This window comes from Affinundibacterium fentianense (assembly GCF_018139545.1).
In the GTDB taxonomy this organism is placed as follows: domain Bacteria; phylum Pseudomonadota; class Gammaproteobacteria; order Burkholderiales; family Burkholderiaceae_D; genus Undibacterium; species Undibacterium fentianense.
Map to the genome: position 1 here is coordinate 1 of NZ_JAGSPJ010000004.1, position 230,686 is coordinate 230,686.

The 230,686-nt window shown below is 46.6% G+C and carries 167 protein-coding genes, 1 tRNA gene, 1 pseudogene, 1 CRISPR repeat array and 2 riboswitches (1 of these 172 cut by a window edge); of the genes and pseudogenes, 72 read left to right on the forward strand and 97 right to left on the reverse strand.

From position 1 onward, the window contains the following. Window positions 1-235: 235 nt before the first annotated feature. From KDM90_RS09970 to KDM90_RS09990, 5 genes are all read right to left on the reverse strand, one after another. Window positions 236-2,836 carry a DUF1631 family protein gene (locus KDM90_RS09970; RefSeq protein WP_212675466.1) on the reverse strand — a complete coding sequence of 867 codons (2,601 nt, stop codon included), beginning with the start codon at window positions 2,834-2,836 and terminating at the stop codon, window positions 236-238. A 32-nt stretch (window positions 2,837-2,868) separates the two neighbouring features. Continuing rightward, on the reverse strand, window positions 2,869-5,442 hold the full coding sequence (locus KDM90_RS09975) for a DNA topoisomerase III (protein ID WP_212675467.1): 2,574 nt from the start codon (window positions 5,440-5,442) through the stop codon (window positions 2,869-2,871). 184 nt (window positions 5,443-5,626) lie between these two features. After that, a complete protein-coding gene (locus tag KDM90_RS09980; protein WP_212675468.1) occupies window positions 5,627-6,121 on the reverse strand; it encodes a Smg family protein in 495 nt (164 codons plus the stop codon). A gap of 46 nt (window positions 6,122-6,167) precedes the next feature. After that, entirely contained in the window at window positions 6,168-7,277 is a 1,110-nt protein-coding gene (dprA, locus tag KDM90_RS09985) for a DNA-processing protein DprA (RefSeq protein WP_212675469.1), read from the reverse strand. Between the two features lie 29 nt (window positions 7,278-7,306). Then, window positions 7,307-8,401, reverse strand: a complete 1,095-nt coding sequence (locus tag KDM90_RS09990) for a LysM peptidoglycan-binding domain-containing protein (RefSeq protein ID WP_212675470.1) — start codon at window positions 8,399-8,401, stop codon at window positions 7,307-7,309. Window positions 8,402-8,595: 194 nt separating this feature from the next. On the opposite strand from KDM90_RS09990, the gene def reads away from it, so the two are divergent. From def to KDM90_RS18310, 5 genes are all read left to right on the forward strand, one after another. Continuing rightward, complete coding sequence (gene def, locus KDM90_RS09995) at window positions 8,596-9,117, forward strand: peptide deformylase (protein WP_212675471.1); 522 nt, start codon at window positions 8,596-8,598, stop codon at window positions 9,115-9,117. Continuing rightward, entirely contained in the window at window positions 9,117-10,088 is a 972-nt protein-coding gene (fmt, locus tag KDM90_RS10000) for a methionyl-tRNA formyltransferase (protein WP_212675472.1), read from the forward strand. The genes def and fmt overlap by 1 nt, the downstream gene beginning before the upstream one ends. A 95-nt stretch (window positions 10,089-10,183) precedes the next feature. Next, complete coding sequence (locus KDM90_RS10005) at window positions 10,184-11,203, forward strand: transporter (protein WP_212675473.1); 1,020 nt, start codon at window positions 10,184-10,186, stop codon at window positions 11,201-11,203. Between the two features lie 180 nt (window positions 11,204-11,383). Then, entirely contained in the window at window positions 11,384-11,659 is a 276-nt protein-coding gene (locus tag KDM90_RS18305; RefSeq protein WP_329605318.1) for an MFS transporter, read from the forward strand. 24 nt (window positions 11,660-11,683) lie between these two features. Continuing rightward, on the forward strand, window positions 11,684-11,992 hold the full coding sequence (locus tag KDM90_RS18310; RefSeq protein ID WP_329605319.1) for a hypothetical protein: 309 nt from the start codon (window positions 11,684-11,686) through the stop codon (window positions 11,990-11,992). Window positions 11,993-12,554: 562 nt separating this feature from the next. Here KDM90_RS18310 and KDM90_RS10015 read toward each other — a convergent pair. From KDM90_RS10015 to KDM90_RS10035, 5 genes are all read right to left on the reverse strand, one after another. Beyond that, window positions 12,555-13,220, reverse strand: a complete 666-nt coding sequence (locus KDM90_RS10015) for a riboflavin synthase subunit alpha (RefSeq protein WP_212675474.1) — start codon at window positions 13,218-13,220, stop codon at window positions 12,555-12,557. A gap of 30 nt (window positions 13,221-13,250) precedes the next feature. Further along, window positions 13,251-14,234 (reverse strand): LysR family transcriptional regulator, encoded by a 984-nt coding sequence (locus KDM90_RS10020; protein ID WP_212675475.1) that lies wholly within the window; start codon window positions 14,232-14,234, stop codon window positions 13,251-13,253. Window positions 14,235-14,309: 75 nt separating this feature from the next. Beyond that, complete coding sequence (locus KDM90_RS10025; RefSeq protein ID WP_212675476.1) at window positions 14,310-14,918, reverse strand: YdcF family protein; 609 nt, start codon at window positions 14,916-14,918, stop codon at window positions 14,310-14,312. Continuing rightward, complete coding sequence (locus KDM90_RS10030) at window positions 14,915-16,744, reverse strand: hypothetical protein (protein ID WP_212675477.1); 1,830 nt, start codon at window positions 16,742-16,744, stop codon at window positions 14,915-14,917. Before KDM90_RS10030 ends, KDM90_RS10025 begins: the two co-directional genes overlap by 4 nt. A 210-nt stretch (window positions 16,745-16,954) precedes the next feature. After that, the gene (locus tag KDM90_RS10035; protein ID WP_212675478.1) at window positions 16,955-18,802 is read right to left on the reverse strand and encodes a phosphoenolpyruvate carboxykinase (GTP); all 1,848 of its coding nucleotides are present in this window, start codon (window positions 18,800-18,802) and stop codon (window positions 16,955-16,957) included. A gap of 353 nt (window positions 18,803-19,155) precedes the next feature. Between KDM90_RS10035 and KDM90_RS10040 the strand changes: the two genes are divergently transcribed. Next, window positions 19,156-20,127, forward strand: a complete 972-nt coding sequence (locus KDM90_RS10040) for a D-2-hydroxyacid dehydrogenase family protein (protein WP_212675479.1) — start codon at window positions 19,156-19,158, stop codon at window positions 20,125-20,127. A gap of 124 nt (window positions 20,128-20,251) precedes the next feature. Then, the gene (locus KDM90_RS10045) at window positions 20,252-21,658 is read left to right on the forward strand and encodes an L-cystine transporter (protein ID WP_212675480.1); all 1,407 of its coding nucleotides are present in this window, start codon (window positions 20,252-20,254) and stop codon (window positions 21,656-21,658) included. A gap of 516 nt (window positions 21,659-22,174) precedes the next feature. On the opposite strand, the gene KDM90_RS10050 is transcribed toward KDM90_RS10045, so the two are convergent. After that, window positions 22,175-25,324, reverse strand: coding sequence for a TonB-dependent receptor (locus tag KDM90_RS10050; protein WP_212675481.1), 3,150 nt, complete (start codon window positions 25,322-25,324; stop codon window positions 22,175-22,177). Window positions 25,325-26,281: 957 nt separating this feature from the next. Here KDM90_RS10050 and KDM90_RS10055 point away from each other — a divergent pair. Then, the gene (locus KDM90_RS10055; protein ID WP_212675482.1) at window positions 26,282-29,158 is read left to right on the forward strand and encodes a TonB-dependent receptor; all 2,877 of its coding nucleotides are present in this window, start codon (window positions 26,282-26,284) and stop codon (window positions 29,156-29,158) included. A 168-nt stretch (window positions 29,159-29,326) separates the two neighbouring features. Further along, complete coding sequence (locus KDM90_RS10060; protein ID WP_212675483.1) at window positions 29,327-31,303, forward strand: S9 family peptidase; 1,977 nt, start codon at window positions 29,327-29,329, stop codon at window positions 31,301-31,303. A gap of 62 nt (window positions 31,304-31,365) precedes the next feature. Here KDM90_RS10060 and KDM90_RS10065 read toward each other — a convergent pair whose 3' ends face one another. Beyond that, window positions 31,366-33,294 (reverse strand): M64 family metallopeptidase, encoded by a 1,929-nt coding sequence (locus KDM90_RS10065; RefSeq protein ID WP_212675484.1) that lies wholly within the window; start codon window positions 33,292-33,294, stop codon window positions 31,366-31,368. A 238-nt stretch (window positions 33,295-33,532) separates the two neighbouring features. Here KDM90_RS10065 and KDM90_RS10070 point away from each other — a divergent pair, with 238 nt between their 5' ends. The 3 genes from KDM90_RS10070 (at window position 33,533) to KDM90_RS10080 (ending at window position 38,505) form a co-directional block, all read left to right on the forward strand. Continuing rightward, window positions 33,533-35,125, forward strand: coding sequence for an amidohydrolase family protein (locus KDM90_RS10070; RefSeq protein WP_212675485.1), 1,593 nt, complete (start codon window positions 33,533-33,535; stop codon window positions 35,123-35,125). Window positions 35,126-35,301: 176 nt separating this feature from the next. Beyond that, a complete protein-coding gene (locus tag KDM90_RS10075) occupies window positions 35,302-36,594 on the forward strand; it encodes an HD-GYP domain-containing protein (protein WP_212675486.1) in 1,293 nt (430 codons plus the stop codon). A 12-nt stretch (window positions 36,595-36,606) separates the two neighbouring features. After that, window positions 36,607-38,505 (forward strand): PAS domain-containing sensor histidine kinase, encoded by a 1,899-nt coding sequence (locus tag KDM90_RS10080; RefSeq protein ID WP_212675487.1) that lies wholly within the window; start codon window positions 36,607-36,609, stop codon window positions 38,503-38,505. An 18-nt stretch (window positions 38,506-38,523) separates the two neighbouring features. Here KDM90_RS10080 and KDM90_RS10085 read toward each other — a convergent pair whose 3' ends face one another. The 3 genes from KDM90_RS10085 to KDM90_RS10095 are packed head-to-tail and all read right to left on the reverse strand — an operon-like array spanning window position 38,524 to window position 40,029. Further along, entirely contained in the window at window positions 38,524-39,168 is a 645-nt protein-coding gene (locus KDM90_RS10085; protein WP_212675488.1) for a CAP domain-containing protein, read from the reverse strand. A gap of 18 nt (window positions 39,169-39,186) precedes the next feature. Beyond that, a complete protein-coding gene (locus tag KDM90_RS10090) occupies window positions 39,187-39,654 on the reverse strand; it encodes a nuclear transport factor 2 family protein (protein ID WP_212675825.1) in 468 nt (155 codons plus the stop codon). A gap of 27 nt (window positions 39,655-39,681) precedes the next feature. Further along, entirely contained in the window at window positions 39,682-40,029 is a 348-nt protein-coding gene (locus tag KDM90_RS10095; RefSeq protein ID WP_212675489.1) for a hypothetical protein, read from the reverse strand. A gap of 381 nt (window positions 40,030-40,410) precedes the next feature. Here KDM90_RS10095 and KDM90_RS10100 point away from each other — a divergent pair, with 381 nt between their 5' ends. Together KDM90_RS10100 and dinB are read left to right on the forward strand one after the other, a co-directional pair. Continuing rightward, window positions 40,411-41,175: a DUF481 domain-containing protein gene (locus KDM90_RS10100; RefSeq protein WP_212675490.1), complete on the forward strand. Its 765-nt coding sequence runs from the start codon at window positions 40,411-40,413 to the stop codon at window positions 41,173-41,175. A 54-nt stretch (window positions 41,176-41,229) separates the two neighbouring features. Then, entirely contained in the window at window positions 41,230-42,291 is a 1,062-nt protein-coding gene (gene dinB, locus KDM90_RS10105) for a DNA polymerase IV (RefSeq protein ID WP_212675491.1), read from the forward strand. 41 nt (window positions 42,292-42,332) lie between these two features. Here dinB and KDM90_RS10110 read toward each other — a convergent pair whose 3' ends face one another. From KDM90_RS10110 to KDM90_RS10125, 4 genes are all read right to left on the reverse strand, one after another. Beyond that, the gene (locus KDM90_RS10110) at window positions 42,333-43,571 is read right to left on the reverse strand and encodes an ATP-grasp domain-containing protein (RefSeq protein WP_212675492.1); all 1,239 of its coding nucleotides are present in this window, start codon (window positions 43,569-43,571) and stop codon (window positions 42,333-42,335) included. 14 nt (window positions 43,572-43,585) lie between these two features. After that, window positions 43,586-45,052 (reverse strand): pyridoxal phosphate-dependent decarboxylase family protein, encoded by a 1,467-nt coding sequence (locus KDM90_RS10115; protein WP_230409728.1) that lies wholly within the window; start codon window positions 45,050-45,052, stop codon window positions 43,586-43,588. A gap of 125 nt (window positions 45,053-45,177) precedes the next feature. Next, entirely contained in the window at window positions 45,178-46,134 is a 957-nt protein-coding gene (locus KDM90_RS10120; RefSeq protein WP_212675493.1) for a hypothetical protein, read from the reverse strand. A 12-nt stretch (window positions 46,135-46,146) separates the two neighbouring features. Next, window positions 46,147-46,521, reverse strand: coding sequence for a flagellar protein FlaG (locus tag KDM90_RS10125; RefSeq protein WP_212675494.1), 375 nt, complete (start codon window positions 46,519-46,521; stop codon window positions 46,147-46,149). Window positions 46,522-46,741: 220 nt separating this feature from the next. Between KDM90_RS10125 and KDM90_RS10130 the strand changes: the two genes are divergently transcribed. After that, window positions 46,742-47,551 (forward strand): FkbM family methyltransferase, encoded by an 810-nt coding sequence (locus tag KDM90_RS10130; RefSeq protein WP_212675495.1) that lies wholly within the window; start codon window positions 46,742-46,744, stop codon window positions 47,549-47,551. A 21-nt stretch (window positions 47,552-47,572) separates the two neighbouring features. On the opposite strand, the gene KDM90_RS10135 is transcribed toward KDM90_RS10130, so the two are convergent. Further along, window positions 47,573-47,649: transfer RNA gene (locus tag KDM90_RS10135), tRNA-Arg, on the reverse strand. A 227-nt stretch (window positions 47,650-47,876) separates the two neighbouring features. Between KDM90_RS10135 and KDM90_RS10140 the strand changes: the two genes are divergently transcribed. Continuing rightward, on the forward strand, window positions 47,877-48,416 hold the full coding sequence (locus tag KDM90_RS10140; protein WP_212675496.1) for a c-type cytochrome: 540 nt from the start codon (window positions 47,877-47,879) through the stop codon (window positions 48,414-48,416). Window positions 48,417-48,529: 113 nt separating this feature from the next. Here the strand turns inward: KDM90_RS10140 and KDM90_RS10145 are convergent, their stop codons facing one another. Continuing rightward, window positions 48,530-50,563: an NADPH-dependent 2,4-dienoyl-CoA reductase gene (locus KDM90_RS10145; protein ID WP_212675497.1), complete on the reverse strand. Its 2,034-nt coding sequence runs from the start codon at window positions 50,561-50,563 to the stop codon at window positions 48,530-48,532. 221 nt (window positions 50,564-50,784) lie between these two features. On the opposite strand from KDM90_RS10145, the gene KDM90_RS10150 reads away from it, so the two are divergent. Beyond that, window positions 50,785-51,405, forward strand: a complete 621-nt coding sequence (locus tag KDM90_RS10150; RefSeq protein WP_212675498.1) for a hypothetical protein — start codon at window positions 50,785-50,787, stop codon at window positions 51,403-51,405. Between the two features lie 10 nt (window positions 51,406-51,415). Here the strand turns inward: KDM90_RS10150 and KDM90_RS10155 are convergent, their stop codons facing one another. Together KDM90_RS10155 and KDM90_RS10160 are read right to left on the reverse strand one after the other, a co-directional pair. Next, window positions 51,416-51,820 (reverse strand): BLUF domain-containing protein, encoded by a 405-nt coding sequence (locus KDM90_RS10155; protein WP_212675499.1) that lies wholly within the window; start codon window positions 51,818-51,820, stop codon window positions 51,416-51,418. 63 nt (window positions 51,821-51,883) lie between these two features. After that, window positions 51,884-54,388 carry a zinc-dependent metalloprotease gene (locus KDM90_RS10160; RefSeq protein ID WP_230409729.1) on the reverse strand — a complete coding sequence of 835 codons (2,505 nt, stop codon included), beginning with the start codon at window positions 54,386-54,388 and terminating at the stop codon, window positions 51,884-51,886. Between the two features lie 276 nt (window positions 54,389-54,664). On the opposite strand from KDM90_RS10160, the gene KDM90_RS10165 reads away from it, so the two are divergent. Next, window positions 54,665-55,456: a substrate-binding periplasmic protein gene (locus tag KDM90_RS10165; protein WP_212675500.1), complete on the forward strand. Its 792-nt coding sequence runs from the start codon at window positions 54,665-54,667 to the stop codon at window positions 55,454-55,456. A gap of 44 nt (window positions 55,457-55,500) precedes the next feature. Beyond that, window positions 55,501-56,850: an MATE family efflux transporter gene (locus KDM90_RS10170; RefSeq protein WP_212675501.1), complete on the forward strand. Its 1,350-nt coding sequence runs from the start codon at window positions 55,501-55,503 to the stop codon at window positions 56,848-56,850. A 128-nt stretch (window positions 56,851-56,978) separates the two neighbouring features. Here the strand turns inward: KDM90_RS10170 and KDM90_RS10175 are convergent, their stop codons facing one another. Together KDM90_RS10175 and KDM90_RS10180 are read right to left on the reverse strand one after the other, a co-directional pair. Beyond that, window positions 56,979-58,898: a PKD domain-containing protein gene (locus tag KDM90_RS10175; RefSeq protein ID WP_212675502.1), complete on the reverse strand. Its 1,920-nt coding sequence runs from the start codon at window positions 58,896-58,898 to the stop codon at window positions 56,979-56,981. A 69-nt stretch (window positions 58,899-58,967) separates the two neighbouring features. Next, a riboswitch (cyclic di-GMP riboswitch) is annotated at window positions 58,968-59,051 on the reverse strand. Between the two features lie 237 nt (window positions 59,052-59,288). After that, complete coding sequence (locus tag KDM90_RS10180) at window positions 59,289-61,220, reverse strand: PKD domain-containing protein (RefSeq protein WP_212675503.1); 1,932 nt, start codon at window positions 61,218-61,220, stop codon at window positions 59,289-59,291. Between the two features lie 59 nt (window positions 61,221-61,279). Continuing rightward, window positions 61,280-61,384: riboswitch (cyclic di-GMP riboswitch) on the reverse strand. Between the two features lie 328 nt (window positions 61,385-61,712). Between KDM90_RS10180 and KDM90_RS10185 the strand changes: the two genes are divergently transcribed. Then, a complete protein-coding gene (locus tag KDM90_RS10185; protein ID WP_212675504.1) occupies window positions 61,713-62,138 on the forward strand; it encodes a hypothetical protein in 426 nt (141 codons plus the stop codon). A gap of 15 nt (window positions 62,139-62,153) precedes the next feature. Here the strand turns inward: KDM90_RS10185 and KDM90_RS10190 are convergent, their stop codons facing one another. The 4 genes and pseudogenes from KDM90_RS10190 to KDM90_RS10205 form a co-directional block, all read right to left on the reverse strand. Next, a complete protein-coding gene (locus tag KDM90_RS10190; RefSeq protein WP_212675505.1) occupies window positions 62,154-64,190 on the reverse strand; it encodes a UvrD-helicase domain-containing protein in 2,037 nt (678 codons plus the stop codon). Window positions 64,191-64,317: 127 nt separating this feature from the next. Beyond that, window positions 64,318-65,112 (reverse strand): substrate-binding periplasmic protein, encoded by a 795-nt coding sequence (locus KDM90_RS10195; protein WP_212675506.1) that lies wholly within the window; start codon window positions 65,110-65,112, stop codon window positions 64,318-64,320. A gap of 306 nt (window positions 65,113-65,418) precedes the next feature. Further along, the gene (locus tag KDM90_RS10200) at window positions 65,419-66,306 is read right to left on the reverse strand and encodes a pirin family protein (RefSeq protein ID WP_230409730.1); all 888 of its coding nucleotides are present in this window, start codon (window positions 66,304-66,306) and stop codon (window positions 65,419-65,421) included. 43 nt (window positions 66,307-66,349) lie between these two features. Beyond that, window positions 66,350-66,889 (reverse strand): annotated as a pseudogene (locus KDM90_RS10205) (FMN-dependent NADH-azoreductase); the annotation flags it as partial. Between the two features lie 300 nt (window positions 66,890-67,189). Here KDM90_RS10205 and KDM90_RS10210 point away from each other — a divergent pair. Both KDM90_RS10210 and KDM90_RS10215 read left to right on the forward strand, forming a co-directional pair. Beyond that, complete coding sequence (locus KDM90_RS10210) at window positions 67,190-68,107, forward strand: LysR family transcriptional regulator (protein ID WP_212675508.1); 918 nt, start codon at window positions 67,190-67,192, stop codon at window positions 68,105-68,107. Window positions 68,108-68,240: 133 nt separating this feature from the next. Beyond that, window positions 68,241-68,657, forward strand: coding sequence for a hypothetical protein (locus KDM90_RS10215; protein WP_212675509.1), 417 nt, complete (start codon window positions 68,241-68,243; stop codon window positions 68,655-68,657). Window positions 68,658-68,779: 122 nt separating this feature from the next. Here the strand turns inward: KDM90_RS10215 and KDM90_RS10220 are convergent, their stop codons facing one another. Further along, window positions 68,780-70,171, reverse strand: a complete 1,392-nt coding sequence (locus KDM90_RS10220; protein WP_212675510.1) for a Gfo/Idh/MocA family protein — start codon at window positions 70,169-70,171, stop codon at window positions 68,780-68,782. Between the two features lie 239 nt (window positions 70,172-70,410). Here KDM90_RS10220 and KDM90_RS10225 point away from each other — a divergent pair, with 239 nt between their 5' ends. From KDM90_RS10225 to KDM90_RS10235, 3 genes are all read left to right on the forward strand, one after another. After that, a complete protein-coding gene (locus KDM90_RS10225; protein ID WP_212675511.1) occupies window positions 70,411-70,821 on the forward strand; it encodes a PaaI family thioesterase in 411 nt (136 codons plus the stop codon). A 224-nt stretch (window positions 70,822-71,045) separates the two neighbouring features. Next, on the forward strand, window positions 71,046-71,744 hold the full coding sequence (locus KDM90_RS10230; protein ID WP_212675512.1) for a substrate-binding periplasmic protein: 699 nt from the start codon (window positions 71,046-71,048) through the stop codon (window positions 71,742-71,744). 17 nt (window positions 71,745-71,761) lie between these two features. After that, on the forward strand, window positions 71,762-72,148 hold the full coding sequence (locus KDM90_RS10235; RefSeq protein ID WP_212675513.1) for a RidA family protein: 387 nt from the start codon (window positions 71,762-71,764) through the stop codon (window positions 72,146-72,148). A 108-nt stretch (window positions 72,149-72,256) separates the two neighbouring features. On the opposite strand, the gene KDM90_RS10240 is transcribed toward KDM90_RS10235, so the two are convergent. Both KDM90_RS10240 and KDM90_RS10245 read right to left on the reverse strand, forming a co-directional pair. Further along, window positions 72,257-72,937: an ATP-dependent Clp protease proteolytic subunit gene (locus KDM90_RS10240; RefSeq protein WP_268977745.1), complete on the reverse strand. Its 681-nt coding sequence runs from the start codon at window positions 72,935-72,937 to the stop codon at window positions 72,257-72,259. A gap of 15 nt (window positions 72,938-72,952) precedes the next feature. After that, window positions 72,953-76,366: an EAL domain-containing protein gene (locus KDM90_RS10245; protein WP_212675514.1), complete on the reverse strand. Its 3,414-nt coding sequence runs from the start codon at window positions 76,364-76,366 to the stop codon at window positions 72,953-72,955. A 321-nt stretch (window positions 76,367-76,687) separates the two neighbouring features. Here KDM90_RS10245 and KDM90_RS10250 point away from each other — a divergent pair, with 321 nt between their 5' ends. From KDM90_RS10250 to ygiD, 4 genes are read left to right on the forward strand one after another with little or no spacing between them, the layout of a single operon-like run. Beyond that, the gene (locus tag KDM90_RS10250) at window positions 76,688-77,179 is read left to right on the forward strand and encodes a GNAT family N-acetyltransferase (RefSeq protein ID WP_212675515.1); all 492 of its coding nucleotides are present in this window, start codon (window positions 76,688-76,690) and stop codon (window positions 77,177-77,179) included. Between the two features lie 14 nt (window positions 77,180-77,193). After that, a complete protein-coding gene (locus KDM90_RS10255; RefSeq protein ID WP_212675516.1) occupies window positions 77,194-77,643 on the forward strand; it encodes a hypothetical protein in 450 nt (149 codons plus the stop codon). Between the two features lie 42 nt (window positions 77,644-77,685). Further along, window positions 77,686-78,384, forward strand: coding sequence for an aspartate/glutamate racemase family protein (locus KDM90_RS10260; protein WP_212675517.1), 699 nt, complete (start codon window positions 77,686-77,688; stop codon window positions 78,382-78,384). A 31-nt stretch (window positions 78,385-78,415) separates the two neighbouring features. Beyond that, window positions 78,416-79,198: a 4,5-DOPA-extradiol-dioxygenase gene (gene ygiD / locus KDM90_RS10265; protein WP_212675518.1), complete on the forward strand. Its 783-nt coding sequence runs from the start codon at window positions 78,416-78,418 to the stop codon at window positions 79,196-79,198. Window positions 79,199-79,254: 56 nt separating this feature from the next. Here ygiD and KDM90_RS10270 read toward each other — a convergent pair whose 3' ends face one another. Next, window positions 79,255-80,121, reverse strand: a complete 867-nt coding sequence (locus tag KDM90_RS10270; protein ID WP_212675519.1) for a hypothetical protein — start codon at window positions 80,119-80,121, stop codon at window positions 79,255-79,257. Window positions 80,122-80,379: 258 nt separating this feature from the next. After that, window positions 80,380-81,273, reverse strand: coding sequence for a hypothetical protein (locus KDM90_RS17950; protein ID WP_230409731.1), 894 nt, complete (start codon window positions 81,271-81,273; stop codon window positions 80,380-80,382). Window positions 81,274-81,673: 400 nt separating this feature from the next. Between KDM90_RS17950 and KDM90_RS10280 the strand changes: the two genes are divergently transcribed. From KDM90_RS10280 to KDM90_RS10295, 4 genes are all read left to right on the forward strand, one after another. Beyond that, window positions 81,674-83,458 carry a DUF1800 domain-containing protein gene (locus tag KDM90_RS10280; RefSeq protein ID WP_230409732.1) on the forward strand — a complete coding sequence of 595 codons (1,785 nt, stop codon included), beginning with the start codon at window positions 81,674-81,676 and terminating at the stop codon, window positions 83,456-83,458. Between the two features lie 69 nt (window positions 83,459-83,527). Then, window positions 83,528-84,922, forward strand: a complete 1,395-nt coding sequence (locus KDM90_RS10285; protein WP_212675520.1) for a DUF1501 domain-containing protein — start codon at window positions 83,528-83,530, stop codon at window positions 84,920-84,922. A gap of 128 nt (window positions 84,923-85,050) precedes the next feature. Continuing rightward, a complete protein-coding gene (locus KDM90_RS10290) occupies window positions 85,051-85,542 on the forward strand; it encodes a MarR family winged helix-turn-helix transcriptional regulator (RefSeq protein WP_212675521.1) in 492 nt (163 codons plus the stop codon). Window positions 85,543-85,643: 101 nt separating this feature from the next. Beyond that, window positions 85,644-86,834 (forward strand): MFS transporter, encoded by a 1,191-nt coding sequence (locus tag KDM90_RS10295; RefSeq protein WP_212675522.1) that lies wholly within the window; start codon window positions 85,644-85,646, stop codon window positions 86,832-86,834. Window positions 86,835-86,889: 55 nt separating this feature from the next. On the opposite strand, the gene KDM90_RS10300 is transcribed toward KDM90_RS10295, so the two are convergent. Then, entirely contained in the window at window positions 86,890-88,362 is a 1,473-nt protein-coding gene (locus KDM90_RS10300) for a protein kinase domain-containing protein (protein WP_212675523.1), read from the reverse strand. A 109-nt stretch (window positions 88,363-88,471) separates the two neighbouring features. Continuing rightward, window positions 88,472-90,679, reverse strand: coding sequence for a zinc ribbon domain-containing protein (locus KDM90_RS10305; RefSeq protein ID WP_212675524.1), 2,208 nt, complete (start codon window positions 90,677-90,679; stop codon window positions 88,472-88,474). Between the two features lie 429 nt (window positions 90,680-91,108). On the opposite strand from KDM90_RS10305, the gene KDM90_RS10310 reads away from it, so the two are divergent. Then, window positions 91,109-93,493, forward strand: coding sequence for a DEAD/DEAH box helicase (locus tag KDM90_RS10310; RefSeq protein ID WP_212675525.1), 2,385 nt, complete (start codon window positions 91,109-91,111; stop codon window positions 93,491-93,493). Between the two features lie 209 nt (window positions 93,494-93,702). After that, window positions 93,703-100,153: direct repeats of the CRISPR family, unit length 28 nt; unit sequence TTTCTAAGCTGCCTGTGCGGCAGTGAAC. A 363-nt stretch (window positions 100,154-100,516) separates the two neighbouring features. On the opposite strand, the gene cas6f is transcribed toward KDM90_RS10310, so the two are convergent. Genes cas6f through cas1f form a run of 6 tightly spaced genes read right to left on the reverse strand, consistent with a single transcriptional unit; the run spans window position 100,517 to window position 108,797 of the window. After that, entirely contained in the window at window positions 100,517-101,119 is a 603-nt protein-coding gene (cas6f, locus tag KDM90_RS10315) for a type I-F CRISPR-associated endoribonuclease Cas6/Csy4 (RefSeq protein WP_212675526.1), read from the reverse strand. A 2-nt stretch (window positions 101,120-101,121) separates the two neighbouring features. Continuing rightward, window positions 101,122-102,165 (reverse strand): type I-F CRISPR-associated protein Csy3, encoded by a 1,044-nt coding sequence (csy3, locus tag KDM90_RS10320; RefSeq protein WP_212675527.1) that lies wholly within the window; start codon window positions 102,163-102,165, stop codon window positions 101,122-101,124. A 14-nt stretch (window positions 102,166-102,179) separates the two neighbouring features. Next, window positions 102,180-103,106 carry a type I-F CRISPR-associated protein Csy2 gene (gene csy2, locus KDM90_RS10325; protein ID WP_212675528.1) on the reverse strand — a complete coding sequence of 309 codons (927 nt, stop codon included), beginning with the start codon at window positions 103,104-103,106 and terminating at the stop codon, window positions 102,180-102,182. Further along, window positions 103,103-104,413 (reverse strand): type I-F CRISPR-associated protein Csy1, encoded by a 1,311-nt coding sequence (locus KDM90_RS10330; protein WP_212675529.1) that lies wholly within the window; start codon window positions 104,411-104,413, stop codon window positions 103,103-103,105. Before KDM90_RS10330 ends, csy2 begins: the two co-directional genes overlap by 4 nt. After that, complete coding sequence (gene cas3f, locus KDM90_RS10335; RefSeq protein ID WP_212675530.1) at window positions 104,410-107,724, reverse strand: type I-F CRISPR-associated helicase Cas3f; 3,315 nt, start codon at window positions 107,722-107,724, stop codon at window positions 104,410-104,412. The genes KDM90_RS10330 and cas3f overlap by 4 nt, the downstream gene beginning before the upstream one ends. Continuing rightward, complete coding sequence (gene cas1f / locus KDM90_RS10340; protein ID WP_212675531.1) at window positions 107,721-108,797, reverse strand: type I-F CRISPR-associated endonuclease Cas1f; 1,077 nt, start codon at window positions 108,795-108,797, stop codon at window positions 107,721-107,723. The genes cas3f and cas1f overlap by 4 nt, the downstream gene beginning before the upstream one ends. A 162-nt stretch (window positions 108,798-108,959) precedes the next feature. Between cas1f and KDM90_RS10345 the strand changes: the two genes are divergently transcribed. After that, window positions 108,960-109,823, forward strand: a complete 864-nt coding sequence (locus tag KDM90_RS10345; protein WP_212675532.1) for a helix-turn-helix transcriptional regulator — start codon at window positions 108,960-108,962, stop codon at window positions 109,821-109,823. Window positions 109,824-109,912: 89 nt separating this feature from the next. On the opposite strand, the gene KDM90_RS10350 is transcribed toward KDM90_RS10345, so the two are convergent. Continuing rightward, window positions 109,913-110,833 (reverse strand): foldase protein PrsA, encoded by a 921-nt coding sequence (locus KDM90_RS10350; protein ID WP_212675533.1) that lies wholly within the window; start codon window positions 110,831-110,833, stop codon window positions 109,913-109,915. A 334-nt stretch (window positions 110,834-111,167) separates the two neighbouring features. On the opposite strand from KDM90_RS10350, the gene KDM90_RS10355 reads away from it, so the two are divergent. Both KDM90_RS10355 and KDM90_RS17955 read left to right on the forward strand, forming a co-directional pair. Continuing rightward, entirely contained in the window at window positions 111,168-111,656 is a 489-nt protein-coding gene (locus tag KDM90_RS10355) for a hypothetical protein (RefSeq protein WP_212675534.1), read from the forward strand. A 133-nt stretch (window positions 111,657-111,789) separates the two neighbouring features. Continuing rightward, window positions 111,790-113,862, forward strand: coding sequence for a methyl-accepting chemotaxis protein (locus KDM90_RS17955; RefSeq protein WP_230409734.1), 2,073 nt, complete (start codon window positions 111,790-111,792; stop codon window positions 113,860-113,862). A gap of 239 nt (window positions 113,863-114,101) precedes the next feature. Here KDM90_RS17955 and KDM90_RS18315 read toward each other — a convergent pair whose 3' ends face one another. Continuing rightward, a complete protein-coding gene (locus KDM90_RS18315) occupies window positions 114,102-114,560 on the reverse strand; it encodes a prepilin-type N-terminal cleavage/methylation domain-containing protein (protein WP_212675535.1) in 459 nt (152 codons plus the stop codon). 528 nt (window positions 114,561-115,088) lie between these two features. On the opposite strand from KDM90_RS18315, the gene KDM90_RS10370 reads away from it, so the two are divergent. Further along, entirely contained in the window at window positions 115,089-116,051 is a 963-nt protein-coding gene (locus tag KDM90_RS10370) for a cupin-like domain-containing protein (RefSeq protein WP_212675536.1), read from the forward strand. A 77-nt stretch (window positions 116,052-116,128) separates the two neighbouring features. Here the strand turns inward: KDM90_RS10370 and KDM90_RS10375 are convergent, their stop codons facing one another. Then, complete coding sequence (locus KDM90_RS10375; protein WP_212675537.1) at window positions 116,129-118,852, reverse strand: TonB-dependent receptor; 2,724 nt, start codon at window positions 118,850-118,852, stop codon at window positions 116,129-116,131. Between the two features lie 238 nt (window positions 118,853-119,090). After that, window positions 119,091-121,475 (reverse strand): GspE/PulE family protein, encoded by a 2,385-nt coding sequence (locus tag KDM90_RS10380; protein WP_230409735.1) that lies wholly within the window; start codon window positions 121,473-121,475, stop codon window positions 119,091-119,093. A 488-nt stretch (window positions 121,476-121,963) separates the two neighbouring features. On the opposite strand from KDM90_RS10380, the gene KDM90_RS10385 reads away from it, so the two are divergent. Beyond that, a complete protein-coding gene (locus KDM90_RS10385) occupies window positions 121,964-122,173 on the forward strand; it encodes a cold-shock protein (protein WP_212675538.1) in 210 nt (69 codons plus the stop codon). Window positions 122,174-122,919: 746 nt separating this feature from the next. Further along, a complete protein-coding gene (locus KDM90_RS10390) occupies window positions 122,920-124,209 on the forward strand; it encodes a Xaa-Pro dipeptidase (RefSeq protein WP_212675539.1) in 1,290 nt (429 codons plus the stop codon). 192 nt (window positions 124,210-124,401) lie between these two features. On the opposite strand, the gene KDM90_RS10395 is transcribed toward KDM90_RS10390, so the two are convergent. The 14 genes from KDM90_RS10395 to KDM90_RS10460 form a co-directional block, all read right to left on the reverse strand. After that, complete coding sequence (locus KDM90_RS10395; RefSeq protein ID WP_212675540.1) at window positions 124,402-125,196, reverse strand: hypothetical protein; 795 nt, start codon at window positions 125,194-125,196, stop codon at window positions 124,402-124,404. A gap of 129 nt (window positions 125,197-125,325) precedes the next feature. Beyond that, on the reverse strand, window positions 125,326-125,880 hold the full coding sequence (locus tag KDM90_RS10400; protein WP_212675541.1) for a neutral zinc metallopeptidase: 555 nt from the start codon (window positions 125,878-125,880) through the stop codon (window positions 125,326-125,328). Between the two features lie 341 nt (window positions 125,881-126,221). Beyond that, the gene (locus tag KDM90_RS10405) at window positions 126,222-127,907 is read right to left on the reverse strand and encodes a hypothetical protein (RefSeq protein ID WP_212675542.1); all 1,686 of its coding nucleotides are present in this window, start codon (window positions 127,905-127,907) and stop codon (window positions 126,222-126,224) included. Further along, window positions 127,904-130,051 (reverse strand): hypothetical protein, encoded by a 2,148-nt coding sequence (locus KDM90_RS10410; RefSeq protein ID WP_212675543.1) that lies wholly within the window; start codon window positions 130,049-130,051, stop codon window positions 127,904-127,906. Before KDM90_RS10410 ends, KDM90_RS10405 begins: the two co-directional genes overlap by 4 nt. Further along, a complete protein-coding gene (locus tag KDM90_RS10415; protein ID WP_212675544.1) occupies window positions 130,035-131,159 on the reverse strand; it encodes a BatA domain-containing protein in 1,125 nt (374 codons plus the stop codon). Before KDM90_RS10415 ends, KDM90_RS10410 begins: the two co-directional genes overlap by 17 nt. Before the next feature lie 70 nt (window positions 131,160-131,229). Beyond that, window positions 131,230-132,150: a DUF58 domain-containing protein gene (locus tag KDM90_RS10420; protein ID WP_230409736.1), complete on the reverse strand. Its 921-nt coding sequence runs from the start codon at window positions 132,148-132,150 to the stop codon at window positions 131,230-131,232. An 87-nt stretch (window positions 132,151-132,237) separates the two neighbouring features. Then, complete coding sequence (locus KDM90_RS10425; RefSeq protein WP_212675545.1) at window positions 132,238-133,230, reverse strand: AAA family ATPase; 993 nt, start codon at window positions 133,228-133,230, stop codon at window positions 132,238-132,240. Window position 133,231: 1 nt separating this feature from the next. Beyond that, window positions 133,232-133,852: a DUF4159 domain-containing protein gene (locus KDM90_RS10430; RefSeq protein WP_212675546.1), complete on the reverse strand. Its 621-nt coding sequence runs from the start codon at window positions 133,850-133,852 to the stop codon at window positions 133,232-133,234. Window positions 133,853-133,935: 83 nt separating this feature from the next. Further along, complete coding sequence (locus KDM90_RS10435; RefSeq protein WP_212675547.1) at window positions 133,936-135,264, reverse strand: TldD/PmbA family protein; 1,329 nt, start codon at window positions 135,262-135,264, stop codon at window positions 133,936-133,938. 12 nt (window positions 135,265-135,276) lie between these two features. Beyond that, the gene (locus KDM90_RS10440; RefSeq protein WP_212675548.1) at window positions 135,277-136,914 is read right to left on the reverse strand and encodes a TldD/PmbA family protein; all 1,638 of its coding nucleotides are present in this window, start codon (window positions 136,912-136,914) and stop codon (window positions 135,277-135,279) included. 32 nt (window positions 136,915-136,946) lie between these two features. Continuing rightward, entirely contained in the window at window positions 136,947-138,281 is a 1,335-nt protein-coding gene (locus KDM90_RS10445; RefSeq protein ID WP_212675549.1) for a TldD/PmbA family protein, read from the reverse strand. 12 nt (window positions 138,282-138,293) lie between these two features. Next, window positions 138,294-139,931, reverse strand: a complete 1,638-nt coding sequence (locus KDM90_RS10450) for a TldD/PmbA family protein (RefSeq protein WP_212675550.1) — start codon at window positions 139,929-139,931, stop codon at window positions 138,294-138,296. A 275-nt stretch (window positions 139,932-140,206) separates the two neighbouring features. Then, window positions 140,207-143,839, reverse strand: a complete 3,633-nt coding sequence (locus tag KDM90_RS18320) for an EAL domain-containing protein (protein WP_212675551.1) — start codon at window positions 143,837-143,839, stop codon at window positions 140,207-140,209. 28 nt (window positions 143,840-143,867) lie between these two features. Beyond that, a complete protein-coding gene (locus KDM90_RS10460) occupies window positions 143,868-144,872 on the reverse strand; it encodes an adenosine kinase (protein ID WP_212675552.1) in 1,005 nt (334 codons plus the stop codon). A gap of 343 nt (window positions 144,873-145,215) precedes the next feature. On the opposite strand from KDM90_RS10460, the gene KDM90_RS10465 reads away from it, so the two are divergent. Next, window positions 145,216-150,114: a PAS domain-containing protein gene (locus KDM90_RS10465; RefSeq protein ID WP_212675553.1), complete on the forward strand. Its 4,899-nt coding sequence runs from the start codon at window positions 145,216-145,218 to the stop codon at window positions 150,112-150,114. Continuing rightward, entirely contained in the window at window positions 150,081-151,076 is a 996-nt protein-coding gene (locus KDM90_RS10470; RefSeq protein ID WP_329605320.1) for a diguanylate cyclase, read from the forward strand. Before KDM90_RS10465 ends, KDM90_RS10470 begins: the two co-directional genes overlap by 34 nt. A gap of 275 nt (window positions 151,077-151,351) precedes the next feature. On the opposite strand, the gene KDM90_RS10475 is transcribed toward KDM90_RS10470, so the two are convergent. Then, window positions 151,352-151,666, reverse strand: coding sequence for a hypothetical protein (locus tag KDM90_RS10475; protein ID WP_212675554.1), 315 nt, complete (start codon window positions 151,664-151,666; stop codon window positions 151,352-151,354). Between the two features lie 357 nt (window positions 151,667-152,023). On the opposite strand from KDM90_RS10475, the gene KDM90_RS10480 reads away from it, so the two are divergent. Together KDM90_RS10480 and KDM90_RS10485 are read left to right on the forward strand one after the other, a co-directional pair. Beyond that, window positions 152,024-153,583, forward strand: a complete 1,560-nt coding sequence (locus KDM90_RS10480; protein ID WP_212675555.1) for a B12-binding domain-containing radical SAM protein — start codon at window positions 152,024-152,026, stop codon at window positions 153,581-153,583. Window positions 153,584-153,790: 207 nt separating this feature from the next. After that, window positions 153,791-156,790 carry a bifunctional diguanylate cyclase/phosphodiesterase gene (locus KDM90_RS10485; protein WP_212675556.1) on the forward strand — a complete coding sequence of 1,000 codons (3,000 nt, stop codon included), beginning with the start codon at window positions 153,791-153,793 and terminating at the stop codon, window positions 156,788-156,790. An 8-nt stretch (window positions 156,791-156,798) separates the two neighbouring features. On the opposite strand, the gene KDM90_RS10490 is transcribed toward KDM90_RS10485, so the two are convergent. The 5 genes from KDM90_RS10490 to KDM90_RS10510 all read right to left on the reverse strand — a co-directional run bounded on the left by KDM90_RS10490 (window position 156,799) and on the right by KDM90_RS10510 (window position 160,010). Next, window positions 156,799-158,103, reverse strand: coding sequence for a glycosyltransferase (locus KDM90_RS10490; protein WP_212675557.1), 1,305 nt, complete (start codon window positions 158,101-158,103; stop codon window positions 156,799-156,801). Window positions 158,104-158,120: 17 nt separating this feature from the next. Next, the gene (locus tag KDM90_RS10495; RefSeq protein WP_212675558.1) at window positions 158,121-158,630 is read right to left on the reverse strand and encodes a hypothetical protein; all 510 of its coding nucleotides are present in this window, start codon (window positions 158,628-158,630) and stop codon (window positions 158,121-158,123) included. A gap of 66 nt (window positions 158,631-158,696) precedes the next feature. Continuing rightward, the gene (locus KDM90_RS10500; RefSeq protein ID WP_212675559.1) at window positions 158,697-159,182 is read right to left on the reverse strand and encodes an asparaginase domain-containing protein; all 486 of its coding nucleotides are present in this window, start codon (window positions 159,180-159,182) and stop codon (window positions 158,697-158,699) included. Window positions 159,183-159,309: 127 nt separating this feature from the next. After that, complete coding sequence (locus KDM90_RS10505; RefSeq protein ID WP_212675560.1) at window positions 159,310-159,516, reverse strand: VF530 family protein; 207 nt, start codon at window positions 159,514-159,516, stop codon at window positions 159,310-159,312. Window positions 159,517-159,527: 11 nt separating this feature from the next. Then, window positions 159,528-160,010 carry an FKBP-type peptidyl-prolyl cis-trans isomerase gene (locus KDM90_RS10510; RefSeq protein WP_212675561.1) on the reverse strand — a complete coding sequence of 161 codons (483 nt, stop codon included), beginning with the start codon at window positions 160,008-160,010 and terminating at the stop codon, window positions 159,528-159,530. A gap of 386 nt (window positions 160,011-160,396) precedes the next feature. Between KDM90_RS10510 and KDM90_RS10515 the strand changes: the two genes are divergently transcribed. The 3 genes from KDM90_RS10515 to KDM90_RS10525 all read left to right on the forward strand — a co-directional run bounded on the left by KDM90_RS10515 (window position 160,397) and on the right by KDM90_RS10525 (window position 163,325). Next, entirely contained in the window at window positions 160,397-161,269 is an 873-nt protein-coding gene (locus tag KDM90_RS10515; RefSeq protein ID WP_212675562.1) for a PhzF family phenazine biosynthesis protein, read from the forward strand. Window positions 161,270-161,326: 57 nt separating this feature from the next. Next, window positions 161,327-161,713, forward strand: coding sequence for a SirB2 family protein (locus tag KDM90_RS10520; protein WP_230409756.1), 387 nt, complete (start codon window positions 161,327-161,329; stop codon window positions 161,711-161,713). Window positions 161,714-161,786: 73 nt separating this feature from the next. Then, entirely contained in the window at window positions 161,787-163,325 is a 1,539-nt protein-coding gene (locus KDM90_RS10525) for an amidase (RefSeq protein ID WP_212675563.1), read from the forward strand. Between the two features lie 83 nt (window positions 163,326-163,408). On the opposite strand, the gene putA is transcribed toward KDM90_RS10525, so the two are convergent. Further along, entirely contained in the window at window positions 163,409-167,053 is a 3,645-nt protein-coding gene (putA, locus tag KDM90_RS10530; protein ID WP_212675564.1) for a trifunctional transcriptional regulator/proline dehydrogenase/L-glutamate gamma-semialdehyde dehydrogenase, read from the reverse strand. A gap of 188 nt (window positions 167,054-167,241) precedes the next feature. Between putA and KDM90_RS10535 the strand changes: the two genes are divergently transcribed. After that, the gene (locus KDM90_RS10535) at window positions 167,242-167,700 is read left to right on the forward strand and encodes an Lrp/AsnC ligand binding domain-containing protein (RefSeq protein ID WP_212675565.1); all 459 of its coding nucleotides are present in this window, start codon (window positions 167,242-167,244) and stop codon (window positions 167,698-167,700) included. A 228-nt stretch (window positions 167,701-167,928) separates the two neighbouring features. Here KDM90_RS10535 and KDM90_RS10540 read toward each other — a convergent pair whose 3' ends face one another. Then, window positions 167,929-169,185 carry a hypothetical protein gene (locus KDM90_RS10540; RefSeq protein ID WP_212675566.1) on the reverse strand — a complete coding sequence of 419 codons (1,257 nt, stop codon included), beginning with the start codon at window positions 169,183-169,185 and terminating at the stop codon, window positions 167,929-167,931. 350 nt (window positions 169,186-169,535) lie between these two features. On the opposite strand from KDM90_RS10540, the gene pabB reads away from it, so the two are divergent. Further along, the gene (gene pabB / locus KDM90_RS10545; protein WP_212675567.1) at window positions 169,536-171,389 is read left to right on the forward strand and encodes an aminodeoxychorismate synthase component I; all 1,854 of its coding nucleotides are present in this window, start codon (window positions 169,536-169,538) and stop codon (window positions 171,387-171,389) included. Here pabB and KDM90_RS10550 read toward each other — a convergent pair. The 4 genes from KDM90_RS10550 to gpmA form a co-directional block, all read right to left on the reverse strand. Further along, on the reverse strand, window positions 171,386-172,141 hold the full coding sequence (locus KDM90_RS10550) for a HesA/MoeB/ThiF family protein (RefSeq protein ID WP_212675568.1): 756 nt from the start codon (window positions 172,139-172,141) through the stop codon (window positions 171,386-171,388). The two genes, pabB and KDM90_RS10550, sit on opposite strands and share 4 nt — an antisense overlap. A 63-nt stretch (window positions 172,142-172,204) precedes the next feature. Further along, on the reverse strand, window positions 172,205-173,698 hold the full coding sequence (locus tag KDM90_RS10555; protein ID WP_212675569.1) for a S41 family peptidase: 1,494 nt from the start codon (window positions 173,696-173,698) through the stop codon (window positions 172,205-172,207). Window positions 173,699-173,748: 50 nt separating this feature from the next. Further along, entirely contained in the window at window positions 173,749-175,146 is a 1,398-nt protein-coding gene (locus KDM90_RS10560; protein ID WP_230409737.1) for a murein hydrolase activator EnvC family protein, read from the reverse strand. Window positions 175,147-175,162: 16 nt separating this feature from the next. Then, window positions 175,163-175,909 (reverse strand): 2,3-diphosphoglycerate-dependent phosphoglycerate mutase, encoded by a 747-nt coding sequence (gene gpmA / locus KDM90_RS10565; protein WP_212675571.1) that lies wholly within the window; start codon window positions 175,907-175,909, stop codon window positions 175,163-175,165. A 254-nt stretch (window positions 175,910-176,163) separates the two neighbouring features. On the opposite strand from gpmA, the gene KDM90_RS10570 reads away from it, so the two are divergent. The 5 genes from KDM90_RS10570 to KDM90_RS10590 all read left to right on the forward strand — a co-directional run bounded on the left by KDM90_RS10570 (window position 176,164) and on the right by KDM90_RS10590 (window position 179,135). After that, a complete protein-coding gene (locus KDM90_RS10570; protein WP_212675572.1) occupies window positions 176,164-176,565 on the forward strand; it encodes a rhodanese-like domain-containing protein in 402 nt (133 codons plus the stop codon). 19 nt (window positions 176,566-176,584) lie between these two features. After that, a complete protein-coding gene (gene grxC, locus KDM90_RS10575) occupies window positions 176,585-176,848 on the forward strand; it encodes a glutaredoxin 3 (RefSeq protein ID WP_212675573.1) in 264 nt (87 codons plus the stop codon). A gap of 224 nt (window positions 176,849-177,072) precedes the next feature. Next, entirely contained in the window at window positions 177,073-177,564 is a 492-nt protein-coding gene (secB, locus tag KDM90_RS10580) for a protein-export chaperone SecB (RefSeq protein ID WP_212675574.1), read from the forward strand. A gap of 71 nt (window positions 177,565-177,635) precedes the next feature. Further along, window positions 177,636-178,088: an SH3 domain-containing protein gene (locus KDM90_RS10585; protein WP_212675575.1), complete on the forward strand. Its 453-nt coding sequence runs from the start codon at window positions 177,636-177,638 to the stop codon at window positions 178,086-178,088. A 51-nt stretch (window positions 178,089-178,139) separates the two neighbouring features. After that, a complete protein-coding gene (locus KDM90_RS10590; RefSeq protein ID WP_212675576.1) occupies window positions 178,140-179,135 on the forward strand; it encodes an NAD(P)H-dependent glycerol-3-phosphate dehydrogenase in 996 nt (331 codons plus the stop codon). Window positions 179,136-179,199: 64 nt separating this feature from the next. Here the strand turns inward: KDM90_RS10590 and KDM90_RS10595 are convergent, their stop codons facing one another. The 10 genes from KDM90_RS10595 to KDM90_RS10640 all read right to left on the reverse strand — a co-directional run bounded on the left by KDM90_RS10595 (window position 179,200) and on the right by KDM90_RS10640 (window position 188,503). Next, window positions 179,200-179,406, reverse strand: a complete 207-nt coding sequence (locus KDM90_RS10595) for a hypothetical protein (protein WP_212675577.1) — start codon at window positions 179,404-179,406, stop codon at window positions 179,200-179,202. 51 nt (window positions 179,407-179,457) lie between these two features. Beyond that, the gene (locus KDM90_RS10600; protein ID WP_212675578.1) at window positions 179,458-179,652 is read right to left on the reverse strand and encodes a hypothetical protein; all 195 of its coding nucleotides are present in this window, start codon (window positions 179,650-179,652) and stop codon (window positions 179,458-179,460) included. A 58-nt stretch (window positions 179,653-179,710) separates the two neighbouring features. After that, a complete protein-coding gene (gene hslU, locus KDM90_RS10605) occupies window positions 179,711-181,051 on the reverse strand; it encodes an ATP-dependent protease ATPase subunit HslU (RefSeq protein WP_212675837.1) in 1,341 nt (446 codons plus the stop codon). A 29-nt stretch (window positions 181,052-181,080) separates the two neighbouring features. Next, window positions 181,081-181,617 (reverse strand): ATP-dependent protease subunit HslV, encoded by a 537-nt coding sequence (gene hslV, locus KDM90_RS10610; protein ID WP_212675579.1) that lies wholly within the window; start codon window positions 181,615-181,617, stop codon window positions 181,081-181,083. 132 nt (window positions 181,618-181,749) lie between these two features. Next, window positions 181,750-183,069: an STAS domain-containing protein gene (locus KDM90_RS10615; protein WP_212675580.1), complete on the reverse strand. Its 1,320-nt coding sequence runs from the start codon at window positions 183,067-183,069 to the stop codon at window positions 181,750-181,752. A gap of 497 nt (window positions 183,070-183,566) precedes the next feature. Next, window positions 183,567-185,564: a TonB-dependent receptor gene (locus tag KDM90_RS10620; protein WP_212675581.1), complete on the reverse strand. Its 1,998-nt coding sequence runs from the start codon at window positions 185,562-185,564 to the stop codon at window positions 183,567-183,569. 115 nt (window positions 185,565-185,679) lie between these two features. Further along, entirely contained in the window at window positions 185,680-185,952 is a 273-nt protein-coding gene (locus KDM90_RS10625) for a hypothetical protein (RefSeq protein ID WP_212675582.1), read from the reverse strand. A gap of 291 nt (window positions 185,953-186,243) precedes the next feature. Next, a complete protein-coding gene (gene dksA, locus KDM90_RS10630) occupies window positions 186,244-186,699 on the reverse strand; it encodes an RNA polymerase-binding protein DksA (protein ID WP_212675583.1) in 456 nt (151 codons plus the stop codon). A gap of 177 nt (window positions 186,700-186,876) precedes the next feature. After that, entirely contained in the window at window positions 186,877-187,920 is a 1,044-nt protein-coding gene (locus KDM90_RS10635; protein WP_212675584.1) for a CobW family GTP-binding protein, read from the reverse strand. A 58-nt stretch (window positions 187,921-187,978) separates the two neighbouring features. Further along, a complete protein-coding gene (locus tag KDM90_RS10640; RefSeq protein WP_212675585.1) occupies window positions 187,979-188,503 on the reverse strand; it encodes a Fur family transcriptional regulator in 525 nt (174 codons plus the stop codon). A 279-nt stretch (window positions 188,504-188,782) separates the two neighbouring features. Between KDM90_RS10640 and KDM90_RS10645 the strand changes: the two genes are divergently transcribed. Both KDM90_RS10645 and KDM90_RS10650 read left to right on the forward strand, forming a co-directional pair. Next, window positions 188,783-189,334 carry a thymidine kinase gene (locus KDM90_RS10645; RefSeq protein ID WP_212675586.1) on the forward strand — a complete coding sequence of 184 codons (552 nt, stop codon included), beginning with the start codon at window positions 188,783-188,785 and terminating at the stop codon, window positions 189,332-189,334. A 179-nt stretch (window positions 189,335-189,513) separates the two neighbouring features. Continuing rightward, a complete protein-coding gene (locus tag KDM90_RS10650; RefSeq protein ID WP_212675587.1) occupies window positions 189,514-190,248 on the forward strand; it encodes a hypothetical protein in 735 nt (244 codons plus the stop codon). Window positions 190,249-190,339: 91 nt separating this feature from the next. Here the strand turns inward: KDM90_RS10650 and KDM90_RS10655 are convergent, their stop codons facing one another. Further along, on the reverse strand, window positions 190,340-192,310 hold the full coding sequence (locus KDM90_RS10655; RefSeq protein WP_212675588.1) for an alpha/beta hydrolase family protein: 1,971 nt from the start codon (window positions 192,308-192,310) through the stop codon (window positions 190,340-190,342). Window positions 192,311-192,787: 477 nt separating this feature from the next. Between KDM90_RS10655 and KDM90_RS10660 the strand changes: the two genes are divergently transcribed. Then, window positions 192,788-194,986 (forward strand): OsmC domain/YcaO domain-containing protein, encoded by a 2,199-nt coding sequence (locus KDM90_RS10660; RefSeq protein ID WP_212675589.1) that lies wholly within the window; start codon window positions 192,788-192,790, stop codon window positions 194,984-194,986. Window positions 194,987-195,366: 380 nt separating this feature from the next. Then, a complete protein-coding gene (locus KDM90_RS10665) occupies window positions 195,367-196,548 on the forward strand; it encodes a peroxidase, FMP-type (protein ID WP_212675590.1) in 1,182 nt (393 codons plus the stop codon). Window positions 196,549-196,683: 135 nt separating this feature from the next. Here the strand turns inward: KDM90_RS10665 and KDM90_RS18325 are convergent, their stop codons facing one another. From KDM90_RS18325 to KDM90_RS10680, 3 genes are all read right to left on the reverse strand, one after another. Then, complete coding sequence (locus KDM90_RS18325; protein ID WP_212675591.1) at window positions 196,684-197,793, reverse strand: GGDEF domain-containing protein; 1,110 nt, start codon at window positions 197,791-197,793, stop codon at window positions 196,684-196,686. Between the two features lie 165 nt (window positions 197,794-197,958). After that, on the reverse strand, window positions 197,959-198,315 hold the full coding sequence (locus KDM90_RS10675; RefSeq protein ID WP_212675592.1) for an iron chaperone: 357 nt from the start codon (window positions 198,313-198,315) through the stop codon (window positions 197,959-197,961). Between the two features lie 203 nt (window positions 198,316-198,518). Continuing rightward, window positions 198,519-199,118: a DUF7010 family protein gene (locus tag KDM90_RS10680; RefSeq protein WP_212675593.1), complete on the reverse strand. Its 600-nt coding sequence runs from the start codon at window positions 199,116-199,118 to the stop codon at window positions 198,519-198,521. 372 nt (window positions 199,119-199,490) lie between these two features. On the opposite strand from KDM90_RS10680, the gene KDM90_RS10685 reads away from it, so the two are divergent. Next, window positions 199,491-200,192, forward strand: a complete 702-nt coding sequence (locus KDM90_RS10685; protein WP_212675594.1) for a NosD domain-containing protein — start codon at window positions 199,491-199,493, stop codon at window positions 200,190-200,192. 109 nt (window positions 200,193-200,301) lie between these two features. Here KDM90_RS10685 and KDM90_RS10690 read toward each other — a convergent pair whose 3' ends face one another. The 3 genes from KDM90_RS10690 to KDM90_RS10700 form a co-directional block, all read right to left on the reverse strand. Then, window positions 200,302-201,054 carry an alpha/beta hydrolase gene (locus tag KDM90_RS10690; protein WP_212675595.1) on the reverse strand — a complete coding sequence of 251 codons (753 nt, stop codon included), beginning with the start codon at window positions 201,052-201,054 and terminating at the stop codon, window positions 200,302-200,304. 100 nt (window positions 201,055-201,154) lie between these two features. Next, window positions 201,155-202,048 (reverse strand): DUF6279 family lipoprotein, encoded by an 894-nt coding sequence (locus KDM90_RS10695; RefSeq protein WP_212675596.1) that lies wholly within the window; start codon window positions 202,046-202,048, stop codon window positions 201,155-201,157. A gap of 126 nt (window positions 202,049-202,174) precedes the next feature. Beyond that, the gene (locus tag KDM90_RS10700; protein ID WP_212675597.1) at window positions 202,175-205,000 is read right to left on the reverse strand and encodes a DUF4214 domain-containing protein; all 2,826 of its coding nucleotides are present in this window, start codon (window positions 204,998-205,000) and stop codon (window positions 202,175-202,177) included. A gap of 520 nt (window positions 205,001-205,520) precedes the next feature. On the opposite strand from KDM90_RS10700, the gene KDM90_RS10705 reads away from it, so the two are divergent. Together KDM90_RS10705 and KDM90_RS10710 are read left to right on the forward strand one after the other, a co-directional pair. Continuing rightward, window positions 205,521-206,780: a putative Na+/H+ antiporter gene (locus KDM90_RS10705; protein WP_212675598.1), complete on the forward strand. Its 1,260-nt coding sequence runs from the start codon at window positions 205,521-205,523 to the stop codon at window positions 206,778-206,780. Window positions 206,781-206,830: 50 nt separating this feature from the next. After that, the gene (locus tag KDM90_RS10710) at window positions 206,831-207,421 is read left to right on the forward strand and encodes a hypothetical protein (RefSeq protein WP_212675599.1); all 591 of its coding nucleotides are present in this window, start codon (window positions 206,831-206,833) and stop codon (window positions 207,419-207,421) included. 241 nt (window positions 207,422-207,662) lie between these two features. Here KDM90_RS10710 and KDM90_RS10715 read toward each other — a convergent pair whose 3' ends face one another. The 4 genes from KDM90_RS10715 to KDM90_RS10730 form a co-directional block, all read right to left on the reverse strand. Then, complete coding sequence (locus KDM90_RS10715; RefSeq protein ID WP_212675600.1) at window positions 207,663-207,962, reverse strand: addiction module antidote protein; 300 nt, start codon at window positions 207,960-207,962, stop codon at window positions 207,663-207,665. Continuing rightward, window positions 207,874-208,260 carry a type II toxin-antitoxin system RelE/ParE family toxin gene (locus tag KDM90_RS10720; protein WP_212675601.1) on the reverse strand — a complete coding sequence of 129 codons (387 nt, stop codon included), beginning with the start codon at window positions 208,258-208,260 and terminating at the stop codon, window positions 207,874-207,876. Before KDM90_RS10720 ends, KDM90_RS10715 begins: the two co-directional genes overlap by 89 nt. Before the next feature lie 137 nt (window positions 208,261-208,397). Next, complete coding sequence (locus KDM90_RS10725; RefSeq protein ID WP_212675602.1) at window positions 208,398-209,702, reverse strand: MFS transporter; 1,305 nt, start codon at window positions 209,700-209,702, stop codon at window positions 208,398-208,400. Window positions 209,703-209,777: 75 nt separating this feature from the next. Beyond that, on the reverse strand, window positions 209,778-210,905 hold the full coding sequence (locus KDM90_RS10730) for a MerR family transcriptional regulator (RefSeq protein WP_212675603.1): 1,128 nt from the start codon (window positions 210,903-210,905) through the stop codon (window positions 209,778-209,780). A 245-nt stretch (window positions 210,906-211,150) separates the two neighbouring features. Between KDM90_RS10730 and KDM90_RS10735 the strand changes: the two genes are divergently transcribed. Continuing rightward, on the forward strand, window positions 211,151-211,987 hold the full coding sequence (locus tag KDM90_RS10735; protein ID WP_212675604.1) for a helix-turn-helix transcriptional regulator: 837 nt from the start codon (window positions 211,151-211,153) through the stop codon (window positions 211,985-211,987). 82 nt (window positions 211,988-212,069) lie between these two features. Next, window positions 212,070-213,176 (forward strand): serine hydrolase domain-containing protein, encoded by a 1,107-nt coding sequence (locus KDM90_RS10740; protein ID WP_230409738.1) that lies wholly within the window; start codon window positions 212,070-212,072, stop codon window positions 213,174-213,176. Window positions 213,177-213,213: 37 nt separating this feature from the next. On the opposite strand, the gene KDM90_RS10745 is transcribed toward KDM90_RS10740, so the two are convergent. The 3 genes from KDM90_RS10745 to KDM90_RS10755 form a co-directional block, all read right to left on the reverse strand. Next, entirely contained in the window at window positions 213,214-213,795 is a 582-nt protein-coding gene (locus KDM90_RS10745) for a hypothetical protein (protein ID WP_212675605.1), read from the reverse strand. A 205-nt stretch (window positions 213,796-214,000) separates the two neighbouring features. Beyond that, window positions 214,001-215,086 carry a DUF5694 domain-containing protein gene (locus KDM90_RS10750; protein ID WP_212675606.1) on the reverse strand — a complete coding sequence of 362 codons (1,086 nt, stop codon included), beginning with the start codon at window positions 215,084-215,086 and terminating at the stop codon, window positions 214,001-214,003. A gap of 239 nt (window positions 215,087-215,325) precedes the next feature. Beyond that, on the reverse strand, window positions 215,326-217,500 hold the full coding sequence (locus tag KDM90_RS10755; RefSeq protein WP_212675607.1) for a TonB-dependent receptor plug domain-containing protein: 2,175 nt from the start codon (window positions 217,498-217,500) through the stop codon (window positions 215,326-215,328). Between the two features lie 442 nt (window positions 217,501-217,942). Here KDM90_RS10755 and KDM90_RS10760 point away from each other — a divergent pair, with 442 nt between their 5' ends. Further along, the gene (locus KDM90_RS10760; RefSeq protein WP_212675608.1) at window positions 217,943-219,406 is read left to right on the forward strand and encodes a serine hydrolase domain-containing protein; all 1,464 of its coding nucleotides are present in this window, start codon (window positions 217,943-217,945) and stop codon (window positions 219,404-219,406) included. A gap of 69 nt (window positions 219,407-219,475) precedes the next feature. Here KDM90_RS10760 and KDM90_RS10765 read toward each other — a convergent pair whose 3' ends face one another. Next, window positions 219,476-220,087 (reverse strand): SOUL family heme-binding protein, encoded by a 612-nt coding sequence (locus KDM90_RS10765; RefSeq protein WP_212675609.1) that lies wholly within the window; start codon window positions 220,085-220,087, stop codon window positions 219,476-219,478. A 473-nt stretch (window positions 220,088-220,560) separates the two neighbouring features. On the opposite strand from KDM90_RS10765, the gene KDM90_RS10770 reads away from it, so the two are divergent. The 8 genes from KDM90_RS10770 to KDM90_RS10805 form a co-directional block, all read left to right on the forward strand. Beyond that, a complete protein-coding gene (locus KDM90_RS10770; RefSeq protein WP_212675610.1) occupies window positions 220,561-220,977 on the forward strand; it encodes a BLUF domain-containing protein in 417 nt (138 codons plus the stop codon). 427 nt (window positions 220,978-221,404) lie between these two features. Beyond that, window positions 221,405-222,949, forward strand: coding sequence for a methyl-accepting chemotaxis protein (locus tag KDM90_RS18330; RefSeq protein ID WP_212675611.1), 1,545 nt, complete (start codon window positions 221,405-221,407; stop codon window positions 222,947-222,949). 488 nt (window positions 222,950-223,437) lie between these two features. After that, entirely contained in the window at window positions 223,438-225,138 is a 1,701-nt protein-coding gene (locus KDM90_RS10780; protein ID WP_212675612.1) for an MAC/perforin domain-containing protein, read from the forward strand. Between the two features lie 292 nt (window positions 225,139-225,430). Continuing rightward, window positions 225,431-225,949 carry a DUF3016 domain-containing protein gene (locus KDM90_RS10785; protein WP_212675613.1) on the forward strand — a complete coding sequence of 173 codons (519 nt, stop codon included), beginning with the start codon at window positions 225,431-225,433 and terminating at the stop codon, window positions 225,947-225,949. An 893-nt stretch (window positions 225,950-226,842) separates the two neighbouring features. Further along, entirely contained in the window at window positions 226,843-227,562 is a 720-nt protein-coding gene (locus KDM90_RS10790) for a hypothetical protein (RefSeq protein ID WP_212675614.1), read from the forward strand. Between the two features lie 358 nt (window positions 227,563-227,920). Continuing rightward, window positions 227,921-229,375 (forward strand): sensor domain-containing protein, encoded by a 1,455-nt coding sequence (locus KDM90_RS10795; protein WP_212675615.1) that lies wholly within the window; start codon window positions 227,921-227,923, stop codon window positions 229,373-229,375. 235 nt (window positions 229,376-229,610) lie between these two features. Beyond that, on the forward strand, window positions 229,611-230,663 hold the full coding sequence (locus KDM90_RS10800; RefSeq protein WP_212675616.1) for a sensor histidine kinase: 1,053 nt from the start codon (window positions 229,611-229,613) through the stop codon (window positions 230,661-230,663). Beyond that, a protein-coding gene (locus KDM90_RS10805; RefSeq protein WP_212675617.1) for a LytR/AlgR family response regulator transcription factor crosses the window boundary here: on the forward strand, window positions 230,651-230,686 show its start. The gene runs 705 nt beyond the window's last position; 36 of the gene's 741 nt are visible here — the first part of the coding sequence; it begins with the start codon at window positions 230,651-230,653; the stop codon falls past the right edge of the window. The genes KDM90_RS10800 and KDM90_RS10805 overlap by 13 nt, the downstream gene beginning before the upstream one ends.

Here is a 230,686-nt window from a genome sequence, read left to right on the forward strand (position 1 = left end):
TCGTCAGCAGCAGAGAAACGAGATTATGCAGCACTTCTAACTTCTCGTCAACCCCCTGTTTTCTTATTTCGCTTAAATCGTTTTAACTCACTCGATTCAAACCTCAGGAAAATCAACGCCTTACCGCTTGCACTTCTCTTATTTCAACCACGCTTTTCTGCGGGAGCCGAACTATAGCAAAACAAATACCAACTTGCAAGCAACTCGCAGGTTGGTATTTTGTTTTGTTACTTTATTAGGCTGCTCTTGGTAATTCAACAGCATCTGCTGACTTAAGAAGTGATTGCACCGCACGTTCAAACAACGGTTCTGTCTCTAAAAATTTTACCCGTCCATGTGCGATCATTCGCCGGAACATCCTAACGCTTAACATTGAAGGTTGCTCTTGCCCCTCCAGCGTGAGAATTAAATTAGTGAGTGCAGGATCAACCCAATTCAACTTACCTTGACTAGGTTCTCCACCCAAATTAATTTCAACTGCAACACCCGTTTTCAATTGCTCCATCACAATGTCAACACCTGCATCCTGGCTCTCTAAATTTTCATCCAGTTGATCAGTTGGGAGTGTCTGAACATATACCTGATCTAGCAACTGTACTTTCATATCCAATTCTTTAATCGCCTTGTCCAGAAATTGCGTCACTTCGGACGCACTTTCCGATCTTAAGACCTCAAAATTCTGAAGATCTGGATCGTCAAAGAATCGATTGAAATGATGATGAATAGCGGAGAGTGAAGGTAATTTCTGCTGCTGTGTTGTATGACTGATACGCATCGACTTAGTATGCGCATCGACCAACCAATTCATCAGCGCCTCTTGCACACTAGTATCACATTGGATACTCGCCATTCCTTCCTTTAGCGTACTCAAAATGATGGGCAATAGGGCAAGCAATTGCGCGCGTTCTTCTTCGTTCGCCTTTGGGATTATGCTCCAGAGGAGATCAGGCACTAACAAACGAAAACGATGAGCACGTTTGACATCATCTCGGTCAGCCAGCTCTAAGGCATAAACCCACACTGTTTCGAAAAAATTTTGTAGAAAGGGATCTATCGTTAAACCTAGCAGCGCTTCATGAAGTTGCACTGATGTATGGGCAAAGCGAATAGTGCGGTTCCTTGCTTGTTCCGCCCCCTCAATCGCATTAACTGTTTTATCACTACCAAGTCGCAACTCCCGCGCGATAAAAGCATCAAACTCATCCAGCATCCTCGAGAAAATTTGCGGATTTTCACTTTCATCCTGCAAAAGAGTCTCAACAATCCGACAAATTTCCTTTGTAATCTCCGCACCACTAGGATCAATTTGTTTCAAACCGAGTGAAATCGAACCAATTCGATTTACCAGTAATCGGGCAGGATGTCCTTTTTGCGTTAATAGGCTATGATCTTTTAATGCGAGTTTCAGCACCAAGAATTGCAATCGGCCAAGTTGCGCGCGAATTTCTGCTGGAACTTGCGTGTCTCGCAAGATAAATTCAAACAACATCGCAACGACGTCAATCGTCATTTGCTCGTCGACCGTCGAACTTAGGTCGTTCAGAGCACTTCTCTGCTCCAGAATCAGATTTCGTAATCCACCCACTCGATCAAACATCTGATCAACAGCCGGTGTAAAACTCCTTTGAAATTGGGGGATGGCGCTTGTCAAATTGCTCGATCCGCCAAGGGGCGAGCTTACATTACCGTCCGAGAACTCGACCCCACTGGGCATTTCATCAGATTCAAAGGACTGACTTCCCTGACCACCATGAGCGAGGTCTGATTCTTGAATCAACGGCGAATTGTGGGCATTTGATCGCCCTAATTGCATACTCGATTGCTTTTTCTCGAATATGTCCGAGCGGAAAAAATTCCGGATTGCATCCCCGACAGCCTCACCACTCTTTAACCACGAGAAAGCTTGGCTTTTTTCATAATTAACATCAGCCACCTGCGGAACGTGTTGATCAACATTTGACTGAAATTGTCCTGCAGCGTCTGAAGAAGACTGATTGCTGGACATTAAATTCGCAGCGCGACTTAAAGCAGCGCTAAAAAATTGTTCAATTTGACTGACTTTCTTTGAAGGCAAAGAAGAATTTGCGAGTCCGCTTGGTCCCGTTTGTTCAGATAGAACATTGTCATCCGATCCATCAATTTGATCGTCACCCCCAACAATTGGCGATGTCGCTACTGGCGATTTCTTAATCTTCAATTGCAATTGAGCAGCGATACCATTTTGCGCCAGATAACTATTCACTGCAGTGTAAATTGAAGGTACAAAGCTTAAAAAATTATTTGAAATCTGCTCGACGAGAATATCAGTCAAATTCGGACTAACGCCAAGCCCTTCAACGGTTGAAGATATGCAACGCGAAAAGAGATAGGGTCGAAATGGATTTTCTCGCTCATTCGTCACTTCCTGCTCAAAAATCAAGGCAATGCGAATATTGAGATCTCGTAACTGATCTTCCGCTTCAAGCCTAAAGCGACCTGTAATTTCTTCTTGACGCAAGCCGCCTTCAAAAGCGGTCGGATCAATTAAAGTCAAGCTCTCTGGATTAAAGTTTGCTGTTGGCCGATAAGTGCTATACGTCGTTTTAAAACTACGTACCAGCAATTGCTCCATTGAGGCAGTCAATTTCTGGATAATGCTAGCACCCTGTTCGACGAGCACGGTACGCGCATCGAGCAATCGGCCTTGTTCTAAAGAAGAATAGGTGTCGTCTGCTTTGATAAAGCAGTCTTCGATACAACGCGGAATTGTGCGCTGCATAGCCTCAGTAAAGCTGCGCATGAATTCAACACGAGCATTCGTGAGCAATACACTGTGATCCATACTTCCCTTATTCAAGCAGCCTCCTTCAGTCAACGCTTTGGCGTAAATCAGCTAACTTTCTTTTTTCGTGCAGCTGGCTTCTTTGCTGGCACGTCTGCCTCCACCGCGGCCTTCGACTTTGCAGTCGCCTTCGCTGGCGCTTTCGCGTTACGCTCCTCAAACTCAAAACTAGTTTTACCATCCTTGCCGCGGACTAAAAAAGCTTTAAATGGACGGCGTGTTCTCTGGGATATAAAGCCAGACAATAGATCTGTCTTTCCATCGACTAGAAGCTTGCGCATTTGCTCTGGCAGGATTTCCTGTTGGAGGATAATTCGACCGCTTCTGAAATCACAGGCCTTTGGCTTCGCTACACTTTTTTCGCAAACATATGCCAATCCCAATTCGTAGACATGGCTTCCACATTTTGGACAATCTCCCAGTGACTCCGCTTGAGAAAAATCTTGCTCCTCTCCGTCTTCGCTGTCATCTTGATTTTGTCCAAAATCAAACTCTAGCTTTAAATTTTTAATCTCTTCATCGCGAACAATCTTCAAAATTGCCGCAAACGGTCGCCCCATTTTCGAACGGAAGCCTTGCAATGGACCAATTTCACGCTTTTGCAGTAACTCTTCCACTTCCGCGATCTCAAACTGCCGACTACCGGGCGTCTTACTCATAGAGAACTCGCATTTTGTACAAGCAAAACGGCGATAATTTTCTTTGACTACGCCACCACAATTCGGGCAAGGCGTGCTCAAAGTCGCATAGTCTCCTGGGATCGTATCATTATTGAATTCTTTTGCACGTTTAACGATAATTTGAGTCATCTGCGCAATTTCTCGCATAAACTCATCGCGCGTAATTTTGCCACGCTCCATCTGCGCCAACTTATTTTCCCACTCACCTGTGAGCTCGGGAGAAGTCAGCTCATCAACACCTAACCCGCGCAACAGCGTCATTAATTGAAAAGCTTTTGCCGTTGGAATTAACTCACGACCTTCTCGAAGCAAATACTTTTCATACAACAAACCCTCAATAATTGCAGCGCGGGTAGCTGGCGTACCAAGTCCTTTCCCTGACATCGCTTCGCGAAGCTCTTCATCGTCAATCAGCTTACCGGCTCCCTCCATTGCAGAAAGCAACGTCGCCTCAGAGTAACGTGCGGGTGGTTTGGTCACCAATCCATTCGCAAGTACTTTCTCTGTCTTAACTTTTTCACCTTTTGCAACTGCCACTAAATTACCCTTGTTTTCAGGATCTGATTCGTCCTGTGCTTCTTTGCCATAAATTGCTAACCAACCCGGGTTAGTCATGACTTTACCTTCCGTTTTAAACTGATGCCCTGAGACCTCAGTAAAACGAGTAGTTACTTGATATTCCGCAGCAGGGAAAAATACCGCCATAAAACGACGCGTCACCAAATCATAAAGTTTTTGCTCTGGCTCAGATAAATTCTTTGGCAAGTGCCCCGTTGGAATGATTGCGAAGTGATCACTAATTTTCGCGTTGTCGAAAATGCGTCGGTTAGGCTTGACCCAACCATTGTTCAGAATTTTCGATGCAAATTGTTGAAAATTATTTATCTCACCTATTTTGCTCAAGATCTCTTTGACCGAGGCCAAATAATCCTCAGGAAGATGTCTAGAATCAGTACGTGGGTAAGTTAGGACTTTATGTTTTTCATACAGAGCTTGAGCCAAGCCCAAAGTGTTTTTCGCAGAAAAACCAAACTTAGAGTTCGCCTCTCTTTGTAGGCTTGTCAAATCAAATAATGCCGGCGCTATTTGTGTGGCAGGCTTCGACTCTTCCGTAACGGATCCTAGTTTTCCACGACATGCGGCAACAATCGACTCAGCGGCAGCTTTGCTCCATAGTCGCTCGGGTTTCTTTTCTAAATCACTTTCGTCTTTTTTAAATTGTTGATCTAACCAGCGTCCTTCATAAATTCCGGCAGCGCAAACAAATTCCGCTCGCACTTCCCAAAAATCTCTAGGAACGAAATTCTTGATCTTCTCTTCACGCTCCACAACAATAGATAAAGTCGGTGTTTGAACTCGACCAACCGTAGTCAAATAAAAACCACCTTCCTTGGAATTAAAGGCCGTCATTGCACGAGTTCCATTAATTCCAATCAGCCAATCCGCTTCAGAACGACAACGCGCGGCATCGGCCAACGGAAGCATCTCCTCATCGCTGCGCAACTTACCGAATCCACTACGGATTGCATCCGCGGTCATCGACTGCAACCAAAGCCGCTTCACCGGTTGCTTTGCTTTCGCGTGCTGTGCAATCAAACGAAAAATCAATTCACCTTCTCGTCCCGCGTCACATGCGTTAATAAGTGTCGATATATCTTTTCGTTTAATTAATTTACTCAAAACTTTTAAACGAGATTCGGTCTTAGCAATTGGGTTCAATGCAAAATGAGGCGGTATCATTGGCAAATGCGCAAACGTCCACTTACCTCGTTTCACGTCGTATTCTTCAGGAACCGCTATTTCCAACAAATGACCGACCGCAGACGAAAGTACATAATCATCTGATTCAAAATAATCGTCATGTTTGGTGAATCCGCCCAAGGTTTTCGCGATGTCATTCGCTACCGAGGGTTTCTCAGCAATGATGAGGGTTTTAGTCATGGTGGGTTGTTTTTTATAATTTTGCTATTTAATTTGATCTGGCGAAGACTCAGCCAAATGCCTTGAATCGCTGAGAAATTCAGCAAAACAGCTTCTATCAGCGAGGAATAATAAACGGAATGAATCAACTACGGCAATAGAAGCAATCTATTTGCCACAAATAAACAATCAAATTGATCCAAATTCAATGTAATTGAAACTGTGTCAGATTTTCGCCGGGTTTGAGAAATTCATCGAACATCTGCATTTCTGCTTCATGCCCTTGGCTCCAAAGCAACATTAGAACAATCACTTTGAATTTTGCAAGATTCAACGGCGACTCATCTACCGCCATTGCACATTCAATCAGAACCTCACGTTGTTGCTCGTTTAAAACGCATGATTGTTGCAAATAATAAAGAAAAGATATTACGTCTAAACCTAGAACGCTTTTTTCTTCTTCAGTGTAGACCCTAAAACCATTGCTACGAAAGCCATTTTTTAGGGGGGAGTCAATCAATTGCGTGCCAGTTGCCAACAGATTTGTTGTATCGGCCAATGCACTTAACCAATCAAGTGCAGCGACGATTTCATCTTCGTCAAATCCTTCTGAAGACAACTTCTTCGCCAACACGATCGAATCGGGACAAGTTTCCGGTCGATAATAGGTTTGATACAAATAAACTAAAATTTCAAACATACACTTCGAATATCTAATAATACCGTCTAGCCTATCAGGCCAAATCTCACGCCAATCGCTGTACGATCCCGCCAGGTAGCAATTCAATCAAGCCTTGTAACTCAAACTCCAACAGTTTGGCATTTAAGTCCATCACTTGATAAGGACTCCTCGCGAGCAGTACATCCAAATGGACAGGATCATACCCGATTAACGCAAGCAATTCATTTTCGCCTTCCATCGGTAAGCCCAGACTAACCGTGGTAGCACCCGTTGGCTTCGCGAAGTCGGCAAGCATTTCCTCCAAAATATCCTCAGCTGACTCGACCAATTTTGCGCCCTGTTTGATTAGTTGGTGGCATCCCTTCGCCAACGGTGTGTGAATCGAACCAGGGATGGCAAACACATCCCGCCCTTGTTCCAATGCCATTCTGGCAGTAATCAACGACCCCGACTGAGCTGCTGCTTCGACAACCAGAACACCTTGGGCAAGACCGGAAATGATTCGATTACGTCTAGGAAAGTTACTCGCGATTGCTGGCACCCCCAGCGGATACTCACTCAAAATACATCCCTTTTCAGCGATCTCGTGTGCAAGTTGGCGATTTCGAGCAGGATAGACGATATCCGCACCGGTACCGATTACCGCTATCGTCGAGCCTAAGTCACGAAGCGCCCCATAATGCGCGGCAGTATCGATACCTGCAGCTAGACCTGAACTGATACAGAAGCCAGCTCGGCTAAGAGATTCGGAAAAATTTTCTGCATTTTGAATACCTTGGGTGGTCGCGTTTCGACTTCCTACCACGGCAATCGTTGGTCTCGACAATAAATCGAGCCGTCCTTTTACATAGAGTAAGGTCGGTGGATCAGGAATAGAAAGCAAACTTTGCGGATAAGCGCCATCTCCCAAAGTCAACAAATAATTACCGCTTTGCAGAAGCCAATTCGAAGTCAATTCGATTTGACGCTTTAAAGCGTCTTCCACAGGCGCGAGTACCACCTCGACGATTTTTTTCGGAAAATGGCAGAGCAGCTCGGCACGACTAGCTTGAAAAATCTGAGAGGGCAACCCGAAAATCGTCAGCAATCGCCGTGCATTCTCATTGCCAACGCCCTTCAAAAGTGAAAGCCGCAGCCAATCTTGCCAATCAGTCTCAAAAGAATTTGAATGCAATTGTTGGCTCAAAATGGCTACGTCTCAATTTATCGTACTGGGGTTCGAACAATATCTCCGACACTCACCACATCGGTCACTTGCATCACAAGCCCATATGAGATATTTTTAAAAACTCGGAAAATAAACAGCTGTCCATACATCTCATCCGGCAGACGCACGGGCTTTTTGTCATTTGTACGATCCGGCACTATCTTGCCATATCGTCCCAACTCCAAGACGGTTCCAACATCGATCCCAGAACTCGATCCACGATTGATACTAATAATATTATTCTGCCCGGCAAAACTAACCCCACCGTACACTGCGACGACGCGCGCCATGACATCTTGCTCGGGTGCATGGGGAACATAATTAATAATTGGAGTTGGTGGAATTGGCACCAACCGATCACCAATTCCCATTTCCTCTTTCGAGGTCACAATTGTAAATGTATCGACGCCATCAGCCGTCTTTGCTACGCGCTCCAACTTCGCCGCACCGATATACACTGCCTCATATCCAATGACTTCTTTTGAGTCAGGGTCTTTTAAGGCAATACCAGGGCGAAATACTTGAAACGACGTCCCGTTTTTAAGATCACCCCTTACGTAAATTTTATCGTCCTTACCCATGTACACACGACCTTCGGGCGCAGCCACAATCCGCGGTGCGTTCGCAAACTCGTCCTTATCAATAATCAAGGGTTGCGACAAATACGGTTCAATCAAGTTGTTCGGAATCGCTGAAATTGCGTCGCCACTTGCGTAGGTTGCGCTGCGAGTCTGGGGGTTTAATTTGGTCACACCGGTCGGCCCCTCTTCAATTGGATTTGCCAAGCGCAAACGTCCATTTACCCGATCGAAATAAACAATTTGCTTAGGATAAATCCAATGCGGATTCCGAATTTCTTCACGATTCATGCCCCATACTTCGGGCCAACACCAAGGGTTTTGCAGAAACCGTCCAGAAATACCCCACAAAGTATCCCCCCTGACAACCACATGTTTGTCCGGTGCATCCGGCAAGAAGTTACACTTACTACTCAAGGATGGTGGTGTCTTTCCACTATCTTGGCTGTACACTGGCAGCGAAAACGCGAGTGGAAAGGCCATTGCGAGGACGATTGTGCTAAACTTTTTCATGAATTTTTCCGATGCAGGTAACTGATTCCGTTGTATGGCATGCTCAAAGCCTTCCCAAGCTGCAAACTTATTTTGCATTGGCGATAGGCTGGCACTTGCCAAACTTACCAAATTGAATCAAATTCTGCCCATAAATCCTTGAACTAGCAAGAAAAACCTCAATCTCAGGTCTCTCGCTTGTTGTGAATTGTCTTATGCCGATATTAAACATTCTCCGTTATCCTGATCCTCGCTTGCACAAAGTTGCTAAGCCCGTCACAGTTTTTGATGAACGCCTCAAGAAACTCGCCGCAGACATGGCAGAGACTATGTACGATGCGCCCGGAGTCGGTTTAGCCGCCTCGCAAGTCGATGTACATGAACAACTAGTCGTAATCGATACATCTGAATCCAACAATGAATTGCGCGTCTTTATCAATCCCGAAATTATCTGGGAAAGTCCAGAGCGTAAAATCTACGATGAAGGCTGTTTGTCTGTACCCGGAATTTATGATGGCGTTGAACGACCAGCAGAGGTGAAGGTTCGTGCATTCAATTTGGATGGACAGCCCTTCGAGTTACATGCTGATGGTTTACTGGCGGTTTGTATTCAACATGAGATGGATCATTTAAAAGGTAAAGTCTTCGTCGAGTATTTATCGCCATTAAAACGTAACCGAATCAAAACAAAATTACTCAAAGAAGAGCGGGAACAACTTAAGAAGGCTCAACGCTAATGAAGGTTATTTTTGCAGGGACGCCTGAATTTGCGGCAACCGCTTTGGATGCGATCTTGGCAGCGGGCTTCGAGGTTCCTCTCGTCTTGACACAACCGGATCGCCCAGCTGGGCGTGGACTACAATTACAGGCATCCGCAGTCAAGCAGCTAGCGATAAAGCACCATATTCCTGTTGCTCAACCGATTTCATTAAAATTGGATGGAAAACATCCGAATATCGCGGCCGAAGCGCATGAATTATTAAAGGCAACACCACATGATGTGATAGTTGTTGCCGCCTACGGCTTAATTCTACCGTCTTCAATACTAAGCATCCCACGCCTAGGCTGTCTAAACATTCATGGATCGTTACTCCCAAGATGGCGAGGCGCTGCACCGATACATCGTGCGATCGAAGCAGGTGATGCTGAGACAGGCATAACCATAATGCAAATGGAACTAGGCTTAGACACAGGACCTATGCTGTTAAAGCAAGCAATACCGATCCAAGAACGAGACAACACAGGCAGTTTACATGACAAATTGGCTAATCTCGGTGGAAAAATGATTGTGGAAGCCCTGCAGAAATTACGTCTGGGCCCACTACCAGCCACAGTACAGCCTGATCAAGGTGTCTGCTATGCAGCGAAAATCAGTAAAGACGAGGCCCTACTCAATTTTGACCTCAACGCTTCGGTGCTCGAACGTAAAATTCGCGCGTTTAATCCGTTTCCGGCGGCACACGCAAATATTGATGGCCTTTCAATCAAAATTTGGCGTGCGGACGTTCTTCCAATTGCACCATCATCGCATTCCATTCAAAATGGGCAAATACTTGAAGTCAATGCTGAAGGCATCTTGATCGCTTGCGACAATGGCAAATCCGTGTTGCGTGTCCTAGAGCTCCAAAAACCAGGTGGGAAGCGCTTACCTGTCAAAGATTTCTTACAAGGCTTTCCGCTGAGAGTAGGCCAGCATTTTACAGTCTAGCCCCCTGATTTAACAGTATCTCTGAGGCCTCGCTTCGTTTGTCATCAAGCGATCATTTTCATGATTTACATTGTTGACTTCAATTGAGGCAAACAATGGAAAACCAATATAGACACTATGGATCAGATCGTTCAGGGCTAATTTACGGCTTCATATTCAACGGCAAAGAGGCAGCCCAGGAACTGCACTCTGAACAGGCTTTTCGATTGATCAAAGATCCAAATCAACTCGCCACTGATCACTTCATCTGGTTGCATTTTAATTTAAGCAATGCATCTACCGAACGTTGGTTACGCGAACATAGTCAATGTCCAAATGAATTCTACGACATCTTACATCAAGGATCTCGATCGACAAGAATTGAGCACGCAGATCAACAATTGATCGCCGTGATCAACGACGTCGTGCATGACTTTAGTTTTGACCCATCTGAAATAGCGACACTTTGGCTCAGCATCTCGCCTCGTGTACTTATTAGCACACGCCGCAAGCCTTTGAAGTCTGTTGATCATTTACGCGATGCCGTCAATCGTGGCGAAATCTTCCAATCTAGCATGGTCTTGCTGACACACTTACTTCGAGACCAAGCGGATGTGCTAACCGAGATCGTACGCATCACAATTTCGCGTATAGATGAAGTAGAAGATCACTTATTGGCCGATCGACTGAGCAAGCGACGCGCCAATCTTGGAGAGCTACGACGTGTTTTAGTGCGGCTACAACGCCTGCTAGCACCTGAACCCGCTGCACTGTTTCGTCTGCTTCAAAAACCACCTAATTGGATGTCTGAAAATGACGTGCGCGAGCTCCGCCAATCGAGTGAAGAATTTGCAGTCGTACTTAGTGATATCGCCTCCCTACAAGAAAGGATCAAATTACTTCAAGAAGAAATTGCTGCGCACGTAAATGAGCAAAACAACCGCTCGCTATTTGTTCTTACCATTGTGACGGTGTTAGCTCTACCCATTAACATCACAACTGGATTATTTGGGATGAATGTCGGCGGTATTCCATACAGCCAACACGAATTCGGATTTTGGATAGTAATACTCATTGTCAGTCTTATTACCGGAATCGCTGGTTGGTTTGCATTTCGATCAAAAAATCACGATTAAAACTTAGCAATTTCTGAATTTGAGGGACAAAGCACCCATTGCTTGAAATGCTGATACTTTTAATTTGCTCTGCGCCTCTAATAAACGCAATCAGACAAAATCAAGACATTCTTACTGATTGCAACAGCCTGCCTACTCGCATTCCTTTCAACTGTTGGCGCAGCTTTACCTTGTCCCATTTTGCCGCCACTGTTTTCCGCTGATGCGGCAAACCCATTCAATCATTTTCTCGGTTTACCACCAAAGCTATTATTTGGATTCGCCCTAGCAATTAATCCACTTGGCCTATTAATTGGCTCCACACTTTTGCGGTCACTATCAGATCGTTTTGGTCGCAGACCCATTTTATTAGCTAACGCTATCGGAGCTGCGATCGGTCATGCGATAACGGCATGGTCTTACTACTCCATTCCGATCCCTTGTTCGTTTTTACACGTTATGTTACTGGCCTACTAGAGGGCAACGCACCAGTAGCGCGCAATGCTTGCGGATCGTTTAGATGGTAATTGGCGACTACGAGCCTTGTCTTGGCTAAATGGTACGATCTACACTGGATGGTTAGCGGGTCTTTTACTTGCTAGATTCACCCTTGGCTGGGGTTTAGCCATCCCGTTTTGGATCGCAGTCATTTCGTTATGTCTAACTGCGCTCATGGTTGCCTTTGTTTTGCCAATAGAAGAACCATCCAATCTCAACTCCTCTTGGTGGCATGTCGCTCGTTCTAACCATGCTTTCAATCTTTTAAAAATTCACGAATTACGCCAACTTTTTGTTATTCAATTTAGTTGAACCTGCGGTGTCGACTCGTTCTATGAATTTTATCCAAGATGGTTGGTCGAGATAGTAGGACACCATTTTCATGGAATCGCTTGGGTGACCGCCGGGCTATGCGCAATGATGACATTTTCGTCTCTATTAACTGGTCGCCCTAGCACAATCATGCCATTCGATCGGGCCAAGATTCATGCTTATTTCGCAGCAGGAATGATTGCATTAGTTGGAATTGGCAATGCTTGGTTAGGTTTCTTTGCCATCATCATTTTTGCTTTAACCAACGCGTTTTACAACGCTACTTCCAAGTTGGTGCGCCGAAGGTTTCGGTCATCACGGACAAGGTGCTGTCATGGGCCGAATCTCTACAAGTTCTTGTCTCGCGAACATTCTAATAGCAATTGTCGGCTCGCTTCTCACACTAATCGATACGCGCCTTATCCTACTTTTAGGTGGGATATTAAGCGCGTGGGCTGCTTGGAGAATCGGCCGGTGTAAATATGAATTGCCAATTGTCGCTCATTGAAGTGAGGTGAAGTTCAATATATCTATTGAATCCGGTATCGAGACTTCTCAGACTCTATTCTTTCTTAGCTTCGTCTATTAATCTCTGTATCGCTGGCATCAAAGGCCCCAGCATTTCGGACATCATGCTACGTACGCTATCAACAATGACCTGAGTCTGACGTTCAATTTCAATATTAACCGAGTCTCCAACTTGCTTTGTCGAAAACACAGTCATACGTAGTGTCTCCGGAATGAGCCAGACTTCAAACCATGCATCAGTTTGATTCACTTCTGCGATAGTTAGGCTAGCGCCATTTATCGCGACATAACCCTTAGCGAATAGGTAGCGGATCCAGAGCGTTGGAACGGCAAAGCGCATGACGTAGTTATTTTCAAATTGTCGGATTTCAGCTATTTCTGCAACAAAATCCACATGACCAGAGAGCGGATGCCCCCCTATCTCTGCCCCATCTCGAGCAGCGCGCTCAACATTCACCACCGAGTTTACTGAGTACGACCCAAGAGTCGTAATGGACAAAGTTTGTTGCATGATATCGAACTCTGCAGACTGCTCAAATAACTTTGTAACAGTCAAACAAACGCCATCCGTTGCGACACTTGCACCAATACTCAGTTCATGATCAAACCCTTTAGGAAAACCAAGTCGCAAGGTGCGCAAGCCTGGCTTATCTTCAATTTGTTGAACGGTAGCTATTCCTTGGACGATTCCGGTAAACATAACAGACCACTTTTCTAAATTGGATGCTGACTAACTAAAAGAGGAGGGTGCTGATTTTTTGAAGTCAGCTAGAGGAGCGAACATTTCGTGCGTCATGTTGACAAAGTGATCGCGCAACCATTTGTGAGCTGGATTTCGCGCATCACGTTCGTGCCACAACATGTCGACGTGTACATCTGGGGTTTCAAATGGCAATTCTTTCCAAACCAAGGCCTCACTCATACCCGTCGACGCAATGAAATGGAAAGGTAAAACCGTCAATAGATCTGAATTCGCCACCACTTTTCCGCCTGTAAAAAACTGATTGACCGTAAGCAAAATTCGCCGTTCACGTCCCATCTTTGCAAGTTCATCGTCGATCAATCCGTGTGCACGCCCTGAGAAGCTCACTAAACAATGATTCGCCTCGCAATATTTGTCGAGTGTCAACTCGTGACTAGCCAAAGGATGATTTTTACTCATCACACAAACATAGTGCCCCGAATACAAACGCTCGTGACGAATGGGGCTTCGTGCAGCACCTTGGCCACCCGACAGTTGCGCAACAACACCAGGAAAAAACCCCACGGCGATATCAATATCGCCTTGGACCAACAATGGACGAGGTTCGCGCGTTGTCAGGGGCACCATACGAGCATTCATATGAGGTGCTTCCTGTTCGAACGCGGTGATCAAGGTCGGCATCCATAATGCCGCTGTCGAATCAGCCATCGCCATACGAAAGGTCGCGACCGCCTTTGATGGATCAAAACTGGTGGGAGCGATTGCGGCTTCTAGCGTCGATAACGCCTCACGAATCGCCGGCCATAAAATTTCGGCGCGCGGAGTAGGTTTCACACCATAAGCGGTGCGGATCAACAGTTCGTCATTCAGCGAGTAACGCAAACGTTTAATGGCGTTTGATACGGCGGGCTGTGTCATCGCTAACTTATCTGCCGCACGCGTCAAATTCTGCTCGACCATTACCGTATCAAAGACACGCAATAAATTCAAATCAAGGGTCAAGAAATTCATAATAAGGCACCGGATGAGTCTATCTTCTTGCATTATCCCAGATCTGAGAAAAAAACCTTCAAAAACGCAAAAAACTCATATTTTCGATTGCTGCGCATATCGCAAAGCGATTTCCGCCAACATTTTTGGCAGGTCGCTTCGAACATATCGCCGTATTTTATTCAATTCGCCGAGCATATTCGCTTGTCCTTGTTCCGACACATGCCAGGTTTCGGGCGCGCAGTAAATACTAGGATAGCTCGCAATGCCTACGGAAATATCCCTCCCGAATTCTTCTTCAAGCGTCAGTAAGATACGTCGAACGTGAAAGTTAATTGCAACAATATTCAATATCAAATCACTCTTATACATCTCTGAGTCTTCTAATATACGCTTTGCATTTTGGATATTTTCACGCGTATTACGCGCCTCCAAGTCGAGCAAAATGTCCTGCTTGGGAACATCAGCAGCGAGCAATACTTGGTACATTGCATTCGCTTCATGCATGTCGATTTTGTGATTATAGCCGCCGCTTAAAACTAGCTTTCCAGAAGTAGATCGATGATATAAATTACTTGCCATTTGTGCGGGGCGCTGCCAAAGGGACATACCAAATACTATCGTGGCATCGGCATTCAATACCTGCGACGGCACAAACATAAATCGATTCACACACTCAATTTCCGCTGCATTCAAATTAATCATAGGGCGAATGCTCGTCTTGTTATTTCTTGAATTTCATTGAATTGCAAGGATTTTCCCGAATATTCGGTTTGCACTCCATCATTATCAAGTTGTATCAAAAGATCAAACGCATCAACGGGCAACCCCGCTTCGAGATCTTGCGCACCCAAAATTACGATCAGAAGATGTTCTAGGCCAGGGTACATTAGAATCGTTTGAACCTGCTCTACACAATTGAAATTGGTACTAAAAATAGGAAAATTGCCGTCCCTATTGAACAATCCATGTGGGGCACTGACCATTGCATTTATCCCCTTTAAACGCAATTCGACTACTCGTTTTTTGGCAAAGCTTAAGAGATCTCCTTTGCCGATGATCAATTCAACCGGTATGCGCCCTTTGGTCGGGAAACTCAGCGCAAGATAGCGAGCGACTCCTGCTCGCTGATAGGCGTGTGTACGTCCAAGCACCGGCGCAAAATTTAATTCATTGATCGCAGCGCCATTTTCATACCATGGGACACTGATATCCTCTGTCATCAAGTCAACACCTAATAAACTCAAACGAAAAAGCTGCGCAGCTCTAACCGCCAATTGCACGTTAGCTGGATGAATCAATTCTGTGACCGGCTCGGGCTCGCCACCCCACTCACTTGATTGGACCATTCTTAATGCGACCCTTTGTCCATCGCGAGGAACGCTATTCATAGTCAAGCCTTGCGCTTGAATGCAAGCTTTCGCAATCTCATCGAACGGATAGGGTGGGAGTCTTTTTTGAATCACTTTGCGATTCAAATCTTCGTTTGCTAAGGCAATCAATTCTATAATCGTATGAATCCCATCACCAACGACAGCTCGAGGTCTGCGTTTAACTGCAAACAATAATTCTCCATTCAGGACGGTGATCCGATGGCATACCCCCGGCAAATGCTGCTCAAGCAAAATAAGTTTAGAAAACTCGGCCGCCTTCTCATACGCCAACTTAAGCTCAGCCATATCTTTCAAGTTCGCCGTGACGCCCTCACCTCGGTCACGGTCTGCAGGTTTAATGACCAACGGAAAAGTCATTTTTTGCGCGAGCTCTTGGGCATGCTGCACGCTATGCAATAAATAATTATCGGGTGCTGGTAGTCCTGCTGACCGTAGCAACCTTGTCGTCAAGTGCTTGTAATTCGACACATTGGCACCGATTAAGGAGTCGTCTTGGTTAGCACTACGGTCAAATAGGGTCGCATATTTTCCCCAGCCTAATTGGTATAAGCCATTGCCTAAATGGCGAAATGGTATTTCTTGCTGAAATGCGCATTCCAGAATGGGGATGGTTGATTTTGCGCCAGGAACTTGACGTTGAACTGGTAGAACAAATTCCCTTTGCAGCGGCTCAAATAGATGTGTAATCGCTCCACTCCTTTGGATGGACTGCACGATCTTTCGTATCAAAGTGAGCGCGTTAAGGTATGCCAACTCAATTACTCTCTGGGATATACGCTCAACTCGAGGGACTAATATTTCTGCATAAAACCAATCTGGCCCGGAATTACTTTCCTTAATATCAAGAACGTAGGGAATTTCAAAACTCGGAACTTTGACATCCTGAAGTAATACATGCGCAAGTTGGCATGCTTTAGAAATCAATTCGGCAATTGCGTAAATGCGCGCTGTTTGCCGAACATGTGCACCACACCTCAACGGTTGCGGCTTAAGCTCGAACGAATGTAACAGATGCCAATCAATCTTTTCCAAATCAAGGACATCACAAACCTGCACGTTTAAACCAACCAACATACCAAGCTGCCGCTGGTTGTTAGAATAGGCATGTTGTCGAATAAACTGAAATTGGTCTTGCATAATCACTCATAGAAGGATTGAGAAATGCTCGTTATGTCAACGAATAATGCGATTGCAAACAGCACTCAAATTCAAATTGAAGCACTATACTGGAGATCCGCCTCAAGATATCGTCACTCCAAAAACATAAACGCCAACTGCATGAGCATGCAGTTGGCGTCTAGTTCAGTTTCGAGTTAAATCTAGTTTGACAGAATATAGGATCAAACTCTAAGCAAGTCGTTGTGCGAGAACATCCCTAGTAGCATGTAGCGCAGTCGGCAATCGATACTTCAATTTATCAAACAATTCGGTATGCAATTCCAACTCAGCTCTCCATGCATCTTTATCGATTGAGGTGATAGTTTCGAACTGCTCTGCCGTAAAATTCAATCCTTCCCATGTGATGTCTTCAAATTTCGGGCTGATTCCAAATACATTTTCTTGGCCCGTGGTCGCACCGTCAATCCGTTCTAACATCCATTTCAACACGCGCATATTGTCACCAAAACCAGGCCAAACAAATTTACCGTTAGCATCGGTACGGAACCAGTTGACGCAATAGATATTGGGTTGTTTGCCACCGAGAGCGGTGATTTTTTCGCCCATATTCAACCAGTGTTGGAAATAGTCGCTCATGTTGTACCCCATGAACGGCAACATCGCGAATGGGTCACGACGCACCACACCTTGTTGACCCACGGCTGCTGCTGTCGTTTCAGAACCCATGGTTGCTGCCATATAGACGCCTTCAACCCAATTCCGCGCTTCCGTCACCAAAGGCACGGTGGTCGAACGACGGCCACCAAAAATGAACGCAGAAATGGGTACACCTGCTGGATCATCCCATGCTGGATCAAGCACTGGATTTTGCGTTGCCGCTACGGTGAAACGTGCGTTTGGATGCGCTGCTTTGCGGCCCGTTTCTTTCGCGATTTCGGGTGTCCAATCTTTACCTTGCCAATCGATCACATGGGCTGGCGCTTCTTTGCTCATACCTTCCCACCATACGTCACCGTCGTCAGTCAATGCAACGTTAGTGAAAATCGTATTCGCAGTCAATGAGGACATGCAGTTGGAGTTGGTTGCTGTATTTGTGCCAGGGGCGACGCCGAAATAACCCGCTTCTGGGTTGATCGCATACAAGCGGCCATCTTTGCCCGGCTTAATCCAAGCGATGTCATCACCAATCGTCGTGACTTTCCAGCCTTTGATTGCGGGAATCAACATCGCAAAGTTGGTCTTGCCGCATGCTGATGGGAAAGCAGCTGCCACATAATGTTTTTTACCTTCAGGCGATTCCACACCCAAAATCAACATGTGTTCTGCCAACCAACCTTGGTCACGACCCATGGTGGAAGCGATACGCAAAGCGAAGCACTTTTTGCCCAACAAAGCGTTACCACCGTACCCAGAACCGAAAGACCAGATTTCGCGTGTTTCTGGATAATGAACAATATACTTCGTGTTATTGCATGGCCAAGCTACATCTTGTTGACCGGCTGCCAAAGGTGCCCCAACGGTGTGGACGCAAGGTACGAAATCACCATCTGTACCCAGGACATCAAACACCGCTTTGCCCATGCGCGTCATGATGCGCATGTTCACTGCCACGTAAGGAGAATCGGATAATTCCACGCCAATGTGAGCGATAGGAGAACCCAATGGTCCCATGGAGAAAGGCACCACGTACATGGTACGGCCTTTCATGCAGCCATCAAACAAAGGATGCAAAGTCGCACGCATTTCTGCTGGTGCCATCCAGTTATTGGTTGGACCGGCATCTTCTTGTTTTTCGGAACAGATATAAGTGCGATCTTCAACACGTGCCACGTCGGAAGGATCGGAACAAGCGAGATAGCTATTCGGGCGCTTCGCTTCGTTCAATTTCTTCATGGTGCCAGCCGCCACCATTTGCGCGCACAGACGGTCGTACTCTTCTTGTGTGCCATCGCACCAGACCACATTATCCGGCTTGGTCAAAGCGACCATTTCTGCGACCCAGTTAATGAGCTTTTGATGCTTCACGTGCGCAGGAACATTGAGTGCAGCCACACCTTGCATGCTAGGTTGATTCATAATACATACTCCAATGCCATTTCAATAAAAAATCGGTGTAGCGGCACGGCAAGAATGGCTAAAAACGCTTCGGGTCCCAAGAACTGGTATTATTCTGGTTTTAAAATTCAGGCCCGAAAAATGAATACGTTAGCGCCATTTTTTGTCGGAATCGGAAGACAGACGAGATGATTATGTGGGTCTGAGATCCAAGCTTTCGCCCGGTCGAGGATGCACGGTACGGAAGTTTCAAAAAGCTACGTGCACGGTATTCTACACTGAGCTCGTCGGCAATGGAGAATTTTGCGTCATATTTAATGCCACAAATGCATTGTTTTTGAAAATATACTTACCTTTATAACAAAAGGAATAGGATGAAGATCGCAATCTTAGATGATTATCAAGATGTTGTTCGCAACTTAGATTGCTTTAAATTATTAAAAGAACACGATGTAAAGGTCTTTAATAATCGCGCTGTCGGTCTTGGACAATTAGCAATTCGACTTGCCTCATTTGACGCACTGGTATTAATTCGCGAAAGAACAAGATTGAACCGCAATTTACTATGCAAGCTCCCTAACTTAAAGGTGATTGCGCAAACTGGGAGACTGGCTGGAAATATCGACTTGGATGCTGCGCATGAACAAGGCATTGCAGTTCTTGAAGGAACGGGTGATCCAACAGCGCCAGCAGAACTTACGTGGGCTCTAATCATGGCCTCATCACGTAAAATTCCACAATATCACCAATTTCTAAAAGAGGGTATTTGGCAGACAGCATCACTTCATCCGCAGTACAACCAACTTGGACGCGTTCTGCGAGGTCGCAGGCTAGGTATATGGGGATATGGCAAAGTGGGTCAATTACTGGCAACGTATGCGAAGGCATTTGGCATGCAAGTATTCATTTGGGGCAGTCCCTCTAGTCGCGCACGTGCCTTGGACGACGGAAATTCTGTGTATGAAACAAAACAACAATTGTTTAATGAATCCGACATTGTTTCTGTGCATTTGCGTTTAACTGATCAAACACGCGCATGCATTACGTTAAGCGACTTACTATCAATGCAAATAAATTCTCTCTTTGTCAATACGAGTCGCGCCGAACTCGTGGCGCCAGGAGCACTTGAGTTAGCCTTGGACCAAGGGAGGCCAGGATTTGCAGCAATAGATGTATTTGAAAGTGAACCATTAATTGTCCCGCACCCCTTAATTGGAAGAGAAAATGTGCTCGCAACACCACATATTGGTTTTGTAGAAAAGGACAGCTATGAACGCTACTTCGGCGCTGCCTTTCAAAGTCTACTGGATTTCCAGCAAAACCACCCCAATGAAAAAGAGTGTTAACGTCAAACCAAGCGTAGTCGTTTTTTTCGCTATCGTTAGAAGGAAAACGACGTAGCATCTAGCTAAGCTTATCGGCTAGAATGATTGCTTACCTTTTATTTTCACAATCAGAAAAAAATCAATAATGAGCCTTCCTATTCTCCCAATCGTCATTAATTTGAGTGTTGCGACCGCAATCTGTGGCCTACTTTACTGGTTACAAGCGAAGCATCTTTCGTTTTCAAAACGTGTATTAATCGGATTAAGTTTGGGCATACTCCTCGGAGCGGTGTTCCAAACTTTTTATGGAAATGGTTCTCCCATTATTCAAGCGACAAATGCCTACCTGGATATAGTTGGCACAGGTTATGTCAAATTACTTCAAATGGTCGTGATGCCGCTTATTTTGGTTTCCATCATCAGCGCAATCCTAAAGCTAAAAGATGTTAGTTCTCTCGGCAAAATTAGCTCATTGACGATCGGTACGCTCATGATCACGACAATGGTTGCAGCTATCATCGGTTTTTTTATGGCGAAATTGTTTGGCCTAACGACTTTAGGACTCAATTTTACTTCCGCCGAATTTGCGAGGGGACAATATTTGGAGGGAACACTCGCCAGTGCTAAAGCGATCAATTTTCCCGCAATGATATTGAGTTTCATCCCAGAAAATCCATTTTTAGATTTGACTGGGACACGCAAAACTTCGACGATCGCCGTCGTTATTTTTGCGATTCTGATTGGTGTTTCCGCAACCAGTATTGCTGAAAAAAAGGCTGAGATCTTTCAATCATTCAATCACTTTGTCGAGGTTGCTCAAGCCATCGTGATGCGTTTGGTGACACTCATTCTGCGTCTCACACCCTATGGCGTATTTGCATTGATTACTCAAGTTGTTGGCAAGTCCAATCGCGATGACATCTTAAACTTAATTAATTTCGTTCTAGCATCCTACAGTGCAATCTTCCTAATGTTTATCGTACATCTTTCGATAGTTGCTGCTTGTGGTCTCAATCCTTTGCGATATTTGCAGAAAATCTTTCCGGTTCTCGTTTTTGCGTTCACCTCTAGAACTAGCGCCGGCGCTATCCCTTTGAGCGTCCAAGTGCAACAGCAACGCTTGGGTACGCCAGAGGGGATAGCTAATTTTGCTGCATCATTTGGGGCAACGATGGGGCAAAATGGCTGTGCTGGCATCTATCCCGCGATGCTCGCGTTTATGATCGCACCATCAGTGGGAATTGATCCGATGTCTGTTTCTTTCGTTGCGTCATTGGTCGGCATCATCGCCATCGGCTCGATTGGGATCGCGGGAGTCGGCGGTGGCGCAACTTTCGCGGCACTTATCGTACTTTCATCGTTAGATCTTCCAGTTGCTTTAGCTGGCTTACTTATTTCAATTGAACCGCTAATTGACATGGGCCGTACAGCTCTTAATGTGAGTGGCTCAATTACGGCTGGTACGGTAACAAGTAAAATACTTGGAGAAACCGACTTAACTGTTTTCAACCAAATCCCCGAAGCAATTGGCACTGAAGATTCGGACACATAGTTATTTGCTTGCTGTACAGGGATATTCAACACCCTCTCCTCCTCAATGAAATGGTGTTGAAGCATCCTAAACTATTAAGTCACGTCGCCTAGAGCAACATGGGCGACAGGGTCTTGTAAGAGCTTACTCAATAACAGACTCCAATAACTTTCATACCAGCAGTTTAGGAATTCATAGGATGGCAATCGGCGCGGCTGATATCCACAGATTCAATATGTGTTAAGCAGCCTCTCGAGACTGACGCGCGCCCCATTTCTGGTCTCAGTTCAATTCGAGTTTTAGGTTATCTTTTTCGTGCTTATCTAAGTCTACTACAAACAAAATTGCTTCCTTCTGCACTTATCCTCTGGGCATAGGGCATTTATCCACCTTCGCAACTTCAACTTTCTCGCTGCCAATTTTCTTGGAAACGCTTGCCTATTTCAGTGCAATTTTGTTCGATTCAGGTTACATAATGAAAAAAGCCACGGTCTCCCGTGGCTTTTTTGTTTTACTCAAAAACCGTCAATACTCTGATTAGAATTTGTGGTGATATTCAACAGAGAATTTCATCGTTCTTGGTGTTTGGAAAGTACGACCTTCGCCATAGTTAGACAAGATGCCTTCGCCACTACCATCATCATACGCTTCTTGGCGAGCCAAGATCGTTTGTGAATTCAATGCGTTGAAGACGTCAACTTTGAAAGAAATACCTTTCAATACGACTGGTTTGTACGCAAAACTCAAGTCCAAACGTTTTTCAAATGGCAAACGTCCCAAGCTACCACGTGGTGCAGGCTTACCACCACACCAGAAGTATTCAGCACCATAACCAGGACCACCGTAGATCTTACCGAGTGGATCTAAGTCTCCATTTTCCGCATCGATATTCGTTCCCAAACAAACTTTTGGACGACCCGATTGCACCAACAAGTTCGCACCAACGTTGAATTCTGGTGTGACTTCATAGAATCCAAACGCCTTGAATTGATGAGTACGATCATTCGGCAACAAGCCTGTGGAATACGGTGTGAATTCTGGGAAGTCCCACGCTGCAGTAACTGCTACGTCTGTTTGACCAGTGTCAGAACGTGTTTGACCTTCCATGTTACCGTAGCTACGTGACCATGTGTAGTTGACTTTACCATACCAGCCGTTACGCATTGGATGCTCAACAAACAAGTCCAACGCTTTGTATGAACGGGAAGCTTTTGGGAAGCCCAACTCAGCGGCGCTGAATGTAGCCCACTTACCAGCACCTGGAATGATTTGACCAAATTGATCATGTCCATCGATGAACACTGTTGCATCGCTGCCTGGGTTAAAGATGTAGCAAGACATGAAGTCTTTTGACACAACTGGAATGCCATTTTTCTTAGCAAAATCAAATGCGCGGCGTGTATCGCAGTTATCATCAATACCAGCACCCAATTTACGGTATGTTACTTTTGCACCGAAATTCAATGTTGGGCTGTATGCTTTTTCGAAACCTAAAGTCACCTCATCTTGGAAGTTTGGTTTCAAATCTTTCATAACAACAGCATTGATATTTTTTTGATTACCATATTCACCGTCAACCGAGTACGGAGTATTGATCGCAACCAAACCAGTTGGCTGACCAAGATTGTCGATACCTGTGTACGTAAAGTCTTGGCTAGTCAAAGTAGAACGACTCGCTGCACGTGCTGCAACTTGTGTAGGCAATTGCAAGTAGTAACGACCTGTACTACCGAATACTTTCAAAGAAGAATCGCCATTTACGTCCCATGAAGCAGACAAGCGTGGCGCAATTTGGTTCTTCATGTCGATGAACTTACGACCTTCACCGTCTTTATTTGTGTATTGCTCATTACGGATACCAGCAACGATCAACAAATTCTTCGTGACTTGATAACGATCTTCGATGTATTGTGCAGATTGCGTTGCAGATGCGTCAGTAACAGACGTGAAGTTAGCTAAACGAACATAGTAACCTTGTGTACCGTAGCCGCCAAAATTACCAACGATGCCAGCACGACCACCGGACAACAACACAGGAGAGAATTCACTGCCGGTTGGAACGTTACGATAAGTCCAAGAACCTCCACCTGCACGGAAAACACCCGCATTCTCAGACGTGATTACATTGTGATCAATACCACCACGGATTGTGTGTTGTCCAGCTTTCCATTCCAAGTCAGCGCGGAAGGATTTGATCTCATCATCACCTGGTTTCGCGATATTACCAGAGAATTTTTGATAGTTTTTATATAAGCCTTGTGCATCCAACGCTGGTACGCGTTGACGTGGTGTTGTTGCACCGACAGAGCGTAAGTTACTATTAACATCATAGTCTTCATACGTTGTTGCACGTGGAGCTGAACCGACGCCGTACAAAGTAGTGAAGGTCAAATTGTCAGTAAAGTTACCTGTGTATTTCAATGCGTTGGATACAGAACCACTTGCACCAGCATTTTTCGCACGGAACTCAGTGTACTTCGTTCCGCCTGGCGTAGAACTCATATAGTCCGCCGCACTCATTGCGTTACTTGGCGTTGGATCATTCAAGCCAAAAGTTTTCACTGTTTGAGTGTTATTATCACCAATAGAAGTCCACTCTAAACGGTGATCATCATTGATATTAAAATCAAATTTTGCCAAGTAACGTGTGTTTTCTGTGTTGTTTGTTGTCCAACCATCACGCGTTAAAGTTGTACTTTGTGCACTTGAGTTACGGCCAGTATCTGTTTTCGTTTGATCAACTGCCAAAAACATGAAGAGTTTATCTTCAATGATTGGGCCACCCAAATACGCGCCATAGTAGGACTGCTTGTCCGTATTATTATTACGACGGAAATGAATTGTGCCGTCAGTTGCCTTATTGTTTGCATCACCCGTTACTGGATAATAGATATCGTCTGTTTTGGAACGTGTATTTTGTGGAGTAAAGCTCGCTGTAACGCCAGTTTCCCATTTGTTCGTGCCGCTCTTTGTCGTTACGTTCAAAACACCACCAATTGAACGACCAAATTCAGCACCGAAACCACCTGTGATAATTGACGCTTGGCCAATCGCACCAAATGGCAATTCGGAAGAGCCCAATTGTGTTAATGGATTAGTGACTGGAAAACCGTTAACATAAAACGCATTCTCAGAAACACCACTACCACCAAAACTGACACCACCATATGCCGCATCAGCGCGGGTTGTGTTCGGAGCCAACAAAATAATGGAATTCAAATTCGTAGCAACCGGCAATTTCGCCAATTCTTTTGCTGTGAAGATTGCGCCATTGTTGGTGTTGGAGATGTCGATACGTGTGCGAACAGCTGAAACTGTCACTTGTTGCGCTGCAGCAGCAGCGAACGATGCTTCCATACCTTGACCGATAACCGCGTCAAATTCTTGCGTGCTCACAACTTTACCGTCGCGTACCAGTTCGACGCGGTAGTGACCTGCTGGCAATGCTGTTACAGAGTAACGACCAGCTGCATCGAGGTTGATTGTACGTTTCAGACCTGTGTCTGTGTTGTTAATTTGAACAGTCGCACCAGCTGGGGATGCAACTTGACCATAAATCGTACTCGTCGCGTTTGATTGTGCAAATGCCATTGGCGCAACGCCAATTGTTAATGCACTACCGCCGAAGGCAAGCACCAGTGCATGCGCAACCAGATTTTTCCTGAAGATCATATTTCTTTTCGACATGTAATTACCTTTTAAATTTATTAACTAGATACCATGTTTTATCGAAGTTTTTAACGAGTCCGCGGACGAAATCGACACTTCTCCGAACATACGCTAATTCTCTTTCTGCAGACCCTAATGTCACTTGAATCAGCAATGAGACTTTTATTACGAATTTTTGATGCTTTTAATGAATTAAAAAACCATCACCGTGCAAAAAAATCGCTTCGAGATGAAAACATTTTTCTATCCACACTGTCAATTTGATTCGAGTAAGGCAAAGTTCTGGATCACACCAAGGCGATAAAATACAAAACGGAAAGGTGTTAATAACAAGAAATAAATCGTTATCCCACCTTATTTTTTGCAGTAATTCGACGAAATGCCATATAAAATTTTGCCATTCAGCAAAAATAGAGCTCTACACAATTTTAATTACATTTTTTTTATTTAAAAAAATAGCAAAATAAAGTAACTTTTTATTACTGCCATTGATGTAAAAAAACAACAGAAAGCGCCTCACGGCATCGTTAAGCGTGTAGCTGCATTGTTGCAAAAATAGAACGCATGCCTCGCATTAAATCGCCGGCTAAAAGTTTCAATATAAACAACCTCGGTTACAACTAAAACATTCAATGTGCTCGATGTCAAAATAAAAAGTGGTGTTTTTGAAAATATATTATCATAAAATTAGATAGTTTTTTTTGTTAGCTGTCGCCTAACAACCACATTATTTAATCAAATTTTTCAATTACTTGAGATAATAATCGATGGTAATTAGGATCTTAATTTGCTTTTAAACTATGACTAATCTGCCTTTGCGAAAAGCGGTTATTTCGATTTTTTATTTTCATAAATCAAGTCACCTTGCCGATGCAAAAAAGTAGCTTTTCATTTAAAAAATGAAAAGTTGCAAAAAAAATAAAATGCATGCCATAAACATGCAAACACTCAATAAAACACAACGAGGAGTTAATTTTGGCTAATCAATTCACATTAAAGCGCAGCGTTATTGCTGTCGCTTTGACCCTTGCTTCATCGCAAGTGGTATTTGCTCAGCAAACTACGTCCGAACCGGCCGTGCAAAAAATCACGGTGACTGGTTCCAATATCAAACGTACTGAAAAAGAAGGTACATCACCAATTCACACGATTAGTGCTAAAGAGATCGCTGAAAGCGGTGCGGCAAATATTGCTGAATTGATGAAGCAAGTGCCATCGATGGGCTCTGATATCAATCAGGATTTGACTGGTGGTACATTCGCGGCAGGTGTGTCGACAGCGTCTTTACGCGGTTTGGGCTCCACATCCACATTGATTTTGCTGAACGGTCGTCGTATGACGCCATCTGCTTATGCAGATCCAAACAACGGCAACTCCACTTTATATGACTTAAACAGTATCCCTTTGAGCGCGATCGAACGCGTTGAAATTTTCAAGGATGGTGCTTCTGCGGTCTACGGTTCCGATGCGATCGGTGGCGTTATTAACTTCATCACAAAACGTAATTTCCGTGGCGCTGAAGGCGGCGTGAATCTAAGTGCAAATGATGACGGCAATTTTGGTCGTAAACGTGCAAATGCAACTGTCGGTATCGGTGATTTTGAAGCTGATGGCTACAATGCATTCTTTTCTGTCGACTATTCCAAGCGTGAACGCGTTGCTCGTGCAGATGTCACTGACATCGAATACGACAAATATTTAACGATGAATGGTCGTTACGCATCACCTTACTCCAGTACTGTTTCTAAGTACGCATGGATTTACAAAGAAACGGCTCCTGGCAGTAAAAACTTTGGCGTGACTCGTGCAAACATGGCGACGAACTTGGTGACAGACATGAGCTGCCCTGATTCGCAAAAACTGACTTTGGGCGCACGCGAAGCGATTTTGCCAACCAGTATCTTGTTCGGCCGCACGGTATGTAATTACAACGCAGACAAATACAGCGAAGCACAAGGTGAAGCAAAAGATTTGAGCATGATGGGCGTTGGTAGCTTGAAGATCACTGACAATGTAAGCGCATTTGCTGAAGTTGCTTACACAAAATCAGAACGTCCATACACAGGTGCGGGCGCGACTTTGGGAACAGGTCAAACAACCAACTTTAAATCCACTGGTATCGCAGATCCATTCCAAATCATCTTGCCTATCGGTCACCCAGATAATCCATTCCCGACTGCACGTGCATCTGTCAGCGTCCGCTTGGAAGACAAATTGCGTACTCAAACAACGACCAATGAAAACGCTCGTGCTTTAGCAGGTTTGAAAGGTTCCAATTATGGTTTCGATTGGGAAACGGCAGTGTTGTGGAATCGTTCAGAACGCTTGCAAGAATATGATAACTTCTTCTACATTCCAACTCTGAAGAAAATCAATTCTGGCACATCAATGGCTGAGTTGTTCAAAGACCCAACTTTGATGAAAAACGTCAAAAACAATGGCGCAGCTGAAATTGCTCAATGGGATGCGAAAGCAACAACCGAGTTCGGTAAATTAGGTGGTGGTGCTATTGGCTTAGCAACAGGTGTTGAGTTCCGCGAAGAGAAAATCGTTTTGACACCAGACGCTGACTTGGCAGCTGGTAACATTCTCGGTTTGAGTAACTCTGTAATCGACGGTACACGTAAAGTATCTTCCGCATTCATCGAGATGCGCACACCATTCTTGAAAAACTTCGAGATGGACTTCGCGGGTCGTTTCGACAAATACCCAGGCTTGAAAGCGAACTTCGTACCAAAAGTTGGCGCGAAATGGGATGTCAACAGCAGCTTGTCTTTCCGTAGCACTTATGCTGAAGGCTTCCGTGCTCCAGCGTTGGTTCAAGTTTTACCAGGTGGATCACAATTCTTCTTGAGCGGTTTGTGGGATCCAAAACGTTGTGAAGATGACGAACAAACACCAAAACCAAATGCAACGGCAGCTGACTGCTCTAAATCTGCATCTGGTACCGGTGGTGCGAACCCTGATCTGAAACCAGAAACAGCAAAGAGCTACTCCTTTGGTTTGATCTTCTCGCCAACTCGCAATTTCGACTTGTTGTTGGATTGGTATAAGATCCGCAAAGAAGGCGAAGTCATGCTGGGTAGCGAATACCAAGCTTTGAAGGACGAAGATCGCTTCCCACAAAACATCGTACGTGATCCAAATCCAGTCAACTGGGTAACAAAAGATGGTGTACCAGTTCCAGGCACGGGTCCATTGTTGTCAGTGAAATTGCCATGGATCAACCAAGGCGCAACTGAAGTAACAGGTTTGGACTTGGAAATGCGTTTGCGTAACAACTTGGGTACGTGGGGTAACTTGTCCACAACCTTGCGCGGTTCTTACCAAATCTCTTACAAGATTGCACAAGTATTGGGTGACATCGAAAACAACGTTGCTGGTAAGCGCCCAGGCATTTACGACTGGAACTTGAGCAGTGGCCCAGATACACCACGCTTCAAAGGTGGCTTGTCAACAAACTGGTCACAAGGCCCACACAGTGTGACTGGCTCTATCAGTTACGTTGGCAGTGTTTCCTTGATGCGTAACCGCGATGCTGGCACGATCTATCCAGCTGAGTTCTGCTACTACGGCACGAAAAAAGCAACTGATGCTGCGCCAAATCGTAATACTGCAAACCCACGTTTTGAAGAATTCGAAGAAAGCTGCAAAGTGCCAGATTGGACTACAGTTGGATTGGGATACACATACACAGGCTTCAAAAATTTGAGCTTGTCATTGAATATCTCGAATATCTTCGACAGCAAGGCACCATATGATCCAGCTTATGTAACAAGTGGCTACAACACTGGTTTGCATAACAACTATGGTCGTTACTTCACATTGAGCGCTAAATACAAATTCAATTAATCGTCGTTCACGACATAATTGAACCCAATTTAGTCCACAGTAGGTAACACAAACGCCCCGTCATCGGGGCGTTTGTGTTTCGACTATGTGAATAGAAATGCTTGAATTTCTTTAAATTGAATTGATTCGATATTTCGCTCAGCGAATCGAATTAAATTAGGAGCCTCAATGAAACAAAAATTATGGAAACAGGTTTGGGTTGCTTGCACATTTGCATGTCTGATGCCAAACCATGTGATGGCACAAAGTACGCCTTCCGCACCACCAGCTATCGAGAATTTCTTTAAACTCAATAATTTCGGTGGCGCCTCGTTGTCACCTGATGGCAAAAGTGTATCAATACTGATGGCTGGTCCAGATCAACGTTTGGCATTGGCAATTATGGATACCGAAACAAGTAAACTCCAAGTAATTGCAAAATATTCTAACCTCGACATTGTGAGTGCACGCTGGGTCAACAACACACGCTTAGTTTTCAGTATGGGTGATCGACAGTTGGCGGCAGGTCAGCAAAGAATGGGGCCTGGTTTGATTGCCATCGACAAAGACGGCAAAAACGAACGTGAAATCATTGAAAGGAATTCAACTCCAGACAAACCCAAATTTCGAGTTCTCACTCCGGCGTATCAATTTCATAGTGTCGTTGGCAAACCAGATTCCAACGATGTTTATGTTGTACAAGGTAGTGGGAATCGCAGGAATCCAGCTCTGACTTTATTTCGCGTCAACACGACCGATGGCGTCGTGACAGGTATCAATAGTCCGATCAATTCGGTCGGGTTCATGACTGACTACAATGGTGATTTACGTATTGCAACCACCCGCGCGGAAAAATTAACGACAATCCAATACAAAGATCCTAAGAATGATACTTGGCGTACTTTGATTGAATTTGATAGCGTCAAAGAAGATGGCTTTGCCCCAGAAGCGATCGGACCAGATGGTAGTCTATACGTCACCGCGCACAATGGAAAAGATACCAAGTCGGTCTATAAATATGATCTAGAGAATAACCGCATCATTCCCGAACCTCTCATCGAATTAGATGGATTTGATTTCAGTGGAGATCTGATTTTTAGTAAAAAACTCAATAAGATCATCGGGGTACGCTACGAAACGGATGCAGTTGGCACACTTTGGTTACATGACAGCTTGAAAAAAATTCAAGCGAAAGTTGATGCTTTGCTACCGAGCACAATTAATAATATTTCCACGCCGAGAAATCAGGGTGAGCTTGTGCTTGTGAATGCATTTTCGGACACCGTTCCAGGTTTGACTTTCCTATATCACACCGTGAGCGGTAAGCTCACTCCACTTGGAGTGAGTCGTCCCGACATCAATGAGAAGCAAATGTCGTATACCAATTTTGTCAAGATTAAAGCACGTGATGGCTTGGAAATCCCGACCTATGTGACATTGCCTCGCAACTCAGATGGAAAGAATTTACCGTTAATCGTCATGGTACACGGTGGACCTTATGTGCGAGGTGGACATTGGCAGTGGAATGCGCAAACCCAATTACTTGCTTCTCGCGGATATGCCGTGATTGAACCAGATTTCCGCGGCAGTGAAGGCTACGGTAAAAAACTGTTCCAAGCAGGTTGGAAACAATGGGGTCTAAAGATGCAAGATGACCTCGATGACGCACGTCAATGGGCAATCGATCAAGGATATGCAGATGCAAAACGCGTCTGCATCGCGGGAGCAAGTTATGGTGGCTATGCTACTTTAATGGGATTGATCCGCAATCCAGATCTTTACCGTTGCGGCATCAGCTGGGTAGGCGTCTCCGATATCAATCTCTTATACAATGTATCGTGGAGCGACAATTCCGAACAATGGCAAAAGTATGGCATGCCATTTCTGATTGGCGATCAAGAAAAGGATGCAGCTCAATTGAAGGCAACTTCTCCTTTAGAGCAAGCAGCACGATTGAAGAATCCACTCATTTTAGCTTATGGTGCAGCAGACTATCGTGTGCCCTTGGTTCATGGAACAAAATTTTATGACGCCATTAAGGGGCATAATAAAGATGTTGAGTGGATAGTTTACAACGACGAAGGTCATGGTTGGCGTCGCCTAGACAACAACTTGGACTTCTGGTCAAAAGTCGAAAAATTCTTAGAGAAGTATTTGCGTCAATAGAAATATGAACCGAAAAAAGCGCGCTCAATCTGAGCGCGCTTTTTTTTCACAACAACCCTCGCTTAGATAAATAAAATTTGCCCTTCAGACAACCCAATCAAGGCAATTGCAGCCTGCGTATCAGTCGGGGTCACCATTTTTGCAATAGCCATTCCCTGGCTAATTGAGGTCTCGGAATTCAAATAATTCAAAGCCCAATCAACTGCAAACTTCTCAGCGACCGCAGCCTTATTATCTAATAGATCCGCAACCCAACCCCATGTCACATTTCCTTTAAAACTGTGTGCGCTCTCTAAAATTGAATGGACCAAAGTGCCTGGAGTCGCGGCGCCTGAACTCAATTGACCTGACCAATAAGTCAAACCTTCAGGATCCGCGCCGTCAGTTCTACCCAAAACATTTTTGTACACAATATTCACTAGGCTTTCGGGCGTCATATTTGCGCTATAACCTGTCAGCGCAGTGTAGCCGATCGCCGCCTCATAAAAGGAATTGCCAATATTCGCCAAAGATTTACCGGCCTTAAATTGATCGATCCAATAATTCAGTCCATCCGCATCAGGAATGCGATTAAAGAAGGCAACATACAAATCGGTAAGATCACTTAACTGCGCCTTCGTAATGGTACTTGCATTGTAATGAATGTTTAGATTCACGGAGAAATCTTGAAATTGAAGATTCTCGATATTTCGAACCGCCCAACTATTCGCATCTTGAAATCCCAACATGGTCGTTCCAGTATCGAGACGATTCAAATATAGATGCGGCGTACTGACCAGATGGTTACCAAACTTCAAAGTATCCGTCCCAGCTCCACCATCAAAGTAGATTTTACTCGCGGCTTGATTCTCAGCGAACTGAATCAGATTGTTCGCTTCAGAAAAACGAATTATCTGATTCGCATCTCCCAAACTGGCTGTATAAGAAACGGTATCCACTTGCTTGACTGCAGTCGCGATATTGATTGTTTCCACTTGCTGCGTAGACTGCAGATTTTTTCGGATCACACCCGTGTCATCCAAGGTAGTCAGTGTCAAACCGTTACCGACACTGTAGGCACCATTACCATAAGCATCGAAGATAGTCGCTCGATCCGTGTGCTGAATAAGGCTACTGTTCAACTTCCAAGTATATGAAAATAAATTATCATTCGGCGTCACAGCGGTATACATTCCAGGAAAGTTTGACGTAACGGAAAGATAATCACCAATGGCTTGATAGTACTTCAGTGCGAATGCCTCTTTCTCTGGCGCACTGAAGGGCACATCGAGAAATAACATTTTGGAATTTTGTGTAGCACGCCAGACCCCAGTTGAACGGTAATACCCCCCCTCATAAGTGCCAATCACACCCAGTTCACCATCGACATATCCCATCCAATCTTGCCATGGAATACGACTTAATGAGTCCGTAACGTGCGCACTATTTTTGAATGCCGTTGCCGACAATGGAAAATTTGGCGCTGTTACGGTATCCACATATTCATCCTGCAAACCTGCAAAACTGTGTCCAATTTCATGTAGCGCCAATTCCGATGCCAAACGATTACCTGCAGACGCCCACGCAATCGATCCACCTGCCCCGCCATACAATGGCGTATTAACCAGAACGATCACTAATTCGTGCGCGTTACTCGCCAGGACGCTGGCCACCTCTTGCTCAACTTTCGCTCCGTCACCATACAACAAGCGACCATCACTACCATGTTGACTAGCGCTGAAATAAGTATTCACAGCGATACCGTTATTGGGTTGGTCAGTACCCGACTGCTCGGAAGCATAAAATAAGGCTGTCGCATTAAAGAAGCCTTGATAAGTCGAAAAAGGCGCATTTAAACGCGCATTTTCCTGACCAAGAAAAGTCGTCACAAAGGTGTTCGCATCAGCAACAAATTTTTCTCTTTCAGCTTGGGTGTAGCCTTCAGCCACGATCACGATATCAACGCGTCTTGCGCTATCACCTGATTTCAAAATAGGAATAATGTAAGCCATTGGATCCACTCTTCAATTGACGAATAATTCGGAAATATTACGCTATTTTCTGAAACCAGTGAGGTGAACTACGTGCATTTTTAAGATATAAATAATTCACCATAAGGCACTCTGATGAGACAAATTTGAATAAAGACACGCATATTCCTTGATGGAAGCAATCGAATATTGAATACTGCCTATTTTCGTGACCTTAATTTGCCAAGCGATCGCAGCCACTGCACTGGAGTAACCTCATATGCTAAAGAGACGCCAAATCCGAGCCGCACTTGTCGGTAGCCTTATTCACATTTGCCTTATTGCCAGTTGTTATGCGCACAAATCAAATTTTCAGGTGGCACCAGCACCCGATCGACAAGAAGGGCAAGGTCCATATTCCCAACTAATTTTAAGAGAAGTCATCGTGATCAACGGCACAGGTGCACCAGCATTTGGCCCAGCGGACATTGTGATCGAGGGCAATAAAATTACCCAAGTCACAATCGTCGGAACGCCAACCTCCTCTGTTCGGGGGAATCGACCACAGCTTAAACAAGGAGGACGTGAAATCGACTTGTCTGGCCATTACGTCATGCCAGGAATCATCGACATGCATGGTCATATCGGAGGTAGTGAACAAGGGACTCCAGCCGAATATGTATACAAGCTATGGATGGGACATGGCATCACGACGATCCGCGATCCTTCCTGCGGGAATGGCTTAGAATTTTGCTTGAATGAGAAAAAACGCAGTGCCGACAATAAAATCACAGCTCCTCGCATCCTCGCGTATCCCTATTTTGGTCAAGGTCAGTCCACAGTATTCACTGATCCTGAACAAGCGCGAGCATGGGTTCGAGCAATCAAAGCGAAAGGAGCTGATGGTCTGAAATGTTTTGGCTATCGTCCTGATATCCTGCAAGCGGCATTGGAAGAGACCAAGAAATTAGGTCTGCGTTCGGCCTGCCATCACGCGCAAATTGACGTTGCACGGGTCAATGTGCTGAACACAGCACGTTGGGGTCTAACTACAATGGAACACTGGTACGGCCTGCCAGAAGCCTTATTCGATGGACAAACCGTACAAGACTATCCTGCTGATTATAATTATCAAAACGAACAACAACGATTCAGTCAAGCTGGAAAACTATGGGCTCAGGCCGCAAAACCAGGTAGTGAAAAATGGAATGCCGTCATGAACGAATTGCTCAAACTCGATTTCACAATTGACCCTACCTTCACGATCTACCAAGCTAGCCGTGACCTTATGCGGGCACGTCGTGCGGACTGGCAAGACGAGTTTACATTGCCAAGTCTAGGCAAATTTTTTTCGCCCAATCCTGACTCACACGGCTCATTCTTTTTTGATTGGGGAACGGAAGAAGAAGTTGCATGGAAAGACAATTACAGAATGTGGATGCGTTTCGTGAACGACTATAAGAATCGTGGTGGACGAGTCACAGTCGGTTCTGATTCCGGATACATCTATAAAGTGTACGGCTTTGGCACGATAGAAGAATTGGAACTATTACGGGAAGCTGGCTTTCATCCTTTAGAAGTCATAAAGGCTGCAACTCTATCCGGCGCGGAAGCCTTGGGACTACAACAGAGCATCGGTAGTATTGAGGCTGGCAAGCTCGCTGACCTCGCCATCCTTGAGGAAAACCCACTAGCAAATTTCAAAGTTTTATATGGTACCGGCCACACACGACTCGATCGCAGTGGAATATTGAAGCAGGTCGGAGGAGTAAAATACACAGTCAAAGACGGTATTATTTACGATGCAAAACAATTGCTGATCGATGTCAAAAACATGGTGAAGAAGGCGAAAACGGAAGCAACCCAACATTAAACAAATCAGCGAATACTTCCCGTAAAGTCGCGATGATTGAAAAGTGACACAATCGAATTGTTAAGAATTGTGTCACGTCGCACTTTATTATTGAAGAACATTGTTTGAACCACGACTCACGTACAAATCAAACCTGAGTATGATATTGTTAAATTTAATACACATAGAATTTTCTTATGTCGGATGACTCACAACTAATCGCGATTGATCAAGTCAAGATCGGCATGTTTATCAAGCTCGATCTAAGCTGGTTCGAGCATTCGTTCTCCATGAATTCTTTTAAGATCACCAATCCTCAACAGCTAAAAGAATTACAAGCACTTAATCTCAAGCACATTCGTTATATTCCATCGAAGTCAGACCTTTTACCAACAAATCAAAACGCCAAACCGGCCCCCCCACAGCAGGTTCTACCTGAACAAGCCAAAATCTTCGAAAATATTGTTGAAGCAAAAAAAGCACGATTTGAGAAGCTCATGAAACAGCGTGAGGAATTGGCACGCTGCGAAGAAAAATTTGTTCACGCAGCGACCGTCGTACGAAGTATTGGAAAAACGATCTTTTCACAACCGGCACAAACCATAGAAGAAGCAGGAAAATTAGTCGACAGTATTGCGGAGATTTTTTTGAATTCAAATGACACCGTCATGCATTTGATTCAACAAAGCAGTGCTAACGAAGAGCTCTATTTTCATGCACTCAATGTATCGGTGTTAGCGATGATGTTGGCCAATGAAATGAAGTGTACCGAATCACAAATTAAATCTGTTGGTATGGCCGCGATTTTTCACGACTTAGGCAAAGTCAATATTCCCGACAAAATTCTAAATAAAACGGACGCTCTCACAAAACCAGAACAAAGTTTTTTTGAATTACATCCTCACTATGGCGTCGAGGTTGGGCAAAAAGCAGGCCTACCAAAAATCGTTTTAGAGGTCATCGCAAATCATCATGAACTAATGGACGGTAGCGGTTATCCGCAAAAATTGAAGGGGGATGCGATCAGAATGCCGACTCGTATAGTAACGATCGCAAACGTCTACGACAATTTATGTAATCACATCGATCCAAATCAATCACTCACACCCCATGAAGCGCTTTCGACGATGTACGCACATCGACGTGCACAGTTTGATCCAGCAATTATGGCGACAATGATAAAAAGCCTTGGGGTTTATCCTCCCGGAACCATCGTTCGGCTCTCCAATGAAGCTATCGGACTAGTGATGAACGTCAATGTTGGAAAACCTCTCCGGCCGCGCGTGTTGGTTTATGATGCAGACATTCCAAAAGAAGATGCGATTATTCTCGACTTAGCAGAGGAAGGTAGCGACCTGTCAATCTCAGCCAGTATCCGTCCAGGACAATTGCCGAAAGCAATTTTCGATTACCTTAATCCACGCAAACGTGTGAATTACTACTTCGACTCCAAATCCAAAAACAAGAATCCAATCAACAACGTGGCGTAGACAAATCGAGCAATGAATCAAACTCTCACTCTCAAGACAAACATCCTGCATCATATTTTGCAGCATGTGAGTGAAGCTTTGATGGTCGTCTCTGCGCCAACCTTAACTATTCTGGAAATAAATCAGCGTAGCTGCGATATTCTAGGACGGCCTCGTTCTGAATTACTTGGACAAAATCTCACCAACATAGAATGTGCGTTGCAAGATTTATTTTTTTGGGACGACCTTAGTTCGAATCCGCCATTCGATGGGCAAAGGATCGCGGAAAGTGAATGGTTGGGAGTCGATGGTATCGCAATCCCAATTGAAAAACGCGTCTCTGCCTACCATGATGATGAAGGGGCATACTGGATTATCCAAGCCGAGGACTTAACAAGCCGTCGTCGAATGCAGCAAGAACAGGTCAATTTGGCCGCCCAACTACAGAGTTCGCTGGAAGCGACAGCGGAAGGCATCGTTTCCATCGATCGTGCAGGCCGGATCATCAATCTGAATCGGCGTTTCGCTAAGATGTGGGGGCTATCTGACGACTTAATTGTCGCGCGTGACGAGGGCTTACTGTTTCAACACATTCTCGCTTTGTTATCGGAACAACAGGCATTTGCATCTGTTCTCGCCAATCTCCAAGACAATCCCGAACAGGAAAGCGAAGATCAACTGAGTTTGCAAGATGGCCGCTTTTTTATTTGCGTTTCCAAACCCGAGTATCTGCGCGATCGATTGATTGGGCGAGTCTTTAGTGTGCGAGATATCACCGCGATTAAACAGGTGGAACACAAATTAGTCGACGCTTTAGGCGCTGCCGAGCGCGCGGTGAATGAAAAAACTCACATGTTAGATGCACTGCATTTGAGCGAATCCAAATTACGCCGACTCATTAATTCGAGCTTGATTGGTATCTTTCAGGGGGACATGAGCGGCCATCTCACGTTAGCAAACGATGTGCTCCTTAAACTATTAGGTATCGATCAACAAGCGATCATTGGGAATCAAGTCAATTGGCTGACGCTCACCTCCTCGAGCTATCACGCTGCACACGCGGCGGCGTTGAATGAGTTGCAGACAACAGGCCAAGCGGCTCCATTTGAAGCGGAATTAAGTCGCCCAGATGGAAGTAAAGTACCCGTAATGGTCAGCCTCGCTGGGCTAGAAGGCTCCCAATTTGAATGGGTTGGTTTTGTGTTGGATCTGACTGAACAAAAGAAAGCGGATAAGGTGAAATCTGAATTCATCTCGGTAGTCAGCCATGAATTGCGAACACCATTGACTTCGATACGTGGCGCCCTAGGACTACTAGAACATGGTGCAGCTGGCAATCTTTCACCCAAGATTCAACACTTAATTCAAATTGCACACCGCAACAGTCAGCGTCTCGGCATACTCGTCAACGATTTGCTGGATATGGAAAAATTGGTGTCGGGCAAAATGGAATTTAAGTCGGAAGTTTTTAATTTGCAGGATCTGTGTCTTCAGGCAATCGAGGCAAATGCAAGTTACGCGGCGCGCTTAGATGTGCGCTATGAATATTTGGAAACGGTCAGCAATTCTGACGTGGTCGGCGATCCAGAGCGCGTCATGCAAGTATTCGCCAATCTCTTGTCCAATGCCGCAAAATTTTCTCCACGCGGCGAAACTGTTCAAATAAGAATACGAGCATTCGGGCAACATTGGCGCATTGAAGTTGAAGACCATGGGAGCGGGATTCCAGAGGAGTTCCGACACCGCATATTCAGCAAATTCGCACAGGCGGACGGATCGAACACGCGGCAGCAAGGTGGTACAGGATTAGGGCTCAATATCGCCAAATCCTTCGTCGAAAAAATGGGTGGTGAAATTGGCTTCGACAGTCATGCGGGAAAAGGCAGCCTATTTTGGTTCACACTCCCCATCGCTACGAATGCACCAAACTGAGCTCATGAGTATTCGAATTTATTGTTTGGTTTGGATAGGGCGTCCTAAATTCATTGTCCAATAACGACGATAAAATGCGCTCTCCTTTGCGACACAAGCCACACCTAACTCAGTCAATCTTGGATCTAGCATTTGTATGCAATGCGTTGGACTTTTGAGCCACTTATCAATTACGGTCGCCAGATCAATCTTGCCTGCAGCAATATTTTCACTCAAACGTTCGTAGCGATACCCCGTCGCAGCAACGCGCTGCGTCACCTCTCGTCCATCAAAACTCGTATGTGAAAATAGATTTGTGGCAGCCATTTGCGCTGCATGTCCCATCGCAGCGGATTGAAGTAAGCTATTCCACACTAGAGGCGAACTAGCTGGAACTAGCTGTGATCCACAGATTTGATCTTGCGCACGTAGCGCATTCACAAGTCTTAAAACTTCATCTTGAAATGCGCTTTGTGTCATTAGCCCACAGGTTGCATCAACCATTTCTGCCTGAATATACAAAGATTGAATCGCTTCTTTCGAGAACTGTGGTGCAGATTGTGGTTCCAGGTTGGCGCGCGAATTGCCGACGTTCGGCTCAACATGTGCGACACAGGAATTTAAAAAGAGCGTCAGAGCGATCACTCCTATTGAGGATAGAGATAAATTCGGTTGGACAGACATGCTGGCACTGGTGAAAACTTATTTACTCGAAAATTTCCGCAAATTTTTTTCTGCTTGGTGTCGAATCTTATTTTGCACTAAAGGCAAACGGCCCATCAGATACCCCTTCCAACCCATCGCCTGTCTACTCCATTTCCATAAATCAAAATGATCACGATGGACTGCAATTTTGCCATCACGAAAAGTGAACTTCGCATGAATATCATTCACGACTTGGCGCCCTGTTTGACTAAAACAATAGCTCGCGACCCAATGCGCCCGCCCCTCCGTCTCATTGGCCTCAATTTGATCAAACACCAAACTAAAATCTTGTGCGCGCGAAGTCAGCATGCGCCACATATCTCCAACTTGTTGCCCCTTTAGATCAAGAAAGACTGGGTCAGAAAACTGAATATCTTCTGCATAGCAGGCGACCATCGCTTGCGCGTCCAAACGTTGAAACGCTTCATAAAATTTTTGAATCAACAGCGCATTCGGATGCATGATTACTCCTATTAAAAGCGACTATTTCGATTAATGTGCACTCGCGCTTGCACTTGCGCTTGCTGATTCAGACGCACTCGCTTCCGCCGATGCAGATTCCGGCGGGTGTGCGGTAGGTTTAACCTCAGAGATATTGTTTTCGCGCATGTAATCGTTCATTTCTTTCCAACCCGCGTAAACGGCTGCACGTGCTGCTTCAGGATTAAGGACATAGCAATCCTCAATTCCCCTTCCCGCATGTCGACACGCACTTCCCGTCGCGCGAGCATCCGCCTCACGCAATGCAGCCTCTTTCGCTGGATCAGGAACACCCAATCTTTCACATGCACTTATCAGTACTAGGCTCGTTACACCGACAATTTTCAAGAAGATACGCATTCAATCACCCATTCAAAAATGAGATGGCCACTCTAAACAATACAATTTTCTTCATTCAGCAAAAAACGACATCTTGCTTCGTGTTCATCCACCGTAGTGTAAAGCAGAATTCCCAAAACGTTTGTTTTCTTATTAATCCAATTTATTTTCTAGTTGTTTCCACATCAATTTCAAACTGACTCAAGCGACTTTGCCCAAAGATCCATCATCGTTGAGTCAACCGTCGCATCAAACCACACGTTGAGAGCGACTGCTAGCAGGAGGTCGAGCAAACGACCATTTTGTATCCAATTAGATCATTCGCTACCGAGGATATAATGCTCCTCATATTTTAATCACATCATTTAGCAAAAATTAGGATGAAGGAAACACGCAATGCCCATGAAACAATCAAAACAATCCCTCTTTCAACTCGCTTTCTGCCTGATATGTACTAGTCTAAGCCCCTATAGTGCTGGTCAGTCGCTACAAGATAATTTGTGGCATGGTGGCATTGCTATTGGCGGAAGCTATGCATCGAGCAATACAGTTGCGCAGACCTTTAATCTTAACGCGAATGGAAGCAAAGCAAGCAAAGAAGACAAATTGGGACTGTACACAGTCATCAATTATGGCAGCAACACCGTCAATAAAATCAAAACTAATACTGCCCAATTGCTACGCTTGGGTGGGCGCTACGACTACAATTTATCTGAGACCAGTTTCTTTTTTGGTGGAAGTGAGATTGAAACAAATAAAATTCAAAACATCGATTCTCGCTATTCAGTCAATGCAGGTGCAGGTTTTAAATTGATTAAGACGGATGAAACATCCTTTGATATTTTTACTGGTCTCGGTTATTCCGATACACGTTTTGGCACAACTATTCCTCCCTCACCCTCATCGAAAAAAGGTGTCGAAATATTGCTCGGGGAAGAATCTACCCATAAACTCAGTACGACCTCAAGCGTAAAACAACGTTGGTCAATTTATCCGGGTAGTGCTGGTATTGGGACACGCAGTACCTTTGACATCAGTTTAGCAACTGTTGTTGCAAATGGGTGGACACTCAATGCAGGTGCGGCTGTAAGTTATACCAGCAAACCCAGCAACAACTTTAAACGCACGAGCAGCTTAATTACATTTGGCTTTGGCTATAAGTACTAAATCGACTCGAAGTGAGTTAAAATACTGATTAAATAACCAGTGCTTTAGCTCACAATGAAACAAGTACGACGCAAAATAATTCATTGCGATTGCGATTGTTTTTATGCCTCAGTCGAAATGCGCGACAATCCGAATCTGCGTGAAGTACCACTCGCGATTGGCGGAAAAGCAGATCAACGTGGGGTCATTGCCACTTGCAACTATACTGCACGAGGTTTTGGTGTTCGCTCTGCGATGCCGACTTCGCAAGCTATCAAACGCTGTCCGGAATTGGTGGTCATGCGACCGAATATGGAGAAGTACCGAATTGCGTCGCGTCAAATTTTAGAGATTTACCGAGACTATACCGATTTAGTCGAACCCTTATCCCTAGACGAAGCCTACCTTGATGTCAGCCAGAGTTCTCGGCTTCGAGGTAGCGCTACGCGAATTGCAGAGGAAATTCGACAGCGAATTGTCGAACAGGTTGGAATCACCGTTTCAGCGGGTGTGGCACCAAACAAATTTCTCGCAAAAATTGCCAGCGATTGGAATAAGCCAAATGGCCTCTACGTCATTCTGCCGGAACAGGTCGACGAATTCGTGCAGCAACTTCAAGTTGATCGCTTATTTGGCGTTGGCAAAGTTACCGCAAACAAACTTCACCAATTAGGGATTCAAACTTGCCATGATCTACGCAATTGGTCCTTACCTGACCTATTACATCAGTTTGGTAAACTGGGTGCCAGCCTTTATTCGCTCTGCAGAGGAATCGATGAGCGTCAAGTAATAGCAAGTTCTGAGAGGAAGTCAGTCAGTATTGAAGAAACTTATACGCAAGATTTGCGTCGCTTCGAAGATTGTATTGCCGAGCTTCCGGTACTCTATGCGTCATTAGAAAAACAAGTACAACGAACGGCGACATCTCAGCATATTCAAAAACTCAACATCAAACTACGCTTTAACGATTTCAAACAGACGACCGTGGAGTGCAAAGCGAATACGCTAAGCCAACAAAAGTTCGCAGACCTCTTAAAAATCGGCTACCAAAGAAAACAGCTGCCGGTCCGACTGATTGGCTTAGGCATCAGTGTTCATGATAAGACGGATGATGAACAACTCAAATTATTTGAATAAGATCTATCAAAATACTTTAAGTCGAGATCCGTCTTAATAAATTACTCGAGGTGTTTTGCATCAGCAGCATTCAATAACATCGCCCGAAACGCTTGAAATAATTTATGCATGGGGGCTTGCTTATATGGGAACAGGTCAATTGGATCCATCGCATGCACAATCATGTCGCTGTCCGCTTCAAAAATCAGTAATTTCCCATCCGATGTTTCGCCACAATCGATTCCGATGTAATCTAAACCTGTTCGCACATAAATGGCATCGAATGCGGCAGCATGCTTAACGACAAAGTCATTGTCGAAATTCATCATAAATCGCGCTTCTTCATCACGCTTTTCCTGACTATCTGTCATGCCTGCATTCAAGTAATGAATCATCCAGTGTTTAGAGATTCCCATATGTGAAATAAAAGGTTTGCCTTCGATTAGCATTATTCGATACTTTCGAAATAGGCCATCTGGACTGCGGTAATCAACGAAACGTGCAATATAAAATTCTTCACTTGGAACCGCAGCCAAATAATCAGCAACAGCATCTTGTGACATAATTTTCCGCAACCCATTCCCTGCATGCGATCCCAGTGGCCGCGCAATGATTGGAAATTCTGTCGCTTCGATCAAATCCGATAATTGGCAGGCCTCGTTCGCTAAATTTTGTAATTGCGCACGTGAGATTCTCGCGGCGGTTGGCATTTCGATCATCTCAACAGATTGCAATAACCTGCAAGCACGATCCCGACCGAGCTCGGCGATGTATCGAGGGTAATTCAACACGGGTCGTGGCCACGACTGCAATATGTCATCTAATTCCAGTAACAGCTCTCGTTTTCCGTCCGCCTCACCAATCGCGACGAATAACACATCGTGTTCAGGGATTTGGTCAATCGCAGGAATTCCTTCGCCGACATACAACATCTGCAAATCGATATCAGAATTTTCCAATAAGAATTCGACAGGAGTGTTCGCCATCAAGTCGCCATTCGTCATAATAACTAACAACTTCAATCGACATGGATGTTGAGCTGGGATGTGATACAGAGACTGCGTCTGCAACGCGAGCATTTGCGTTGCCAATGCCGTGTCGGCGTGTCCAGAAAGCATCAATACAGTTGCCAAGTCCAAGGATGCATTCGCATCGTTAGGATCACGCTTAGCTCGCTCAATCAGCTCGGCAGCGATCGGCTGCAGATCTTGTTTGGAAAATGCTTTGCGCATTAATGGTGCGAGCCCTATCAAGGGCAATTTACTTGAAACTAGCGGCTTTTCAGAATTCGATGGCGTCATACAGCATGTTCCTGTCAGGCTGGGTTAGCGGAGATGTCAACACTTAATCGATCACCAAATTGAATCACCGCGCGCAACATACGATCAATTTCATGTTTGCCGGTTCGATGATTCACGATGGCCGCCCGAATTGCTAAATGTCCGTGTACCCTGGTTGTCGATGGCGCAGCTAGACCTGATTCATGCAGCTCAAAAACAATGTCGCGGTTCAAATCATCTAATTGCGTTTGATTTTCGTGTAGATACCGGAAGCATACAATATTCAAATTCACAGGCGCTAATAGTTCTAGGCGCGGATTGCCTTCGATTTGCCTTTGCAAATAGCGAGCGACTTCACATGTGTGAGAAATCATTTTTCCAAGTCTTTCGGTCCCGTAAACTTGAATTGTGAACCAAGCCTTCAAAGCTCGAAAACCACGTGACAAGTCAGGGCCAAAATCACAAGGCCACTTTGTGCCAGCGGCAATACCTCGCGTCTCACGTTTTAGATAACTGGTTGAAATTGCGAAAGTATCAAAATGGGCATCGCCATCACGCACCAAAATATAGCCCGCATCATAAGGAACCTGTAGCCACTTATGGAAATCAAATGCGATCGAATCAGCGCGCTCTATTCCTTTCAATCGTGGCGCGATGTCTTTCGCCAGCATCGCCAGAGCGCCAAAAGCACCGTCGATATGAAACCACAATTCTTCGGACTCTGCGAAGTCGGCTAAGGCAGACAAATTATCAATCGCACCGACATCGACCGTTCCTGCCGTACCCGCGATCATAAAAGGCGTCATACCAGCAAGACGATCCGCTTGAATAGCTTGTCTTAAGCAATCCAAATCCATTTCAAAATTCTCATTCACGGGAATAAGTCTCAGAGCATCCGTGCCGATACCGGCCATGTCGATGGCTTGGGAAACACAGGCATGTGCGCCGACTGAGGCATAAGCAACCAAGCGCTGCGGATTCGAGGCGATACCTGTTTTTCGACTCGCCAAACCGAGTGCTTTCGCTCTGGCGATCAATACAGCAATAAAATTGGCAATGGAAGTACCCGTCACAAACAAACCGCTGGCAGAATCCGGAAATTGAAACAATTCTTGCATCCATCGTGTCATTTGCTTTTCGACTTCCACTGGCATCTGATCCCGCCCGCCCAAATTGGCGTTCAAACCAGCAGCTAACAATTCAGCCAACATTCCGACCGGCGTTCCACCACCTTGTACCCATCCCATAAAGCCGGGATGCGCATTTCCAGCGGAATACGGCATCACCTCATGCAGAAATCGTTGATGTATCTCTTCCAGAGCAACACCTTCGCGTGGCAAAGACTCATGATAACGTTGACGGATTCCCTCTGGAACTGGTTGCCAGACTGGCCGCTCGCGGATATGTTGCATATAGTCGAACATATCGTCGAGCATTTTATGCCCCTGCGCACGTATCGCTGTCCAATCTTGTGGGTCTAAACTGTGAGATCGATCTTCCATTTTATTTCCAATGCGAGAGCCTAGGGCTGGTCGCTTATTCGGCGCCAACAATCAGCAAAATAATTTAAGGGGCGAAGAATACCGCCAATTTAATTTTTTGTCTGTGAAGAGCGAATTTCGAGATGCTAAGTTTTCAAGAAAGCGGCCAATAGACTTGCTTTCCTCTGTGCACGGGTATGTGTCCAAAAACCATCAAAGCAGAAGCGTACTTGCTTTTCTTCATAGATCACAACACGCCATGGTCGCTGCATAAGCACACAATGAACAAAGCTCGCAAAACTTTCTGCAAAGTCTTCATACACGGACGTTGCTGCATATAGTGAGGGAAAACCTGTTTTGCTTAAGGCAGAATATAAACTCTCGGCCTCGACCATCTCGAAATTGGGGTCGGCGTAGTAGCATATTTTTGACTGTTGTTCGAAGCGATGCTTAATCAAAGGTATGATCTCGCCATTCATCGCGATTTGCCAACAAATTGCTAAGAAATCATATTCTTCAGTATAGCGAAATTTCGCTGCGCCTTCCCACCAATTTGGCAGCAAACCTGAATTTATACTCACGACATGCCCAAATTCATGCAGCAGCAAATACTGAATTGCATGTCTTCGATGATCTTGCATCGCATCGGCAATCTCGGCTTGCAAGCAAAAGTTGGGCGCCTGAATGAATGGATTCGCTTCTTTCCAAGTCATCCAGGAGTTCGCTGAGCGAGTCTTGAATGCGCTCACGTCTAGCAATACTACAGCACCCAAGATCCGCCCGTTAGAGTCGGCAACAACATCTGTAATCGCGCTAGATACAACCCCACTCCCGACATAAACACCCAATAACAAGTGCTCCAATTTGTGTCGCACAGGCTCGGGCAATTCAGCAATCGAGCTCGAGACATCGTCAAAAAAAGCGGTCTCATCGGCATCATTGGTCAATCCTTGGACCGCCTTAGTTTTCTCACCCGGCTGGGCAAATCGCTGGTTGACAGCCGAAACGTAATCTAGCAGCTCCGCAGGAGCACTAGCAACGCGTTGATGTAGGGGAATTTGAAACTGAGCAAGCCAGCGTTCAGAGTCAGGCGTGATAATCACAGATCTTGTAAATCAGGCCTTCTCATTAAGCAACATGCCATTTTTTTTGTCCAAATCTTTTGCCATCTCTAAGACTTCCTTCGATGGGATCTGACGAATAATCGTATTGGTCTCTTTGTCGACAATCTGCACAACGACTTTACCTGATTCTCTATCAAGATTGAGATTGACACTGTTGTTTGCGTTGAAAAATTGGTTGATCGCATCAACTGATTTCTTCAACTCGCTGTCACTCACGGCATCACCAGAACGACTCCCAGCATCCGCCCGATTCACTTTTTCAACATTAACAGTATCTTTTAAAACCCTACGCGCATCAGGTGGTGTCGTAACGCCAGCAATGCCAGCGTTGCTCGATACTGCAGCAGTAATTTGATTGATACTCATAATATTCCCCAGTGATATATCTTTTGCTATCCACAATCGCATGGCGAGATAAGTCGTATCTTGTTTATCGGAGCAATTCAGAAAAAGTTTAATTTATTTTCTTAGGGATAAAATCAATTTTGATACAACTCAACTTTTGCGTAATTTTCCATTATAGAATCTTGCGAATGAAGCAAGCTTCGATTCAATTTAAACACCATTTTTCTGGTAGGGAGCATGTATGAACGGGAATCAAATCCAATTCAAAATCGGCAACTCAAGATTTGGAAAATGTCGATATGGCTGGATGATGTATAACGGGGCTTATATCGGTACGTGCTTCGAGATTTATGGAGAGTTCAGTGAATCTGAAGTGGAAGTGTTTAAAATGTATTTACGGCCTGGCGCGTGTGCCATTGACGTCGGAGCACACATTGGTGACTTAACTCTGCCGATGGCGAGAATTGTCGGTGCAGAAGGCCGCATTTATGCGTATGAATCGAACCCCGAGATTTTCAATATTCTTTGCGCCAATTTAGCTATCAATCAGATCAAGAACGTTAAACCCGTCAACGCGTTTGTTGCGGACAGCCCAGAAGTCGAGACGAGTAGCCCCGTGTGGGGCGAGCATGCATTCACCGGCGACGTCTGGGAGACGACTTTTGCTCCGTTAGATAACCTTAAACTAAAACGCCTTGATTTTATAAAAATCGACACGGATGGAAATGAACTATCGGTGATGTCTAGCGGAGCAAAGATTATCCAAGAATTTCAACCTGTTATTTATTATGAAAATGATATTCGCGACAAATCCGCTGAAATCATTCAATTTTTGTTAAATTTTGGTTATCGCATTTTTTTTCATCCAGCACCCATTTTTCAAGAAAATAACTTTTATCAAAATCGGAAAAATTTTTGGGCGCCTAAGAATATCGTTTCGCTGATGATGCTTGCGATCCCGAACGGCAAGCCCATACCAAACGGTTTGAGAGAAGTTAAGGATAAAAATGACTGGTGGGATGATGTAGCAACAGAAAAGCCAAAAAAATAGGGAACAACCTGCCGACAATTTTGGCGCGCCAGACACGATTCGAACGTGCGACCCCAGCCTTCGGAGGGCTGTACTCTATCCATCTGAGCTACTGGCGCTTAGGAAATTACAAAAGGACGCGTATTCTACCGCAAATCAGACCGAAAGCAGTTTCAATTCACGCCTGATTTGTGGAATTATTGCCTGATTGAACCGCAAAGCATTCCTGAAAAGCCGATTTTTCATTCCAAAACACACGCTTTAGCTCTATAATCTGATGTTTTATGCCTAGCCAGCTGGAGTTGGCAGCAACCAAAATTCACATTATTTTTGCATTGAGGAAACCATGAGCGACGCCCACGACGAACACGAATCAGCGATTAAAACGCCAAAGCAACTTATCGTTGCGGTTGTGGCTGGATTCTTAGTCCCTATCTTGATCATTGTTTTATTGGTGAAATTTGTTGCCAGTGACAACAAAGTCGGTGCTGGCTCCAACAGCCAAACACCCGATGCCATTGCCGCACGGATTGCTCCAGTTGCAAATGAAGGCTTCAATTTTGTTGATGCAAACGGCCCTAAAGTACTCCAAACCGGAGAAGCTGTTTACAAAGCGGCTTGTGCTGCATGCCATGCAACAGGTGCTGCGGGTGCTCCGAAATTTGGTGATGCAGGTGCGTGGAGTGCTCGTATTGCTCAAGGCTATGACACAATCGTCAAGCACGCAATTGAAGGTATTCGCGGAATGCCAGCAAAAGGCGGCAACCCAGATTTAGATGACATCGAAGTTGCACGTGCCGTCGTACACATGGCGAACGCGGGCGGTGCAAAATTCAAAGACCCAGAAGTCAAAGCAGCAGCATCAGCGGAAGCTTCTGCAAAGTAACAAATACGACTGACCCAGTCACAAAAAAAGCCAGTCATTTGACTGGCTTTTTTTACATTCGTAGTCTCGAAAAATGTTACGACAAAACACTTATGAGCCTTTGCAAAGAGTGATCAAAGTGAGGCTGCTAGTTCCGCTCCTTCTTTGATCGCTCGTTTAGCGTCTAGTTCAGAGGCTAATGCCGCACCACCAATCTTATGAAATTGCGGACCTGTCTCGTCCCCTTGTTGCGGCATTAACTCTGTCAATGACTCCTGACCAGCACACATAATCACATGATCGACATCCAATAGTTGGCGCTGTCCCCCAACCAAAATGTGTAAGCCTTGGTCATCGATTTTCTGATATTCAACCCCCGCGACCATTTTAACTTGATTGCGCTGTAAGGTAGCCCGATGTACCCACCCGGAAGTCTTACCTAAACCCGCGCCAACCTTACTGGCTTTGCGTTGCAGAAGATAAATCTCACGCAAAGGAGGCGCAATGTGCGGTGTCACCAAACCACCATTTTGCTTAGCTTGCAGATCAATACCCCATTCGGCCAACCAAGTGTTTAACGAAATCGGCAACGGTATCGCGGTATCATGTAAAAGATACTCAGCAACGTCAAAGCCAATCCCTCCAGCGCCAATAATCGCGACCTTATTGCCAACAGGTTTCTTATGTAAGAGAACGTCAAGATACGATAGCACTTTTGGATGATCAACTCCTTCAATGCGTGGTGTACGCGGGGTAATCCCAGTTGCGACAATAATATGATCAAAGCCCTGCGCCACCAATTCCTCACGTGTCACACGACGATTTAAATTGAGTTTGACGCCTGTCACTTCAATACGTTTAGCGAAATAACGTAGAGTTTCCTTAAACTCTTCCTTACCTGGAATCTGCATCGCGATTTTGAACTGCCCGCCAATCGAATCAGAGCTATCGAACAGACTCACATCGTGCCCACAGCTTGCCGCCACCGTTGCAGCGGACAATCCAGCCGGTCCAGCACCGACTACCGCGATGCGCTTTGTCGTAGTCTTTTTCAGATATTGCAACTCTGTTTCGTGGGCAGCACGAGGATTAACCAAGCAACTCGCGCGCTGGTTAGAAAAGGTATGGTCAAGACAAGCCTGATTACATGCGATGCAAGTATTAATTTCATCAACCCGACCTGCTGCGGCTTTATTGACAAACTCTGGATCTGCTAAAAACGGACGTGCCATCGAGACCATATCCGCAGTACCGCTGGCAATAATTTCCTCTGCTTGAGCTGGCATATTGATACGGTTCGAGGCGATGACTGGAATCGACACAGCTTCTTTCAGACGGCCTGATACACTAGCAAATGCGGCGCGTGGTACAGAGGTCACAATTGTCGGCACCCGTGCCTCATGCCACCCAATCCCAGTGTTAAACAAAGTGACTCCTGCTTTTTCTAAAGCTTGTGCGACCGCAACAACTTCTTCCCAACTATTTCCACCTTCAACCAGATCCAAAATGGAATGGCGATACATAATAATGAATCGCTCACCAACCGCAGCACGCACTCGGCGCACGATCTCAACCGGCAAACGCATACGATTTTCTATCGAACCACCCCAACGGTCGGTACGCTGATTGGTGCGCAAACATAAAAATTGGTTCAGTAAGTAGCCTTCACTACCCATTATTTCTACACCATCGTAGCCTGATTTTTGTGCTAATCGGGCGCATCGCACATAATCACGAATCGTACTTTCGATGCCAGCTTCAGTCAGCGCTTTCGGTTTGAATTTTGAAATTGGCGCTTTCTTATCGGATGCCGAAACGATAAATGGCTGATAACCATAACGACCAGAGTGGAGAATCTGCATTACGATCTTGCCGCCCTCTTCGTGCACAGCATTCGTTACTTTGCGGTGATTAAAAATATCACCCAAGCTATTCATAGTGCCACCGAAAGGCAATAACCAGCCGCGCCGATTCGGCGAAATTCCGCCTGTCACAATAAGACCAACGCCTCCCCGAGCGCGCTCACGAAAGTACTCAGCCAATTTTCCATAGTTGTAAAAACGGTCTTCAAGACCAGTATGCATGGAACCCATCATGACCCGATTACGCAATTGTGTGAAACCCAAATCAAGCGGTGCCAACAGATGTGGAAAGTGTGCATTCGTCATACAGAATCCTATGAAAATAACAAGTTCGAACAAGAATACACAAGCTCTCTAAAAATGGCGATGTTTTGCCTAGATACGCTTCTCTAAAATGCACAGGCATTGTCGAATCAACCAAACTTGATACATGTAAGCAAAGCGTAACAGCTGTAAGACTCTAGCAACCTAGGCGGTGGCGTGATTAGAAAGAACTATAGTTGCAACACGTCGCCGGAGGTTTCAACATGCTCGTTTATTCTCACTTATCCATACCAAAGAGTCCACTGCTAAGCGATATTGAGGAGTTGCTCAGCGACTTTCAGGAACTCGGTATTTTTCAGCGCTATGGAACCTACTGCTTGTTGATCAATAGCTTGTTAGTCCATTGTCTGCGCGATCGCGCCCATTCAGCAACACTAGCGCAATGCTATGCAGTCCTTGAAAGCCCGTCACATCGCTATTTTCTTGGACATCAGGATTTTGTTCGTGCGGAACAATTAGCAGGACACGTTGCCTGTATCGTAAAACATCGGAACCATGCAGATCAAACTCACACTTTGGTCGACTTTGGGCTGGGTAATTTACAAAAAATGACCCCCATGGCACCGCAAGTTGTTGCGACAACAATGCATCGTCGAGCCAGTTATCTGGCTAGCATCACACTCAAACCCAACCTACATTTAACGTGGTGGAAAGTGAATCAAATCCCCAATTTGGATGAAGAGTTCCGCGCGCAAGCATCGATCCTCAATCAATTGATTGCCGAGTTACAATCGTTTCAGCAACAACGTCGACCACATGGCCTGCATCAATGCTATCCAAAACTTGCGAACCATCGCCTCCCCTCCCGTCTAGATTCGATGTGATGACGCAAATTCATACACAATAGCGCAAAATCTCTAGGGCGATGTAGGGCTGTACTTTAAAGGCACTGAAGTTGTCTTGGAAATAAACCTTGTAGGCAGACAGCTGCTCCAATTCAGCATCACTCAAATGTTTAAAATCCATATTCCAGTGAGTATAGGCACGTTCGGAAATTGTCTGCTCAAGTAGTAAGGTGACATCAGAGTGACGAGCATCCTGTTTAATGTGTGCGAAGGTAGAGTGAACTTGCTTTGGTTCACCCTCCAGCAATTGTAAAAATCGCCCATTTGTATAAAGCAATTTACCCGTAATCGTATGGACAGTATTATTCCGCACTGCATGACTATGGATCGATCTCAATACCGATTCATCACCAACTAAGCGACTAACATACACTAATTGAATCAAACTCATCATTGCTCCAACGTAGAATTGTCGATCCAATTCTACGCCCGAACTCAGTTCCACAGCAATCAAATATCAAATCGGTGCGCCTGGTGGAATCAGTGGCAACCCGCGCAGTTTCACGCTCGTAGGCTCACGTAAATAGGACAGAATAAGATCCGCTGCTTGGCGACGACTATGACTAATGCTGCCTTTGCTAGGATTTTTTTGTAACCATTGCGCCAAATCAGCGACATTGGCACGCACCTCGGCCTGAACCTGCGGATGTAAACGCCCGCTGTCAATCAGATTCAAGACTGCGTCCAATACAACCCAGTTTGACGCCAATTGGACTGCTTCGCCTGCGACGACGTTGCTTGGCACAGAGGATCGCTTCCATGTGCGCTCAAAGACTTGTTGCAATAGTTCGCTAACGCCAAGTTGCTGTATATCACGTGCATGTTGCCAAGAGAGGCGGTTGATTCTCGATGGATCGAATAAAAACTGACAACTTTGTGCAGAGCCTGCTTCGACTGCGGACAAGGCATCAAATATCACGTTCATCTTGCCAGAAAAATATTCGGGTGTACGACTATACCCTTCGGATTGCGGTGTCAAAATATCCAACACATTTTGTGGCAAAGCCAATTGCTCCGCACGCAAGCTATCGGCAATTTTTTGCAATGCCTGACGTTGCGTCGCTGCTGCGACTGGCTTGGCACCCGCCGTCACTCGCCCCTCGTTAGCATCCTGTGCAAGCCCATATTCGTATTCTGCGCCTGCAATTAAGCGCGCGACACCTTCAATTTGATATCGATGCAATAGGTATAAAGGTACTAAGCGCGCCTCCAGTTCGCCCAATTGACGCTGAGGTGGCAATACAGCTGTCGAAAATCGACTTAAAGCGCGCTGACGTACCTGCATCAGTTGATCGTAAGTTTGCAAGGAATCAGCACCAAAATCCCACAATAAACCGTTTGGATGTGCGGCACCTGGTGCACGCGAGTCACTGTCGGCAACATATTGCAAACCCGATGCTTTCGCTTTGGCTCGTAAGTTCGCTAGCGCCAGCGTTTCATTTTGGCCAGGAAAATTACTATACAGATGCTGGATAACGAATTCATCCCATGGCCCTACGCCGACACCATAGGCGGTATTTAATTCAGGTTCTCCTTGCGCATTTAATTTAACGATAGGATGCGGGTAATCCATCACCGAACCATTGCCTTGTCGACTCGGCGCAAAATTATGTGCGATTCCCAGAGTATGTCCGACTTCATGCGCCGCCAATTGACGCAACCGTGCCAAAGCCATTTGCTCAGCTGCGCGTTTTTTTTCTTCGCTGGTAGTTTTACCATAGGGAGCGAGGAGACTCTCGGCAATCAAAATATCCTGCCGTACCCGTTGCGAACCTAGTGTCACAGCTCCCTTAATAATTTCGCCGGTACGTGGATCACTCACCGCATTGCCGTATGACCAACCACGTGTCGCTCGATGAACCCACATAATCGTGTTGTAGCGAATATCCATAGGATCCACGCCCTCGGGTAACAACTCAACTCGATAAGCATCTTTAAAACCCGCCTTTTCAAACGCTGTCCCCCACCAACTCGCTCCCTCCATTAAAGCAGTGCGCACTGGCTCTGGTGCCCCCCGATCAAGGTAATAAACGATTGGCTTTTTCACCCCACTCACCGCAGCTGTAGGATCTAGCTTTTCAAGTCTATGGCGCAATTGCCACTGCACAGTAATGCTCTCAGCTAATGGCGTTGCAAAATCCATCCTATCGCTGTCAATCCCACCGGAACCTGGATGATAGGGACGTGCCGTATACCCCTCAGGCAAGCGAACCAAGCTCACATGTTGATGCATGCGTAAACTCTTTTGATCAATAGCGACTTGACGTACGAACTGTCCTTCGCCCAAGCCACTAAATGTCAACAAAGCCTCCAGCTCGGTGTTATCTGGAAAATTCTTAGCGTTTTGGGTCAGCACTGCACTGCGCTTTTCGTCAACCACATAATTTCCTTGGCGACTGCGACTCAAACTATCCACTACGCCATGTCGATCAGCGACCAAAAAACTAGAGAAATCGATTAAAAATAGCGAGCCTTCACTTGCGATGATATCGGCAGACCATAATACCGCTCCGGAAAATGCTTCGCGAACCGATGCTCGTTCGTCAGGATTATGGGAATCGGCAACAAATCGGGTATTTTCCTGCACTAAGAAAAGTCGTTTTCCGTGTTTTTCAAAATGAACCAATTTACTAGTGCCTACCTGTCCGCGATCAAGACCAACATCATTCGATCCCAACCCATATGGCAACGAGGTCACCAACAAAAACGGTTTGTTCAACTCTTTCACTGCAAGGAAAACTTTTGCTTGATCATTGCTCAACCACAAATCGAAGTAGCCTGTCGATTTCTTCATGCCTTGCACACTCTTGGAGAAAACGGACTCATTAAGTCCCGGCCCAACGAGCCCATTCTGCTCCTGCGCAACTGCCAGAGTAGTCATAGACAGCATACTCAAAATACATGCGGTGCCAATTAACTTGAGACTAAGTTGCGGGTAACACGAGCGCTGTTGTTCTTTCATGATTTCTCCAAAATGCAGTGACTGTTTTTAAACCTAGACTTTGACAATATATTAAGCGATTTAGTTGCGATTCACTCACGAAATAATGCACCGCAAGAAGCATGCAAAAAACTTTTGCAAGAAAACCAAATAAAAAGAGAGATTCCTAGGTTCATCATCGAGTTAGCGATAATTTCGCAACAAAAGCAGAAGCTAGGGCCTAGGACTTGTTGCTTTTATCTGCGCGGTCATCGCGGCGTTTGCTACAATGAATCGAAAAAATCAGAACCCAAATCCATGGCTATACGACGTTCGATCCTATCCTTCGCAATCTGCCTGCTCGGGATTGTTTGCAATGCAAAACTACAGGCGCAGGAGCTCGTTCATTTACAAACGATCGAGGAATTTGACTCGCAAGGACGACCCGTTCCTATTGGAAAAACCAATGTCGATTTGCTGTCATTTCTAGAAAAAAGTTTATCAATAAAGATAAGCGTAAAACGGGTTCCTTGGAAACGTGCGATGGATAATGCACTTCACAACGATATTTTATTAATGGGTATGTCGATCACCCAAGAACGCGCAAAGAAATACAGCTTTTCTGATCCGATTAATGCAAACGGTAATTGGCTCATCACACGCTGCGATGCAAGTTTTAAATTTAATACGTTGCAAGATCTAAAAGGCAAGCGTATCGGCATCGTGATTGGCACTAGCGCTGGAGAAGAATTTGACAAACAAATCAACGTACTGTTTCAAATCGACAATGATAGCGGTGCTGGTATTTCAAGACTACAAAAGTTGCTCGCAAAGCGGACAGACGCGATTATTTGGTACGGTGTAACAACTGACGTACGTGAAATGCAAAGCGTCATTAATCAACGTTTTGCAGAATGGGACAGTGTCAACAGCAAATTAAACCCGCAACCGTTTTGCGTCCTTCCCAAACCAATTTCTATTGTCTACAATCACTTCGCTATGCGGACCAACGAAGCCAACAAAAAGCTATTGGCACGTATTAACCAAGCGATGGCGAAGGGACGCAAAGAAGGCGCGATTCCGTCTTTACGTGCAACGATTTTGGATTAATCCGTTACACTGCAGGTTTATCGTCGTAAAGGTTAATCTGCAAAATGTCTGGCTCGTCCACCACCACGCAAGGCAAATTCCTTCAAGGTTCAACAATGCGGCATGTCATCAATATGACGGCCACAGGGTCCATCGGTTTGATCGCAGTATTTCTCGTTGATGTTTTAAACCTGCTGTATATCTCGCAACTTGGTCGTGCGGAGCTCGCAGCAGCAATTGGATACGCCAGTACCTTACTGTTTTTTCATACTTCCGTCGGCATCGGTTTATCGATCGCAACCACGGCGGTGGTCTCACGAGCGATCGGGAGTGGTGATAGCTTATTGTCGAAACAATTGGCAGCGAGCTCTCTGTTTCTGATTACGGGGATCTGTACTGCCTTGGTTATCTTGACCTACCCTCTGCTGGGCTTACTATTTGAATTGCTCGGTGCGCAGGGTGAAACCGCGCAGCTCGCTAAACGATTTTGCATCATCGTCTTGCCCTCCATTCCTTTACTCGCGTTAGGTATGGGCCTGAGCGGCTTATTACGTGCAGTGGGTGATGGCAAACGTGCGATGTTTGTGACGCTCGGCGCTGCCGCTGCAACAGCCATTCTTGACCCATTATTCATTTTCGTCTTCGGTTGGGGGCTGGACGGGGCAGCATATGCCAATATCACCGCACGAATCGTACTCGTGACGATAGGCTGCTTTGGTGTACTGCAGGTTCATCGCCTCTATGCTCGTCCGTGCAAAGTTGTCTTTAGGCGTGGTGTCAAAGCATTTGCTAGCATCGGGATCCCCGCCATTCTCACGAACGTCGCAACTCCGTTTGGGAACGCGGCAGTGACTTCAGTCATTGCGCGCTATGGAGATCAGGCAGTGGCGGGATGGGCTGTGGTATCGCGTTTAACTCCCATGGCTTTTGCAGGATTGTTTGCGCTATCAGGTGCAATTGGTCCTATCCTTGGTCAAAATTTAGGTGCACATCGCTACGATCGCCTCCGCTCAACCATGCGCGATAGCTTAAAGCTAACCTTGATTTATGTAGCGATCGTTTGGTTTTTACTCGCTATTTTTAGCCAATTGATCGTGCAAGCCTTCGATGCCAAAGGAATCGCAGCCGACGTTATTACTTTCTTCTGTATATTTGTTGCAGGGAGCTTTTTATTTAATGGAAGCCTATTTGTGGCCAACGCGGCATTCAACAACCTTGGCTATCCGCTCTATTCAACGATGCTCAATTGGGGCCGTTCTACCATCGGCGTAGTCCCTTTTGTTTGGTTTGGAGGAGCATGGTTCGGTGCCCGCGGCGTCATCGCGGGTTATGGATTGGGCGTCGTATTTTTCGGCGTCGTGAGTGTGTGGCTTTGCTTCCGCGTACTAGATCGATTAGAACGCCGAAGCACTTAACAAAGTTAAAACTGCACTGGGACTACAATTTAAGCAAACTTGCCAGTCCTGGGTACCATAATTTCTATCCATAAAAAAAGCCAGGTAGCGACCTGGCTCTTTTTTGGAATAAAAATAACTTCGCACAATTAATTCGTGACAGTCACTTTGTAGCTTGTCTGTTTCGTTTGATTATTGCTGTCTGTAATCTTGATCGTCGTGTTGTACGTTCCGACTTTCGAATAGATATGTGCGACAACAGCTGTAGTCGCGTTCGCCGTTCCATCACCAAACACCCATTCGTATTTGGTTACCTGCGCGCCGCTCATGGCTGTCGACTTGCTCGCATCAAAATTCACACGAAGTTGTGCTCTTCCTGTCAATGCGCTGGTTGTCACATTCAACACGGGCGGAGTCGTCACATATTGTGGTGCCGTCCCAGTAATAATGTACTGTCCCAAACTGCCATAGGTGGAATAACCAGTTGTTTTAGGATCGCCTTTACCCGCTCCACTGACGCGCAAGTAGTATGTCCCAGCAGCAGGCAGAGTATAGGTCAGGGTCGTGCCTAGAGTTGCTGCATTATTTGAAGTTGATAAGACCTTTGCCGTCGAATCAAGCAATTGTAAATTTGCATCCAAATTGCCGCTATACAAAGATCCAGCTAAATTGAAACTCACATTTCCGGCACCTGCACTAAATTTGAACATGTCGCCGTCGCCAACTCGTTCAATAATTCCAGTCGTACTCAAATTATTCAAACCGTTTGCGATCGTGCTCGTCATCGCAGCGGCTCCCGCGGTATTGTCAGCAACATCATCGGTACGGTAGCCCAAGCCACGAACTCCCATCAAACCATAGGCATCAGTCGTATTGTTTGCGCCGTTATACTCGCCCTTCGCCCATTGCGTCAGATTTTTATAGTAACTAACGCCCATGATCGGCGCCCAGCCTGTCTCACCATCACCTTGTCCACCATAATAAGTCACCGATGCTGTACCTTGGTGGTTCAAACCGAGCGTATGCCCCAGCTCATGTGAAATGCATTCTGCGATTGGCTTTTCGGCATTACCTAAATTATTTTGGAAACAGAAAGCAGGCGGGTTGCTCAGATTAATCGTCCCAAATGAATTCAAGTACGCATATCCACCTGCATCACTTACTTGATTGGTAATCAGAATGGACGCACCGATTTTGCCGGTCAGGTTTGCTGGCAATTCAGTGGTGACATCAACATCAAATGGCGAATAATCTTCTTTAACACGCGCCCAGATTTTTTGTATCATCGTCATTTCAGCGTTGCTGAAAGTACCAGTATTTTTATCCAAGTCAAATGGGGGTTTCGCACCCAAACCTTTAAAGTTTAAATACAAAATTCGAGTTGAGTTCGATTTGCTATGCAATTTAAAAGTTTGATCGAGCGCGTAAATTGCATTGCTGACGCTGTCTCCTGTCAGACTCGCGGTTGGTGCAAATGTTGATCCCTCACTCGCGCGGAAAACAGAGCCCGACAAGGTTTTTTCATTCACACCATCGTCGATGTGTAGCAGTCGACCTTGGCGATCAATGTGAATCGATAAGTCTTGTAACATCAGCGCACGCAATGCTTCTGGACTAAAACCATACCATTGCGCGACAACTTGCAGCTGATCACCAAGCAAATCTACCGCCCGTTGGCCTGAGGCCATCTCTGGCAAATTGATACGACTAAACGGAGCACTCTCAGTTTTGCCCTCGGCATTGCTTGGAACAAAATCACTTGGTGCTGATATCTGTGCGAGGAACTCAGGTGCATGTCTAGAACTCACTATACCACGCTCCATCCCCGCCTTCTCACCAGCATTGACAGGCTTATTCGTATCTTTACTTGCAGTCGCGACCGTTTTTTTGTCCAAATCACGATTGCCACTCACCATCGCGGATAATCGGTTGGCCGAATCAATCACACTGGTCAGGGATTGATTAATATTTTCTATGAAGTAGACGCCAGCACCGACTAGCAATACAACGATTAACGCACTGATGGCAGCGCGGCCGGACTGTGATTGTGAATGCGATTTGAAATGCATTATTTTTCTCCCTTTGTTATACGATAGAACAAAGGACTAACGCTGACAGTGGTGTCGATTAAGACCCTCACTGGAAACCCCGCTACCATGATCGATGACCTTAGGTCGGAAGCTTTGCGTCCTTATTTTTCAATAAGTTTGCCCATTTATTGAGCACTTTAATTGCCCAGGGGGAAAAATGAAAGTATTTTTAGTTAACTATCTCAACTATTTTTTCAGTCAAGGTGGATTGCATGTTAATTCGTTACGACACTCTTTTAATGGTAAAGCCTATTGATGATATCAAAATTTCTAACAACACTTGAGGTCAAAAAGTAGGGATAAGGTTTTTAAACCTATCCCCACTTTTAAACTTAACGCATTTTTTAAAACCATCGCCTCGCAATGAATCTATTTGGTCACTGCAATCTTGAAAATCTGCGTTGCAGTCAAATTATTACTATCGGTGATTTTTAGCGTTGTCGTGTAGTTACCAATTTTAGAGTAGGTATGCGAAATTTTCGCGGTTTTCCCTAATGCTGTTCCATCACCGAATGTCCATTCATACTTCATAATTTTTGCACCAGACATTGGCACTGATTTACTCGCATCAAAATTCACGGTCAACTTCCGCTTTCCTGTCAGAGTCCCGTTTGTCACTTTAATCACCGGAGGCATTTGACTCGAAGCGATCGATTTTCCCGTGATTGCATATTGACCCAAGCTACCATAATTCGTATAACCGGTCGTTTTTGGATCACCTTTTCCAACGCCAGTCACACTCAAATAATACGTGCCATTCGCTGTCAAATTTGCATTCAATGTAGTGCCTAGGGTGTTTAAGTCATTTGACGTAGCAATCACTCTACCGCTCGCGTCGGACAATTGGATGCTTGCATCCAAATTACCACTATAAATCGAGCCAACCAAGGTAAAACTGACCTCACCTGGACTACCAACAAAACTATATACATCGACATCGCCCGGCTTTTCAATCACACCGCTTGCACTGAGATTATTGAAGCCGTTAGCATTCGTACTCACCATTGCGCTAGCAGTCGCAATCGTATTCCCGACATCATCGGTACGTGGGCTCAAGCCGCGTACCAACATGGTTGCATAAGCATCTTCTTGGTTGCTTGGATTAGCGTACTCGCCTTTTGACCATTGAGTTAGATTTTGGTAATACCCAACGCCCATAATTGGCGCCCACCCAGTCTCACCACTCCCCTGCCCAGCATAGTATTCCACACCGGTACTGCCTTGATGATATAGACCTAATGTGTGACCTAGTTCGTGAGATATGCACTCAGCAATATATTTATGATAGTTCGCCAGATTATTCTGAAAACAAAATGCCGGAGGATTGTTTAAATTAATACTTCCAAATGAATTGAGATAAGCATAGCCCCCCGCATCACTCTGCAAATTCGTAATCAGAATTGAGGTTCCAATCTTGCCCGTCAAGACTGTCGGCGCCTCTGTCGTAACGTCCACATCGAATGGCGCAAAATCTTCTTTTACACGAGCCCAAATCGTTTGGATATTGGTCAACTCATTGTCATTAAAAGTACCCACTATCCCATCCAAATCAAACGCTGGTTTATCTCCCAGTCCTTTAAAATTCAGATACATAATCCGAGTCGATTCCGGCTTACTGTGTAAGGTGAACGTTTCACCCAATGGATATAGTGCATTATTAAAGTTATTTCCCGCCAAACCATTTCTGTCAAACGCATTTGGATCGCGACCATTCACAACGGGGCTTGAAGTCTGTATTTCGCCAGCGCCCTTATCGATATGGAGTAGACGCCCTTTACGATCAAGATGAATCGTACTATCTCTCAGCATCAATTCGCGCATCGTATCAACACTCATGCCATACCACTGTGCGACTACTGCAAGTTGGTCTCCCAGCAAAGTAATCGCACGCTGTCCCGAAGATATTTCAGGTAAGAAGATTCGATTAAATGGAGCGTTGTCGATTTGCCCTTGCGCATTGGAAGGCAAAAGGTCGGTTTGGGTTCCGATCTGCCCCAACAAGACCGCACGCTGTGCGCTGGTTGACACATTTATTTGCGACCTCTGCCCGCTTGTCGAAATTTCGGTGATATCGGCAGATATCCGTTTTGCATGCGCCAAATTTGCTTGCTCTTGCCCCGTTTGAACAAGAATGCCCCGCTCGTCAGCGTTGAGTATCTTTGCGCTTTGTTGTTGCGTGATTTGGATCGATGAGGATGTCGATTCGTCGAAGTCTAGCAAGGCATAACAGCCTGCGCCAACCAAGAGCAGAATGGCAAGTAAGCTCAGTGTCGCTCGCCCTGTTTGAATTTGTTGTTTCATGTTAATTTCCCCTGTTTATTCAAGCTCCACAAGGGCAACGCTGGCAACATGTATATCATGTTGGCAACCCCGCTACCTTAGTTCACTCATATACAGCGATATGCATTCACTTTAGGCCGGTGGCTTTGCGTCCTTATTTTTCAATAAGTTTGCCCATCGGAGGAACTTTACTGCGCGTCGCAAGAAAAGGAAAGAACAATTCCCAGAAGCTGGTCAATTTAGCATCAACTAACATAGCTCTTGATCGTTGAGGAGCAATCGATTCTCGACCATCAATCGCGGCAATTAAGACCACATTTGCAGCGAGGCTTGGTTGCCACGAGGATACAAATCGACACCAAGAGTAATACCATTTGTGATTCCGATGGTTCACAGTTTGCTTGTTGCAAATATCCGACTATGATGAATTCACATCCGCTAAAAAGGACTCTTATGCGCAATCACAATCGATATTGGCTGGTACCACTAAGTTGTCTCATCTATTCACTGAGCATGTCCACCAGTGCTCATCAAGCATTCCCGGTATGGCCTGAGAATCACAGCGTAGTTTTGCCCAACAATCAAGCAAGCACATTGACCAAGCAATGCTCTCGCCCCTCACTAAAGCATATTACGGGAAGTTGGCAACCCAAACAGTCTGAGATCCGCATCATGGAACAGCAATTGGATAGGTTTCTTCAGACGCATTATCCCACGCTACGCCAACAGGTCACGCAACAATACTTTCAATATGCTGGCTTAATACGCAAAGGACATCGAATTATCTATATCAACGCAGTCGATGATTACGTACAAAATAATCCTGAATGGGGACGAATTGCGATGATCATTTGCGATGGTGGAAAAAAATTTTGGGGTCTAGAATATGACCCAGCTCAACGCAAATTCTCCAACATGCAATTCAACTCTGGAATTTAAATTCTGAGGCGATTGTTATGGCGAATCTTTTGGTCGGCTTAACAGTGCCTTCAGATTTGCCAAACGATTTTGTGGTGTCAGGACTTCGTCTTCTGTAGGGATCGCATCACCTTCATCGAGTTTCATTTCTTTGATGAAGCGTGAAGGATCACAATGCACAGACTCACCGGCACGTTTGCGCTTTTTACACCACGTAATATGCAGGCTGCGCTGGGCGCGTGTGATTCCCACATACATCAAACGGCGCTCTTCTTCTATCCTTGCAGCGATGGTTTCGACAGGCGCATCAGGATCGCCCTTATGTGGCAAAATTCCTTCTTCCACGCCAACCAAGAAGACGTGTGGATATTCCAAGCCTTTTGACGCATGGAGAGTCGACATCCGCACAGCGTCCGGCTCTTCATCTTTGCCTTCCATCATACTCATTAGCGCCACCATTTGCGTTAGGTCGAGCAAACTTCGATGATCGTCGGTACCATCTTTACCACCACTTCCTTTTTGTTTGAGCCACTGGGTGAAATCCAGCACATTCTGCCACTTGGCTTGCGCAGCACGGTCGTCAAAATTGTCGTACAAATAGTATTCGTAGTTAATTTCTTTCATTAACTCGTCCAACAACAATTCCGCATGTCCTTCACGATGAGCGTGTGCCTCAACATTATTGATGAAGGTACAAAATTCACGCAAAGGTCTGAGCTGACGTTCCGTTAAGATCGCTTCAATCCCGCCTTTGAATACCGCTTCAAATAGTGAACACTGCCATTGCCCTGCGTAAGAACCTAATGCTTCTAAAGTTGCCTGTCCCACACCTCGACGTGGTGTCGTGATCGCGCGGATGAATGCAGGGTCATCCTCTTCATTCGCAATCAAACGCAAGTAGGCAATAATGTCTTTAATTTCTGCTTTGTCAAAGAAACTTTGTCCACCCGAAATAGTGTACGGAATACGTTCCTTGCGCAATGCCTGTTCAATCACCCGTGCTTGATGGTTGCCGCGATACAAAATAGCGTAGTCGGTCCAGGCCGCTCGACGTTCAAAACGATGCGCTGAAATCATGATCGCCACCTGCGCCGCTTCTTGCTCGTCATCCTGCATACCCATCACCGTCACTGGGTCACCCAAGCCATGTTCCGACCACAGTGCTTTTTCAAACAACTTCGGATTATTGCCGATCACTGAATTGGCGGCCTGCAAGATTCGTGTGCTGGAACGATAGTTTTGCTCTAATTTAATAATCCTGAGGTCCGGAAAATCAACTTGCAAAGTGCTCAAGTTTTCGATCGTCGCGCCGCGCCAAGCATAGATCGCTTGATCATCATCACCCACCGCAGTGAACATGGGCTTTTTACCTATCCCCGTCACCAACAGCTTCACCAATTCGTATTGGCAGGTATTGGTATCTTGATATTCATCGACTAACAAATAACGCAAACGCCGTTGCCACTTGTCTCGTACTTCTTCGTTTTGGCGAAATAATTCAACGGGTAGTCGAATCAGATCATCAAAATCGACCGCTTGATAAGCAGACAAGGTCGCAACATAGCTCGCATAAATTCTTGCAGCTTGGGCTTCGTCCTCATCTTGCGCTTGCCGTAATGCTTGCTCAGGACTCACCAAACCATTCTTCCAAAGCGACATCGCAGTTTGAATTCGTCGAATTAATTGCTTATCCGTGGTGATCGCCAAATCCTGAACGAGTGAAAAGCAATCATCACTATCCATAATTGAGAAGCGATCTTTTAGCCCCAGCGCACGGGCTTCCTGACGTAAAATTTTTACGCCTAAGGAATGGAAAGTGGATACCGTGATTTGTTTGGCCTTCTTCGGTTCTTTCAAGAGCTTCGCAATCCGCTCTTGCATCTCATGCGCAGCTTTATTGGTAAAAGTCAGGGCGGCAATTGATTTGGCATCATAACCATGCAATTCAATCAAATTCGCGATCTTTTGAGTAATCACGCGTGTTTTGCCAGAGCCTGCACCAGCAAGGACCAGACAAGGGCCATCCATATAGTTGACGGCATCGCGTTGGGGTTGATTCAGACCGTGAGACATGGGAAGGAAAATTGACGATACAGACGACATTGTACCTGTTGCGTTCTCTTATCCCTAGTTTTGCTTCACCTAGTTAACAGCCACACCGCAGATTCATCGGCTTGAAATTGGCGATCTAACGAGAGGATCAAGGATGGAAAACCATGGACTTCGCTTCTTCGGCACCAAGATGCTGAGTTAATATTTTTAACAAGGTGCCGTCTTCTATCAAACTACGGATCAAATTTTGCCATTGTCGGATTTGTTCCTCACTGAACGTCTTTTTCGACAAGACCAAGGCGGAGATAGACTTGTTACCAGGATCCCAGTCCATAAGACGCATTGCCCCAACAACTGGGTAACGCTTTAAATAGTAACGATAAGCGAGCGGTGATGCGATCGTCGCTTGGAACCGTCCAGAGGCAAACATTCGATATAGCGTTTCTAGATCACCAACTCGTTCTAAGCGCCTGTTATCGTCCAATTTTTGCATCATTTCGTCATATTTTGGGCTGTAGCGGAACGAACGAACACCGCCCATCGTCAATTGCTTTGCCTGGATGAACTGCTCAGAGGTCTGAATTGTTAGCGGAACAGCTGGCCCTAATAGAACATATTTTTTATCAACTAGATACGGTGCGAACCACGCAAATTTCTCGCGCTCAGGAGTCACAAGTCCCGAAGCCATCATATCGATAGAACCCATTTCTAATTCATACCAACTGCGCGCTCGCGGCAAGATGGTGATACGGAATGCGCATTCGCTACGCTTGATGATTTCTTTAAGAAAATCTTCGTCAATTCCCCCTCGGTCTTTGCCATACAATGCGCCCATTTCATAGTGCGCAAATCGAATCGGCTGTACAGGACAAAGATCTCTTAATGCCGCCGTGGCGCGGCTTTGCATAGACAGCAGGACAAGCAAGATAAGGAAAAAGCGCACGGGGCACTCCTAAAACAGTCATAGACACTTGCAAATAGAGACGTAACACGCACACTCTGAAATAGAGCGAAGCAGTCGGCAATCCCGACAAGACAACTCAGATATACCAGACTAAACGAGGAGTGAAAATACAAATGTTAAAAATTGATAATTCGGCGGCGAAAGGAAACTAGGCCAAGAATCGGCCTGACGTTACTTGTGAGTTGATTGGAATTTGATACGATCAATTTGATCGCAAGGAACATGTTCAAGAAGGAGTCGGGATCCATCCCCAACTCCCAGTATGAAGGACCGAGATTTTTCACTTTAAGAGACGAGGCGACCATTCCTGAAATCATCAATCGCTTTGAAGATTTCTTCCTGTGAATTCATCACGAAGGGACCATATTGCGCGATGGTTTCACCAAGTGGTCGACCCGCAATCAGGATAAATTTGGCATCGGCGTGAGCGAGGACTTTAACCCCATCTGCACTTGGCCATTTTTTAAGGATAGCCATCCGCTGCAATGGAACTTGTTGTTCTCCAATACTTACCGAGCCTCGATAAACGTAAATAAAGGCGTTCGCGTCGGCCGGCAAATATTGTTGAAATTGCGCTCCTGCGGGTATCGCCACATCAAGATAGAGCGGTTCCGTTGTTGCCCTTTGCATTGCGCCTTGGATGCCGTGACTTTGCCCAGCGATGACGCGGACCTTTACACCAGCTTGCGTTTCGAATTCCGGAATTTCATTACTTTTAAAATCCCGATACCACGCTGGGCACATCTTATCTTTTGCAGCGAGATTTAGCCAAAGCTGAAAACCCTCCATCCTGCCGTTTTCTTGCTCGGGTAATTCAGAATGAATCACGCCCCGCCCCGCGGTCATCCACTGGACACCACCATTCTCGAGCAATCCCTCGTTACCAGCGCTGTCGCGATGGCGCATCTTTCCTTCCAACATATAGGTTATTGTTTCAAAACCTCGATGGGGATGATCAGGAAAACCTGCGATGTACTCGTCTGGATTGTCGCTGCCAAACGCGTCCAACATAAGAAAAGGATCGAGACGATACTGATAGGGCTGTGTCAACACACGAGTCAACTTAACCCCAGCCCCGTCCGAAGTGGCTTGTCCCACGACCAACTGCTCGACAGCACGCGAGAGCTGAACCTGCTCTGATTCAAGCTGGGTCAATTTCATTACTTGGTTCATCACTCGTCTCTCTCCATTCTTAACATCTGGTGTTTCGTCTACCTTAGGCAAACGCCGCCTCGATTTGTGCTTGCGCATCACTGATTGCGCGTTGCTCTCCTTCGGTCCCCATGGCTAAACCTTCGGCATAGATAAATTCAACGTCAGTCATGCCAAGGAAGCCTAAGAATGCCTTGAGATACGGCATTTGTGTGTCATTGGGTGTATTTCTGTACAAACCACCCCGAGTCAACACGACATAAACTTTTTTACCCTTCAACAAACCTTCGGGACCATTCGCAGTGTAACGGAAAGTCACTTGGGCGCGGGAAATTGCATCGATCCAATTTTTCAATTGAGATGATATGCCAAAGTTATACATCGGCGCGCCAATCACAATCACATCTGCGGCTTGCACTTCTGCGATCAAAGCATCATCCAGCGCGACCCGTGCAGCTTGTGCTTCATTCCGCTGTTCTGCGGGCGTGAATAGCGCTTGTAAGGCGGTTTCATCTAAACCTGGTTGCGGCGTCAATGCCAAGTCGCGCAAAGTGAATTCAGCATTAGGATGTTGCTCACGAAGACGGGTACTTACTTGATTAGCAAGATTAGTCGAATGAGAACCGGCAACGCGGGCGCTAGAATTAATTTGTAAAATGTTCATGATATGGGCTTCTTCAGTTAGTTTATGTGACAAGGGGTTCGCAGCAATCTGTATTTGAATCAAGATGAACATACTTTATATGTTCCAAATACAAAGCAGAAGAGCATAAAATGGATATCATTGTTCCAAATTTGAACCAATGTGTTTCTTATTGTTCAAAATTGGTCGGCGTTAGAACCTTGCACGCATCGACAATTTGCGAAGCCCACAATTCAACAAATCACATGAAAGGCAGATCGGATGCAACTCGACCCAAACGATCTTTTGATGTTTTCCCGCGTAGTGACAGAGGGCAGCTTCAGCAAAGCTGCCGAGCGACTGGGTGTTCCAAAGTCAACCTTATCGCGTCGTATCAGCGCACTCGAAACCCATCTAGGTGAGCGCTTGCTTCTCCGTACCACGAGAAAGCTTGTGGTAACGGATTTTGGTCACGCAGTGCTCGCTCATGCGCAACAGGTTCATGCCGAAGTCGAAGCAACGTTGGCGCTGACGCAGCAGCGGCAGGCCGAACCGAGTGGACGCTTGCGGATATCGATGCCCGCCGATTTTGCGAATGAAATGATGACAAACCTGATTGCACGATTCTTGGATCGATACCCAGCGATTCAGCTCGAATTGGATCTCTCCCCACGGCGAGTCGATTTGATCGGAGAAAATTTTGATCTTGCGATCCGTATGGGTAGCCTCACCGACGATGCTTCATTAGCCGCACGACAGTTAGCCATGTTCTCCGCAGCGATGTACGCTTCGCCAGCCTATTTGAAAAAGCATGGTGAACCGCACGAACCGGAAGCATTGATGGAACATCAAACTTTGCGACTCCTCGGTAGAAATGGCGAGCCCGTTGCATGGCGCCTAAAGAATAAGTTACAGACATGGGAAGGCGTTCCCCCTGGCATAGCTACAGCAAACTCCCCAGAATTATTGAAGCGACTCGCTCTGGAAGGCGTGGGCATTACCCTGATTTCAGAGCATTTTGCGCGTTGCCACTTGCACGATGGAAGTTTGATCCGTGTGCTACCTGAATGGCATGCGCCTGAATACAATGCTTGGGCAGTCTTCCCTGGGCGCCGCTTAATGCCAGCGCGAACCCGCGCGTTCATCGATGCGATACTGGAGGAATTCAATCTCAATGACACCAATCCGATCTGTCGTTAGCGAGTTTGACAATCCGGTTGCGATTGAAAGCAAAACACATTGCACTCCAAAACACTGCACTCGAATTTATTGATTGCAAACACAATTTGATACGTCGACAATACCCACTGATTAACTTGAAATCAAGATTGCTATGTCTAATTTTTTTAAATCACGCACTCTGCTTTTTTGTCTACTGTGCTTGCTTCATCCTGCAAGCCAAGCAAAAGACAAACTGAAAGACTTCGCAGAAATTTTTAAGATCAGTGATTCAGCGGAGGGATTGAGTCATTTTCAAATAGAACTCAGTGGAGTCCACGCGAATCAAGCCACCAATATATGTCGAGTCGTAAAAGATAAGCCGGCATTTGATTGTCAAATACGAATTGACTCGACCTTGGAACCGAGCATACAAAATCGCGTGTCGCTTTCTAATCGTGGTGCGGTTCAAGCACAAAAAGTGGTCACTCTGTTTGACCAGCTACAGATGTTGCTTGATGAAGCGGAATACAAGGGACAATGGAAGTTAGACGTACATTTCAAGATCGATGGCACGGCCAACAAAAAATAGACATTGCCGCGAACACAGATCAAGGCACGAAACAAGTGAATCCCGCGCCTTGATTTATTGACTCCGAATTGGTTCGCTTTTGGTGGTTGAAGCAGCTTAATTTACTTCATGCCAGATTCTAATCAAGCCACCACTTTCAATGCTTTCGTGGTCTTCCAATCACCCCGCGTGAAATCTGGAAACACCTGAGAACTGCCGTCCTCCGCCACCGACTTTTCGCTTAATGGGCCAACTGCGGACCAGAAACATCCCTCGTACACATTTTGATCTAAGGGCTCACCTTTCCGCAAACATTCGATCATCCGATACAGCATCAGGAAATCCATCCCTCCATGCCCACCCATCTTTTTCGACAATTCACCCAATCGCAGGTACAAAGGATGTTCGTATTTCGCGGCAATTGCTTCCCACGCACTGTCCTCAGCCCATTCATGATAATTGCTGGTGATACCCTCGACCGAGATGCGATTTGGAAATCCAGCGAGCACACCATTCACGCCCTGTATCAGGTTATGGCGCGTATACGGTCTAGGGGTCGTTTCATCCCATTGCACCATGATTGTTCGGCCCAAGGCTGTCTTGATTATCGACGTATTGATGTCACCCCCCTTAAAATCCAATTCTTTAAACGCATTGGAGGTTAATTTCGTCGATTTTTGTGCATAGGCTGCACGTCCCTTTGCTGGTGAAGAGAATGAAGTGATTCGACCAAATTGGTCTTCTCCTCGAGCTAAATTCATATATTGCGCGACTGGCCCCAAGCCATGCGTGGGATACAAGTTGCCATTCCGCTTCGCGTATTCAAAGGTACGCCATGAACCTGTCGAGTCACCATTTTCCATTTGAAACCGAAGTGCGTGAATATACGATGCCTCTGCATGCAATAGGTCGCCAAGCACACCTTGTCGTACCATATTCAAGTACAGCAATTCTTCGCGTCCATAGTTGACGTTTTCCATCATCATGCAATGACGCCCAGTCATCTCGGAAGTGTCCACGATCTCCCACATCTCTGCCAAAGTTGTCGCGATAGGTACTTCAACAAATGCATGAGCACCTGCCTTCATAGCAGCAATAGCCATTGGCGCATGCAAATTCCAAGGCGTATTGATCAATACCGCGTCTGGCTTGGTTTCGGCCAACATCTTGCGCCATGCATGCTCGTCACCCACATACAATTTGGGTTGGTGCCCAAACTTTATAGCACTTGCTTCTGACTTCTTTGCGCGCGCTTCTACCAGATCCGCGATCCCAACTAATTGCACACCTTCAATCGCTGCAAGTTGACTAGCGTGCCCAGAGCCTCGCGCACCAACGCCGATGATCGCGACTTTGACCTTATCTAATTTGGGCGCGGCGAAATCACCCATGTAACGCGCTTTCAAAGATCGTCGCGCGGACTTTTGAGTTGTTGCTTGCGGCGTTGCGAACACGTTCAAACTGGCCATCCCAGCGCTGATGCCACTGACGGCTTGTAAGAAACCACGGCGGGAGGGATGATTGGATTTTGTCATATTGGGCTCTTGATATTTTCTAAATTAATCGGACTATGCAATCAACGACCTAGGCAATTGCTTGCATTTCAATACTGTTGACAACCTAGCGTTAAATTTTACCCAAAGATAGCTCATAGAACAGCGATTAATATTCAAGGCTTCGTTCAATATAATTTAAGGAAAAAGTGAGGGATTGAGCAGACTTAAACCAAACTATGCTACAGTCCTTCCCCCTCTCAACTGAATGCCTGCGTCCCATGCCGCTCCTTAGCAAAGAACAGATACAAAGCTTTCTTCATACGGAATTTCCACAAACAACGGTGATTGTGGAATCTCTCAATGAAAAGGGCGCGACGGTCCGACAAACGATTAATGATCAACACTTGCGCCCTGGCGGAACGGTATCAGGTCCAGTACTAATGGCCGTGGCAGACGTTGCTATGTATGTTGCGCTCCTCGGCGAAATTGGGATCGTTCCGTTGGCGGTCACAACCAATTTATCCATTAACTTTCTACGCAAGCCCGCTGCCGACTCGGACATTGTGGCGCACTGCCAACTGCTCAAGGTCGGGAAACGCCTAGCAGTCGGCGAAGTGAGCCTATTCTCGGAAGGACAAGCTGATCCGGTCGCACATGTCGTTTGCACTTACGCGATACCAAGTGTTTGAGCGCGCGCTGAATATAAATTAACAGAGCCGTGCTCGCCGCCGCATGTCAATACAAACCCATATCTAAAACACTAATCATTTATATCAAATATGCACAGAGATTTTGACAATCCGCATGCAAGTTCGTATGCTTAATTTGCCAATTGGCGAATTGTCTGGCCTCTGCCTTTTTCCCCTCTAGAATGAATCAACGACGTTTGCGAACCATCCTTTGCTTTGCCTTCATGTGCCTACACGCACAAACCGGCGCGGCAGAGTCCCTCAAGCTTCTATATGAAGTTCGCGAGCCCATGTTTTATCGCGATGCGCAAGGTAATTTAACCGGATTCATTATCAATCGTGTCAACCAAGCCAGCAAAATAGCGGGACTAAAAATCGACTGGGTAGAAACGCCATTCAAGCGCCAACTCAAATTGGTTGAAAACAACGACGAAGCACTCTGCGCGGTTGGTATGTTTAAGAACAAGGAACGCGAACAATTTGCAAAATTTTCACTCTCAATTTATCGCGACAGTGCACGTCCGTCCATCATGCTTGCCCATCGCAATTTTCAACCCGACAAATCGATGGACCTACTTCGCACCCTGAGTATTCCGGGAGCACGAATGCTGAAGAAGGAAACCGCATCGTACGGAACAGTGATTGATGATGCAATTGAACGCTCACGTATCACCATCGTCAGCACGACTGCTGAATCGCTGAATATGGCAAAAATGATCGCTGCGCATCGAGCTGATTTCATTTTGGTTCCAGAAGACGAGGCGCTTAAAATGATTGCCTCAATCGAGGATCGTCAAAATTTGCACATCTTCAAACCTGTCGGCATGCCACAAGGCCCTGAACGTTTTCTGATGTGCAGTGCAAAAGTGAGTGATGAAATCTTACAACGAATGAATCGCGCAATTCAAAAAACTCATCCCTAACTATCGAAAGCCAACCTATGACTCGCATACAAATTAGCTCAGGTTCTCCATTTGAGGAACAAATTGGCTACTCAAGAGCCATCGTGCAGGGCAACTGGATTTTCGTCTCTGGCACTACGGGATTTGACTACAACACAATGACGATAAGCGATGACATTGTGGCGCAAACCGAACAGTGTTTACACAATATATCCCTAGCATTGGAACAAGCGGGATCTAGCCTTGCCGATGTGGTGAGAGTCAATTACGTGCTTCCCGACGCAAGCGAATTTCCCCAATGCTGGCCAACTCTACGCCAACACTTTGGATTAATCCGCCCCGCCGCGATGATGATCTCGGCGGGATTGGCAGACCCGCGCATGAAAATCGAAATTGAAGTGACGGCAATCAAACAGAGCAACTAGCAAGACATCCCTAGAAAAAAAGCGACACGCATGTCGCCTTTTTTCTTGATTTGTTCAGGCAGCTGAATCTCGATACTCGCTGAATCAAGTGAAGAATCGAGTTAAGAATCAAGCATTCAATTCGTTCTGATTCACAATAATTCTCGACACTAAACCATATTCCTGTGCTTCAATCGCGCTCATCCAATAATCGCGTTCGATATCGTTGGTGACACGTTCCAAAGTCTGACCGGACTCTTTCGCGATCAAGGCGGCAATGCGCTCACGAATCTTCACAATCTCACGCGCTTGTATCGCAATATCTGTCGCTTGACCGCCAGCACCGCCACTTGGCTGATGAATCAAAAACCGCGTATTGGGCAAGCAGACACGGCGTTCTTTTGGCACAGCTAAAAATACGTTAACCGCTGCACTACCGACCCAACCAGTTCCTACAACACGCACCGGCGCATTAATAAAGCGAATCATGTCATGGATCACATCACCCGATTCAACATGACCACCTGGCGAAGAAACTAATAAGGTGATTGGCGTATCCGACTCAGCTGACAAGGCGATCAAACGTTTGCTGACTTCCGCAGCCAATTTATCGTTTATCGTCCCGAAGACCAACACGGTACGCGATTTAAACGCTTTCTCTTCCAAAAATGGACTCGCTGCATCGACTGGCTTTTCTTTTTCTTCCGACATATTCACTTTCTTATTCACATTTTTATTCACGTTCTTGTTCACTTTTTCTATCAATGAAACAAGCATTGTTCGATTCAAAGCTTGCATCAAAAACGACATGCTACTCGATTTTACTCAATTTGCGCTGTCCTTCGCCATATTGAGCTTCAACCAGGCGCGTTCGGTCTGCCATTTTTCTGACCAACTCAATAACTCTTCAGCTGGCATGGGACGCGCAATACCATATCCTTGGGCCAAATAACACCCTAATTCGAGCAAAACTGCGCCATGCTCCATCGTCTCGACACCCTCAGCGATGACCACGCGATGAAAGGCGTGAGCCAATCGCACCACACTTTCAACAATTTCCAGATCGTCTTTGTCTTGTAGCATATCGCGCACAAAACTCTGGTCGATTTTAAGCGTATCAATCGGTAACTTCCTTAAATAAGTCAGGGAAGAATAACCCGTTCCAAAATCATCTAAGGAAAAATGCACGCCAAGACGACGACACTCTTGCAAAATCAATACAGCGTGTTCGATATCAGCAATTGCAGCGGTCTCTAACACCTCTAATTCAAAGCAATGGGCGGGATGTCCAGGATGCTGCGCTAACGCTAAACCCAAGCGCTCAGCAAAATTTTTCTGGATTAAATGATCCGCACTAATATTTACACTCAAACTTAATTGCAAGCCTTGCTGATGCCAGCGTTCACCTTGTGCAAGTGCTTGTCGGATAACCCAATCGCCCAATTGGTGGTCTAAAGGACTACCGTGAATATGAGATAAAAATTCACCCGGTGGTAATACGCCGCGTTCAGGATGCACCCATCGCAACAACGCTTCCGCACCGACCAATCGACCATCACGCAAATCCACCTTCGGCTGGTAATACAAAACAAATTCATTGTTCACCAACGCTAAATTCAAGGTATCCAAATAGTTCCGATGAAATTGCGCCTTACGATCACTCTCGGGATCAAACATATGGAAGCGATTTTTACCGGCATTTTTCGCGATATACATGGCCTGATCTGCATGTCGCAATAAGCTATCTGCATCCGCATGGTCGTCTGGATACATACTGACACCAATGCTCGCGGAGACATGCAAAACGATTTGATCAATTCTCACGGTCCTAGCAACGGCGAGCAAGACTCTATCAAGAATTTGACGACACTCGCCTTCAGACTGCATATCCGACAACAAGATAACAAACTCATCGCCACCAAGACGAGCCAAGGTGTCGTTGGCGCGAAGCACCGACCGTAGATGTTCGGTCACACCAATCAATAGCTCATCGCCAATATGATGTCCAAACTCGTCATTGACTGCTTTAAAACCATCCAAATCCAGAAAACACACCGCCAATAGACTCGCATCTCTTTCTGCTCGGATCAAGGCCTGCGACAAACGGTCGCCGAGTAGTCGTCGATTCGGCAAGCCGGTCAGCGTGTCATAGTGTGCAATCTTGTCTAGTTCTGCTTCATGTTCCTTCAGCAAACTAATATCGGAAAAGACGCCAATGTAATGCAGCACTGCGCCGGATTCATCTCGTACAGTCGATATCGACAAGAGTTCGATATAGTTCTCGCCAGACTTACGGCGATTCCAAATTTCGCCACACCAGAAATCATTCTTCGACAAATCCATCCACAAATGGCGATAGAAATCTTCACTATGCTTCCCGGATGACAAAAGTTTCGGACTACGACCCAGCACTTCGGCTTCCGTGTATCCGGTGATGCGGCTAAAACTAGGGTTCACCTTGCTGATCAAACCGTTCGTTCCAACCACCATGATTCCCTCATAGCTACTTGAGAACACAGTAAAGGCGTCTTTTTGCGCCAACTCCAATTGCTTCCGCGTACTGATATCCGTATGGGTTCCCGACATCCGTAAGGGCGTTCCATCTTGCGCGCGCTCGACCACTTTGCCACGGGTTAAAATCCAGCGCCATTCACCATTTTTTGTTTTACAACGCAATTCCAATTCATGCAGCGGTGACTTTCCGGCTAAATGCTGTTGGATCGAATCCAATGCTTTGGCATATTCCTTGGGGTGAACCAAAGTACTCCAATTGTCGGGGTGCATGTCCAATTCACCAGGCTCATATCCCAGCATCGTTTCCCAGCGCGCACTCACTTCAAATTGATTCGTCTCTAAGTTCCAATCCCAATAGCCTTGGTCCGTCCCTTCCAATACGCGTTCAAGTTGTTGCTCCCGTTCACGCAATGCATTCTGTGCCACATGCATTTCGGTAAGATCACGACCGAACGCTATGTAGCGTCCATCCGGCAAACGCGCAGTCGAAAGGTCAACTTGCACGATTTCCCCATCCAACCGCAAGATGGCCCAATCACTGCGCACATACCTTTCTGTCTGCAAGACACGTAGGTGCTCAGGCAGCATCGCTCGATCGCGTTCGTCCAACAAGTCAGCGATATGCATGGTCTGAATCTGCTGCAAAGTATGTCCGGTCAATCGCAACGCCGAAGGATTAGCAAACAAAAACCTTTCTTGCGAATCACATATCCAAATCGCATCGCCTGCTTCTTGCAAAACCAAACGCAAATCCTCTTCAATCTGTTTGCGTTCGGTTATATCGTGAGAGATTCCAAATACCCCGCAAACATCGCCTTTAGCATCAAGAAGAGGCCCCTTGGTAACCAAGAATGTGCGGGTTTTGCCAGCTAACGTCGTTAATTCGGTCTCATAATTATCGATGCGTCTGTTATCCACAATCGATTGATCCTTGGCTGACATCCCTGTTGCCGTCAGTTCGTGGAACAATTCGCTATCTTGCGCGCCAATAACTTGTTCCAACGACTTTTCTAAATGCTGGGAAACGGCGCGATTCGCCAACACATAACGGCCTTGCAAATCCTTGACGAAAATAGCGTCAGACGTACTTGACACAATCGCATCCAACAAATGTCGCTGCTGTTCATCTTTTGCGAGTGAACGTTTAAGCAACTCGCTTAACACACTCACTGCCAAGCCATTTAGCACAAAGAACATCCACTGCAGTAAAAACGTGCTATCTGCTTTAACACTTCCATTGAGGGGAAAGTTCGCAAGCCAATAGATGCCAGCTGCCGCCAAAGATGTGGACAATAATCCTGGCCAAAAGCCGCCAAGCATCGCGCTCAAAACAATGGGAAAAATAAATAGGATCAACATAGGTTGACCATGCATCCGCAAGATGACGGTCTGATGCAAGACGAGCATGGCTATCGTTAGTGCCAAGGTGAGGCCATAGACCAACCAAAGCGAATGGGGGCGCAGAAGGCTGCTTTGGGCAGAAATTTGAAAGTACTCTGACTTATGCCGGGTTTCTGAATTTGGCACTGCATGCATGGAAAAATAGAACAAGGTAGCCGTCGCCACTACAAAAAACACTCCCTTGACTGTGGATAGCCAAACCACCGAACTGACATCTGCAAACATCGCAAGCAATTGGTCAGATAAAAAAATCCAAGCCAAAGCAAACACGATATACATCGTAGTTGCAAGCAATACAAAACGCTGACGAGTTAGTCCAAACACAAGAAACTATCCTTTATCAAGCAATCGAGGAAGACACCGACATCGTTCAATTCTTACCTTTTTCTTAGCCGATCAGATTGCCTGAATTATCCAACGAGGTCTATGTCTAAATCGACACAAATGAGTTAAAACAAACAAGATTGGCAAGCAAGCGCATGAAGTCTTAATTTAGATCAGAAATTGCCAGTCCAGTTCCCCAAAAGTTGCCTGCCGTATTTGCATCTGCCTTGGCACCTGACGAAGCTCGAACGCAGCGCACTGATTTAAAGCATAATACCTCTAACTTACTGCAAAAATTCAGTTTCAAACTTCATGAATACTATGTCTATCCGGCGCGCTATTTCGAGTGACGCCACGCAATTAAGCCAGCTAGCCAAGCTGGTCGCACCTTTTTTCACTATTGCTAAAGACGGTCGAGGCGCAGAACAGTTTTTTGACAGCATTACCGTCAGTGCGATGGAAGAACGACTCTTGTCGTCTCAATTTGAGTATTGGTTGATCTGTGATGAGCATGACGCAATGGTCGGCACGATAGCGTTGCGCGACAACAGTCATGTCTACCATTTCTTTATTCTCCCGGAATTTCATGGTCGTGGATACGCGCGCCGTTTGTGGGAACATGCGAAGGCGCATGCCATCGATACAGGCAATCTCGGTATTTTTACCGTGAACTCTTCTCTATTTGCTGAAAAGATGTATGCAAAATTCGGCTTCTTAGCAAGCGCCGAACAACAAGAAACGCACGGCCTTAGGTTTATTCCCATGCAGCTGAACTTGCCTGCCCAAGCCACTGCCCACGAGGTAGGACAATGATAGGCAAACACACAATGCGTATCGCTCTAATCTATGCCGCCTATTTCGCGACAATCTCAATGCTGACTTTAGGTGATCTTTCCGCACAGGTATTAACGCAAACAAATAAAGACCTTGGCAATGGCTATCGTTTTCAAGAGTCGAAGCAAATCAATGTCAGCGGCCGTTGGCATAGTGATCGAAGTTTCAAATTTTTGTATTTTGAAAAACGCCATCTTTGCCAATGTACGGAATTTAGTATCTCGCCGAGTGGTCAATATGCGGTCTACCAAATGACAGGTAGCAAAGAGATTGCGAGTTTTCGTCGCGATAAGAATACCGTCACCGTCCACAGCAAACTCCCGCTCGGAAAGTTAAAACAAGTGACATGGGGCAAAATCGAAAAAAATGTGGAACTTGAAATTCAAACTAATTCAGCCGGCGATGAAACCACGCTCGTCAAACGCCGTTTGAAATTACCGTAAACACCGTATCATGATAAAAATTCAGCGCACAAAGGTAGATCAATGAAAACCATCGGCATGATCGGCGGTATGAGTTGGGAATCCACCATTCCTTACTATCGTCAAATCAACCAAACCATCAAGCAGGAGTTAGGCGGTTTACACTCTGCCAAAGTGATACTCTACAGTGTCGATTTCCATGCAATCGAAAGCTTACAAAGGCAAGGTGATTGGGCGCAAGCTGGCAAAATGCTCGCAGAGATTGCCCAAGGATTAGAAAAAGCTGGCGCAGAACTCTTAGTGTTATGCACGAACACCATGCATATCGTTGCCGAACAAATCCAAGCAGCGGTCGCAATCCCGTTCATCCACATCGCAGATCCGACAGCACACGCGATCAAAGCGCAGAGCTTGCAAAAAATAGGCTTGCTTGGCACCCGATTTACAATGGAGCAAGCGTTCTACAAAGATCGTCTACAACAACATGGGTTGCAAGTCATCACTCCGAACGAACAAGACCGTGTTCTGATTCATCGCATTATTTACGAGGAACTGTGCCTAGGCGTGATCAATGACCACTCTCGCATCGAATTCCAACGAATCATTGCCGTGTTGATCGAACAGGGCGCACAAGCAATCATCTTGGGCTGCACCGAGATTTCACTGCTGATTCAGGCACAACATGCCAGCGTTCCACTATTTGATACCACCAGCCTACATGCAAAAAGTGCGGCATTCGCCGCGTTAGGAAAAACCGAATAGACAATTTTTAAGATAGAAAGATGGAAATTCAATGAGCTCAACAATCCAACCAGCCATTTTTGTGGGACATGGAAGTCCCATGAATGCACTCGAAGAGAATGCTTTTACCAGAGAATGGCATGCAATAGGCGCGCGTTTTCCTAAGCCGAAAGCGATCCTGGCAATCTCAGCGCATTGGATGACGACCTCTGTCGCAGTGACAGCCATGGAGTACCCTGAGACCATTCATGATTTCGGTGGTTTTCCGCCGGCACTTTTCGCCGCCCGCTACCCAGCGCCCGGCAGTCCCGCGCTGGCACAAAGAGTCGCCGACTGCCTCGCTCCCATCGCGGTCATGCAGGATCAATCTTGGGGTTTAGATCACGGCACTTGGTCGGTACTGATGAAAATGTTCCCGCAAGCTGATATTCCGGTTGTCCAACTCAGTCTCAATTTGCACGAACCAGCCGAGTTTCACTTTCAATTGGGGCAGCGATTAGCCAGTTTACGAGATGAAGGGATCATGTTGCTTGCGAGTGGAAACATCGTCCACAACCTGCGCCGACTTGATCCACGCATCACTGCGTATGACTGGGCACAACGATTTGATCGTGCGATTCAAGGCGCGATTCGTGACGAGAAATTTTCCACGGTCATTGACTATCCGAGTTTCGGCAACGACGCACTACTGTCTGTTCCCACCGTAGAACATTATTTACCTTTGCTCTACGTATTAGGGGCCAAACGGGCAGGCGAAACAATTGACATTTGCAATGATGAATTAGTAATGGGCTCAATTAGTATGACGACTGTTGTGGTGCATGCACCAAGCTGATCACTGTCGTCAATATTCATCGACTCCGCTAGTGCGGAGTCGATTTACGTCGTATGTTAAAGAGCTTCACGCCACGTGGGGTCCAACCAGTCATACATGAGCAAAGAATACGAAGCGGCAAAAAGCAATTGCTTGGTACGCGTTTCTATTTTCTGATCCAACCATATTTTTGGTGCGCGCCCATCGAACGAGAGCGCGGCAACTAGCGCATCACCCTGAAAGAAAAGTAAACCAGCTGCTGCACTGAACGGAAAAGGCGCATCGCGCCATTCGCCGTTCAGTAAAAACTCGCTAGCGCGTTCCTGTTGAATCCTAAAGTCGACTTGGGCGCCTACAACATGTGCGCTACGCAACTGTATCTGGAGTGCTTGTTCACCTTCGCGATCAACCGAAAGATGCCAGGTCGTGTGATCAAGATCGAGTTCACAACGCAAGTGACTATCAAGGCGCTGACGTTTTGTTGTGTGAGAATTTCTTTCTTTACCTTTGCCATCAGGCGCGCTTCTTTCAAGATGATCGATTGCTTCGTATTGCCCCGCTTGACATTGGATTTCGACAATATCACTAATCGACTTTGTATCCTTTGTATCCTTTTTATCCTTCATATCGAGCGCTGGCATGACTTGAAATCGAAACTCCCGCTCTATCGTTTCTTGGTATCGCTGCCGTTTTGTCGCTTGTATTCCGAGTAAATCATCCCACAAAAGACGCGTGATTCGATCAGTGTTTTGCAGTTGTAGGCTATTGCTACCACTTTGCGAGATCTGTTGTGCATGACGTTCGGATCTAGCAGGTGAAATTGCTACGTTCCGCACGGCAAAACGCGAACTGGCTTGCTCAAAATGGCGATCCTGAAATTGCGCGTGAGGCCTTTGCAAAGTTTCTAGTTGCGTACGGATTTCAAATCCCTCTGGCAAACGCATGCGTTGATCCTGCACAGATTGGCATGCACTGATCCCCACACAAGAGGTTATAAGCAAGGCTCGTATCAGAAGCCCTTGAAATTGAGTTAGAAATGAGAACATCCTCGCTCCGCTATATGGACATTTGTTCAGGAGACCGAAGGATAAAGATCAAGGGAAGAAATCAAAGGGAAAAGAGTAAAGTACTGCGGTATAGCCCCAAAGCGATTGTTTGCAGGTTTATTGCAGCTCAGCGAAGCATGCTTCTTCGACCCAAGATTAACGTTTGGGTTTAGCAAATTCTGGAAACTCTTCGAGCATAAAGGCCTCCAATTCCGCACTATCTTCTACCCGCGCTGAAAGATTAACGACGCGCCGTAGTCGGTTCGACTCCCAACGGAAATCTCCTTTGTAGTGGGTGCGAATGATTTCAATCATTTTCCGAACCATCGCTAAATCGAGGTTTCCACCTACGCCTGCATCGACCTCAATTGTCTGCTTCCAGCCATTGCTATTCACCTTCCAACCACGGAAAGTAAAGGTTCCAACCCGCACACTTTTACTGACAATCTGGAAGACGCCACTTGTGCCATCTTGACCGCTCGCCTGTTGCATACTTCGTTTGACATTCGCCTCTGCAATTTGCTGAGGACTTAGACCGCGCTGTCCTTGTTCTGCCGCACGATTTTCTGCTGCAGCATTATCTTCCGCTTGCTGACGACGATCGCGTGCAGCTTTAATCATTGCCGCCATATCAGGGACAACGTCATCATATTTTTTAGGCGGTTCGACCACCAATTTAGGATCGACAATCGCGTTCGGATTGGGTGGTGTCGGTAAGGCTGCTTTTGCCGTTTTAACTGGCTTGCTTCGCACCGGTTGCGACTTGGACGCCGCTTTTGGCGGCTCCGGCTCGCCTTTCTTCACTTGCTTAATCGTATCCATGATAAACATCATCGGTCCACTTACTGGCTTACCATTCTGAATATCTGCTCGAATTTTCAAAAGCAAATAGAAAAACAATCCATGCATTAGAAGCACGAGCAGAATCGCGATCAGGCGCTTTGGCCGGATTCGCAATTCAATATGAATAACGCCTGCTTCTTCTAACTCACGTTCTCGTGACTCGGTGTACAACTTCATGCGATGTGTTTCAGATACTCGGGATTTCATGGAAGTTCGCAAGGATACATCAAACTGGTGCATTGCTTGTATCAAAGCATTGCAAGTCTGTGAATTAAACGCGGATTTCGTCTTTCATTTGTCCAATGTTGCCAAACTATTTAGATAAGCAAAGCAAGACTCGGTGGAGCCAAATAAGCGGCTAAACACTGCAAAACCACCTTAAATACCGTCAATTAAATGTGTAAATACGCAAGAGATGTAACAAAAGATACCTGTAATCTCGTTTGAAATTCCCCGTTTCGCTTCAGATCCGCCAGCAAACGATGCTAGGTATCCGCTCACATTTGCTTACAAACCGTGCTCGCGACAATCTTGTTTCGTCTTTCTTTGCGCCCTAGTCTATCAACTCAGCGCATGACCTTTACCTAGCAAAAACTATGAGGCCCCTATGTTAACGGAATTTGATCAAACTATGCAGGACGACGGCGCACCACAGCAAGCGACCGACACCATTGAGACATCCTCTCCCACAAAGTCGGGCTTGCTCGCGATCGGCAGTGCTAGTGTTCTGAGTGCTTGCGGGGGTAATGACGGTCTGAACACGAGCAGCCTTAGCAGCGCAGCACCGCCGCCAGAAACCGCGCCATCGAGCGCGCAGTTATTGCCAATCCCGATTACAGAACAGGCCGCCGCGCGTTTTCTTATGCAGGCGGGAATGGGAGCCAGTCGCACGGAAATCAAGAAAGTGCAAACACTTGGCTACAGCGCTTGGATTGATCAACAAATGCAAATGCCGGCATCCCTAAGTCGCTGGGATTGGTTAGTCACCAAGGGAATGAATGCCAGCGAATTTCGCAATTCACAAGCTGGTTTTGATTCCTGTGCGTGGCGCAAATTAATTCAATCGCCCGATACACTGCGTCAACGTGTTTGTTTTGCGCTCTCAGAAATTTTCGTCATCAGCATTGATGGCTTAGTCAACGGCGGTGGTTGGAAAGCGTTTGCTGCAGCACATTATCTCGATCTATTGGAGGCAAACTGTTTTGGTAATTATCGAGATTTACTCCAGAAAATCTCGACCAGCACCAGTATGAGCTTGTACCTCACTTACCGAGGCAATACCAAATTCAATCCCGCCACCGGTGCTTTACCAGACGAAAACTATGCACGTGAACTCATGCAACTTTTTAGTATTGGGCTGGTGAATCTGAATCAAGATGGCAGCGTCATCACGCAAAATGGCGTGCCGGTAGAAACCTATCAATTAGAAGACATCACGGGATTGGCGCGGGTGTTCACAGGTTGGGACTTCGACCTCGCGCAGAGCAATACATCGACCCCGGATTACCATCGTCGTCCTTTACGTCAATATCCCAACAAACATGAAACAGGTGCGTCAAGCTTTTTAGGTAAAACGATCCCTGCAGGCATCAGTGGCGAGGAGGCACTCAAATTAAGTCTCGACATACTTTTTGCGCATCCGAACGTTGCTCCTTTCATCGGCAAACAACTGATACAAAAACTTGTGACCAGCAATCCTTCGCCCGCTTATGTTGCGCGCATTTCGGCTGTATTTAACGCTAACGCTTTTGGTGTACGGGGTGATTTAGGCGCCGTAGTCAAAGCGATCCTTTTAGATCCCGAAGCACGCGGCAGAAACCTAGCGACATCGAGCTTGACAGAGTTTGTTTTCAATCCGCAGGCGGGCAAAATTCGTGAACCTATTTTGCGTTTTTGTGCGTGGGCACGTGCCTTCAACGCAAGCTCGCCGAGCGACACTTGGCGCATCGGCGACACCAGCGACGCCGGCACAAAATTAGGACAGAGTCCATTGCGCTCACCAAGCGTATTCAATTTTTATCGACCCGGCTATGTTCCACCGAATACCGCTATCGCCAATGCTGGATTGATTGCGCCAGAAATGCAAATCGTGAATGAATCTTCCGTGGTTGGCTATCTCAATTTTATGCAGAATACCATCGATGGTATGCGCGGCGGGAATGACTTAAAAGCAGATTACAGTGGTTTGATGGCACTCGCACATGATCCAGTTGCCTTGGTCGGCGAAATGAATTTATTACTCGCGGCAGGCCAACTTGATCTCGGTACCCTACAACGCATACAAAATGCAATCGGAACCATGCCCTTTACAACGGATCGCGCCAAATTGCTCCGCATTCATGCCGCGCTGACACTCGTGTTGGCGACACCTGAATTTATTGTCTTGAAATAGCGCAGCCCCAGTCAGACAGCAACGCGCATCGAGCACAACACATATTGACATCAATAAAGAGAATTCATCATGAGCCAACACACGAACGCTTCACGTCGCGCCTTTTTACAAAGAATGAGCACCTTGTCGATGGCAGGAATTGCCACACCGTGGGCGCTTAATCTCGCCACCATCGCCGAGGCCTCCGCAGCCAACGCACAGGACTACAAAGCAATAGTCTGCGTGTTTTTGTATGGCGGTAACGACTATGCCAATACACTGATTCCTTATGACAGTGCAAATTACAATGCCTATCAAAGCTTGCGTCCTAGCTTAGCGTATCCACGTGACAAACTAGCGGCAACGGTTCTCAATGCTGTGACTACACCGGTCGACAGAAATGGCGTTGCGCGACAATTTGCACTCGCGCCTGAGCTAGGGAAATTATTGCCATTGTTTGACGCAGGAAAAATGGGCGTACTACTCAATGTTGGTAGTTTGATCCAACCGACTAGCAAAGATGAGTACCTCAGCAAGGCGGTGCCTTTGCCCCCTAAGCTTTTTTCGCACAATGATCAGCAATCGATCTGGCAATCCTCATCGCCAGAGGGCGCCAGTTCAGGCTGGGGCGGACGAATGGGTGATCTCTTTGTCAGTGGCAATGGGAAAGCAACGTTCACATGTATCAATGTATCGGGGAATGCGGTGTATCTAGCTGGCAAACAAGCAGTCCAATATCAAGTGACCAGTAACGGCTCCGTTCCTTTTGATGGGTTGCAAGCGCCACTATTTGGATCAACCGCTTGTTCGGACGCGCTCCGGCAAATCATGACGCAAGCACGCACGCATTTGTTTGAGAATGAATACAACCGTGTCACCGCACGTTCGATCGATGCCGATCAAGTACTGAGCACGGCACTTGCTAGCGCACCGCCCATCACTACGGTTTTCCCTGCCGACAATAAACTCGCGAGTCAGCTCAAAATGGTCGCGCGGATGATCTCGGTTGCGCCGACTTTGAACGCGAAACGACAAGTTTTCTTTGTTTCCTTGGGCGGGTTTGATACCCATGACGGCTTACTCACCGAACATCCTGCCTTACTCAGTACGGTCGCCGATGCGCTGCAAGCATTCTATACAGCCACCGTCGAATTAGGGGTTGCGGATCAAGTAACCGCGTTCACCGCATCCGACTTTGGACGCACTTTGACCGGGAATAACGACGGTAGCGATCATGGATGGGGAAGTATGCACTTCATGGTAGGCGGTGCCGTGCAAGGCAAGAAGTTTTATGGCACGGCCCCCGTTGTCGCCAATAACGGACCAGACGATGTCGGACAAGGCCGCTTGCTCCCCACAACATCCGTCGATCAATATGCGGCGACCTTGGGCAAATGGATGGGAATCTCGGACAGCGACTTATTGGACTTGCTACCGAATTTGAAAAATTTTGATGTTAGCAGTCGCAATCTGGGCTTCGTCTGAAATCTCCAAGCTGGCAATAAGTGGGCAATAAGCGGTCAAAAAGCGGGCCTAGGCAATTAGTTGAGATTGACAACCAATCAGACTCTTATTATGATTTAGTTGTCAATCTCAACTAAATTATTCCAATCATGCCCGCACTCGATTCCCCTGGTGGCTTAGTCCGTGAAGTCAGCCGTTTGTTTGTTCGTTCGCAACGCGCCCAAACAGCGTGTGTCGATGGCGCCTCCAACGTACAATGTCACGTCCTGACAGAATTATTGCGAGTCGATGGCATTACCCAACAGGCTTTAGCCGAACGCTTATCACTCGACAAGGCTTGGATCAGTCGCGCCGTTGAGGCGCTAGTCAGTGACGGTGTCGTTTCAAAGCTGCCGCACGAACAAGATAAACGCAGCGTGCGTTTGAGTTTGACTGCGTTTGGTCGCATTCGTGCCGAGAAACTCGAAGCCGCATTGAACGCCCATGCCGCTCAGGTATTCGATCAAATTCCCCCACAAAAGCATGCACAGTTACAAGAGTCTTTAGCGATTCTGATTGAAGCTTTGCAGCCGCAAATCGCCCAAGCATTGAGTCCTAGCGTGTCAGACCAAACAAATACTGAGATGCCTTGCGAGACTTAATCGATACCTGACCGGGTCACGCTTGATCGGGTCACGTCCGACAAGGTCACACGCGCAGAACTCATATCAACCCACTACCTCCGGCATACCAAGCATCATTCATGTTCAGCCAACCATCTCGCTACAAGACGATCGCCATCCTCGCCATTTCTCAAATTTTGTCGTGGGGAATGCTGTACTACACGTTCACTATTCTTGCGCCTGAAATTCAACGTGAAACTGGCTGGCGTAGCGAGATCGTCTACGGAGCCTTTTCTTGGAGTCTGCTAGTCGCGGGGCTGTTTTCAACCGCAGTCGGCATTCGCTTAGATCGCCAAGGCGGCAGAATGATTATGCGCACTGGGTCGCTCGTCTGTGCACTCGGCTTAGTCATGCTAAGCCAGAGTGAACAGATTGCCAGTTATTTTTTCGCGTGGAGCGTGCTCGGACTGGCGATGTCTTTGACTCTCTATGAAGCCGCATTCACAACAATAACCCATGAATTTCAAGAGCACACGCGACGTGCGATTTCTGTGTTGACGCTATTCGCTGGATTTGCAAGTACGATCTTTTGGCCGACCACGCTGTATTTGACGCATCATTGGAGTTGGCGGGAAATTCTATTGGGCTATGCCGCGCTGCAACTGTTCGTCTGCTTTCCCTTACATCATTTACTCAGTCCCAAAGCGGCAACAGGTCCCAAGCCATTGGCAGCCCAACCCAATCATGTGCGCAGTCATAGTCTCAAAGAAGCACTCCAACATAAGGCTTTTTGGAAATTAGCACTTGCCTTTGCCGCGAATAGTTTTATCTTTTCCGCTCTGTCTGTGCACTTAATTACCATCTTACAACGCGATGGTCATCCAGCTGCAATTGCGGTTCTTCTCTCCGCATGGATAGGACCAATCCAAGTAGCTGGGCGCATTGGCGAAATGAGTTTTGCGCGTCATCTGATGCCGCAAACGGTCGGCAAATTTGCCTTTTCTGCGCTACCAGCAGGACTTTTAGCTTTGCTCTTATTTGGCCAACAAGAATGGGTCGTCGCGGTCTTTTGTGTGCTGTATGGTCTCAGCAATGGCATTATGACGATCGTGCGTGGGACCATCCCGCATGCACTTTTTGGCCCAGACAATTATGGCGCGATTTCAGGCGCGATCTCCGGACCTGCTCTCGTCGCCAAAGCCGCAGGCCCTCTACTCTTGGCCTTACTACTTCCTATCAGTCATACCGCGTTACCCATGCTCGGTGTCCTATTCGGCACTGCATTGCTCTCACTAACACTGTATTTGGGTGCACTCAAATCGACGCACTAAGACAAACCCTAAAAAGCAAAACACCAGAGCTCGGTTGTACCTCTAAGACACAACACTAATTTGCAGCATTGTCATTTCGACTGAGTGCTGCCAAATAGCGTTGCGCCTCTTCCCAGCTCACTGTCGACACTTGCACGGATTCACTCGCATTGACTTGCTGGTTCGGTTGCGCGGTCTTTGCACGTCGCTCCTGCATCTCAGATGCGCGTAGACGCTGCTGCTTTTCCATCAAGGCGAGTAAAGCGACAGAGGCTTGCTGACGACGTTCTTGTTCCAGCATTTTTCGTTGACGCCGTTGCTCTGCCCGCTGCATGGCTGCATGGTCGATAGAAACCGGAATCGAGACCGCCTTGCCAACCAAGTTCGCTTCCACGTGTTGCTTAGACACAGAAGAACTCGGCGTTGGTCTTTGTGTGCTGTCATTGACTCTTGTCTGCGCTTGCGCCAAAGCCTGCAACAAATCCAAGGTCGATGCTGGTCGTTGCGAAGCCTGCAATGCAAACCCTTGCTGTAATACTTGCCATTGGGCGGCATTCAATGCTGTCGGGGCGCGTGCAAATTGCTCCTTTTGTCGGTATTCACCAAACGGCAAACGCCCTTCTAGCATCTGATAGATCATCACTGCCATCGCGTACACATCGAGACTAGGTTGATTGGATTGACGCTGTTCCTGCATCATTGCGCCATCTACTTCGTCTATCTGCTCAGTCGTAGATAAACGATGAATAGAACCCACAACGATGTCAGCTTCCGGTGCACGATAGCCAGCCGTACCGGCATGGGGTGACCGAGGATGCCCCCAATCTGTCGATGCCAAACCTGGATTTGTTTGGCTACGCAAACGCGCTGAGATACCAAAGTCCAACAGTTTGATTTCACCTTGCTTGGTAAGCAAAAGATTGCTAGGTTTGAGATCACGATGTACCAAACCATGCTTTTTCCAAGCATAATCCAAAGCTTGGGCGATGGGTAATAAGATGCGATATACCTGCTCCCAATTACACGGCCCTTGCTTGAGTAAATAGTGGTCAAGGTCTTCGCCATCAAGGTATTCCATCAAAATGAAATAACTATTCGTGGCAGGATCTCGCCCCCAATCGAATACGCGCACAATATGTTCATGCGCCAACTTCCGGACCAGGGTCGCCTCTTCGATCAATAGCCGGGTATGCACACTACTCTGCGTCCACTGTGAAGGCAGTATTTTGAGTGCCAAAGTTTCACTGCGTCCTAAGGCAGCCTTCGTCGCCAGATCGGTCACTTGCCAAACCTGCCCCATGCCACCTTGCCCTAACAAGCGCTCCAACTGATAACGTTTTGATTGCGCACCCAATTCCTGCCCAACCACCATTCCTAAGTCGGTGCCATCCGGGGACTGTTGTTGCATGAAGCCGCCACCGAGTCTGCCATGTACACCAAATTCGTGATCCAGAATGGCATTTTTTCGTTGTTCAAATTCCTGCTCAGTGAGCATGCCCTCCGTAAGCAGCTCGCGCAGCTCACGAATTCTATGTAATGGCTTTTGCATAGCAGGCGTCGGCATCGTCTTTTGACCGTTCTGTGTTGGGCTATGGGTGAATATGACTGGTGTCGAAAGGTCTATTGTCGTTAGATCGGCCTAGACTTGTAACTTGGAACTACCAATTGGCGCGTCCCTGTCCAAGGCTCTGCGCTAGACCCTGCGAAATCGTCAAATCAATTTGATGGCGACGCTGCAATTCCAACTCTCTTTGATCACGTTCTTCACGCAAACGATCCTGCAATATCTTCATGGTTTGTTCCAAGCTCATGCCTTGCTCAAGACTCGCCATTGCACTCATCGCCTGTGCTGCATGCATAGACTGCCCCGCTTGTGTCGCCAAAATCTGCTCCGCACTCATCCCAGCTTGCGTCTGTAGCTTCAATATCTCGGTAAGCGCTTGGGCATTCTGTGGATTGGCAGTCGCTATCTTGCCAGTTTCACTGAACTGAGCGATCGCATTCAAACGCTCTATCTCTAATTTGGCAAGAGCCAATTGCTGTTGTTGCGCAGACTCCGCCATTTCCCTTTGCTGACGCCAGCTTTGTTCCATTTCTTGTTGCTGCAGGTCTCTTTGCGTACGCATGCGGCTTTCCTCGATTTCGGCAGCAGACACCGCGGCTTGGTGTTGGCGTTGCTGCTCTTGCTGCTCAAAACGTGCTTGCAACTCCAAAGTGCGCTGCAATTTTTCTTGTTGCATGACTGCGTGCGCTTGTTCCGTTTGACGTTCTAGGGCATGCGCTTCTTGCTCAATCCGCTCCCGCTGCAAATTCGCTTGCGCTTCTTTTAAATGCTGTTCTCTCTGTAGATTCTGATGTCGTTCTTGTTGCAGCGCTTGCTCCCATTCCTGAGTGCGTTGAAATTCACGTGCGCGGATTTCCGTTGCCAAACTAATTTGGATCAAAGCATGTTGATGACGCTCTTCTTCAAGTTCATGCTCGCGTTGCGCCAGGCGAACCTGTTTCGCTTGCAAAATCTGCATCTGTTCGCGTTGCTGTTCTTGATCGGCAATCAAACGGCTTTGCGCAATCTCATGTTCTAACTGCAGAGTGTCGATCTTGTGCGCAATTTGCTGTTGCAAAAGCTTGTTGGTTTCCTGCGCCTGCAATTGGGCTAATTCGGATTCGGCACGCATTTTGATCCGTGCCAAGGTTCGTACATGCAGCCATACATCCGCTTGCTGTTGACGCTGTTCAGATTTCGCACGAGCTTGATGTTCTAATTCGCGCACCATCTCGACTGCACCCGCATCAATCGCTTCTTTTCTATCTTTTGCTTCCGCGATACTGGCATACAAAGCCAACTCGCGCAGGCGAATAGTCTGCAAACGATCGGCTTCATCTTGTTTGAGCTTGGCGCGACTCAGACGTTTCTTTGCTTGCTCGTGTTCACCTTGAATATACAGCCAGCCAAGATCTTTCTTGAAGGCTTGACGCATCTCCTCATGACGATAGCGCAAACGCACTTGCTCTTCTTGCTTAGCAATGCTTTGCCATTCTTTTTCGGAATACAGCGCATCTAATTGCTGTGTTTTTTCTTTATCGAGCTTTTTGCCATCTATCAGCAAATCGAGGCGGAATTCTTGTTCCGCTTGGTGTTCGCGTTCACGATTTAATTTTTGATGCGATAACTGCTTGATCACAACTTGGGTCGCCGCGAGGCCATAAGTCGCCAAGGACGCATTGAAACAACTGAGTAAATGTTCGTTGAGTTGTGTCAGCAAATCGGCTCGATCTTGCAGCTCGCGCAAGCTATGTTGGCTTAGCCAAGCCTGCAAAGGCACCCGCACCAGATCATGAAACAATTGTTCCAGATCGCTAGTCGTCAAGGTGCCTGGCGCACTCATAAAATGCTCAGAAAAAACGTCTGTATTTTCGATTTTAAGACGAAGCAAACAACTCGCTTGCAATGGCAAAAACTGCGCACAATGGAGCGCATCAAAATTGAAAAGTAAGGCAAATGGTAGCGAGCGCGTCAGCAAAATTTCAGCCGATTGATCTGCATCCAATTGCGGCGTCTTCGCCAAAAATGCCGCGATGTCATAGTCACCGGCGGGCAATTCCATACTGCGTCGGTTTTGCATGATGAATGCACGTGAGCGAGCCGGAATTTGCCATGACTGTGTCGCCAATTGACGCAAAGTTCGCACCGCGAAAAAAATCGCCAATTCATTGTCCGCCGGTAGCCAGCGTTGCTGCCGCATGACCGTATCATGCACGGGACTTCCCACCATCAAGCCACATTCTGAACAGTAGTTGGCATCGCGTGTGTTTTCATGATCACAACGAGAACATTTTTTCTTTGCAAAACTAAACAGGCTACGCATACCAAGCTCCATCCCGAGGCGGGTGTCGGGAATTGACATCGAATGAAAATTTTTAAGGCCAAAGAAACCCCTGCCTATTTCAAAAAAAGAATAGCATCCAAGCGATTTTCGAACCCGCAGAATAGAAGGCAAAAAACCGTTCAACTCGACCTTATCAATCAGGTTTGCCATCAAACGATCAGCATGCCCCTCGCAAATGCATAACTTTTTGTCATCAAGCTATTTGTCCTAGCGGAGTTTTTTCCTCTTTTTCCCTTGAATTCAAGAGCAATTCGACAAGACTTCAGGCCAAATGCCGGTTAACTCTCGGAAGACCTCGTTAAAATTAGGTAGAAACCGCAGGTAAGAGTAAACTGTCGCCTTATGCTTTTTTGCATCCTGCGAAAAACGCGCCTCTTGTACCCGATGTTCCTCTAGTGAGCCCACCCCATGTCTGAAGCCAAACTTTCCCCTACCATCACCTTTGCTGACTTGCAATTGAGTGATGCCATCCAACGTGCGCTCAGCGACGTTGGATACGAATCGCCTTCGCCGATTCAAGCTGCCACCATCCCAACTTTGTTAGAGGGGCGCGATGTCTTAGGTCAAGCACAGACAGGAACGGGTAAAACAGCAGCGTTTGCGTTGCCTATTTTGTCGAATCTCGATATCCGTCAGAGCGCACCGCAAGCTTTGGTACTTGCACCAACCCGTGAATTAGCGATTCAAGTCGCCGAAGCATTTCAAACCTATGCGCGCTATATTCCCGATTTTCATGTCTTACCGATTTACGGTGGGCAAAGCTATGGTCCGCAATTGTCCGCATTACGTCGTGGCGTCCACGTCGTCGTCGGCACCCCAGGTCGCGTGATTGATCACTTGGACAAAGGTTCGCTCGATTTATCCCAACTCAAAACACTGGTACTCGACGAAGCCGACGAAATGTTGCGCATGGGCTTTATCGACGACGTAGAACGTATCTTGCAAGAGACACCTGAAGGTCATCAAACCGCGCTGTTCTCTGCGACCATGCCATCCGTCATCAAGCGTATCGCGCAAACCTATTTGAACAAGCCAGCCGAAATCACGGTTGCTGCAAAAACCGGCACTGCCGACAATATCCGCCAACGTTATTGGTTGGTCAGCGGCATGCACAAGCTTGATGCCTTGACACGTATTCTCGAAGCAGAAACCTTTGACGGCATGATCATCTTTGCCCGTACCAAACTCGGCACGGAAGAACTCGCGTCGAAATTATCAGCGCGCGGCTTCTCCGTCGCTGCGATCAATGGCGACATTCAACAAGCACAACGTGAACGCACGATTCAACAACTCAAAGACGGCAAGATCGATATCTTGGTCGCCACTGACGTTGCTGCACGCGGCCTCGATGTGGAACGCATTAGCCACGTCGTCAACTACGATGTGCCGTATGATCCAGAGAGCTACACCCACCGCATTGGCCGTACGGGTCGTGCAGGTCGCAGTGGCGAAGCGATTTTGTTCATCACCCCACGCGAAAAAAATCTCTTAAAAGCGATCGAACGCGCGACGCGCCAACCCGTGTCACCACTCGAATTGCCGACCATCCAAGCAGTCAACGATGTGCGGATTGCGCGCTTTAAGGATCAGATCACCAATACGCTAGCAGAAGGTGAACTCGAACAATTCCTCAGCGTGATCGAATCGTACGAACAAGAACACAATGTCCCCGCTATCGAAATCGCCGCTGCACTCGCCAAAATGGCACGCGGCGACGAGCCTCTATTACTCGATAAAAATAAGCGCGAAGTCAAAAACGACGACAGCTGGCGCGATGAAGTCAGCTCACGCGGCAGCCGCAGCGAACGCGGAGATCGCCCTATGCGTGGCGATCGCGGTGACCGCAATGATCGTGGCGACCGATTCGGTGAACGTGAAAGCCGTGGTCCACGCCGCGAGCACAGTCCACGCGTAGCCGAGCCAGGCATGCGCACTTTCCGCATCGCCGTCGGACACGAACACGGCGTCAAGCCCGGCAACATCGTCGGTGCGATTGCGAATGAAGCGAATATCGAATCCAAATTTATCGGACGCATCGACATCTACGACGATTACACTGTCTTAGATTTACCCGAAGACTTGCCAAAAGACATGCTCACGCACTTAAAGAGCGTGCGCGTCGCTGGGCAAGCTTTGAATATTCGTGCGGATGGCGAAGCAGCCAGCAGCAAAGACGAAGCACCACGCAAATTCAGTGAACGAACAGAACGCGCACCTCGTGCTGAACGTACTGAACGTACTGAACGTACTGAACGTGCAGAGCGCGCCCCACGCGAAGATCGAAGCAAACTCGATCAAGTCGTCGCCCGCGCCGCATCGCTTCCCGACGAAGCAGCGCCAGCCAAAGCCGATAAAAAACGCGCAGAAACAAAAGGCAAAGTCGCAATTCCAATGCAAACCTTCCGCATCGAAGTCGGCAAACAACACGCAGTCACCCCAGGCAACATCGTCGGCGCCATCGCCAACGAAGCGGGCCTAGACGCCAAACTCATCGGCCACATTGGCCTGTTTGACGACTACTCGACAGTCGATCTACCAATCGGAATGCCAAAAGATATCCTCAATCACCTCAAAGGCGTTTGGGTCGCAGGAAAAAAACTAGAGATCAAAGAAATCGGCACCAGCACCATGCTCGTCAATGCCAAGCCTGTTCCTCTGAAAGAACGTATCACGGGTGGTAATCGCCGTGTAGCGGAGAAGGAAACCAAACGCGAGAAAAAACCAGTCACGGCGCGTGGTGGTAGTGGTGGGAGATTTGCTACTGTGAAGGCGGCTACGAAGGGGAAGAAATAGTAACTCTAGTTTCGTCTTGAATGGAGAAAACCGCCTTTGTGGCGGTTTTTTTGCTTACGAGTTTTCTCGGCACTCAATTCTTACAGCCATCGAGAACGATGTCCTTAAAGTACAGTGCTGTAGACAAACACAGAAGTATCAAATCCGAATTGTCACAAATAGACTTAAATCGCCAACAAAGAGCGAATTTTTTCATGTCGGAAAAACACTAAAAAAGCTGCCTGTGCGGCAGTGAACCCATTTTCATCGGCTCAGGACATGGCGCGAATTTTCTAAGCTGCCTGTGCGGCAGTGAACTCTGGCTCAGGTTTTTCGACGGAACCTCCAAATTTCTAAGCTGCCTGTGCGGCAGTGAACATCGCGACACGGAAATGATCACGCGAAATTATTTTCTAAGCTGCCTGTGCGGCAGTGAACAAATCGAAACGGCAATCGCATTAGCTGGCGCTTTTCTAAGCTGCCTGTGCGGCAGTGAACCTAGGCGTACCAATGCCAGTTGGCGAAACCACTTTCTAAGCTGCCTGTGCGGCAGTGAACTGGCTTGCCAGGTGAATCTTCGACGCGCACTTTTTCTAAGCTGCCTGTGCGGCAGTGAACCTGACAAGCAAACCCACCGACGGCGAGTACATTTTCTAAGCTGCCTGTGCGGCAGTGAACTTTTTAATCAAGCGGTCAATTCAGCGTATCAATTTCTAAGCTGCCTGTGCGGCAGTGAACTGTGAATTTCATTTTGAACCCCTAAAATTATTTTTCTAAGCTGCCTGTGCGGCAGTGAACTTCCTCTCCCTGCCCACCACATCCAGATAGAATTTCTAAGCTGCCTGTGCGGCAGTGAACTGCAGAGGTTTCTGAAAGTTCTGGCGTGTATTTTTCTAAGCTGCCTGTGCGGCAGTGAACAAGGGGCTTCTCGAAGCACATCACGCGAAATATTTCTAAGCTGCCTATGCGGCAGTGAACTTGAGTCCGGTCGTATCACACGACTGCCAAACTTTCTAAGCTGCCTATGCGGCAGTGAACTTTTTATTAGCTGGCATCAAGGCACCATGTCATTTCTAAGCTGCCTATGCGGCAGTGAACCCGTTGCTGCTGTAGCTTACTGGAATGAATACTTTCTAAGCTGCCTATGCGGCAGTGAACTGCGAGCCCTCGGAGGTTCATTTTTTCTTAGCTTTCTAAGCTGTCTATGCGGCAGTGAACAGACCAAATTAAAAAATCTGACGATTTATACCTTTCTAAGCTGCCTATGCGGCAGTGAACTCAAATTGCCAAAGTAAAGCACCCTGCTTTATTTTCTAAGCTGCCTATGCGGCAGTGAATCGGGGGGAACGATAGCACTGTGATTCTGTGAATTTCTAAGCTGCCTATGCGGCAGTGAACGTTTCGGCACGAGATCGACAAGGACTTGGAACTTTCTAAGCTGCCTATGCGGCAGTGAACTTCGCCACGGCTTTAGCGTTTATTAACGTGCATTTCTAAGCTGCCTATGCGGCAGTGAACGTTTGGTATTAAAGCGACGTTTGCAGACTTATTTTCTAAGCTGCCTATGCGGCAGTGAACACATGACCGCCTGCATCAACGTATTGCGAGATTTTCTAAGCTGCCTATGCGGCAGTGAACGAGCGCGGAAAACCTCATCACCTCCAGCAATTGGTTTCTAAGCTGCCTATGCGGCAGTGAACTTACTCGCTCAGGCATCGCGCCTTCGTCTTTTTTTCTAAGCTGCCTATGCGGCAGTGAACTCCAATTTCGTAGCGATCTTAATGCGTTGACTTTTCTAAGCTGCCTATGCGGCAGTGAACGCACATCAAGCCCGTATTGCGGAGGAGGAGGTTTTCTAAGCTGCCTATGCGGCAGTGAACTGGCTGTGCTGGTGTCTTAATGTGCGGAACAATTTCTAAGCTGCCTATGCGGCAGTGAACGACAAGCACCATCAACAACAGTCGCAGGAGTATTTCTAAGCTGCCTATGCGGCAGTGAACTACGCGAATTATGCGAATGGTGACGTGGCTCATTTCTAAGCTGCCTATGCGGCAGTGAACGTGTTGCTCCGCGAGGCACAAGGGTTGTGCAATTTCTAAGCTGCCTATGCGGCAGTGAACAGTCCCGAAATTCGGGCAAATATGATTATAGATTTCTAAGCTGCCTATGCGGCAGTGAACTTCAACGCTGCCGAGATATTTTGCCAATGTGCTTTCTAAGCTGCCTATGCGGCAGTGAACCAGGCGGCCACACAACAGCGGGTGTGATTGCTTTTCTAAGCTGCCTATGCGGCAGTGAACAAGCCGGCCAATCATTACGCATTCGAGTCAAATTTCTAAGCTGCCTATGCGGCAGTGAACGTGCAGGAACCGCTGAAAATCAAGACTAAAAATTTCTAAGCTGCCTATGCGGCAGTGAACACACAGAATCATCGACAGTAGGTGCTTGAATATTTCTAAGCTGCCTATGCGGCAGTGAACGCCAGCATCAATCTGGCGACCTTGCGTGACGTTTTCTAAGCTGCCTGTGCGGCAGTGAACCGCCCGAAGTGAATGGGAACGCACCCGGGTTTTTTCTAAGCTGCCTGTGCGGCAGTGAACATCTTGAAAATACTGAACTTCTTCGGTCTGAGTTTCTAAGCTGCCTGTGCGGCAGTGAACTTAAACTTAGGCTCATAGATAAAAGTGATTAATTTCTAAGCTGCCTGTGCGGCAGTGAACCGCCCGTGATTTCTGGCTTACTAATTCCGCGCTTTCTAAGCTGCCTGTGCGGCAGTGAACGAGCTTCGCTGTACGCCTTCGCGATTTCGGGCTTTCTAAGCTGCCTGTGCGGCAGTGAACGTTTTGCAACTCCATCTTAGTTTTTTTTCTCTTTTCTAAGCTGCCTGTGCGGCAGTGAACCACGCCCCCAAAACTGGAGAGTTTCAAATTTATTTCTAAGCTGCCTGTGCGGCAGTGAACCTGCAGAACCAATTGGCATGCCTCCAGGTGGCTTTCTAAGCTGCCTGTGCGGCAGTGAACCTATATACAATGTGCCGTACTTGCGCATTCAATTTCTAAGCTGCCTGTGCGGCAGTGAACGTGATGATCTTAGTGATTAACGAAATGGGCGATTTCTAAGCTGCCTGTGCGGCAGTGAACTATATAATCGCGGTGTTAGGTTCGTTACGAAATTTCTAAGCTGCCTGTGCGGCAGTGAACAGGTGCATTTGCTCTTATTGCATTTAGTTTCTTTTCTAAGCTGCCTGTGCGGCAGTGAACGCAATTCACCGACCAATCGGATCGACCGTGTTTTTCTAAGCTGCCTGTGCGGCAGTGAACTTGGATTGTATTCACCGACCGCAATCCCTTGATTTCTAAGCTGCCTGTGCGGCAGTGAACAAAAAATTTTGCATTTTGTTCTCCTGTTTTATTTTCTAAGCTGCCTGTGCGGCAGTGAACAGCACCAAAGCCAAAGGCAAAGATCGGAAATATTTCTAAGCTGCCTGTGCGGCAGTGAACATAGTCTATCGCCTTCCTTGTCTTTTTTAATATTTCTAAGCTGCCTGTGCGGCAGTGAACTTTGCCTCGATTCTTCTCCATGTTTTCTTCGTTTTCTAAGCTGCCTGTGCGGCAGTGAACGCTAAAGAAAGCGATTTTCGAGCGTTTTTAATTTTCTAAGCTGCCTGTGCGGCAGTGAACACCTCCACGCGCATTAGTAACTATCTTACCTGTTTCTAAGCTGCCTGTGCGGCAGTGAACCGGTGCATTTGCGCTGATCGTATTTAGTTTCTTTTCTAAGCTGCCTGTGCGGCAGTGAACAAACAAAAAAGCGATTAAGTCTGAGTTCTTAATTTCTAAGCTGCCTGTGCGGCAGTGAACGGGTGGTGGAGCAAATACTAATGCAAGTCCTGTTTCTAAGCTGCCTGTGCGGCAGTGAACTTCCGTCAAAAGTTGACACGTCAGACCAAATATTTCTAAGCTGCCTGTGCGGCAGTGAACTATGCTCATTGTTGGACTGATCTTAACTGCAATTTCTAAGCTGCCTGTGCGGCAGTGAACATATTCACATTACGAAGGAAAATTTCATTATTTTTCTAAGCTGCCTGTGCGGCAGTGAACTCGGTGCGTGTCAATCGTGGATTAGAAATAACTTTCTAAGCTGCCTGTGCGGCAGTGAACTCGCCTAAAGGAAATGAAATGATATTAGTTCATTTCTAAGCTGCCTGTGCGGCAGTGAACATGAATACGCATTAGCCAATAATTATTTCTCATTTCTAAGCTGCCTGTGCGGCAGTGAATGCATCATTATTTGAAGATGCAGAATTTTCCGATTTCTAAGCTGCCTGTGCGGCAGTGAACTGTTACCATGCAAAAATCAAGGTAGAAAGTCGTTTCTAAGCTGCCTGTGCGGCAGTGAACTTTAATCGCATTCCCGCCTGTTTTGCCGTCTGTTTCTAAGCTGCCTGTGCGGCAGTGAACGTGAAGATCGAGCAAACAGAAATTAATAGAAATTTCTAAGCTGCCTGTGCGGCAGTGAACCAGATGACATGCTCGATATTTATGTAGAGGTTTTTCTAAGCTGCCTGTGCGGCAGTGAACGCTTTCGACTTTGTTCCAATCGTCAACGGTAATTTCTAAGCTGCCTGTGCGGCAGTGAACTTTGCTGGTCGCTTTGGTCGCATTTTTTGTCATTTCTAAGCTGCCTGTGCGGCAGTGAACGAAAAAGAGCCGCTATTTTCTTTTCCGTTTTTTTTCTAAGCTGCCTGTGCGGCAGTGAACGTGCAATGAAAGGAACACCGCGCGGTTGGCCTTTTCTAAGCTGCCTGTGCGGCAGTGAACTCGAATCTGACTATGCTCTGGCAAAGTCGCTTTTTCTAAGCTGCCTGTGCGGCAGTGAACCGGCATTTTTGTTAATGATTCGTGCGGCTGAATTTCTAAGCTGCCTGTGCGGCAGTGAACGCAGACGCAGGGATGTTGCTTTGCCGTTGAGTTTTCTAAGCTGCCTGTGCGGCAGTGAACATTTTTCAGACGGAACAGCAATTAGTCCAAGCTTTCTAAGCTGCCTGTGCGGCAGTGAACGACATGGTGCGAGCGACGATCGCCGTGCCGATTTTCTAAGCTGCCTGTGCGGCAGTGAACATAAAAAGTCTCAAGTCGAATATTCTTCAGAATTTTCTAAGCTGCCTGTGCGGCAGTGAACGCAATTGCGCGGTGCGTTGTTAAAACGTTTGTTTTCTAAGCTGCCTGTGCGGCAGTGAACACGGTTGAGACCTTGTCGCGTCTGCAAAAAGTTTTCTAAGCTGCCTGTGCGGCAGTGAACCCGTGCATGAATTCTTTACAGGATTTATCAAATTTCTAAGCTGCCTGTGCGGCAGTGAACGAGAAATACAAATTTTTCTGACAGTTCAAGCATTTCTAAGCTGCCTGTGCGGCAGTGAACATACCGATCATTTGCCTAGCACTTTCCGCGATTTTCTAAGCTGCCTGTGCGGCAGTGAACGAACAAGTCAAATAACCACCCCAGATTTGTCGTTTCTAAGCTGCCTGTGCGGCAGTGAACTTTACGAGCAATTTTAGAAAAACCTTGCGCATTTTCTAAGCTGCCTGTGCGGCAGTGAACAGTACCCGCAAGAATCAATATCGAGACGAGTATTTCTAAGCTGCCTGTGCGGCAGTGAACAATCGCAAAGGTTTTGACAAAGCGGCTATTAATTTCTAAGCTGCCTGTGCGGCAGTGAACATGCCGCCTGAAATGCGGCTTTAACTTTGAAATTTCTAAGCTGCCTGTGCGGCAGTGAACTGCTTTATGAGCTCGCGATGAAAAACCAACTTTTTCTAAGCTGCCTGTGCGGCAGTGAACAGGTTGGGTTGGGAGTAAATGACTTTCTTTATTTTCTAAGCTGCCTGTGCGGCAGTGAACATTCCTCCGCGAATTTACAAACCATTGTTCAGTTTCTAAGCTGCCTGTGCGGCAGTGAACGATAAAGAATGATCCCAATACAATTGCAAAATTTTCTAAGCTGCCTGTGCGGCAGTGAACGCGATATTGTCGCAAACATTATCATTGGTTCGTTTCTAAGCTGCCTGTGCGGCAGTGAACCGGTTGATGCTGTTGCTTTGTACATGCGTTACTTTCTAAGCTGCCTGTGCGGCAGTGAACACGATCCCAACTGTAGATGATGACTTCGGCACTTTCTAAGCTGCCTGTGCGGCAGTGAACAATGATCACCCCGACATTCGGCGCATCTTTGCTTTCTAAGCTGCCTGTGCGGCAGTGAACGGCGTGAAGCTGAGCGTCAGATATGTTTGAGATTTCTAAGCTGCCTGTGCGGCAGTGAACGAGTAGATGCTAGTGCGACATTAATATAATCATTTCTAAGCTGCCTGTGCGGCAGTGAACAATGCATTGCTTGATATCGCTGATGAATTTAATTTCTAAGCTGCCTGTGCGGCAGTGAACAATTCTCGGCTGATTCGGTTGCATTCGTATCATTTCTAAGCTGCCTGTGCGGCAGTGAACCAGACTTGCTTGCAAAAACTTTTTCTGACTTATTTCTAAGCTGCCTGTGCGGCAGTGAACGTCGTGCGTTTGGGGTTCCTCCACATATGGTATTTCTAAGCTGCCTGTGCGGCAGTGAACTACCAGTAGCCGCACGAGCCATCACACCGAAATTTCTAAGCTGCCTGTGCGGCAGTGAACAGCATTGTATAAAGAAAAAAATAAGTTGCAACAATCACTTAGCGCATTTTTTCGGCTTTCACCAATGTTCTAACGACTTGTTGCAACTGTCTGATTTTTATAATGTTTTTTTAAAGAGCAATTTGATTGGGCTAAATTGGTGTTTGATCGTTTTGACCAGACACCTTCCAATGACGAATATATGGTGTCAGTTACCTATTCGTACTGAACGGCCTGTTTCGAATCCAGTCGTCGGTGTGATCACTGTTCTTAAAACGGGCTAGATCCTTGATGCAAATGTATTCGTTACCGTTTTGTGACCATACACCGACATGTTGATCAGAGTCTTAAAATTTGACTACTATGGAGTGATCGATCTCAAATTTAGAACCACGGAACTGTTCCGGTTTTACTTAGACCGTAACAATCAAATTTACCTTCAGCTGGCCTATCTCCAAGCACTCTTTCAATAAAGATTAAAAAGTGAGACGAATCACCTGGCCCTGACCGTTTTTTAGTTTCTTGACTATCCATATTAATAAACGGCAACTTGCAATCCCCTGATCGTGCTTCTTTTCGCAAATAAGCCAACACCTCATCGTAAGGCTTATTTAAATGCACCGCTCTACGCTGCGCCTTTTTTTCGATTGACTTAACCGGTTTGCGCTTAAAACTAGCATATTGTGAGACGCCCGATGGTACAGATCTAATCGGCTTAATATGGCAATAGTCACTCAGCCTATTTAACCAGCGATGAATGTCCAATTTTTGCAAATCTTCCTCCGTGTTAGCCAGCAGCCGCAGTTGATTACCTAAAGGAAAATCCTTGTCGCCATAATTTATGATGGAGATCGCGACCGCAGATTCATTGTCACCAATTTTGTTATCGACTAAAGCAATATGCACTTGTTGAAAGGCCTTCTGCCAAAGGAAGCCAAGGTTGGCTTCCGCGTCTGGTAAAAGAGTGATGTCGAGATAATATTTCATGACTACTCCTTATCGCTTTCTCCAAATACGCCACCACGTACCAAAGCCGCCATTACATAATGTTCTTCGTTTTCATTTGCCAATGCTTCACCGCGGGCGTATTTATCAAACAATGTATAAAAATCCGCCTTATCTTTAGGTTTCCGGTACGCTACGCCCAAATTAGTTACGGCACCAAACGGTTCAATCGCAATAGGTCCCGTATCAAGGTCTTCATAATTTGGATACCAAGTGTCAATAGAACGCAATGCATTACCAATTTTTTGTGAATGCATGGCTGCATTGCCATTAACCGCGTAAAGAATTTTGCTCTTTTTCGATTTACTATTGCTTTTATCTAAGACCAGCTCTTCACTCGGATATACTTCTTGCGACTTACCAATTTGCGCATACGCATTAATTTCTAACATTAGGAAGCTATCTTGTCCTGACAAAGCGTTCGCAATCCGTACTGCGAGTTCGCTGATTTTATTGTCACTCGAATCAAAGCTTCTTAAAGGAATTTGTGCAGCATCAAAAATCCAACTTGTTTCACTACCTTTATTTAACACTTTAACGTGTACTTCAATCTTTTCAGCGCCGACACGGTTACGCCACAGGAAACGAGCATTAGCAATATTGGTTGCATAACGCTTAGCCAATTCAGTAAAACCATGTTTTGCAATGTAAGCTTTCGCAACACTGGTATAACTTAAATTAAAGCCAGCGTTATTACATGCTGAGGGGCGCTCTACCCCGCTTAACACTTTCAGCGTAAAAACTAATTTTAGCGTGTCTTGCTCTTGCCCTAAAGCGCACACATCCACAGTCTGCAAATTAGGACTCTCTACCTTAGCATCGAGTTTTGCGGGGTCATCTTTTAACGCCTTATTCAGCCTATTGGAAATAGTTCCACGCACTGACTTCTCAATCAACGCCAGTGGCGTCGTATGAGCAAGACGATTGTCCCAAGTCGTACCAGACATGTAGCCATCGGAAGGTACAAGTTTTTTTTCAAAAGCTAGTACTGAGGCTTTGCCAATTGTTTGCGTTGCGTTTGTTACCATGATGTTGTTCCTTTTTATGCGGTTAAAGTATTTTGGATTACTACGGGACGTGGGGATTGCTGACACAAATAAAGATTGTTGGGTTCATCGTAGTGGTAGTGCCACATCAATTCGTCCAGTGACCGAAGACGATATGGCATGATGAATTCGCCCAGCGTTACGACTGCTTCGGCAAATCGGTGAGGTGTTGAAGGGTCACGTTGATTTAGCGTTTGGCCTGGCTCCGCCAAAGGTGATATACCTTGAAAACCCGTTGCAATCGGGACAAGCCACCCCGATGTCTTACGCTTGCTCGTCCAGTTGACGTTACCATCTTCATCGATTTCGCTTTGATTCTTAATAGACAAATAATCGAGCAAAGCATCTACGGCATCCTGACCTTGTTGCATGGCTTCCAGCATCAATTCACGGCGTTCGATCAAAGCAAAACCTGGCATTAATTTACGAGCCAATTTTCTAAATTCCTGCGCATCGTTCTGATCGACTTTAATAAATTCTGGATTAGATGCTGAAACAATATCCCCACCTGCCATCTTTAATTGGCTATGTAAGAAATTCTGGAGAAGAGGCTTCACCTCTTCTTCGTCGTCCTTATCAATGCCACTGGTTTCAATCGCTAAAGAGACTTCCAAGTGGCAGCGCGCTTCCTCATTAAAAGCTGGGCGATTGCCGTCTTTATCCAAGGGATTACCCGTACCGATAATCGAGTACACATAATCACCACGACCTTTATAGGTTTGCAAATCTATATGGTGACATACCACGCCAACTTGTTTAAAAACTAGATCATCAAAGCCAGTCGCCACCAACTTTCTTTGCAAAGCATGGACAGCACCCAGCCATGCCGTCATTGCAGGGAAGCCAATGCTGTAAGGACTCGATAAGGCATTGGCGTTTAAAATTTTTATATGCGGCAGCAATAAGATGCGCATTATGCTCATAGCAATGCCTCCTTCTGTTCTTGGATTAATTGGGTCACATGTTTTAATTCGTCATCGTTGAGAGACAAAGCATTTTTCCCGAGAATTTTTTTGTAGGCCAGAATCATCCATCGTGCCGTACTTCGAAGAAACTCGTTCAAAAATTGATCATCATCTACTCGCTCAATTTTCCAATGGTCATCGAGCACTACTTTCTGCCATTTTGGCAAATCGGAAAAACGTTCTTTTGATGACCAATCAGGGTCCACAGCGCGCAACTGCCAAATCTTTTGAACAATTTCATCAAAAATTTCTAGTAAAATTTCGTCGCGACGAGTGCGAACTTGAAAGTTATTTCGACTATCCACCAACCACTTATGCATCAGTTCAAATTGCAGCTTAAATTGATTTGGCCATAAGCAGTTACTGAAAAAATCTGTCGTTGGTAATCGTGTAAGTTCTGGTTTTAAAGAAGGTGGGAGGCTTGAAATTAAATAAGCAATGCCAGCACTTTTTACGTTCAAATAACTAACATTGCCCATTTTCGTGAATTCATTGTGACTGAAACCAATTTCGGTCAGATTAGGCATTTCTTCGAACCCGTCCGCATAGAACTTATTTTCGGATCTAAATCTTTTGACTGATGTTCCATCAATCCACTTATCAAACTCATTCACTCTTCGCTTAACCTCGAACATCAACATCGAAGGTGTTGTAATTGAAAGTAAATGATATCCAGCCGTGACTGGAAAATATACTTGTCGAATCAAATCGTGTGTCATCGGCGTAGCTTCTTCTCCCCAATAAACAAGCGAACATTTGCTTTTTACGGCTTGAAAATCTATCCCCAAATTTCCAACGAAGTCTTTTAATTTCTCATCGTCATTCTCGAAAAGACTAATGAGTTTTTTCCCATCTCCCAACTCAATTGAAAGCAAAGCACATAACTCAAAAATAACCGTGTTGGTTGCTGAATTCCCTGAAACGTCAAATCTAGTTTCCGAATTAACGTTGCCAGTCTTAACGTATCCATCTTGACAAAGATCACCATAAAATATAGTGGAGGTCGTACCTCTAATTTTCGGATTTGTAAACTTTGTAGGATGCGTTGTCACATTTGGTTTCGCATCTTTTATTGCTTTTTCAAACCATGTTTTAATAGCATATTTACTGTCCGCTTCTGGTTGATGTTTTTCGCGGGCAGCGGCAATTACAGTTAATGATTGATCCTTTTTTGTCCTGATCTCTGCTGCCACCTTCTTCTCAAGAAAATCTGTTTTTGTTTTGAGAAGAAAGTCCTCAATTAATCGTTTTGCTTCCATCATCATTTCCCTTGTTTAACTTCCGTTAGCCCAAGCTGCGGCGAATAACTAAATTGCTTTTGCCCGTCTTCATTTAATGGGATAGAAATCTCCCCAAATCTAGATGCTGCTTTTTCCATACTAATTCCAAAGCACTCTGCGGTAGCTTGTAAAATGGCCTGATAGTCGCGCAGTAACCACAAACGATTTTTAGGCGCTGTATCTTCCTTATGCCGTATGTTTTGAACCGTTTCAGCTTTGGATAATTTTCCCTTTTGATCTTTTTCCATAAAAACAAATTTGCCTTCTGGATCATTTTCGTCTTGCGATACGAGGTACAAAATTTGCGTTGGGCGGCTTTCACGGAAGCGATTGAGTTGCTGCGGTAGTGCAGTCAGCCACCAGCACTGCCTAAGCCATCCCTCTAAGCTCTCTGGTCCTTTGGCATCAAATCGCGTCAGCAAATTGGCAATTGCTTGATGCTCTAAATCTGCCAAACGATTATGTGGATCAAGAAAGGCTGGACGAGAAATACGTGACGTCGCATTAATCCGCTCACCAATCAATGCTTCATCAAGTAAATCATTAAGTCGATGACTACGTAAAGGCAACGAATCACTTTCATAGCCTGGCCGACAAAATACTGCTTTGCGATCAATGGCAAGTACATTTTTTTGCTGCATGCCTTTGAGGTTGTATTCCAACAAAGCCATATTTGGTAATGCTGGTTCAATATTGCGATGACGTAGAACACGCCCAGCCAATTGAATGATGGAGCGATAAGAAGATGGCTCTATCACCGCCCAATCAAAATCGTGATCGCGTCCGACTTCTTCAACTGGCGTTGCAACCAGAATGTAAATAACATTCGACGCTGTTGTTGTGGCTAGTTGTTGTTTGATGTGGGGGTGTGCAAACACAGCCAATGGAACTTTGCGCTTTAAAACTTCGTCAAGATACTTCTCTTGCACACTGCGCATCAATAGAACTTGCTGGCTGTGGTAAGCCATCACTTTGACTTCAATATCGTCAAGCCATTCGGCCAACATTAAATATTCTGCTAGCGCGACGCAGGGAGATATATTCGCCACACGTACTACCCCGAACGATACTTTTTTATTTGTATTGGGATCGGTTTGATGATGTTCCAGATGTTTTTGGATAATGGCGTCTTTCACCGTTTCAAAAAAACCGTTTTGCAAACTGTTTGATGTTTTTTCTTCCGCTTCTTTGATCGGCGTAATCTGTGCTTTACGTTTGGCAATTTGCTGCGAAAGATTTTTGACACGTTTATCAATAAATTTTTGGTGATAGGAATCAAAACTAGTTTCGCCTTCTGTCGTCGCCAGCATCGTGACACTTTCTACTTGCGCACTAAATTCATCTACCCATCCACAACCTACTTTAAACGGTATTTCACGACTTTTTGCAAATAATTGCCATCCCAGTTGATACGCATGGAAATAGCCTAGAGCTAAATCCGGCGGAATTGTCGCTGACGAAATCATCACTTTGCGTCCAAGCATTCCAGCCAAATGCACTAAACGGGCGATGGCAATCAAATCGCCACCGTCAAAATCGTCAATTTCATCAATCACGAGATCAGATGACATCAGACGTAAACACGGCAAAATATAACGCCCACCACGGGATGTCTCTGTCGCGGCCATAATGTGATCAATAGTGCAGACAAGAACTGGCGCGTAGAGAAACCGCCGTTCCTTATTGGTGGTGAGTACCGTTGCTAAGCCTTCTACAGGAATGTCACAGTCATAGCGCAGCTCGCTGTCCAATAATGACTCTGCTGACTCAGAGCCGAATTCCTCTTGCGTCGTTTTTTCAACAACATTACCTTGATGTGCCTTATGTAAATCCATCACGGCTTTAGAACCAATCAATACAGCAAGTTCGGTATCATCCAAGCCTATGCGGTCCTTGTATTCATCGCCCGTTTGAATCGTTAAAGTGCGCAGCCCCAACGCAAGGATATAACGCAAGTTGTTCGCGTCAGGCGATAGGGCACGCATGATTTTGGCATTAGCAAAGGTTTTTCCGCATCCGGTACTTGCCATATTGACGGTGAAGAATCCAAACTGTTCGTCTGTTTTTTTTCTGAGTTCTGCCTCACGCCAGCGATCTATCTGGGTGACAATTTTGTCTTGCCACGCAAATTCTTTAGGGCTTTTTTCTTTCAGATTTTTGGTCGAATCGGCAAAAGGTAATTCATGCTCAAATGCGGGCAGCCAATGTACTGCATTCAATGCTTGTTTGGCGACACCGCATAAATGCTCATCTAGTTTTTGTTTCAGCTGGCTTGTTTGACTATCAGTGTTGGCATAAATCGCCAAACTACTTTTCCAATTTGAATCAGCAGGTTTGGACGAATACAAGTGATCGCCCAGCATTAGTGACAGGCGTGCGTGGTGCAAAACGACCCGCCAGACCCCATTTTCCATAGACGCAGCCAACAAAGACTTTTCTGCAATCGCTTTGGCTGCCCATTTTTTAATCTGTTTTAGCCATTGTTCTGATTCGCTTAACAAACCGTTAGGGAAGTTGAAGCAATCGGCTAGTTCGATTTCACTGTGTGGATTGTCATAGCCCCAAAAACTTTCAAACCATTTATTCGCCTGACTTAATGAATTACATGCTTCGTCACGCCATTTTTCTTCGCAAATAACTTTAGACAGAGTAGGCAGTTTATGGTGGGTAAGAATGAGCCAAGCAACCAAACTAGCAAGTGGCGGTAAATTTTTTAATGGCTTTTTAGTAGCATTTGTGGTTAGAAATCGCTCTAATTTTTCTTCATTAACTTCACCATCAATCAAGCGTTTCAACCATTTCTCATCGTTATCCGCGCCATCAATGAAGGCATTTAGCAGTAAACATGAAACCCACTCGTGTCGTAATGGATCGCTCATTGGCTTATGCGCAGACAGTTTATTTTGAAAACAAAGCGATGCCTTGCCCCAATCATGCAATAGCGCAGCCAACGCAGCACATACCTTTATCAGTGGCAAATAGCGCCAATTGCTTTCCTTCATCTTCATTTCTTTCTGCGTGCTATTCACTGGCACAATCCCCATCTCATTAAACATCCCCTTATTCCCAACCGCCCAAATAAATTCGCTACGCGCCCGACTACGTATCCAATGACAAGCCACAGCCGTATTCTTACTCGCAGTCTGCCGCAGCATCTTTTTCACCACGGCTAAGCCATCTTCAGTAATTACCGTTTGCCAAGTGTTATCACCAATGCGATTTGCAAACGCATCTAAAACGCGACGAGTCTTTTTTAGAGCATTTTTTTGGCATTGAGAAACGAAGGTGACCATCATGATGGGAAATCTCCATCTTCGGATTCGTCGTCTATGCTCGTATCGCTCATAGTATTGATGTCGTCATCGCGCTTCTCACTTTGTTCAGTGCCAGTGAGTGGTGCTTGCTCTGATAGATCTTGTTCAGCGTCCCCTCGCAATGCGATTTCTTTGATTTGATCAAACATAAAATCGAGTGCTTTGTGATTGGTAAATGATTGTAGGCACTGCTGGCGAAATTCTTGCTCGCTCGCATTTTCTTTGGCGCAGATGAATGCCCACGGAAGGACGATGGCGTCTTTAATGAGATCTGCTACGTCGAATACCAAAGCACCGCGACGGGTTTTACCATGCATCACTGCGAAGCCGTGCGGAATACCAAGAACCCACAATGTGCAGGCTGCTAGACCGTAGGCGAGATAGTTGCCATGGTTGAGAAAGGCATTCGCTTTGTCACTTTCTTGGTGCTGCCTGACAAAGCCAGTCTGCTTAGTGCGATTGGCGGCATATTTATAGAGCATTTTGGTAAGCTGCGCTTCATTGAGTAATAGCTCACCTGGATTTTTGGCTTGTTCGATTCGGTTAATTGATAGGTGCAAAGCGGATTGAATATCGGTGTCATGTATATTAAATCCTTCGGCTTTGAGATCGGGATCTCTATTCCATACATGCGTTAAATACTGGATGCGAGCTTGCTGCATCTGTTTCGCAGCGCTTAAGCGTTCTTGCGGGTCGAACCAAAATGAGCACCAGCCTTGCAGATATTGGGTTGGTCGATATTCGCTTTGCGGCGTCATCCATTCGATTTCGCTACCCATGTAAAGTGGTGTGCCGCCACCGCCGCAAAATCCCACCAATACTCCAGCTCGTGCCAGCATGCGAACTGCGGCATGAGTGATAGAGGTGCCGCTTCCCAAAAGTAGAACTGTAGTATTGGAAATTGGAATATTCCAGTAGTGATTCTCGTTTTTCGCTTCTTGCAGATATAAGACACGACCGTCTTTTTGCATGACTCTGCAATGCTCTAGATAATAGAGATTGGCTCGTTTTGAATGCAATATTGCTTTTAGATCCGATGGTGAAAAGTCGTCCATTTATTTCTTCAGGTTTGTATTTCCGAACATGGAATTCATCCCAATGCTCCTGTAAACAACTACGATAGTATGCAGATTTTAAAAATCTTCCTATACTGATTAGAAACACATGCCGATTTTTCGCGCACATCTTTTTCGTTAAACTGAGGAGTGAATATATTCATGAATGATCGATCTGCTTTGCGTTGGGATCTATTAATGCGCTATCGCTTAATCGAGATTGTTGCGCAATGGGAGGGACGTCTGACGACCAATCATTTGACGAACAGTTTTGGTATTGGACGGCAGCAGGCTAGTAAAGATATTCAATCCTATCTGACGAAGATCGCACCAGGGAATCTCGTCTATGACAAGTCATTAAAAGGTTACACTCCATCAGCAAAATTTGTGCCGAAACTAACAGGTGGAAATGCCGATGAGTATTTACATATCCTTAGTCGCAATAAGGATGTTGTGCATACCTTTACCGGCTTAGATTTGGCGTTCGCGAGGACTGAAATTTTGCAATTGCCGATTAGACCGGTTGACCCAAAGGTTATTCGTAGTTTGGTACAGGCAGCACGTGAACATCGACGTGTTGAGTTAGGCTACATATCAATGACTTCTGGCGTGGAAGAAAGGATACTCGTACCACACACTTTGGTTTGCACGCCTCAACGTTGGCATGTTCGTGCTTATTGTGAAAAGCACCGTGAATTTCGTGATTTTGTATTGAGTCGATTTCGAGGGAATCCAGAAATCTTGGACGAGAGCGTCCACGATGTGGAAAAAGATATTGATTGGAATACGGAAGTCACGATCGTGCTTGCACCAGATAGCCGCTTAAGCGAAGTTCAGCAAGACATATTGGCGCATGACTTCGGAATGATCGATAGAAAATTACATGTAAAAACTCGCGCACCCTTAGTCACTTACATGTTAAAAGCGTTTAATTTAGATATAGATAAACTTGACGCTGATCCATTAGCGCAGCAGATTATCATCTTAAACAGAGCCGAGATCACGCGCTACTTATTCAAAAAATAGTTAGTCTCTATCGAAATAAAAAAAACCGCCCTAGGGCGGTCTTTTTTATCCATTTCAAACGACGCAAAAAGCGTAGTTGAACCTAGAAATTACTTACTTGCTGCTGGTGCTGCTGCAGCCGGTGCTGGAGCTGACGCTGCTGCGCTTGCTGATGCAGATGCGGATGCGGATGCTGCTGGTTTTTCACCGATGATTTCGATCTTCGCTTTTTCTTTCAACTCGTCCAAGAATTTTTTCAAATTCGTTTGTTGGATTTGTTGTGTCAAACGTGGTTTGACTTGTTCTAAACTTGGCGCTTCTTTTGCGCGGCTGTCATCCAATACGATGACGTGGTAACCAAATTGGGATTTCACTGGTGTTTCTGTGAATTTACCTTTTTCCAATTGGGTGACTGCATTGCCGAATTCTGGAACCATGCCGCGTGGATCAAACCAACCTAATTCGCCGCCTTTGTCTTTTGAACCAGGATCTTTGGACTGAGCTTTTGCTAATGCGCCAAATTGTTTGATATCTTTTTTGAGTTTTGCGATGATCGCTTTTGCGTCTTCTTCTTTTTCTACCAAGATATGACGTGCTGAGTATTCATTGCCTGCTGTTGCCGCTTTGATTTTTTCGTACTCTGCAGCGTACTGCGCGTCGGTCACTGGTGCGCTTTTTAAGTAGTCATCAACAAAACCTTGTGCGAGCACATTGGTTTTCATCATTTCTAATTGATCCGCTACGTCACCTGATTTGTCCAAACCTTTTTTGACCGCTTCTTGTGCGACCAAAGATGCCATCGCCAAATTGTCGATGACCATTTTGCGCATTTCTGGATTGTCTGGCATGCCTTGAGCAGCTTGCTGCTTCATGATCATATCAACTTGTTTTTTGCTGATTGGTTTGCCATTCACGGTTGCCGCGATTACATTTTGCGCGCCATCTGCTGCTTTATCAGCAGATTGTGAGCATGCTGACAAAGCCAACACTGCCATTGCGCCACCGATCATGAAACGAGATTTCATCAACATCTTGGTCTTCCTTTATGATTTTCTATATTGTAGTAAAGCGGGATTGCCGCAATTTTAATAAATAGGACCTACGCAAAACTGCCCTCACATTGTTGCCACTGGCTCGATCAAACTGCATACAGATGACTACAGATGACCGCATGTGACTACATCGCTGGGACGATTTTGCGTAAGCCCTCTTAAAGCGATAAAAAACGCTTGCGAATTTTACCTGTGATTTCAGAATTACACTTAAAATTCGCGCAGTTTCTAGCGATTCAGACGGTTTTTTACAAAAAGTATTTACCGAAAGAAAAATTCCTTCGATGTGAATACGAATAAATGGGGTAAAACAATGATCGACTTTTCAGAAATGCTGCCGGTTGGGATGGTGGCGCATGGTGGGCAAGTGGCAAGGATCATGGCGGACATCGCCCAACGTCAACGGGGTTTAGAGAATTGGGAAGCATTTCATTATGAAAAAATTTCTGATTCTGCGGTGGAACTCACCGGCGGCATCGTGAGCATCCAAAATGGCAGCAAACGCTGGCTAGAGCCGCATGACTGTATTACGATCCCGCTGGCTGCGGTCTTCGCTGAGATGCAGAAGCAGGGACTGGTGGATAGCCCAGCTGTGCTGCCCATGCCTCATCTGAATGCACTCAATACAGCAAACCCGCCAACGATGAACGGATCGGACGTGGTCTCTAGCGGTAGTCATGCCTTTTTGCATTTGAAACTCGCCTTGCCAAGCGATCAAGCCAGTCGCCAAAAAATCCTCAGCAAGCTCCATTTAGAAGCTGACCTACTTGGCGCAACCGTGATCGCCTGTCACCTCGAATAGACGCCAAACTCGCCAAGCAGCAATCCTGACATCGGCGTGGATGCGCGCCGACTGTCATTCTCTAGTCACAATGCTTCCGTACAGTGGGATGTGAATTTTATTTCCAGCCGCCAACTTTTTTTGCGGAGTCTGTATGAAGCTATTGTTATCGCCTGCCATCGCACTGATGCGCCAATTGCGCTTGCTGCCTAAATTCATCATCGTCGCCTGCCTATTTGCCATCCCCGCCATGTTGGTCTCTGGCTTATTTATTCAAGAGTTAAACAAGGCAATCCATCTGACTGAAAAAGAGCAAGTCGGATTGACGACCTTGCGACGCATCCAAACGCTCAAATTACAAATCGAGGAGCATCGCGCGCTACGGCATCTCGGCTTGGCTGGCAATCTCAATGCGAAAGGTGCGGCGGCGACGCTTCAGCCGCTGATCGATGCCGAAATCCAGCAACTAGATCAGCACCTGTCGCAGCAAGCAGCGCAATATTTCTCCGAAGCAGAATCGAATACCACAACGACCCAACTACAAGCAATCCAACAACAGTGGAGCGCCATCAAGCAAAAGCTTGACCAAACCAAGTCGAAAGAAAGCTATCAGATTCATTTTGCTTTGCTACAGCAAATTCAGCAACTCGCAATACAGATTGCCGATCACAGCAATTTAAGTCTCGATCCGCAAGTCGATACTTACTACCTGATCGGATTATTTTCGAAATCCATCCCCGAGTTAACCGCCCTCCTCGCCGATACCGCTGCGCGTGGTGCACCCTACATCGATACTGGCTTGCTCGAACCAAATGAAGACGTGCTGCTGAATGCGAATGTGCTATTGAGCCAACGGGATTTACCTAAGGTCGCGGCGCAGTTACATGCTGTCATACAAGCCTCTCCCGAGATGCAAACACTGACACAGCAACAAACCCTGGCGATACAGCAGCACACAGAATTTTTAGAGCGCACCAAAAATGAAATCTTGAATACGCTCAATCAAACCAGTGGCAGCAACTATCTCGCCGCGGGTAAAACAAGTCTCGAAGCTTGGCATCACTTGAGCATCGCGGTAGCGGATCAAATTCAGGCAAAGCTGACACAGCGTTTAGCGAACCATCAATGGAATCGTAATGCCATGATGTTCGCGATCGCTATCGTCGTTTGTATCGCCGCATACTGGTTAGCCGGTTTTTATCTCGCCTTCTCACAGGAATTAAGCTTACTGAGTCTAGCCGTACATCGGATTCGAGATGGCAATCTCAGCATTGCTTGTCAGGCCCACGGGCAGGATGAAGTCGCGCAACTCGTCATGGAATTTGAAGGCATGCGCCAAGTTTTAATCGGGGTCGTCAAGCGGATCCGTAGCAGTACTGAGCAGATCGCCGATTCGTCAGAACAAATCGCCAGCGGCAATGCCGATCTCTCAACGCGCACCGATCAACAAGCCCACTCCTTGAATCAAACAGCGAGTTCGATGGAAGAGTTGACCACCATCGTCAAACAAAATATCGATCATGCGCAACAAGCCAATCAAATGGCGACCGAAGCAACGGGATTGGCGGGTAAAGGTGGCGAGGCGGTCACCCAAATGACGACCATGATGGAAGGCATTCAACAATCGTCCAAGCAAATTAATGACATCATTGCCGTGATCGATAGCATTGCTTTTCAAACGAATATCTTGGCGCTCAATGCAGCGGTCGAAGCAGCCCGTGCAGGGGAACAAGGACGCGGTTTTGCCGTCGTCGCAACGGAAGTGCGCAATCTCGCACAACGCTCAGCAAATGCCGCCAAAGAGATCAAAACCTTGATTGGGCACTCGGTCGCTCAAGTCAATGCAGGTAATCGTCAAGTGCAATTGGCGGGCCAAACAATGACGCAAATTGTCGAAGCAATTTTGGAGCTCAATCGGAATATGCAAGCCATCGCACTTGCCAGTGTGGAGCAAGGCGATGGGATCGTGGTGGTGAATCAAGCGATAGGACAACTCGATCACATTACCCAACAAAATGCCGTACTAGTCGAGCAAGCTGCATTGTCAGCGGAAAATATGCATCACCAAACTTTGCAGTTGAGCGAAGCGGTCGCCGAGTTTGTGACAGAAGAAGTGGTGATCGAAACTGAACCAGCAACAGCGATCGCACAAGCGCACGAGCACACCTCACGTCCAAAGAGTCGGCGCGCTATCCGTGGAAAGAAAATATTACTAGGAGCGGCGTGATACTAAGCATTGAAGGCAATCTGGATGCCGGCCGCAGAATACTATCAAGTGACAAATCTGCGCTTTCAATTCGATGCGCAAGGATAAAAAAAGCCCCGAGACTCGGGGCTTTTTCGATTGTTCATCAGCATTGATATGTTGGCTATGACCGCATTGTTACGTTCTCATTGGTAGGTTCAATCACATCGACTGACTCCGACACCAAGCGTAACGACCAATGTATTGAAGCCTTGCGAGGGCTAGCAACCACTCGTCGTCACCGTCAAAGTCGGCGCACTCGTTGCGGAAGCAGGTTCGGTGTACACAACTGAGCAAGTCGCTGCGGTTGGCGCAGAGACAGGAGAGACAGTTAAGGTCGTGCCCGCTGCAGTCAAGGTGTAATCACTCGCATTCAAGCCCGCTGCAGCAGCGAAGGACGTATCCGCCTTTGGATAGCCCGATGCGAACGCGGTTGAAAAAGTCACCGTCGTTCCTTCAAACGTCACTGTCGATGGCGCGGGGGATGTGACAAGATATTTGCCATGTGCCATTGCCGCGGTTGCCGCTAATGAGCCTTTGGCGGCATTGATGCTTGCGATCCGTGCATCTTTACCCAAGTCGGCGAATTTAGGGAGGGCTGTCGCCGCCAAAATCCCCAAAATCACGATGACCACAATTAATTCGATCAAGGTAAAACCCGATTGTTGTTGCGATTTCATATTATTTCTCCATTCTTCCGTTGTTCCATCTTGCTAGATCCAGCATTACTGCACATATTCGTTCGCGTTGGTCATCGCTAAACGCCTCATATCTCTTAGGCTCGTTTCAGATACGATGTATTGACGGAGTTGGCATGTGCAAAGCCTGATACTCCATACCAGTATCACACAAGGATAAATTATCCACAAGCAACATTTTGTATCGCGTTGTATTTCATTTAAGCCTTGCCAGAACCGGCAATAGCCCATTGGGCGAGCGCTCGCCACTTGCCGATTTCACCAGCAAAAACGCCCACTTTAACTTCGTCAATCTATCCACAATCGCTTTAGAATTTCAGTTTGGGATGAAGGTGCTTTCGGCAAGATTCTCGGTTACACTCAACTCGCCTTATTGCGCATCGTTTGATATAGCGCAAGCCCTTGTGGCGCGGGCGCAGCACGCTGAGAACGCCTTTCAGCCTGCTTTGTTTCGCCCCGCTTTTTCGGTTTTGCTTTTTTCTATCGTCATATCGCTTAGTTAAGAATTCAATGAGCCTTCCTTTTGCCCCCATCGCGGAATACCATCAAGTGACCCCTGAACTATTTCAGGATGTGATCCAAGCGAACTATCAGCCTGCGATCTTACGCGGCTTGGTCCAACATTGGCCCTGCGTTCAAGCGGCACAAACGGATCAATCCCGATTACTACAAGATATGGCGCAATGTGACAATGGAACAAAAGTCGATGCCATCATGCTACGTCCCGAAACCCATGGTCGAGTTTTCTACGATGCCACGATGGATGGATTTAACTTCATCAAAAATAAGGTAACGATTACTTCCGTATTGGAGCAACTTATTCGCTATGCGCAATTCGATCGTCCCCCCTCTGTGGCGATCCAGAGCGCTTTAGTCGGTGAATGTCTACCCAAATGGCGGGCTGCGCTTGCACTGAATTTGCTCGCCCCGGAAGTCGAGCCACGAATCTGGATTGGCAACCAAATTACCACGCCGACGCATATCGACGGGTCCGACAATATTGCCTGCGTCGTCAGTGGTCGGCGCGAATTCGTCTTATTTCCACCCGAGCAGATCGCCAATCTGTATATTGGACCACTCGATTTCGCGCCAACGCCCTCGCCTATCAGTATGGTCGATTTGCGCGCGCCAGATTTAACCCGCTATCCTCGTTTTGAAAACGCCCTCGCGCACGCGCAAAGTGCCGTTCTTGAGCCTGGTGATGCCATTTATATTCCCAACCTGTGGTGGCATCATGTTGAATCCTTAGAAAAAATCAATGTCTTGGTCAATTACTGGTGGGGTGGTTCAAATTTTTCGACTGAAAACAAAACCTCACCCTACGGTTTACTGATGCAAGCCTTACTCAGTTTTAAAGAGCTACCGCCATCTCAACGGGCAGCATGGGGACATCTTTTCCAACACTATGTATTCGATGAAACATCGCCCGCTGCACATATACCTGCCCATCGGCACGGTGTTTTACAACGATAATTTGCACCGTTGCCACGGCCAAAGAAAAAGGGCGGGAATATTTCCGCCCTTTTTACATTCCCTACGATAAAACTTGATTACTTAAATACGTACTGCGCACTCACATAGAAGAAACGACCACGTGGATCGGTGTAGCTAGGATCGTAACCAGAGATGAAGAAATTCGCTTGATTCGAATACGGTGGTGCCGTATTCAACAAGTTTTGCACACCAGCACGCAAACTCAAATTCTTATTAACTGCATACGATGCTGACATATCCCAAAGCGAATATGCTTTCACTCGATTTGCTGCCACCACACTACCATCGTCAATATTGATGGCAGAATTTTGATCGTCATAGCCTGAATAGTAAGTATTGCCCAAAGTGACTTCAACTGGACCGTACTCCCAACCTAAAGACAAACGATGGCGCCAACGTTGTACCACGCCCTCCGTCACAAATTTACCCAAGTTGCTGACGTACGCATCGCCCGGATTGGTTTGCAATTTCGAATTGAGCATATAGGTGCCGAGCATCCGTGCACTAATCTTGCCCCACGAAGTTTTGATGCCATGCATCTCAATCGCCAGATCTAAACCGTTGGCGATTTGCGAACCGCGATTTTCTTTACGAAGTTCAATATAGTCAATGTAGCCGTCTTCATCACGATGTACTAGATTGCCATACTTCGCGAGGTTACCAAGAATGATGTCATCACCAATTTCACTAATGAGATCACTGCGCTTGATATTCCAATAATCCAAGCTGAAAGTCCAATCGCGACTCGGTTCGAAAATGGCACCAATCGTATATTGACGACTACGTTCAGGTTTCAAATTGGCGTTGCTGTAGCGGCGTGTATTCCAGTTATCGGCACAGACAGAAAGATCATTGTCGTTATCTGCACAATACACAGGATCGGGCAAAGTCGCTGTCGAACTATATTGCGTTGGACGATACAAGTCGGACATGGATGGTGCGCGGAAACCACTGCCAACCGATGCGCGGAACAAAAGATTTTTATCGGGTTGGAAACGCAAGCCCAATTTTGGACTCGAAGCGCCACCGACGCCTTGATAGCGATCATGGCGCAGAGACAATTGCGCTTCCCACTGTTTGGTCAAGGGCGCGAGCAATTCCGTATAGATCCCTTCAACATGACGCGAATCAGCGGTCGCTTTACCCCCTTCCGGTGCAAAGTCGTTATTGATGTTATCGCTCATCAACAACACAGATGGCGTAAACACGCTGCGTTCACGCCGCCATTCTGCGCCGACAGCAATCGACAAATCACCGCCATCGAGGCGCATTAAAGGACGTGCTGCTTTAAAATCTACGCTGGTCATCGTTCCACGCGCATGCCGCACTTCTTCATTGACTTGAATGCTGTTCAGCAAATTCAGACCCGCTGTGCCGGATGGGCCAAACGGATTGATTAAGCCGCGACGAATGCCATCCATCAATTCGTTGTACAACACATAGCCGTGGGTATCGCGGTCGCGTACCGTGTTGACGCTTTGATTGATACCGAAATCATAATCCCAGCCCGCGAGAACACCATTCATACCGACAACAAAACGCTGCGCTTCACTGGTCAATTCACTGGTGCGATTGCCAGCCTCTTTGAGACGCATACGCAAGGTGATTTCGCCGGGTACGTCATCGTCTGTTACATTATCCAAACCGGTATTCGCCAATTGCGGAATCAATTTGAAATCAATATCGCCCGTGACCCGCGCTGACGAGCCAACATAGTAGGTCTTGGCTTTACTCCAGCTCGCTTCCGCATAGAGTTGATGATCTGGACTCAATTGAAACGCTGCACGACTCAACAAGCTCGTCTTATCCGATTTTGGGTATAGCTCGGTATCGCCCATATAGTCGTAGGTACACGCCTCGGCTCCACCAGTTCCTGCGGGCAAATACAGATTGGCGGCAGGCTTGCAGTTTGGTACTGAGAAATTGATCAAACGATTTTCTATGACTTTGCCATTGATCTTAAAACCTTGCTCCTGCAAATAATCACGCTGCGCGGAGGTCAGACGAATATTTGCGGGGTCGGTGTAGCTCGACAGTAAATGCCCTAATCGTTCTGGAATTTTTAAATCCCCAATGAATTTTCGCTGCGATGTGAATAGGCTGCCTGTATGCTGCTGATCGACGACTGCGAACAAGTTGTAGCCATCTTTATTCAGATCACCCACGCCGCCTGCGAGTGTAAATGTACGCTTTTCTGCACCACCTTCTTGGGTACGACCCGCATGCATATTCACTTCCATACCTTGGTAATCTTTGCGGGTGATAAAGTTAATCACCCCACCGATTGCATCCGTTCCGTACAATGCCGACGCACCATCTAAAAGAATTTCGACGCGCTCAATTGCAGCCGCAGGAATATTGTTTAAATCAACGCCAGCATCATCGCCTGGTGAGGCGAAGTTTGCCATCCGACGTCCATTCAATAGTATCAAGGTCGAAGAAGTTCCAAGGCCACGTAAATTGGCGGAATTAAAACCGCGCTGATCGCCACCGACATTGATGCTGATCCCGTCGCTCAAGCCACCAACATTGGCAGCCACCTTGGAAAGTAACTCGGCAGCCGTCGTCACGCCGGTTTTCTGAATCTCTTCACGAGTGATCAACTGCACTGGGAGCGCAGATTCACTATCGACCCGTTTGATCGCCGAGCCGGTAATTTCGACTCGACTGATGGGTTTTGTCTCGACCACAGTTTGTGCCATTGCTGGCAGTGCACTGGCTGCCATCATGATCAGTACTGCACGAGAGATGGCATGTCTTGCGAGGGGCCGGGATGACATGCTAAAGACTGTTGATGCCTTATTTAACATAGCTCTATTCCAAGGGTAATGCGCATTGTGATGATTCACTTTGCGCTGGGTTAATCAAATCTTTTATGCGCGCTGAGCATATGGACTCAACGCACAACTTCTTTATACGACTGACAAGTCGTCACTTTCTATTCGCCTTTGCAACCGCGATTCCAGCAAATGGACGCCTTCGCAGTGGAGGCGTCGATACTAAACCGCTTACTGGTCACTACTTGATACACACCAAGCGAACTTGCTTCATGTCCGTTATGCCAGCCAGGACTTTTTCTATTCCATCCATTTTCAAAGTCAACATGCCATCTTCCAGTGCCGCCGTAAATAATTGGGCAACCCTCGCATGCTCTTGTATCAGTTTCTTCACTGAATCAGTACCCACCATCAACTCGTGCAGCCCGACTCGTCCTTTATAACCAGCATTGCACTGCTCGCAACCTTGCGCTCGATACAAGGTAAATTGTCCTTGATCATTCGCGTAATTTTTCATCCACTGCTGGAAAATTTGTTTCTTCGCGCTCACTGTATCGGCTTGAAAAGCCTGGGTCGCGAGCAATTCTGAACAATACTCATTCAGCAACTGACTGATTTCTTCTTTGCTAGGCGAATACGCGACTTTACAGTTCCCACACAAACGTTTGGCTAATCGCTGCGCGAGAATACCGAGCAATGCATCGGCAAAATTAAACGGATCCATCCCCATATCTAGCAATCGAATAATCGATTCAGGCGCGCTGTTGGTATGCAAAGTCGCCATTACCAAATGACCCGTCAGCGATGCTTCAAGTCCGATCGAGACGGTTTCCTTATCACGCATTTCGCCCACCATAATGACGTCGGGATCGGCACGCAAAAATGCCCGCATGACCGTCGCAAAATCCATACCGGCTTTGCGATTGACTTGGACTTGACGCAATCCCTTTTGGGTGATTTCAACGGGGTCTTCTGCTGTCCAAATTTTCGTTTCTGGTCGATTTAAGTAATGCAACACCGAATGGAGAGTCGTGGTCTTTCCCGAGCCAGTCGGACCACACACAAAAAAGATACCGTAGGGTTTATCAACCACGCTCTTTAGTCGTTGCAAATTATTCGGCAGTATCCCTAATTTCTCTAAGGGGATCGGCTCTCCTGCCGCTAAAATCCGCATGACCACATCTTCTAAACCACCCGCTGAAGGAATGGTCGCAACCCGCAATTCAATATCGAGCGGCCCGTATTTTTTAAATTTGATTTTGCCGTCTTGTGGCTTGCGCTTTTCTGAAATATCGAGGTCGCACATAATCTTAATCCGTGCAAGCAGCGCACTGCGATAACTTGCAGGAATCTCGATATAGGGGAAGAGTGAACCGTCCTTACGAAAACGAATCAAGGTTTTTTCTTTGCCTGGGCGCGGCTCGATATGAATATCCGATGCGCCTTGTTGGTAGGCATCAACGATGATTTTATTCAACAATTTGACCAACTCGTTCTCGACCGCCGCAGAAACTTCATTGCCGCCAACATTGGCGCTCTCGTCTTCTTCGCCTTCCATTCCAGAAAGCAATTCATCTACACTGGCATTGTCTGTCGTCTGTCCGAAAAATTGATCTACAGTTTGCTTGAATTCGCGTTGCGTGGTCACTTTGTACTGCAGACGTGCATGTGGAAAAATAAGGTTGACGACGCGTGTGTTCTTGATCTGCTCTGGATCAACCGCCAAGATCGTCATACCATTCTTATCATCCGAGACAGGCAACCAGCGGCTCTCTTCGACATATTGGCGTTTGAGCTTTTTCACCAATTCGATCTCAACGATGCGACTCGCTTGAAAAGATTCGTAGGGAACACCAAAGTAACGCGCCAAGGCCATACCAATCTGTTCTGGGCTGACTTGAAACTCGTCGATCAACACGTCTTCAAGATCGAGTTGCTTCTTGCGCGCCGAGCTGATTGCCAATTCAAATTCAGGCACCGATAAAACACCATCGGAGACTAAACCATTAAACTTGGAAGGAGGAATATGGAGTGGCTTATTTTTTTGTGTGAAAGCAATTGCCATCGTCTCACATAACTCGCGCACGCCCTCTTGGGCTATCGCAGTAAAAGCTTGTCCGTGTCGACTATTAATAAACTGAATTGCTCCCAATAGCTCGCCGTTATCTGCATCCAAAATCGGTGCCACCAACATCTCTTTTGTGCGATACCCTGTGCGTTGATCAATCGCTTTTTGAAAATGTAAATGCGTTGAGATCTGACGTAATTCGGCTTCGTCATAGACATCATTGATGCACAGAACTTCTTTATGGATTGCGACATAGCCTGCGATACTTTGATCCGAAATCGGTAAACGGATATCTTTGAATGTATGCAGACCTTTCTTTACTTTTGAAATCAAATTATTGCCATCCGGTGCGACGACATAAATCGTCAAACGATCACAATCAAACAGATCACAAATATCCGCTGTCAAATCCAACATGATTTGATCCACCGCATTCGTGGCATGGATTTTATTGGTCAACGTTTGCAAGCGTTTGAAAAAGAGAAGGCGTTGCGCTGCTTTGTCCGCTTGATTGTGATGACTACTGGAGGATTTCGCCTGCATGGCATCTACTTTCATGAATAAGGAAAGTTACTGCTGAACTTGCACTGAACTTGCTCTGAACATCTCATTATCACCGATTAAGATGCGATTAAAACCAATCGGATACCAGAAATGCCTGATCCAGACGGAACTTTTGGTAAGGCTGCGGTAGTTCTACAACACATTCGCATAGACCCAGGTCGAGAGAGGATCAAGTTGTTACGCATTTTGAGTTCAACGTCGTTGGAGAACGATCGGTGCACATACCGGCAAATCGTTGAAATAAAAAAAGATTAGGTGATTTCTAGAAAAGCCTGTATATTCCGTTCCGTACTTGCATCAGGTCGTCATATTGTTGGTCCCAATTCCGCATGGCTGTTTTCTTCTAGTCGTTCTGTTTTATCTCCTTCGGTTTCATCTCTTGGTATGAAGTGCCCATCAGGCAATCTCGCCTATCGGCCTCGATTCGTCACGCGAAACTCGTTTCCTGTGCGCGCCGTTGCCATCAAATTAAAGGAAATACAATGAGTAATCAAACTGGAATCGTCAAATGGTTTAACGATGCTAAGGGCTTCGGCTTTATTACACCAGACGCTGGCGGTGCTGACTTGTTCGCACACTTTCAAGACATTCAATCTGCTGGTTTCAAAAGTCTTTCGGAAAATCAACGCGTTTCATTCGAGCGCAGCAGTAGTCCAAAAGGCGATAAAGCAAGCAATATCCAAATCTTGTAATCGCACACACAATTTTTACCGACTTGGCCTATGCTGCACGCAGCTTTCGCCGAGCCGATTAAAAGAATGCAGGTTAGCTAGGTGCTTTGCCAAATAGCGTAATCTGATTGTATCCACCACTATGCAGATAGCATGGGGTAGATAAACAGAGTCATACCCACATTCAAATCGCAAATGGTCGATGTGCTAGACACATGGACCGCACAAACTGATTCTGACCGGCTACGACCACTTTGCAGATAGCATAGGGAAGTAGAAAATGGGCTAGTCAGGCAAACAGGGGTCGCATCAAAAGTCTATTCCGATAGAACGCGATCGACACCCAATTTGCAAAGCTAAAATTTCGCAAAATAAGAAGCTGATTTGTGTTCCTTGTGTGATGGTGTAACAACACCTGACACAATAATTTGCTGCAAATAATTGAAACTTTGCACTGCGCTTGTCTGATCAAACAAAGCAGCTGCATGAACCAGAAGACACACCACGCAGATAGCATGGGTGTCTGCAATGGCGTAACACTTGGCAGATAGCCTTGGTTGCACAGGATTCATCGCGAAGTTTGAAGAGCCCGCCCTTTGGTGGGCTTTTTGCTTTTTGAAAATAGGATTTCATATGAAAGCGTATTGCTTGTTGGTGTCTGGCATCATTTCGCTGTATTCGAATTGACCAAGCGCTGCCCAAGAACCATACTGAGCGGCTAGCAAAAACAATGCTTTTGGGCAAATTCAAAAATTTCGGAGTCTTCAATGAAAACAACAATATGTTCCGCCTTGGTCACTGCCGCATTCGGCTTAGCAACAAGCATGGCCAATAACGCACTCGCCGCGGATACCTTAATCACAGCCAGCAATATGTTGGACGTTCGTAGCGGAAAAATGATCGCCAACCCACAAATCTTGGTGCGTGATGGTCGTATCGTCAGCGTGAAACAAGGTGCGAATCCCACCGTCGATGCACAAGTACAAAAAATTGACCTGGCTGGCATGACGATACTGCCAGGCTTAATCGATATGCACGTCCATCTCGATTCTGATCCTACTTATGGTGGCTACAACACTTTACAATTCGGTGACCGGTTTTGGTCGATCCTCACAGTGCCGCACGCCAGTCGCACGCTCGACGCTGGCTTTACCACAGTTCGTAATGTCGGTGCAGACGCATGGAATGACGTTGGCTTACGCCAAGCAATTGAAGAAGGAAAAATCCGTGGTCCACGCGTCGTCACTGCGGCGTATTCTTTTGGCGCCACCGGTGGCCATTGCGACTCCACCTTCTTCCCGCCTTCAATGAATCAGCAAAGTCCGTTCAATGCGGATAACCCGGAAGAAGGTCGCAAACGCGTTCGTGAATTACGCAAGTATGGTGCACAAGTCATCAAGATTTGTGCGACTGGTGGGGTGTTTTCACACAATACTGAGCCTGGTCAACAACAAATGAGCTTGCGCGAAATGACAGCGATTGCCGAGGAAGCACATCAATGGGGCTTGCGAGTGGCGGCTCATGCGCATGGCACGTCAGGCATCAAGGATGCCATCCGCGCAGGAATCGATACGATTGAACATGCGAGCTTAATTGATGACGAAGGTATCGCACTGGCAAAAAAACATGGCGCATATTTATCCATGGATATCTACAACACCGACTACACGCAATCGGAAGGTAAAAAGAATGGCGTGTTGGAAGACAACTTACGCAAAGACCGTGAAGTTGCCGATATTCAGCGCGAGGGATTTAAGCGTGCCCATGCTGCTGGTGTCAAAATGGTTTACGGCACCGATGCGGGGATCTATCCTCACGGCGACAATGCAAAGCAATTCGCTACGATGGTGAAATATGGCATGTCACCTGTGCAAGCGATTCAAGCTGCGACCATCAATGCCGCAGAAGCGCTCGCAAGCAAAGACGTCGGCGCAATCGAGGCCGGGCGTTTTGCTGACATCATCGCAGTCAAAGGTGATCCAAGCAAAGACGTACGTTTGTTGGAAAACGTCGCTGTCGTGATCAAATCTGGCGAAGTCGTCAAATCTTCGAAATAAAATTAAATGTCAAAGCGATGCGACTGCCATGACAAAGAGACGCTTGATTCCGTGCATTAAGTCGTGCGGAACAACCAGCTTTTGACTATGTAAGGTCGTTGAAAAAAGGGAGTGTCAGAATCGACACTCCCTTTTTTCCATCTCGACGTTTTTCGACACGCCGGACTTCGTCGTTCTATTCATCGTATTTTGTTAACTCGGCCTTTTTTTCAATTTCAAATCACTGAGAATTTGCTCAGCCCGCTCAGCCGCAGCGAGTTTAAGATCGGCACTCGATTGCTGTGCCATGTCAGTTCGGCGAAACCAATCGGCACTGATGTCGTCGCCGAGCCGGTCGGAAACAAGATGCCATGCATACGCTTCTAGTGCATTTTTTTCCTGATAATAAAGCTCCGCAATGATTCCCGCCGAACGAATATTGCCAGCGATTAGCGCATCTTGAAATGCGACCTTGGCCGCTTGCCCATAGTTGATACTTTTATCGAACTCTGGATGATTTGGCTGCCCTTGCAACTCAAAATAGTATTTTTCACCGATATGCATCATTGCATAGGAGTCCCCTGCTTTTGCCATTTTTCGAAGTGCCTTCAAGTCTTTCGTATAATAGTCAGGTGGCAGCATATAGCCTAAGTCTTCCAATTTTTTTCGGCGCGCTGCTTCGGTAGGAGAGATAGGTTCCGACACTGGGACTTCCAGCATATTGTTGGGTGTCAACTTTGCCTCGCGCGCAATCTGATCCATCATTTGCGGGCTCATATTACTTAATTCAAAGGGCGAAGCGTGTGTCCCCGACAGCTTGTGATGCGGCTCTTCTTCCCCGTGCAAACCTTGATGCGGCGGACTCGTGTTCGCCAATTTCGTATCAGCTGCGGATTCTTCGTGATTTTGTGGTGACGCGTTTTGACTGCGATTACCGAGCAGAGACCAAGCCATGATGCTCAGCATGCACACCAAACCGAATCCGACCAGATGGATTTTTTTCATCATCTTCCTCTTTTAAAACTCTCTTTTTCTCGACATCGTGCGTTGACCGTGCCCCACTGAATTGATCGTTCGCCGCCCGTGGCAGCGAACGATCGCTAGGCATAAAACTCGCGTCAGCCTTACACAGCCAACTTATACGCGAGGCAAACTACTTAAGCATTTGGTGATGCCGTTGGTGTACCCCCAACGCGTATAGTAATCACGTTGTGCTGGCGTGCCATGATCCCCACCCGCATAGGCGCGCGCTGTGTTGACTGCCGTCGTCAAGAAATTCGCATAGCGCAAGGTATCGACTGCATAACGAATAAAAGAGCCCCCAGCACAATCGGCTTGTAGCTCCATATACGGTGCGGGTTGACGAATATTGCGGGTAAATTGGATGGTGTGTCCCCATTCATGTCCCAGAATCGCCTTCGCTGCGTAGTTACCATAATTGCTTTCTGCGCCTTGCAAGAACGAAGTTCCTACGCTGATGGTGTAAGGGCCACAAGCAAATGCCGACAGGCTCGATTCACCACATGCGCGTCGATCAATGTAAATGGTGGGGTTAGAGTAACTACCAAACACACCACGAATCTCCGTCCCCGTCTTATTGATATAAGTGGCATTGACGGTCACTGCATTCGCGCTTTGTGCCATCGCGGTCACCGCCATTGCTGCGCATAACATGTTCTGTATTTTTTTCATTTCATTCTCCCAAAGTTGGACTATGTTGTATTGAATTCCCATTGAATTATTGGCAATCCAATCGCAGTTAAGTCGATTTTTAATGAATTGGGAAATCTTTATGACAACATAAAATGAGAGAAGAAATAGAACTGGCTTTGCCGCTTTTTTTAGCAAGAGATTTTTTTATTAATGCACATATAAAATTTTTACCAAGCTGGTCTGTTGGCAAAAAAGTTGAGAATTTAATCGGTTTTAATCACAGATGTTTTAACTAAAACCGTGCTGCAAGAAAAACCACACATTTGCATTGCGATGCACGATGTCTTCCATTCGCAATCGACAAATCGGTTTCCCGCGGCTCATGTCTGCTCACGCTTCCACAGCCACAACAAGCACAGCATACTGAACAAAATCCACGGCCAATGCACCAACTGATGGCTGGAGGAAATTGCCGCTTCGGGAATTTTCTGTGCGTAGATAGCAATGGCTTGACGCTTTAACTGTCTTTGCCAGCTTGGCCAGTCCTTTTGTGCAAAAACATAGATCGCTCCGCCTTGACTGTTTGCCGCTGGATCGACCACGTCCTTTTTTGGTAAGGGTTGCCACGTGTACCACCCTGAGGATGGCGGCCAGAAGGCAGCACATTCAGCTTCCGCTTTGCTTGCATGAGGACGCAACTCGAGCTGTACACTCTCGGTCGCCGATTGCGTCGTACTGACACGGATGCTTGTGGCATTTTGTCCGCGACCGCAAATTTGAAAACTTTGTCCGGCAAGTGCCATTGCCTGTATTGCCGACCCGCCATTCCATTCCCATTCTTGCGTGCGTTTTACCGCGGTGAGATCGAGCACGGATTGCCACCAGAGTTTCAATTCCTGTGCTTGTGCAATCAGACTTTGATGCCAACCGGCAGCAGCTAACCATACAATCTTGCCTTGTCCCCAAGTTCGCGAAACCATCCAGACCTGAGTCGGATCAAATTGCCATGGGCTTGAACGTACATCTGTCGGTACCGATGGCATCCACTGCACCGAATGGAGCGCAATGCCCTGTGGCGTTTTCCATTCTTGTTCCTCGGAAGCACTTGCTTGCTGACGCAGCGGCAAACCCAAGCTACTTTTCCATATCCCGGCTTGCTGCGCATTCGCTCCCAAAATGAGTAAGGAACGTCCACTTTCCACTTGCTTCAATAATTCACGCCGTTCACTGTCGCTCGCTTGTTCAAAGTAAGCCGCATCCTGTATCAGTAAATCCGCTCGCATCGCTGTTCGCGCCAGCTCTTTTCGAATCAAGGCTTTACCGATTTGTGTTTGCCAATCCATCACTGCTTGGCTCTGCGCTAATAATTGATTCAAGGCTTGGGTGTCAAACGACGGCGCCGCAAAACGTCCTTGCACCTGCAATTCAGGCATAGGCAGAACTTCCAATGGGATCGGTCCTTCATCAATGAGCTGGCCTTTTTCATCGATAATGCGTGCATGCAATACCATACGCTCAATCAAAGGCGGCAACCATTGAATGCGTATGCGCGAACCATTTCCGACGTGTTCACTTAAAATTTGCCGATTTTCTGCCAACAATTGAACACGCCACTCACCGCGCGCTTGCGCGCGTTCCACTTGTAGTTCAAAAACACGTCCAAACGCAATTTGCTGTGGAAATTCAAGTGAAAGGCTCTCGCCTTTCGACCATGTGCGCTGATCCCAATTGAGCCTTCTTACGGGCAAATCACGCCATGCGCTTACATCCAATCCATCGCCTTCAAGACGCACACTCTTAGCATGCAAGAGCTGTGCATGTAGATTCGCTAGATTCGGCAGAGCTTGACGGCTGTCGATCAACACTTCTGCATCAGGTTCACGCAGATACGATAAGGGCAAAGCAGAAATGCATAATGCCAAACCCGCGAGGACGACTAATACGCTGTTAAGCTTTTGCGCGCGCCGCCAATAGATCCATCCAAAAACACAGGACGCGACCCCGAATAAGCTCACAGCCAAGATCATCCAAAATGACCATGCAGTGAAAAACAAGTTGGCCATCATCGTCTATCTCTCGTCATATTTTTCTGCTTTTGAAGCGGATCGCTTGCTGGCTGCTTCTCAGAAAGCGGCTTACTTTGTGTTGCTTGTTCGCTTGTTTTCACTTGCGTCTGCCAATAGGTATCCAAGGCACTCGCTTTTGCCGCTTGATATCGAATTTCTGGTTGCAAACGGATACCGTCGCTTGCAATGCTCTGCCGTAACCATGCGGCCAATTCAGCGCGACAAGATTGACAGCCTTCAATGACATCTTGCACTGCCGCTTGGGCCTTTAATCGCTGTTCGTCACCCACGATATGGCTGGCGATCCAGGCACGGGCACTTTTACTCCAGAGCGCTGGCAAGGCGCCTTGCTGCCCGAGAGCTTGAATCAGCTCTGCGACTTCCACCGGTACATTGGACTCTGCGAGCGATTGCGCTCTTTGCTTATTTTTGACGTCTAAGACGTCGCCACTGAGTCGCTTCTCTTCCTTAATTGCGGGCGGTGTGAAAGCGGCCTTATGCAAATAGATTCGATCCGCCTGCTGCAATTGTTTGATCGCTTCTAACGCTTTGTTTTCGGGCGCGAGTGCACTCTTCGGTGTGATCGCGCGCAGAGCCTTTTCGGCGTCCCACATGGCAACTAGGGCGCGACGCAATATTTTCTTTGTCGCCTCGTCAAACAAAGTTGCGTTTTCCTCTTGATCGTGGGCGTGTCCATATTGCGCCATCAAATCCGTCGCAGGCTTTTCATTCGCATGTTCGCCATCCTCATGTTCGTCACCGAATAGACTGGATTCTTCTCCAAGAAAGCGGCCATAGCGTCGGCGTAATGCTGCCTGATCATTCGCAATCACTTCGCTGCGATGACGAATGACCTCCGCACTGAGACGTGGATTGGCCTGCACATCGGCAAGCAATTGTTCAGTATCAATAATAATCTGACGTTGACTTCGCAATGACTCAGGTTTTGCCAACACCGGAAGGACGGAGGTCTCATCAGCCAAGGCATCTGGCGCTGGCAGTTTTATGGTGTAAGTCGGTGAGCGCACGCTATGTGGATTTTTCTCTGCATTATCACTGGCTTTCACAAAGAAATACAATTCGTCGCCGGGCTCCATTCCCAAGTCACTCAAACTCCAACGTCTCGTCCATTGACGCTGGCGCCCCTCGTTGCCCTTTGGGATAGGAAACTCCTTATCGCTAAAGCGAATATTCTCTCCACTGCCACGCGCCAGAGTCAAATGGAGGCTGGCGTTGGCGACCAGATAGTCGTCTTTAATTTGCATCGACATCGTCACATGCTGTGTTTGCTCGGAGAGAATTTGCAATAGCTCCGTCGGCTGACTAATGACGATTTCGGGCGCTTGGTCTAAATCCACTTTCAGTGTGTAACGTTGTTGCTTGGCGTCCGCACTCCATGTCCAAAAGACCGTCTCACTTGCATCCCAACTTGCACATAGTTCACCCGCAGCACGAGCTTCCATCTTGGGCTCTTGACCATTACTAAGCCGAACACTACTTTGACGAATTTGTTGAACCTGTGTCGGTGTCAGGCTTGTCGACACAACACACCATTCCACCGCGCTATGCTCAGGAATTTGCAATTCTTTAGCCGTCGATTCGAATGCAGCAATCCCTGTATAAGTGGGTGGGCGGATCTTGATTCGCATCGAAGGCAATCCCGCAACTGGATTCGCAACAGCTTTGGATTCCCTTGTTGCAAAGGCCTTCGGCGTTGAGAACGAACTGACAAGCAGGGCTGCGATCAGACTGCAACAGAATACAATACTCAATTGCATGCGGCTTGGACGCAAAACCTGTTGCCCTACTCGTGCGATCGCATCGGTTGTCAATAAGTTCGTCACCCGCTGTTGCAAACGTTCTCTCTGTAAGCTTGCGACAGGATTGACCCGCTCGGTCTGGCACAACAAATACAAACTATCTTCAAATGTAGGGAAGAACGCATGCAGCCAATGAATAGTGTGCTTTTTCGATTGATGCCAAATCCAGATCACATCACATACGATCAAGAATAGGCAAATCGCTAGTCCTATCAAAGAACGTAGCACAATCCATGGTGCGCATGCACCGAGATAAATCAGCAGCCGATGCTGTATGATCTGCCGCAGGAGCTGATAGGGAACGCGATCAAGCACGGCGGACATGAGCAAGACTCCGTTCGAGAATAAATAACAAAGCCAGTATGGCCACTAAGATTTCGCGTAGATAGCCATCCGCTTCATCGGGGAGAAATAGCGATGTATTCGCTTGCGTTGCCGCGACGTCCTGGCTCCTCATATTCATTTGCTGACTGCGTGAACGCTGTCCTTGCAAAGCTTCAAATAGGTTCTTAGCGCGGTCTAGATCGCTTGCATATAAAGGCCAATCGAGCGCAGAGTCGAGACGCCAAACAACACCGCCTGCCCCGACTTCTGACTGCAATGCAATTGAGCGTAAAAGAGAATCGTCGCGCTGACTTCTGGCCCCATTCGAACTCAAAGAAGTATCAGGTTTCGCGGAAAAGCTCCAAACAAGTGGTGCGGTCCAATTCGGATCACGCTCGCTTCTTTGATCCCAAATGGCCAACCATGTATCCTTTTCAACTTGATCACTCAATATAAAACGCAAATTTTTTGTACCTGCAAATTCAAACATGCGAAACAGGCCCTGCCAAGCTTCCACGCGCGCAGTCTTGAGCGCGACCTTGATAACTTGTTTTTCTGACGCCGTGCTTGCTTCTGTCGTCGGTGCAATCCGAATCGCTAATGAATGCGACAGTTCTGGCCTCTGAGCGGGCATTGGAAGTTGCGACTCCCGCGCCAAAATGAGCCAACGAGCTTGGCTTCGCCACTGGTTCTGCTCTCGCACCAACCAAAAGAGTAAATGCTCTGTTTTCAATTCACATTCGCCACTTGCACAAAATCGTTGTTGTGTCGCGGCACCGAAACCTGCTTTTTCAATTTCTGCAGCAACCCAATTTTTGTCCAAACCAGCTCCGACAAAAACGGTATCGCCTCGCCAACTCCAGATGGGTCGGGTCAGGATCATTAACATCACGATCATCATCAAGCATCGCAACAGCAATAACAACAGATCACGCCAACGCCAAACGCGTAACAACTGCGGCGGTGTCGCCGCCAAAAATTGTGCACTGGCTAGGAAGCGCATTTTTTGGGTTTGTCGACGCTGACGATGCCACCATATCGGAAGTCCCAATAATGGCAACAACCACCACCAAAGTGGCGATAAGCCTAGCAAACCAACACCCGTCATGATTGTTGTTCCATCATCGTCGTCCCGTCACGCTCATCTGATTTTGTCCGATTTCTTCCCATTTCTTTCACTACCCACGCCCCGCCTTGCGCAACCAATTCCGCACTACTTTGGCGATATCTTCTTCAATGTTTACCTGTAAATACGGGATATCCATCGCCTTGAGGTCTTGTCGGACACGCTCATAATGTTGGACATAGGCTGCTTGATATGCGGGACGTTGCTGCGCCGTTAGTTCCGAGGTATACGCGCTCGATTCAGGATCGCGAAAACTTGTATGCAAAGGAAAAGACGCATTTCGCTCTGCCTCTGTATGAAGACTTAACGCTCGCACATCGTGTCGCATACGACGAAGACGCAATAAGCTCTCGCCACTCGCTGAAGGCCAGTCCAAAAAATCACTGACCGCAAATAGTAAACTGGGTGCGCGGATAAATTGCATTTGCGCTTTGATTTGCATCGCATCGGGTAATTGCTGTTCCGCTTTCGTACGATTCAGATGGGCCAAAATACGTTGCAATTGACGCGGCCCCCGAGATAAGGGTGTCAAATGGATACGCGCTTGATTGGCAACAATCAGGCCGAAGGCATCCCCTTGCCGTTGTGCGACGGCTGCGAGACAAGCGACGACCGCTCTCGCGTAATCTAATTTAGAGATCTCAGGATAGCGATAACTGATTTCTCCCATCGAAGCGCTCGCATCTAACCAAAACCATATTGCCACATGACTGTCCCGCTCCGCTTCACGGACATAGTATCGATCGTTACGGGCGAGTAATTTCCAATCCACCCGACGCCACTCGTCACCGGGGGCATACGCTCGGTATTCAGAAAATTCGACACCAGCACCGCGCTCTTTACCTGCATGCAAGCCATGCCCAAGACCTGCCAACACATGGCGAATGATAAGGTCCAGATCTTGGCTATGTGCCAAAAGGTAATTAGTATCAATCATCGGGCTACAAATCTTTTGTGGAAATTGCGGTGGCATCGGATGCCTTAACCATGACCGCTTAATATGCAGAATCGATGCGCAGAAAGGATTCCGTAGTCAGCAAGCGGGTGGCATTCCCTCGTATTAATCGATCGGAATCTCACGACGCAAATCGTGTAGCACCGTAGCGATTTCAATGCCATCCGCTTCTGCTTCAAAATTGCGCAGTACCCGATGTGCTAACACGGGCAACAACATAGCAGAGATATCCTCACGAGTCACCGCAAGCCTGCCATGAATCAGGGCACGCGCTTTCGAAGCGAGTACCAATGCTTGACCGGCACGGGGTCCCGCCCCCCAAGCAATATGCTGCTTGACTGCAGCCACGGTCGTTACTTGTGGCCGAGTCGCGCGAATCAATCGCGTTGCATAGCGCAGCAAATGGTCACCAATTTCGATATCACGTACCAACTGCTGTATGCGTAATAAGGTGCCCACGTCCATTGCTGGGCTAGCTGCATCAATTGTCGTTTGGGTGGTACGCGAGACCATCAAAATTTCCTCGTCTTCGCTTGGATACACAACATCAATTCGAAGTAAAAAGCGATCTAATTGCGCTTCGGGCAGAGGATAGGTGCCGGCTTGTTCAATCGGATTTTGTGTTGCTAGGACAAAAAATGGTTTGGGCAATCGATGGGTTTGTCCAGCGAATGTGACGCATCGTTCCTGCATCGCCTCCAATAGTGCCGATTGGGTTTTAGGCGGAGCACGATTGATTTCGTCAGCCAATAAAACTTGCGTAAAAATCGGACCCTGTTGGAAGCGGAACACGCGTTGACGAGTGCTCGTGTCCTCTTCCAAGATTTCTGTACCGACGATATCCGATGGCATCAAATCCGGTGTGAATTGAACCCGACGAAATTGTAAATCTGTCGCCTCGGCCAATGACTTTACCAATAGGGTTTTACCTAGGCCGGGGACACCTTCGACCAATGCATGTCCACCAGCTAATAAGCAAATTAAGAGCGATTCAATCACATCATGTTGACCGATAATGACTTGCGACATGCTTTGACGTAAAGCCTCGATCTTATGACTGAGTTCAGCAATTTCGGCTTCGTTCCACACAACTTGCATACTACGCTCCTAAAGCATATTGGATAATATTGACGGCAAAGCGGGTATTGTCGACCGCGAGAAACCGTTTGTTTCGAAAATCATAATCCCACTCACAACCATAGTCTTTATTGCTGTACAAAAGCCGAATGCGGCCTTGCACTTCGATCGCCTTCAAATAGTCGTGTACCAAATCGTCGCCCCAACCGTTCAGTTCTACGCTGGTATTGGGCGGGCCATCAAAATGAAAAAAGCTGGAATACAAAGGATGTGTGTTGGGAATTTTTTTAAGTGCTTTTGCACCAAAAATGCTCGCTATTTCGGCCTCAAACGACTTTGCAAATAATCCATCGATATCGTGATTACAATCATCGACGAATAAAAACCCGCCGCCTTTGATATACCGCTCTAGATGTTTGCGTTCAAGTGGGTTCAATTGCACTAGTTTATGCCCAGCCAAATAGCAAAATGGAGCGCTTAGCATTTTGGGGTCAGATAGAGCGACGACCCTTTCGACGGTGTCCACACGCAAGGTCGTGTATTCGACTAAGGAATTGAGGATATTGCTAGGCGTGCGAATATCGACGTCCCAATCGCCGGAGTCATACATCAAACGGGTAAAATAAAAATCGTAATTCGACATGGGTAGCGATATCAGCATGGCCAGAGTGCATTCTCGAGATCAGCACACCCTCGCCATGCTTACAACAAATCAATTATTTCGACTTACACCGCATCCGATAAGGAAGTGAAATTAAAGTCACGCAGTTTCATTGCAGGCACCACAGATTTACGACCATCGCCAAACACTTGCGTCTTACCTAGGTCGTCAATATTGTTCAACATGGTGACAGGGCTTTCATTAAATCGGAAATTTTTAATTGGGTGTTTCACCTTGCCATTTTCGATATAGAAAGTACCGTCGCGGGTGAGTCCAGTTACCAAGAGAGACTGAGGATCCACGGAGCGAATATACCAAGTCCGCGTTACCAAAATACCTTTCTTTGTCGATGCAATCAGCTCTTCTGTCGATTTATTACCACCCGCCATGATCGTATTGCCATGTCGTCCCTTTTGTGGGACTCCTTGTTTTTTAGCCCAGAAATTTGAGTATTGCAAAGAAGCGATTTTGCCGTCTTTGACGATCGGTGTGGTTTCACGAGCTTGCATTGAACCACTGTCCCAAGGATTCACAGGCGCATTGACATTCCAAGGATCAGCCCAGATATTGACCTGCTCATCGAATAGTTTTTCACCAAGACGGTTTCCGCCCCCTTTCTTCGACAAGAAGCTTCTTCCTTCATCTGCTTGGCGTGCGTCAAAGGCGTTGAACATAAAATTCAAAATATCAGAGGATGCAGCCGGTTCGAGCACGACGGTATAACGCCCTGGTTCCAAGGCTTTCGCATCGACTGATCGCAAGGCTTTTTCAATTGCAATCTCAGAGGCCTCACGTGGATCGAACAAACGCGCGTCATTTGCAGAACGCGTGACCCAACCTGAGCCACGACCGTCTTCGGTTCTTGCCGTGCAGCTAAAACTTAAATTCGATGACTCTTGATAGCCAAACACGCCATTGGAATTTGCAATCACTTCAAAGCCCAGGGTGTCGAGAAAAAAGCCGGCAGCGATCAGCTTATTTTTCTTTGCAAGCTGTATGCTCTGCGAAGCCAATTCAGCGCGATATTCGGGATCGATTGCCGCCGTCGCTTCAAAATAGGTTGGTGTGGCCTTAAATTCTTGCTTCCCGACCGCTGGCATAAATTCAGGATTTTCGGGCGCCAAACGCGCAATGTCTTCTGCGCGGCGAACCACTTTTTCTAAAGATTTATCGTCAAACTCATTAATGGTCGCGGTACCTTGACGCTTGCCAAATGCAACACTCACTGACAACTGTGTGTCTTGATTCAAACCAGCAGTAGAGACACTATTTTGCGCATAGCGAATATTTCCTGCGCGGGTCCCCTGGATCACGACACGACACTCGTCCGCTTTCGAAAAACTCATCACTTTGTCACAGATACGCTTTGCTTCGTCTTGGGTGATTTTTCTCATTTGATTTCCTTCTTATCCGATTTTACGTGCTGTGTTAATCACATTAATGCCGTTGAAACGGGCTGTGCTTGATCCATGCGATACCGCGCTCACTTGACTAGGCTGACCTTTACCATCAAAGAAAGAACCACCCATGCGCCAATCACTTTCATCACAAATCGCGCTACAACTATTCCAAAACTCTTGCGTATTCGATTGATAAGCCACGTCTTCCAAAGGACCAACGATTTTGCCATTCTTAATTTCGAAGAAAAGCTGGCCGCCGAATTGAAAGTTATAGCGTTGTTGATCGATCGAGTAAGAGCCGCGTCCCAAGATGTAGATACCTTTCTTCACATCCTTCACCATTTCATCTGGAGATAAACTGGATTTTCCAGCAGCCAAAGAAACGTTCGGCATCCGTTGAAATTGCACGCTGCTCCAACTATCCGCATACGAACATGCATGCGATTCTTTTTCATCGATGATATGGGCTTGATCACGAGTCGCCTGATAATTCACCAGTATCCCATCTTTGATAATGTCCCACCGCTTGCAAGCAACACCTTCGTCGTCATATCCGACCGCACCGAGCGAGCCGGGGGTCGTTTTGTCCGCGAAGAAATTGACACGTTCTGAACCAAATTTGAAATTTTTACTACGCCATTTGTCGAGTGTCGCAAAGCTCGTACCGGCATAATTTGCCTCATAGCCAAGCACACGATCGAGTTCGGTCGGATGACCCACTGATTCGTGAATCGTCAAGAATAGATGGTCGGGACTCAACACTAGATCATATTTACCCGGTTCAACTGATTTGGCCGCCAATTTTTCGCGTGCTTGACGTCCTGCTTCACGCGCCTCTTCTATCACATCGAGCGAATGTTTATACAAGGTCGCAACACCACCAGCAGCTTTAACTTTGTCTTTTGCTAAGCCATCAAAAAATTCATAGCCCATACCCACAGGTGAAGACAAGCTTTCGCGGGTGCGGAATTTATTGGTTGCCTTATCCACCGCAGTTGCGGTCATTGGTGCCCATAAACGATGAATATCTTGATCAATATAAGAGCCATCCGTAGAGGCAAAATACTTCTCTTGATTCACTTGAAATAAATTGGACTGCATGAAATTAGCGCCTGCCTCTAGTCCCGCACGATTCGCTGCAATCAACATCTCAGTTTTTTCTTTTACTGGAACGGTGCGCCAATCTTTTGTATACGGGGTTGCCCATCGCACCTCGCCCACTCCCTTTACCGGTGCGAGCCGTACCGGCTCGGTTTGCAACTTAGCATTGGCTTTTGCGATCGCCACAGCTTGGCGCGCCATCGCGACGACGGCATCAACAGATAGATCATTGGTCGAGGCAAAACCATAGGCGCCGCCTGCAATAACACGCACACCGACACCCATCGATTCACTGTTAACGATATTTTCAACTCGCGTATCGCGTGTGGTGATGAATTGATTCACATAACGACCAATACGAATATCACAGTAGCTCGCTCCAGCTTGCGTTGCTGCATTCATTGCAGCATCAGCTAATGTTTTCTTAAATCCAACACCGACCGGATTGATCAATTGTTCGGCACTGATTGCATGTCCATAAACGGGAACAAGTAGTCCTGCCGAAGCAACCCCTGCTATTTTTAAAAATTCACGACGTTCCATAAACACTCCTGAAATTGAAACTAACGATCAAATTAGACCGCATCTGAAAGTGAGGTGAAATTGAAATCGCGAACTTTCATCGGTGGTATCAACATTTGATACGGCACTTCATCACCAGCGATCACCACCGGTTTTCCAATTTCCTCGATGTTATTGAGCATCGTGACTGGGCTTTCATTGAAGCGGAAATTTTTAATCGGATACATGATTTTGCCGTTCTCAATGTAGAAGGTGCCATCGCGGGTCAGACCAGTCAGCAGGACAGATTGAGGATCGACCATACGGATGTACCAAGTACGGGTAACAAGTACGCCTTTTTTTGTATTCGCAATCAACTCGGCAGTCGATTTGTCGGTCCCTGCCATAATCATATTTCCGTGGCCAGCGCGTGCTACGACTTTTTGCTTTTGCGCCCAGTAACGGGAATACTCTAAAGAATTGACACGACCATTCTTAATCACTTCGGTACGTTCACGTGGCAACATCGCGCCATCCCACGGTAAAACGCCTACATCAGGATGCCAAGGATCGGCCCAAATATTGACTTGCTCATCAAAAAGTTTTTCGCCTAAACGATTCCCACCGCCTTTTTTTGACAAAAAGCTTCGGCCTTCGTCGGCCTGACGTGCATCGAAGCCACCTAGCATATTGCCGATCAGATCTGAAGTGGCAGCTGGTTCTAGAATCACGGTGTAACGACCTGGTTCGAGTGCTTTCGCGTTCAATGATCGTTTCGCTTTTTCCATCGCCACATCGATCGCTTCGCGCACATCAAAACGCCCTGCATCTCCGATCGACCGCTTAACCCAACCCGAACCACGGCCATCCTCAGTGCGCACGGTGCAGGTGAAGTCGAGTCCTGTTTCACGTTGGAACCCAAACACGCCGTTGGAATTCGCGATACTGCTAAAACCATTGCTGTCAGTAAAAAACCCAGCGGCGACCAAATTATTTTTACGGCATGCTTCAATCGCATACGCGGCAACCTCTGCGCGGAATGCCGGATCGATATCCGCGGTCTTTTGTCTAAAAGTAGGCGATGCTTGATAAGCTTGCTTCGTCACGGCAGGCATAAATTCAGGGTTTTCGGGCGCAAGTCTTGCTAAGTCCTCGGCACGACGCACAACTTTTTCCAGCGATTGATCATCAAATTCATTAATGGTTGCAATCCCTTGTTTCTTACCAAATGCAACAGCAACAACCAATTGTGTGTCGCTAATCACGCCTGAGGTAGAGACCGCATTGCGCGCAAAACGAATGTTCCCAGTACTGCCCCCGCCGATTTGCACATTGCATTCGTCTGCTTTCGAGAAAGCCATCACTTTGTCACAAATGCTTTTTACTTCTTCTTGGCTCAATTGTTTCATGCTGTGTTCTCCTTAAGCGATCTTACGTGCTGTGTTGATCACATTGATGCCATTGAAACGTGTGGTACTTGAGCCATGCGAAACCGCGCTGGATTGGCTTGGCTGACCTTTACCATCGAAAAAGGAACCGCCCAAGCGCCAGTCGCGTTCGTCACACGTGGCACTGCATGCATTCCAAAATTCTTGGGTATTCGATTGATAGGCGACATCTTCCAATTGCTCGCCAATTTTGCCGTTCTTAATTTCAAAGAACATCTGTCCGCCAAATTGGAAATTGAAGCGTTGCTGATCGATAGAGAATGAGCCGTCACCAACGATGTAAATACCTTTTTTCACATCTTTAACCATCTCATCTGGGGTCAAGCGCTTCTTGCCGGGTGCCAGAGAAATATTTGGCATACGCTGAAATTGCACACTGCTCCAGTTATCCGCATAGGAACAACCATGTGATTCCGTTTGACCCAACATATGAACTTGGTCACGGGTGGCTTGATAGTTGACCAGAATCCCGTCTTTGATAATATCCCAACGCTTGCAAGCCACGCCTTCATCATCGTAACCCACTGCACCGAGTGAACCTGGCGTCAATTTGTCAGCCACAATCGTGACGTTCGGCGAGCCATATTTAAACTTCTTGCTTTCCCACTTATCGATAGTCGCGAAACTGGTACCTGCAAAATTCGCTTCGTATCCCAATACACGATCCAACTCAGTTGGATGTCCCACTGACTCATGTATGGTTAACCATAAATGTTCTGGACTTAAGACCAAATCATATTTACCTGGCACCACAGACTTAGCAGTCAGTTTTTGCTTTGCGCTCTTGCCACATGCGCGCGCATCGGCAATCAGATCATATGAATTTTTATACAAGGTCGCAACGCCACCAGCCGCTTGGATTCGATCTTCTGGGCGCGCATCTAAGTACTCGTAGCCCATACCCACCGGTGCTGAAAGGCCTTGCCGTGAGCGGAATTTATTGGTTTTGGTATCGACCGCCGTTGCTGTCAATGGCATCCAAAAACGATGCACATCTTGGTCTATGTATGAACCATCAGTAGATGCAAAATATTTTTGTTGATTGACTTGGAACATGACCGATTGCATGAAATTGGCACCTGCCTCCATTCCAGCTTTATTTGCGGCCAACAGCAGTTCGACTTTTTCTTTAATCGGCACTGTGCGCCAGTCTTTCTTGATCGGTGTGGCCCAACTCACTTCACCGACACCTTTCACAGCGGCCAGACGTACTGGTTCTGTTTGTAATTTCGAGTTCGCTTTAGCAATGGCGACCGCTTGCCGTGCCGCGGCAGCGACACCATCTGGTGACATGTCATTGGTAGCAGCAAAACCGTATGCGCCGTTTGCGATCACACGGACACCAACACCGGCTGATTCGGTGTTCGCAACATTTTCTACATTCAAATCGCGAGTAGCAATAAATTGATTGAGATAACGCCCAATTCGCACGTCGCAGTAACTCGCGCCTGACGCTGTCGCCGTATTTAATGCGACATCCGCAAGTGACTTGCGAAACTGATTGGCAACGGGTTTTAATAATTCATCAGCGGTAATGGCGCGTCCATAGGCTGGCATCAATAGGCTACCTAAGGCTACACCACCTAAACTTAAAAAATCACGTCGGTCCATATCATCTCCAAACATTGTTATATTGAAATCACGCAACAAGTATTAATACACAAGCATGCAAAATGCTTATGCTGAAACTAGTCAGTAAGCTGGATTTGCGAATCGACTAAAGCCGGGCGCAAACATCGCGTTTGCATCGCAAACCGCTTTATTGTGAACGAGATAGGACTTCTAGCATTGAATTAAGTTCCGCACGTAGCAATCGAGCGACACTTTTTTGTGATGAAATCGAGAAAGGCTAAAATAAAGCCAACTTAGACATGGTCATTCACTGCCTATGTTTTGGCCGAGACATGATCGCTATCGGCATAGCTTTCATATGCCTGCTTGGCAAAGGCCTCAAACTGGTCAATTGGGAGAGGCTTACTATATAAATAACCTTGATAGGCGCGACAACCTTGTTGTTCGAGGAAAGCTTTCTGCGCCAATGTCTCTACGCCCTCGGCGATCACCGAAAGACCAAGGCTTTCCGCCAGCACGATGACCATTTTGGAGATAGCCGCGTCGTTCGGATCAATCAAGATATCGCGTACAAAACTTTGATCGATTTTTAATTGATCGAGTGGCAAACGCTTTAAGTACGACAAAGACGAATATCCCGTTCCAAAATCGTCCAAAGAAAAGCCAACACCTCGCTCTTTTAAATGCGTCATCTTAGCGATCACGTCTTCAATATCAGCGATCGAAAATCCTTCTGTCAATTCTAGTTTTAAACGGCGTGGATCTGCGCCACTGAGACTCAACGCGTCAATCACTTGTTCGACAAAATTCTTTTGATGGAATTGGCTAGGACTCACGTTCACAGCGATCGTCAATTCGGCGAATTCTGGACGATGTGCCCATGCCGCTAATTGATTCGCGGCGGTGTATAGTACCCAATATCCTAAGATCGTAATTAATCCTGATTCTTCCGCTAAAGGAATAAACTCCGCAGGTGAGATCATGCCACGCTTAGGATGATTCCAACGAATCAAAACCTCCGCCGCAAACAATCGTCCATCGTCAGAAAATTGAGGTTGGTAGTAGAGCGCAAATTGATCGTTCAACATGGCATCGCGCAAATCTTCTTCTAACTGGGCCCGTTGCGAGACCAAGATTTGCATTTTAGGATCAAAGAATCGGATGGTATTGCGGCCGGCCGCTTTGGCTTGGTACATGGCTAGATCCGCACGCTTCAGAGGCTCTGCAATTGTCTCTGGTTGTTCACCAAAGAGCGTGACACCGATACTTGGCGAACTATGATGCTCATTCACGCCCAACCAATAGGTTTGATTTAATTCAGAGAGAATTTTGATCGCAACAGTTTCAGCTTGATTTGCTGCGTCAAATGAGTCGACTTCGAGATTGTCCAACATCACGACAAACTCATCACCGCCCAATCGCGCCACCGTATCGCCCTCACGCGTACAGTGACTCAAGCGCTGCGCGACTTGTTGCAATAACAAATCACCTTGATCATGACCCAAAGTATCATTCAGCGTCTTGAAATTATCTAAATCAATAAATAACAAAGCCCCTTTTCTGTGATGCCGTGTCCCTGATGCAAGCGCTTGCTCTAATCGGTCCATCAAGAGACGGCGATTAGGGAGCTGGGTTAAAGGATCGAAAAATGCGAGGTTGCGAATCTCATCCTCAGCTGCTTTGCGTAGAGTGATGTCATTGAAAGTCGCAACATAATGGGTAATTTCTCGATCATCATTCGTAACACTGGAGATATTAATCCAAGCGGCAAATGGCGTGCCATCTCGCCGTTGATCTTGCACTTCACCTTGCCAAGAGCCGCGCTCAGCAATGCTCTGCATCATGATGTTGAAATCTTCATGAGCACGAAATTCAGCCCGCATAAAATTCGGCAATCGTCCGACCAACTCTTCGGAGGAGTAGCCGGTAATCTGATTAAACGATTGATTCGTGCGCAAAATTTGCCAATTGGCATCGGTGACAAACATCCCTTCCTGGGATTCAAACGCGGTCGCTGCGATCTTCTGAGACTCCGCATGTTGTTTGGTCTCAGTCACATCATGCCATGCAACATAAATGGAAGGCGCGCCATCGAAATCGATTAAAGCTCCTTGTGCCACGACATCAATCACCCGTTGATCGATACGGACAAATTGAATTTCATAGATATCCTTGTGAACATCAACATCATGAATACTTTTTATCTTGGTCCGCATTAAATGATGATGGGTAGGATGAATAATTTCCAACAAGGGTCGACCTATTAATTGGTCGGCGCGTTGCGCCCCGAGCATACGGATTGCCGAAGCATTCACATATACTAACTTGCCTTTACGATGGACATTAATCCCTTCAGGTGACCACTCGACTAGAGTCCGATGGCGCTCCTCGCTAGCGTGTAGTGCAGCTTCCACTTTTTTGCGGGCCGAGATGTCGCGAACACTTGCCTGGATGAATTCTTTACCTTCGAGTTCGACGCGATTCAACAAAATTTCTGCATCAAAGCAAGCACCGTTATCGAGTCTTTGGTGACGCCACTCAAATGCGAAATGTCCGAGCTCCTGAGTACGTTTGATATTGCTCTGCGCCAAACTTGCTGACTCGACTCCATTTGCTTGTAAATGCGGCGAAAGCTCGCTTGGCTGACGGTGCAACAAATCCTGTAAACCCGATGCTCCGTACAGCTCGACTGCCGCTGGATTCGCATCAATAATTCGAAATGGATCCAACACGACCACCGCGCTAGCGGTCGCATTGAATAATGTGAGATGACGATTTTCTAAGCGTACCAGCTCCTCCGTTCTCAATTGGAGCGTATCTTCGAGCGAGGCCTGAGAATTTTGCACTGCGTCAGCCATGCCATTAAATGCTTGCGCCAACACACGAATTTCGCGCGCATCATCGTGTCGTAAATCAGCACGCACATTCATATTTCCTTGGCCTAGTTGGGTCGCTGTGGCAGCTAAATTACCGAGCGAGCGGGTCAGTTTACGTGCCGCCATCCAAATCAAACTTAGGGCCAATAAAGTAATCACACCGCCCGCGACCAGCAACAAATTGATGCTTTCGAGTAGCCCAGAAAGCAAGTCAGCTTTGCGGGCGACATAGACCATCGTCCAAGCTTGAGTGGCGTTCAGCTTGACGTTGCGATAAACCGCAATCAATTCATCGTTCGCTCGATTTTTTTGTGAGACACTCCTTTCAAAGCCTGCCAAGATCTGCTTTTCAGGAATGAACATCGGTAACTGTGGATCGACTTTGGGAAAACTCGTGACCAAGTGCGCCTTGTCATCGAATAACATCGTTGTACCAAATCGACTCAACAACTCCTGATCCAAGGAGAAACCGTCCTGCAAAAACAAGTCGGGATCCAAAATACTGATCAGAACAGGCTGCATAGACTGTTGACCATCGCTCTCTTCAGTCGCAATTGGATGGATCACTGCCAATTGCGTTGTTGCATCAGCCTCCCAACGTACAATTTGGCTACTGCCGGGCATACTCTTAAGCAATTGCGCGATTGACGCCAACGAGGGATGTGGCTGGTCTGAAACGCCGGCTTGCGCCAAGATGCGGCGACTGCTGATATCGACGATAAAAATACTAGAAAACCGGCCCGGATGAGCCTTTTGCAAACTCTGAATCTTTTTCTGTAGAATTGCGGGCAATCGCTGATCGTCGTTAAGAATCGCCGTCTTGATGCTGTCACTTTCTGCTAACAACAAGACATCGCCAAGACGCTCCTGCAAATCTGCTGCAATCAAATTTCTTTGCAGATCAGCCTTCATCTCCAATTGCGCAATCGCGCTCGCTAAGCGCCCTTCACGCGCGCCGACAAAACCGAGTGATGCAATTCCAAAATACCAAAGAAAGAACAGTATGCCCAGTGCTGCGACGAGCACTGCGGCAAAGTATCCTGTCATTCGATTGGAAAAGGAAGTCAACATAGAAATGAGTCAGTGCAAGGAAATTCACTTATGCAGAAAAAAAGCGTGTTTTCAATTCTTGGTACTGACTTGCCTGCAAACGAGGTCCGTACTGGGTTACGATCTGTGCGGCAGCTAAGTTCGCAAATTCGGCTGCGCGAGCAAAATCACAACCTTGAGCCAGTGCGTATAAAAAACCACCTGCAAACATATCGCCTGCACCATTCGTATCGATCGCAACAACTTTCGGTGCTGCGACTTGGAGCAAAGTCTCACCATCAAACACCATCGCGCCGTCAGCACCGCAGGTAATGGCAAATTTCTTGGCGTATTTTTTCAAGACCCCACATGCCTGCTCCAAATTTTCCGTCTGGGCGAAACCAATAGCTTCGTCACGGTTACAGAAAATCAAATCAACACTATCGCCTATCATTTCGGTCAAACCATCGCGGAAAAATTGCACCATCGCAGGATCAGACAAGCTGAGTGCGACTTGAGTTCCCTTTGCTTGCGCCTCTTCACGTAAACGGATCGCCGCGGCGCGCCCTGTTGGTGAGGTCACCAAATAGCCCTCAATGTAGACAAAATCCGACTGCGAAACTGCGTCCAAATCGAGCTCATTCACTGACAATTCAGCACTGATGCCAAGGTAGGTATTCATCGTACGCTCAGCGTCAGGTGTAATCATTACCAAACATTTTCCGGTAATGCCGCTTGGTGGCACGATGTGCGCAGGAGTTGTGACACCAGCGGCTCGTAGATCGTTAAGGTAAAACTCGCCATTTTCGTCATTCGCCACTTTGCACGAATAAAAATTCTGGCAACCAAAATAACTCGCCGCTATGATGGTATTCGCTGCCGACCCGCCACTCGCGCGTTTCGAAGCGACCAAATGATGATTGAGGGCCGCGATTAATTCAGTTTGACGAGCTTCATCCACTAAAGTCATCACGCCTTTGTCTACCTTCATTGCTTGTAAATCCGCGTCATTCAAAGTGATTTCGGTATCGACTAAGGCAGCACCTAAGCCATAAATCGCAAAGTTTTTTTTCATAAAATTCAATCTATCAATATCGTATTAAAAAAAGTACTTGAGGATGCTTGCCCTGCTCCCTCACCAAGCATCAAAGTTCGTATAACTACAGCGAAAACGTTCGAATTGCTATGCAAATGCATCGCTTCACGTTGAAAACGTATTCCTTCTTTAGCGGTTATCTCGCGCAATTCGTTTCTCATAGCTTAGGCGAGCCGAATAAGCTGTGCGCCATTTGCACTCAAAATGTTGCATTTTCGCGCAAATTGACGCTTCCCAAAAGAAATATTTGATTGACGGCAACATCAAAACACCGCGATACTTAAAAACCATCAATCGCATTGCTTAGCATGGAATGTGTATCGTGAAGAAATTCTCGCTCAACCAGCAGTGGATGCACCCGCAAATACTGCCCACTGCTATCTTCATTCTTGGCATGTGCTTCGCTACGGCGGGCACTTGGTGGCTCAACCAAAATGAAAAAAATAAGCTAGAAAATGAATTTCAAAACCGTGCCGAACGTGTCGCCACTGAAATTCAACAACGCTTTGCTATCCCGATTTATGGCCTCAATAGCATTAAAAGCCTATTTGGCGTCAACCAACATCTCAGCCGCGTCGAGTTTCGTAACGCGATCGCGACCCATGAGCTAGACAAAGAATATCCGGGCGCACGCGGTTTTGGATTTGTTGAAAAGGTAACAAAAACCAATTGGGATCACTACTTAGCAGAACAAAAACGTCTTGACGGTCCAGACTTCATTTTACAAGAGTTCGGTGTGAACGACACGGATAGCCGATTTGTCGCAAAATATTTTGAAACGCCATTTCGCAATCATTTCGTGCCAGGCACTGATTTTGCCTCGGACAAACGGCGTCGTATCGCGATCGAAGACGCCATCAACTCGGGCTTACCGAGTATGAGCCCGCTGATTTATGCGCCACCCAAAACAGAAAAAAAAGCCAGTGTCTTGCTGTTCGTTGCGACCTACAAGCGCGACGCCCCAATCACCACCCCAAAAGAGCGTCAATCCGCAGTACTTGGTCTCGCCTACGCGCCAATTTTACTGCCAGAATTACTTGCTGGCATTCCAGACATCGACAACGGTACTATTCAGTTCGAATTGGCGAATACGCAATCTTATAGTGGGGGAGAAATCACCAAATTTTTTAGTTCGAATGCGAAATTGGCTGATCAAACCGAAAGCACTAGCGAGCAAAATTTGCAAATCGGCATGTTTCAATCTCATCGACTCATTAATCTGCAGAGACATGAATTTAAATTGCTCATTTCAAGCACAAGTTCGTTTGAAGCCAATCTACATCGGACGATTCCGATGGCTTTCTTTCTTGCGATGACGCTAATCAGCGTTTTACTGACTTCACTCCTCAAAATTCAACTTGGATTTAGTGAACAAATTCAGAAAAAATTAGATGCCGCTGAACGTGACAACGAGGCATTACTCAGCACATTGAATATGCACGCTATTGTCTCCGTCACCGATGCCAGCGGATGTATCGTCGATGTGAACGACGCTTTCTGCCGCATCAGCGGTTATCCGCGTGAAGCACTGATCGGACAGAATCATCGGATCATCAGTTCCAAAGAGCAATCCAGCGAATTTTGGGAAGACGTTTGGCATAACATTTCAGGTGGCACCCCATGGCGCGGTGAAGTGTGTAATCGGGCACGCAATGGCACAATTTTTTGGGTGGACACCTTCATTGCTCCCTTCAAGAATCGACAAGGTGTGATCGAAAAATATATTGCGATTTGTACCGATGTCACCGACAGCAAACTTGCAGCACAGCGCCTGCAAGGGGCGATGCGTGAAAGTGATGCACTGCTGAGTACACTCAACATGCATGCGATTGTTTCGATTGCAAACAGTGCTGGCAAAATTATCGATGTGAATCAAGCTTATTGCCGTATCAGCGGCTTTACCCGGGAGGAAATTCTAGACGGCAATCACAAAATCGTCGCGACGGGTGTTCAATCGCCAGACTTTCTATCGAATATGTGGCGCACGATTTCCTCAGGGACCCCGTGGCGCGGCGAAGTCTGCAATCGTAGCAAGAATGGGAATTTATATTGGGTCGATACGTTTATCGCACCTTTTAAGAACGCTGAAGGGCAGATCGAAAAATTTATTTCGATCCGAACCGACATTACCGCGAGCAAGAAAGCGGCAAGCCGGCTCGCCAATCAGCGTTCCGCGCTCGCACACATTATTGAAGGAACGAATGTCGGTACTTGGGAGTGGAATGTCGAAACAGGTGAGATGCGCCTGAACGAGCGCTGGGCGGATCAGATCGGCTATGAGCTGAACGAGCTTGGTACACCGACGATTTCTACTTGGGACGAGTTAACCCATCCAGATGATCTGCAAAAAGCGAAAAAACTGATGCAAAGTCACTTCACGCACGACTTGACTTACTACGAATGTGAAAATCGACTAAAGCACAAAAATGGCCATTGGATTTGGGTATTAACACGCGGTCGGGTCTCATCCTATACACCACTTGGAAAACCAGAGTGGGTGTCAGGTACCCAAATGGACATTACCGAACGCAAAAAAGCGGAGGCGGAATTACAAAAGAGTACGCAATTATTGCTGGCGGTACGCGATCAACTCACCAAAGCAGCTGAAGTCGCAGAGCTCGGCATTTGGAGTTGGGACTTACGTACCAATGCTCTAACATTCAACGAACGCATGTTCGACATCTATGAAATACCACTCGAACTGCGCACGCAAACAATCACGTACGAATACTGGCGAAGCACACTACATCCTGACGATGTAGATGAGACGGAGGACAGACTAAAGGCAGCGATTGCTGGCACTCACGCCTACAGCCCGATTTTCCGGATTATCAATCCAAACAAAGGCATTCGCTATATTCAAGCCGCGGGGAGTGTTGAACGCGACGAAAATAACCAAGCAATCCTCCTGACTGGGATTAATCGTGATATCACATTGCAATACCAAGCTGAGGAAGCCTTGCGTAAGGCGAAACAAGCTGCAGATGATGCAAGCCAAGCAAAATCGGCGTTCCTCGCCAATATGAGCCATGAGATTCGCACGCCCATGAACGCGATATTGGGTATGCTCAGTCTATTACGTAAAACGCCGCTATCACCGCAACAAAATGACTACGCCAGCAAGACGGAAGGTGCAGCCCGATCTTTGTTAAACTTACTCAACGACATTCTCGACATTTCTAAAGTTGAGGCCGGAAAAATGAGCCTCGATCCGCATCCATTCCGGCTAGAGCAATTACTTGTTGATTTATCCGACCTGTTATCCATCAACATCGCCAACAAGCCTGTCGACATCTTATTTGATATTGATCCAACGATTCCTGGTCAATTGGTAGGAGACGCACTGCGTCTCCGCCAAGTGTTAACCAATTTAGGTAGCAACGCGGTGAAGTTTACTGAACAGGGCGAAGTCATCATTGCGATTAAAGCTGTGAGCAAAAATGAGCATAGAGTCACACTTCACTTCTCTGTGAGCGACACAGGTATCGGCATCGCACCTGAAAATCAAGCAAAGATATTCACTGGCTTTACCCAAGCAGAGACCTCAACAACAAGGCGCTACGGTGGATCGGGTCTAGGAATCGCCATTAGCCAAGGTTTAGTTGAAATGATGGGTGGCACTTTGGAATTAGAGAGTGCGCTAGGTCGAGGTTCTTGCTTCTATTTCACCATCGAATTACCGATTGCCAACGAACACCAACTTAGACTTGAAGAGGATCATCATCCCCATTCGACCGCCTATCTTTTGGTTGCCGAAGCAAATATTTTCGTTCGCGAACATCTGAAATCGGCCTGCGCCGAGCTTCATCTAACAGCTGAGTTTGTTGATAGCACGCAAGCTGTGTTGCAAATTTTACAGTCGAATAGCACACCGTATCAATCGATCTTAATTGATTGGGACAGTATCGAATTGGACGGTTGGAGTGTAGTGCGCGATATTCGTGAAATTGCATCACAACGTTGCCAACGGCTTGTCTTATTAATGCGAGAAACCGAGCACACCTTACTGCAACGCGCTTCTCCAAAAGAGCAAATGCTGTTTGATCAAATCCTGACAAAGCCTATCAATGCCAACAAATTAGGTTCGGCACTGTTAGCCAACAGTGATAAGCAATCATTCGATCAACGATCGAATCAGCCCTTACGCCACTTACGTATTTTATTGGTTGAGGATAATATCAACAACCAACAAGTCGCACGCGAACTGTTGACCGCTGAAGGAGCAACGATCACTATCGCCAACCATGGTTTAGAAGCAGTTGAATGCATTGCAGGTGAACGTCATCCCTTTGACTTGGTTCTCATGGACTTGCAAATGCCAGTTATGGATGGCTTTACCGCAACGCGAAAAATCCGCGGCGAACTTGCGCGCAGCAATTTACCGATCATCGCGATGTCAGCCAATGTCATGGCAACGGATAAAGCCGCATGTATCGAGGCGGGGCTAAACGATCACATCGGCAAACCCTTCGATTTACAGGACTTAATCCGGGTGATTCTACGCCACACAAAGAACGAAGATCAGCTTACCCATTGGACAGACAAATCTGGAAACGAGGACGACGCAAAAATCGATCCTGAGTTGGTTGATACGGCGGCACAGCTTGGCATCGAACTACGCCCGGCACTCAACCGCTTAGGCGGAAAACAAGACTTGTACCAACGCATGCTGGATATGTTCCGTAAAGACTTGGAACTCATCCCAGCACAACTCCTTGCAAGTTTGCCGGACAAATTGCATCAAAGCTTACGCCACCTGCATACGATGAAGGGCTTAGCCGGCACCTTGGGTGCGCATTTACAGGCAAAATCACTCGCCGAGATAGAAAAAAATCTCACCCTCGCCGCGCAAAATCATGATGTCGAAAAGGCTAGAGAGCTAATCCAAGCGACTTGTCATCTGATCACTGAGCTGGATCGGCAACTCGGTGTACTCAGTCAGTATTTACGCCAATTCGAATCCACAACAGTCAGTAAGCGCGCCAAGTCCGCTTCCGCCGATACTTTTGATCCGATTTTTTATAGAAATCAGTTGATAGAATTGTCCGAACAATTAGACAATGCCGATATGGCAGCGACCGAAACAATACTGCGTATGCAGCAAGAATTTGGCACGCATAAGCAAGAACAACTCGATCCGATTGCCGATGCAATCGCGAATCTCGATTTCAGTACAGCGCAGCAATTGTGTACCCACTTTTTGGAGAAAACTTCCAAGTGACCGCCGCAACGACCTATCCTCCCACCAATTCGAACGAGAATTTTTTTCCGACGTCGACGAGACCGCGCTTGCTTGTGGTCGATGACCAAGCGACAAATATTCAAGTTTTGTATCAAATTTTATCAAGTGACTATCAGGTTTTAATGGCCACAAGTGGCGCGCAAGCGCTGGCCTTGTGCGCAAGCAAGCAGCCAGACTTAGTTTTACTCGACCTCGTCATGCCTGAAATGGATGGCTACCAAGTTTGCCAACGATTAAAAGCAGACACCGCTACTCGCGATATTCCAGTCATCTTCATTACAGCACAAACTGACGAGTCGGCTGAGGAAAAAGGTTTCGATTTAGGCGCGGTCGATTTTATTTCAAAGCCGATCAATCCAAGAATCGTGCGAGCACGGGTTAAAACTCACCTCATGCTCAAGGCCCAATCAGATTTACTTCGGAGTTGGGCCTATTTGGATGGTTTAACTGGCGTACATAATCGGCGCTTTTTTGATGAACGAGTCGCAGCCGAGATGGGTCGTGCGATACGCAATCAAACCGCGTTAAGTCTGGTCATGCTTGATGTCGATTTTTTTAAACGGTTCAATGATCATTACGGTCATCAGGCTGGTGACGATTGCTTACGGCGCGTGGCGAAAACACTGAAAAACAGTCTAATGCGAGCGGGCGACCATATTGCACGTTATGGTGGAGAAGAGTTTGTTTGTCTACTTCCGGATACTAATTTTACCGGAGCGATGCAATTAGCCGAAACAATCAGACGAGATGTGATTAGCTTACAAATTGAGCATGCCCAATCCTCTGTCGCTCCGTTTGTCACGGTTAGCTTGGGCGTAGGCTGCAAGCCGGAGAAAATTCACGGTAGCGCAAATAGTTTAATCAGTCTAGCGGATACCCAACTTTACAAAGCAAAAGAGCACGGTCGACATCGAATCTTTGGTGCTGAACTAACGGAATAAAATCGATACGACTTGGTTTTGCTATTTCTGCGCATAAAAATCAAAGGCCTCTTGTTTTGCTTGGTCCGACATACATTCTCAAGTGGAACGATGTGACACAAACTAAAAAGGACTTTGATTTGTACGCGCGGCTAAATAAGAAGTGAATTGGAAAAATGGTGGAGTCTTCGAGACTTCTGCCGTCTTACTTGAGCATTTAAGTGTTGCGCGGCACATTAAAATTCGCACCACAAATGGATCGAGGCTCCACACTATTGATCGCTTATTTTCATACATTATGCCTTGCCTGGTTTTTTTGCTTTTGTCGCTGCTTGCCACGCACGGTCTTGTTCATCCATCGCGACTTTTTGCTCTGGACTTAAACGCTTTGCACTAATCACGACCGTTTGCATTCCACTTGATTGCAAGTCATACGCTAACTTTTCCTCTGGGCTCATACGTTTTGCTGCAATAGTGACTTTTTGCATACTTGTTTTTTGTAGCGCTGAGTTTGGCGTGATTTGATGGCTTTGAAAAGCCGTCGCAGCACTCACGATAGCAATTGCAGAAACGGTAGCAAAGACAAATTTGCCAGTGATTGAGGTTTTCATTTGATGACTCCTTACAGTTGTTGTTTCGTTGTGATCAACATGTTTCGTTTGCATGTTGTGTTCGACCCCTGTCGATGGTGAAACTATAGTCTTCGTCCTTTTCGCTCGCCACTAGGATGCGACGAAATGCAAATTTGCTGGGATCAAGCTACAAAAAACCTTCTTCAACATCGATCTGGCATGCTCCATTTGGCATCAATTTACGATTCATCAAATTTGTCTGAATTGCTCGGGTAAATGCACGCGAATAGGCGTGCCAGCGTACAATATCGGCTTAGCTGTAGGCACTTCAAGCGCACCAGCTCCAGAGCCATCGATTGTATTGCTGGTCTCCTTCCGACTTACCCTTCTTTACTTATGACTATCCTACTTTCGACACTCAATGCCCGCTATGCCCACGCTTCATTAGGCTTACGCTATCTGTATGCGAATATGGGAGAGCTGCAATCGCAAACACATTTGCAGGAATTTGTAATCGGCGCGAAGACGACCGATTTATTGGAGCGGCTACTCGCTTGGCAAGATCCGAGTGAAAAGTTGATTATTGGGTTTGGCGTCTATATTTGGAATGTTGAGGAAACGACGCGCTTAGTTGCACTGATAAAACGTGTGGCACCCGAGATCACCATTGTATTAGGTGGCCCCGAAGTCTCTTATGAGACACAAGACCAAGCAATCGTTGCATTGGCCGATTATGTGATTACTGGATGGGGTGATGTGACTTTTCCTAGCTTGTGTCAGCAAATTTTGCACGGTCCCAAGCCGTTAATGAAAATTCATGCAGGTGTTCAGGCAAAGTTAGACGAAATACAGTTGCCCTATGCGTATTACACTGACAAAGATATTCAGACCCGTACCCTGTATGTCGAAGCATCGCGTGGCTGTCCGTTTAAATGTGAATTTTGCCTTTCGGCTTTAGACAAAACAGCTTGGCCATTTGACATTGATCGCTTCCTCAATGAAATGGAGAAGCTGCATGCTCGTGGCGCGCGTTTATTCAAATTTGTTGATCGGACATTTAATCTGAACATCAAAACCAGTTTAAAGATTATGCAATTTTTTCTGGATAAATTGGCGGCGCATCCCGATGATCCTGTTTTTGCGCATTTTGAAGTCGTTCCCGATCATTTACCTGATGCTCTTAAAGCAGGCATCCAGCAATTTCCGGACGGTAGCCTGCAATTTGAAATCGGCATTCAAAGCTTCAATCCAGAGGTACAAGGCCGAATCAGTCGTAAGCAGGACAATCAGAAAGCCGCCGAGAATATTCAATGGCTTTGCCAACATTCCAAAGCACATTTACATGTGGATTTGATCGCTGGCTTACCAGGCGAAAGCGTAGAGAGTTTCGCCGCAGGTTTCAACCAACTCTATGCTCTAGGTCCGCATGAAATTCAATTCGGCATTTTGAAACGTTTGCGTGGTACGCCCATCATTCGACATACCGAGGATTTTGCAATGCGTTTCGACCCGTATCCTCCATATACTATCTTGGCGAATAAAGACGTGCCCTTTGCACAAATGCAAAAGTTGGTTCGCTTTGCCCGTTACTGGGACTTAATTGCCAATTCCGGTCGATTCAACCACACCTTACCCGTAATACTTGGCGAATCGGCCTTTGACAATTTCATGGCTTTATCAGACTGGATTTATGCGAAGACCGATGCAACCCACAAAATTGCCTTAGATCGCCTCGCCCATTTGGTTACCCAATGGCTATGTCAAGAGCGAGGCATGGCACAACAGGCAGCACTCACGATGATAGGCAAAGATTATGCGGGCGACGCCAAGCATAAACAGAGCCCGGAAGTCTTGGGCAGAGCCTCAACAGTCAGTGCGCACAGCAATCTTGGCATCGAGCATCCAAAACAAGGGAATTCGCTCACGAAACGCCAAAGCCGTCATTTACAAAGTTGAGGCTGTCGTCAGGAAAAATGTCGTACAGGTATCGATTCTGCTCAGCGCAAACCCAATCGGTCTGCTTGTCCTGCCTTTACGAGCGGAATTTGTGCGTACAAGCCTTAAAATAATGTGCATCTTTTGACAAAAATTTGCTTTACAGAATGTTTTTGGAGAGGGTTTCGCGCATAATGGTGAGATTATTCTGAGCTTAGAAAAATCCGCATGTTGCAGTCTCAAGCGTTTCTGTATCCACAAAATCCTGCTCGCTTGCAGTTTAGTCTGCGCGTGCTTGTCGTCTTTCTGGCCTATGTCTTGACTGGAAAGCTAGGCCTCAGTTTTCCGTTTATTCCGCCCAACATCACTTTAATCTGGCTTCCCTCCGGAATCGCCGTCGCAGCTTTGGTGCGATGGGGCTATCCAATGGTGCTGCCGATTTTTCTTGCGGCCTTGGGCTTAAATTTAAATACTGGCATTGCGACACAGGCTGCACTTTTGATCGGCATCGGTAACACCCTCGCTCCCACCATTGTCTGTTGGTTCTTGCGCAGAGAAAATTTTTCTATTCATTTTACTCATCGCGACGACGTTATCCATTTCTGTATTGGCAGTATGCTGGGAATGTGTGTCTCAGCCAGCATTGGTAGTTTTGTCATTTCGCAAACGAGCTCTTTACAACATCTCCAATTTGCTTGGCTTAGTTGGTGGGCTGGCGACACAGTGGGCATCTTTCTCATCGCGCCGTTTCTATTCGCACTTGGCCACGCGAATCCGAAAATCAGCCAACGGTTCGAGGAATATCTCATTTTTATCTGTGTTTTCATCACTACGCATTGGCTCATTTTCTTTTCGAAATTTCATTTATTCCATTTAGCGTTTGTTGCCATGGCAGTCATGATCTGGGCGGCAATCCGACTTGGCAATTTATTTGCATCGCTCACTGTGCTGAGTTCCTCTGCAGTCGCAGCGATCGCGACTTATCTAGGCTCGGGCCCTTTCCTGTCGAATGATCTCAACGAAAGTTCCATCGTCCTATGGTTATACATGGCAACATTGGCGATTACTGCGCTCCTCATAACCGCATTGCAAGCGGAACGCATTATTGCCGCCAGTGAATTACGCGACGCCTTTGAACGCATCAACAAGGTTGCCTCGCGATTACCTGGCCTTATTATGCAATACCGAATTCACCGCGATAACAGTACGACGGTACTTTACGCAAGCGAGGCAATTACGACGATGTTTGAGTTTGATGCGAATGAAATTCGCAGCAACGCGGCCGCTTTAGTCAAACGTATCGATGATGCCGACAAGAAGACATTTTTACAAAATCACGAATACGCGACTAAACATCTCAGTCCATACCAAATGGAATTTCGCTATCATCGTAAAAACGGACATGTCAGATGGCTTTACCTCGACGCCTTACCTGAATTAGAACAAGACGGCAGCACCCTATGGCATTGTTTCGTCAGCGATATTACTGATCGAAAAAAAGCAGACGAAGACCTCCGCGTGGCGGCCATTACCTTTGAATCGCAGGAAGGGATATTTGTTGCCGATAGTCAGTGGCAGATCCTACGTATCAATCAAGCCTATACAAGAATTACTGGCTTCGAGGCCGATGAACTTGTCGGAAAACCGATTCCACGGCATTTAAATCAACAACAAGATGAGAGTTTTTTTTCGGGAATTTTCGCAGCCTTAAATCAAAATCGCTATTGGCAAGGTGAACTATGGGCGGAGAAAAAAAATGGTGATACCTATCCTCAGTTGATTACCTTGACCGCGATCATCAACGACAGCGGCATGATCACCCATTACATCGGATCATTTACCGATATTAGTCGACATAAAGGTTACGAAGACGAAATTCTCAATTTAGCGTTTTATGATCCGCTGACGCATTTGCCGAATCGACGCTTGCTCATGGATCGATTACAACATCTCATTGCATTAAATCAGCGTGATGAGGCTCACAGTGCCATTCTCTTTATCGATCTCGATAACTTCAAAACCTTGAACGACACGCGCGGACATGATGCAGGCGATCTGTTACTCGTGGAATCGGCGCAAAGATTGCTTACCTGTGTTCGAGAAAGTGATACGGTCGCGAGGCTTGGTGGTGATGAATTTGTGGTGGTGTTGCAAGCCTTAAGCGAGGATCGTGATGAAGCCGCACGGCAAGCGGATCGTATTGCAGAAAAAATCCGCTTGTTACTGAACGAACCTTACCAAATTACCGACTTCATACATCATGGTGGTGCCAGCATAGGTGTATGCCTTTTCCAAGGGAATGAGGTGACCGTTAAGGATCTGTTCAAACGTGCGGATACTGCTATGTATGAGGCAAAAACCTCGGGACGCAATGCAGTGCGTTTCTTTGATCCAGCGATGCAAGCAGTGTTGGTGGTGAAGATGATGCTAGAGTCCAACCTACGGGTTGCACTCGCAATGGAACAATTTCAGCTCTACTATCAGATTCAGGTTGACGCTGAGGGTAATGTAATCGGCGCGGAAGCATTACTACGCTGGATACATCCAGATCGCGGTTTTATCTCGCCCTTAGAATTCATCCCTATCGCAGAGCAAACAGGTCTCATTATTCCTATCGGCACTTGGGTCTTAGAGACCGCCTGCAATCAATTAAAGAAATGGGCGAGAAACCCGCGCACTGCGCATCTAAGTCTGGCGGTGAATGTCAGCGCCAAACAATTTCAGCAAACCAATTTTGTCGAGACCGTAACTGAAATCGTACGCTTACATAATATCAATCCCAATCGACTAAAGATTGAATTGACGGAAAGTACGATCCTCGACAATGTTGATGCCACAACCGAGAAAATGCAGCAACTCAAAAAATTAGGGATTGCATTTTCGATGGATGACTTTGGTACAGGCTATTCCTCACTAGCTTATTTGCAAAAACTGCCGCTCAATCAATTAAAAATTGATCAGTCATTTGTACGAGATCTGAATGACGATGAAAGTGATGCGACTATCGTTCGAGCAATTATTTCACTAGGACTCAATTTAGGCTTAGATGTCATTGCAGAAGGAGTCGAAACCGTCGCACAAAGGCGTTTTTTGATCGAGCATAATTGTCTCACCTTCCAAGGCTATTTATACTCCAAACCTATTCCAATCGAAGGTCTCGAAGCTCTATTGGCAGGCGACTCAAGTGATCACCAATTTCTCTTAACACCACCCGATGCAGATGAATGAAATTAGCGCTAACGCTTCTCCATTTTCTGATTCTTTAACTGTATCCATTGCGACATGTATTGTGTACTCTTCATCGTATGATGACGTAACATGGCGCCCGTAAAATTATGCAAGCGTCGCGTCGCTTGCTCGTCTCTCGCTAGGCGAATCCCTTCAAGTAAAGCCGATGATGCAACATCACGGTCAAATTGTTGGTTCAAGATCTGTCTCGCTCGACACTGTGCCTCGTGCCATTGCTCCGCATTCTGATACAAGTCGACTGCAGCAGCGACAAAACCTTCCAAATCATCGGCGACAAGGCCGGCCCATTGTTCAACCCTAGCCATCGATTCCGCGCCTATACTCGTGGTCACACTCGGTGTGCCACAGGCCATCGCATCGGCAAGCTTTCCTTTTAATCCCGCGCCAAACCGCAGCGGTGCCAAACAAACCCGCGCGTTCCGCATTACATCATGCGCATCCGCTGCCCAGCCACATAAATGAAAACCTTGCGTAGGTTGATGTAAGCTCATCGCTTTTGGCGGTGGATAAGAACCATAGACGTGAAGTTGTGCATCTGGAAGAACCGCGCGTATTGCCGGCCAAACCGCATGCTTCAGATACAATACTGCATCCCAATTCGGTGCATGCCGAAAGTTACCGATGCTAAGGAAATGCTGACGCTCCGCGAAAGTCGGCACATCGACAGGTCCAGGCATGCACATCAAATTATTTTCCAAAAGCAAACTGTCAGGCACCGCAAATCTGTCACGCAATAGCTGGGCCTCAAAACCTGAAATCATCAGGCTTAAGTCACAACGGAAAATCGCCGCGATTTCGCGCTTGACCATGTCATCCGCACACATCAATTGATATAAATAATCAAAATCGGCAAAGCGAGAGGGTGTTAATATTTGCTGCCTAGCCCGCTCGTTATGACAAGCTTGGAGGCTGTCTTTCAATAGGCGCTGTCTTGCCTCTCGTAGACTATGCAAGTCACATGTATCAAGAACACGCAAGGCATCCGGACACACACGTTCAATCCGCCAACCAAACTGCTCCTCAGTAAAGAAACGGTCGAAGACCACCAGATCAGGCTGATAGTCACGTACGAACTCATCGAAACTATCGCAATTCAGCGTCAATTGTTTTTCTGCGATTTGCATTCCTTGCAGATCGGCTCTATGTGGCGACAGTGCGGCAACACTAGCAAATGTCACCTGCCAAGCTTGCGCTCGAAACAGTCGTAAAAATTCCATCGTACGACTGCCAGCTGCGGACGAATTAGGCTCGGGCCAAACATAGCCTAAGTAAAGGACTCTTTGGATGGACATACGTGATCGGGCGAAATTTATTCCTCTGGCCAGGCAGCCAAAACAACTTGCTCGATATCTTTAGGATCACCAACTTTTTGCTGTGCTTCTTTCAGTGCCGTTGGCTCTGGCAATGGCTTTTCGGTATGCTTAGGTGTGTCAACAGCCATCTTGATTGCGAATACCACAATGCCAGTTTCAACTTTAAACGGACGTAACTTCTTGATCGCCTCAACAATCTCGTAGTCATAGTACTCATGCAACGCTGGTTCCATATCTAACCAAGCGGCCACTTCTTCATCTGAGCGCACCGCAACAACAATGTAGCCATTCCCCGGCACCGCTTGTGCACTCTTCATGACCTTGGCAACTTGTGATTGCAAATTGCGCGTGTATCGGGACATCTCTTCAGGATCAACTTTTTTCTTTTGCAAATCTTCTTCAGATTGGAAGAAATACACAGAGTCAAAACGTACTTGCACATTTTTATCGCAGCCACTCAAGGCAAGCAGAACAGCTGCGAGGAACAAGGACAAAATACGTTTCATAGTGATCGATCGTTGATTGGTTATGGCTTAACTCGTGTCTGCCGAGTTCTTTGTTGCGAAAACATACTAATTCGGTACAAACACTCCAGCACTGCGGTCTTTCTTTACATTATCCCAAGGGAATACTTGGCCATTCATCGCGACGTAAACTCCTGGTGGCATCAGCTGTGCAGCAGCACAAGCAAAACCCAAGTTAAAGAATGCGTCCGAATTAATGACGCCATAAGGTATCATCGCACCGGTAAAAATAATCACCTTATCAAGCTTCGCCGCTCCCAGCACATGCGCAGTTTCACGCATCGTGTCGGTACCATGAATAATCACGATCGCTTTCTCTGGTGATTGCTCGCAAGAAGCCAAAATCTCCTTACGGTCTTGATCTACCATATCCAAAGAATCGATTAAAGGCCGCACTTCTAATTCAACGGGCACAGTCAAGCGCGCGCGTTTCAGAACTTCGGGTAAATGACTTTCATGAAAGGTCAATTTGCCCGCAAGCTCATCATAGTGTTTATCAAATGTACCGCCTGTGGCGATGATACGAAGTGTCATACAGATTATCCTTTTACTACAAATTCAGCTCTGCTCAGCAAACCCTTTTGCCAAGTATGGTGGATGGCATTCAGGCTGTCAATTTGGCAGGACTAAGCGAAACACATTGGCTGCCAATTAAGTAAGATTAAGCATCAGGTAGACTGAGATAGAGCATCTCTAGTTTAGCGCGCGCCCAGGTCGTTCGACGCAAAAATTTTAGACTCGATTTGATGCTGGGATCATTGATAAAGCATTGGATCGCGATCCTGTGCGCCAAGCCATCCCAGCCATACACATCGACTAACTCCGTCAATATAGCTTCTAAAGTCTTACCTTGTAATTGCCGTGCCATCGGGACGATGTCTATTTTTTGACTGAAACAAGTTCAACATCAAAAACCAAGTGCGTATTCGGCGGAATATTTCCTGAGCCTTGAGTGCTATAGGCAAGGTACGCTGGAATCATTAAAGTCCGTTTGCCTCCCACTTTCATGCCAAGTAAGCCCATGTCCCAACCACGAATGACCTGCTTGGCACCGACAATAAGCTGCAATGGAATCCCACTATCACGAGAGGTGTCGAATTGGGCACCATGCAAATTCCACGCTTTGTGGTTGTAAATCCATCCCGTGTAATGCACCTCAACATTGCTGCCATTCACCACTTCATCGCCCGTTCCAACTACCGTATCGATAATACCAAGCTTGGTCAAATGCAATGGTGCTGGAGTCGTCGTTGCAGCATTGGTTGCCGCATCAGTCGGTGTGGACGTACTGCTGCTCTGTGCTTGAACATCGTTCGTGTTCAAGCAAATAAGAGCCAATAGCAAAAAAGAAGCGAATTTCATAAGTCAATCCAAAATAAGGTCAATAACAAAGTAATAGCCCGCATGATAATCGAAAATCAGCAAAATCGATCCGAAAATTCTGTTCCGAATACACCGATTTTAGACATTCACATTCAGCTTATAAGTGACAGCGTCGCCCGCCATCACCAAGGTGGTCACCGAGACCTAACTCCGGTCCAAACTCGCAGGCCCCAAGCGGAGATTGGCCCAGCACAAAACTGTACATTATTATAATTTTACTTTGTATTCTGACACGATACGTTTAGACTGCCTCCGTTTCGCTGCTATTCAATCAAACTCAGCGCAAAAATAATTTGTAGACTCTCGACGCAGACCGAGTTTTCCTACCGTCCCTGAAGATCAAGACCAATTGAGGCAGCTAAGCTATGACCCCATTCAATTATTTTCATGTCGATGTTTTCGCGGAACAGCCGTATAGCGGCAACGGTTTAGCCGTGTTCTTAGAAACTGCCAATTGGCAAACCAGTTTTATGCAAAAGCTGACACAAGAAATGCAACAATTTGAATCGATCTTCTTGTCGGAGATCGCCATTGGCGACACCCATCGAGCCAAGGCACGCATCTTTACCGTCGAAGAAGAACTACCGTTTGCTGGGCACCCCATATTGGGTGCCGCTGCGGTCTTGCACCGCACACAAGTCCATCACCAAACGGAGAGTCATTGGATCATTCAGGTCGGTAGTCGCGACATTGCCGTGACTAGCAAATATTGTGGTAATCACTACTTTTGCCAGATGAATCAAGGAAAAGCCAGAATTCAAACAGCTCGCAAACACGAAGAGCTCGACAGTATTTTGTCTCGGATAGGTCTGCAACAAACAGACTTAATTCGCGACTTACCACCACAAGTGATTTCGACCGGCTTAGATTATTTGATTCTTCCCATAAAAAGTCATGCGATAGATCGAATTCGAATCTGTGGTAATGATTTAGAAGCCGAACTGGCCAAACTACACGCAAAATTTGTTTTTATTTTTGACGTCGAGAAGCATGAAATTCGGACTTGGGATAATGCCGGACGAATGGAGGATATTGCGACTGGCAGCGCCGCAGGGCCAGCAGCGGCGTACTTGTACCACCATGGCATCGTCGATCAAACTCAGACGATCCATATTCAACAAGGGCGTTTTCGCCAACGTCCAAGCGTCTTAACAGCAATGAAAAACGCGAATGACGAGATCTTGGTGAGCGGTGGGGTTTGGGGAATCAATGCCGGCTATCTCGAAGCAAGGCCGTAACATTCAACTGACTTTTCCCCTAGAATGACGCAAACAATTCTTTTGAAAGCTCAGATTATGTATAGTGGTTTAAAACATCTGCACCTAAGCTGCATCACACTCAGCCTTGCTTTGTTTTGCTTGCGCTTCTATTGGCGCAAGCAAAACTCCAGTATGTTACAAATAAAGTGGGTCAAAATTCTGCCACACGGCATTGACACGGTTTTACTCGTAAGCGCCATCAGTATGGCGTGGATCGCTAGCATCAATCCGTTTGAGCAACATTGGTTAGCTGCCAAAATTCTCGCACTATTTGCGTATATCGTCGCAGGTACGTTTGCGATCAAACGGGCGCGTACGGCGCGCGGACAAAATTTCAGTTTTATCCTCGCCCTACTCTGCTTTGTCTACATTATTGCTGTAGCGATCAGTAAGCAGGTGCTACCATTTTTCCATTCAATGTGATCATGATCGACATGAATTGATCAGTCAAAAAATCCAAGCAAACGACTCAACAATAACAAACACCGGAGATTTTATGCAACCACAGCAATTCAGCTTCGCCATCAGCATCGCGCTCGCTTGCGGCGCGTTTAGCACCTCCATCCACGCGCAACATAGCGAGGATTTGCACCAACTAAAGCAAGATCTACAAACGGGCAAGACCACTGCAACCAAGCTACTTGAGCAGGTGCAAAACCGCCATGCACTCATCAATCCACAGATTGCCGCAGTCAGTGCCGTACGAGCTGAGGCGAAACAAGATGCCGAACAAGCTGACAGAATCAAAAATCCGCGCTTGATTCTGCAAGGTCTACCCATCATGGTCAAAGACAATATCGCAATTCAAGGCATGCCAACTACCGCAGGCTCCCTTGCATTGGCGAATAATATCGCCAGCAGCGACGCCTTCTTGGTGGCTAAGTTACGCGCTGCGGGTGCGGTGCTGGCGGGTAAAACTAATTTGAGCGAATGGGCGAATTTCCGCTCGTCCAAAGCGACTAGTGGTTGGAGCAGCGTTGGTGGCCAAACCCGCAACCCCTACAATCTGAATAAAACGCCTTGTGGCTCTAGCTCAGGCTCCGGAGCAGCAGTCGCGGCACGTTTAATTCCTGCCGCGATTGGGACCGAGACTGACGGTTCCATCGTCTGCCCAGCGGCAGTCAATGGCTTAGTCGGTCTAAAGCCCACCTTAGGTTTAGTCAGTCGCAGTGGTGTCATTCCACTCTCGCACAGTCAGGATACAGCTGGCCCCATGACCTTAAGCGTGCGCGACGCCGCGCTATTAATGAATGTGATTGCAGGCAGTGATGCGAGCGATCCCGCGACTCTCGCAGCCGATCAACATCAAACCGACTACACACAAGGTTTAGATGCACAAGCACTCCAAGGCAAACGCATCGGCATCGTCAGTGCTCTGCTCAAGGGCTACGACAAACAAACTTTAGCGCTCTTCAAGCGCAGTGTCGATATCCTCAAAGCGCAAGGTGCCATCATCGTCGATCAAGTTGAAATCCCTAACATGGAAAAAGCAGGCAAAGATGAGTACACCGTCTTAGTCTATGATTTCAAAGCCGATCTCAATGCCTATCTGGCGAATACACCCAGCACCGTCAACACGCGCAGCATGGACGATGTAATCGCGTTCAATAAGAAAAATGCGAAACAAGTGATGCCGCACTTTGGTCAAGAAATCATGTTGTACACGCAGGCGAAGGCAGGTGCATTAAGCGACAAAGCCTACCTCGACGCCAGCGCCAACGCCAAACGACTGTCTGGCCCCGAAGGTATCGATGCCGCGCTCAAGAAACATCAGCTTGATGCCTTGATCGCACCGACGACTGGCCCAGCCTGGGATATCAATTATAAAAAAGGCGATGCCATCATCGGTAGTGCCAGTTCGCCCGCAGCGATTGCGGGTTACCCGCATTTGACGGTACCAATGGGCTTGGTAAAAGGCTTACCCGTCGGCATATCGTTCTTCGCAAGCGCTTGGAGCGATGCGAGTTTATTGAAGATAGGTTATGCGTTTGAACAAGCAAGACCTGCTTTGCCGGCGCCGAAATTGATGAAGTAAAAGCCCTAAAAGCAAGGGGCACAAAAAAAGCCGCAGCCCAAATTGGTGCTGCGGCTCTTTTACTTTTCAGATGCGCAAATGAATCAGCTCTGTAAACTCATCAAGCTAGCATTACCACCCGCTGCCGTCGTATTCACACACAAAGCACGTTCTGCGACTAAGCGCCATAAAGGCAATTCCGTCTTCGCATCGCATTCCGCAGTACAAACGATGGCACCGCTTTGCTGTGCTAAGGCGACTTTGTAATTGGCTGCAATATCACGACCAAGCAAAGCAAAATGCACGTGCTCAGAGGAACCTACACTGATCGCATCACTGACCAATTTTGGTAAATCTGCTGGCAACAAGGCCTTGGTTTTTTCTTCCAACACGACGGTATTACCTGTCGCGAGTACCGCAGCAATTTGATTGAGCAAGGTTGCGACATCGCTCGCTGCACAGAACACGCTACCGCGCGAAGCAAAAGCCAAAGTATTTGTCTCACCAGTTGGACCAGGCAACAACATCGTCATCTTGTAGGGATTTTGACGTGCATATTGGTCGGCTAACAGAGCGACATCCGCATGACCGTGGGTTTTCGCCCAAATGGTGAATGCGTCCAAAGCCGCTGGTGCTTGTTTTTCATACACCGTATTACCGCTAAAACTCATAGTCGGATTGTGTTGCAAACGCTTCAGATACAAGGGACCGCCTGCTTTAGGACCCGTACCCGATTTGCCTTCACCACCAAATGGCTGTACACCCACCACCGCGCCAACGATATTACGGTTCACATAAATATTGCCGACATGCGCACGTTGGGTGATGAATTCGATTGTTTCATCGATACGAGAATGCACGCCCAAAGTCAAGCCAAAACCGGTTGCGTTAATCGCATCGACCAAGGCTGGCAATTGATCGCGGTGGTAACGCAAAACGTGTAACACCGGACCGAACACTTCTTTAGTCAATTCAGACAAGGAATTAATTTCCATCACAGTCGGTGCCACGAAGGTACCGTTGCTGCAGCTTGCTGGTAACTCTAAACTGTAGAACGATTTGGCTTTGCCACGCATCGCGTCGATATGACTTTGCAGATTTTTTTGCGCTTCTGCATCAATCACAGGACCAATATCCGTCGCCAAACGATCAGGAATACCGACACGTAATTCTTGCATCGCACCGCGCAACATTTCTAACGTTTTATCGGCGATATCTTCTTGCAAGCACAATACGCGCAACGCAGAACAACGCTGACCAGCACTGTCAAAAGCGGATGACAACACATCATTCACCACTTGTTCTGGCAAAGCACTACTATCAACGATCATCGCATTTTGACCACCGGTTTCGGCGATCAATGGAATATCGATGCCTTCTGTGACTGAACGTTTCGCCAGAGTACGATTGATGATTTGCGCGACTTCTGTCGAACCGGTAAAGATCACGCCTTTAACGCGGCTATCGGCAACCAATTGCGCACCAACCACTTCACCTGTACCTGGTAAGAATTGTAAAGCGCCGACTGGCACACCCGCTTCGTGCATCAGTTGAATCGCGCGATGTGCGATCAAAGGCGTTTGCTCGGCTGGTTTTGCTAACACCACGTTACCGGCAGCCAAAGCGGCACTCACTTCGCCGATAAAAATCGCGAGTGGGAAATTCCATGGGCTAATACAAACCACCGGGCCCAATGCCTGCGTTTGCGGCTGATTTTCAACTTGCGCTGCGTAGTAACGCAAGAAATCCACCGCTTCACGCACTTCGGCTAAAGCATTCGGTAAGGATTTACCGGCTTCGCGAATCGCTAAAGCCATGAAATCTAAAGTCTGTGCTTCTAACAAATCACCCGCTTTACTCAAGCACGCGGCACGTGCCGCTGGCGTTTGATTTTGCCATTCTGCTGCATACGCTTGTGCTGCCGCCAGAGCTGTCTGTACGTCGTTAGCATCTGCTTCGATGACTTGACCAACCACATCGCTGTGGTTCGCTGGATTCAAAACTGGACGTGCGCTTGTTGCTGATACCGTACCTGCCAACAGCGGTGTCGCTGTCAAGGCTTGCTGGCTAAATGCGCTGAAATGCGCGCTAATTTTTTGCAATTGCAATTCATTGCTGAAATCCATGCCCGCAGAATTTTGACGTTCTTTACCGAACAAATTCGCTGGCAAATTGATGCCACTGTGCATTTTGCCAGCGAGCTTACTTGCAATGCTGATCGGATCTTCGATCAAAGAATCAATCGAGATTTTTTCGTCAACGATTTGATTCACAAAAGAAGAGTTCGCACCGTTTTCTAACAAGCGACGAACCAAATACGCTAACAAAGTCTGATGTGAACCGACTGGCGCATAGATGCGGCAAGGCTTGTTCAACTTATCAGCGCCCACCACTTGATCGTACAAAGTTTCGCCCATGCCGTGCAGACATTGGAATTCGTAATCCGTGACTTTCGCTTCTTGCGCCCAGCTATAAATCGTCGACAAAGTTAAGGCATTATGCGTTGCGAATTGTGGGTAAATCACGTCGGTGACCGCCAATAACTTTTGCGCACACATCAGGTAAGACACATCGGTATACACCTTGCGTGTATAGACGGGGAAGCCAGGCATGCCATCCACTTGCGCACGTTTGATTTCAGAATCCCAATATGCACCTTTGACCAAACGCACCATGAATTTACGACCGCTACGACGTGCTAAATCGATCAAATAATCAATCACTAACGGGCAGCGTTTTTGATAAGCCTGCACGACAAAACCGATCCCTTCAAAGCCTTCTAAATCTTTGTCGAAAGCCAGTGCTTCCATCAAATCTAAAGACAATTCCAGACGATCCGTTTCTTCCGCATCGATATTCAAACCAATGTTGTACTGCTTCGCCAAGACCAACAGCTTTTTCAACAGTGGTAGTAATTCCTCCATCGTGCGCGCACGTTGCGCACGCGAGTAGCGTGGATGCAGAGCGGAGAGTTTGACTGAAATACCTGGACCATCTTTGATGCCACGACCGTTCGAAGCTTTACCGATCGCGTGGATCGCGGTTTCGTAAGCTTTGTAGTAAAACGCTGCGTCGTGCATAGTCAGCGCCGCTTCGCCCAACATATCGTAAGAATAACGATAGCCGCGCGCCTCATTTTCTTGGCTGTTTTTTAAAGCTTCATCAATGGTTTGACCTGTGACGAATTGGTTGCCGAGCATGCGCATCGCCAAATCCACGCCTTTACGAATCAAAGGCTCACCGCCTTTTGCGATCAAACGCGTCAATGCCGAACCCAAGCCTTGGTCGCTATTGGTGCTGACCAATTTGCCTGTGACCAGCAAACCCCAAGTCGCCGCATTCACAAACAAGGAAGGCGATTCGCCCAAATGTTTGCGCCAATCGCCTTTACTAATTTTGTCGGCGATCAATCTATCTTTGGTCGCCGCATCAGGAATCCGCAACAATGCTTCCGCCAAACACATCAAAGCCACGCCTTCTTCTGATGACAAAGAAAATTCATGCATCAAGGCATCCACGCCGGACGCGCGCGTACGTTGTTGACGTACAGAACTAACTAATTTTTTTGCGAGTTCATGAATGTTGTTTTTTGCTGCTGGTATTTCCTGCAGGTTAGACAATAGCCAAGCAACCGCTTCCGCCTCATCGCGACGATAAGCTTCCGTGATTTTGACTCGTAACTCGGCTGGATTCGGCAGCAATTCTTGCTGCAAGGCTTGAAAGGATTGATAGCTTGAGGTTGGATTCATGGGTGGATTTATCATTTATTTATAAAAGCAAATATGATTTAATTGTATAGATCATTGGCGAGGATTAATTCTGGAAATTCTGAGGTATATCGAAATATTCTATTTTGTGCGACAATTCTGCCAAATATTATTAATACGCCTCAAATTTCACATAACAATTACTCAACTACTACTAACACTGCCTTCTTATGCTAGACAAAATCAGTAAAAGAATCTTGGCCGAATTACAAAATGACGGTCGTATCAGTAATGTAGAACTTGCCACGCGCGTCAACCTGTCTCCAGCCGCTTGCTTGGAACGTGTCCGCAAATTGCAGGAATCAAACTACATTCTAGGCTATACAGCCCAACTTAATCCACATTTACTCGATGTGGCGCTCTTGGTATTTATCGAAGTGGTCTTAGACCGAACCACTCCCGACGTCTTTGACGCATTCAAACGTGGTGTTCAAGCAATTCCAGAGGTTCTAGAGTGCCACATGGTTGCGGGTGGCTTCGACTATCTCGTCAAAGCGCGCGTAAAAGACATGAATGCTTATCGCGATTTTCTTGGCAAATCGCTGTTGCAACTCAATGGGGTGCGTGAGACACATACTTATGCAGTAATGGAAGAAGTGAAAAACACGACAGCCCTGCCGATTAAATAAATCAAGATCGATAAACAAGATCAATAAGACGATATGAGCTGCGATACAAGTCGCGGTACAAATCGAATCGAATCGAATCGAATCGAATCGAATCGACAATATTGTTCTCGACTATCCACAAGAAAAAAAGCAGTAAAGATTGTCTCTTTACTGCTTTTCTAATATGACAGCGGCTGTCACATGTATATCACATAGAGCATTCCATAGACGCTCATGTGAAGACGCTTCTTATTTCATGTAGCTCCAATAACGCGCCAATTCAACCGCACCATCATTGCCTTGAACGGTTTTGAATGTTTCCGCTGCTTTCGCTTTATTACCAGCTTTGTAATAAGCAATACCCAGATGTAGTTTAGCTTCTTCAGGGTTTTTCAAACCACCTTTGGCGATACCTGCCTCAATTAAAGCGATACCACGATCAAACTGACCATGAGTAACAAAGTTATAACCCATGTTCGTCATTGCCAAACCGGTCTTCGCGGCTTTCGCTGCAGTTTCACCAGCATCTAAGGTTTTTGCATCATCGGCCGCTTGTTTATTTGCCTTATCTTGCAAAGGCTTATGCTTCGCGACGTTTTTACCTTTACCGAAAACACCATTTTTGTACGCTATTTCTACGATATTTTTTGCTTCTAATGGCAAACCAGCGAGTAAAGCAGTTTCGGCCATTTCCATATATTGCGTATCGTCTTCTAAATTATCATTCGCCAACATCAAGCGATACCAATCAAGACGTAGACGCTCATTAAATCCTGCTTTATTGATCAGTCGATACATCAAATCTGCCCAATAATCTTTACTTGGATGGTACTTAACAAGCAACTCCAAAGCATATGTAGAAGAGTCGATGTCCTTCAACTTCATCGCAGATCCGTGCAACAAACGCAGACGTTTTTCATCTGGTGCTTTACCAGCTTGTTCATCCGCCGCAACTTGTGCCTTAACTTCTTTCAAAGCGTTCGCAAAATCGTCAGCCAAGTAATAATTTTGAACCAATAAATCTTGCATCACAGTGCTGTTCGGATTCGCCGCTAAGAAACGTTTCGTCCAAATTTGTGACTCTGCATACTGTTTGAGATTATAAAAAGTCCCAGCCATGCCTTCCATGAAGCGTAGCTTATCTGCAGGTGGCAAGAATTCACTGTTGATCATCGCATCAAAACTCTTAGCGAGAGCGGCGTTGTCACCCATCCCTGATGCGATCGCGGCGCGGGTTCGGTTCAAGAAAAAGATTTCATAATCCGTTTTCTTTTCAGAAGCATCCAATGCCGCGACTTTTTCGAGTGCTGCTGGATACTGTTTTTCACCAATCAATTTCTGAATTTCAGTATAGGGTTTAGACCATTCATTTCGAATGACTTCTTTTTTTGCTTTTTCTTTCTCTTCTGCAGTTTGCGCTTGCGCCGCAACAGGCATCAATGCTATTGAAGTGGTACCAAGGGCCAGCAAAAGTGCCGCCAGGGCGATAGGAGATTTTTTTATCATGGCTTTATTTATATAAATGAAATAAGGTACAGGACAACCCAAAATGAACAACCACATTACGCAAAGCTCAAACCTTAATCTACGTCTCCGGAAGTAAGAAGATTAGTCGCTTTATCCCAACATTATAGCGCGTTTATGAAGCGCAATACTGCTAACGCGCCAGATGAAATTTGGTTACAACGATCTGTTAATCTGCATCAATTTTTAACACTTGTCTGAAAATTACTGCCAAGTCACGCTCACAACTGAAGCATCTTTTTAACCGTCGCTATATCATCGAGTTCCAACTCTGCTGCAAGAAAAGCAATCTCAGAGTAAACTGCGACCGATTCCCATTAGGTATAGACAACGTGTCATTTCTTCCTTCTTCTACACCAAAAACAAGCTATGACTGCTTCGTCTTATTGGACGACACCCATAGTCAAGATTCACGATCTCGTTTTTATGATGATTTTGCCTTCAGTCTTCCCTGTTCAAAAGTGGAAGATTGGCCACTTATGTGGCAAACAGCGCAGACGCATCTTGAACAAGGTCTTTTTGTGGTCGCTGTACTGCGCTATGAAACTGGTGCGCAGCTACAAAACATTACCCCGCGTGACGTCGAATTTAATTTTCAAGTGACTTCGCAATTGTTGGTATTTCGCCGCTGTCAGCATTGGACTCAATCTGAAGTGCAAAGCTGGTTACAAGAATCAAACAAAGACCAATTCGCAGGTATTCGCAACTTGCGCCCAAACATCGATCAAATTGACTTTTGCAAGGCAATCGAGAAAATACAAACTTACATTGCTGCGGGTGACACCTACCAAGTGAACTACACTTACCGTCTCCATTTTGAAACGTATGGGCCAGCAGCAAGTTTATTTCAGGCATTGCGGCAAAGACAACCGGTGCCATTTGCGGCTTTGATTGGATTGCCTAACGGCGCCGCTATATTGTCGTTGTCTCCGGAGCTGTTTGTAAGACATCAGGCAGGACACTTAACGACAAAGCCAATGAAAGGGACTGCAGCAGCGAGTGGCAATCAAGCCGCTGATTTATGCACTGCTGATCAATTAAGACAAGATCCCAAAAATCGCGCTGAAAATCTCATGATCGTTGATCTCCTACGCAACGATTTAGGGCGAATTGCGCAAACCGGGAGTGTTCAAGTCCCAGCACTATTCGAGGTACAACAATTCACGAGCGTCTTGCAAATGACCTCGACGATTCAGGCACAGCTGCGACCAGAACTGAACTTAGAACAGATCATGTCAGCGCTTTTCCCCTGTGGTTCAATCACAGGGGCACCGAAGCGTCGAACCATGGAAATTATTCGTGAAGTGGAGACAGAAGATCGCGGCGTCTACACCGGAGCCATAGGCTGGTTCGATCCACCCACGAGACCAGGTGTCATTGGCGACTTTTGCCTGTCTGTTCCGATTCGAACCCTGGTTTTACAGCCTGCTGATGAACAAGATTGCCGAAAAGCGGTGATGGGCGTCGGAGCAGGAATAGTATTTGACAGCAGAGCCGAGGAAGAATTCGAAGAATGCCAACTGAAGGCCAAGTTTCTAACAGGACTTACCCCTAGTTTCAGTTTGTTCGAAACAATCTACGCAAAACGAGATAGTGGTTGTCGCAATCTGAAGCGCCATTTAGAGCGCTTACAAAAATCAGCGACGTATTTTGGATTTCGATTTGAAAAGCAAAAGATAGAAACTGCGCTGCTTGAACATTGTCGCGCATTGCCAAACGATGCAGAATTTAGGCTCAAATTGACACTCAACTTTCAAGGTGAGATACAGATCCAAACAGCCAGTCTCGCGCCAATTGATGACATCGTTTCAATTCGAATTAGCCGGCAAATCTGCAGCATTCCCGCATTTTTCCTTGCACACAAAAGCACCCATCGTGCGGTATATGACCAAGCATGGCAAGAAGCGGAACAACAAAATGCATTTGATAGCATTTTTGTGAATAAAGCTGGTTTCGTCACAGAAGGTGGACGATGCAATATTTTTATACGGATCGGACAAGACTGGATCACCCCACCGCTTTCAGACGGGGTCTTGCCCGGCGTGATGCGCGCAGTGTTACTTGATGATCGCAATTTCAACGCGAAAGAAGCATCATTCACTCTGGAACAATTGAAAAATGCCGACGAGATTTTAGTCTGCAATGCACTACGTGGGGCTATGCGAGCGAGATTATTGGGATGCTAGGTCGAATGCCTGGTGCAGACTGCACATTCTGGATTCTTGGCGATCCCAATACTGTTCCATTCCATATCCATCGCACCAAAAAGCAAGAGGCGCCCACTTAAAGAACGCCCAATACGCATAATCAGTTTCAAGGCTTCCGCAGCTTGCATCGCGCCAACGATGCCAACTAGAGGTGAAAACACGCCCATGGTCGAACAACGCACTTCCTCAACCTGCTGATCTGGGGGAAACAAACACGCGTAGCAAGGCGAGTCGGCCTGAAGAGGATCAAACACGCTAATTTGTCCATCAAATGAAATTGCAGCGCCCGAAATCAAAGGAACTCGATGTACAACGCTCGCTCTATTTACCGCATGACGGGTCGCAAAATTATCACTGCAATCGAGCACAACATCCACACTGGCGACGAGTTCTGACAAACGATCCCCTTGTATGCGCTCCTTAAGAGCAATCACTTGTACGTCAGGATTAATTGACTGCAAGCTGAGTCGAGCGGATTCGACTTTTTGCATGCCTATCCGTGAGCTCGTATGCATAATTTGGCGTTGCAAGTTTGTAAGATCAACCTCATCATCATCAACAATTGTGATTTTCCCGACACCTGCACTCGCCAAATACAAGGCAGCTGGCGAACCTAAGCCTCCCGCACCGATAATCAATACGTGCGCTGCCAATATCTTTTGTTGCCCCTCTATCCCAATTTGATCGAGCAAAATATGGCGTGAATAGCGTAATAATTGTTGGTCGTTCATAGATATCGATGTAAAACTGGAAAACAGAGTCATCCTCCGAAGACCAGCTTGTTTGCGCAAACCCTATTGTTTCTTGCCGTTCTGCGAGTGTTTCAAATTATTAGGCTTCGATGATGGGCTGTTGACTTTACTTTGGCTTGACTCACTCGCCGGCAGCATTGTGGCATCTTTTGCGGCAACAACTTTGACCGGCAAACCCTTCAAATGATTCAATGCTTGCTGCAATTGAAAATCATCTTTACTGCCAAATTCAAGCGGTGGACTATTTTTCGCGAGTTCAACTAAACGCTTTTCCTCTTCCAATTCATCAACCGTACTTGCTTCTGCTTCAGACTCGCGATCATTTCTCAAATGTTTTTGCAAGTCAGCCTCGCGTGAACGCAAAGCATTATAACCGTCACCATTTGCGGTTTCCTCAACGCGTAAATCAGGCTGAATGCCTTTCGCCTGAATCGCACGTCCCATCGGCGTGTAATACCGAGCTGTCGTTAATTTAATCGCTGTTTCTTCTGAAATCTGATGAACAGTCTGTACCGATCCTTTTCCATAACTTTGAGTACCCATAATCGTTGCACGTCGATAGTCTTGTAGAGCACCCGCAACAATTTCTGAGGCTGAAGCCGAGCCCGTATTAATCAATACCACCATGGGAATTTGCTTGATAGCCGCCGGCAGTTTTGCTAAAGGATCCGCACCGCCACGTGATGCGTAAAATTCTTTCTTGGCGAAATAGGTTCTTTTAGAATCTTCCACTTGTCCATTGGTCGAAACCACTGCGACATCTTTCGGCAAGAATGCAGCAGAAACACCTATCGCACCGGGTAAAACACCACCAGGATCGTTCCGCAAGTCCAACACGAGACCTTTCAAATGAGGATCTTGTGCATAAAGGGCAACGACTTTTTTCACCATGTCATCAACAGTCGGCTCCTGAAATTGCGAGATACGTAACCATGCATATCCAGGCTCGACTAATTTTGCCTTCACGCTGTATTGCTTGATTAGCTCTCGCGTCAACGTAATGACAACCGGTTTATCTTCTGTCTTGCGCAATATAGTTAACGTAATTTTAGTGTTCGGCTCACCCCGCATTTTTTTGACTGCTTCATCGATCCCCAAACCCTTGACAGGAACGCCATCGATGCGTGTGATTAAATCGCTCGGTTGAATTCCCGCGCGCGACGCTGGAGAATCTTCAATAGGGGAAATGACTTTGACGTAGCCATCTTCCATCCCAACCTCTATGCCGAGACCGACAAACTTCCCCTCAGTCCCTTCACGCAACTCTTTAAAAGCTTTTTTATCGAGATAGGCCGAATGCGGATCCAATGAACTAACCATGCCATTGATTGCTTCGCTCAATAATTTTTCATCGTCTACGGGTTCAACGTAGTCAGATTTAATCATTCCGAATACTTCAGAAAATTCGCTGATTTTCTCCAGCGGCAAGCCTATCATATTCACTTTTTGTGCGAGCGCAGAGTATTGGATCGACACCGCAATTCCAGCGACCACACCAAAACAAACTAAGCCTAGACTTTTTAATTTACTGCCCATAATCCTGAAACGGCAAACGCCGTGAAATAATTGATTGGTCGCTGAAAATACTATTTCCGAACCCACGACATAGGGTCGAATACCTGTCCTTTGTAGCGCAGTTCAAAGTATAGTCCGGTTTCTTCACTCCCACCGCTATTCCCAGTGTTAGCAATTGTGTCGCCAGCTTTAACGACATCACCGACATGCTTTAACACCGCCTGCGTATTACTATATAAACTTAAATACTGCCCACCATGATCAAGAATAATCATGTTGCCAAAACCGCGAAGCCATTCTGCAAAAACAACTTTTCCAGCCGCAACAGCTTTGATCTCAGCACCTTCTGCGGCTTTAATAAACAATCCTTTCCAACTTGGGCCATCGCCACGTCGAGTGCCAAACTTCGCGACTAATTCACCTTTCACAGGCAAGCGGAGCTGACCGCGGAGTTGGCTAAACTGTTGACCATCAAACATTCCCGATTGCGGAACATGTTCAACCATACTGCCTTTTGGCTCTTCGCTCTCCCTATTCGGCTTTCCGTCAGTTTTAGTACCCGATTTAACTTGGCCTGCTTGTTGATTTTTGTCCCTTAATGCCTTGTCTTGAGCTAGTTTTTCTTGCCGTTGTTTTTCTAATTGGGCCCGGCGCAATTGTTCAGCACGCGCCTGTTCTTCCATTAATTTATTAAGACGGATCACCAAATTACTGAGCCGCTGTTCGTCTTTTTCGAGGCTTGCTGCTTCTTTTTTCTGTGCATGTAATTTAGACGCTAATTCCCCCACTAATGCTGCATGACGTTTTTTTTCTTTTTCCAAGCTCTTTTTATGTGACCGCTCTTCCTCAGCGATTTCATCGAGTTCATTCTTGGTCTCTTGCGCTGCTAGTTTGTTTTTTTCGATCTCATCTAAGCTGACGCGCAAAGCAGTAATTAACTTTGCCTGTGTTTGTGAGACGTAACTCATATAGTGCAGATCACGATTAATCCGATTTGGATTATCGCCAGATAAAAGCAATTTGATTCTGTCGCTATCACCATGCATGTATTGACGACGTAAAAAATTCGATAGCTGCTTTTTTTGATGTTCGACTTGCGTAGTCAGTCTTACTTGTTCAGCAACTAGCTGATCCAATCGTTCATTTGCCTGTTGTTGTTCAACTTGCAAATCACGAATGGAACGGTTTGCTTCGGAAATAGCCTGTTCGGATTCTTCTAGTGCATCGCTGGCTTTTTCTTTCGCCGATTCTGTCTTGCTAATATCTTTTTTTAGCGCCTTCAGTTTCTGTTGCAGTTCAACACGGGTCGCTTCTGCTTGTTTCTTTTCTTTTGCTCGATTGCTTTGTGCGTTTGCCTGATCAATTGGGAATAGCCAAGCACTGGCCAAGATCAACGCCAAAGCAGTGGCCGCCGTCTTCAACTTGAAAGAAGAAGACGGGACTTGAGCATTTTGGGGAACAGTTTTCAACTGGAACTGCATTGAATTATTTTGACTTCCCTTGACTAGCAACTGCCGCTAATGCCGCAGCAATGGCCTCTTGATCGCCAAGGTAGTAGCTCTTGATTGGTTTCAAATCGGCATCTAATTCATAAACCAAGGGCTGACCATTAGGAATATTCAAATTCACAATATCCTCATCGCTAATACCGTCTAACATCTTAATCAAAGCGCGCAAGCTATTGCCATGTGCCGAAACAATAATCCGTTTTCCGGAGCGTATCGCTGGAGCAATCGAATCATTCCAAGCTGGAACAACCCTCGCTACAGTGTCCTTTAGGCACTCAGTCAATGGAATTTTCGCACGATCCAAACCGGCGTAACGCGGGTCGTTAAATGATGTGCGCTCATCGTTTTCGTCCAAAGGATTGGGAGGCGTGTCATAGCTACGACGCCAAACCAAAACCTGCTCATCACCATATTTAGCCGCCGTTTCTGCTTTGTTTAAGCCCTGCAACGCACCATAGTGACGCTCGTTCAAACGCCAATCATGTTGAACTGGTAACCACATCAAGTCCATTTCATCTAAGGTTCCCCATAGGGTACGAATCGCGCGTTTTAGTACGGAGGTATAGGCAAGATCAAACGTGAAGCCTGCCTCTTTCAACAATTTACCCGCCTGACGAGCTTCAGCAACGCCTTTTTCCGTCAAATCAACGTCAGTCCATCCAGTAAAACGATTATCGAGATTCCACGTGGATTCACCATGACGCATCAATACAATTTTATACATGATATTTGCTTATTTACTTAGGTTGGAGAGGAAAAATAAAGGAACTAGATGGATGCTTAATTAACAATTCATCAGAATTCTAGGTGATACGAGTCAATGTTTCTGTTGTATACCAACAATTCATGCCAGCAATTTTGTCACCGCTGTTACTGAGTTAAAGCAGTTTTAAACAGTTCAAAACTAAATTCCCCATCTATTTTATAATGAGGCGCTTGTCTTTAACCACTTATAACCATTCTTAACGCGGGAAAACTGTGAATTTCATTAGCGACAATCTGTTTTTGCTATCCATTGCCATCGTCTCTGGCGGTGCCTTATTACTCCCAAGCCTGCAAAGGCGCGGTGCGCGTGTGTCGCAACTGCAAGCGACTCAGTATATGAATCAGGGTAAAACTCTCGTTCTCGACGTGCGTAGTCCCGAGGAGTTTGCGACTGGCCATCTGCCGAATTCAAAAAATATCCCTCTCAAAGAAATTGAATCGCGGCTCAAAGAAATTGAAAAATCTAAGTCTCAGGTGGTCATAGCCGTCTGTGCGAGCGGCGTTCGCTCGAGCAGTGCAGTTGGATTATTGAACAAATTAGGTTTTGAAAAAGCTTTTAGTTTAGAAGGTGGCGTTGCGGCTTGGCAGTCGCAAGGCTTACCAATCATTAAGTAAGATAAAGTAAGGAGTTGTGATGACTGCCCATGTTGTAATGTATAGCACTGCCGTTTGTCCCTATTGCGTCATGGCAGAACGCCTATTGAAGGCAAAAGGCGTTGAAGAAATTGAGAAGATCCGTGTTGATCTCGACCCAGCGGTACGCGAAGCGATGATGCAAAAAACAGGACGTCGCACCGTCCCACAAATTTACATCGGAGAAACACATGTCGGTGGTTTTGACGATTTGTCAGCATTAGACCGCGCTGGCAAGCTCGATTCTTTGTTAAATCCAACATAATACGCACTGCACAAGCTGGTTTGATTGCGGTTTTTTGAATCCGCTTGCTACAATAGAAGGCTGATTCTGTTTCGTCACCTTAGTTTGTAAGCATAGTTTATTTGCATGAATTAGTTGCAGTACTTATGGAACAAGGCAGAATGGGACTTGAATATTCACTCTTTGTCCCTATGTAAAAAGCTAGTTGTTCCTGATTAATCTATAGAATTTTAAGAAAGTCTCACATGTCCGACCAAAATTTGCAGCCAATTTTCCAAATTCAACGCGTTTATCTGAAAGATTTGTCGCTCGAACAACCAAATTCACCAGCAATTTTCTTGGAGCAAGAAGCGCCAAGTATTGAAGTGACATTAGACGTTGCCGCTGAGCCTTTAGCAGAAGGTATCGTTGAGTCTACAGTGACTGTTACGGTAACAGCAAAAGTAAAAGACAAAGTTGCATTCTTGGTAGAAGCAAAGCAAGCCGGCATTTTCGAAGCACGCAATATTCCACAAGATCAAATGGATCCATTGTTAGGTATCGGCTGCCCAAATATCATCTACCCATATCTGCGTTCTAACGTAGCGGATGCGATTTCTCGTGCTGGTTTCCCACCGATTCATTTGACTGAAATCAACTTTGAAGCGTTTTACCAACAACGTTTAGCCAACATGGCTGAGCAAGCTAAATTGGCGGCAGAAGCTGGTAATACTGACGCAGCTGCAACAACGCACTAATTGCTTTACCGGCCCATTATTCCAATAGGAATAGTGGGCTTTTCTTTTGATCTTCCTGCCAAGGTTACGCAATGCGCCTTATCTCCGGACTTTCCACACTGGTTTTAGTCGGCTTAGGCTCGATCACAGGGCTCTCTCATGCGCTCGATTTTCGCTCGGTCGGAGCGGCGCCGGTGGTGATGTACGATGCACCTTCGGCTCGAGGAATCAAACTGTATGTCGCACCAGCTGGAATGCCTGTAGAAATCATCCTAACCTCCGGTTCTTGGTGCAAAGTGAGAGACATGAATGGCGACTTTAGTTGGATCGAAGCGAAAGACCTCGTTACACGGCGCAACCTTATCGTAAAAGTACCAACTGCTCGAATTCGTTCATCAGGCGATGAATCAGCGAGCATGGTCTTCAGTGCCGACAAACATGTGCTGCTTGAAATGGCAGAACCTGCGATTGGCGCTTGGGTCAAAGTCCGACACCGCGATGGACAAACCGGCTTTGTCCGTACTAGCGAAGTTTGGGGTTTGTAAGCCTTATCAGCCACTTGGCTAGAACTCCCCTTTTCCACTGATAGGTTTAGCATGAAAATCACTGTTCTCGGCGCTGGCGCCTGGGGTACGGCATTAGCAATCTCGCTTGCCGCTAAAAATCAAGTTATCCTCTGGGGCAGAAACGAAACGGCGTTGCACGAAGCACAAAAGCAGCGTGAAAATCAACACTACCTGCCAGGCTACCCCTTCCCTCAGAACCTCAATGCAAGCGCAGATTTTGATGCTGCGATTCGACATGCGCTGGACGACGGCTTACTGATTATTGCGAGTTCAGTGTCTGGCCTTCGCCCTATTTTGCAACAATGCAAACCCTATAGACTAAAAAATATCGTCTGGCTGTGTAAAGGCTTTGAAGAAGGTAGCAGACTTCTTCCACATCAGGTAGTCAAAGAAGAGCTAGGTGAGCAAGTACTTACTGGCGCGCTGTCTGGTCCATCATTTGCGCAAGAGGTTGCACAAGGCTTACCATGTGCATTGACTATTGCCTCTACTTCAGTTGCATTATGCCAACTCGTTGTAAATGCAGCGCATAGCCCAAGTCTACGGATTTACTCTAGTGACGATGTTATCGGCGTTGAGGTTGGCGGTGCTGTTAAAAATATCCTCGCCATTGCCACTGGTGTCGCCGATGGCCTTGGACTTGGCTTAAATGCACGCGCAGCACTGATGACTAGAGGTCTTGCAGAAATCAGCAGACTCAGCAATGCACTGGGAGGAAGATCAGAAACACTCATGGGTCTAACTGGCGTGGGCGATTTAATTCTAACGTGTACTGGAAGTCTCTCTCGCAACCGCAAAGTTGGACTGGCTTTGGCAGAAGGCAAATCCTTAGACAGAATTATTCAGGACTTAGGACACGTGGCCGAAGGGGTACGATGCGCGCAAGCTGTACAAGCTTTAGCGCAAGAACGCCAAGTGGAAATGCCGATTACCAATGCGGTTGCCAGCGTCCTGTTTGAACATGTCCCCGCCCGCGAAATGATAGACAAACTGCTGTCACGCGAAGCGAAAACAGAGTCCAAGTAAATCAGACTATCTTTGAATCAAGAAATCGGAACCAATTTGTCCGACAAAAGGAAGTTGATCCACTTTAATAAAGTGGATAATCATCTCGAATAACGCGCGCAATGACAGGCTCAGGAACATTCTTTTCACGCAAAAATTCGATCGCCTTCAATCCTCCGAAAGATTCTGCATAGTAAATACCAAGCTCTACTAGCATTCGTGTCACTAAATCACGTCGACGCATAGGGAAACGAAATTTGTTTAACGATTTCTTTTTTCGACAACCTGGCATGATTGCTCCGGCTTTAGGAATAGCATTGCGATTAGGCAACTTCTTCGTAGTTTAATCCGCTTCACCCTCATTTGGCAATTTTTTTAGCGCTCTCTTTTGCGCCTGTCGCAAAGCCGAGGCAGTTTTTTGATGACTGCCAGCGCCACCACGCTTGGCCAATTGCGCGATGGGGTTGCGCGGCTTAGATAGAGCAGGGTCAAGCCGAAAGACAAGCTTCTGACGCGTTCCCATCGTTTTATTCGCCATCCTGCCCCCCCCTCTTCGATTTGCCTGAACCTACTCAAGCCTACCCACTCTGACTAAACTAAAGCACATAACGCGACAGATCTTCATCGACTGACAATGCTTGTAATCGTTGCTCGACATAAGTGCCATCAATCACAATCTCTTTACCACTATGCTGATGTGCCTCGTACGAAATCTCTTCTAATAGTTTTTCCATCACAGTGTACAAACGACGGGCACCAATATTTTCTGTGGTTTCATTGACTGAGTAAGCGATTCCAGCCAAGCGTTGTATACCATCTGGTGAAAATTTGACTTCGACGCCTTCGGTTGCGAGCAAAGCCTGATACTGACGGGTCAAACAGGCGTCGGTACTCGTCAAAATACATTCGAAATCTGCAATTGATAGGGATTCAAGTTCAACTCGAATCGGAAAACGTCCTTGCAATTCGGGTATCAAATCGGAAGGCTTCGCAAAATGGAACGCGCCTGAAGCAATGAACAAAATGTGGTCGGTCTTTATCATTCCAAACTTCGTATTAACCGTCGTTCCTTCCACCAAAGGCAACAAATCTCTTTGAACGCCAGCACGCGAAACTTCGGCACCGCCGGCCTCTGAACGGGAAGCAATCTTATCGATCTCATCCAAAAACACGATACCATTTTGTTCTACATTTTTGATTGCATCTTGTTTGAGCTCGTCTTCATTGATCAGCTTCGCAGCTTCTTCCTCAATCATCAATTTTAGGGCGTCTTTTATTTTCAAGCGGCGCGTTTTCTTACGACCACTCCCGACACCGGAGAACATCGATTTAATTTGCTCGGTCATTTCTTCCATACCGGGTGGCGCCATAATTTCCATTTGTGGCGCCGCTTCAGCAACATCAATATCGATCTCTTTATCGTCAAGATTTCCTTCTCGCAAACGTTTCCGAAAGGTCTGACGCGTTGCATTATCACTCGCATTGCCTTCGCTTGCATTCTCTTGTCCTATCCCAAAATCTCGAACAGGTGGCAGCAAGACATCAAGAATCCTGTCTTCAGCAGCGTCCTCTGCGCGTGCACGAACCTTGCGCATGGCAGACTCACGTGTCTGTTTGATACCAATATCAACGAGATCACGAATAATCGTATCGACATCACGACCAACATAGCCAACCTCGGTGAATTTGGTCGCTTCAATTTTGATAAAAGGCGCATCAGCCAATTTCGCCAAACGACGAGCGATTTCCGTTTTACCGACGCCCGTTGGTCCTATCATCAATATATTTTTTGGTGTAATTTCATAGCGTAGTGGTTCTGCTACCTGCTGACGGCGCCAACGGTTGCGCAACGCAATTGCCACTGCACGTTTCGCTTTATGTTGACCAACAACATGTTTATCTAATTCGGAAACGATTTCCTGTGGGGTCATATTCATCATAATGTTCTTACTCTCCAAATCTACGCTTATTCCAAGGTCTCAATCGTGTGCGACAAATTCGTATAAATGCACAATTCACCCGCAATAGTGAGAGATTTTTTGACGATATCAACTGGCGACAATTCCGTATTTTCATACAATGCAATTGCCGCGGATTGCGCAAACGTGCCACCAGAACCAATCGCACCGATCCCATTATTTGGCTCAAGGACATCACCGTTACCTGTAATTACCAAAGTTGTATCACGATCAGCGACTAAAAGCATGGCCTCCAAACGACGCAACATACGATCAGTACGCCAATCTTTCGCCAGTTCGACCGACGCCCGCATGAGATGCCCTTGATGTTTTTCAAGCTTGGATTCAAATCGTTCGATCAGGGTGAACGCATCTGCCGTACCGCCAGCGAATCCGGCGAGCACTTTATTGTGATAAAGCTTACGAACTTTTCTTGCCGTTCCCTTCATCACAATATTACCCAAAGTGACTTGACCGTCACCACCCAATGCCACCACATTACCTCGACGTACAGTCAAAATTGTGGTGCCGTGAAATTGTTCCATAATATCCTCGTTGAATGGCCCATTGCGATCAAGCATGGGCGATGGCGATTTCAGTGCATAGTCTGATTCGCATAGATATTAGGAAATGGGGGGTGTTTTGCCAAAAACAAGGCTGGCAAAAAAGTAATAGGACTAGGATTGCTTACGAGGAAAGATCGCAGCGATATTTTTTAAGCCCATCGCGTTAAACAAATGCATAACGAGATAATTCACTTCATGAAATTGTATCGATTTGCCCTTGGTACTGGAGATCGGTACCAAGCCATTCAACAATTGAGCGGAAGCACCAAACTCAACACGTTCCAGCTGGGAGCAATCTAAAATCACAATATCTTGATTTTTTGCAAATCCCGCAATCTCTTTAACCAAACTGTCAGTATTTCCCTCTATCGTTTTAGGCATCAGGAAACAATCAGTATTCTCTGGCTCTGCGACTGGCTCAGCGACTGCGGTTGTTACTTTCGTTGTGGGTGCTTCATACGCTGGTGGCGACACTTCAAATGTCACGCAATAATCGATACTGGATTCCTCAAATGCTTCTTTCATCTGCAATAATTGCAAGACTTCTAGCAAGAGTAACCATGGCGCTTCAGTTTCATCGCGTCGACCAACTTCTAGAATTGAGCGGATTTGCTCGGTCAAATTTTGAGCAGCAACAAGCACCAAATCGTGTTTGGTTTTTTTCAAATTACGCATTGCTCGCAATAGCAAGCCGCAACCGACTGGATCAACCGTTTTAACTCGCCCAAAATCGAGCTTTAAAACTTTGCTTCCCTCACTCAGGGCGTTTAGTTTTTGCAAGAGCTTAATAATCTCGCCGTCGAGCTTCGCTGGGAAAGTCAAACTAGGAATGGCACCGGCTTCCTTGCTCTCCGGCTCTTCTTTGGCAGTTTCGGGAAAGCGCCAGACAGGGGGCGAAGTTTCATACTTGCCAGCGTAATCGAGCGACAAGCTCTCGAAAGCATATTGATTTTGTTCTATCTGATACAGATCGAACAACATAAACCACGCGAGTGGAGCAGCATTTCCCAAATTATCGAGATCGATTGCGCTACGTAGCATATGTTCTGCCACTTTAACTTGTCCCGTGGCAAACAAAATCGCCGCTTCCTCCAATAGGGGAACCGATTCGGTCTGCGCCATCGCCCCAGCCTGAATTTCCGTATGACCAAGCAACAATTCTGTGGTCGCAACATTGAGTGCGATCGTGCTTTGAAAGTCCGTCGCAATAAAATCACTATGAAACTGATTGGGTTCCGTACGCTTCAGTGGTTCATCATTCGCCACTTTGGAGGGAACCGATTTAGGCCGCCCCATATCACGCGACATTTCAAATTCAATCGCGTCAATCTTTCTTTCCGTCGCTCGGGCAATATGCTTTTTCTCGGTCAAGGAATGTGTCAATGCCTCGTCATCTTGGAATTGTCCAATAACGGTGTTTTGACCCTTCACACGAGTTTTCTTAGAAGCTGGCTTCTCCGAGCTTTGCGTCTCGTCACGACCAGGCTTCTTTCCGAAAAGCTTAAAAATACCCACGGCGCCCTAACGAAAGATTTAATTGGCAATACAATTTCAAGGTAACGATCGCTTTAAAGTATCTTAGCCAGATATATTTAAAGACTACAATCACTACCGCCTGCGAAGTATAGTCGGAAAACTGATAAATTTGCTCACTTACAATGTTTCTCGACTATCCGTTCCCATAAAAAAAGTGTCAACAAACCCTGAATTTTTCAAATTTCCATGCGGCAACTAGCAACTTTTTGCTGCAAAATAATCTTAATTGCGACTAAACCATCAATAACTTTAGCTTTCAGTATACGCTGAACTTCTATCAGAAGAGTTTAACCGATACCACGCATGTCGAGATTATTTTACATAAATTTGCGTTTGCTCTAATCCACACAGAAATTTGCACCCGCAGTGGGCTACGAGTGCCTTTTTCTGAATCAGAAATTCGCCCTTACGCCACAAATCAATCCCCGCATAGGCTGTGGCACGGTTTCCTTCAAAACTGAAGTAGCCAAACGTATATCTTGGTTTAACAAGTTTTTAATTTGGGCAAACCATGTCAACTGCGTATTCCTATACGGATGTGTATAAGTCACATTGACATCGACTTTGGTAAACGATGGCGTCACAAAGTTTTCTGATGCGGCTAGACGATCTTGCTTCTGCGCATGCAGAATACTCAAGGTATTGCGCCAAGCACCGCTACGATAGCCAAAGTCAACGCCAACACGATTTGCTGGTTGCAACGGTAAATTTCCCTTGGCATCTAAATTCCCGCGTGAGGTATCGGCAAAGGCGCGAATCGAAAACCCTTCGCCAAATTGATTAATGCCAATTTCAGCTTCCCCACCGCGTATGGTGGCTGCTGCTTGTTTCCAGAAACGTTGCGTGAATTCGCCTTCTAAATCGTGTTCACCTTCCTCATTCACTCTTAATCCATCGATTTCGCCGAACACGTAATTCTCGACTTTATTTAGAAAAGCATTCACTTTCCAATGCACAAGACCGGTCGTTTTCTGCAAACTGAGTTCGAGGTTTTTCGACTTTTCTCTGAGTAAATGATTGTCCCCAATATCGAAGGTCAATGTCGACTCATGTGGTCCATGTGAATACAATTCTTCCGTCGTTGGCGCCCGTTGTGATGTCGACAAGCTACTCACAATCGAATAGCCGTCCGCGATGGGAACCAATGCGCCAATAGAAAAGGAGTGTAAGTTAAATGAGCGCTCTGGCAATTGAAATTCTGCTTGAGGCTGACGTTTTACGTTCTCTATACGAGCACCGCCGCTCATCACCACGCCACCAAAATTTTTCTGCTCAACGATAAATACAGCATTCGAAACACTACGTGTCGTGGGGACCGTATCAGCACGTCCAGTTTCCGCCGCGAGTGCAGAGAAATTCGCATGCTCTGTTTGCAAGCCAATATTGCCTTCCCACCCATTCCAATTCGTATGCGATAAGCCAGTTCGGGTTTCTATTGTACGATTCTTAAAATAGGTCGCTGGCGTACCATCTTGCAATTTCTCGGTATGCTGGTAGTCAGTTCCGCCCGCTTTGAAAGTCAATGTATCAAATACAAAGAAGGGTCGGTTCAATACCGCATCGATATCAACACGAGTTTGATCTAAATCGATAAATGACTTCTCCTCAGTCGGTATTCCGTAGCGATCCGCCATTTTCTGCACAGATGCACCGATATGTCCCCAAGGGCGTATCAGGCTTGCGCCAAAACCTAGACTGTGTTCATGTGTAAAGCTATTGAGCAAGCGGCCATTCGTATCGCCGTCTCCGTGTACGCTCGGATTGCCTGGAATCTTGTAGTCATCTGTATTACGCGTATTGCCATCAAGATGTAAGGCAATTTCTCCTACCGAACCATCAAGAAAAAATGACCCTGCTTTCTCTGCATTCACACCGGCGTACTTGATTTCAACTTCGCCATTCAACTGCTGGCTTAAGCTAGTTGGTATCCGCCCATCCACCACATTGACAAGTCCGCCGATTGCCCCGCTACCGTATAACAATGCAGCCGGCCCACGGAGAATCTCAATTTGCAGGGAACTAGCTGTTTCACTCGCAACTGCATGGTCATTCGACAGACCAGACACGTCGGCAACACTCATTCCGTTTTGCAAAATCTTTACTCGCGGGCCTTCCAAACCACGAATAATTGGCCGTGATGCGCCCGCACCAAAGCCCGATGCACTAACGCCTAATTCGCTACCCAAAGTCTCGCCCAGTGAACTGCCTATCTTTGAACGTAGTTCCGAGCCCGACAAAACTTTGGTCGGACTTAAAATCTGCATACTTTCTTCTTTGCCTAAAGGATTAGCAGAAACGGTTACTGTATTGGTGTTGGATTGCGCTGAAACGGTGAATGGCGTCAATGCTGCGCACACCGCAGCGGCCATAAGGCTTGGTTTAAAAAACATAAGTTTCCCTGAAAAATACATAGTAAACAACGTCGCAAAAGGACGTAAATTAGTCAATTCGCCAATAAGAATGGCAACATCTCGCGACGCTGGGTCGCTTTTTTGAACTAATTTTTCAGAGAGGTGGGGCGCGACTTAGAAAATGCGCATTGAAATCGGCAAGCCAAGAGCGGACACGAATCTGCACGAGATGCAAATCAGCAGACAAAGCTGGCACAGTAATTTGCAGTTGATGTTGCAAGCCATCTGCGATACTGGCCGCATCAAACAATAGACAAGAGTGGATGCCTGCGTCATTGGCATTGCTTAATTTCTGAATGCCGAAGTAATGCTGCCCATCAGATGCGAGTGTCAAAACCTCGCCAGTGACGGTTGAAATATGAGACATCCGATGCGCAAATCCAAGCCATTGGGCCGACAATAGGACCAGCAACATTGCCCAAAGAAGGACAATGGCTTTAAATCGCCTATTTTTTATCGATCCATTACGCATCTTTTCTCTACTGCTCTTATTTGTTGTGATTCCTCAATCGGGTCCAAGCGACCAATCAAACTTCAGGATGGCAAATGCCATTTCACGAGCTTTTGACCAGTTAAATGCAACAAAGTTGCACTATTCTCGCATAAAAAAATGCGCAGTTTTTTTCTGCGCATTATGTTCAGTTACGGCAATGAAGGCTCAATCACCATACAATTTTTGTTTTAACTCGCGTCTTTGTTGTGCTTCTAGTGACAAAGTCGCGGTGGGACGCGCCATCAAACGTGGCACACCAATTGGTTCACCCGTTTCTTCACACCAGCCATAATCTCCTGCGTCAATCGCGGCGATGGATTGCTGAACTTTACGTAATAATTTACGTTCGCGATCACGTGTACGCAATTCCAAAGAATGCTCTTCTTCGATCGTAGCGCGATCTGCTGGGTCTGGTACCAAAACCGTTTCACGTAGATGCTCAGTCGTTTCGTCGGCATTCTTCAGCAAATCTTTTTCAAGTTGTTGCAGACGGGCTTTGAAAAACGCCAATTGTGCGTCATTCATATAGTCCTTCTCGCCCATTTTCAAAATTTCTTCTTCGGTCAGGAGCGCTGCAGGTGCACTAGCTGGTGCAGTTGATTTAGTTGATTTAGTTGCCACTTCGCTTACTTTCGATACAACAGGTTAATATACGCAAGTACGGCTCAACACTCTTCTTATTGGAATGTCATTTCCGTACTTCCCCTCAAGGACAAGTATATAGCTTGCTTGTTCCGCATACAAATCTATTCAATTGACACAAATATAATTTGCGATTCAATTCAATAGGGCGCTAGTTTATACCAAACATTGCTCCAAACCTTGAATAAAAATCTCTTTCGGTAAATTTTTACCAATAAAAACCATTTTGCTTTCGGGGATTTCACTTTCTTCCCATTTTCCTCCTATATCGGTGCCCATAATCTGGTGCACACCCTGAAAAATGACCTTGCGATCAGCGTGTTCCATATACAACACTCCTTTATAACGAAGCATGCGGGGGCCATAAACTTGTACTAATCCGCCTAGAAAATAATCCAATCTTTCGGTATTAAACGGGCGTTGAGTCTTAAACACGAATGCCGCGATCTCATCGCTATGATGAGAGTGATGGTGATCGACATGCTGATGGTGTTCATGGGTGCAGTGCTCGTCGCAATTGACGTGCTCATGACCATGATCATCCGTCTCTAGAAAATCGGGGTCAATTTCTAATTTAGCATTGAGGTTAAATCCCTTTAGATTTAAAACCTCGGCGACATCCACTTGGCCAAAATCGACGGAGGTCATTGGCGCTCTTGGGTTAATTTTAAGCAAACGATGTTTCAAGTGTGTGACTTCGTCTGCTGCCACCAAATCGGCTTTCGAAATGAGTATTTTGTCAGCAAAACCAACTTGTCGTTGTGCCTCTTCATGCTGATCTAACTGTGTCATCGCATGTTTCGCATCGACCACGGTGACCACTGCGTCCAACATGTAATGTAGACCGACTTCTTCGTCGACAAAAAAAGTCTGCGCAACCGGACCGGGATTGGCTAATCCTGTGGTCTCAATAATGACTTTATCGAAGTCTAAAATACCCGCCTGCTTCTTTTGCATCAGTGTGTTTAAAGCGACAATTAAATCGCCTCGCACGGTACAGCAAATGCAGCCATTATTCATTTCGACAATTTGTTCATTGCTATCTTGGACCAGAATCTCATTGTCGATATTCTCCTGCCCAAATTCGTTCTCAATCACTGCAATCTTAAAACCATGATTTTCTTGCAGAATCCGATTCAATAAAGTGGTTTTTCCAGCGCCCAAAAAACCTGTCAATATTGTTGCTGGTGTGAGTGCCATAATAGTTGTATTCGATAAAATATAAACAAAAAAAACAGAGCCAACTGCACCAGCGTTGTCACTGACAACGAGCGCACCAGCCCTTAATCGTCACTTCAATGTTGTGAATCTGAAATCCTTTCGCTGAGGTCGCTTGCAACGTGGCTTGTAATTGATCACGTAAAGTATGACTCGCGTCAGGTTGTTCAAGGCAAAACACTTGTGCGCATCGCGTGCACTGAAAATGTCCATGTTGATGTTGGGTGACACCTTTTTCTTGTGCTTGAAACGGATGCTGGGAGTCAGGCTGCGAAGACATCTGATGTCCACTAAAACGAAAAACTCGATCATCCCCTGTAATTTTGTGTGCCAAACTCACTTCCGCTAAACAGTCCAGCGCTCGATACAAGGTCACTCTGTCCATCGCTGGCAAAGCATCCTGCATTTCTGTGTGTGACAAAGCCCGTCGCTGTACCAATAGGACACTAAGTACTTCTTTGCGTGCCTGCGTGACCCTTACTTTTGCCTGACGCAATTTGGACTCGGCTAATAAGAGCGAATCAGTTGTGATGATGCCGGATACAGAAGATAGCAAACTAGACATAAAGCGGGGTTAAAGTGATTTTTCACGTTGCAGCATTATGCCCTGATAGCCCTGTAGTTGCAACTTAGTTGCAAAATCTAACTCCATCGAACTCCGCATTGCCAATGCCTTGACCTTGAAATCATGGATTCAGGATCATGCCCAACAGCCTGGGAAGTTTGCACGCATCGATCTTCGGTAGCGTGTAGGCGCCTTCAAATCTCTGATGTCCAACACGTATAATGCTAAGTTGATCATCTAGCCGTATTTATTTAGACAGAAAAAGACAGGAAACCGGAATTGGCTAAGTTATATTTTCGCTATTCAGCGATGAATGCAGGTAAGTCGACCGCACTTTTGCAGGTTGCACACAATTATGAAGAACAAGGGCAACAAGTTTGCCTGTACACGGCTGCGATAGATAGCCGCTACGGCGTGGGCAAGATTACTTCGCGCTTAGGTCCGCAGCGTGAAGCTGCTACTTTTGACGCTGAGTTTGACTTCTTTCACACTGCGCCTGCTGTCAGTTGTATCTTAGTGGACGAGGCACAGTTCTTACTACCAGCACAAGTGAAGCAGCTGCATCAGCTCGCCCATATCCGCGGCATTCCAGTCATTTGCTATGGGCTACGTAGCGATTTTTTGGGAGAACCCTTTGCTGGTGCCAGTTATTTGATGACGCTGGCCGACACTATCGAGGAGCTCAAAAACATCTGTACTTGCGGCAAAAAGGCCACCATGAATATCCGCGTGGACGCGAATGGCAAACGAATGACAGCCGGCGAGCAAATCGACATTGGTGGCAATGAGCGATACCAGCATGTCTGTGGGCGCTGCTTTTATCAAGCTTGAAGAGAACCGAATTTACCCTACGAAAACGGCCAAGGATTACCGGTTGACAGGATACTCGACAAATTGCGAGGTAGCTTCTGACGGCACCTATTTCGCTATTTCATAGCCTTTTTGAATTTTTATCTTGTCTATTTTTTTGTAACAGGCATCCTGACAGCATCTTTCAACCAACGGAGACAATGATGCTCAAACACAATCGCGTATTTCACCGCCCACTTTTAACCGGTGTCTGTGCCTTACTTTTGCTTAGCTCAACTGCATGTACGCAAATGCCTTTGATTAAGGTCCAAGAGACGGTGCCACAGGATATCCCCGCCAGTAGCCAAGTTTTACAAGTTCACCATCGAAATAAGATCAACAATCTTTTTGCCGATGGATTTTTTGAAATTGGTGACTACGCCGTTTCCAAAATTAAAAAAGATAGTAGTTCGACTTCAAGCTCACAAATCGGACCCTATTCACAAAATTCGACAAAATCTGGATTTCAGTTCCGCGTGAGTGACTCGCAAATCCATTGGGACGTTCGCTGCGAAACACGTAGCGAAGGAAATGTATTGAAAATATTTGGCTTAGATACTGTTTCCCAAAAACGCAAATTACATTGCGAAATGCATAGCCAGCAAAGCAACGCCAGTATCGAGATGCGTGAAGAAATGGATTCGCCAATTGGTGAAGTTCGGATCAATCAATCCCATTTTGCAGTGCGTGCTTACTCACACGGTAACCCGCATCCAGATCGCATGCGCATTCCAGAAACCTTCGGTTTCAGAATTGATGACAATGGACGCAACTATGCAGCAATTGAATTATCAGACACGCCTGGCCGCGCTTGGTTAAACACAAGCTTACCAGCAGAACAAAAAACGGCGATGGTCGGTATGTTGGCAGCCTTATTGATACAGTACGGCTCATAATTTAACCGAGTCAAGCCACGGCTATAGCCGACGTAGAATTGCGTTACGACTGAAGGTGACGCAATTTTGCACTGAATTTACATTGTGTACATTACTTTATATTCAGATTCTTTTTTAAGAAATGCCCTGCTTTTTCTAACATCTGTGTCCTAGCATTCGAATCATCTAAGCCATGTTCTAGCCCAGCATAAATCTGCACCTCAGAAAATTTATCCAAGTCAAGCAGCCTCTTATGCATACGCTTTGTATGTTGAACATTAACGTTCATATCTTTATCCCCATGGAACATCAATACCGGAATTTGAAACTTTTCGACATTTCTCAATGGCGATCCTTGCGCAACATGCGCCCCATCACCGATCATGTTCTCGACTAAATCGGCATTCGAAAAATAACGCGCGTCACTTTTTAGTAATTCCAGATCTGTCACAGGCGCAATTGCAATAATCGCCTTGAACAAGGTTGGCTCGACTACGGCTGACTGCAAAGCGGCATAGCCACCGTAAGACCAACCAACAATCGCCATCTTCGCCGGATCAGCGAGGCCTTTGGCAATCATCCATTTCGCGGCATCCGTAACGTCTCCAACCGACGTGGACCATCCCTTAAATCCGTTTTGTTTGCTCCAATTATCACCAAAACCTGCCGAACCACGGAAATTAGGTTGAATCACTGCATAACCTTGGTGGGCAAAAAATTGTGCTAACCAATCAAATCCCCATTCATCTCGCGCACTTGGCCCACCGTGAGGCATAACAATCGAGGGAAGGCCACTGGCTTGTTCCTTACCTACTGGCAGGGTTAAATAGGCTGGGATCGACGTCCCATCTCTTGCCTCGTAGCGTATTGCTTGAACCGAAGCCAATGGAACATTTTCCAACTCTGGGCGCGCCAACAGCAATTCATTCAATGCGCCTTTTTCCACGTCGTAAAGATAGTAACGACCAGGATCTGAATCACTACTTGCCCTGACCAAAAGTCTAGTTTCATTTCGAGATGTTTCCAGAACATCGATCATTGGCAGCTTTGGCAGTGCGCGATGAAGCGACTGTAGCAAGGTCGCATACTTCGCATCGAAGTAGATTGCATGCCGCTTATCCTCGGCATAAGTTAATCCAATTGCACGAGAGTTTCGATTGACTCGAATCAAGCCATCCACATCAACATGCTCATTTTGATGAACTAAATCGGTCTTCAAACTCCCATCTAGACTTACACGATACAGCGCCATCCGACCATCCAGTTTTTTCAGCGCATATGCGCTGTCAGATTCACCATCAATATGTAAAGGCAGCATCCCTGCTTGTTTGTCCCAAAGAGAAAAGGGAATCCATTCCCTCTCCCCGCGCAATCGATAATGAAAATTGACCCGATCAGTCAAGAGATGCGAACTCGGATCACGCTGTTGAAATGCCTTCATTCGGACACTACCACTACCATCGGTCATGAAATAATCGACGTTTTTTACCGGACTTTCTACTCGCACTGCTTTCAAACTGCGTGTATCAATATGATCGACACCCACACCATCAGTAGGACGATAAATTTTTGAATCTAAACGCTTAATTTCTGGGACATACTCACGTGTCATCAAAATAGAATCCGATGCGCCCGATAGCCAATCCAAGACCTCGCCATCAAATTGGCGCAATTTGACATCGTAACGGCTCGATGTTTGTCCCAAAGTCGTGACGTTCTGGCCGTCAATGTCTAGTGCCAATAAACGCGTGAAAGGAAAAATAATCTCGCCATCTTCGACAAGGCCCTGGACTTTACAAATTAAACGTTGATTGCTGACAAATTTACACCAACGCAAGTTTCCCGCTGTCCCATTTGAAACAATTGCCGCCTTTGGCGCACTCGCGGCACCAAGCTCAGCGACATATGCGATACTTGTTTTGCCTGCTCCTGCAGAAAGATAAACAATACGATTTCCATCGGGGGATAGGTCAACCTGCTGAACAAATTCTCGGGCACCGAACTGCGCACTCGGCATTTGTTGTGCACCGACGTGCAACGCCAGATTTCCGCAGACTAAAATGAATAAGGATGACAGCTTCAAACAATTCTCCTACCTAGATTGACTGTTACATGCTGGGGCCTACCACTTCACAAGCGCGTAGTCCGTCAAGTTATTAAAAAAGAAGCAATATTAACATTACAAGAATTGATTCACTACCATCGATCTCCGATTTGCCAAACGAGCAGCGGTGAGTAAGGCAATCGAGACACCAACACAAGATGGCTGCTGACAAAATAGACTTCAATCGAGATACCAAATGGATGTGACAATACATATGACTCTTGATCGACGGACATTCAGCAAAATCCAACGCACTGGCTGAGAATCAAGGATAATGCGGTCTAAATCCTTTCTTGATCGCTCGGTTTAATCTAAAAATCTTGCTTTGTCAGGCTGTCATTTCGGTGCTTCTGCGCTTGCAAGTATGCATAACTCCGCATCAAAAAAGTCAATACATAGACAAAGCTTCGCGCCGACCTAGCCAAGAACCATTCATTAGTCTTTCGGAATAAACACATGGAAATTAAAGTCAATTTTCTCGATAAGCTTCGCCTTGAAGCCAAATTCGATGATTTCACGGTAATCGCTGATCAGCCTATTCGTTACAAAGGAGATGGCTCTGCACCGGGACCATTCGACTATTTCCTCGCCTCATCCGCTTTGTGCGCAGCGTACTTTGTGAAGTTGTACTGCAACACGCGCAATATTCCGACCGAAAATATTCGACTATCGCAAAATAATATCGTCGACCCAGAAAATCGCTACGCGCAAATTTTCAAAATCCAAGTCGAATTACCGTCCGATATTTCTGCCAAAGATCGCGAGGGCATTTTGCGCTCGATCGAGCGTTGCACTGTCAAAAAAGTGGTACAACAAGGCCCTGAATTTATCATCGAAGAAGTCGACAACTTAGATGCTGACGCACAAGCACTCTTAACCGTCAAACCGGAAAGTAATAGTGCTACTTATATTCTCGGCAAAGACCTCCCTCTCGAACAGACGATTTCAAATATGTCAAGTTTATTGGCGGGCCTCGGGATCAAGATCGAAATCGCTTCATGGCGCAATATCATTCCAAACGTATGGTCATTACATATTCGCGATGCCCATTCCCCTATGTGTTTTACTAACGGTAAGGGCGCAACGAAAGAAAGTGCTTTGGCATCTGCTTTGGGTGAATACATCGAACGATTAAGCAACAACCATTTCTATGCTGGTTCATTTTGGGGTGAAGATATCGCCCAGGCTGAATTCGTCCACTATCCCGACGAGAAGTGGTTTAAACCAGGTAAGAAAGATGCACTGCCTAAAGAGATTTTAGACGCTTACTGCTTAGCGATTTATAACCCAGACAAGGAACTGCGTGGATCACATCTAATTGACACCAATTCCGGCAATGCAGATCGTGGCATTTGCAGCTTACCGTTCGTGCGCCAATCAACTGGGGAAACTGTTTACTTCCCATCTAACCTTGTCGAAAATCTTTTCGCGAGCAATGGCATGAGTGCTGGCAATACCTTGGCGGAAGCGCAGGTCCAATGTCTATCGGAGATTTTTGAACGTGCTGTCAAGCGCGAAATTTTGGAAGGTGAAATCACACTGCCAGACGTACCGCAACATGTACTGGAAAAATTTCCAAGCATCGTCGCGGGTATTCAAGGTCTAGAAGAACAAGGCTTCCCTGTTTTAGTCAAGGATGCCTCACTGGGTGGTCAATACCCGGTGATGTGCGTTACGCTAATGAACCCGCGCACCGGTGGTGTATTCGCCTCCTTTGGTGCGCATCCAAGTTTTGAAGTGGCGTTGGAGCGCAGCCTAACTGAGCTCTTGCAGGGTCGAAGTTTCGAAGGGTTGAATGACTTGCCACAACCAACTTTCGTCAGCAATGCCGTCACTGAACCGAATAATTTTGTTGAGCATTTCATCGATTCCAGTGGTGTGGTCTCGTGGCGCTTCTTTAGCGCCAAAGCCAACTATGATTTTGTGGAGTGGGATTTTACCTGCGAAGGAAACAATGCCAATGCCGATGAGGCTGCAAAAATGTTGGGAATACTCGCCGCGATGGGTAAAGAGGTATATCAAGCAGTGTACGATCAATTGGGTGCGACAGCCTGCCGCATCTTAGTACCAGGTTATTCCGAAGTGTATCCCGTCGAAGATCTGATCTGGGATAACACCAATAAATCGCTCTTATTCCGCAAAGACATTTTAAATCTGCACCAACTCGATGACGACGAACTGATCGCTTTACTCGAACGATTAGAAAATAATGAACTCGATGAATATAGTGACATTGCCACCCTGATCGGCATTGAGTTCGATGAAAACACAGTATGGGGTCAACTCACCGTCCTAGAATTAAAACTGTTGATTAATCTCGCTTTACAAGAATTCGAAGACGCCCAAGAGCAAGTACAGAGCTTCTTACAATACAACGACAACACCGTAGAACGTGGTTTATTTTATCAAGCCTTGAATGTCGTCTTAGAAATCGAATTAAGTGACGAACTTGATCACGATGATTACGAGCACAATTTCCGACGCATGTTTGGCAACGAGCGTATGGATGCGGTCTATGGCTCTATGGAGGGCAGCGTGCGCTTCTATGGTTTAACACCGACCAGCATGAAGCTTGAAGGCCTAGATCGTCATCAACGCCTAATTGATAGCTATAAGAAACTGCATGTAGCGAGAGCAAAAGCCCACGCGAAATAATTTTCTGCCCAAGCCAAAAGGGGAGCAAGACTATTGCTCCCCACAAGCAAAGCAAGCCAATCCCAACACGCCAACAAATCACGATCACAATCCAGTTTACATGTCGAACTCAGGTCGATTGACGTGTAAATCAACAACCTTTGCGACAAACGGTGTGAGACCAACCGTTCTCTTAACCCCTCCTCTATCTGAACAGTATCAATGAAATTTGAAATTTTCACGTGGCACGATGCTTGCTAAAAATTCATATTAGTTTCATCACATATCAATGCTGAGCCAAGCAAAAAGGCGATTCCCAGCATGCGAAAACGTGGTGTCACAAGTTTCATGTCTGTACGTCAACAAAATCAAGATATTACTTTTCAGAGGAGAACTTCAACATGGCTATTCCGCAAACCCCTACCCCACCCTACCCAGAATATTCAGACGCGGTTTTGAATGAACCTGCCAATTACGGTATTTTGGAACAGTTGATAGGAACTTGGGTTAACGTCAATCCCAACAATAATCCAACCGGCTGGGGCTTACATACGACTTGTATGCCGTCACCAGGAACCAATTCAGAAACCATCTTCGGCGTTTTTCATTTTCTGTGTGAAGACTATACCGAAGAGTTGACTTTCTCCCCCGTATCCGGTGGTGTGCGGAATCGTGGTGGTACAAATGAACAATTTGCCGGTGCCATTGAGTATCGTCAAAGTGTGCAAAGAGTCAGCGATGGTGTTGGGATTCACGAAGAAGTCGGAATGTATCTTTGGCTAAACGAGATGTATAACCATGCAGCAACCGAACAATCCGTACTCGAGGACAATGCTTATCCGATCATTTCAACTGGCGCAGGGGCAACTGGTCCCAATTTTGTTCCGCCCTATTCGATCGCCCGCAGCGGGACTATTCCGCACGGCAGTGGCATTTTACTGACTGGCAGTTTTCAACAAGATGTTGTGGGCAAGCCGCCATTCCCAACTGGAACAGAGAGTTGGAGCGCACCATTTGTACGATCTTGGCCAGACTTACTAATCGCCAACGCCCCCGATCTCGCTTCTTCTCCACTAGCGATTTCACCGAGCATGGGCGCATCCGCTTTATTGGTGCCGCCTGGTGGATCGGCAGCAGATGCAGCGCCATTAAATCTTGATGAACCAGCACCTGCTTGGGCGTTCGACAAATCATTACCTGTCACCGAACCTGACGGCAATCTAACTTATTTTCAACGTATCGTGGCTGATCCACACTATCCTTATTCAGTACGCCCCGATCTACGTTTGCGCGACGCAATTAAAGATCAACAGATCAGCAAGTACACGCTCATTCAATTGACCAGCAAGCACGACGGTGGGCCACAAGGCGGGATTCTGAATACGCCCTTTGTGAAGAAATTCGCCAACGTCACCGAAATGACTCTAAATATGTGGCTAGAAACAGTGGTGGAAGAGGGCCAAGAAATTTTACAACTTCAGTACGAACAAATTATTTTCTTCGAATTCATGGTTGGTTCAAATGGGCAGACCACACGTTGGCCACACATCCAAATCAATACCTTACGCAAGAAAACAAACTAATCGTTGATGCCAAATGCCCCTCACGCCATCTCGATTGAGGGGCATTACGAATTGGTCCTAACTAAACAGTCAAAAATACGAAGAGCATTTGCTTTTAACATTGCAGACTGCAGAAAAGAAAAAGGAGGTTGTCGATTAACCATCAACCGTAAAACAAGACACCCGATTGCGTCCCAACTGTTTTGCGTCATACATCGCTTGATCAGCTCGCCGTTGAATCGCTGCCATGTTTTCACCCGTTTGATTGGAAGTCGCTACGCCTATGCTAGTGGTAATACGTATGCCTTGATTGCCCACGACTGGCATCAGATTTTCAACCGCATGACGGATTAACTCCGCAAGTTTTAGAGCGCCAGCTAGGTCTGTATCGGGCAAAAATACAGAGAATTCTTCGCCGCCAATTCTTCCAACGGCATCACTGTGTCGGACAACACCGACGATGGTTTTCGTCACCGATTTCAGTACGTGATCACCCGCCTCATGCCCATACGTATCATTAATTTTTTTAAAGTGATCCAGATCGACAAACAACACTGAGAAATTCTGATGATTGCGCTGCGCTAGATGTATGAGCTGATCGCAACTTGCATAGTAAGCCCCTGCATTCAATAAGTCAGTCAAAGGATCATGCGTGGCTAAATGACGCAAACGTTGGTTCGACTCTCGCATCCGCACAAAGTACGATATCGAACGCGCACCATAGACATGAAAGAAGGTTCCCAGATAAAACAGTGCCACCAACAAAGTTGCCATGGCATTAATGGAGTAAGGCTGAGGTAAATAAGCATTCCCAAGCGCTAGTCCCAGCATGGTTCCAAGGGTAATCGACAACCCGGCGCGTTGCCCGAGCAAAATATAGACGCCTGGAATATTCGTAAAAAACCAAATCACCCGTAATTCGTCGGCTGAAACCATATACAGAGCCGAAATGTACTCACACATGCAAACACATTCATACACCCACGCCAATTGTAAAAATCTTTGTGGACGACCACGAAGAGCGAGCCAGAGAGACAAGCTCAAAGCCAAAAAAATCGACATGGAGACGACGTGAAGGGGATCGATAGTATTGGCGCCGATTGCTACCCCAACTAAAAGCAGGCTGGTCACAACAACACCAGCCAGCATCAAAATATTCAAGAAACGAAATTGGAACGCGCGATATTCCTCACCTTCAATGAAATTTATCTTACCGTAGAGTATTTGCCGCATCGACAGCATATTCAATTCCTTCTCGATTTGCACAGCACTTTCACTATGATCGTAGCGCAGCACTAGCTTAATAATACGCCAAAGGATCTTGAAAACGAGTGGATTTTGGGCAAAGAATTTGCGTTGGCGCAAACCCGCTAAAGGCGAGCGAACAAACTCGCCGCATCATGCCAATCCGAAAGGAGTGGGCGATGATGCCTAGGCGTATTCTTTTGCCAACGCCAACGCGACTCGCTGAATCAAATCATAAGGAATCCCCGCTTGATACGAAAACGCAAGGTTGCCCTTTTCATTTCGGAACGGTGCGAGCGCCTGTATCAAGGAGTGATCTGCTTTAATAGGAGGGTAGATGCCAAGATGCTTTTTGAATCCAGCAAAGTAGAAAAAGATTTTGCCATGCCGATACGCTGGCATACCGTAGCTAATACAACGCTGAGCTTGCGGGAGAGCAGTCTCGACTACATTCTGCACCCGCAACAAAATACGCTGCACCTCATCAGGCATGGATGCAATATAGTCGTCATGTGAATCGAATTTGGGTCGTTCGGACATCATTTACCTATCGCTGACTAGTCGGTTTCTGGCATCTTACCGTACAGTCGCAAATTGGCAAGACAAACAGCTTGCCGCCCAGATTGGCATGGATTCTCATCGCCCAACTAGGCTCCCAGATGTATTCACACGCACCGCTCAATACATCTGCGCTCGGTCGCAGGCCCATCTCCAAGTTGACTCTAGGCCAAGAGCACCATAGCTAACTACGCCATGTGAGCAGCATAAGTGAGTGTTGAATTTTTCACTGACTGCATGCGCTTCCAACGCAACTCTAGGACGCCAATACTGATGGCATATATCACCACAACAATGATCGGTTGCAATACGAAACTATGCTCAGGAAATACTATCCAAGCAAGGGTACAAAAGGCGGTGCGCACAACCGCATGGAAAACTCCAACCCAATGTTGAATCAACACACTCAATGGCAACCACATCAATCCCGTGAGCACTGCCACAGCAAAAGGTAAGCAACGATAGTTTTCAAGGAAAAAAGGAATCGCCAGTGCATAGCACAGGAAGCTCATTCCCACGGCGCTTAGAAACAAGGTGTCAAAAAAATTGCGGCTTTTGTTCGACTCGAACTTGACTTTCTCGCCAGTGAGTTTAGCGAACAGCATTGCCAAGTAAACGATGCTGCCTGTTCCGACGAATACCGCCAACACCTGCGCCTTTGGCCCCAACAAGGCCCCTGTCACGATCAACAGAGACCAGACGGCCATTCCAGCTAAAGGTGTCGCTAAGAAACGACGTTGACGAAAATCGGCTAATTGTTGATCCAAAGAAATAGAAACGTGGCGCATGACCCTCATCCTCTCAGAAAACGCAGCACCACAATTGATGCCGCCATAGACGAATCATGATGCAAGACGACAAGTACGCGTAGTCGCATTTGTCATGACTTCACATGACATTTGTCATCTTTGGATTCGAACAACAGATCCCTGAACGGTACTCCATAGGATCGAGTAGCGAAACAAAACGACTGCATTTAAGCGGAATTGACTATGTAATCAAACTCAATAAGGGTTGATCGAAACGGACGATGCATGATACCTTGCAGCACGCGGTTCACGAACTTTCTCTTTCCTTGGTCCGCCTCCCATCGCATGCCTTTTTTCACAGGTCATTACCCATGACCATCTCGTCTGTTACTTTTTTTGAAGGAGCACTTCATGACTATCCTAAAGCGCTTACGATTCCTAATACTAATGGTGTTCGCCACCCTCATGTACAGCGGCAGCGCCTCGGCCGCCTGTACACCGATCAGCAGCGTTCCATTTGCCATCACTGCACCAGGGCAATACTGTGTTACGAATGACTTGCAATCAAGCGGTGCTGCGGGCATCCAGATTAGTATCAGCACTGGCAATGTCACGCTTGACTTGAACGGTTTTGCACTGAAATGTACAGCATCACAAAATGCAATCATGGGCACATTGACGATGTTCAATGTGACGGTCAAAAACGGCACGATTCGTGATTGCAACTATGCTGTGACTCTTTCGAACTGCACCAGTTGTACCGTTCAAGATATCCGCGCAATCAATAATGCGGCAGGAATCCAAGTCAGTGGCTTTGCAGCTAGAGTGGAACACAATCAGATACGGAATGACAATGCGCTCGCGGGAAATCCAGCAATCTTGGTCGAGGCCACGTCATCATTAATCGATAATAATCATATCAGTGGATCGAATGTCGGCATCATGAACCGCAGCAAAGGGAATATTATCCGTGGCAATACTTTCGGCATTTGCAACACTGCGATTCGCTTCGACGCAGGTGCAACTTACCAAAACAACCTGACGCAACTCTGCACCACAGCATTTACCGGTGCTGGATTAGCAAGCAGTGTGAATGCTGGCGGAAATTTCTAAACGTATTCTGTGGTAACACTGATGCAAAACGAGAGCACGCGACTATGCTGCTCTCGTAACATTGAATTAAACTGACTTAGTCTCTGTCTACCTAATACCATTCCAATGACTAAAGGTTAGTGATCCGCTGTAGCTCATCCATAACACGCTCCCACGCCGCACTTGCGGGATCAATCAATGCAAAATGTCCGCAGTTGGGTATGCAAATCAAGCGTGTCGCTGGGAATGCAGCGCAATAAGACACTACAATCGCTGGCGGCACGATCTCGTCGCACTCGCCTTGAATAAGGGTTGTCGCCACCACTGGCGTTGGCAACAACATGGGATTCACATCGGCTCTGTGGATTGGGTCTTGTCCCAAAAAACGCAGCACTGCTCCGTCGCCTAAATGCATTGCATGTGCCATCTGAAGATCGGCAGCGGGCGCCAAGGCGACAACGCCTCGCAATGCGATACCTAGTCCTCGCTGAGCGCATTGTGCTGCCGCCCACAAAACCAAATGCCCACCCGCTGAATGACCTAACAAGACGATTTGACCATTATGACGTGCAATGTTGGCTGGCAAGGAGCTCAATGCGGTCATCACATCATCCAAGGTCAAATCGGGTTCCCCAGAAACGCGACGATATTCCAAGGTCAAAGTAGTCCAGCCTGCCGTCGCCAATGCACTGGACATTGCTTCAGCGTGGGCGCGATCGTATTCTGGTTTCCAAAAACCACCATGGATTAACACCAACAAAGGACGGTCATCGCCCGCTGCTCCGTAACGAATATCAGCGATTTGATCCACATGATCGCCATAACGAAGAGTGGCATCTGGCGGACTCGCGGTACGGCTAAGAATGGATAGATCTTCATTCATTTTGTTAACTCAATTTTCAAGATTTTGGTCATGCGAAGTAACGGACTGTGAATGAATGGATACAACACGCAGTGAAGACCACAGATTCTTTCATATTGCTCTATTGATGTGCAATCAAATACTGAATATCGTTTATCCAATCCTGCAATTTATTCTGTGCATGGGTCTTTTGCTGCTGCGACGCACTCTGAATGATGTCGACCATCAATTGTTGTATTGCTCCTCGTGAGACATCGGATTGCGTGCGTTGTCCATGCTGATCCGAGGTTTCAAAACTCGTCTGGATGGCACGTTGTAGCCAAGTTTGTACGACTTCACGGCTCGGCTTTTCTTTTTGGATTTGCGCCAATAACTGCAATAGACCACGTTGACGCGCCTTGCTGTCGTCAAGCCAGAGCGCATAGTTGGGCGGATGCTTTTCCAGATGTCGAGAAATCATCGCTTCTTGTTCTCGGCTGACGCTGCCTAGCCATTCATCGACTTGTTTGACGATTTTTTTGAATCGCTTTTTGGTTTGCTGTTCTGGCGATAACTCCACATATTTGTCGCGATAGTCCTCATTATTTTTCTCAAATTTGCGCGCCAAAAAAGCCCTTTGCGACTCATCCATGCTTAGCATAAAATCGCTCAATTCGGGCAAGGCTTGCAACAAAATCGTTTGCGAAAATTGTTCCACTTGTACAAAGGACGCCTCTATTTCAAAGACAGAGGGGCGAACAAGTGTTGCTTGCATCTGTTTCAATACCTGGACGTATTGCGGCAATTGCGTACTCCGATGCCACCGCAATAATCGCGCAATATCTTGTTTGACTTTGGCCTTTTGCGAAGCACGGAAATCCACGTAACCATCCAGCCACCAATAGGACAAGGTGTCCGCATTCGAATATCCCAGCCTCGCGGTACTACAGCTTCCTAAGAAAACGACGAGCAGCAAAACAAGCAGCAGACGCGCTAAACGAAACCCGCTGGTTTGCGATTGGAGAGGCAGATTCACGTTTTCCAAAAACGAATTGGTCAAGATTAACTCCCAATTTCAATCAATTTGCTCAAATGCTTGGCAAGCTAAAAGCTTGTCCTCACCTACGAGCACTAGCGTACTATCTTCTGTGTACCAGATTCATTACTTGAGTTTGGCCTGTTTGACTACGACCGGGACATACCCGATCTCTAGTCCTTTCGGCGGAGTGACGAAGAGCGCGCTATCTAAAGTCGCCAAATCACCGATAGTTTGTGCTGCCATGAATTCTGTATTGTTTTTCCAATTGGTATGAATTTTTTCGACGATCGATTGTAATCGACTTTTTTCCGCTTCGCTCCAGCCAAATCCTTGCAGAGAAGGTTGGTCTACAAATCGGTACCACGCATAGGTCACCGTCGAGCCATCGTTCAGAACAACCGAATACGGTCCCGACAGTGCGGCCGGTACGCTCCAACTGGCTGGCGATGTGTAGTCTGCTCCATTTTGATCTGCCGCTGCAAAAAAAGGAAAACTCAGCTCTTTAAGTCCGGTCTCCGGCGGTACCTGTGATTCCAAAATCGGACGCATCACATCACCCACTTTCTGAAAATACTCAGGGAATACGCCGTTGGCCGCACTGCCTTTCATTTGAAAAGTCCATGCTGTTCCACCACCAGGTGTTTTAATAATACTAGGGACGATCCAATCTTTAAGGCCACCTTCGCTAGTCATGATCACTTGGTTGTCTTGCGAATACATATAAATCGGACCCGTACTTAAGCTAGGCTTTATCGCACCGTCAGCGGCGAATTTTCCTGACATCGTGTTACTACCGGTCAGCCACGTCTTAAATGGGTTAAATAAAGCGGCGCCTGAATACAAAGTAAAATCTGCAACGATACAGCTATTGCCCTTGGCATCAGTAGGAAATGCCATCCGCGGCAACTTGACGTAGCGGACGCCATTCTTATCTTGGCTCTGATAAAACGTGATCGCGCCCCACTCCATCGCAAAATTGCCCACTTTGCCCGGACGTACATCAAGGCCTCGCCCGAGCACGGTGGGATACGACTTCGCCAGAACTTCCCAAACGTCAGGCACGTAGAACGCTGCTGGGCCTTTGAAATTGGTCGAATTAACAAAGAAAGTCCAACTCTGATCACCCACAGGATTCGTACCGGTTTTTGCTTGCGTCAGCGGTAACGCCATCCAAGCGATACCAAACAACTCCCCGGCGGTGCCGAGTTTAAAGGTCAAGCCATCGGGCGGCATTAAAAGACGATTACTCAGTTGCGCGACGCCTTTGCTGCCCATAGGCAGTCCACCACTTTTTGCAGAACTGGCATCAATCGCATTTTGCCCAAACTCCCAACCTGGAGCAGACAATTCGTCGATATAGCCATTCGGCGTGCCATTGATCCTATATTTCGGTTGCGTCGATGGAAAACGGGTGGCGGTCCAATAGGCACCGCTACCCTCAACGGTTTGAAACAAAGAACGATAAAAATCTTTCGCATTTGGATCACCAACGCGTAAAAAATTATCTGGCGGCAGCAAAGGCTGAAAGAAATCATCGTTATTCGGTTGTAACCAGGTGCCTGGCAATCCTGCGCCAAAACCACGTATGGGTCGATCTATCAACGGCCAAATTGCCGTGTACATACTAAAACCATAGGTGAATCCGGCTGGCACGGTGGTCGCATCCACACCTGTCACGAAATAGGATGTTAAATAGGGCGTGATGTCGATCACTTTAGCACCATCTAGCACGAAACTAGACCCCATAAATTGGAAGCCCACAACTTTTCCTGACTGGAACTCTAAAGTGAAATATTTTCCGTTCTCGGAATTTAAATAAGGATTTTCACTGCCAGTGATCAAAACATGTTTTGCGTAATCAGGCGTCAACTCCCAGGAAAATCCTGCCTGATTCGTCCACAACAAAGTCGAAGTGGAACCCGCTTTCAATGCAATCGTTCCGATTAACCAATTATTGTTTGGCTCGCTCTTAACTCGGAAAGTCCCAATCACATCTAAAATTGTGAAGCTCGGCAACGGTGGGTCGACTACGATGGGTGCACGCATGGACTGAAAGGCCGTCGGTGTCAGTGTCAAATTGAATTGTGCATCACTGATACCGAGTAAAATCTTCGCTTTGCTGACGTCGGACGGGGTCACCGCAGCCGCAATTGCGACCGATTTACTGATACTGTCACTCGCGTTCAAATAGGTCACACCTTGTTCAATCGCGACATAGCGTCCCGCGCTAATTTTATTGTCAAGCAATGCAGGCACCCAACCATAGGCAGGGTCATTCACAAAAGTGCGCGCAGAAGTCAACATTGTCGAGATCAATACAATTTTAGTCTGACGCCCACTATCGAGTTCGCCAGCCCAGTAGCCAACTTCTTCAGCGTTCGGCGTCGTCGCTCCAGTTCGACCTAAAACATTTGCATAAACCAACTTCACAAAATCGGCGTTGCTCATGTTTGCGCTGTAACCAGTTACATCAGGAAACGTCAGGCCTGCATTGTAAAAACTCTCTGCGATCTGGCCCAAACTCAGGCCAGCACGTAACTGGCTGATCCAGTAAGACATTCCTTCTGCATCGGGCACCCGATTAAAAAAAGCAATATATAGCTCAATCAAAGATTTCAATTGCGCATCTGAGATTGTTTTAGCATCGTTTGCTATCGCCAAGCTAATCTTCATATCCGCAAATTGCAGACCCGTCGCCAAACTCACATCTTGACTGCCGCCATTTCCCACCAAATCAATGACAAGCGTCCCAGAAACACCACGTTGAATTTGGTAGTTCGCCCGGTTTCCATTAAAAGTGACCGTTGCAGTGCTACTGGGTGCCGGACTAGAAGTGGCAGCTGGCGGCGCTCCAAGTTCAGAACTTCTGTCACCGCCACAGCCACTAAAAAACAGACAGAGCGCACATAACAATCCCCATTGTGGGATTGTGCGGATTGGTGTTCGCATCTCGATGAACTTTCTATTTGCGCGGCAAAAAAAGGGAAGCCTTATGCCAATGGATTGAAATACTGGATGACCGCTATTCGCTTGGACTTGCTTAGCTCAAATATCGCGCTGAATAAATGTCACTACTTTGAAAAGAAATGCGTGGAAATCTAGACTGCAAAATCAACTTTCACCTTGTATAGATCGGTGTATCTTCACAGAACAGAATATGAAGAACCAATTCGTGTCGACTTCAGGTCCAAGGAGTATAACCAATTTCTCATTGCTTGTCGGGGTCGATTAATTTTTACATTTTGACCGAAGAATAAGTATTACAGAGCGAAGAAAAATTGACTTGCAAAGCGAGAATCGTCTCCACCGATCCAGAAATCATGCTCGATAGTAAAACGCTGGAGAAGCAATCACAAGCTGGTCATGCAATCCGTAATCGGTTAAAATCTAGGCGGGTGCGCACCATTCGTGGTGTAGCAGGTTTCAGCGACGGTCGGGCCGCCTCGCTGTTTTATTACATCTGATGCCCATGACTCATTTCAATATCGAGCTAGTTGCCGCTATCATTTTTGCAATTGCTCTCGTCCATACTTTCTCCGCAAAACAATTTGAGCGTTTATCGCATCGTTATCCACGTCATGCGGGTTTATTTCATTTGCTCGGCGAAGTGGAAGTCGTTTTTGGCTTCTGGGCGATCGTTTTAATTTTTTGCATGACCGCAATTAGCGGCGGCGATCAAGCTTTGGCTTATGCGGAATCTCGACAATACACAGAACCGCTATTTGTGTTTGTGGTGATGGTGGTGGCGGCTTCGCGGCCTATCTTAGAATTGGTCATGAATACGGTCAATGCGGTCGCCCGTGCGATGCCTCTGCGCACCTCCTTAGTCAGCGCTTGGTTGGGATTAGCGGCCGTACCCTTGTTTGGCTCGGCGATCACTGAGCCGGCCGCGATGACGATTGCGGCCTTGATGCTGGCACCACAAGTCTTTCGATCTGATGTGCCTGAGCGCGTCAAATATTTTGCGCTAGGTGTGCTGTTTGTGAATGTGTCGATAGGCGGCACCTTGACCTCATTTGCCGCACCACCCGTATTGATGGTAGCAGCAACATGGCAATGGGATTCTGCTTTTATGCTGGCAACATTCGGCTGGAAAGCGGCGATTGCGGTATTGATCAATGCCACGCTCGCGGTCTTCGTGTTACGCAAATATTTACCAGATCAGACCCAGCAAGTCAGCACTGACACAAAAAAATCCGTCCCAATCACGCTCACGATAGTTCACATCGCCTTCTTGGTAGGCGTCGTCATGTTAGCGCACCACCCCGTTGCCTTCCTTGGCTTATTTTTGATGTATCTCGGTGTGACGCAAGCCTATGAGCGCCATCAAAATCCGCTCATCATCAAAGAAGCCTTATTGGTCGCCTTCTTCTTGGCTGGTCTAGTGGTGCTAGGTGGCTTGCAACAATGGTGGTTACAACCATTGGTCGCCACGATGTCACCGAAAGTGTTATTTTTTGGTGCAACCGCACTCACCGCTGTCACCGACAATGCGGCGCTTACCTACTTAGGCTCCTTAATCAGTGGCATTTCTGATCAAGCCAAATACAGCTTGGTCGCGGGAGCGGTAGCCGGTGGTGGTCTCACCATGATCGCCAACGCCCCCAACCCTGCTGGCGTTGCATTACTCAAGCGCGGTTTCTCCGATGAATCTATCGGCGCAGGTGATTTATTAATTGGTGCGCTCGTACCAACAGCGATTGCGATTGCTGCGTTTATTTTTCTTTGATTGACTTTCTAGGTCAACAAAATTGCCATGACATCGAATTTGAAAACAAAATGCACAAAACCCGCCCAGCCACCCCCACCGACATCCCAGGCATCCTAGCCCTACAATCCCGCAACCTATTAAGTAATCTCACCGAAGCCGAACAAAAAAACGGTTTCGTCACCACGGCATTTACTGCCGCGCAGATTGAGACATTGTTGGCTGATGGTGGCGTGTTTGTCGCAGTTGATATTGCTGACGACGAGCAATCAGAAACCGTGATCGGCTATGCCTTAGCGGGGAGTTGGGCTTTCTTTGCGCAGTGGCCTATTTTTCCTTTCATGTTGGCGCGTTTGCCTGCTTTGGATTTGAGCGGGCGTGTGCCGTTTCATGTCATCAATGAGGCGAATTCGTTTCAATATGGTCCTGTGTGTATTGATGCGGCGTACCGTGGGCAGGGCGTGTTTCCGCGTTTGTTTGAGACTATGCGTTTGGGGATGTGCGCGCGTTATCCCATTGGCGTCACCTTCATCAATCGTCTCAATCCGCATTCTTATCATGCGCATACAAAGAAGTTGGAAATGACGGTGATTGATGAGTTTGAATTTAATGATAGGCCGTATTATGGCTTGGCGTTTGATATGGGGCGGTCGGTGTTGTAGGGTTTGGCGCGGTCATTGTGTTTTGAATTTCGATCTGATGTGGGCTTGATTTTTCTGTTGGAATTTATTTGACTGAACCCCGCCCCTGCCTTCCACCGCGCTACTTGCAAGAATTTCCCCTTGAAGGGAAAGGAGTTATCAGCGTGGCGCTAGTGCTTTTGGGATTTTTGTGTGGCGTTTAGTTTCATTTTGGTGAGAGATAAAGAAAGCGTACGCTGAATTAGGTTCTTCTCGCAGCTCTTCACGCATCCGCTAGTTCAGGATGCAATTTGTAGCCTAATGCGTGCATGACCTTGAGCACGGTTGCGAAGCTGGGGTTGCCTTCGCCTGACAGTGCTTTGTAGAGGCTCTCGCGCCCTAATCCTGTATCGCGTGCTAAGTCTGTCATGCCGCGTGCCTTTGCGATGTTGCCTAAGGCTTTGGCAATGAAGGCTGCGTCGTCACCCGCTTCATCAAAACATGCATCCAAATATAGCAACATGTCTTCTTCCGTCCTGAGATGCTCTGCCGAATCCCAATTGCGTAATGCGGATGTATTCATTTTTGATCCTTAGTTCTTGCGCTAGATTCAACGCGGTTTTGATATCGTTTGCTTGTGTGCTTTTATCGCCACCGACCAATAAAATAATGATCTCTGTACCAGATCGCTTGAAATAGACGCGATAGCCAGCACCAATATGAATACGCATTTCGGATACTCCGTTGCCGACAGGCTCGCAATCACCAAAGTGGCCTGACTCGGCGCGATCAATTCGCATTTGTATTCGTGCTTTGGCGCTGCGATCTTTTAATGCGTCAAACCAAAGATCAAAGCGATGCGTAGTTTTAATTTGATACATTCTAAGCGTATCCTATTTTATACACAACAAACATTCTTGGCTCTCCTTATTTTTTAAAAGCTGAGCATTATTTTAGTTTATTTGTATATTTAAAATACTATTTATATTTAGAGCTAAATTGCAGAATGTGCTCTGAATTAAGTCACACCGCCCGCATCACGCATGTACCGTATCGGTGACATCAACAAGGCAATAACGACGATCACGATTAACAGCGCGCCACTGCCTGCAAATAATTGACTAAGGCTGATGCTGTGCATAATCCATCCAGTCAGCGCTGCGGATACCGGGCTGATTCCCATAAAAATGAACATGAAAATACTCATGGCGCGACCCAACATGGCGGGTGGGACTTGGCGTTGTATCCAAGTGAATACCGCTACGTGGAGATAACCGCCGAGTGCGCCTATCGCTAATAGGATGGCGGCGCCTTGCCATGCGACGTGGATGAGTCCCATGGGCATGAAAAGTAGCGCGACCAAGGTGTCAATCAGTAAGATAGTGCTACCCAAACTGCCTAGTCTTAGCTTTGGAAAAACCGATGCCAGCGCCATGCCTAATAGCGTTCCTGCGCCGTGTGCGCCACCTAACAGACCGAGCACGCCAGCGTTGTTGCCTATCTGTTGCGCTAATAGCGGCATCGCAATTTGCATAGGTCCCATGATTAAAAAAGCGATGGCAGACCAATACAAAAAGCAGCTGCGCATCATGCTGTCGTTCCAGCAATGGCGCAGCCCGTCCATGGTTGCGGCGATCAGAGATTGCTTTACTGCGGATTGCTCTGCTTTGATGGAGAGCATGCGCACATGCGATAAAGTCCAGGCGGAAAAGGCGTAGCTAAAACAATCGACAAAAAATGCCGTTGCTAGTCCCTTGCTATCAGCGATGCCTGCGACTGCCGTGGTTTGTGGTGCCGTCGCATGATCACCTAACAGCGCGATTAAACCGCCCGCCATCAGAGGTCCTAAAAAGAAGGTAACTTGGCGCAAGCCTAGCATCATGCCATTCGCTGCTTGTAAGTGTTCTGCAGCGACCACACGTGGCAACATCGAGGTGCCGGCGGGAATGCTGAACGCCGTCGATAATCCTAAGAGTAAAGCGATCAGGTAGATCATCCACAGGCTCAAACTAGAGGTCAGCAGCGCCACGACTAGGATCGCTAATAAAACCGTATTGATGTACTTGGTAATCATCATCACTGACTTAGGGTCATAGCGATCGACGACCGCACCACCGATGAGCAAAAAGAGCGCGCGTGGGATACCGAGTAGCGCCAACACGATGCCTAAGGTCAGCGTGTCATGACTCATCTGCAACACTAACCACGGCAGTGCAACGAGGGTAAATTGATCGCCGAGCATGGAGGTGATGCCGCCCACTAGCATCCAAAGAAAATTGCGATCACGGATAAAGCCGCGTGCAGGTTTTGCGTTGTGGTTCATAAAAACTCCAGATAAAGGTCTAGCCTTGTCCGCCGGACTTGGCTGAGTTATGTGAGGGATGAAAATGCTAAGCGCTTATGTTTTCGTCGATTTTTTGCGAATCGATTTTGCTGGCTTAGTGGGCTTATTGGCTCTATTAACTTGATCGGGTACGCTAGATGGCGCGCTAGCGTGTTGTTGTGCTTCCATAAAACGGATTCCCGTCACCGCGTAATCCAGCACTTCTTGCGATAGACCGCCACCTATGGTCAATCTCGGTTCTTTCTCGTGAATCTGGCGGATCTTTTGTACGGTCTCGACACGATTGCCCCAAGCATCTAAGAACATGGTGCGCCAGTCTTGGATACGCTTTAGCGCAATCGGGTCGGTGGCGGCTATGCCTGCATCAATGAATTTCTTAAGATCGATAAATAACGCGGTCCAGTGATCCATGTTACGCATAAATGAGGGACGAAAATATTGACATTCGTCTTCGCTCAAATAGCGTCGATAAATTTGATAACGAATCTCTATCGCGGCGATATTGATGTAATCCATCATGGCATTATCGACCCCGCTCATCGCTTGTATGGAAGGCTCGTCGCGGTGCATATCGGCGAATTTTTTTAGTAAGGCAGGATTGGGTACCGACTGATGCACGTTCTCCAACCATTTTTGAACTTGCACTAAAACCTGCGGCTCACTCGGCGCCATTTTGGCATCCATGTAGGCCCGGATTTGTGCCACGATGGGTTGCATCGCCATCTCCATTTTTCCGCTATGCACATCCTTGTGTTGACGCCACAAGGCAATCTCTTCGGGACTGAAATATTTCGATCGTAGGCTCATCATTTCTAAAGTAGACAACCAATAATCCATGTTGAGGTCATCATTTTGGTGAAGCTGCTCATCTAATTCCAACAAGCGCTCGCGCAGTTCTTGGCTTTGTTTGATTTGTTCTTCGAGGCTAAGAATTTGTTGACTAATGACGCTACGCAAATCGGCAGTGTCGCCTTGAATAAGTTCAGCGATTTCTTGCAAGGATAAATCTAAACGACGCAAAGCTTGGATGCGATGCAGGCGCGCAATGTCGTGGCGATTGTACAAGCGATAACCCGCCTCAGAGCGTACCGAAGGCGTGAGCAGACCTAGCTTGTCGTAGTGATGCAAGGTGCGCACAGTCATTCCCGTGCGTTGGGCTAATTCGCCAATTTTTAACAACATAGTGTGCCTTTGTGATCTGACATCCATCGTACAAATTACGACTGCTTAGAAACTAAGGAACACTATAAAGCCTGACGTAATGTCAGGGTCAAGGGAAAAGATAAACATTGTTTGTTTTAGCAAAACTATGATTAAGGGTTGATTTATGCAGCCTATACCTTTGATTGGGAATTTGGTCTATTGAAGCTGGCATACCGAAGTCTTTGATTTTAAGATGAACCTATTTTGAAAGACAGGAATGGCGCATGATCAACAAATTCCCTTCAGGACAATATTACGGCACGAATGCATTTGACCGACGTTTTCCTCGGATCGGGCTAAGTCACTTGCAAGCGACGGTGCCAGAGCATGAGGTCAAGGAGCATAGCCATGCTGGCGCGCACATGGTGCTAGCGACGCGAGGTCGTTATGTGACGTCTGCGGCGGGTGCTCAACGTGAAGGACCTGTGTTGGTGTATAACCCACCTGATGTGGTACACCGTGACCGCTTCGCGGGTGACGGCGGTTGGTTTTTCGCGATCAGTTTTGATGCTGATGACTCACAGGATTTGTATGAACAGATTAAGTTGCCAGATTTTGCAGTACGCCATCATGATCCATTGGTGATCAAACAAGCATTTGGATTGCTCAAAGCCGCGGCAACTATTGATGCAGTGAAGCTTGATTTGGAAGTGCTTACTTTAAATGTCTTAAGTAGCTTAAACGCGCAAATTCCCTTGTCGCTCAATCCGCCCCCTTGGCTGCAATGTGCGCAGGAAATGATTGCCGATTTATCAGATCAGGACTTGGGGATTGCTGATATCGCGGATGCGCTTGGCGTCCATCGCGTTTATTTGGCCCGCCAATATCTGCGGCATCTGGGATGCACACCTGGCGATGATTTACGTCGGCGTCGCGTTGAACGTGCGACGCAAATGATGATGTCTAGCGATCAAACCTTAACTGACATTGCATTGAATTGTGGCTTTTGCGATCAAAGTCATTTAAATCGGGCGTTCCTCCAACAGTGGGGTTTGACACCGACTGCCTTCACCAAGCTGAGCGGCATAAAAGCTGGTTTCAAATATCCAAGACTGCACTGAATTCTTCGTTCATGATTGGGCTTATTCACACGAATGACTGAATGAGTTAGTGAATTAACGACTTAGCGAATGGAGATTTGATATGAAAAGTAAACCCGCTCTGGGATTTGTGATTTGCGCGATGCTGCTGAATGGCTATGCAATCGCCCATCCCCAAAACGACAAGAATGATTGGGTGAAAGAATCACCCGCTAGCCAAAAGATGGATACGGCGAAATTGGCAGCGATGGATGAAGCGATTAAGAAGGGGATATTTCAGCAAATCACCAGCGTCTTGATCGCGCGTCGTGGTCAGCTGGTTTTTGAATCTTACTATGATGCTGATGGCGTAGAGGGAATGCGTAATACTCGCTCTGCGACCAAGACGGTAACGGGGATGTTGGCAGGTGCTGCGATAGCGCGCGGTCATATGACCCTCACTACGCCTATCCTCAGTCAACTCAAACCTAAAACACCACTTGATCATCCCGATCCACGCAAAGCCAAAATCACGGTCGAAGATTTGTTGACGATGAGTTCGATGATGGAATGCGACGATCAAAATCAATTCTCTCGCGGGAATGAAGAGCGCATGTATTTGATCGAAGATTGGGTGAAATTTTATCTCGATTTACCGATTAAGGGTTTTCCTGCTTGGATACCCAAACCGTCTGCATCACCGTATGGACGTTCATTTAGTTATTGCACCGCTGGCTCTACTACTTTAGGCGCTGTGGTACAGAGTGCGAGCAAAATGCCACTACAAGATTTCGCGCAAAAAAACTTGTTCTCGCCCTTGGGTATCAACAAAACAGAATGGCAATTTTCGCCTTTAGGTCTAGCACAAGGCGGCGGTGGCTTGGGCTTACGTAGTCGCGATCTTTTAAAACTAGGTCAATTGTTAGCGAATGGTGGTAGCTGGCAAGGACAGCAAATTTTACCGGCAGCGTGGGTGAAAGCATCCATCTCGCCACAGGTGCAAGTCGACGAAGAACGCAATTATGGCTACTTGCTTTGGTTGTATCCCTACAGTGCAAACGGCGTCAAGCATCCATCCTATCAAATGGCCGGAACTGGTGGTAATAAGGTCGTTGTTTTTCCTGATCTGGATTTAGTGGCATTAGTCACGACGACCAACTATGGCGTGCGTAATCCGCATCAGATTACCGATAAATTAATCGCAGATTTTATTCTGAGCGCGGTTGAGTAGATCGCAAATTGTGGATTGAGGACAACTAGCCTATCCATCATGGTGCACATAAAAACAGAGAGGGGCGGGCGATCAACACAGACTCTGCGAGTTTGACTGTCGCCTTCATATTAGGGAAATAATTTTTCAAATCCACTTCTATCACTGGATAATTTCTACGGAGTTCAATCGATTTTTGCCCTGTATAAATAAAATCCCCGATATAGGTGATTTGACCAGCAGGTACATGGAAGCCCTGTACTTGCTTGGCATCTTGAAATGGCGTGTTAAATGGGCTCATCGTGTAGTGGCCGGGTTCTACCTCAAATGCAAAATAATGCACTGACTTAACTTCTTTGGGAACGCTAGCGGTCATTCTATTAAAGCGCCAACAATTCCCCGTAATCGCCTGTTTTTCTACACTGTATTCATCTAGGCTAATAGAAAACTGTGGGTAAGGCCAATCAGCTTCAAGGGCAACACCAACAATCGCGATGCCACGATAAAGGCTGGGAGCGATTACTTTTTCTTTTGAAATCGTATCCACATTATTTAACAGCATGCATCCTTGCAGCGAAGCGAGCATACTCAATAGGACGAAAACGATGGCGTTTTTTTTAATGCGGTATCCTACTTTCATCGCGTCTCCTTATGCATATCCATAGCATTTTCCTTCATCAATTGAATCGATGCATTTGATCAACCTGTCATAGCATCGCCAACGCGGCAATTCGCCATCGATACATGAAAGAGCAAAGCAAAAAACAAAGGAAGCTTAGCGCAACGCAAACAATATTTTAGCAAGCCAGACCAAGCCGATCTGGCTACTTTTCGCGCAAGACAGATTATCGCAGCAATTTCGCCGCATCCACCAACTGCACTTCATGCATCATATTCAAATAGGCATCGAAGTAAGGTTTATGGGAAGAACCAACCACAGATAAAACCTTCGTGCCAGGCTGATTGCCAAATGCACTGCGAATATTCGCTACCATACGCAAATTGCGCGTCTCCCACCATGCGACATATTGACGACCGTATAGCTCTGGCGTGACATGCTTGATCCCACCACCAAAATCCGCTGCAATGAATGCCTGCAGTTTGCTTGGATCATTAAAGAAGCGATATAAGTTCAGCAAACCTTCAGAAGAATTCAACGCTGCTTCCAGAGCGACTGCTTCTTTCTTCTCGGGGAAGTCGATCTGACTCCACATATTCTGCAATGCTTCTCCGAACTTTGGGCCAGCCTTATCGGTAATATCGTCTGCAGTATGATCATCGGTTGCATAGACGCGTTCCAGACCTACTCGCGCAGCCAACACTGCCGCAAGCTCGTAATTTTCATTGTATTTAGGCACCTCACGATTGAGGAATTTCAACATGTTCTCAGGGATACCGTCCGCCGCCTTACGTTCACTGGCATCCAATCGCAGCCATTGCACGAGAGCCGAGGCGCGGTCATTCGCTGCCAAAAACACAGCAACCAGACGACGCCGCTCGGCAGCACTCGGGGTCACTTTAGATTGTTGCGCCCACTTGCTCAGTGTCGATTGAATTTCAAGCAAAGCGTCTTGCAAACCTAGGCCTAGGGCTTTTTGCACAGGTGCTGGGTCCCAGCAATAATCTTTAAAGACATCGGGATGCGTGACCGAGTTGGCGCGTACAAATTCGCATTGCTCGCCTGACAAAGCTTCAATCGTGATAAGGTCTGGCTTAAATTGCGCTAATCTATCAAGCAAGCCGGATAAATGGTCCCGCTTGAATTTATCGCCATATGCACTTAAATGCGGCGATCCTAATACCAGTACTTGAGTCGCCTTACCATGCACATCTTTCTTCCACGCACGTGGATCAAAGTCCGCTGTTTGTGCGTGCGCCGAAGTGTGAAACAAACCAGCGCAACAGACCAAAGCCAATAAAGTTTTTTTCATCGTCGATCTCCATCAGTGATTACAGTGCGACTAGCTTAGCAAAGAGGAGATTGAATCAACATAGAGGAGCGATGGAATGGAAAATTCGGATGATACAGTGCAGAGATTGAGGAATGAAAGGCGATCAACTGAAACGATGAACAAGTTTCACGGATTCATACCAATTCGCACCAAATCATAGCCATGCATACAAAAAAATCCCCGACGCAAAGTCGGGGGATGGCTAGGTGACAATCAACTCAAAATTTATACTCGTATGTCATGCTAAGGTTACGCGCGGTTGGAACGGCTCGGGCGGATTGGCTGCGTGCGTTACCTACGCTGGCATAGGTGAAGGAGTCATACGCTTTGCCGCCTAAGAGATTATTCAATGCGAAACGCATTTGACTTTGTTTATCGAATTTCCAGAGCGCATACACATCGACATTCTTCGGCGTTTTCAGGTATTGGCGCTCAGTCAAGCTAATTTGCTGCCAATGTGAATCTTGGATTTTGGCGCTGATGCCAGCGGTGAGTGGTATATCTTTCGCTCGGTAATTAGCGCCAAAGGTCACAACGTATTGATACGGGGTGAGCGAGTTATAGGGCGTCGCCAAATCCTTCACGTTTGACCAAAAGTGCGAGTAACTCGCTGAAAAATCCATGTCAGGCGCCTTATCCATCCAACGCTTTAACGGAAATTGCGTGGAGAGTTCGATACTTTGACTTTGCGCGGTGCCCGCGTTGACAAATTTTTTCCAGTAGGCTTTGTCGGCTTCAAACACGACTTCACGATGGATGTCTTCTATCGATTGCGCTTTGGCACGGATCGCATAATTGAGACCATCTTTGCCATTGTGTTCGAAAGCTGCATCGATGCTCCAAGAGAGCTCTGGTCGTAAATTCGGATTACCAACTACGTTCGGGCTTTCGATCGAATTATTAATCACATAGATCTTCGGCATTAATAACTGCGTACCCTCTGGTGCTTTAAATGTGCGCGACACACCGAGACGAACTCGCTCAGTATTTTGTGGATCCAGCTGCCACATTGTCTGGATCACAGGACTGAGAACGCTGGCACGGTTGCTCACCTTTTCACCGAAATTATTTTCTGTCCGTATTCCTTGTGATTCCCAGCGCAAGCCCAGTGAAACTGAAGAATTTTTCTTGAATTTCCAATCATCCTGCGCATAAAAAGCCGCATTGTCCATGACCGAATTGGCACTATGTGGTCGATAGATATCATATTGACTCGATGCAAATCGGTCGCTCTGATTATTTTCGACATCCACATTCGCACGCCAGCCAGACCAACCGACGACCAGATCATGCTCGGCATTCGTTGGAATACTCAATTTGCCATTCGTAATGCCAACAACGACGTGGACATCGGTATTCATGTCACGATTAAATTGGAGTGTGCCATCGGGCAAATAGTTTTGAGAATGGGATCGCGCGATGAAACTCTGGGCTTGAAAGCCTGCACTGACATCGACACCAATTTGGTTATCCAAACTGGTCACCGCTTTGAGCGTACTACCGAAATTGGTACCACGATTGGTGTCATGAGAAGTTGTTTTGCCAATTTCAAAAACACGTCCAGCAACATTATTAAACTGGCTCGTGGTGTCTGCATTAAAACGATTATGTGCAAAAATAGACGTTGAGGTCAGATTGATATTCGAATCAGTTTTATATTGTATCCTTGGTGAAATCCGCACGGATTCGTCGCCTCGCTTACTGTGCGACACATTTTGAAACTGGCTCTTATTGCCAGTGAGGATGTTTTCGTTCACAAAATTCGTCGTCGAATCATCCGACTGTCCGGCACTGATACGATCCTTAGATAAACTCGCACTTACCGTATGAGAGAGATTGCCGTTTTTATCGGAATGAAACCAATCGACGCCCCCATTATTTTGGAACATATGACCGATGCTCGCTTTGAGACTATGCTGTTTATTGGACGCTGCCTTTTTAAGGATAATATTGATTGTCCCAGCCATCGCCTGGGTACTAAATTGCGCATTTGCGCCGCGGTAAATTTCGACGCGTTCAATCATATTCAGCGGAATATCTTCGATCGTAATTCCACGTGGCGCTTCACCGTCAATTAGAATTTGCGTATAACCCGCGGCCATTCCCAATAAGTGCAATTTATTATTGGTGACCTGCACGCCAGGTACGCGTTTCATCGCATCCACAATATTGTTATCGCCAAATCGTGTGAGTTCAGCATTGCTGACAATCGACCTTGCGGCAGTTTCCGTGCGAGCAAACTCTTCCTGTGATTTGCCTTGTACTTCGACACGTTGTGTTTGCGTCTGTGCTTGAACCTGTGCTTTGGTTTCGCTGGATTGCTGAGCATGTGCTGACACTGCCATCACATTACAAAGGATAAGCGTGATGACTGAACTTTTTGGTATTTGCATGATTGCCTCAAAAGAAAAAAACTGAACACGTTGTGCGATTCACTTAACGGCTCGCACTGTATCGAATTTCTTTTATGACGAAATCCGATATGCGACGAAACGACAAAAACTCGTGATGAAAAAACGATTTGTCGTCGCGAACACTTTTGAATGAAGTAGAAAATAGGTGGGAAAAGCGTCGACCAATTGGGCAAATCAAGCTGGTTGGCTTCGACTTTTTAAGAGAGAGCGGTCAGCACGAATTAGGTGACTTTGCGCGAGATTTTGCACTGCTCTTTTTGGGAATATGGTAAGGTTGGACTCTAGTTAGATTGACGTGCCCACCAACAATGCTTAGATCAATTCCAGTGAAATCAGGCCTTTATCTGGATAAATCTTCTGATACATGCGCTGTCTTTTTTTAATCGATTTCATCCATCCTTGCAATCAACGAGAGCACACAATGCGAACCTCCCACTTGGCAACACTCTTATTCCTACTCACCCTCAATCCGAGTGCTAGAGCGCAATACGTCGATGAACAAATACAACGCGTTACCAACAGAATGACCGCTAGCATCGTAATAAAAGGCGCGCCTGAGCACTACCACACACTAGCTGATAGTATGGCGAAATACAAAGTGCCTGGCGTATCGATTGCCGTAGTGCAAGACGGAAAACTCGCCTGGGCGCAAGGTTTTGGAGTTAAGACTGCGGGAAGCAATGACGCTGTCTCTGCCACCACCTTATTTCAAGCCGCATCAATTAGTAAACCGGTATCCGCAACCGCAATGCTCCGATTGGTTGAACAGGGAGTCCTTGCACTCGACACCCCCATCAATACCTTTCTGAAGTCATGGCAATTGCCAGACAATGCCTACACCAAGACAGAAGCAGTGACATTGCGTCGACTGGTTTCGCACTCTGCTGGCTTAAATGTTCACGGTTTTCCTGGCTATGCAGTAGGGGCACCCGTACCGACGGTACAACAAATACTCGAAGGTAAGGCGCCTGCCAACACTGCGGCAGTGCAGGTGGAGATGACGCCGGGTTCGACCTGGAAATATTCGGGTGGTGGTACAACCATCATGCAACTAGCCATGATGGACGCCACAGGCGAGGAATTTCCCTCACTTGTAAAAAGACTCGTGCTCGATCCTATTGGTATGCAAGATAGCGCTTTTGAGCAACCCCTGTCCAAGGCAAAGCAAGACCTTGCCGCCGCTGGACACGATGAGGAAGGTAAAGTGATTGTTGGACGCTGGCATACCTATCCAGAATTAGCCGCAGCGGGCCTATGGACCACGCCGAGCGACTTGAGCAAATGGGCAATTGAAATCGCCAAAGCGCGTGCTGGAAAATCTAGCAAGACACTGTCACAAAAAATGGCGACCGCGATGCTGACTGAACAAAAAGCCCCCTCAGGTCTCGGCCCGATGTTGTCAGATAAAGGTGACGCGATGTATTTTGAGCATGGTGGCAGTAACGAGGGGTACCGATGTTTTGTGGTCTACTTCCCTGCGCTTGAGCGTGGCGCAGCCATCATGACCAATGGTGAAGGTGGTTCTATTGTATTTCGTCAGGTACTCAATGCACTCGCAAGAGAATACCAATGGCCAGCATTTCAATCCCGCGAGATTACCCTACTGCCCATCGAAACGGGCATGTTGACAGAATTAATTGGCGAATATCCCTTGCCGCCGGGATCGCCAACAGACACGCCCCCGTCACTGTTCATCTCTCAAGAGGCGGGAAAGCTGATGGTCGAAGTACCTAAATTTCTGCCAAAAACTGAAATTGTGATGCCGGCAGGCGATGAGCTGCTTGCGCCGGAGAACGGGTTTCAGTTGAAGATTATCAAGGATCAGAATGGGCAGGTCGCGTACTTAGATTTTGGATCAAGAAAGCTCGTGAAAAAAGCGCGATAGCCCCTTCGCTGGGTTTTGATCAAGCGATCACAAGGAATCGGTTTGGATTGCGAGTAGCGACAGCCCAGACTAAATCAAGACCCTTATCCAGATCTCATTGCGACGTAAAAAGGGTAAAGAAAATGGCGCATTATAGCGGGAGAAAATGGGCTCGCCTTCTAAAGTCAATCCTGCTTCACTAGCTGCTTTTTTGAGTGTCGCGAGTTTTTCATCGTAGAGCGACTGTGACCAGCTACCTGAGTACTGCAATACCACATAGGTTTGCTGCGGCATTTCGCGCAGCTTGACTTTAGGGCTCGTGGGTTCAGGCAGGCTGTCCATCGTAAACTCGCGTGGCATCGCAAATTGCACTAAGTAACCACCTTCCGTTTCAGTTTGCGCTACTGGTGCCGTCATCGCAATTTTGACTGGTGCGGCGGTCTGTGAGACGGGTGCAGTCATGTCAATTTTTCGGCTACCCTTATTTTTACCAAAGATGTAGCCACCTAAATACTCAAATGCGACATTGCCTGCTTTCTCAGCAGGCCCTGGCACGACAACCTCGGCGACCAAATACGCCTTGTATTGTCTAATTTCAAACTGAGGATATCGTTTAAGTACCTCAAAAACAGGTTCCTCAATAGCAAAAGCATTCGCACAGAGTCCCCACAAGCTGGCAAGTATTGCGATGGTTCGTTTCATGTTCGTCTCTCCTGGCAATTAAGGTAGCGGTTTCTATTGTCTCAAACCAAGCAGGTAATCTTAAATTGTCGCATGCATAGAACATGACCAGCGAGCGCCTGGTCGAAAGAATGCGGTTCACTTTTCTTAGGTGCTCTACCCAATAGCTGGGGTTATTATCTTGACATTTTTGTACTTGCCACCGTGGCGTTGCGGGCAAATCAGCCAACGTCACGCCCCTAGCAATAGGGCGAGCAAGTAATACAAGTGCGGCAGACCGTCGGTGTCTCGAAATTAGAACATTTATCGGGACAGAGTGTAGCGTTAATTCAACTTTCTATTCGGCGAATGCGGATCAGTCCATCGCGATATCCCTGTATCATCTTTTTCTAGTTTTTTTTCCTCTGTTCCATCGGTATTTGTTCACTGCAAAAAATTACTTTGCACATCATCTACTTCATGTATTTACCTCTTTGCGAGCGCGAAACCCTATCATGATGATCCGTCTTATCTATGCAAGTCGTGCAATCAACTTGGGGCCAGCTGACGTCAAAGACATCTTGTCGAGTTCACGTCGGAATAATCACAAGCTCGCAATAACAGGTGCGCTAAGTCTCTCGAATGGCATATTTTTGCAATGCCTCGAAGGCGAGCGCTCTGCGGTGAATGCGCTATATCACCATATCTTGCAAGATAAGCGCCACAACAAACCAGAAATCCTCTCGCTAGAAGAGATCACACAACGTCAATTCACAACTTGGAATATGGGATTAATTGCGGCAACAACAGAGAACACGGAGCTATTTTTAAAATATTCTTCCGCTGCCGAATTTGATCCTTTCACTATGTCAGCACCCGCTTTGAAGGAATTCTTCACAGAAGTGATGAGCAATGCACGGTGGTTGAGCTAACAGCCAAGCGAACTGGGAACTGAGCCTAACATCCCAACAAGATTCAACAAATTACACGATTCGGAAACTGTCGCGCTCACTCTGAAGCGGTCTTCCGCCGTCCTCCCAATTTCTTCCCTCTTCCGCTATGTAACGATTTCGGATAAGGCCAAAGTCCCTGGAGCTCATTATCATGACTCGCCCTTCCTTCTTGGTCAATTCACCATCAAACCACTTCAGAGGCAAGGTTCTTCTTCGCAAGGCCACGTGCTCGATGCTGAATTTTCGCAAATTTTTACATGTAAGCTCAATCAACAAACAAAATTCCTAAACGATATAAGGCTGGCACGCCCTGTCTCGATGAGATTTACTTTTCAATAGCTACACACTTCGGATTGTGCTACCTTATTATGCGATTGCCGTTGGTCAATATATAAAAGGAAGCCATATGAATTCACTTCGAGTTTCTTCGCGTTTGTATATCATCGTCGGTGTCTCAATTATCGTAATGCTGATTCTGTTTGCGGTGAATTGGCTTTCACTTGGCCATCTCGCTCAATTGCAAAACGATGGCGTTCACACCCTGCGCAATGCTGGCCAGCTAAAGCATGACGCAAATTTAGGAGCACAGGCCTACCGAGTTGTCGCGGATACCTATATCAATCAAAACTTCGATGATGTGAAGAAGAAGTGGGATCAGATCCATAAAGAAATCGACACCTCCTTCGCGCTTGCCGGCAAGATCGTCAATACGCCGCAACAATCTCAACAACTTGAGACTGCAAAGCGTGCTATCGAAACGATTCGAAAGATCTACGATCAGCAATTTTTGCCGATGGTAAAACTCCAGGCACCGCACGAAGAAGTCGGGCCAGTTGACGATGCAATTGACAAGCAGATCGATCTATTTGACAGTTCATTTTCCGCCTTGGCCGAAAGTCTCGACCAAGACGCGAAACGCCTTGATCAAGACTATGACGCAACGGTGTCGAATCTACGCATGATCATGGCACTTACAATCATCACGAGTGCAATCATTTTGATTGTCCTCACCACTCTTGTTGCACGCAGCATTATCGGACAGCTCGGTCTCGAGTTGCACGAAGCAACCGAACTTGCCCATGCTATCGCAGAGGGTGATTTGACCCACGATTTTTCGAACGACGACAAGCGTCCTGACAGTCTTGCTAGCGCGCTCAACGACATGCTTACGGCACTCAAAAAGATCGTTTCCAGCGTTCGAAATGGCTCAGAGAGTGTTGCCAGCGCAAGTGCTGAGATCGCACAGGGAAATCAAGATCTTTCAGCGAGAACAGAGAGTCAAGCAAGTTCATTAGAAGAAACTTCGGCTAGCATGGATGAACTCAATTCTCAGGTCAAACACAACGCATCGAATGCGCATCTCGCCAATCAACTCGCGATTAATGCGTCCACCGTCGCAGTATCGGGTGGCGACGTGGTCGGTCGTGTGGTTGAGACCATGCGAGAGATCAACGATTCTTCGCGCAAAATCTCTGACATCATTGGGGTAATCGATGGTATCGCCTTTCAAACGAATATCCTTGCATTGAACGCCGCCGTGGAAGCTGCTCGGGCGGGTGAGCAGGGTCGCGGTTTTGCAGTGGTTGCGAGCGAGGTACGCTCTTTGGCGGGTCGAAGTGCCGAAGCCGCCAAAGAAATCAAGAATCTCATCAATGCCAGTGTCGATCGGGTGCAGCATGGCAGTCAATTAGTCGACGAAGCGGGCTCAACGATGGCCGAAGTGGTGAGTGCGATTCAAAAAGTATGCGATTTGGTGCAAGAGATCAGCTTGGCAAGTAATGAGCAAGCCCAAAGCGTCATGCAAGTCAGCTCTGCAGTGACGCAGATCGACGACGTTACCCAACAAAATGCAGCGCTAGTTGAGCAAATAGCTGCGGCAGCAATGAGTTTAAGAAACCAATCAGATGATTTAGTGCAATCGGTCGCGAGTTTTCGATTAGGAAACAATTAAACGTCGGCGCCATGAATTTACACGGCCAGTAGCACTAGCAATCACACGCATAAACCGATTTTGTGGATTTACATGTCAATAGTCGTAAGTTCACTATACGACGACGGTCAACCTATACGCAATGAAACGAGCGATTGCGTTGCCGTCGACATGCCATTCTCATCGCAATTTTCAAGCTAGACTTAATTCAGCATCATTAGCCCTGCTTGATGCAATTCCATTCATCAGCGCCCTATGCGCGCAAGGTTCGATCCGCTGTGTTTAACCTTGGCACGATGCTTGCTAAAAATGCCAATACGTTTCTTCAGGGTGCATCGTTTCCCATGATCGAATTGGTCGGCACTATCCTTTTCGAAGTGAATCTCGGAGCACGTTCGAGTACCTACTTTACCGAGGAAACGGCTTGATCTATTTCCGAGGGCTCTCGCTATCGATGAAATTCGCCCTCGCTCTCAACCGCCTTACACAAACAACAGGACACTACAGCTATGCGATACATCAGACCCGCCTCCGAGGCAGTAAATTGCATTCTACAATCCTTCAATGCATTTGATCGAAGGATCGCCAACGCACCAGATCAAGCACTCAATTGCACCGACGATTTCAGAAATAGTCGATGGAGCGAAAGTATAGTGGTCAAAGCGCCCATCCAATCTTACACAGGCGTATTCAGAGAATCAAAGTCCGCTGAAGCGGAGGCTTCGAATTTCTCTGAATCGGTTGGAATCAAAGGTAGCTACGGGATTTTCTCGGCCTCGGTTCAATATAACTCTTCGACGAAAATCACGCGTTCTTCCACTTCATTTAACTCTAGTACTCACTGCCAGATATGCCGAGGGACGGTGCATCTCAAGACCAGCACAGACATTCTTGGTTATCTTGATGAAAATTTAGTCCAGTCGCTGCAAAGTATTAGGAGCTTAGTCGATGCCGAAGCGTTCACTAAAAAGTATGGCACTCATGTCGTAACGGCGGTGAGTCTTGGTGGCCTATTTGGAATCACTACTAGCATTGAAACCGGAAGCTATACCAAATTGAGTAAGGTATCAGCCGAAGTCAGTGCAAAATACGGTGGCGCCTTAGGATCAGTTGAGCTAACTGCCAAAGTAGCGAGTGAAATTTCTCGTGAAACGAGCTATGGATCGGTGCTGCAATTTACAAGAGCGATTGGTGGAGATCCGATCAAGGCACAGGGCATTGATTTGAGAAATCCAGAAACGTTAAAAGCCTGGGCGGCCTCATGTAACGAGGACGCGATTTTTGCGGTTCATGACACAAAAGAATATTGGGCTTTGATTGAGAAGACTGAAGCAAGCGTGCTTTTGCGAACCTACCTCAATCTCGTCATTACCGCACAAAGCATCAAGAATCCGACGATTTTCTCAGCCATCGCACCGACCCAGCCTTTTGTGGAAAATCGTGCTACCGCCACGGTCAATGAAGATTACAAAATTATTTCTGGTGGCGCTAACGTGAAGATAGGGACATCTAGCTTTCTCTGTGGATCTTATCCGCAATATGATGACAACAAAAGAATCAATGGATGGATCGCCGTCTCGCATGATATTGCAACGCCAAGTTCACAGGACGATACCATCACCGCTTATGCATTAGCCTTTTACGATCCATACGATCTCTTTGAAGTGAGAATGACCGAAGTCACGGTAGGAAATCAAGGCATTGGCATGTCCAAAGTTGAGGCCACGCTCGACCCTGGATACTGCTTAACCGGCGGCGGATGTTCTTTCTTCTGTAAAGGGAATTTGAAATATATCATCAGCAGTTATCCTGAAGGATCATCATGGCGGATCGCTATGTCGGATTACGATCGTGCATCCGAGAACGCGGAAGTGACGGCCTACGCCCTTGGATTAGCCCCTTCGTCAAAATTGAGATCCGAAGTGAGCATTACAAAAAATGTGACCAAGCAGACCTCATCAACTGCACTCTCCCATGGCAATATGAACGTAAGTTTAAGTGAAGGTCTACGTATTGCCGGAGGCGGAGTCAGTCTGACCGCGTGGAATGCTGGACATGGAAACTTGGTGCAGCAATGTTACCCGGGAATGAACAACCAGTGGTTTGAATACAATTCGGACTTGAATGGTTCCTACTCGCCCGTTGTCGCCACCGCCTATGGCATCAACCTCACCGTTGAATGTCAAAATCTGAGCTTATTGAAGGCCTAGTCAATCAGTTCGGACGAATGACCTAAGATTCGCAAGGAAACATGCAAGACCAAACAGGATCAGCCGCTTAAGGTACGCGAGGCTGATCAGTTCGACGACTTATCAAGGCACGACTGACGGTAATGTTCTCACTTCTCGGCTCACAACAACGCAATCATGTGCTACGCTTTGTTGCAAAATAATCTTCTCTAAAAAAGAAATTTTTATCTAAACTAGAATTGAATCGCTACACAGAGAAGCAATCGAATGTTGTGTTTTTTTTTGTGTATATTTTCTCAAAGGAGACTTAGTAATGAAAAAAATCATAGGGAGTTCATTGTTCCTTATCCTCGTCTCAGGCACAGCATTGGCCGGCGAGGCAAACATAAATTGGAGCAAATTCAACAATTGGGAAAGAGTCGTTCAAGGTCGACTCAATGATGATAGTTTCAACGATCGTGCACTAATCGAACGTTCGCGCGAGACGGTAACAAAGGAATTTACGTATATCTTCTCCCGACTGACCAATGACTTGCCAGACGGTGTCAAGCTAGAGATTGACGTCTTAGACTTAGCATTAAAGAACAATTCAGATTCCAGTACAGAATTGTATTGGCCACGATTCAATTTTACGTACAACTTGAAAAATGCAAAAGGTGAGATACTTGCCTCAGGTAGTGAACAGTTAAAAGATATGGTCATGCGAGGGAATGTCATGTTCCAGACTGTCTATCCAGCTGAAGCAAGAATGATTCAAGATTGGCTCAAGTCACAACAAGTCGCAGGCAATTTTCCTACCAAGCAAGAAAGGATGATTGTTAGCAGTAACTAACAACACAAGCTTGGTCTACTAATTCAACCGCTGTTGGATTAGTAGATCAAATAAGCACCTAGCCAGCCAATCGGGCGCATCTCTCAAAGAGTGAAAGCGGTAGCGGTGCAAGGTGTCAAGGAAGACGCCATCTCAATTCACTGATGGAGCATTTCAACTCCTCATCACGTCGAGCATTCTACGTTTGAAGAAATATGCTGAGTATTTGTTCGAGCCCTAGCTAGCAACTTCTTAAGACACCGCAATCTCGGTATTCAACGACCAAGCTTGTCGACTTGTACATGAGGCTGATACTCATCGATAGCAGAAGCTACTCCACCACCGCCGAATTGAAATAAATACCCTATGGATTCTCGGTTCCCACAGACGATTTGAAGTGGTTCAGGTCTTTCACTCAAGCCCTTGTCATGGCACAGCGCCCGACTATCTAGGGCAATTCTACTTAATTGCGCCGCCGTGTACCGCACACCACAAAAGAATAATCTCCGAGCGAACTAGGAATCACGATTCGACTTCACCAGCAGGTGCCGCGCCTTTTCTGAGCAATAATCCGCGCACCCCATCAATACTAATTTGACTCAAAAATTGTGATGGATGTCTAATACTGTCTCGACATTGGTCGCTCAATTCGCACAAGTTCGCTCAGCGATTAAACGTCGATTACATAACGCAAAATCTAAAGCCTGCTGATGTTGCTGCCAATAGGCAGTCGCAACGGTATCGTCTTCAGCTCATGAGATGTCGGGCTTCTTATTCCTCAAATAAAAATAATAAAATAGCTAGATTAAATAATTCTATCGATTTATCATATCTGCAATTAGAGCATCACACGCGCGCATCGTTTCGCTCAGTAAAAACAGTCAGCCAACACCAATTTCAACGCACCAAGCCTCATGACATTCACCAACTTCGCGACCTGTCTTTTCCTATCGCTTGCCATTTTTACCGCCAACGCACAAGACGACAACAAAGAAAACAATCCCAATCGCGTGGAAGTATCATCACAAAAAGGACTCGAACTCAAATCCTACGCACAAATGCAAAAAGGTTTGAAAGCCTATGCCGAATACAAAGCACTTGCGCCAAACTCGGAACTATTTTTTATCTTGATTCCCAAGTCAAAGAACCTTGGGCTCGATGGGATCACAATGCGGCTGGCGAGCGATGAAAGTTCTATCGCTATTCCAATTGATACTAAGGGCAAATTTCAATTGCAGGACATCACGCTTCAACGTGACGACGAATACGATCTGATCTTAAATAAGCCCAAAGGCCAATTTTATTTTAAGCCCTATGTAAAGAGTGAGAACTTAGCAGACAACGTCAAACGCCTAGGAGACCTACGACTTGAATGTCAAGTACGATGGGCAGTGGAAAAACAAGATGTATCGATCATCTTTCTTACGCATGTCAAGCTATTCGCATCGGGTAATCCATGCACTTCACGCGCGGTCAAAGTCTATTACTTCGCACCGCCGGGCGTCAAAAAAGTCGTATTAACGACACCCCAATCAACGATAGAAAAGAAGATTGACTCTGATGGGCAATACTACCTACCGATTTGGGATAGCAGCATCACCGACGATGCTTTAGTTCAATATGAAATGGAGTAGTCCTACGTACGTCTAAAGCATTCACAGTCGCTATCTGCAACAAGGTAGGAAGTATGGAAATGGAGTCAAACCTAAAATTCGACATTCGGTAGGCGATCAACTCCCACTATCTCTCTGTTTTACATCCCGACTAACTGTCAAGTCCCTGAACAGAAAACGGTCGTCTGCTCGCTCCGTTGTTTTCACTCAACAGTTGCTCGTCGTTATCCACCAGACAATAGCCTGCCAGCACCAATCCAGACCACACCTACCACAGCATTCTAAATCTGTCTGTTTATTGCGATATTTCACATTTCTTAAGAGGTTATAGGTTTAAGATAGAACACATCCATTAGGCGAATACTCAGTCTGGACATGTATGAACCAACAAATGCTCTCGCTGGCGAATTTCACAGAAGATAATCTGCGTGCCATACTGCAAGCATTGCCCGCGCTGATCTGGCTGAAAGATCCCGACGGTGTTTATCTGGCCTGTAACGAGCGCTTTGAACAATTCTTTGGCGCCTTGGAAAAAGACATCATCGGTCGCACCGACTATGATTTTGTCAGTAAAGAATTGGCCGATTCTTTCCGCGCCAACGATCTATTAGCCATGCAAAAAAGCGGCCTGAACATCAACGAAGAATGGATTAACTTTGCCAGTGACGGACACCGCGAACTAGTCGAAACCAGTAAAACACCTTTACACAATGCCGACGGCAAACTGATCGGTATCTTAGGTATTTCACACGACATCACCAAACGCAAACAACTAGAAAAATACGAACAATTTCGTAGCTCTACCTTAGAATTACTAGCGAAAAATATCCCCTTACCCAGCGTGTTAGAAGCCATCGTGCGCGGAGTTGAGCTACTACATACCAACTTTATGTGTAGCATTTTATTGCTGGATAAAGAAGGCAAACATCTGGTCGATGGCGTTGCCCCTAGCTTGCCTAGTTTTTACAACCAAGCCATCAATGGCGTTGAGATCGGTATGGGCGTTGGCTCATGTGGAACGGCTGCATTTTTGGGCCAGCGTGTGGTGGTGGACGATATCGCCAGCCATCCCTATTGGGCGCCGTATGCCGAGCTCGCAGCGCGAGCGGGCTTAGGCTCCTGTTGGTCGCAACCGATACTTTCGTCTGAGTTACAAGTATTGGGAACCTTCGCCATCTACCACCGAGAAAAAAATGCACTCGCTGATTTGGATGTCTACATCATCGAACAATCGGCGCAGCTCGCTAGCATCGCCATCGAACGTAAGCGGATAGAATTGAAGATGCAGCATATGGCCTTCCATGATGCGCTCACTGGTCTACCGAATCGTAGCCTGCTTGACGATAGACTAGAACAGACCAAGGCCATTTGCAGACGGCATCATCATTTTGCCGCGGTGTTGTTCATCGATCTCGACAATTTCAAACCACTCAATGATGAACATGGTCACATCGCGGGTGATATCCTGCTGCGAGAAGTCGCCCAACGGATTAGCCTCTGCGTACGCGAAGTCGATACCGTCGCGCGTTTCGGTGGTGATGAATTTGTGGTAATCCTCAGCGATCTAGAAAGTGAGCTGGCGCCAGCGGAACAGCTCGCTTGCAATATCGCTGAAAAGATACGCGCATCCCTATCCGCCCCCTATCAAATCAACATTGCGAATACCCACAGCAAGACCAGCGTTCAACACCACTGCACCGCCAGCATCGGTGTCGTCCTCCTACGTCACTTACACAACAATGACATCGACATTATCAAATTTGCTGATCAAGCGATGTACCAAGCCAAAGCCACAGGCCGCAATCGAATCTGCTTTTTGGACAGCAAACCCTAAATTTTAGGTCAGCGCTATATCAGCAAGCGCAATCCGTAGAAACTTGGTCAGCGCATTCTTCCTTCGATTTATCGACGAATAAATGTTGGATCATAGTGGATGGATGTGGCATGTTAGGCTAGGCCCTCTGTGCGCACCGAGTCTCACTGGCGAAGACTTAGTATCACCTTCACTTTAGTTGCTGACAAGTCTGTACAAATACGTAAGAATAGAATTTTTCTTCTTCGTCTTCACTGTGATTCTTTCCCGCACCGCACGTATTGTAAGCGCCGCCTGGCTATTGTTCTGGGGGCTATTGGTCGTCACGGCGGTGCAAGATTTTGTCCGTGATGGCGGGACTGCTATTTGGCAACCCGTGCTATGGGAATTATCGTCGGGAGTGTCGGCTACTTTCTTGACGCTGCTGCAATTGCACTTAACGCGCCGGTATGATCATCTGCTAGCGACCCCATGGCGTTGGTTTCAACGCCAATTGATTTGGATACCATTTAACTCTCTGGCATTTGTTCCGATGGCATTTAGTATCCGCCATGGAGTGTATGCGCTGATGGGAGAGACGTATACGCATCAAGCTTGGCCGCAGCTCTTCTTATATGAGTCGATCAAGATCTCGCTGTTCTTCGCTATCTTTATCGTCTCGCGCTTTGGCGTATTGTCGTTTCAAAAAATGCTGGACGAACGGGCACGTGCCGAACAAACCAAGCATTTATTGAATCAGGCACAGCTGTTTCGACTCACTCAACAGATGCAGCCACATTTTCTGTTCAATGCGCTCAACACCATCTCCTCGCTCATGCAAACGGATGTAGCACGTGCCGATGCTGTTTTGCAGCAGTTAGCAGATATGTTACGGGCTAGTCTTGATTTGAGTGAGCAGTATGAAATTACGCTCGCGAGTGAGCTGCGACTGGCGCGGGCTTATGCGACCCTAATGACTGAACGCTTTGTCGATCGCGTAGAAATCGATTGGGACATCGATGATGCAAGCTTAGCGTGTAAAGTGCCGGTGATGAGCTTGCAACCCTTGATTGAAAATGTGTTTAAGCACACGGTGGAGACGCGTCGTCACATGACCCACATCAAGGTGAGTGCCGCGTTATTCGAAGGCCAATTAGTGCTCAGGGTGGAGGACGATAGCGGCAGTTTGGGGCCAAGCGGAAACGGCATTGGCATCGTGAATTTGCGGGCACGGCTTGAAGCTCTGCATCTCGATCAAGCTAGCTTTAAGCTAGTGCAATTGTCACCAGCGGGTGTACGAGCCGAAGTGAGTTTGCCATGCGTGTATTGATCGTAGACGACGAAAGACCTGCC

What these genes read in the sequence shown, in the direction of transcription:
- KDM90_RS09975 (WP_212675467.1), bottom strand. Translation starts at nt 5,442, where the DNA reads ATGACTAAAACCCTCATCATTGCTGAGAAACCCTCGGTAGCGAATGAC.
- KDM90_RS09980 (WP_212675468.1), bottom strand. Translation starts at nt 6,121, where the DNA reads ATGTTTGAAATTTTAGTTTATTTGTATCAAACCTATTATCGACCGGAA.
- KDM90_RS09990 (WP_212675470.1), bottom strand. Translation starts at nt 8,401, where the DNA reads ATGAAAAAGTTTAGCACAATCGTCCTCGCAATGGCCTTTCCACTCGCG.
- def (WP_212675471.1), top strand. Translation starts at nt 8,596, where the DNA reads ATGCCGATATTAAACATTCTCCGTTATCCTGATCCTCGCTTGCACAAA.
- fmt (WP_212675472.1), top strand. Translation starts at nt 9,117, where the DNA reads ATGAAGGTTATTTTTGCAGGGACGCCTGAATTTGCGGCAACCGCTTTG.
- KDM90_RS10005 (WP_212675473.1), top strand. Translation starts at nt 10,184, where the DNA reads ATGGAAAACCAATATAGACACTATGGATCAGATCGTTCAGGGCTAATT.
- KDM90_RS18310 (WP_329605319.1), top strand. Translation starts at nt 11,684, where the DNA reads ATGCTTGCGGATCGTTTAGATGGTAATTGGCGACTACGAGCCTTGTCT.
- KDM90_RS10015 (WP_212675474.1), bottom strand. Translation starts at nt 13,220, where the DNA reads ATGTTTACCGGAATCGTCCAAGGAATAGCTACCGTTCAACAAATTGAA.
- KDM90_RS10020 (WP_212675475.1), bottom strand. Translation starts at nt 14,234, where the DNA reads ATGAATTTCTTGACCCTTGATTTGAATTTATTGCGTGTCTTTGATACG.
- KDM90_RS10025 (WP_212675476.1), bottom strand. Translation starts at nt 14,918, where the DNA reads ATGATTAATTTGAATGCAGCGGAAATTGAGTGTGTGAATCGATTTATG.
- KDM90_RS10030 (WP_212675477.1), bottom strand. Translation starts at nt 16,744, where the DNA reads ATGCAAGACCAATTTCAGTTTATTCGACAACATGCCTATTCTAACAAC.
- KDM90_RS10035 (WP_212675478.1), bottom strand. Translation starts at nt 18,802, where the DNA reads ATGAATCAACCTAGCATGCAAGGTGTGGCTGCACTCAATGTTCCTGCG.
- KDM90_RS10040 (WP_212675479.1), top strand. Translation starts at nt 19,156, where the DNA reads ATGAAGATCGCAATCTTAGATGATTATCAAGATGTTGTTCGCAACTTA.
- KDM90_RS10045 (WP_212675480.1), top strand. Translation starts at nt 20,252, where the DNA reads ATGAGCCTTCCTATTCTCCCAATCGTCATTAATTTGAGTGTTGCGACC.
- KDM90_RS10050 (WP_212675481.1), bottom strand. Translation starts at nt 25,324, where the DNA reads ATGTCGAAAAGAAATATGATCTTCAGGAAAAATCTGGTTGCGCATGCA.
- KDM90_RS10060 (WP_212675483.1), top strand. Translation starts at nt 29,327, where the DNA reads ATGAAACAAAAATTATGGAAACAGGTTTGGGTTGCTTGCACATTTGCA.
- KDM90_RS10065 (WP_212675484.1), bottom strand. Translation starts at nt 33,294, where the DNA reads ATGGCTTACATTATTCCTATTTTGAAATCAGGTGATAGCGCAAGACGC.
- KDM90_RS10070 (WP_212675485.1), top strand. Translation starts at nt 33,533, where the DNA reads ATGCTAAAGAGACGCCAAATCCGAGCCGCACTTGTCGGTAGCCTTATT.
- KDM90_RS10075 (WP_212675486.1), top strand. Translation starts at nt 35,302, where the DNA reads ATGTCGGATGACTCACAACTAATCGCGATTGATCAAGTCAAGATCGGC.
- KDM90_RS10080 (WP_212675487.1), top strand. Translation starts at nt 36,607, where the DNA reads ATGAATCAAACTCTCACTCTCAAGACAAACATCCTGCATCATATTTTG.
- KDM90_RS10085 (WP_212675488.1), bottom strand. Translation starts at nt 39,168, where the DNA reads ATGTCTGTCCAACCGAATTTATCTCTATCCTCAATAGGAGTGATCGCT.
- KDM90_RS10095 (WP_212675489.1), bottom strand. Translation starts at nt 40,029, where the DNA reads ATGCGTATCTTCTTGAAAATTGTCGGTGTAACGAGCCTAGTACTGATA.
- KDM90_RS10100 (WP_212675490.1), top strand. Translation starts at nt 40,411, where the DNA reads ATGAAACAATCAAAACAATCCCTCTTTCAACTCGCTTTCTGCCTGATA.
- dinB (WP_212675491.1), top strand. Translation starts at nt 41,230, where the DNA reads ATGAAACAAGTACGACGCAAAATAATTCATTGCGATTGCGATTGTTTT.
- KDM90_RS10110 (WP_212675492.1), bottom strand. Translation starts at nt 43,571, where the DNA reads ATGACGCCATCGAATTCTGAAAAGCCGCTAGTTTCAAGTAAATTGCCC.
- KDM90_RS10115 (WP_230409728.1), bottom strand. Translation starts at nt 45,052, where the DNA reads ATGGAAGATCGATCTCACAGTTTAGACCCACAAGATTGGACAGCGATA.
- KDM90_RS10125 (WP_212675494.1), bottom strand. Translation starts at nt 46,521, where the DNA reads ATGAGTATCAATCAAATTACTGCTGCAGTATCGAGCAACGCTGGCATT.
- KDM90_RS10130 (WP_212675495.1), top strand. Translation starts at nt 46,742, where the DNA reads ATGAACGGGAATCAAATCCAATTCAAAATCGGCAACTCAAGATTTGGA.
- KDM90_RS10140 (WP_212675496.1), top strand. Translation starts at nt 47,877, where the DNA reads ATGAGCGACGCCCACGACGAACACGAATCAGCGATTAAAACGCCAAAG.
- KDM90_RS10145 (WP_212675497.1), bottom strand. Translation starts at nt 50,563, where the DNA reads ATGACGAATGCACACTTTCCACATCTGTTGGCACCGCTTGATTTGGGT.
- KDM90_RS10150 (WP_212675498.1), top strand. Translation starts at nt 50,785, where the DNA reads ATGCTCGTTTATTCTCACTTATCCATACCAAAGAGTCCACTGCTAAGC.
- KDM90_RS10155 (WP_212675499.1), bottom strand. Translation starts at nt 51,820, where the DNA reads ATGATGAGTTTGATTCAATTAGTGTATGTTAGTCGCTTAGTTGGTGAT.
- KDM90_RS10160 (WP_230409729.1), bottom strand. Translation starts at nt 54,388, where the DNA reads ATGAAAGAACAACAGCGCTCGTGTTACCCGCAACTTAGTCTCAAGTTA.
- KDM90_RS10165 (WP_212675500.1), top strand. Translation starts at nt 54,665, where the DNA reads ATGGCTATACGACGTTCGATCCTATCCTTCGCAATCTGCCTGCTCGGG.
- KDM90_RS10170 (WP_212675501.1), top strand. Translation starts at nt 55,501, where the DNA reads ATGTCTGGCTCGTCCACCACCACGCAAGGCAAATTCCTTCAAGGTTCA.
- KDM90_RS10175 (WP_212675502.1), bottom strand. Translation starts at nt 58,898, where the DNA reads ATGCATTTCAAATCGCATTCACAATCACAGTCCGGCCGCGCTGCCATC.
- KDM90_RS10180 (WP_212675503.1), bottom strand. Translation starts at nt 61,220, where the DNA reads ATGAAACAACAAATTCAAACAGGGCGAGCGACACTGAGCTTACTTGCC.
- KDM90_RS10185 (WP_212675504.1), top strand. Translation starts at nt 61,713, where the DNA reads ATGTCCACCAGTGCTCATCAAGCATTCCCGGTATGGCCTGAGAATCAC.
- KDM90_RS10190 (WP_212675505.1), bottom strand. Translation starts at nt 64,190, where the DNA reads ATGTCTCACGGTCTGAATCAACCCCAACGCGATGCCGTCAACTATATG.
- KDM90_RS10200 (WP_230409730.1), bottom strand. Translation starts at nt 66,306, where the DNA reads ATGAACCAAGTAATGAAATTGACCCAGCTTGAATCAGAGCAGGTTCAG.
- KDM90_RS10210 (WP_212675508.1), top strand. Translation starts at nt 67,190, where the DNA reads ATGCAACTCGACCCAAACGATCTTTTGATGTTTTCCCGCGTAGTGACA.
- KDM90_RS10215 (WP_212675509.1), top strand. Translation starts at nt 68,241, where the DNA reads ATGTCTAATTTTTTTAAATCACGCACTCTGCTTTTTTGTCTACTGTGC.
- KDM90_RS10220 (WP_212675510.1), bottom strand. Translation starts at nt 70,171, where the DNA reads ATGACAAAATCCAATCATCCCTCCCGCCGTGGTTTCTTACAAGCCGTC.
- KDM90_RS10225 (WP_212675511.1), top strand. Translation starts at nt 70,411, where the DNA reads ATGCCGCTCCTTAGCAAAGAACAGATACAAAGCTTTCTTCATACGGAA.
- KDM90_RS10230 (WP_212675512.1), top strand. Translation starts at nt 71,046, where the DNA reads ATGTGCCTACACGCACAAACCGGCGCGGCAGAGTCCCTCAAGCTTCTA.
- KDM90_RS10235 (WP_212675513.1), top strand. Translation starts at nt 71,762, where the DNA reads ATGACTCGCATACAAATTAGCTCAGGTTCTCCATTTGAGGAACAAATT.
- KDM90_RS10240 (WP_268977745.1), bottom strand. Translation starts at nt 72,937, where the DNA reads ATGTCGTTTTTGATGCAAGCTTTGAATCGAACAATGCTTGTTTCATTG.
- KDM90_RS10250 (WP_212675515.1), top strand. Translation starts at nt 76,688, where the DNA reads ATGTCTATCCGGCGCGCTATTTCGAGTGACGCCACGCAATTAAGCCAG.
- KDM90_RS10255 (WP_212675516.1), top strand. Translation starts at nt 77,194, where the DNA reads ATGCGTATCGCTCTAATCTATGCCGCCTATTTCGCGACAATCTCAATG.
- KDM90_RS10260 (WP_212675517.1), top strand. Translation starts at nt 77,686, where the DNA reads ATGAAAACCATCGGCATGATCGGCGGTATGAGTTGGGAATCCACCATT.
- ygiD (WP_212675518.1), top strand. Translation starts at nt 78,416, where the DNA reads ATGAGCTCAACAATCCAACCAGCCATTTTTGTGGGACATGGAAGTCCC.
- KDM90_RS10270 (WP_212675519.1), bottom strand. Translation starts at nt 80,121, where the DNA reads ATGCGTTTGCCAGAGGGATTTGAAATCCGTACGCAACTAGAAACTTTG.
- KDM90_RS17950 (WP_230409731.1), bottom strand. Translation starts at nt 81,273, where the DNA reads ATGAAATCCCGAGTATCTGAAACACATCGCATGAAGTTGTACACCGAG.
- KDM90_RS10280 (WP_230409732.1), top strand. Translation starts at nt 81,674, where the DNA reads ATGTTAACGGAATTTGATCAAACTATGCAGGACGACGGCGCACCACAG.
- KDM90_RS10285 (WP_212675520.1), top strand. Translation starts at nt 83,528, where the DNA reads ATGAGCCAACACACGAACGCTTCACGTCGCGCCTTTTTACAAAGAATG.
- KDM90_RS10290 (WP_212675521.1), top strand. Translation starts at nt 85,051, where the DNA reads ATGCCCGCACTCGATTCCCCTGGTGGCTTAGTCCGTGAAGTCAGCCGT.
- KDM90_RS10295 (WP_212675522.1), top strand. Translation starts at nt 85,644, where the DNA reads ATGTTCAGCCAACCATCTCGCTACAAGACGATCGCCATCCTCGCCATT.
- KDM90_RS10300 (WP_212675523.1), bottom strand. Translation starts at nt 88,362, where the DNA reads ATGCAAAAGCCATTACATAGAATTCGTGAGCTGCGCGAGCTGCTTACG.
- KDM90_RS10305 (WP_212675524.1), bottom strand. Translation starts at nt 90,679, where the DNA reads ATGCGTAGCCTGTTTAGTTTTGCAAAGAAAAAATGTTCTCGTTGTGAT.
- KDM90_RS10310 (WP_212675525.1), top strand. Translation starts at nt 91,109, where the DNA reads ATGTCTGAAGCCAAACTTTCCCCTACCATCACCTTTGCTGACTTGCAA.
- cas6f (WP_212675526.1), bottom strand. Translation starts at nt 101,119, where the DNA reads ATGAAATATTATCTCGACATCACTCTTTTACCAGACGCGGAAGCCAAC.
- csy3 (WP_212675527.1), bottom strand. Translation starts at nt 102,165, where the DNA reads ATGGTAACAAACGCAACGCAAACAATTGGCAAAGCCTCAGTACTAGCT.
- csy2 (WP_212675528.1), bottom strand. Translation starts at nt 103,106, where the DNA reads ATGAGCATAATGCGCATCTTATTGCTGCCGCATATAAAAATTTTAAAC.
- KDM90_RS10330 (WP_212675529.1), bottom strand. Translation starts at nt 104,413, where the DNA reads ATGATGATGGAAGCAAAACGATTAATTGAGGACTTTCTTCTCAAAACA.
- cas3f (WP_212675530.1), bottom strand. Translation starts at nt 107,724, where the DNA reads ATGATGGTCACCTTCGTTTCTCAATGCCAAAAAAATGCTCTAAAAAAG.
- cas1f (WP_212675531.1), bottom strand. Translation starts at nt 108,797, where the DNA reads ATGGACGACTTTTCACCATCGGATCTAAAAGCAATATTGCATTCAAAA.
- KDM90_RS10345 (WP_212675532.1), top strand. Translation starts at nt 108,960, where the DNA reads ATGAATGATCGATCTGCTTTGCGTTGGGATCTATTAATGCGCTATCGC.
- KDM90_RS10350 (WP_212675533.1), bottom strand. Translation starts at nt 110,833, where the DNA reads ATGTTGATGAAATCTCGTTTCATGATCGGTGGCGCAATGGCAGTGTTG.
- KDM90_RS10355 (WP_212675534.1), top strand. Translation starts at nt 111,168, where the DNA reads ATGATCGACTTTTCAGAAATGCTGCCGGTTGGGATGGTGGCGCATGGT.
- KDM90_RS17955 (WP_230409734.1), top strand. Translation starts at nt 111,790, where the DNA reads ATGAAGCTATTGTTATCGCCTGCCATCGCACTGATGCGCCAATTGCGC.
- KDM90_RS18315 (WP_212675535.1), bottom strand. Translation starts at nt 114,560, where the DNA reads ATGAAATCGCAACAACAATCGGGTTTTACCTTGATCGAATTAATTGTG.
- KDM90_RS10370 (WP_212675536.1), top strand. Translation starts at nt 115,089, where the DNA reads ATGAGCCTTCCTTTTGCCCCCATCGCGGAATACCATCAAGTGACCCCT.
- KDM90_RS10375 (WP_212675537.1), bottom strand. Translation starts at nt 118,852, where the DNA reads ATGTCATCCCGGCCCCTCGCAAGACATGCCATCTCTCGTGCAGTACTG.
- KDM90_RS10380 (WP_230409735.1), bottom strand. Translation starts at nt 121,475, where the DNA reads ATGAAAGTAGATGCCATGCAGGCGAAATCCTCCAGTAGTCATCACAAT.
- KDM90_RS10385 (WP_212675538.1), top strand. Translation starts at nt 121,964, where the DNA reads ATGAGTAATCAAACTGGAATCGTCAAATGGTTTAACGATGCTAAGGGC.
- KDM90_RS10390 (WP_212675539.1), top strand. Translation starts at nt 122,920, where the DNA reads ATGAAAACAACAATATGTTCCGCCTTGGTCACTGCCGCATTCGGCTTA.
- KDM90_RS10395 (WP_212675540.1), bottom strand. Translation starts at nt 125,196, where the DNA reads ATGATGAAAAAAATCCATCTGGTCGGATTCGGTTTGGTGTGCATGCTG.
- KDM90_RS10400 (WP_212675541.1), bottom strand. Translation starts at nt 125,880, where the DNA reads ATGAAAAAAATACAGAACATGTTATGCGCAGCAATGGCGGTGACCGCG.
- KDM90_RS10405 (WP_212675542.1), bottom strand. Translation starts at nt 127,907, where the DNA reads ATGATGGCCAACTTGTTTTTCACTGCATGGTCATTTTGGATGATCTTG.
- KDM90_RS10410 (WP_212675543.1), bottom strand. Translation starts at nt 130,051, where the DNA reads ATGTCCGCCGTGCTTGATCGCGTTCCCTATCAGCTCCTGCGGCAGATC.
- KDM90_RS10415 (WP_212675544.1), bottom strand. Translation starts at nt 131,159, where the DNA reads ATGACGGGTGTTGGTTTGCTAGGCTTATCGCCACTTTGGTGGTGGTTG.
- KDM90_RS10420 (WP_230409736.1), bottom strand. Translation starts at nt 132,150, where the DNA reads ATGCCACCGCAATTTCCACAAAAGATTTGTAGCCCGATGATTGATACT.
- KDM90_RS10425 (WP_212675545.1), bottom strand. Translation starts at nt 133,230, where the DNA reads ATGCAAGTTGTGTGGAACGAAGCCGAAATTGCTGAACTCAGTCATAAG.
- KDM90_RS10430 (WP_212675546.1), bottom strand. Translation starts at nt 133,852, where the DNA reads ATGTCGAATTACGATTTTTATTTTACCCGTTTGATGTATGACTCCGGC.
- KDM90_RS10435 (WP_212675547.1), bottom strand. Translation starts at nt 135,264, where the DNA reads ATGAGAAAAATCACCCAAGACGAAGCAAAGCGTATCTGTGACAAAGTG.
- KDM90_RS10440 (WP_212675548.1), bottom strand. Translation starts at nt 136,914, where the DNA reads ATGGAACGTCGTGAATTTTTAAAAATAGCAGGGGTTGCTTCGGCAGGA.
- KDM90_RS10445 (WP_212675549.1), bottom strand. Translation starts at nt 138,281, where the DNA reads ATGAAACAATTGAGCCAAGAAGAAGTAAAAAGCATTTGTGACAAAGTG.
- KDM90_RS10450 (WP_212675550.1), bottom strand. Translation starts at nt 139,931, where the DNA reads ATGGACCGACGTGATTTTTTAAGTTTAGGTGGTGTAGCCTTAGGTAGC.
- KDM90_RS18320 (WP_212675551.1), bottom strand. Translation starts at nt 143,839, where the DNA reads ATGTTGACTTCCTTTTCCAATCGAATGACAGGATACTTTGCCGCAGTG.
- KDM90_RS10460 (WP_212675552.1), bottom strand. Translation starts at nt 144,872, where the DNA reads ATGAAAAAAAACTTTGCGATTTATGGCTTAGGTGCTGCCTTAGTCGAT.
- KDM90_RS10475 (WP_212675554.1), bottom strand. Translation starts at nt 151,666, where the DNA reads ATGAAAACCTCAATCACTGGCAAATTTGTCTTTGCTACCGTTTCTGCA.
- KDM90_RS10480 (WP_212675555.1), top strand. Translation starts at nt 152,024, where the DNA reads ATGACTATCCTACTTTCGACACTCAATGCCCGCTATGCCCACGCTTCA.
- KDM90_RS10485 (WP_212675556.1), top strand. Translation starts at nt 153,791, where the DNA reads ATGTTGCAGTCTCAAGCGTTTCTGTATCCACAAAATCCTGCTCGCTTG.
- KDM90_RS10490 (WP_212675557.1), bottom strand. Translation starts at nt 158,103, where the DNA reads ATGTCCATCCAAAGAGTCCTTTACTTAGGCTATGTTTGGCCCGAGCCT.
- KDM90_RS10495 (WP_212675558.1), bottom strand. Translation starts at nt 158,630, where the DNA reads ATGAAACGTATTTTGTCCTTGTTCCTCGCAGCTGTTCTGCTTGCCTTG.
- KDM90_RS10500 (WP_212675559.1), bottom strand. Translation starts at nt 159,182, where the DNA reads ATGACACTTCGTATCATCGCCACAGGCGGTACATTTGATAAACACTAT.
- KDM90_RS10505 (WP_212675560.1), bottom strand. Translation starts at nt 159,516, where the DNA reads ATGGCACGGCAATTACAAGGTAAGACTTTAGAAGCTATATTGACGGAG.
- KDM90_RS10510 (WP_212675561.1), bottom strand. Translation starts at nt 160,010, where the DNA reads ATGAAATTCGCTTCTTTTTTGCTATTGGCTCTTATTTGCTTGAACACG.
- KDM90_RS10515 (WP_212675562.1), top strand. Translation starts at nt 160,397, where the DNA reads ATGACCCCATTCAATTATTTTCATGTCGATGTTTTCGCGGAACAGCCG.
- KDM90_RS10520 (WP_230409756.1), top strand. Translation starts at nt 161,327, where the DNA reads ATGTATAGTGGTTTAAAACATCTGCACCTAAGCTGCATCACACTCAGC.
- KDM90_RS10525 (WP_212675563.1), top strand. Translation starts at nt 161,787, where the DNA reads ATGCAACCACAGCAATTCAGCTTCGCCATCAGCATCGCGCTCGCTTGC.
- putA (WP_212675564.1), bottom strand. Translation starts at nt 167,053, where the DNA reads ATGAATCCAACCTCAAGCTATCAATCCTTTCAAGCCTTGCAGCAAGAA.
- KDM90_RS10535 (WP_212675565.1), top strand. Translation starts at nt 167,242, where the DNA reads ATGCTAGACAAAATCAGTAAAAGAATCTTGGCCGAATTACAAAATGAC.
- KDM90_RS10540 (WP_212675566.1), bottom strand. Translation starts at nt 169,185, where the DNA reads ATGATAAAAAAATCTCCTATCGCCCTGGCGGCACTTTTGCTGGCCCTT.
- KDM90_RS10550 (WP_212675568.1), bottom strand. Translation starts at nt 172,141, where the DNA reads ATGAACGACCAACAATTATTACGCTATTCACGCCATATTTTGCTCGAT.
- KDM90_RS10555 (WP_212675569.1), bottom strand. Translation starts at nt 173,698, where the DNA reads ATGGGCAGTAAATTAAAAAGTCTAGGCTTAGTTTGTTTTGGTGTGGTC.
- gpmA (WP_212675571.1), bottom strand. Translation starts at nt 175,909, where the DNA reads ATGTATAAAATTGTATTGATGCGTCATGGTGAATCCACGTGGAATCTC.
- grxC (WP_212675573.1), top strand. Translation starts at nt 176,585, where the DNA reads ATGACTGCCCATGTTGTAATGTATAGCACTGCCGTTTGTCCCTATTGC.
- secB (WP_212675574.1), top strand. Translation starts at nt 177,073, where the DNA reads ATGTCCGACCAAAATTTGCAGCCAATTTTCCAAATTCAACGCGTTTAT.
- KDM90_RS10585 (WP_212675575.1), top strand. Translation starts at nt 177,636, where the DNA reads ATGCGCCTTATCTCCGGACTTTCCACACTGGTTTTAGTCGGCTTAGGC.
- KDM90_RS10590 (WP_212675576.1), top strand. Translation starts at nt 178,140, where the DNA reads ATGAAAATCACTGTTCTCGGCGCTGGCGCCTGGGGTACGGCATTAGCA.
- KDM90_RS10595 (WP_212675577.1), bottom strand. Translation starts at nt 179,406, where the DNA reads ATGCCAGGTTGTCGAAAAAAGAAATCGTTAAACAAATTTCGTTTCCCT.
- KDM90_RS10600 (WP_212675578.1), bottom strand. Translation starts at nt 179,652, where the DNA reads ATGGCGAATAAAACGATGGGAACGCGTCAGAAGCTTGTCTTTCGGCTT.
- hslU (WP_212675837.1), bottom strand. Translation starts at nt 181,051, where the DNA reads ATGAATATGACCCCACAGGAAATCGTTTCCGAATTAGATAAACATGTT.
- hslV (WP_212675579.1), bottom strand. Translation starts at nt 181,617, where the DNA reads ATGGAACAATTTCACGGCACCACAATTTTGACTGTACGTCGAGGTAAT.
- KDM90_RS10620 (WP_212675581.1), bottom strand. Translation starts at nt 185,564, where the DNA reads ATGTTTTTTAAACCAAGCCTTATGGCCGCTGCGGTGTGCGCAGCATTG.
- KDM90_RS10625 (WP_212675582.1), bottom strand. Translation starts at nt 185,952, where the DNA reads ATGTCTCATATTTCAACCGTCACTGGCGAGGTTTTGACACTCGCATCT.
- KDM90_RS10635 (WP_212675584.1), bottom strand. Translation starts at nt 187,920, where the DNA reads ATGGCACTCACACCAGCAACAATATTGACAGGTTTTTTGGGCGCTGGA.
- KDM90_RS10640 (WP_212675585.1), bottom strand. Translation starts at nt 188,503, where the DNA reads ATGTCTAGTTTGCTATCTTCTGTATCCGGCATCATCACAACTGATTCG.
- KDM90_RS10650 (WP_212675587.1), top strand. Translation starts at nt 189,514, where the DNA reads ATGATGCTCAAACACAATCGCGTATTTCACCGCCCACTTTTAACCGGT.
- KDM90_RS10660 (WP_212675589.1), top strand. Translation starts at nt 192,788, where the DNA reads ATGGAAATTAAAGTCAATTTTCTCGATAAGCTTCGCCTTGAAGCCAAA.
- KDM90_RS10665 (WP_212675590.1), top strand. Translation starts at nt 195,367, where the DNA reads ATGGCTATTCCGCAAACCCCTACCCCACCCTACCCAGAATATTCAGAC.
- KDM90_RS10675 (WP_212675592.1), bottom strand. Translation starts at nt 198,315, where the DNA reads ATGATGTCCGAACGACCCAAATTCGATTCACATGACGACTATATTGCA.
- KDM90_RS10680 (WP_212675593.1), bottom strand. Translation starts at nt 199,118, where the DNA reads ATGCGCCACGTTTCTATTTCTTTGGATCAACAATTAGCCGATTTTCGT.
- KDM90_RS10685 (WP_212675594.1), top strand. Translation starts at nt 199,491, where the DNA reads ATGACTATCCTAAAGCGCTTACGATTCCTAATACTAATGGTGTTCGCC.
- KDM90_RS10690 (WP_212675595.1), bottom strand. Translation starts at nt 201,054, where the DNA reads ATGAATGAAGATCTATCCATTCTTAGCCGTACCGCGAGTCCGCCAGAT.
- KDM90_RS10700 (WP_212675597.1), bottom strand. Translation starts at nt 205,000, where the DNA reads ATGCGAACACCAATCCGCACAATCCCACAATGGGGATTGTTATGTGCG.
- KDM90_RS10705 (WP_212675598.1), top strand. Translation starts at nt 205,521, where the DNA reads ATGACTCATTTCAATATCGAGCTAGTTGCCGCTATCATTTTTGCAATT.
- KDM90_RS10710 (WP_212675599.1), top strand. Translation starts at nt 206,831, where the DNA reads ATGCACAAAACCCGCCCAGCCACCCCCACCGACATCCCAGGCATCCTA.
- KDM90_RS10715 (WP_212675600.1), bottom strand. Translation starts at nt 207,962, where the DNA reads ATGAATACATCCGCATTACGCAATTGGGATTCGGCAGAGCATCTCAGG.
- KDM90_RS10720 (WP_212675601.1), bottom strand. Translation starts at nt 208,260, where the DNA reads ATGTATCAAATTAAAACTACGCATCGCTTTGATCTTTGGTTTGACGCA.
- KDM90_RS10725 (WP_212675602.1), bottom strand. Translation starts at nt 209,702, where the DNA reads ATGAACCACAACGCAAAACCTGCACGCGGCTTTATCCGTGATCGCAAT.
- KDM90_RS10730 (WP_212675603.1), bottom strand. Translation starts at nt 210,905, where the DNA reads ATGTTGTTAAAAATTGGCGAATTAGCCCAACGCACGGGAATGACTGTG.
- KDM90_RS10735 (WP_212675604.1), top strand. Translation starts at nt 211,151, where the DNA reads ATGATCAACAAATTCCCTTCAGGACAATATTACGGCACGAATGCATTT.
- KDM90_RS10740 (WP_230409738.1), top strand. Translation starts at nt 212,070, where the DNA reads ATGAAAAGTAAACCCGCTCTGGGATTTGTGATTTGCGCGATGCTGCTG.
- KDM90_RS10745 (WP_212675605.1), bottom strand. Translation starts at nt 213,795, where the DNA reads ATGAAAGTAGGATACCGCATTAAAAAAAACGCCATCGTTTTCGTCCTA.
- KDM90_RS10750 (WP_212675606.1), bottom strand. Translation starts at nt 215,086, where the DNA reads ATGAAAAAAACTTTATTGGCTTTGGTCTGTTGCGCTGGTTTGTTTCAC.
- KDM90_RS10755 (WP_212675607.1), bottom strand. Translation starts at nt 217,500, where the DNA reads ATGCAAATACCAAAAAGTTCAGTCATCACGCTTATCCTTTGTAATGTG.
- KDM90_RS10760 (WP_212675608.1), top strand. Translation starts at nt 217,943, where the DNA reads ATGCGAACCTCCCACTTGGCAACACTCTTATTCCTACTCACCCTCAAT.
- KDM90_RS10765 (WP_212675609.1), bottom strand. Translation starts at nt 220,087, where the DNA reads ATGAAACGAACCATCGCAATACTTGCCAGCTTGTGGGGACTCTGTGCG.
- KDM90_RS10770 (WP_212675610.1), top strand. Translation starts at nt 220,561, where the DNA reads ATGATGATCCGTCTTATCTATGCAAGTCGTGCAATCAACTTGGGGCCA.
- KDM90_RS18330 (WP_212675611.1), top strand. Translation starts at nt 221,405, where the DNA reads ATGAATTCACTTCGAGTTTCTTCGCGTTTGTATATCATCGTCGGTGTC.
- KDM90_RS10780 (WP_212675612.1), top strand. Translation starts at nt 223,438, where the DNA reads ATGCGATACATCAGACCCGCCTCCGAGGCAGTAAATTGCATTCTACAA.
- KDM90_RS10785 (WP_212675613.1), top strand. Translation starts at nt 225,431, where the DNA reads ATGAAAAAAATCATAGGGAGTTCATTGTTCCTTATCCTCGTCTCAGGC.
- KDM90_RS10790 (WP_212675614.1), top strand. Translation starts at nt 226,843, where the DNA reads ATGACATTCACCAACTTCGCGACCTGTCTTTTCCTATCGCTTGCCATT.
- KDM90_RS10795 (WP_212675615.1), top strand. Translation starts at nt 227,921, where the DNA reads ATGAACCAACAAATGCTCTCGCTGGCGAATTTCACAGAAGATAATCTG.